Here is a 230686-nt window from a genome sequence, read left to right as displayed (position 1 = left end):
AAACCAGCCTCCTCGCAGAGCGCGCCGTGTGGCGGCGTCATTCTTGAAGTAGCCTTTCATGACGGTCGGGCCGCGAACGACGACCTCGCCGAGGGTCTCGCCGTCGTTCGGTACGGGCAGGCCGCGCTCGTCGAGCACGCTCACCTCGCCCGCCGTGACCGACTCGAAGCCTTGCCGCGCGAACGTCTCCGCGCGCTCTTGAACGCTGTGGTCGCGCACGTCGGGCGTGTCGTCGGAGAAGGTGACGAGCGGCGACGTCTCCGTGAGCCCGTACGCGTGCAGCGGGCGGTACCCGAGGTCCATGAGGTCGGCGAGAAAGCGCGCGTGCGGCGGGCTTCCGGCGAGAGTCACGGTGATGGGACGTGGCGCTCGCCGAGCGGTCACGGGATCGGCGAGGGTCCTCAGAACAGTCGGAGAGGCGCTGAGGTGCGTGACCGCGTGCCGTTCGACGTCACGTACGACGATCTCGGTGGCCGTCTCGGACGTCGTGACGTGCGTCGCTCCGGCGCCCGTCACGGCCCACACGCCGCCCCAGCCGTTCGCATGCGACATCGGCAAGGTGTGCAGGTACACCGAGGTCGGGCGGAGGTCGAGGTGGTACATCAGCCCGAGGGCGTGCAAGTAGACGTTTCGGTGGGTCAGCATCACACCCTTGGGGTCGGACGTCGTGCCCGACGTGTAATTCACGGTGATGACGTCGTCCTCGTCGAGGTCGACGGGCAGCGAAAGGCTCGCTGGCGACTGATCGGCGAGGCGCGCTTCGAACTCCTCGCCAATCACCCACTTGGAGACGCGAACGTCCGCCACTTTGGGCAGTAGGGCGGCGTCCACGATGAGCAGCTCGGCTTCGCAGTGCGCGAGGAAAAAAGCGTACTCCTCCTCGCTGAGGCGCGGATTGAGCGGCACGAGCGTCGCGCCCGACCAGGGCACGGCGTGGTAGGCGAGGAGCGCTTCGTGCGTGTTGAAGGCGAGCAGCGCGACGTGATCGCCGCGCCCGATGCGCCGCGCGGCGAGGGCGCGGACGAGGCGGAAGGTGCGCGCGCCGAACTCCGCGTAAGAGAAGCGCTCGCTTCCTTGCTCGACGGCGGGGCGGGCGGCGAACAGCTTGAAGGCGCGCCGCGCGAGGTCGAGCGGCGTGAGGGGACGGCGCATGAACGCGTCAGTTTCCAGTGACGCCCGGCGAGCGGCGCAGCTTGTCCAGGACCGACGCGTCCTCCAAGGTGGACGTGTCGCCGCTCGTTTCCTGCCCGGAAGCGATTTGCCGCAGAAGGCGGCGCATGATCTTGCCGCTTCTCGTCTTCGGCAGGGCCTCGGCGAAGCGAATCTCGTCGGGCCGCGCGATCGCGCCGATTTCACGTGCCACGTGACGGCGCAAGTCGTCGTCGGTGCAAGTCGCTCCGGCTTGCAGCGTCACGAAGGCGACGATCGCCTCGCCCTTGACTTCGTCGGGCCGTCCGACGACGGCCGCCTCTGCCACGGCGGGGTGGGCGACGAGGGCGCTTTCGACCTCCATCGTCCCGAGGCGGTGGCCGGACACGTTGAGAACGTCGTCGATGCGCCCGACGACCGTCACGTATCCGTCCGCGTCGCGTCGCGCGCCGTCTCCGGCGAAGTACATGCCCGGCAACTCGCCCCAGTACGTCTTCTTGTAGCGTTCGTCGTCGCCGTAGACGGTCCGCAGCATCGATGGCCAGGGGCGCTGCAAAATCAGAAAGCCTCCCTCGTCCGGTCCGAGCGGCTGGCCGTCGGCCGTGACGATGTCGGGCGCCACGCCGAACATGGGAAGGCCGGCGCTTCCAGGCTTCGCGTCGAAGGCGCCCGGCAAGGTCGTGAGCATGATCGTGCCCGTCTCGGTTTGCCACCATGTGTCCACGACCGGGCAGCGTTCCTTGCCAATCGTCTTGTAGTACCACATCCACGCCTCGGGATTGATCGGCTCGCCGACCGTGCCGAGCAGACGCAAGCTGGACAAGTCGTAGGCGTTCGGGAACTCGTCGCCCGCTCGCATGAACGAGCGGATGGCGGTCGGCGCGGTGTAGAGGATGGTGACGTTGTGCCGCTCGATCATCTGCCAGAAGCGGCCCATGTCCGGATGGTTCGGCGCACCTTCGTACAAGAAGATCGACGCGCCGTTGAGAAGCGGGCCGTAGGCGACGTAGCTGTGCCCCGTGACCCAGCCGATGTCAGCGGTGCACCAGAAGAGATCGCTGTCTTTCGGTTCGAAGACGGCGCCCATGGTGAGGTACGCGCCGACCATGTAGCCGCCCGTCGTGTGCAGCACACCTTTGGGCTTGCCCGTGGAGCCCGACGTGTACAGGATGAACAGTGGATGCTCGGAATCGACGGGCACGGCTTGGTGCTCGCTCGGTTGTCCTTCCACGAGGTCGTGCCACCACACGTCGCGCCCTTCTTGCATGGCGACGTCCGTGCCGAGACGTTTGAGGACGACGACCTTCTCGATGCTCGAGGCGTTCTGCAAGGCCGTGTCGGCGCTCGCCTTGAGCGACACGGCCGAGCCACGGCGCAAGCCACCGTCCGCCGTGACGAGCACCTTGGCTCCCGCGTCTTTGATGCGCTCGGACAGCGCGGACGACGAGAACCCGCCGAAGACGACCGAGTGAATCGCGCCGAGTCGCGCGCACGCCAGCATCGCCACGATGGCTTCCGTGACGAGCGGCATGTAGATCGTGACGCGGTCGCCTTTCGAGACCCCGATGGACGACAGGGCGTTGGCGAAGCGGCACACTTGGGCGTGCAGTTCGCGGTACGTGGTGCGCGTGACGACGCCGTCCTCGCCTTCCCAGACGATCGCGGTGAGGTCGCCCTTCGCGGCGAGGTGGCGGTCGAGGGCGTTGTAGGCGACGTTGGTCGTGGCGTCGACGAACCACCTCGCGTGCGGCGCCTGCCAATCGAGGACGCGCGTCCAGGGCGTGAACCACGTTAGCTCGTTGGCAACGTCGCTCCAAAAGGCGTCGGGCTCCTCCAGGGAGCGTCGGTACTCGCGCAGGTACGCTTCCTTCGTCCACTTCACGCTCGCCGCGAAGTCGGCGGGCGGAGCGATGCGGCGGTTTTCGTGCAAAACATTCTCGATCGTCATAGGGCCTCCTTCGGGCGGCGCTTCGGGTGCTTCTTTCGAGCTTACTCTCCTGTCTTCGAAAGAAGGCAGGCGTCGGGAGTGGGAAAGCGAACGGGGCGCGTCAGAACGCGTACTGTTCTCTGGCTGGATGAAGAGTGCGAACGGCCTGACGTGAAGCGAGATGCGAAACGAAGTTGTGAAAGTACGAACAGTATGTGGAGCCGTACTTGTCCCGTCCACGGCAATTGCCTAGACGAATCGCTCGAAGCAGCTCGCCGAAGGAAACCGAACTAGACAGGTCGGTGGGCGAGGACTGGGTACACTGCGGAGCGTGTCGTCCGCCGCCACCGCCCTCCGCGCCCTCACCTTCACGAACTTCCTGATGTGGGGCGGCTTCTTTCTGATCATTCCCCTCGTCAGCGTTCATTACGTCGCCAATCTCGGCTGGACGGCCGCCTCCATCGGCGTCGTGCTCGGCGCGCGGCAGCTCACGCAGCAAGGCCTCACCGTGCTCGGCGGCGCCCTCGCCGACAAGCTCGGTCCGAGAAGCCTCATCTTGTGGGGATGCGTTTTGCGGGCCCTCGGCTTCGCCGTGATGGGATGGGCGACGACCTTCCCCGCCCTGCTCGGCGCGGCCATCTTCGCCGGAATCGGCGGCAGCCTCTTCGACGCGCCCAAGAACGCCGCCGTGAGCGCCCTCACCACCCCCGAGACACGCGCGCGAACCTTCTCGATCATGAGCGTCTTCGGCAACCTTGGCATGGTCGTCGGGCCACTCGTCGGCGCCCTTCTCGCCTCGTACGATTTCCGACTCGTCGCCGCCGCCGCCGGAAGTGTCTATCTCGTCGCGTTCGTCCTCATCGCGGCGACCCTTCCGAGAGTTCCCGCCGCCTCGTCGCCCGAGGCGGGTCTCGGCGGCATCAAGCTCGCGGCGACCGACGCCCGCTTCGTGCGCTTCACGCTGCTCGCCAGCGGGTACTTCATCCTCAGCACCCAGCTCAACGTCGCCGTCACCCTCAAGGCGACGGCCCTGCGCGGCGAAGGCGGCGTCGCCGCCATCTACCTCGTGAACGCGGGGCTCGCCGCCTTGCTGCAGTACCCTCTGCTGCGCTTCTTGGAGCGACGCTACAGCGCGCGGCGCATCTTGGTCACGGGCGTTGCCAGCAGCGCTGTCGGCTTGGGGCTGATCGCGATTTCTCCGAGCTTCGTCACCTTGCTGCTGTGCGTCGCCCTCACCAGCTTCGGGGGCATGCTCGCCGTGCCGACCCAGCAGACGCTCACCGCGCGCCTCGCGAGGCGCGGCCTGTTCGGAGCGTACTTCGGTTTCGGAGCGCTTTCGCTGGGTGTGGGCGGCGCGATCGGCAACGTCCTCGGCGGCGCCTTGTACGACTTCGGCGAGCGCGCCCATTTTCCGGCCGCGCCCTGGCTCGTCCTGCTCGTCATCGGCACTCTCACCGCGATCGGTTTGTGGCGCATTCTGGACGACGACGTGCACGAAACGGCCCCACAAGCCGCCGAGAATGCGGCATGATGTAACACACGCCCAACGCGTGCGGTACTTGCCGTGACCAGAGCGTCCGTTCCAGGAGACCAACTGTTCGTCCTCACGCCCGACGGGAGCGACGGCTCGGTCGATACGGCGGCGCTCAAACTCGTCGTGCGTTCCGGCGAGGAGGCCGACACCTGGCGCGTCGGGCACCTCGTCACCCTCGACGAGCTCGGCGACACGCCGAAAACCTACCGCGTCCTGCTGCGCTCGGAGGCTTCCCCCTTCGATCCCGGCTCGCTCTCCACGCAAGTCCTCGACGCGTTGCCCTTCGACTTCGCCATCTTCGACACGGACTACCGCTATCTGTACGTCAATCCCGCCGCCATCCCGAGTCCCGACGTGCGCGCGTGGATCGTCGGGAAGAACGACGCGGAATACTGCCACAAGCGCGGCTTCGACGTCTCGATCGCCGAGAGGCGAACCCAGTGGTTGCGACGCGCCGTGACCGAGCACAGAGCCGTCTCTTGGGACGAAACACTGTTCACACGCGACGGCGTCGTTCGCCACCATCGCCGCAACGTCGTGCCCGTCGTCGATTCCGACGGCGCCGTCGCTTTCCTCGTCGGGTACGGCCAGGAAATCACCGAGCAACGGCACTTCGAGGTCCACCTTCGTATCCTCGAATCGGCCATGCGGCGCGTCGGGGACGTCATCATCGTCACGGAAGGCACTGTCACGGAGGACGTCGGCCCGCGCATCGTCTTCGTCAACGAGGCGTTCACGGCGCTGTTCGGATGGTCGCCTCAAGACGTCGTCGGGCGGCCCCTGCCGATTCACGCGGAAAGCGGACCCGACCGTACGGCGCGCGCCAGCTTCCGCGAAGCGATCCGCTCGCGCTACCCGGTGCGCGGCGAATTGCTGCTGCAACGCAAAAACGGTCCGGACTTCTGGGCGGAAGTCAGCCTCACGCCGATTCACGACGAGATCGGCAGTTGCACGCACTGGGTCGCCGTGTTGCGAGACATCACGGCCCAAAAGCGCCTCGAAGCCTTGGAGCGCGGCCGCACCTCGGCCCTCGATTTCGCGGGGCGCGGCGAGCGCGACGAAGCGCTCGCCGCCCTCGCGCGGGTCGTGCAAAGCTGGCTGCCCGACGTGACGGGCGCGGTGCTTCTCGCACGAGACGAACGATTGTGGTACGCCGCCGCACCGGGACTGTCGGCCGGGTACGTACGCGCGACCGACGGAGCGCCCATCTCGCCGAGCGGCGGACCGAGCGGCGCGAGCGCCTACAGCAAGGCCACGATCGTCGTGACCGACTTACGCTCGCATCCGCTCACCGCCCGCAGCGAGGACGAAGCGCGGCGCTACGGCTTGCGCGCCGTGTGGGTCACGCCGATCCTCGACGCGAACCAGGAGATTCGCGGAACCTTCGTGTGGTACCGCGCCCAACCGTGGCCCGCCCTCAAAGCGGACTTACGCATTTTGCGAGAACTCGCCGCCTTCACGTCCGTCGTGCTGGAACGTGCGGAAAGTCAGACGCGTCTGCGGCAACTCGCGTACGAGGACGCCTTGACGGGCCTTCCCAACCGAAGCGCCGCCATGAGACGACTCGAGGACTTGCTGAGCACGCGCGATCGACGCGGACCGCGCCTCGCCGTGGGCCTACTGGACCTCAACCGCTTCAAGGAAGTCAACGACACCTTCGGGCACCGCGCCGGAGACCACTTGCTCACCAACGTCGCGCGGCGCCTCAAACCGAGTCTGCCCGACGATGCCTTGCTCGCACGCATGGGCGGCGACGAATTCCTGATCGTGCTGCCGAACGTGCAGGACGAACGCGAGGCCGTACACACCGCGCGTCAACTCACGAGCGCTCTGCGCGAACCGTTCATGGTGGAGCATCAAAGCGTCGTCGTAGGAGGCAGCATCGGCCTGAGCCTGTACCCCGACCATGCGAACTCGGCCGACACCTTGCTGAGGCGCGCGGACGCGGCGATGTACCGTGCCAAGCGCCGCCACCTTGACGTCGCCGTGCATGAAGCGCACGCCTTGGAAAGCGCGGGACGGCTGGCGCTGGAAAGCGCCTTGCACGCCGCGCTCGGACGTGGCGAGTTCGACGTCGTCTATCAACCGTACTTCTCGCTGAGCGGCGCTCCCGTCGGCGCCGAGGCGTTGTTACGTTGGCATCACCCCGCCCTCGGGGACGTCGCGCCAAGCGTGTTCGTCCCCGTCCTCGAAGCGCTCGGACTCATCGACAAGGTGGGCGCGTGGGTGCTGGAACGCGCTTGCTACGACGCGACACAGTGGCCGAGCGGCATGCGCGTCGCCGTCAATGTCTCCGCTCGTCAATTCGAGCAGCACGACTTGCCCGACCGTGTCGCCGCCGCGCTCGAACGCCAAGGCTTGAGCGGCTCTCGACTCGTGATCGAACTCACCGAAAGTCTGCTGATGGCCTCGCCCGAGACCGCCTCGCACATGCTGGCGTCCCTCAAAGCGATCGGCGTACGTATCGTGATGGACGATTTCGGCACGGGCTACTCCAGCCTCAGCTACCTGCGGCGCTTCTCGCTGGACGGCCTCAAAATCGATCGATCGTTTCTGCAAGGAGCGAGCAGCGACGCCACTCCGAAGAGTCGCGCGCTCGTGCACGGCGTCGCGGCGCTCGGCCGCAGCCTCGGCTTGGAAGTCACGGCGGAAGGCGTCGAGACGTCCGAGCAGCTTTCACTCGCGCGAAGCGCCGGTTGCGACCTCGTGCAAGGTTACTTGTGGGGACGTCCGCAAACGCAAGCGGCGCTGCTTTCCCGCTTCGACGGGGACGAGCAGCGCTGAGGCGAAGCCGCCGTCGAGTCCGCTTCAAGCGCCGCTGCCGTGCGCGGGCAGAAAGTCCTTCTCCACGAGGAGCTTCGGAGCGCCTTCACGTTCCACGCCTTCCCGAGTTTCATCGCAAAGCGACGCGAACTCGTCGGCGCTCAGTACCGCCACGAAGTCTCCGCCTCGCGCTGCCAAATCGGCGTTTCCCCCGACCGTGAGCGACATGGACCACGCGCCGCCCACCAGCCTCACTTCCTCTCTCAACGTCTCTCCGCGCTGCAAGGCGGCGAGTTCGAGATCGTCGATTCTGAGGCGCACCGCGCGCTTCGTCCAGCGAACCTTCATGGCGGTCAGCATACGGCACCTCGCCAAGTACGCCAAATGGCCGACTTTCGCGCGAGCGTGGTGTCATGAACGCATGCGACTTTTGATTCTCGGCGGCACGCAATTTGTCGGCAAGCACATCGTCCTCACGGCGCTCGACCGTGGGCACGACGTCACGATTTTCACGCGGGGCAAAGGACGCGACGACTTGCCCGAAACCGTGGAGCGTCTGCGCGGCGACCGCGACGGCGACCTCTCGGCTCTTCAAGGACGAACGTGGGACGCTTGCATCGATGTCAGCGGATACGTGCCGCGCATCGTGCGGGCGAGCGCCGAGCAGTTGCGCGAGTCCGTCTCGTTTTACGCCTTCATCTCCACCGTGAGCGTCTACGCCGACTTCAGCGAAGCGCCCATTACCGAGGACAGTCCACTGATCGACCTTCCCGACAAGACCGTCGAGCAAATCACGGGCGAGACGTACGGCGGCCTCAAGGTCTTGTGCGAGCAAGCCGTGCGCGACGTGTACGGAGACCGCTGCTCCATGATCAGGCCCGACATCGTCGCGGGCGCCTTCGACCCCACGGACCGCTTCACGTACTGGGTCGAGCGGCTCGCGAACAACGCGGCGAGCGGTCTGCCCATTCTCGCGCCCGGCGACGGCTCGGACCTCATTCAATTCGTGGACGCCCGGGATCTCGCCGCGTTCACTTTGCACACCGTCGAAGAGCGCGTTTCGGGCGCCTTCAACGTCTGCGGCGACGCGCTCCGCTTCGACGAGTTCCTGAGCCGCGCCGCGAGCGCCCTCGGCGTGACGCCGACGTTGGAGTGGAAGGACGTGCCGTTCTTGCAGCAAAACGAAGTCACGTGGAACGACCTGCCGATGTTCGTGCCGAGCGCGTCCGAGCAGCGCGGCCTCATGGACGTTTCGAACGAACGCGCCAAAGCCGCCGGTTTCACGCCGAGAGACGTCGAGGACACCGTGGGAAGCGTGCACGGCTGGACGGTCACGCGCACGAGCCCCGAACGCCGCGCGGGCATGAGCGCCGAGCGGGAGCAGGAGCTTTTGAAGGCGTGACCGGGCGGGCGAAGCGGAGGGCGCGAAGGGCAGATCCGCGCCTTCCGCTTCGGTCACGACGTGACGGTCACCTCGCTCCAAGTCGCGCCGACCGTTACGTGCAAGGTGCCGTTCTCGAACGACCAGCGCTGCGCGCCTTCGACGCGCGCGACGTTGCCCAATCCGTACACGACCATCGTTTCGGTCGAGCGTTCGAGCGGCAGGTCACCCGTCACGGAGCGGCGGAGGCGCAAGGCCCCGCTTTGGAAGCCGCCGGTCAGTCGTGTTTCTCGCGATTCGCCGTACCCGTCGCCCGCGTCCTCGTACAGGTGGCCACGGATGGAGTCGGCGGCGTGAACGTGCCAGGTGAGCGACCGCCAATTCGCGCTCGTGGTGTGCAAAGCGGGCTCGGTGAGGGCAATCGCGCCGCCCGCGCGCAAGAACAGCGGGATGGTGCGCTCGTCGGCTTGAACGGTGACGTCCGCAGGGCCGTCGAAGGTGACGCCGCCGCGCTCGAAGTTCGGAATTTCGAGCCAACGGCCTTCGGGCAGGTAGACGAGCCTTTGACGATGGCCCGCCCGAGTGATCGGCGCGACGAGGACGTCCTCGCCGAACAGAAACTGTGTGTCGCAGCGAGTCGCGCGCACGTCGCTCGGGAAGTGCAGCGCGAGGGGCCGCATGGGCGGCAGTCCCGTCCTCGTCAAGTCGTGCATCAAGGTGTACAGCAAGGGCAGCAGTTGGTAGCGCACGCGAAGGGCCGAACGGACGACTTCCACCGTGGCCTCGCCGAACCGCCAAGGTTCCTGATCGCGGCCGTCCACGACGCAGTGGTTGCGCATCATGGGGTAGAACGCGCCGACTTGATACCAGCGCTGCAGCAACTCGGGTGACGAGTGCCCGAGAAAACCGCCGACGTCCGCCCCGACGTGCCCGACGCCCGACATGCCGAGGCCGCACAGCATCGTGACCGACAGTTCCAAGTGCGACCAAGCGGACGTGTTGTCGCCGCTCCACACGGCACTGTCGCGCTGAATGCCCGCGAAGGCGCTTCTCGACACGAGGAAGGGACGGTGGTTGGGCATCGCCGCTTGAAAGCCTCGCCGCGCCGCGTTGTTCATTCCGAGGGCGTACGCGTTGTGCACCTCCAGGTGTCGGCGCGTTCCATGCCGCGCGTCGTACGGCAGCGTCTTGCCTTCGATGGAGCCGCGTGAGCGCTCAATGTCGCCGAGGTGGCTGCCCGAACCGCGAATGCTGAACGCGGCGGGCTCGTTCATGTCGTTCCACACGCCCACGATGCCGACGTCCACGAGGCCCTGGAAGTACCCCGCCCACCATTCGCGCACGTCCTCGCGCGTGAAGTCGGGCCACACGGCGGGATTGGGCCAGACTTCTCCCACGAGAACGTCGCCGCGCGAGTCGCGCACGAAGGCGTCGAGCGCTTTGCCTTCCTCGTACACGTGGTAGCCAGGCTCGACCTTCACGCCAGGATCGATGATCGGGACGAGGCGCACGCCGCGCGTCAAGGCCTCGTCGGCGAGGTCGGCGGGATCGGGAAAGCGCGCCTTGTCCCAAGTGAACACCTTGTAGGCGTCCATGTAGTCGATGTCGACGTACACCGCGTCGAGCGGCAGTTCGCGCGAGCGGTAGCCTTCGATGACGCCTCGGACGTCCGCGGCGCTTTCGTATCCCCAACGTGACTGGGCCGCGCCGAGCGACCACAGAGGCGGCATGGCGTGGCGGCCCGTGAGGTCCGTGTAGCGCCTCAGCACGTCGGCCGGGGTCGGTCCGGCGATGACGTACAAATCGAGTTCCGGGCCCGCGCTCGTCCACGTGAGGCGGTCGACTTGCTCACGAGCGACGTCGACTTCGCTGCGCCACGACTCGTCGAGGAACAAGCCCGTCGCGCGCCCTTCGTGCAAGACCGTCGTGAAGGGAATGGAGACGTACAAGGGATCGCTGTCGGTGTGGTGCTGAAAGGCGTCGGTGTTCCAGAAGGTGAAGCGCAGGCCGCGCTTGTCCATCGGCCCGACCTTCTCGCCGAACCCCAGGTACGCCGCGCCCCCGGGAGCGCCGAGCGAGAAGGTCGACTTGTGCAGCAGGCTCTGCGGATCGCCGGTCGTCGAGAGGGCCTCGACGAGCACCTGCCTGCTTTCGTTCGTCACCGTCCACGAACCCGCGCGCAAGTCCAAAGAGAAGTTGAGCCCGCCGCCGCTCGCCGTGAGGCGGTCATCGTCGTCGTCCACGGTGAGACGTTGACGTTCGCCGCCCACGACGGCGAACGAGTCCTTGCGCGGCAACTTGGGAAAGGAGACGAGGTTCGCGCGGGCGTGGGGAGCGGAGCGAACGCGCGCGACGCCTTCGTGCGCGATCGAGACTTCCAGCACGTCCGACTCACCCCAGACGCGCAGGATGTCGTCGACGACTTCGAAACGCGTGTAGGTCACGTCAGTCCTGCTTTCCCGCCTGCTCTTGCAAGGCCAGCATCATCTGGTACTGCGGAGCCCCGCCGAGCATGTTCTGTCCGCCGTCCACGGGCAGGATCGCGCCCGTGACGTAACTCGCCGCGTCCGACACGAGAAAGAGGGCGGCGTTGGCGATGTCGACCGGCAATCCGAAGCGTCCCAGGGGCACGGTGCGCGTGAACTGCCTTCTCGTGCGCTCGTCGGGCGCGAGGCGCGCCATGCCTTCCGTTCCGTCGATCGGGCCGGGAATGATCGCGTTGACGCGCGCGCCCCGCAAGCCCCACTCCACGGCGAGCGTCTGCACGAGGGCGTCCACGCCCGCCTTCGCGGCGACGACGTGCGCTTGCATCGGAACGGGCACGCCGTACGCGGAAATCGCCACGATGTTCGCGCCGGGCAGTTTCAGGTGCGGCGCCGCCGCCTTGACGGTGTTGAAGGTGCCGAGCAAGTCGATGTCCACGACGCTCTTGAAGCCGTTGGGGGAGATGCCGTCGACCGGAGCGGGGAAGTTTCCGGCAGCCCCGGCGATCACGATGTCGAGGAGCCCGAACGCTTCCACCGCCCGCTCTGCAGCCGCTTGCAGGGCGGCGAAGTCGCGCACGTCCGCCGAGACCCCCATCGCCCGCCCACCCGACCTCTCGATGTCACGCGCGGCGCTTTGCGCCTTCTCGAGGTTGCGCCCCAGCAGCGTCACGGCGCAGCCGTGCGCCGCGAACAACTGGGCGATGCCGAAGTTGATGCCACTGCCACCCCCGGTGATGAGGGCGTGCTTGCCTGCCAACAAGTCTTCTTTGAATACGGTCATGTCGTTACCTCTGGGCATTCACTTTGGAAGTTTGACGTTCGCGGGATCGAGGTACGCAGCGTTCCAACCGCCCGTGTCACGGTAGTGGGCGCGCACGTCGGCGTCGAGGCGGGCGTTCATGGCGAACTTGACGCCCTGCAACGTCGCTGAGGGCCAGGCGGTCATGTCGCGCGCGAGTCGCGACGCTTCCTCCAGGGCCGCTTCGCGAGATTCGAACACTTCGCTGACGAGTCCGAGGCGCTCGGCTCGGGACGCGTCGATCGTCTCGCCCGTCAGTGCCAGGCGCCGCGCCCACCCCTCGCCGATCAGGTGCGGCAGGCGACCGAGACCGCCGAGGTCGGGGACGATGCCGAGCTTGACTTCCGGCAAGGTGAAGCGCGCGTCTGCCGAGCTCAGGCGTATGTCGCACGCGGCCGCGAGTTCCACGCCCGCGCCGATACACCAACCCGACACGGCGGCGATCGTGGGGGCTGGAAAGTGAGCGAGGGCCTCCACGGCGCCTTGCATGACGCCGACGAGGTCGAGAAAGTCGGTTCGGTTTCGCAGGACGCCCGCGAGGACGGGCGCGGTTCGCACGAGGTCGAGGCCGACGCTGAAGTCCGTGCCCTCCCCGGTGATGACGAGAACGCGGCTTCCTCGAAGCTCCTGAAGGGCGCGCGGCAACTCCTCCCAGAACTCGGGGGGAAGCGAGCCGCGCTTGGACGCGAGGCGAAGGTGCGCGATCTCGCCCGTCGTGACGGCGATCGTCGTGTACGTCATGAGCTTCACGATACCCCGATTGGCGGATGCGTCGCTTCACGCGCGCGGCGTAGCCTGCGTCATGCTCGCGTCCGAACTCGCCCTCGCCGCCGAACGGCTCGAAGCTTGGCACTTGGGGCTCTACACCGTCGCGTCGGGCACGACCGCGACCTTAGGGCCCGTCACGGTGTATCACGCCGGGGAGCCCTCCCCCATCAACTTCGGCTTGTGGCACGGGCGCGGCCCCGGCACGCCACAGGACAACGCGCGGTCGCTGGCCTCTTGCGAGGACTTCCTGAAGGCGCGAGGCGTGACGCCGTTCGTCACGGCGTTCTCGTTCGTGCATCCCGCCGTGCTGCGCAGCCTCGCCGAGCGTTCGTATCAACTCGTGGGCCTGTTACACCTGCACGCCCGCACGTTGGACGACACGCTCGGCGTTCCTGGCGCGCCTTGCCGCGTCGCGCCCGCCGACGAGTGGTTGGAAGTCGCTGTGGACGGTTTTGGCGCCGAGTCTCGGCCCATCATGGCGTTGACGGCGAAGCGACCCGAAACGACGTTGTGGATTTGCGACGTGGACGGGGTGGCGGCGTCGGCGGGCGCTTTGAGCGTGCGCGGGCAGCACGCGGTGCTTTTCTCGGCGGCGACGCGACCCGCGCTGCGTGGCCGAGGCGCTCAAACCTCTCTTTTGCGAGCGCGCCTTCAGCACGCGCGTTCACGAGGCGCGCGGTTCGCGTTCGTGATGACGTCGCCTGGCAGCGACTCCGAGCGCAACGTGCTGCGCTCGGGCTTTTCGCCGCTGACGACCCGCTTGGCGTTTCAGCGTCTCGCGAGCGCGTGACCCGCGCTCTGCAAGGCGCTCAGGGCGTCGTCGAGTCGTTCGGCCTTCACCAAAATGAAGTCGGTGTCGAAGGTGGACACGGCGAAAATCCCGACGCCCGCTTGCGCGAGCGGCGCGAGTATCGACGCGAGGACGCCCGTGAGGGCGAAGTCGAACGGCCCGTGGAGTTTCAAGGCGCGCCAACCTCCTTCGGAGCGAACGTCGGGCGGCACGAGGTCCGCCTCGCAAAGAACCGACAATTCGTCGGACGAGCGGCTGACAGTGAAGAACGCGCCCGAGATCGCCCACGTCGGCACGGCGTCGGTCGGATCGAGGCGGCTCACGGCGAACGTCTCTTCGAGCAGGGAGAAGGTCAAAGGCATGAAGTCACCTCGGCGCAAGGCAAGCGAGCGGAGACGTTGGTCGTCTCCGCTCGTCGAACGCGGGGCTCATACAGCGCCGCTCACTTGGGTTGCGACAATCGCTCGAGGACGAGCTTCGACACCGCCTTGAGGCTTTCAAAGACGCCGTCGCCCTTGTCGGCGACCGCTTCGTAGATCGGGAGTTGACGGCGCGGATCGAGCACCGCCTGAATCATGGCGAGAGGCAAGGCGTTCGGCAAGTCGCGCTTGTTCACCTGAAGGATGAGGGGCACTTCGGCGAGGTTGATGCCGTGTTCCACGAGGTTCTCGCGCAAGTTGCGCATCGACTCGGCGTTGGCGCGCAAACGGTTGGGAGCGGAGTCGGCGACGAACACGATGCCGTCCACGCCGCGCAAGATGAGCTTGCGGCTGGCGTTGTAGAATACTTGGCCCGGAACGGTGTAGAGGTGGAAGCGCGTCTTGAAGCCTTGGACGGAACCGAGGTCGAGCGGGAGGAAGTCGAAGAACAGCGTGCGTTCGTCTTCCGTCGCGAGCGACACCATGTCTCCGCGCAGGTGCTCGGGGATCTTGCCGAAGACGTGCTTGAGGTTGGTCGTCTTGCCTGACATGCCGGGGCCGTAGTAGACGACTTTGCAGTTGATTTCGCGTGCCGCGAAGTTGATCGTGCTCATGCTTCACTCCTTGAGAACAGGTCGCTTCGAGGGTGCGCGACCGAGGGGCTTTTAACCGAACAAGTCGTCGAGGAGGGCACCGGCGCTGTCCGAGAAGCCCTTGTCGAATTCGATTTTGGGAGCGTCGCCGACTTCGGACAGGATATCCGAGAGTTGCGAGATGGTTTTTTTCGTGTACAGCTTGACTTTCCCGAGCGGCACGCTCGAGTCGAAGATCAGCACGAGAAGCGCCTTGTCGAGGACACTCTCGACGTACAGCACGCCTTTCTCACCTTGGTGGATCTGTTCGCTGAACGTCCGCTCGCCCAGCATTCCGGCGAGGGCGCCCGTCGCGGCGGCGTTTCCCGCGACGAGGGTGGCGATGGAGTCGAGGGCGGGTGGGCGGGGCGCCCACAACGCTTCCTTGTGGGACAGCACGAAGCCTTTACGGTCGACCATCAGACAGTATCGGACGCCCGTCGCCGTCAAGAGATCGGTCAGGAGTTGCTCGACGCGGTCGAATGCCTCGCCGTAGAGGGCGAGTGAAGGCTCAATCATAGCGCCCTCAGTTTACACATAGACTCTTGCAGAACTGTCACAGAATTTATCACACTCGCTCCTCGCGACGATGAAGCTTCTTCAACCGCTCCTCAAAGTTCTCACACGCGTCATGAAGGTCCTTTCTAAACTTGCGCCGTGACGCGCCGCGCCCTTTCACTTACCCTGCTCGCCACGCTCCTCAGCGTCGCCGCCGCGCGACCCGTCGCGATCGGCGGTCAACTCACCAGCCCCCGCGTCGAGACGAAGACATTGCCGAGCGGCCAAGAAGGTTTGCCCGTGTGGTTCCTGACTCGGCTCGGCGTGGACGTGCTGCTCAACAGCCCGTCCGAAATCCGTCTGCGCTTCGCGAACCGCGAGTTGCGCTGGACGGGCGCTTGGAGCACACCTTCGCTGAGCGCGCCCGAGCAACTCGGCGGATCGTGGCACGTTTCGCTCGACGTTCTGCGCGCACTCGGCGTCACGCAAGTGGAGGACGCGCCCGACATCGTCGACTTTCCGGCGCCCGCCGCTCAAGGCCTCACGCCCGAAACGGCGCCTGCCAGCGCTTACTTCTCGCCGTTTCCGACGCCCGTCCAGCCACCGGTGTCGGTACCCGCGCCGGCGCCCAGTCCAAGCCCGGCGCCGAGCGCCCCGCCAGCCGCGCCCGAAGAAGGCGCTCGCCTCGCGAGCACGCGAACGAGCCGCACCTTGCGGCGAGCGCTCGAGACGCAGCGTGTCGTGCTGGAGCTCACGAAGGGCGCTCAGTACAGCGTCACGCGCGACGAGCGCGGCGTGACGCTCGTCCTCGCCGACACGGCTGGCGACGTCAGCGCGCAAACGCTGGAATCGGGCGACTCGCTGACCGTCACGCCCGGCTCGGGCAATCTACACGTGCGCTTGGAGACGGGCGCGAACGGCGCCTCGACCGTGTTCACGCTCGACGATCCGCCGCGAATCGTCGTCGACACCGTCACGAACCTCGATCCGAGCGTCACGCCGCCGCCCGACGTCGACAAGTTGCCCGCAGGAGTGATGTACCGCAACGTTGGCAAGTTGCACCTCGTGAGCTTCGACGACACCCGCTTCGAACCGCGCGTCGTCTCCGCTCCGCTCGGTCAGGCCAAGGGCGTAGCGGACCTCGTGCGCGACGCGGGCGCCATCGCGGGCGTCAACGGCGGCTACTTCGATCCCAAGAGCGCCTTGCCCGTCGATCTCGTCGCGCGAGGCGGCATGATGGTCGCTCCGAGCTTGGAGCGACGCGCGACCCTCGGCTTCACCGACTCGTCGGTCCTGTTCGGCTTTCCGAAGCCCCGTTACGTCCTGAGCGGCCCGTGGGGCAGCTTGACCGTCAACACCGTCGGCGCGGCGGCGAGGCCACAGTGGTTGACCCTCTTCGTCGCCGACGGACGCACGCCCGTCGGGGCGGGCGACCTCGTCACGCTCTTCCTCGATCTCGGCAAGAATGTCGTCTCAGGGGTCGCGAACGGCGTCACCATGCCTCGCGCGGGTGACGTCACGGTCACGTTCGATCCCAAGCGCTTTCCGAATCTACCGCGCTTCATCGGCGGGCCCGCCAAGCTCGACTTGATGTGGCAAGCGAACGGCTGGGAGACGGTGCGCGAAGCCCTCGCCGCCGGACCGCTCCTCGTCGACGACGGCAAAGTCGTCGTCGACCCCGTGCGCGAAGGCTTCGACACGGGGTCCAACGTCTGGCGCCCGACGCGTCAAGTGGCCTTCGCCGTGCTGAGCGGCAAGCCCACGATCGCGTACTTCGAGCAGGGCACGCCCGAAGAATTCGCCCGCGCTCTCGCGAGCGTCGGCGTGACGCGCGCCCTGCGCCTCGACTCGGGAAGCAGTGCCACCGTGTTCTTCGGCGGCGGTTACCTCAACACGGTGTGGAGCCGTCCCGTTCCGAACGCGATCGTGTTCGTGCCCAAGGTAAGCACGACCGCCGCGGGCAGGTAAGCGCGCGACGAACCGCCGACCGACAACGAAGAGCGCCGCACTGTGAAAGTGCGGCGCTCTAACGTCGAAATCGGTCAGCTTCGCAGCGCGTAGCCGATGCCGCGCACGGTCCGGATGACGCCGTAACCTTCGACGTCGCGGAATTTGCCGCGCAAGTTCGCCATGTGGACGTCCACGACGTTCGAGTTGGCGGGCAAGCGACCGTCCCACACTTCACGCTCGATCTCTTCACGCGAGTACACGCGGCCGGGCTGGCGGGCGAGCAGGGCGAGCAGGTTGAATTCGGTCGGCGAGAGGCGCACTTCCTGGCCGTGGTACTTCACCATGCGCTGCTGAACGTTGAGCTCGATGCCGTTGATTTCGATGGGAGCGCCGCCCGACTGGCGTAGCTGAACGCCGATGCGAGCGATGAGCTCGCGCGAATCGAACGGCTTGACGACGTAGTCGTCCGCGCCGCCTTCGAGCAGTTTGACCTTCTCGTCGGGCGTGTCGCGCGCGGTCACGACGATGATCGGCAGCGTGGAGGTGCGGCGCACACGGCCGAGCACTTCCGTGCCGTCGAAATCGGGCAAGCCGAGGTCGAGCAGGATAAGGTCCGGGTTTTGCTCACGGACCGTCACGAGGCCGGTCATGGCGTCGGCGGCATGAAGGACGTCGTATCCGGCGTCTTCCAAGTCCGAGCGCACGAAACGGGCGATGTCCATATCGTCTTCGATCACGAGAATCTTACGCTTCGACATTTGTCTTCATGAAGCCGTACGAAGCACCCGACCATCGTTCATTAGGCAACCTTTCGAAGAGACCATGAAGAAAAAGTGGATTGAAACACAAGGTGAAGACGGGCGAGCGGCCCTTGACCTTCATTTCGAGGCAAGCCGCCGTAAGAAGCTTGTGAGAATCTCGCGCGTACAGTGGCTGCATTCGCCCCAGGAGGGGCCATCATGACGCACGCTCCTCGAAATTCGACCATGCCGGCCTTCGACGCCTCGAACGACGCGAACCTCGACGCATTGATCGCGACAGCTCAAGGCATCGCCGAACGCGCCCTCGAATTCGCTCGTGAAGCCGAGGCGTACGCTCGGCAGCGCCAAGCTCTACCGACCTTCCTCACCGTTTACGACTCCTCGGGATTCGTCGCGCACGCTTCTCCCCCGTCCACACCCATTCGAGCGACCTCCGCCGCGAAACGCAAGCGTACCGCCTCCGAGGCCTCGTCCGACCGCCACGCCCTGCGAACCACCCTGCTCACGTCCCACAGCGCCCTGTACTTCGCGCAAGAGCAAGCGGACGCGGCGTGCACGGCTCGCCACGCCTTGCACGTCGCCCAGTTGTACAGCGACGAGGGCGTGCCGGACCTCGCGTACGAACACGCCCTCGTCGCGCTTGACCAACGAGGCGACCTCTCGCAGCGCGAGCACCTCGACGCCCTGCTGCTCACCGCGCACGCTTGCCGCGCGTTGCGCGAGTACAGCGAGGCCCTCACGCACCTGCACGCCGCCGAACGACTCGCCGAGGCGACCTACGACCATGCTCGGCGGGACGCGGCGGCGCTGCTTCGCGCCCGCGTTCGCGCCGACCTCGGCCGAGCCGAGGAAACCCACGAGGAAGTCCTCGCACTGCTCGACAAGGCGACCTTTCCCGCCACTCCGGGCAAAGCTTACCTGTTGCTCGGCGAAACGACCTTCGCCCACGATGTGAACGCGTGCGAACAGTACTTCGCGCGCGCCCTCCACCTCGCGCGTGACGCGGGCGACGAGAACACCGAACGCGCCGCCATCCTCGGCCTCGCCCGAGCGGCGCTGCACCTCGGCCGCCCTGCCGAGGCGCTGCCGCTCGCTACGCACGCGTTTCGCCTCGCCGAGTGCGCGGCGCCCGAGGAAGTTCGAGACGTCCACCTCGTCTTGTCACGCGTGCACGAGACGCTCGGCGACGCCGGCGCCGCCTTGACGCACTTCAAGGCGTACCACCACCTCGACGAACAGGTACGCGCCGCCAGCGAGGAACGTATCGCGATCGCTCGGGACGCGTACCGCGCGGCCGTGCGCAACCGCCCGGTCCTTCCGGCTCGTCCTGCACCGCGCGCCGAACCGCTCGGCGCCTCGGTCGTCCAACGCAGCGAGTTCGAACGCAAGTTCGCGCACGAGTTCGCGCGCGCCGAGCACCTCGACTATCCGCTCACGCTCGTCATCGTCGACCTCGCCGACCTTCCACCCACCGAAGCGCAACGAGCCGCCATGCTGCGCGACGTCACCGAAATTCTCGCCGATCACGCCCACGGTCTCGACACCGTTGCCCACCTCGACGACGCGCGTTTCGCCCTGCTTCTGCCCGGCGCGGACGGCGAACACGCCCGCCTGCTCGCCGAGCGCGTTCACGCCGAGATTCGCGCTCGACACGCCACGCCGCTTCGCGTCGGCTTGTGCGACGATTTGACGCTGGAAGATCCCGAGGCGATGCTCGAGGCGGCCACCGCCGAACTCGCCGCCGTGTAACACGAGGCGATGGGCCGTCCCGGCACGCCGGGACGGCCCATCGCCTCGTTCGGCGGTTAGTTCACGACCTTCGTCTTGTTGCTCATGTAGTCCATCAGCACGTACTGACCGATGTTCGTCGGCGTCGTGAAGTACGCTTTGCCCTTCGTCATCTCCGACACGCGGCGCACGAACGAGATGAGTTCGGGGTCGCGCGCCAGCATGAACGTGTTGATCTGGATGCCGCTGCGACGGCAGCTGGCGACTTCTCGCAACGTCTGGCCGAGCACGTAGGGATCGAGGCCGTACGCGTTCTTGTAGATGCGTCCGTCGGGCAGCGTGAGCGCCGACGGTTTGCCGTCCGTGATCATCACGATCTGCTTCATGTCCTTGTTCTCGCGCTTGAGGAGTTGCTGCGCGAGCCGAAGACCACCGGCGGTGTTGGTGTGGTACGGACCGATCTGCGCTTGAGCGAGTTTGGAGAGCGGCACTTCCTCCGCCGAGTCGTGGAAGAGGACGAACTTGAGGCTGTCGCCCGGGTACGACGTGCGAATGAGGTGCGCGAGCGCGAGGGCCACTTGCTTGGCGGGCGTGAAGCGGTCCTCGCCGTACAAAATCATCGAGTGCGAGCAGTCGAGCAAGACGACCGTCGCCGCGCTGGAGCTGTACTCCGCTTGGCGAATGACGAGGTCGCTCTCCTCCATGTTTTCGAAGCCCTTGCTGATCACGTTCGACAACGTCTGCGTCGTGTCGAGATTCAGGGTGTCGCCGAACTCGTAGTTCTTCAGCTCACCCGTCATGTCGATGCCCGACGCGTAATCGCGCGTGTCGTGGTTGCCCGCGCTCGACCGCCCGAGGCCTCCCATGAGCTCGCGCAACGAGTTGTACCCCAAGAAGTCGATGCTCTTGTCGGTGAGTTGGAACTTCGCTTCGCCCGGTTGGCCTTGCCCGCCTTGCGCCGCTTGCGGATCCTCCTCGAACTCCTTGCGGATGAAGCCGTCCATTTGCAGCTTGTCCATGAGGCGCTGAATCTGCTGCCCGAGGCGCGACTCTTGGATGTCGTCGGAGTTCATCGCCTCTTCGAGCATCTCCTCGGGAATCATTCCTCGGTCCATGAGGGCCTGCAAAATCGCGTCGAACAGATCGTCCATGGACGGACGCGTGTCCGGATCGGGATCCCACGGGTCGTTCATGCCTTGTCCCAGCAGCGCCTCCTGAATCATCTGCATGAGCTCGGCCGAGTCGAGTTGGTCGAGTTCTCCTTCAAATTTGCTGTAGCGGGTGATGCGCATGGAAACACCTTTCAAGGAAGGACGACGAGCGACGAGAAGCGAACACGGCAAGCGGCAGGCGTGAAGGTGCTCACTTCTCGTTTCTCACGCCTCGCTCCTCTCAATTCCACCTTCCGCCACGGCCACGCACGGTTTCCTTCTCGGCGGCGGCGTACGTTTCCTCGGCGCGAGAAAGCTTCTTGCGGCCGTACAAGCCTTCGAGAATGAATTCGGCGGCAGAGACGCGGTGCGCGTCCGAAGAGCCTTCGCCGAGTTCGGCGGCGAACTGCATCAAGCCCGGCACGCGGCGCGCTTCTTTCATCGCGGCGCCCGCGTCACCTTCCTGCGGAAAGCGGAAGACGTTGCCGTCCTCGAACCACTTCTCGATGTCCTCCGTGGAAGCGGACGCGAATCGGCGCGCGTAGACCGCTCCGGCCGCTTTGCGAATGATCTCCTTGGCGATGTTCTCGGCGCCCTTGAGCTCGCCCTCGTACTCCAATTCGAGCTTGCCGGTGATGGCGGGCAAGCCCGCGTAGAGGTCGGCGACGCGCACGACAGGTTCGTCACCGCTTCTCAGGGCCCGTTGCTCGGCGTTCGCGCTGGAAAGCTCCATGAGGGAAATCGGAAGGCGTTGCGACACGCCGGAAAGCTTGTCGACGCGGTTGTCTTCGCGCGCTTGAAAGGCGATCTCCTCGATGAGTTCCGCCACGAACGACGGAATCGTCACCACGTCGTCGCGGTACGCTTCTTGCGCGGTGATGTCCATGCCGAGCTCGACGGTCTTCGGGTAGTGCGTGCGAATCTCGCTGCCGATGCGGTCCTTGAGCGGCGTGACGATCTTGCCGCGCGCCGTGTAGTCCTCGGGGTTCGCCGAGAAGACGAGCATCACGTCGAGTTCGAGTCGAATCGGGTAGCCTTTGATTTGAACGTCGCCTTCTTGCAGGATGTTGAAGAGCGCCACTTGCACTTTCGGCGCGAGGTCGGCGAGCTCGTTCACGGCGAAGATGCCTCGGTTCGCACGCGGCAGCAAGCCGAAGTGCATGGAGCGCACGTCACCCAGCGCGGTGCCGAGCCGGGCCGCCTTGATCGGATCGACGTCCCCGATGAGGTCGGCGACCGTCACGTCCGGCGTCGCGAGCTTCTCGACGTAACGATCCTGCCGATCGATCCAGCGAATGGGCAAGTCGTGACCATGCGTTTCGAGCATCGCCTTGCCTTCGGCCGAGATGGGATTGAGCGGATCGTCGTTCATCTCGTTGCCCGCCATGGCGGGCACCGTCTCGTCGAGCAAGGTGGTGATGGCGCGCAGGATACGGCTCTTGGCTTGGCCGCGCAGACCCAACAAGATGAAGTTCTGACGCGCGAGAAGGGCGTTCACGAGTTGCGGAATGACCGTCTCCTCGAAGCCGACGATGCCCGGGAAAAGTTCTTCTCCGTTTTTGATTTTGCGAACGAGGTTGGCGCGCACTTCGTCCTGAACCGTGCGGTTCCGGCCGTCGAAGGGTTTGCGATCGGCGTACTGAGGCAACGAGAGCAGTTCGCCGAGGGTATTGGCTTGTGACATGCATCCTCCGAAAATGGGGTGTCTGAGGCGGCGAGAATAATCCGAAGCGTGGGGAATCGCTTTCAAAACGCTAGCACGCGACGGGAAGAGGGGAATGTGCCTTCAGGCGGAAGTGAAGCGGGAAGAGGAACGAGCAGTTGAGCTCGTTCCTCTTCCCGGAGGCTTTTGTGTCAGGAGCGATTCGTCACCACCTGCCCTGAATGTCGAACATGCTGTCGCTGGCAGCACCGTCGGCGGTGAAGCATAAAACGCTCGCCGTGAAGTTGTTGTTCGCGGCGCCCGCCGCTGAGGTCCAACTGCCGGCCTTGCAGTAATTCGCTCCGCTTCCGTACGCCGTGACCTGCACGTGACCGCCCGCCTCGTTGCGCCCGAGGCCGGCGAAGGCCACTTGATACACGCCGGTCGACAAGCGCGCCAGCCACGTTGGCTCGGTAAAGTGACGCATGGCGAACGAACTCGTCACGCTGGCGCCCGGAGTGCATTACTTTCCGGGCGCGGTCAATCAACTCGTGATCGAGGACGGTCGAGGCGCCGCCTTGCTGATCGACTCGGGCCTCGACGAATCCCACGCGAAAAAGCTCCTCAAGGCGATCACGGCGCGCGGCCTCACCCTCTCGGCGATCCTCTCGACGCACAGCCACGCCGATCACTACGGAGGCAACGCTTTCCTGGAGAGCAAATTCGAGGACCTCAAGGTGTTCGCGCCACCGCTGGAGGAAGCGATTCTGCGAACGCCGATCTTGGAGCCAATCTACCTCTTCGGAGCGAGACCTCCTCAAGAGCTTCGCGGCAAGTTCTTGATGGCCAAGGCGAGCAACGCGCGCCTCGCGCCCGAGCCGGGTCTCGTGAAGATCGCGGGCGTCACCTTAGAGCTCATCGAGGTGGCGGGACACGCGAGCCTCATGTTCGCCGTGCGCGTTGGAGACGTGCTGTTCGCGTCCGACGCGCTGTTCGGACCCGACAGTTTGACGAAGCATCCGTTGACGTTTTGCATGGACAGCGCCTTGCAAAAGGAAAGTGCGCGCAAGCTCGGCGGCCTCGAAGGCGTGCGCGTGGTGCTGCCCGGGCACGGCGAGCCCACCGAGGACTTGGCGGGCTTGGTCGCGGCGAACCTCGCGGCGTTCGAGCGCACCACGAGCGCCGTGAAGCGCGCGGCCACCACGGCCCGAACGATCGACGAGATTCTCGCTCGGGTGTGCGACGACCTCGGCGTGACGATGACGAATCCCGGCGCCGTCGTCTTGAACCGCAGCGTCGTCAGCGCACACCTCGTGGAACTCGTCGAGCGAGGCGAAGCTGCAAGTCGCGTCGAAGGTAATCGTTGGCTCTGGCACGCTCTCTAGACCTTCGTAAGACCTGCTCAAGGCCCGACTCATGCCGTCGTCATGAGACGAGACGCGCCCAACGCGTACGGTGAGGGCATGACGAAGCGCAATGCCGGAACTGCCGAACCCAAGCCCTCTCGCAAGCGTAAGGCCGCCGGAACCGAGGCTCCTGTCATGGACGAATCGGGCACGATGACCGCGAGCGCCGTCTCGAACGACGTGAACGACACCGCCGAGATGCGCTCCGGCGAAGGCACGCACACCGACGCTGCCCACGACCGAGGCGACGCCCACGCGAAGCTCATCGACCACTCGTACCTCGCCGAGGAAGAGTTCGGCACGATCGCCGAGACGCTTCAGCGCAATCTCGCCACGACGATCTCCTTGTACCTCAAGTTCAAGAAGTTCCACTGGGACATTCGCGGCCGCACCTTCCACACGCTGCACGAAACGTACGACGAGATGGCCGCCGAGATCTTCCCGACGATCGACGTGATCGCCGAGCGCCTCGTGATGCTCGGCGGCTCGCCCGTCGCCGCGCCCGCCGAAGTCGATCGTTACAGCCCCATCCGCGTCCCGACCGACACCATTCACGACGCGCGCGCGCAACTGCAGCAACTCGTCGACGATCACACGCTCGTCACGCGCTCCTTGCGCGACGACTCCAAGAAGGCCGACGACGCCGACGATCCCGTCACGGCCGATTTGTACAACGCGACGCTGCTGATCCACGACAAGCACCGCTGGATGCTCGCCGCCCTGCTCGACGACGACAAGATGGACTGAACGCTCTGCTGACGCGAGGAATCCTGATGCACATCGGCCTTTCTTCCGCCCCTCTCCCTGAACGGGAGAGGGGCCGGGGGTGAGGCGTGCCTCCTTTGCTCGGAAAACGTCGCAGCGGATTCGACTACTCGCTCGACTACCGCCACCTCGACTTGCGTGAGCGTCCCGATCTCTACCGAGTGGGCGTCGGAGAGCAGGGCGTGCTGCTGGTGCAGCCGTACAAACGCGAGCTCTTGCCGCACTGGAAGTTCGCGACGCCCGAAGTGGCGCGCGAAAGCGCCGAGAAGATCCACGCGATGTTCCTCGCGTACTTGGACGCGGGCGACTTCGTGGGTGCCGACATGGCCCGCAAATTCCTGCAGATGGGCTACACGCGCTCTCGCCGCTACGCGAACCACAAAGGCGGCAAGAAGTACGACGGGTCGGTACCCGACGACTTGAAAGGGCGCAGCGGCGCGCATGGACGCGCGGAGTTGCCAAAGTCGCCGGAAGACCCGGTGAAGGCGGCGTCCGCGCGCATCTTCAAGGCGAAGTGGGACGAGGCGCGCTCGAACGAGACGTACCGACGCCTCATGGCCGAGCACAAGGCGAAGTACGAGAAAGAATCCTGAAACACTCGTGAGGGTAAGCTCGTAGAAACGATATGACCCTCTCGGACGCCTTGCGCGAACTCAAGCTTCTCGTTCGCGCCCGGTACGGCGCGATCGTGCTGGACGCGCCGCACGAGGAGCGTACGTTCACGTTGCTTCAGGCGCTCGCCGACGGCGAGGCGATGCCGATGATGACGTGGAGCCTCGCGCGCGGTTTGGCGAGCGCCGCGCGCGGTCCCGTCGCGATGCGGCGCGCGGGCAGCGAGGGAAGCGGCGTGTACGGCACGACCACGCTGGAAGGCGCGCTGGACTTCATGCGCGGCAACGACCGTCCCGCCTTGTACGTCGTGGAGGGCGCAGGCCGCCTGCTCGAAGAGCCGCTCGTGCAAGCGAAGCTGCACGAGGTGGTGGCGGCCTTCTCGAAGTCCTCGGCGGCGGTGGTACTGCTCGGCGACGACGTGGCGTTGCCGAAGACGCTGCTGCCGTACACGGCGCGCGCCAACCTGCCGGGACCGGGCACGACCGAACTCGGCGAACTCGTGGACCGCACCTTCCGGGAGCTGTCGAGGACGATGCGCTTGGAGGACACGCTGAGCGAAGCGGACCGAGCGCGACTCGTGGCGAACTTGCGCGGCTTGAGCTTCACGGAAGCGGAGCGGGTCGTGGCGCGCGTGATCTTGGAAGACGGAAAGCTGTGCGCGGCCGACGTGGCGCGCGTGATGCTCGCCAAGCGCGAAGTCGTCGCGAAGGACGGCTTGCTGGAATTCATGACGCCCGACCTCGACCTCGCCGACGTGGCGGGCCTCACGACGCTCAAGGCGTGGCTGACGCGCCGCGCGCAGTTGTTCGAGCGGCCACGGGAAGCCCGGGCGTTCGGGTTGCCCTTTCCGAAAGGAGTGCTGCTGCTGGGCGTTCCCGGGGTCGGCAAGAGCCTCACGGCCAAAGCGATCGCCGCCGCGTGGGGCTTGCCGCTTTTGCGGCTCGACGCGGGACGGTTGTTCGACAAGTACGTCGGGGAGACGGAGCGCAACTTCCGCGAGGCGATTCGGACCGCGCAACGCACGGCGCCCGTCGTGCTGTGGATCGACGAAATCGAGAAGGCCTTCGCGAGCGGCGGCGAAAGCGACGGCGGCGCCTCGCGGCGAATGCTCGGAGCGTTTTTGTCGTGGCTGCAGGACCGCGACGGAGACGTGTTCGTCGCGGCGACGGCGAACGACGTGTCGGCCCTGCCGCCCGAACTCGTGCGCAAGGGGCGCTTCGACGAGGTGTTCTTCTTGGACTTGCCCGACTTTGAGGCTCGCCGCGCGATCTTGGCGCTTCAGGTGCGCAAGCGAGGGCACGACGCGAAGGCGATCCACCTCGATTTGCTGGCGGACGCGACCGAAGGCTTCAGCGGGGCGGAGTTGGAAGCGGCGGTCGTGTCGGCGCTGTACGCCGCCTTTGCAAGCGGCGAGCGCCTTTCGACGGCGACCCTTCTCGGCGAGTTCAAGGCGACCCGACCCTTGTCCGTGCTACGCGCCGAGAACGTCGCCGCCTTGCGAGCTTGGGCGGCGGAGCGGGCGGTGAGCGCGAACTGAGCGCCCTTCGTGCCGCGAAGATGAGCAGACGAATACTTGTCAGACGTTCGCTTCACACGGGATAGTGAGCGAACTTCATGATCTTCCGGAAGGACGCCGAGGCACGACAATCGAGCGGCGCGCGCAAGAAGCTTCTCTTGCTCGCCGACTTCGTGCATCCGTTCGTGTACCGCGAAGGCTTTCCGCAAGGAGTGCCCAGCGTCGACCTCGTCCTCGTGGCGGGTGACGTTCCCGGGTACTATCTCGAGTTCGTCGCCACGAAGATGGCGGTGCCCGTCTTGTACGTGCCCGGCAACCACGAGAACGAGCTCGTGAACGAGGGAGAAGGCAAGCGCGAGCCGCGCGGCGTGATCAACATGGACCGCAAGGTGATGAACGTCGCCGGGCTCCGAATCGCCGGATGGGGCGGCGTGCCGAGGTACCGCGAGGGCGGCAGCGGCCAGTACGGCGAGCTCGAGGCGCGGTACGGCCTGTGGAAGCTTGGCCGCCGAGTGGGACGACGCCTCGACGTGCTGCTCACGCACGCGCCGCCCATGGGGCCGCACGCGGGCAGCGACTTCGCGCATCGCGGCTGCCCGCACCTCACGACCTTCGTTCGGCGCCACCATCCGACGCTCTTCGTGCACGGGCACATCCACGAGTACGAAGGCAAGAAGGTCGAGTACGAGGAGGAAGGCACGCGCGTCGTCAACGCGTACGGCTACCGCGTCGTGGAGCTGTAGCCGTACGCTCGAACGAGCTCAAGCGGTCACGGCGAACGTCTTCGCGTCCAGGTACGCCTGAAGCTGCTCGACCTTGAGCTGCCAAGCCGCTTCTTCGAATTCGGGTTTGAATCCCATGGCGCGGTTAATGCCCAGCATGGCCGCGTTGACGTGCGCGTTGGACGTGCGCACGAAGCGCGCGCCAGGATTGGCTTCCAGCAGGCGCAGGATGTTCTCGGCCTTCAGGACTCGTCCCAAGCCGCGATCGCGGTACTGCGGCCACACGCCCGTTCCCCACTGGTGCACGATCTCGGACGTCTCGGGCAGCCACACCAGCATCGTGAAGCCCGCGAGCTTACCCGTCGCGCGCTCGATCGCGACGGCGGTGAGGCGCCGTCGGCCGCTTTCGGCGAAGCTGCGTTCCCACTCACCCAGTTGCTCGGGCGTCGTGTGCTCGTCCTCGACTTCCAGCGTGCCGCGCGGCGCGGTGTTCATGACGTCGAACAAGCCCGCGTACTCGGCGTGGCGTTCCTCGGGCAAGGGGCCTTCGATCACGTCGATGTCGAAGTCGGCGGCACGCTCGTCCTTGCGCGCCACCCAGCCGCGCAGCAAGTCCTCGTCCAAGGTGGAAAGGTCGAGTCGCGACACGAGTTGGCGCAAGTTCGCGTTCAAGCCGAGGCGCGTCAAAAACGCCTCGCCGCTCCCGATTCGGTCGGTCGTCCACATGCCGATATGCGTCTTGCCTTCCGACCTCGCCTTTTCGAGGGCGGGGCGCAGCAGCGCGGACGCGACGCCTTGCCCTCTGGCGTCGGCGAGGACGGTGACGTCGATGTCGCACAAGTGACGGTTCGTCTCCAGCGTGGAAAATCCCAGGAAGGCGCTCGCGACGACGGCGTCGCCGCGCCGCGCCAGCCAGTAGTGAGGGCGGTGATGCACGGGATGCGTCGACATGAGGCGTTCGCGCGTCGCGGGAGGCGTCGCGGGATCGTCGGGAAGCACTTCGGCACGCACCCGGTCGGCGAAAGCGTGGTAGGCACGCCAAGTGTCGCGCGACGCCGTTTTCGGATCGAACGTTTCGATGGTCAAAGAAGTTGTAGGCGTCATGCCCGCATTGTGAAGCGCACTCGGAGGAACCGCGTCTGCCATAAGGCGCACGAACCTCGTGAGATGGCTTACCCCGCGCCAAGTCTTGGAAGGCCGGAATTCACCTCCGACTCGGTGGAGGAGCCGCGCTTCGACCGAGCGGAGACGCCGAGATCGAAGATATCCTGCGCCAGGAGGAGCGTCACGTGGTGAAGCAATCGGGACTCGACGAGGGCGTGGGGGTCCCACTCGCGCGAGGGGCGCCCTCGTCTTGACGCGCGCTTCACAGTGCGGACGAACCACAATCGCGTCGTTCCGCGTCGGCTGTACTGCGCTTCGTGAAATCGACGGACGAACGGTGGGATTGCGTGATTGTCGGGGGCGGACCGGCGGGCCTCAGCGCCGCCGTGTACATGGGGCGCTTTCGGCGCCGTACCCTCGTCGTGGACAGCGGGTTGGGCCGCTGGACGTACGGACAGACGAACGAGAATTACCTCGGCTTTCCAAACGGCGTGAACGCGCGAAAGCTGCACGACCTCGGCGTACGGCAAGCGGCGCGCTTCGGCGTGGCTTTTCGGGACGGCGAGGTGACGCGCGTTCGTCAGGCTTCCGGCGGATTGGCGCTCGATATGCCGGACGGCGAGTTGCTCGCCTCGACGGTCATCTGGGCGGCGGGCGTGCGCGATCGCTGGCCGACCTTTCCGGGGGCGCGGCGCCTCGTCGGCAAGCAGCTGTTCTGGTGCATTGTGTGTGACGGGTGGCGCTGCCTGGAACGCCGCGTGCTGCTGCTCGGTAACGACGACAAGGCCGCTGGGACGGTGCTGCAGTTCCTGACGTATTCGCGCGACCTGACGATGCTCGTGGACCCGGCGAGCAACGCCCTCTCCCCCACCGTGGAGCGCAAGTTGCGGCGACGCGGCATCGAAGTCAAGCGTGGCGTGGTACGGCGCGTGAATCTCGCCGAGGACGGGGTGTGCGGAGTCTCCCTCCGCGACGGGTCCAGTCTCGACGTGGACCTCGTGTTCAGCTTGTACGGCAGCGACCCCAACACGGCGCCGCTGAGCGAACTCGGCGTCAACCTCGCTTCGAACGGACACGTACGCATCAACGAGAAGAACCAGACGAACTTGGAGTGCTTCTTCGCGGCGGGAGACGTGTCGAACAAGCACGGGCATCAAGTCGCGACGGCCGTGCACGAAGGCGCGCAGGCGGCCCAAGCGGCCAACCACGTTCTGTACCCCGAGGCTCTGCGGCTTCCGAAGTTGCCTCGCGAAGGCTAGGAGCATCGAGGTCGCGGGCGCTCGCCCGCGAGATCGTCGAGTGCAGGACAACGGCGAGCTCCTTGGTTCGAGTCCAAGCCCGCCGAGAAGCGCTTCGAGCGGAGCGCTCGCCTCTCCCGCCGTCCTCGAGCAGCATGGCGCTGGGAAGCATGCCCTCGCCGGGCAGGACGAAGTTCAAGGTGCCGACCTCGTTTCGACGGGGTGCGAGACGTCCGCGTGGACGCTTAGGAAAGCGGAGGCGGCGCCTTGGGTGAATGAGCTGTAGGCGATGTAGGCGAGCGCAGGCGTGACACGGGAACCGGCGCGCATGGACTTCAATGCCTGACCAGACTTCCTTCGTGCACGGCGAAGCCCGAGGGAAGCCCACGCGGACGTCAACGCTCGATGGCGCTCCACACCGCTTCCTGAACGGCGTCTTGCACGAGCGCCGTCATCAGCAGGGCGTCGGCCGCCGGAAGGTCGGCCGACGAGAGGAAGAAGGCGGCGTCTCCGTCGAAGGGCGTGTGGGAAGGTCGGATGACGCGGGCGAGGGCCGCTTGGGCGGCGTCCGCGAAGCGTTTCGCTTCGGGCTTCGTCACGGCGTGCGACGTGGCGAGAACGAGCAGGGTCGTGTTCGTCACCTCGGCGGCCTTGGTCCCGATGGGGCCGTGCACGCCCGTTCCCGGTCCGGCGAGCACTTCGCCGCTCGGCCCGACGACGTCGCCGATAGGATTGACGACGGCGACGCACCCCACGCTCGCTCCGCCGCGCGCCACGTACGAAGAGCCGAGCCCGCCGCGCGCGATCGTTTCGGGCGGCCCGTACTTCCCGGCGGTCGTGCCCGTTCCCGCACCGACCAAGCCAATCGGCACGGGGTCGGTCGTCGCGGTGCTCGCCGCCTCGTAGCCTTGCGCTTCGCCCGGCCTGACTTTCGAATCTCCGACGAGAAGGTCGTACACGACGGCGCTCGCGACGAGCGGCACCTTGGCGGCGGGTGTGGGATGCCCGACGCCTTGCTCTTCGAGAAAGCGTACGACACCCGTCGCGGCGCTCAGGCCGAAGGCGCTCCCGCCCGTGAGGAGCACGGCGTGGATGCGTTCGATCTTCTTGTCGGGCGCGAGCAGAACGCCTTCGCGCGTGCCGGGCGACGGTCCCAGAAAAGACGCGGACGCGACGGCGCCTACGGGTGGACACAGCACGACCGTGCAACCTGTCTTTGCTTCGAGATGCGTCCAGTGCCCGACTCGAAAGCCGGGCACTGCCGTGAGGGTGGAATTGAGAGGCGTCACGCTTCTAGCGTCGCACGGAGAACGTTACAGCGTGACGGAACGCTGGCGAATCGCCGTCATGAACTCGGCGCGCGTGCGCGCGTCGTCCTTGAACGCGCCGCGCATCGCCAAGGTGGTCGTGGACGAGTGTTGCTTCTCCACGCCGCGCATCGCCATGCAAAGGTGCACGCCTTCGAGCACCACGGCCGTTCCGAGCGGTTGCAGGAGTTCCTGAATCGCCTCGGCGATTTGAGTGGTGACGCGCTCTTGGACTTGCAACCTTCGCGCGAACATGTCGGTGATGCGCGCGAACTTGCTGAGGCCAAGAATCTTGCCGTTCGGAATGTAGCCGATGTGCGCGCGCCCGAAGAAGGGCAGCATGTGGTGTTCGCACATGGAGTAGAACTCGATGTCCTTCACGATGACCATCTCCGAGCCTTCGGCCGCGAAGACCGCGTCGTTCGCGACTTCCTGCAAGTCCATGCGGTAGCCCGAGGTGATGAACTGCCACGCTTTCTCGACGCGTTTGGGCGTCTTGAGCAAGCCTTCCCGGTCGGGGTCCTCGCCGATGATGGTGAGCCACTCGTCCGTGAGGTCGGCGAGACCGGAAGTCTTGATGTGCTCGTCGGGCAGGGTGTCACTGTCCCGCATTTGATCGATTTCGTCCACGTCCACCTGTCCTGTTGGTATTGATCGTTCGATGAGCACGGTGACCTCCGGGAGCGCATGGCGGAAGGCCGCTCGTGCGATGGGGGTCAGTGTAGGAGCGCCATCTTACCTAAACTGTCTGAGTTCCGCCAGAATCTTATGATTGTGTAAGGGGTTCCGATTTGTTTGCAGCCGAAGCCCGAGTCACGACCAGTCGACGGCGCCGTAGGTCTTTTCGCGCTCCGGGCCGCACGAGAAGATCACCACCGGGCAATTCGTCTCCTGCTCGATGAGGTCCAGGTACGCTTGCGCCTCTTTCGGCAACGTGTCGCGCGACGTCGCGCCCTCGGTCGTCGCCCAGCCTGGCATCTCTCGGTAGACGGGCTCGCCCGCTTCGTCGTAACGCACGCACACCTTCACCGTCTCCAGCCCCGCGAGGACGTCCATCTTGTTGATGACCAGACCGTCGAAGCCGTTGACGTCGACCGCGTAGCGCAGCAACTCCAAGTCCAGCCAGCCGACGCGGCGAGCGCGGCCCGTCGTCGTGCCGAACTCGTCCCAAGGCTGCGAGCCGTCGCCGCGCAGACGGTGCTCCATTTCTCCGAAGACTTCCGTCACGAACGGTCCGTGGCCGACGCGGGTGTTGAATGCCTTGGCGACGCCGTACGCCTTGCTCACGGCCTTGTGGTTCACGCCTGCCCCGACGAGGATGCCGCCGACCGTGGGATGGCTGCTCGTCACGAAGGGGTACGTGCCGTAGTTGAGGTCCAGCAACGTCGCCTGCGCGCCTTCGAAGAGGACGTTACGGCCTTCCTTGACGGCTTGACGCAGTTGGGTGCCCGTATCCGCCACGAACGGCAGGACTTGCTCGCGCATCTCGGTCAGGCTGTCGAAGGCGCCTTCGGCGCTCGTCCAGCCCGCGTCGCGCGTGGAGTTCGGCTTGGCTTCCAGCAACCGCTCCAACCGCTCCCTCAGCACGTCGTCGCTCAGCAAGTCCCCGAACCGCAATCCGACGCGACGCGAGCGGTCGGCGTACGCGGGGCCGATGCCGCGCCCGGTGGTGCCGACGAAGTTCTTGCGGCCGTCCACGAACTTGTGGTGCGGCAGCACGAGGTGCGCTCGGTCCGAGATGCGAAGTTCCGGCGTGAGGCCGGCGGCCAGCAGGCTCGCGCGTTCCTCCACGAACTTCCAAGGATCGATCACCATGCCGTCTCCGAGGATGCTCACGACGCCTTCGTGCAGCACCCCGCTTGGCAGCAAGTTGAGCTTGAACGTTTGGCCGCGCGCCGTGACGGTGTGCCCGGCGTTCGCGCCTCCTTGGTAACGCGCGACGAAGTGCGCTTTCGGCGCGAGAAAGTCGGTGATCTTGCCTTTGCCTTCGTCGCCCCACTGAGCGCCGATGATCGCGATTCCCGGCATATTCCTCCTCGCCGCGCGGCTCGGCCTCAAAAGAAAGGCACGGTGCGCGCGGCACCGTGCCCCAGTGTACTAAAGCTTTTCGGGTGAACGCTTCAGAGCATCAGACGAATCGGCGATTCGAGCAGCTCGGCGACTTCACGCAAGAAGGCCGCGCCGCGCTTGACGGACACCGCGCCCGACAGCGTCAGGACGTCCTCGCCGAACGAGAGGGTCACGCCCGAGGCGACCGTGATCTCGTCGAGGCCGAGTTCGCCGGCGTCGACGACCATCAAGTCGCTGGAGGTGCCGCTCTGGGCCCGTCCGAGGTCGGCGACGGCGTCACGGAAGTGGCCCGTGAGGTTGGGCGTCGCGAGCGCCGTGAGTTCGTCACCGACGGAGTAGACCCCGACGCTCGACAAGCCGAGCGTGCCGAGGGCGCGCGCGGCCGCACGCGCAACGAACACGGCGAGCGGCGCCGACGCTCCACCGAAGTGCTCGCCGAGTTGCTCGCCCGCTTGCACGAGCGAGTACGCTCCGAACGAGCGACGCAGCGTGACGAAGTTGCCGGAGATCGGCGCGGCGACGGCAGGTGTGTACGCCGGAGCGGGCTGCGAGGTCACCACGACAGGTTGGAACACGGGCGTGGCGACGGGCGGCGTGACGACCGGCGCGACCGGAACGGGCGTGGGCTCCACGACTTGCGGCTCGGCGACGGGGGGTGCGACGGGCATCGAGGCAGCCGGGGCGACCTCTACGACTTCGGGCTCCACGACGTCCTGCTCGACCACTTCGGGTTCCGCAAGCGCGGCTTGCGGCTGGGAGACGGGCGCGGGCGCACTCGCCGCGATCGGCTCGGGTTGCGGCTCGGGCTCGGGTTGCGCGGGCGCGCTGGCTTGCACCTCGGGCTTGCGGTACAAGCTGGAGAGCAAGCCTCCCGCGATGCCGGCACTCGCGGCAGGCGGAGCGGCGGGCGGTTCCACGACGGGCGGTGCGCTGGGCTCGTCGTCGAGCGGAGTGATCGGCTCTTCGTGCGAGGCGGCCACCTCGGTGTCGTCGTCGTCGAGTTCCAACTCGAAGTCCATGACGTCGCTCGCGAGGTCCGCGCTTTCGTTGCGGGCCGTCGCGACGTAATTGGCGATGTCGCTGTCCACGCCGGCGGCAGCAAGCGCCGCCATGTCGGGCAACTGGTTCATGTCGCCGTCCCAATCGGGCGGCGGCGGATCGACGGGCGTGGCAGGCGGTTCTTCGTCGCCTTCCATGACGCGCGTCAGGTAGTTGAGGATATCCTCCTCCACGACTTGACCGCCTTGGCCCGTTCCCTGGATTTTGCGCCAATCGATTCCGTTCGCTTCGGCCAGCACTTTGGCCAGCGGTGCAATCATCTCCATGCGTTCCCCTTTCATTCCTTCCTCAAGATGGCGCGCCGCGCTCGCCTCGCCCGAGGCCGCACCGCTGGCGACCTTGTGATTCGCGCGTTGCCTTCCTTGCCACCATCTTAGAACATTTTCTCATCTTTGTCGCACTGCACGCATTTTATGGGAGGACCCTCTTACACCTTTCTGACAAGCCGCTATCGCGTCGTTTTCACCTTGGACCTTTCCTGATTTGTACACCACGGCCGCCGAACTCGTGCACGAATACTTCACGCAACTCTCAAATTCGGCCGGGTGCCGTCCTTTGCTAGGATGAAGGGCGGCGCGGCGCGCGAAGCGACGCCGCACACGCAACCGATCATGTCTGGAGCAACATGCTGATGTTCGAGCAAATGCAGGCGCGCGGTCACGAAAGCATCACGCTCGCGCACCACGCGCCGAGCGGCCTACGAGCCATCCTCGCCGTGCACTCCACCGTCCTCGGGCCGGCCATCGCAGGATGCCGCCTCATGCCGTACGACGAGGAAGACGCGGTGTCCGACGCGCTTTACCTCAGCGAGTCGCTCACCCTCAAGGCCGCGTTGGCGGGCTTGAATTTGGGCGGCGGCGCGTGCGTCCTCATCGAACCGCCCGGCGAGGAGCGCGACACGCACGGACGTGAAGCGCTGTTCCGCGCCCTCGGCCGCCAAGTGCGTCTGCTCGGCGGGCGGCTCGTCCTGACCGAAGACGTCGGCGTGGCAGGCACCGACATCGCCTTCGCCGCGCAGGAAACCACGCACACCCTCGGCATGAACACGGACACGCCCGCCGTGACGGCCTACGGCGTCTACCGCGGCATGAAGGCGGCGGCGCGCGTGCACCTCGGCTCGGAAAGCTTGCGGGGCGTGCGCGTCGCCGTGCTCGGCATGGGCTCGGTGGGGCGCGCCTTGTGCACGCACCTGCTGCGAGAAGGCGCTCGCATCACGATCGCCGACCGACGCCCGGAGAAGGCGCGCGAATTCGCCGAGGACCACGGCAATCCCACTGTCGTGGACGCCGACGCGATCTTCGACGTGCCGAGCGACATCTTCTCGCCTTGCGGCTTCGGCCGCTCGATTCGGCGCGCGGACATTCCGCGGTTGCAAGCGCGCATCATCGCCGGCGGCGAGCACTTCCCGATTTCGCACGGCGGCGAGGACCTCGTGAAGGAGGCGGGCATCGTCTACGTGCCCGACTTCGTCGTGAACGCCGCCGGACTCATCGCCGCCGCGAGCGGCGTCGCTCCCGAGGAAGCGGCCGAGCGCGTGTACGCGAACGTCGCGAACGTGTGTGCCGAAGCGGTGCGGCACCACCGAGCCACGCACGAAGTCGCGCGGGACTTCGCCTTGCGCCGCATTCGCCTCATCGGGTCGCTGTCGCACATGGGCGGCGACTGACGTGAACAGGAGATCGATTTGAAACCTTTCGTCATCGGCATCGCGGGCGGCTCGGGCAGCGGCAAGACGACCGTCACGCGCCGCGTCATCGACACGGTCGGCGAGACGGGCGCCGCGGCGGTCCTCAACCAAGACAATTACTACCGCGACCAAAGCGACATTCCTTTCGAAGCGCGTCTCAAGACGAACTACGATCATCCTGCCGCCTTCGACTGGGACCTCATGCTGTCGCAACTCGACGCCCTCACGAGCGGCGTCCCGATCGAGATGCCCACCTACGACTTCGCGCAGCACACGCGCTCGGACGTCACGAAGACGATCCTGCCCGCGCCCGTCGTGGTGCTCGAAGGCTTCTTCGCCCTGTACGAGCCTCGCGTGCGCGACAAGATGCACCTCAAGGTCTTCGTGGACGCCGACGCGGACGTGCGCTTCATCCGCCGCTTGCAGCGCGACACCGCCGAGCGCGGACGCACCCCCGAAAGCGTCATTCAGCAGTACCTGGAGTTCGTGCGGCCCATGCACCTCACGTTCGTGGAACCGACGAAGCGTTACGCCGACGTCATCATTCCGCACGGCGGCCTCAACGAGCCCGCGCTCGACATGCTGACGCACCGCATTCGCGGCGCGCTGTGATTCCGGTTCTCGTGGCAGCTTCCCCGAAAGGGGAACGTGCGACGAAGAAAGAGGTCTTCATCTCCCATCTCTCGATTGAGCGATACTGGAGGGCGTGTTGTCTTCACCGCCCTCTTCCGCGAGGTTCGACCGGCTGCGGCTGATCCTCCTGATCGCGCTGCTCGTCAGCTTCGTTCCCGCGCTGCTTCTCGCTTGGAATCGCATTCAATACGAGCAGAGCAAGCGGACCGTCACGGTCGTGATGGACTACTCCGCCCTCAACAGCCAGGCGACCGAACTCGGCCGTGACTGGCACGATCTGCTGCGCGAGTACCGCTCGTACGGCGTGAACGGCGTCGCCGTGTTCGAAGACGTCGTCGGGGATTACCCGCGGCGCGGCGCGGCCATCATCCGCTCGGGCTCGGAGATCGTCGCGGACGATCCGAGCGCTTCCGTGCGTCCGAACTACACGTACCTCACGTCGGTGAAGCCGGGCGTCGTGGAAGCGCTGCGCGATCGCTACACGTACCGCACCGAGCAGGTCACGTGGCGCGGGCGCACGTGGATCGGATGGCCCGTGGACATTCGCGGCTTGCCCGCCGGACCCGACACGCCGCTCATCTCCGAGTTGCAGCGCGACGGCCTCGTGCTCGTCTACCGTCCGTACGACGTGTCGAGCGTGAAGCTCGGCCTCTTCGCGACCGATTGGCCGAACGTACCCTTCATCGTCTTCAACGGCTCGAACCTCGTCGCGAACAACGATCCCGAACGCCTCAAGACTTTGGAAGAGCGCCTCGGAAGTCGCGTGCCCGCCGTGATCGAGGCGTCGGTCGCCGATCAGCAAAAAGGCATCGAGGACGTCATTCGCGATCGTCCCGCGATTCGCCTGTTCGCAATTCGTCCGGAGTGGCAAAGGCTGCTCGACCCCGAGGAGACGGCGAGCAAGTACGTCCTCGCGGCGCGCGAGCGCAGCCACCGATTGCTGTACGTCCGGCCGTACGAACGCGAGGACGACACCAAGACGTTCCTGACGTCGCTCAAGGCGGGCTTGGGCCGCGCGAACATCCAAGTGGGGATGCCGCAGATGAGCGAGTACGCTCCGAGCGCGGCCCTGCGTTGGCTATCGATGATCGGGCCGATACTCGCGCTCGTGCTGATGGCGCTGAGCTACCCGCTGTCGCGCCTCGGCGTCGCCGCGGCCGCCTTGACGCTTGTAGGGGCGGCGGTCGTGAACCACGGCGCTCCGTTCGGGACGTTCGCGCTCGTCGCCGCCGTGACCTTCCCGGCGCTCGGCCTCGTGATGCGGCGCAACAAACCCACGGACTGGCTGCTCGCCACGCTTTTGAGCGTCATGGGCGCCTTGTTCGTCGCGGCGCTCGCCACGGACCGACTCGCGATGCTCGGCCTCGATCCGTTCCGCGGCGTCGGCCTCACGCTCGTCGTGCCGCTGTTGCTGTTCGGGTTGTCGCTGCTGCCGCGCCAAGACATTCGCAAGACCGCCACGGACCTTTACAACACGCCGATGCGGCTCGGCGACATCGCCATCATCATGTTCGGCTTGGCCGCCATTGCCCTCGTGGTGCTGCGCCGCGGCAACACCCCGGCGGTCGGCGTGTCCGACACGGAGGCGAAGGTGCGCCAAGCGCTTCAAGACTCCATGATCCGCCCGCGCACGAAGGAGATCTTCGGGCACCCGGCGGGCATCTTGGGCCTCACGAACTTCTTCCCGCCGTACATGTCGTACCTGCTGCTCGCCGGGGGTGTGGTCGGGCAATCGAGCATCCTCAACACCTTCAGCCACTCGCATACGCCGCTGTTGATCTCGCTGCTGCGAACCTTCAACGGAATTTGGGTGGGCGCCCTGATCGGATTCGTGCTGATTCCGATCGTGTCGAGGGGCCTGCAGTTCTTCAAAGGGCAAATCGCCGAGCGCCGAGCGCCGAAGACGGGCCAGCGAATCTGATAGGCTGACTCCGGTCGAGCGAGGAGGGTCGATTGGCCCTCCTCGCTCGCTTTCTTGCTTATGAAGATCCTCGTCAGTGGCTACTACGGTTTCGCGAATACGGGCGACGAAGCGCTCGCCCTCGCCATCTCCCGCGAGCTTCGCGCGCGCGGACACGAAGTCGACCTCTTGTCGGCCACGCCGAACGACACCGCCCGCACGTACGGCGTGCGGTCCTCGGCGCGTATGCATCCCCTGGAACTCCTGAAGGCCGTGACGTGGTGCGACGTGCTGCTGTCGGGCGGAGGGGGCCTTTTGCAAGACAAGACGAGCGGGCGAACGCTGGCGTACTACCTGGCGGTCATTCGTCTCGGGAAGCTTTTTCGAAAGCGCGTCGTGGTGTTCAACCAAAGCGTGGGACCGCTCAGCGAATCGGGCGGGCGGCAGGTGAAGGCGGCGTTGCGAGGCGTCCCGGCGATCGTGCGCGACGCGGGCAGCGTGCGAACCCTCGAAGCGCTCGGCATTTCGGCGTCGCTCGGCGGCGATCCGGCTTTGCTGCTCTCGGCGGGTGACGTGAAGCGCGACGAGAACCGCGTGATTCTCGCGCCGCGCGGAGGAGAGCGCGGCGCCACGACGCGCCTCGCCGTCCTCGCGCGCGAGTTGCGCGCCGAAGGGCGAGAGGTCGTCGCGCTGAGCTTCATGCCGTCGCAAGACGACGAGGAGTGCCGCCTCATCGGTGGGGAGATCGTGTCGACGGACGATCCGCGCGTCGCCCTCGACACCATCGCGGGCGCGGGGTACGTGATCGGAGTGCGCCTGCACGCGGTAATTTTGGCGGCGGCGGCGGGCGTGGGATTCGCGGGCGTCAGCTACGATCCGAAGGTAGCGGGCTTTTGCGCGGACGCGGGCGCCTTTCATGTCGGCACGGAGTTCGACGGCGCGGCGATGTTGCGAACCGTGCGCGAACGGACCTCGCCGAACTGGGAGAGCGTCGCCGCGATGAAGAACAGGGCGAAGTCCAGCTTCGACTTCGCCCTGAAGCGTTGACGTCCGTCAACCTTCGAAGCTGAGTTCCACTTGAGGCGGAACGCTCTCCTTCGAGCGCCGCCTCCACACGCCGAGCCTCGCTCCGACGAACCCGCCGAGCAAATCGAACCACCAGTCGGCGAGGCCCGCCTCGCGGCCCGGCACGAACGCTTGATGCACCTCGTCGAAGGCTCCGTAGAAGGCCGTCAAGACGAGTCCGACGCGCCACGAGCCCGTCGCTCGCGTCAACAAAAAGCTCAGCACGGTGTACACGGCGAAGTGAGCGACTTTGTCGAGCGGCGGCTTGAGGCCGATGGTGTCACCCGTTTGCGACGAGAAATAGAAGATACCGCCCATCCACAGCAGGGCCAGCGCCCACCAAACGCCTTTCAAGAGGCCGCTCCGGGATGCTCGACGAGTTCGATGAGCGTGCCGCCGCCCCACCTCGGATGTAGAAAGGCGACGCGGGTCCCCGCGCGGCCCGGGCGAGGCGTCTCGTTGAGAAGCACCGCGCCCTGCGCCTTGAGACGCGCGAGTTCACCTTCGAGGTTCGGCACGCGAAAGGCGACGTGGTGCAAGCCCGGGCCTCGCTTTTCGAGGTACGTGGCGATCGGGCTGTCGAGGCGCGTCGGCATGAGGAGTTCGACGAGGGACGCGCCGACGTGAAAGGCGCGCACGCGTACGCCTTGCGTCTCGACCTCCTCGTCCGGACCTTCGGGCGTGAGGCCGAGGACGACGTACGGCGCGGCGCCGACGTCGAGGTCCGACGTCGCGATCGCGACGTGATCAAGGTGCAAATTCCCGAAATTCACGGTTCGATTGTACGGCTTGCCGACGCGGTGGCCGCGTCCGACACGATCCACGCGAGGAAGCGGCCGTCCGTCACGTTGACGCCGAGGTAGTTGCGTGTCGGCGACTCGACGAGCCGCACGACGTCCACCCGGGCGAGGCCCGTGCGTTGCAGCAGGTACAGGTAGCTGTCGGGCGCGACGGTGGCGTCTTGAAGCGCGGGCGTGAACGGCACGCGAGCGGTGACGGCGCCGTCGTTCGTGACGCTGACCGTGCCGTTGGAAGTGTCCGCGTCGAACGCGACGAGCAAGTTTCCGTTCGAGAAGAGGCGTTCGGCGTCCAAGGTGAGAAGTGGCGTGCCGAGCGCGGGCGGACTCGCGGCAGCATTGATCGGCGTGACGCTTCCGCTCGTGGACACGAACACGGTGGCGCCTCGCACCACGAGATCCTCGATGGGCGAGGGCGTCGTGAGCAACGTCGTCGTGCCAGTCGCCGTGACGCGCAAGACTTCACCGCCGCCGCTGATGGTCGGGCGCGCGAGGAACACGGCGTCGGCGGATACGTCGAATCGAATCGTCGAGGGATCGTAGCTCGGGAGGGGCAACTGCTGGTTGAAGATCAAATCACCGTTCGGGCTGTACAGCAGCACGTTTTGCTGCGTGTTGTTCGTACACGACGACAGCAGGGCGAGGCGTGAGCCGTTCTCGTCGCCTCGCAGGCCCGAGAAGCAGGGCGTGAAGCCGCTCGGCGCGGCGATGGTGCTCGCGACGACCAAGTTCGCGTCTCGCAATTCCACGCGGTCCGGAAAGGCCACGGCGACGCGCGTGCCGCTTTGCGCGCTCGTGAGGCCGACGACGTCGCTCGTGGTCGTGACCGTGACGGGAGACGTGCTCGGGCTTTGCGAGTTCACCGAGCGCAGGGTGCGCGCTCCGTCGGCGATCACGAGGCGAATGGAGGGCAGTTCCTCCACGGTGCCCGTGCAGGCGGCAAGCAGCAAAGGCAGCGTCATCAAGGCGAGAATGCGTTTCACGGAGTGCCTCCTGAAAGCAGGCCGGGCAGGCGCGGACCTTCGGGCGTGAATTCGATGCTTTGGCCGCCGCCGGCGGGCAGCGAGAGCGAGAAGCGCGCGAGGCGTTGCACGGGATTGAGCTCGAATTGGAAGGCCCAGCAGCAGCGGTCCACCGTGAGCTTCACGATGGGTTGCAAGGGCGTGCGCGGCAAGTTCGCCCCGAACGTGAGGGTCTGCTGCAGCCCGAACGTGAGGTACGCGTCAGGGCGTTCGTTGCGCCCGAGGCCGAAGGTGAGGTTGAGAGGATTGAGCGTCAGCGTTTCCGTCACGGCTTCACCGACGCGCGTACGAACGTATCGCACGTCGCCCCCGATGCCGACGCGAGGGGTGATGTCGAGTTGCCCCGACAAGCCCGCGTTGGCGAGTTCCAGGTACTGCGACTCGAGTCCGGGCACGTTCACGGTCGCTTGCGCGACGAAGCGATTGCTGCCGTTCGTGACTTGCAATTGGCCCGCGAGCGTCGGATTCGTCCATCCGCCGCGCAGCAGGTCGTACGAACCGCCGAAGGTGGCGTTCCAGGAGTTGAGCGCCCCGCTCGGGCCGGCAACGCGGAAGGTGAGCGTGCCGCATCCTTCGAGCGATGACGAGGCGTTCGGCGGGCACTTGCCGTTCGCGTTGTCCTGACCCGGTTCGACCTTCGCGTCGGGCAGCAGGAAGTTTTGCTGCGACGAGAAGGTCACGTCGCGCCAAGTCACGCTTTGCGTGCCCGTGTACTGCGGATTGGACACGCCGAAGGTGAGGTCCACGTCCAGCGAGACGGGATTGAGGATGGCGTCGTACGTCGACGTCGCCTTCAGCTTCGTCTGGATGGTGTCGAGTTCGTGGTCATTGAGGTCATACGTCGCCCTGAAGCTCGCCGTGTCACCCGTGTCGGCCACGTAGGCGAGGGTCGTGTTGAGCGGCGAGAAGCCGCCTCGGATGTCGTACCCCGTGTCGAAGGACACCGAGAAGCCACGGTTCGTCACGCCCGTTCCGCCGATGGTGCTGTTGAGCGTCCACCTTTGAACGCTTTGCTCGAACGCGTCGTACTCCAAGGTGCCGTTCAGCGAGACGGGAAAGCCGGGCGTCGGCGTGAGATTCACGGTGAACCTCGTCGGCGTCTGGCTGTCGCGCTCCTTGAAGAAATCGTACGCTTGGCTCACGCCGAAGCTGAGGTTGGACGTCGGACGACCGTTGACCGACGCGGTGAGCACGCTCGAGAGGCGGCGCACGGGGTACGAGGGAAAGATGCTCGTCGAGAATGGCCCGACGCCCTCGTCGCGCGTGTACACGTAGTTGAGCGAGGCGCTGTAGTTCGTCCCGAACGACTGCGTGAGGCCGGCGCCGACGGTGTAGCTGACGACGCGCTGGCCCGTCGAGTAGAACTGACCCGAGTACGAGTTCGAGAGATTGAGTTGCGTCCCGTCCCAGGGTTTGGCGGAGAAGGACAAGGTGTGCGTTTCGGCCAAGCGGCCGGCCGACACGTTGAAGATGCCTTGGCGCGCGAGCTGAGAACCTTCGCGGACGGCGCCTCGGTAGTTGCCGACGGTCACACCGAAGTCCGCGCTGAAGTCGCCCGCTTTGTACCCGTCGTACTGGATGTCGAGTTCGGGACGGCGCAGCACGGTCGGCAAGGCCGCGCCCGTCGGCTCGGGGCCGAAACGGTCGAGGTAGCGGACGGAGAAGTCGAAGTCGCCGACTTCGGCTTTCGCCGTGACGTCCACGTTCGCGATGCCGTCGGCCGGAACCGTGGCGTTCGAGAGCGTCAAGCTGTCCGAGCGCGTCGCCTCGAAGGTGTACGACACCCCGCTCTTCGTGAAGTCCGCGTCGAGCAGGCCGCGTCCGCGCACGCGGAAGTCGATGTCGTACCCGTCCTCGCTGTCCGCCGTGGGCTTGGGATTGGCGAGCGCGTAGAGATCGAGGCGTTGCAAGCCAAGCGGCAAATCGTACGCGGTCATGTCCACGCCGAGCCCGAAGCGCGGCGTGCGGTTGCCGTAGTAGCGCAGCAACGTGAAGCCTTGCGCGGTCGTGCCGATCACAAAGGGCAAGTCGAGGCGAGCGGTGAAGCCGTCCACGTCCGACTGTCCGAAGCTGATGCGCGGTTGGCGGTCGGGATCGTTGAGGAACAGCACGAGCGCCGGGAGGTACGCGACGGGCGCGTCGGCGAGCAGCAGGGTCGCGCCGTAAGCCACGATGCGGTCACCGGGATACAAAAACACTTGCTGAGCGCGCACCCCGTAATCGTTGGGCGTCCGACCGCACTTCGCGCACGGCGTGAAGTACCCGTCGCGCACGGAGAGTTGGCCGGGCACGCGCTCGACGTCCTCGCCCCGAATCTCGAGGTTCGCCGTGGACACGATGACGTCCTCGCCCGCGAGGTCTTGCGTGGCAAGGTCCACGACAAGGTTCTCGCCGCTCAGCACCTGTTCGCTTTCGCGGCCCGAGGCGTCTTGGACGAAGGAGCGGTACGTGCCGCGCCCGACGAGCGTCAACGTGCGCTTGGTCCGGTTGAATTCCACGCGGGTCGCCGTGATGCTTTCACGGTCGATCTTGAGTTGCACGTTCTCGCCGCTGATAACGACGATTTCCTGGCCGTCGTCGCGCCGCACCTCGAGGCGGTCGGCGGACACGATCTCGACGGTGCGCGCGAGGGCGGGCAGCAAGGCGCTCCCGAGAAGCGCGAGCAGGGAAAAGGCCAGCGAGCGGCGCATGCCTCGCAGACTATCGGGAAAGCGTGAGGAATGCCACAAGGAGCGCGCTCAATCGGCGGGCTGGCCGACGAGGGCGGCCAGCGTGTCGGGAGATGGACGCGGCAACGTCGCCGCCTCGCCGAGCGACGGCGCGACTTGCCCCGCCGCTTCCTGCAAGGCGCTCATCGCGGCGCCCGGGAAGTAGAAGCCCAGAATTTGCAGGTGGTTCCAGTTGAGGTTCGCGAGGCCTTGGGCTCCGTACTGCGAGAGCCCGACGCCGTGCCCGTTGCCCGCGCCCGACACGATCAACGGATCGGTGCCGCCGAAGACGACGCGCGTGGAGAACGCTCCGAGCGCCCGCACGAACCCGCCCGCTTCCGCGCCCGTGAGCCGCGCCGTGCCGTTCGCGCCCGTGAAGGTGATCTCGGTGGGGCGGCCCGACACGCTCGCCTTCGTGATGGCGACGCTCGACAAGGCGCCCGCCCGCACGCCGTAGCGCCCGGCGATGTTCGCGACGTTCGAGAGCGGCAAGGAGAGCGTCCACGCGCTCTTTGGGCCTCGTGAGGCCGGATCGGGTTGCGCAACGAGGTACGGAAGGTCCATGCCCCACACTTCCGAAGCGCTCGCCGTGAAACCGCCCGAGTCGCTGGAGAAGTACGTGCGCGCGACCGTGTTGCCGAAGGAAACGACTTGCCCGCGCGTCGCATCGACGGCGGCGCTCGCCGACGGCGTCTCCTTGGCGAGACCGCCGTACACTTGGCACTGCTCGGTCGCGCACAAATCGTACGCGGCGCGCGGCGACAGGCGCGAGATGGCGTACGTGCGCGCGACGACCGCTTGGGCCTTGAGGGCTTCGAGCGGCCAGGAAGACGGCATCTCCGACGGAACGACGCCGCGCAGGTAGTCGTCGATGGGCAAGACGTTGACGGCCTCCACCTTGCCGTTCGCGGCGCGCAGTTGCACGCCGCCACGGTAATCGGCGTTGCCGATCATGACGACGGAGTTCGTGGCGGGCGGCAGGTACAAGCTGTCCGAGCCGCTGTCTTGACCCGAGAGCGTGAGGCGGTTGCCTTTCACGCCGACGATCCACTCGGCGAACGTGGGGGTACTCGGCGACGTCCCCTGGTAGGCTGAGGAGGTGTCGATGGGAACGCGAACGCGCACGGTCGGCGCCGAGGCGACGAGCACTCGAACGTTCACGGCGTCGGCGGCGCCGGTGAGCGCGAGGAGCAAGGCAAGGGCACGCATGTGCGGCCAGTGTAACACCGAAGTGAGCGCTTCGTGGGGGAAAAACCACGCACTGCTCACGGAGTCCCCATGACGAGCCCTGCTCCGAGCTCGGGACGCGTGTTCGCACACGTCGGTCAACCGTTCGAAGAGCGCGCGTACGACGTCGTCGTGCTCGGCGGCGGACGCATGGGACTCGCCGCCGCCTTCTACCTTCGGACCTTCCAACCCGACGCGCGCGTGTTGATCGTGGAGAGGGGCGGCATTCCGAGCGAAGGAGGCCTGACAGGCGTCGCCCGCGGCGTCTGGACCGCCCTCGACTTGCCCTCCGCCTGGAAAGCGAGGGCGCGTTGGACGCGCGGCGTATGGCGTGATCCGGCCAGCGAGACGGGCGTGCGCCGCCCCCACGATCCACCTTTCCACGAGGTCGGCGTGGCAGCCCTGTCCGAGCACGGCGAGGACGCCGCGCGGTTCCTGGCGCGCCTGCCGCAAGAGCACCGAATCCTCGCGACGACCTTGCTGGACTTCGAGCGAATCGGAGGCGCCGTCTTCGACGACACCGGCGGGTATGGAAGCGCCACGACCCTCGCCTTGTCGTACGGGTACGGCGCGGTGCGGCTCGGCGCGGACTTGCTGCTCAACACCGAGGCGCGTCTCACGAACGCAGGGGTGGAGGTGCGACGCCTCGACATCACCTCCACGATGCAGATCGTCGTCGCCGAGACGCACAACGTCACCGCCTCGCACGTCGTCGTGGCGGTCGGCAGCGAGGGGCCCGCCTTGCTGGAGCACGACCTCGGAGTCGTGACGACCCACGGGCGAGCGTACGTGCAGTTTCCGAGATTGGAACTTACCGCGCCGAGCGACTTCCCGGTGCTGCGTAGAAGCGGCTTCACATTGCGCCCCGGCGAGGGAGGACTGCGCGTCCTGCCGCCCGTTCGAGGCGCGGATCCCGCCGGCTACGAACCGGTGGGCGGTCGCCTCGTGGGTGTGCCCGTCGGCGTTCGCCGCGAAGTCATCGACGACCTGCTCGTCGCTTTGCCGGACGTGCCGGCCTTCGAAAGCGACAAGCTCGACCTCGGCAAGGCGGCGCTCGACGTTCCCGGCGCGTGGGAAGCTCGGCCGATCGGCGGTTGGCCCGTGTGGGAGCGCGTGTCGAAGAACGTGTCCCTGCTGCTCGGCGGTCCGGAAGCGGACCGCGTCGGGCTCAGCGTCGCCTTGGACTTCGCGGCGACCTTGTCGGGCGCGCGCGGGCGACCGTGGGAAGACCGTGCATAAACACCTTTCTCATCGAATAGCTCGGTATGATGGATTTATCAGCGTCCGAAAGGGCGCTTTTTTCGTTGCCGGCATCACTTCAGCGCGTCGACTTCGCTGCCGAGGGCTTCGAGGCGGGCGCGCAATTCCGCCGAGCGATTCGAGGCGTCTTGGAGTCTCTTCGTCTCGAGTTCCGTGAAGCGGGTGTACGGCTTCACCGCGTCACCCAGACGCGTATCGGCCCGCGCCTGCTCGTGTTCGTACTCGCGCCGCACGATTTCTTCGAGCGCCACACGCAACTGCCCGACTTTCACGCGCAACTGCCGCAAGGCCTGCAAACGCTTGGCGGGCAACACGAACAAGCCCAGCCCGGTGAGCGTGAGTCCCGCGAGGACACCCGTCAAATCCGCCAAGGTTCCCCCGACGATCGCGACGGTGAGGGCCCCGAGCGTCAACCCGCCCGCTCCGAAGCCGATCACGCCTTTCATCGCGTCCTCGGCGTCCTGCGAGAGTTGCTTGGCGAGTTGCTCGCTTGTCACGTCCTGCAAGTGCTGCTGCGCGCTTCCCGCGATGCCTTCGATCAGCGACGTCCGGTCGTACGAGAAGCGCGTCCTCGCCACGTCCCGCTGCGGCGCGCGGCGCACCAAGAACGCCTGCACGTCTTCCCAGAAGTGCAAGTTGGCCTCCACGAACCGGTCGATCATCGACTCGAATTGCCGCTCGATCGCCTCTGGTAGGTCGCGCACGGCTTCCTCGCGGAACTTGTCCTCCAGTTGCCGCGAGTTCAACAGCGACCTCACCTTGGAGAGACGCAGGTGCTCGTCGATGAACTTGTCCGCGCGATTCTCGAATTCGCTCAGCAAGCGGTTCAGGCGGTTGAGCTGCCCGTCCAGCTCGCCCAGCATCGTGTCGCGGTGCCGTTCGCGCTGCGCCTCGAGGTCTCGCAGAGTTTCCGCGTCTTGCCGCAGCGTCTCGCGCGCCGCGTTCGCTCGGCGCTCCTCGCCCGCGAGCAACTCACGCACGACGCTCAAGGGGCTTTGCAGCTTCAGGCGCGCCCGCTCGGCATCGCTGAGACGGGCCTCCAAATCGGCCCGCAGCCGCGCGAAGCCTTCGTCTCCGCCGCGCTGCTCGCGCCGAGCGCTCACGAGGTACACGGGCGGCGCGAGACCCAGCACGCCACGCGCGCCTTGCTGCACGAAGATGCGGACTTGCTCGCGCTGCACGTCCGCCTCCAACAAGTCCGCCTTGTTCACGATCAGGATCACCGAGCGTCCCCAGCGCTGCGCCAGCGTCAGGAACTGCCGCTCCGACTCGGTGAACGGACGGTCCGCGCTCGTCAGGAACAGCACGAGGTCCGCCCTTGGCAAAAACCCCTCGGTGAGCGTTTGGTGCTGCCGAATGATGGCGTTGGTGCCCGGCGTGTCCACGAGAGCGATGTTCTGCAAGTTCTCCAAGGGCACTTTCAAGCGCACCACGAACGGATCGGCCGTCGCCTGAGGTTCGCCGCGCTCTCCATGCGTCAGCACGTAGATGCGGTCGGTCGTGGGCGTCACGCCCTCGGGAAGCACGTCCTGACCGAGCAACGCGTTGAGGAAGCTCGATTTGCCCGCGTTGAACTCGCCCACCACCACGAGCAAAAAAACCTCGTCGAGGTTCGCGATGGCACTTCGGGCGTGCTCCATCGTCTCGGGCGGCGATCCTTGCGACTCCAAGAACGCGAGGACGTCGGCGAGCAGCACCCGCTCACGGGCAAGAAGGTCCGACACGGTGTTCGAGACGAGCATGTAAGGTCAGCATACGTCGCTTTCCCCGTTGATGAGAAACAGCGAGGGTTAAGGCGCGGGCGAGCGCTCGTGAATCGATGCTCGCCTTGCGCGCGAAAGGGCGTACCGCCGCTCAGCGAAGATCCGAGCCCGGCGAACTTCGCGGTTGGCGGCCCCTCTGAAGCCAGCTGACGTTGGAAATGACTGACGACGCCCTAAGCCGGGACTTTGACGATCGGACACATCTTCCGTCGAATCCTTCGAAGACCAACGAAACGGTCGTGGAAGGAAGCGACGGTGAAAGATCGGGCAGCAGGAAGGGCAGGGCTTCATGCTGCGTTCACCCTACCGTGGCGAGCGACCGTCCGTTCGCGAAGAATCCCCACCCCCTCATCCGCTTGAGAAAGACTTCATGCCCCGCACCTTTCGCGGTCGTTACGCTGAGTCATGACGCCTCGACAAGGCATCTCCTTCACGCTCGAAGGCGTGGACGAGTTGACGTTCATGAAGGTCCTACACGACGTCACGCGTGACACGACCTTCTCCAAACCCCTGCAAATTCAAGCCCGACCGCCCGTGCCGGGCGACGACGGACGCATTACCATCGCGTTCGAGCCGCAAGACCGTGAGCGCGCCTTCGCGGCGACGCAGCGTCTCAAGACCATCATCTTGCGTTACGGCGTGCAGATCGACAGCATCAGCACGTGAGAAACGCGAGCGTCGGGGCGGCCGACCGTGATTTTTCCTGTCGATTGCCCGACGGCCCATTTTGCTGACTCAACGCGACTTCACTCAAATCAGGGCGCTTCTTGATCCCGCGTTCTGTACAACTCGGGGAGGTCAACTCAGACCGAGGAGGAACGCATGAACTCGAACCGAATTACCGCCGTTTTCTCAGGTCACCAAGAAGCCGAAAGTGCCGTCGCCGAATTGCGCCGTATGGGCGTTCGTGACGACCGCATCTCCATCCTTGCCCGAGACGGCTCGACGGGCACCGTGGCGAGCGGCACGAGCGATCGACCGCACGACGAGGCCAACGGCGCGGGCAAGGGTCTGCTCGCGGGCGCGGGCGTCGGAGCGCTGTTCGGCCTCGCCGCCGCCGCCATTCCCGGCATCGGCCCGTTCATCACGGCGGGCACGCTGTTGTCCGGACTCGGCGCGGGCCTCGGCGGCGCCGTCGCGGGCGCGGTCGTGGGCGGCGCGGCTGGATCGCTCGCGGGAACGCTGGCGCAAGCGGGTTACACGGAAAAGGAAGCCGGCTACTACGGTGAGCGCGTCGAGAACGGCGCCGTCCTCGTGGCCGTCGATACGAGCGGAACGGGGAATGACCAAGCCATCCGCGACGCCTTGCTTCGCCACGGTGGCTCCACCCACGGCGGCGATTTCGACAATTCGAACGTGACGCTCTCCAACGACAGCTTGACTTCGGGCACGATGGCGACCGGCACGGGTCTGGGCGCGACCTCGGGCACGCTCGGCGGCATGTCGCGTGACTCCACGCTGTCGGGTTCCTCGTCGCTGTCGTCGGGCACGAGCATTTCGAGCGGCACGTACGCCGACGGCGACCTCGGCTCCATTCCCACCGACCGCCGAGGCAACTACGAGACGCGCTACTCCGGCTACACGCAAGACCAAGCGAACTCGCGCCTGACGGACCTCGACACGCAACTCGGCCGCGCCGACTTGGACGAGACGCAGCGCCTGCAACTCCTCGAAGAGCGTTTGTTCGTCGAGAAGTTCCGCGAGCGCATCGGCAGCGTCGAAATCGGCAAGCACGTCGAGACGCATCAGCAGCAGGTGTCGGTGCCCCTCACGCACACGGAAATCGTCGTCGAGCGTCACGCCGTCACGAATCCCACCCCGATCGAAGGCACCGTCCCCCTGGGTTCGGACAGCCAAACGATTCGCGTCGACCTCGAAGCCGAACGCGCCCAAGTGCGCAAGGAAGCCTACGTCACCGAGGAAGTCGAGATCGGCAAGCGCGAAGTCAGCCAAACGCAAACGTTCACCGAGACCGTCGGGCGTGAAGTGCTCGACGTGAACCGCACGGGCGACGTCGAGATGGGAACGACCGGCTTGACGGGCACGACCGGCACGCTGGGAACGACCGGCACGACGGGCGTGACGAACACGGGCGGCTTGTCGGGCACGACGACCGGGCGCGACGACCGTAACTTGCTGCAAAGGGCGGGCGACACGATCGACGAGGGCGTCGACCGCCTCGATGGCAAGATCGACCGCGACCACAACCGCTGATCTTCGCTTTCGAGAGGGACGGTCTCCGACCGTCCCTCTTTCGCATTTCCACGGGCTCTCCGCCGGCACAGTCGTGCACCGCGTCGGCGAGTCTGGGTCGAGCAGAAGCCACGTGGTCGGCGGACCACGCCTTTTGGCGAGGTGAAATCGGAGCGGGGTATAATCCCCCAATGACGGCTACGCGCACGCTTTCCACGGCGGAGATTCGCGAGAAGTACCTCGCGTTCTTCGAGTCCAAGGGGCACTTCCGTTTGCCCTCTCACAGCATCATCTCGCCGGACACGACGACCCTCTTTACGGTGGCCGGGATGCAGCCGTTCAAGCCCCAATTCCTGGGGGCGGCGGCGCGTTTTCCAGGGCACGAAGGCGAGCACAAGCGGATCACGACCACCCAGAAGTGCGTTCGCATCGACGACATCGAAAACGTCGGGCGCACGAATCGTCACAACTCGCTGTTCGAGATGCTCGGCAACTTCAGCTTCGGCGATTACTTCAAGCGCGAGGCGATCACGTGGGCTTGGGAGCTGCTGACGAGTTCGGAGTGGCTGGCCCTCGATTCGTCCAAGCTGTACGTGACGGTGTACAAGGACGACGACGAGGCCTTCGGCATCTGGACGAAGGAAGTCGGGCTGCCCGAAGATCACGTGCTGCGCTTCGACGCCGACGAGAACTTCTGGCCTGCCGACGCGCCCCTCAAAGGGCCGAACGGGCCGTGCGGGCCGTGCTCGGAAATCTACTACGACCGTGGGCCTGCCTTCGGAAGCGACACGTGGGCCGAGTACGCCGACACGCGCGAATCGAACCGCTTCCTGGAAATCTGGAACCTCGTGTTTCCGCAGTACGATCGCCGTGATTTGGCGCCGGACGGCACGCCCGTGCTGGCCGACTTGCCGTTCAAGAACATCGACACCGGGATGGGCCTTCACCGTGTCGCGGCGATTTTGCAAGACGTTCCGGATTTCTACGGCATCGACGTCTTCAAGCTCTTGATCGACAAGGTCGTGGAGCTCTCCGGAAGGGCGTACGAGGGCGCGACGTCCGTGTCACACCGCGTCATCGCCGACCACGTCCGCATGGTGAGCATGAGCGTCGCCGACGGCATCACCCTCAGCAACACGGGGCGCGGCTACACGGTGCGCAAGGTGCTGCGCCGCGCGTCGCGTCACGCGTACCTGCTCGGGCTTCGCGAGCCGGTTCTGTACCGACTCGTCGCGCTCGTCGCGGAGACGATGGGAAGCGCCTTCCCGGAGATCAAGACGCATCAAGCGGCGGTGGAGGCGGCGATCAAGGCCGAGGAGACGCGCTTCCTGGCGACGTTGGAGAGTGGAACGGCGCGGCTCGACACGCTGCTCGGCAAGATCGAGCGAGGCGGTGTCTTGAGCGGCGAGGACGCCTTCACCCTCTACGACACCTACGGCTTTCCGCTCGACCTGACGCGTGAAATCGCCGAGGAGTTCGGCGTGACGATCGACGAGGCGGGCTTCGACAAGTCCTTGGAGGCGGCGCAGGAGCGCGCGCGCGCGGGCAGCAAGTACGGCAAGAGCGAGCTGTTCGGCGCGGTGTCCGAGGTGCTGGACGAAGTGCTGGCCGCGAACGGCCCGACGAAGTTCGTGGGGTACGAAGAGCTGTCGGTCGAAGGTCGAGTGCTGGCGATCGTGCAGGGCGCCGAGGCGTTGTCGCGCCTCTCGGCGGGCAGTGAAGCGCAGGTCGTGCTGGACACGACGCCCTTCTACGCGGAGGGCGGAGGCGAAGTCGGCGACCGCGGTTGGATCGAATGGAGCGGGGGGCGGGGATTCGTGCGTGACACGAAAAAGACGCCGAGCGGGCTGCATCTGCATGACGTGCTCGTGGAGGAAGGCGAGCTGACGGTCGAGGCGAGCGTGCGCGCCGTCGTGGCGCCCGAGCGTCAGGCGACGGAGCGGCATCACACGGCGACGCACCTGCTGCACGCCGCGTTGCGCGCCGTGCTGGGGTCGGGCGTGCGTCAAGCGGGCAGCCTCGTGGCGCCCGAGCGCTTGCGCTTCGACTTCACGCATGGCGCCGCCCTCTCGCCTCAAGAGATTCGCGAGGTCGAGCGACTCGTCAACGCCTGGATCGTCGCGGACTTCCCGGTGCGCTACGCCTACATGAACATCGACGAGGCGCGGACGAGCGGCGCGACTGCCCTCTTCGGCGAGAAGTACGGCGACGTCGTGCGCGTCGTGTCGGTCGAGGGCGGCGTGGGCTTCGAGGACGGCCTCGTGACGAGCAAGGAGCTGTGCGGCGGAGCCCACGTCACGCGTACGGGCGAAATTGGCGCGTTCGTGATCGTGTCCGACGAGAACGTCGCGGCGGGCGTGCGGCGCGTCGAGGCGCTGTGCGGCGAGGCGGCGACGAAGTACGTGCGCGACACCCTCGAGAACGTTTCTCGTGTCGCGGCGACCTTGAATACGGGCGTGGCGGGCTTGGGCGAGCGCGTCTCGGGCTTGCAAGGGCAGATCAAGGACCTCGGCGGTCAGATCGCGGCCCTCAAGCGTCAACTCGCGCAGGCGCAGATGGGCGGCGGCGCGTCGAGCAGCGTGCGCGACCTCGGCGGTTTCAAGGTAGCGTCCTTGCGGCTCAGCGGCGTGGAAGGCAACGAGCTTCGCAGCGCGGCGGACGACCTGCTCGACAAGAGCGGCGCCGATCTCGCCGTGATCGCCGGGGACAAGGGCCTCGTCGTGAAGGCGAGCAAGACGGCCGTGTCGCGCGGCGCGCATGCGGGGCAGCTCATCGGCAAGCTCGCGGCGGCCGGTGGAGGCAAGGGCGGTGGACGTCCTGACATGGCGCAAGCGGGCGTGCAAGACGCCGACGCGGCCTTGGGCGCGCTCGAAAACGCCTTGAGTTGAGCGGACGAATCTAACGAAAGGAGGTGCTTGCCTATGGAGGGAGCACCTCCTTTCGTTGACTCATGCCGAAATTTCTATGACACTCTTTCGAGTTGACGAGACACTGAAATTTGAACGAGGAAGCGCGGCGCGGATATCATCGTGAGTCAGCTACCTGACGCGATGAGCTTCTTCACGGCGATTCCATGATGTTCGGGGCATAGTGCGAAGCAACTCAATTTCAAGGAGGACTCATCATGAAACCGATTATCTTCACGGCTTTGCTTCTGCTCGGCGCCGCCTCGGCAGAAGTCACGCCCACGCCCACGCCGCCCTCGGCGGTCACGCCTCAACAGCGCGCGAACCTCAGCGCGTTCGTCTCGCTCGTGCAGGGCGGCGCGACCGTCGAATTCCTCGACTCTTCGGACGCCGTCGTCGCGACCCTCAACGCGGATGGAACGCTCAGCGTCGCGCAAGACGCCAAGCTCGACACCGTGAAGAGCGTGCGTGTCACGACGCCCGGTCAAGAAGGCGCCGAGCCGACCACGGCTACTTACGTCCTCGCGAGCCGTCTCGACCAGCCTGGTCAACTGCGCGTGACGGTCACCGGCCCCAACGGCAAGATTCAAACGATCGGAGCGCCCGCCGCCATCAACCGCGCGGCTCCGTCGAGCGAGGATCGCGCGCAACCGGCGCCGCAACCTCAGCCGACCCCGTCCGAGCCTTCCGAGTCCGAGCAGGAAAAGGGCGGCAGCGGAAACAACGGCAAGGGTGGCGGCAAAGGCAACAGCAAGAGCAAGTAACGCGATTCGTGGAAAAGCGGCCCCTCAAGGGCCGCTTTTCCACGTCTTACAACTAGGTTAAGAAAACAGGGAAAACATTTAGCTTATTGTGACGTTGTTCTCTTGACACGGAGCTAGGCTCGAAGGGCGGAGCCGAGACCTCGGGTTTGGTCGGCAGGGACGTTCCGGAGCGCACGAGACGCTCGAGACAGGAGGGCAGCATGGTGAACTGCGCCTCCTGTTCGCTGAACACGACTCAGAGGGGTTTGCCGAGCGGGACGATAACGTACGCCGTGCCGTTGGACGCCCGCAACCACAAGCGCTCGAAGGTCGCGCGAGGATACGTGCGGCGCACCTCGGCGTCGGAGTTCGCGTACGGATCGTTCACGACAACGTCACCGTCCTGCTCGAAGCCCACCACGACGAGCACGTGCCCGCTCGTGGACGGCAGGAACGCGCTCGGAAGCTCGCCCGCCTTCCACGCGACGCTCAAGACGGAAGGCACGCCCGCCAAGACGAGCCGCTCGACGTCCGCGAGACTCGAGAAGCGCGTCGCGTACGCCGTGAAGCCCAACGAGCCCGCGTACGCCGCGTTGAACGCCCAATTGCCCGTTCCGCCGTTCGACCACGCCGGATCGAAGACGCCGCGCGCCGCCTCGGGAACGGTGACGTTTTTACCCCAGTACGCCAAGACCATGCTGACGGACGTCGGCGAGCACCAGACGTCGCCTCCTTGGAAGGCGAGTTGCGTTCGCGGCGGAACGTCCAAGACCTTGCCCCACGCCGCTCGGTTCGACGTGCCGCTCGGTTCGGTGCGCCCGTTCGTCGTCGTGAACGTCACGAGGCGAACGCTGGCTTGCCCGTTCGTGGTCACACGGTACTGAAACGCGTTGGCAGCGCCCGAGAGGCGCAGCGTGTCCGTCAGCACGTCTCCATCGGCGTCCTGCTGTCCGTTCACGGACGCTCGGCCGTCTCCTTCGCTCCAGCGACCGAACGAGAAGTACTTCGTCCAACGCGCTCCGACGCGAGCGCGCACCTCCACCGTGACGCTCGAACCGTTGGGCGCCGCCGCGTTCCACGACGGGACGAGTTCCGTGAACAGCGCGACCTCCACGACGTTCGATTCGAAGCGACCCGTTCCCAAGTCGAGGACGTGACGAGTCAGGACGGGAGCGGACAAGGCGTGAGTCAAGGCAAAACCTCCTGAGAGCAGGGCGAAGGACAGCAGGGCACGGCGCATGACGCGAGTCTACAAGCTCAAGCTTTGCTCAGCATGTACAGCAACGCTTCCGCCGCCGCTTGCCGCCACGTCACCCAATTGTGCCCGCTTTGATACTCACGGTACTGATGCGGAATGTCGAGGTCGGCGAGGGCGGCGGCCATACGGCGATTCGGAGCGAGAAGCCACTCCAGGGTGCCCGTGTCGAGGCTGACGCGCAGGTGCCGGGGCGGCGCGGCTTCCAAGCGTTCACGCAGCCACTCGCCCGCCGTCGTGGTATTCGTTCGTCCACGCTCGTCCGGACGAGCGATGAACGCTCCCGAGTGCGCCACGACCCGCGAGAAGAGGTCGGGGCGGGCGGCGCCGAGGTACAAACTGATGAGACCGCCGAGCGACGCGCCCCAAAGGCCGCGTCCGCTCGCTTCGCGCGACACGCTGTACTCGCCTTCGATTCTCGGCAAGACTTCGTCCGTGAGGAAGTCGAGGTAGGCGTCGTTGAGGTAATACTCCTCGCTGCGGTCGCCAGGCTCCAGGAAGACGAGCACGGCAGGTTGAACGAGGGTTCGCGCGAGCGCCTTGTCCATGAGCTCGCCGAGCTTGCCCGTTCGCAAGAACGCCACGCCGTCTTGCACGTAGTACACGGGATAGAGGCGCGCGGAATCGTAGAAGGGCGGCGTGTACACGTAAGCGCGGCGCGTGCCGGGAAAGACACGTCCTTCCCACGCGAGGCGGTGCGCGTGTCCTTGTTGGTGCGGCGCTTCACCTTCCCACAGAGCATGTCGTGCGTACGTCCCGACTTCGACGCCGCGCGGATACGGCCACCACGGATTCAAGGTCCTCACGGAATTGTCGGGATCGGCGAAGGGCTTGCCGTCCTCGCCGAGCCACGCGTACTCCGTGAACGAGTCGCGCGGCAACTCCAGGGAAATATCGCCGCCCGTCACGGGAAGGGCGGGGTTCTTCTGCCAATCGGTGAAGTCTCCGAGAAGCCCGACGGCTCCCGGAGGTGGAGTGAAGATCGCGGTGCGGCCAGAAACGCGAACAGCCATGAAGGGCATTGTAGGCGCCGCGAATCGTGCGTTTCGTTCGAGCGGCCGTTCACGGAACCTGATACACTACTCGACAGTTCGCACTCGCCGAGAGGCGGGTGTTTTTTCTGGGGAAGGGCCATGGATCAACTTCTGCACGAAATTCAGCGTCGTCGCACCTTCGCGATCATCAGTCACCCGGACGCAGGCAAGACGACCATCACCGAAAAACTGTTGTTGTACGGAGGCGCCATTCACGAGGCGGGCAGCGTCACCGCCCGTGAAGGCTCGTCCTCGACCCGCTCGGACTGGATGAGCATGGAGCAGCAGCGCGGCATCTCCATCAGTTCGAGCGCCCTGACGTTCGAGTACCAAGGCCATCACGTCAACCTGCTCGACACGCCCGGGCACCAAGACTTCTCGGAGGACACGTACCGAACGCTCACCGCCGCCGACTCGGCCCTCATGGTGCTCGACGCGGCGCGGGGCGTGCAGGCGCAGACCGAGAAGTTGTTCGCGGTGTGCCGCAACCGTGGCATTCCGATCTTGACGTTCGTGAACAAGATGGACCGCCCGGCGCAAGATCCGTTCGAGTTGCTGGAGCAAGTCGAGAAGACCCTCGCGATTCGCGCGGTTCCGCTGACGTGGCCGATCGGGGACGGGCCCGACTTCAAGGGCGTGTACGATCTGCAAGCGAAGCAGGTGCTGGTGTTCGAGCGCGTGGCGCGCGGCAAGACGCGGGCGCCCGTGAACGTCACGAGCGTCGGTGATCCCGCGCTCGCCGAGCTCATCGGACCGGAGTTGCACGCGAAACTGCAAGAGGACGTCGACCTCATCGAAGGCGCCTTGCCCGAGTTCGATCAAGACGAGTTTCTGCGCGGCGAGCTCACGCCCGTCTTCTTCGGGTCGGCCATCACGAACTTCGGCGTGGAGCACTTCCTGTCGAAGTTCGTGCACCTCGCGCCGTCACCGGGCCCGCTGGAGACGACGAGCGGCGCCTTGCCGCCAGACACCGAGTTCACGGGGTTCATCTTCAAGCTTCAGGCGAACATGAGCAAGCATCACCGCGACCGCACGGCCTTCATGCGCGTCGCGAGCGGCAAGTTCGAGCGCGGCATGGAAGTGACGCACACCCGCACGGGCCGAAAGATGCGCCTGAGCCGCGCGCACACGCTGTTCGCCCAAGACCGCGAAAGCGTCGAGGAGGCTTTTCCGGGCGACATCGTCGGCTTGGTGAATCCCGGCGTGTTCCGCATCGGCGACGTCGTGAGCTTCAGCCCGAAAGTGCAGCTCGCGTCCTTTCCGCGCTTCACGCCCGAAACGTTCGCGAACGTCACGATGCGCGACGTCACGAAGCGCAAGGCCTTTCACAAGGGCTTGGAGCAACTCGCCGAGGAAGGCGTCGTGCAAGTGTTCTACCCGACGGACGGCGCCCGCGACCCGTTGCTCGGCGCGGTCGGGCCGTTGCAGTTCGAGGTGTTCCAGCATCGCCTCAGGGAAGAGTACAACGTGGACGTCGAGCTCAACGTCACGAGTTATCAACTCGTTCGTTGGCTCGCCGGGGACACGTCGGAGGTCGCGCGCTTCGCGAGAAACGTCGAGGACGACGAAGGCCGTCCCGTGATGCTCTTCCGTTCCAAGTACGACTTGGAGTACACGCAGAGGAACCATCCTGGCATCGAGTTCCTGCCGCTTCCCAAAAACCTCACGGTCGTGTAAGTCAATCTCCGCCGCGCAGGCAAATTCCCGTGGTGTAGCGCTCGTTGGCATCGAGATGCACCGTCAGGGCGTTGCCCGCGGCGGCTTTCGGTCTCGTCTGCTGCCAGAAGTTCGAGCCGATCTGCGTCCACTCGCCGAATCCGTACTCGTTCTGGCTGGCGTTGCCGGGCACCTTGAGGATCGTCCAGACGGCATCGATGTTCTGCTGGACGAGATACGCGGGCCAATCCACTTGGTAAGCGTAGACGCGGCCTCCGTAGTACGAGGCGAGCGCGGTGCAGTAGCGAACGGTGTTGGAGTTTCCGGGGGCGAGCCGCCAAGGAAAGCTCTTGGCGAAGTCCTGTGCGGTGACCGCGCAAGCGGTCGAAGCGAGCAGGAAGGCGGCGTAGAGCGAAGTGAAGCGCTTCATGGATGTGCATTATGCCCGCGCGACCGCTTCAAGGGGTAGGCTGGCCGAGACATGATTCACCGTCTCGTGCTCGCGGTCACGCACGACGCCTCGAGCCAACGGGCGCACCGAACGGCGGCGGCCGTCGCCCACGCGTGGAAGCTCGACGTGAGGGAAGTTCCCGTGAGGCACGCGCACGAGTTGTTGAGCCACGTCCATCCGGGCGACGCGGTGTGCGTGAACGGCGAAGGTCACGTTCGGCACGCGCACGTCATGGGAGAGTCGCCGTTGGAAACGCTGCTGCGCCGCACGACCGTCCCGGTGTGGGTCTGCGCTGGAGAAAGCTCGGTGCCGAGCGCGCTCACGCTCGCGTTCCACGGGCAGCGCAAGGCCTACCACGCGGCGGAAGTCGCCGCGCACCTCGCGCTCGCGCACGACTTGCCGGTGGACGTCTTGGTGGTGCGCGAAGACGACGAGGACGAAGTCGACGAGGGAGACGTCCAGCTGGCCCGAGAGGAACTGCTCGCGCGACAGGTGCGGACTCGCGACGTGTTCTTGGAATCCGGCGATTCGGCGCGGGTGCTCGCGGCACACACGCGGCCCGAACGATTGCTCGTCATGGGCAGTTACGGCGACGGTTCGCTGCTGGGCTTCAAGCTCGGGCACACGGTGGACGCCGTTTTGAACGGCGCGCGCGGGCCTGTGCTGTTGTGCCCGTGATCGCCGCTCGCCCACGTCGTTCAAGCGCGCCTTTCGAGGGGCGTCACGCGGCGCGAAGCAATCGAGCGTAAGCTAAGCGGTTAGGAACTTATGACGACGAGAACTTCACCGCTGATGACGCGCGTCAAGCGCTGGATGCTCGGCCAAGAGACGCAGGAAGTCGAAGGGCCGTACGAGAAGGAGCAGGAGGCGCGACATCACACCCAGCCGTGGTGGAAGGTCATGTGCCTCACGGGCGTCGACTACTTCTCCACCCTCGGCTACCAACCTGGCATCGCCGCGCTCGCCGCCGGAGCGCTCAGTCCCTTCGCGACGCTCGTGCTGGTGCTCGTGACCCTCTTCGGCGCCTTGCCGATGTATCGCCGCGTAGCGGAAGCCAGTCCGCACGGCGACGGCTCCATCTCCATGCTGGAAAAGCTGCTCAAACGCTGGCAAAGCAAAGGCCTCGTGCTGATCCTGCTCGGATTCGTGGCAACGGGCTTCATCATCACCATCACGCTCTCGGCGGCGGACGCGACGGCACACGTCATCGAAAACCCTTTCCTCAGCGCGTACTTGGAGGGCTTCAACGTTCCGATCACCTTGTTGTTGATCGCGCTGCTCGGAGGGGTCTTCCTCAAAGGATTCAAGGAGGCCGTCGGCATCGCCGTGGGAATCGTGGCGTTGTATCTGCTGCTCAACGTCGTCGTGCTCTTCGTGGGCCTGCGCGAAGTCCTGACGCACCCGGCCGTGTTCTCGAATTGGCAGAGCCTCCTGACGGCGAAGTACGCGTCACCGCTCTCGATGATCGGCGCGGCCCTGCTCGTCTTTCCGCGCCTCGCGCTGGGTCTCTCGGGCTTCGAGACGGGCGTCGTCGTGATGCCGCTCGTGCAAGGCGACAAGGGAGACACGAGCGAGCGTCCCGTCGGCCGTATTCGCAACACGAAGCTGCTCCTCACGACGGCCGCCCTCATCATGAGCGTCCTCCTGATCGGGTCGTCGCTCGTGACGACCCTGTTGATTCCGGCGGCGGCCTTTCAACCGGGCGGCGAGGCGAACGGTCGCGCCCTCGCGTTCCTCGCGCACGATCTGCTCGGCGACGGCTTCGGCACGGTGTACGACATCTCCACGATCATGATCTTGTGGTTCGCGGGCGCCTCGGCGATGGCGGGCCTCTTGAACATCGTGCCGCGTTACTTGCCGCGCTACGGCATGGCGCCCGAGTGGGCGCGCGTCACGCGGCCCCTCGTGCTGATCTACACCGGCATCTGCTTTTTCGAGACGATCTTGTTTCGCGCGGACGTCACGGCCCAGGCGGCCGCGTACGCGACCGGGGTGCTCGTCTTGATGGGGAGCGCGTCCATCGCCGTGACCCTCTCGGCGTTGCGGTCTCGTCGCCGTGGTCCGACGTTGTGGTTCGGTCTCGTCTCCGCGATCTTCGCGTACACGCTCATCGTGACGTTCCTCGAGGATCTCAGCGGCCTTCGCATCGGTTTGCTGTTCATCGCGACCGTGATCTTCGTGTCGATCCTGTCGCGCGTGCGCCGCTCGACGGAGCTTCGCGCCGAGCGCGTGGACGTCGACGAGAAGGCGCGCGCGTTGCTCGCCGAGGCGGCCTCGCGCGGCACCATCCGCTTCATCGCCAATCAACTCGACGCGGGCGACGTCGCCGAGTACACCGAGAAGGAGCACGAGGTGCGCATCGAGACGCACTTGCCGTCGAGCGACCCGGTGATCTTCTTGGAAGTCCAAGTCGCCGACCCGAGCGAATTCGCCGACGTGCTGGAAGTGCGCGGCGTGGAAGTCGGACCGTACAAGATCTTGCGCGTGGAGTCGAGCGCCGTGCCAAACGCCATCGCCGCGTTCATGCTGTGGGTGCGCGACCATTACGGCACGGTGCCGCACATCTACTTTCAGTGGATCGAGCAAAGCCCCGTGTCGGCGGCCGTTCGCTTCCTCGTGTTCGGCGAAGGCGACATCGCGCCCCTCACGCACGAGATCCTGCGTCAAGCCGAAACGCGAGAGGAGCGCCGCCCCGTCGTGCACGTGGGCGGATAGCGCGCCGAGAGCTTGCCCAGACGACCTCGCTCCGAAAGGTGCCGAGGTCGTCCGCGTTTCGGAAGCCGGGCGGTAGCATGAAGGCCGCATGGAGGCTTCTTGAACCACGACATTCCCGTCGCCGACCTCGGACCTGCCGGGGAGATCATGGCGCACGCGGTGGACGCGTGCGTGCACTGCGGCTTCTGCCTGCCCGCCTGCCCGACGTACGCCCTGCTCGGCGAGGAGATGGACTCGCCGCGGGGCCGCATCTTCTTGATGAAGGAGGTCCTCGAAGGCGAGTTGCCCCTCGCCGACGCCGCCCCGTTCATCGATCGCTGCCTCGGTTGCCAAGGATGCGTGACTGCCTGCCCGAGCGGCGTGCCCTACGGCGAACTTCTCACGACGTTTCGCGCGACGACGGAACAAAAGCGTGAACGGCCCGCGCTGCAACGCGCGGTGAGGGCGGGTCTGCTCACGGCCTTGCCGTCGCCGAAGCTCTTTCGCGCGGGCGCTTACCTCGGGCAAGTCGCCAAGCCTTTCAAGAGCGTCTTGCCGCGGGCGCTGCAAGCTCCCCTCGACTTGCTGCCCGGCCGCGTCCCGGCGAAATTCGACATGCCAACCTTCGTGCCCGCGCAAGGCAAGCGGCGCGCGCGCGTGGCGTTCCTGGCAGGATGCGCCCAGCAGGTGCTCGCCCCGAACTTCAACGCGGCGACGCTGCGCGTCCTCGCGCGCAACGGCGTGGACGTCGTGATTCCCGAGGGGCAGGGATGCTGCGGCGCGGCGGCGCTGCACACGGGCGCGCGAGGACAAGCCCTTTCGATGGGCCGCACGAACCTCGCCGCCTTCCCGACGGACGTGGACGCCGTCGTCACGAACGCGGCGGGCTGCGGATCGGGCCTCAAAGAGTACCCGCTGCTTTTCAAAGGCGAGCGCGAAGAGGAACAGGCCATCTCGTTCGCTTCGCGCGTGAAAGACGTCAGCGTGTTCCTCGCCGAGCTCGGCTTGGAGCCGATGTTGCCGCTTGCCAAGCCCGTACGGGTCGCGTACCACGACGCGTGCCATCTCGCGCACGCCCAGAAGGTGAAGGCCCAGCCACGCTCGATTTTGAAGGCCGTGCCGGGCCTCGACCTCGTGGAGGTTCCCGAAGGCGACTTGTGCTGCGGCAGCGCGGGCACGTACAACATCGAGCAGCCCGAGTTGGCGGGACGCCTCGGGGAACGCAAGGCCCGCAACGTGCTCTCGACGAACGCGGCGATCTTGGCGAGCGGCAACATCGGCTGTCACACGCAGATCGAGACGCACTTGCGCCGACTCGGCTCACCGATGCGCGTGATGCACACCCTCGAAGTTCTCGACCTCGCGTACCGAGGAGAGTTGTCGTGATCGCCGAGCGCCTGCGAAGCGCCCTGGGCGCGCGCAAAGTGCTCACCGGAAAGGCCGAGCGGATGACGTATCGTCACGACGCCATTCAAATCGGGGCGTTGCCGATGGCGGTCGTGTTGCCCGAGGACACGGCGGACGTCGTCACGACCGTGAAGCTGTGCCGCGACGCGAACGTGCCGATCGTGGGGCGAGGCGCGGCGAGCGGCTTGTCGGGAGGCGCGGCGCCCGCGCGTGAAAGCGTCGTGGTGGCGTTCACCCGCATGACGAAGCTCGACCTCTTCCCGGAGCGCCGAGAAGCGTGGGCGCAGCCGGGCGTCGTCACGGCGACGGTCTCGGAGCGCGCCAAGCCGTTCGGTCTCGTGTACCCGCCCGATCCGGCGTCGTGGCGAACGAGCACCATCGGCGGGAACCTCGCCGAGAACGCGGGAGGCCCGATGTGCTTCAAGAAGGGCGTCACCGGAGATTACGTCAAGGAAATCGAGTTCGTGGACGCGAGCGGCGCGGTGCACCGCGCCGCTCGCGACGCCTTCGACCTCGCCGGATTGTTGATCGGCTCGGAGGGAACGCTCGGCCTCATCACGGGCGCTCGGCTGCGGCTGGACACGCCGCCCGCGTTCACGCGAACCTTGATGGCGCACTTCGCCGAAGTCGGCCAAGCCGCGCAGGCAGTGTCGCGCGCCATCGCGAGCGGGGCGGTGCCCGCCAAGTTGGAGTTCATGGACCGCGCGTGTCTCGGAGCGGTGGAAGGCTACCTCGGAATCGGCCTGCCGGTGCACGCGGGCGCGGCCTTGCTGATCGACACGGACGGCGACGACGAGGAGACGGTGACCGAGGAGCTCGAACTCGCCCGCGCGGCGTGCGAGGCGGAAGGCGGCACGGTGCGTGTCGCCGCGAACGCCGCCGAAGCCGAGGACTTGTGGCGAGCACGGCGCGCCATCTCCCCTTCCCTTGGCCGCATTCGGCCGCACCGCATGAACGAGGACATCGTCGTGCCGAGGTCCGCCCTCGCCGAGGTGGTGCGCGAAATCGAGGAGCTCGGACGCGAGGCGGGCCTCGTCGTCGCGCAATTCGGACACATCGGGGATGGCAATCTTCACCCGAACATCCTTTACGACCCGAAGAAGGAGTCGTCGGACGCGGTGCACGCCCTCGCGCACGAAATCGCCCTCGTCGCCGTGCGGCACGGCGGCGTCTTGTCGGGCGAGCACGGCATCGGCTCGATGAAGCGCGACTTCATGACGGACGCTGTGGACGCCGTGACGATGGACGTCTTGTGGCGTGTGAAGCGAACGCTGGATCCGAGAGGGCAGCTCAATCCCGACAAATTGCTGCCCGAGGTGAGCGCGTGACGACCACGGCGAGCGTTCGCGTGTCCTCGGACGATCAAGTGCTCACGGCGAGCGCGAGCACGAGCCTTCAAGACGTGTACGCCGCCCTTCCCGCCGGTCTCTTCCCGCCTTTTCCGAACGTCGAGTTGCCAGGCGGCGTCGGCGATCTGATCGCGCGGGGCGGCTTCGGGCAGACGTTCTTCTTCGCCGGGGACGTTCTCGGCGCGACGTTCCGCACGCGAAGCGGACGCATCGTGAAGGCGGGCGGACGCGTCGTGAAGAACGTGCAAGGCTACGACCTCACGCGCCTCTTGGTAGGCAGTTTCGGCGTGCTCGGCGAGGTGGTGGACGTGACGTTGCGCCTTCGTCCCGGTCGCGCGTTCGTGCAAGCGAAGCGGGCGGGCGCGCTCACTGATCTCGCCGCGTTGCCGATCACGCCTCGCTTCGCTTGGCAAGACGGCGGCGAGGTGTTCGCGGCGCACTTCGGCGCGGTGCGTGAAGTCGAGCGGTTCGTGGAAATCTTCGGCGGCGAGGAGGTCGGGACGCTCGACTTCACGCGGCGTTTTCCCGATGGCATGGGCGTCGGGCCGAGCAGTCTGAAGGACGGACGCTTCGCGTGGGCGAACGGTCACGGACGGCCGAGCGTGCCGATGCTGTTCGAACGGCTCGCCGAAGCACTGTGAAGATCATCGTCATCGAGCCGTACCGCGACGGCTGGCCGCAAGAATTTCAGGAGATCGGCGCGGAGATTCGAGGAGCGGTCGGCGACTTCGCCCTCGCCGTTCACCACATCGGTTCGACGAGCGTTCCCGGACTCGCCGCGAAGGACGTGATCGACGTGCAGCTCACGGTCGGCGACTTGAACGCGCCGATTCGCGAAGCGCTGGAGAACGCCGGGTACCGTTTTCGGGACGGCGTCTTCGAAGATCACTGCCCGCCCGGCATGACCATCGATCCTTGGGATCTCGAGAAGCGCTACTACAGCCGTGACGACCGCAAAATCCACTTGCACGTTCGCGAGCGAGGACGCTACAACCAACGCTACGCCTTGTTGTGCCGCGACTACCTGCGCTTCTCGGCGATGGCGAGGGACGCGTACGCCGAAGTCAAACGGCAACTCGCGCGCCTGTTTCCCGACGACGTCGCCGCCTACTACGCCGTCAAGGACCCCGTGTTCGACGTGCTCATGTCGGGCGCCTTCGTGTGGGCGGAGACGACGGGGTGGAAAGAGCCGGAGTCCGACGCTTGATCGGGTAGACTTCCGGCATGACCGACACCACGGCGGCGACGATGCGCGCCATTCAAGTTCAGCGGCTCGGCGGACCGGAAGTGCTGGAGCTCACGACGCTCCCGGTGCCCGAGCCGCAGGCGGGGCAGGTACGAATCAAAGTGCAGGCGGTGGGGCTGAACTTCGCGGACATCTTGGCGGTGCGCGGCGAGTACCTTACGCGAACGCGCGTGCCGATGGTGCCGGGAATGGAGTTCGCCGGAATCGTGGACAAGCTCGGCGAGGGCGTGACGCACTTGCAAGAAGGGCAACTCGTGGCGGCGCTCGGCGGAACGGGCGCGATGGCGGAGTACAGCGTCATTCCGGCGGCGGCCGTCTTGCCGATCGCGCAGAATTTGAACGCTCGGGAAGCGGCGGCGCTTCCGGTGTCGTTCTACACCGCGTACTTCTCGCTCGCGACGCTGGGACAAGCGAAGCCCGGCGAGTGGGTCGTGGTGCAAGCGGCGGCGGGCGCTTTGGGCACGGCGAGCGTCCAGCTCGCGAAGGCCATGGGCCTCCAGGTGATCGCCCTGGCGTCCACCGAGGAGAAATTGGAGGTCGCGCGAAGCCTCGGCGCGGACGAGGCGTTGCTCAACACCCGCACGGACCTCGTGGACGCCGTCAAGAGCATCACGGGCGGCAAGGGCGCGAATATGGTGCTCGAAATCGTCGGGGGGCGCGGTTTCCAGGACAGCTTGGCGATGCTCGCCTCGCGCGGGCGCGTCCTCGTGATCGGCTCGGCGAGCCGCGAGCCCAGCCAACTGCGCCCCGTGGAGCTCATGAAAAAGAACCTCTCGGTGATCGGGGTGTGGCTCATGCCCTTCTTGGCGGACGTGGAGGTGATGAGCGAGGCGACGGCCTTCCTGACGAAGCTCATCTCGGGCGGGCGAGCGAAGCCGATCGTGGGTCGGACGTTCTCGTTGGAGCAGGCGGGCGAAGCGTTCGACTTCGTGTGGAACCGCGCGAGCACGGGCAAGGTCGTCATCGAACCTTGATGAGGACGAGGGCGTGACTCGCGCGGCGTCCTTGTAGAAACGTCTCCCCTCGTCACCGCTCGGAACGTCGCTTCCTTTGCGGGTCGACCTTCTTCCCGACGTTGCTCGCGACGCCACGCTCCTGAAGCGCCAAGACAACGTCCGCTCGTCGTGATGATGTTCGGGAAGAGGTCGGCCGCTCGGTTCCGTCTGTGCCGGTACGCTGTGCGTCGTGTTCAGGGCTTCGACATTGACGCTGAAGCCCTGAGCACGTCAGGCACGGTCGGGGCAACGCCGGTGCTCGTTTTGACAGAATCGCGCGACGACACGACCCTTTGCCGGAACGAGGTTCGGCCTCGGAGAGCGGCGGACGTACCGCGCCTTCCGAAGCCATGGCGATGTGTTCAGCTCAAGGGGGCGTAGGCAGCGTCGTGCGGGTTGTTCACGTTTCTGCCCGAAGGCTCGATCGGCGAGCCGCTTACGCTTCAGCCTTCGAAGCCGTGCGGATGGCCGGAGTGCCACTTCCAGGCGCTCTCGACGATTCCGACGAGATCGGTGTGGCGCGGATGCCACCCGAGTTCGGCCTTGATGCGGCTGGAGTCGGCGACGAGGCGGGCGGGATCGCCGGGGCGGCGAGGGGCGACTTCGCGCTTCAAGGGTGTGCCGACGACGCGGTCGACGGCGTCGAGAACTTCCTTGACGCTGAAGCCGTGCCCGATACCGACGTTGTACGCCGTGGAAGGCGAGCCGTCGAGCAGGGACGCGACGGCGAGGACGTGGGCGTCGGCGAGGTCGGTGACGTGGATGTAGTCGCGAATGCACGTGCCGTCAGGCGTGGGGTAGTCCTCGCCGAAGATCATCATCTTTTCGCGCTGCCCGAGGGCCGTCAGAAGCGCGAGTTCGATGAGGTGCGTCTTGTTGGGATGGTCCTCGCCGATCGCTCCGCTTTCGTCGGCGCCGCACACGTTGAAGTAGCGCAAGTTGACGTGAGGCAGGCCGTAAGCGGCGTCGAAGGCCTTCAGCATGTGTTCGGTCCAGAGTTTCGTTTCGCCGTAGACGCTCGTGGGACGCTTGGCGGCGTCCTCGGGGATGGGTACGACGTCGGGTTCGCCGTACACGGCGGCGGTGCTGGAGAAGACGATCGGAATGGAGCCGAAGTCTTTGAGGGCCGTCAGGAGATTGAGGCTTCCCGCCGTGTTGTTGCGGTAGTAGCGGGCGGGGTCTTTCATGGATTCGCCGACTTCGATGAGCGCGGCGAAGTGCACGACGGCGTCGGGGCGGTGCGCTTCGATCGCGGCGCGAACGGCGGCTTCGTCGAGCAGGTCGGCTTCGATCAAGGGCACGCCCGTCGGAACCGCTTCACGGTGGCCCGCCTTCAGGTTGTCGAGCACCACGACCTCGTGCTCGGCGGCGAGAAGGGCACGAACGGTGTGCGAGCCGATGTATCCGGCGCCGCCTGTGACCAGCAGTTTGCTCATGAGAACCTCCTTCTTCAGGATAACACAAGAAACGAAAGAAGCGTAACTAAGGAAAGTACGTCGATCCGCGACGAGGCTCAGCCTACGCCGCGACACGCGTCACGTGCGAAAAGCGAGCCTTCAGGAAGCGCGTACGGTGGAGCCGCGCACGATCAAGGTCGTCGAGAGCGGCGCGGGAGAAGCGTCCTCCTCCCCAGCGAGGCGCGCGAGCAGCAACTTGCCGGCGAGCCGCCCCTTTTCGAAGGTCGGCTGGGCGACCGTGGTCAAGCCGAGCGCTTCGGCCAGCGGAACGTCATCGAATCCGACGACGGCGACGTCGTTCGGCACCTGCAAGCCGAGATCGGCGGCGGCCCTGAGGGCTCCGAAGGCGAGTTGGTCGCTCATGGCGAGCAGCGCCGTCGGCCTGGTCTCAGTTGACAGAAGTGCCATCGCCGCTTCGTAGCCTTCCTCGGGAAGGTTCTCGGCACACTCGAAGACTGTCGTCGACGTCTGCCAATCCAAGCCCGCCGCCTCGACGGCGCTTCGGTATCCGCGCAGACGCTCTCTCGTCACGAAGAAGGGCACGTCCGCTTGCCGATCGGCGTTCGCGAGTCCGCGGCGGCGCGTTCGATCGAACTCCAGCCCGAGCACGCCGAGGGCGCGGTGCCCGAGGGCGAGCACGTGTTCGCACGCGGAGCGCGCTCCGCCCACGTCGTCGATCGTGACGGTCGGCACGTCTCCTCGCGGAGCGACGTCCACGAGCACGGCGGGCAGACCGCGCCTCAGCGCGAGGCCCAAGGCGGGTGCGTCGTCGGCGAGCGAGTACAACACGAAGCCGTCGGCGGCGGCGTGCACGAGCGACGACGTTTCGCGGTCGGGATGCGGCGCGGCGGGCAGCAGCAGCAAGTTGATGCCCAGCGCCTCGGTGGCGTTGGACACGCCACGCAAAAAGAGCGCGGCGGCAGGATCGGCGAAGGCGTACGACAAGCGATCGGCGTACACGACGCCGATCACGTCGGTCGCCCCTCGCCGTAGGCCCCGCGCCGTTGGGTCGGGACCCCAATAGCCGAGGTCGCGGGCGGTGTCGAGAATACGCGCGCGCAGCTCGGCCGAGAGCTGGTCGGGGCGGTTGTATGCGTTGGACACGGTCGCCGGGGAGACGCCGAGCGCGGCGGCCACGTCTCGCAAGGTGGCGCGGCGGCGTCCTTTCAGGCTCGTCGAAGGCGTTTCGGCGGCCTCGGGCTTCGAGGAGGGCACGAAGCCATGGTATCACTGCGAAATCCGCGCTGAATCGTTTCAGAGTGCTTCGCGACGCTTTTCCTGATCGTTGGGATCTTTCTGCGTTCGAGGCACGAGCCGGGACATCCCCGACGTCCGGCACGTCTCAGGCTTCACGTCGGCGTGTCGATGCTCGCCGCGCCCGCGCCAACCTTCACGTCACGAAGTGGCCGATTCCTCGGTCGCCACGCGGTTCTTGCCCGCGCTCTTCGCGCGGTACAACGCTTCGTCCGCTCGAACGAGCAAGCTCTCGAAGGTGTCCTCCGACCGCCAGCGCGCCACCCCGAAGCTCGCCGTGATGGGGCGGTTCGCCGTCGGCAGGAGCGCGGCGATCGCCGCGCTTCGCCGCAGCCGCTCGGCGATCGCCGCCGCTCCGCGCAGCGTCGCGTCCGGCAGGACGATCAAAAATTCCTCGCCGCCCCAGCGTCCCACCGTGTCACGTTCGCGCAACTCGGCGCGCAGCACGTTCGCGAAGCGACGCAGGACTTCGTCGCCCTGCGCGTGCCCGTAGTTGTCGTTGACGCTCTTGAAGCCGTCGATGTCCGCCAGCGCCACGCAGAATCCCACCGTCGGCGTGCGAGCGAAAGCTCGCTCGACGACTTCGTACATGCCGCGCCGATTCGGCAGGTTCGTCAGCGGATCGCTGTGCGCGAGACGCGACATGTGGCCGCGCGCCTCGTCCGCCTCGTTCCACCACACCTTGAGCCAAGCGAGGGTGAGCATGAGGGCGATCACGGCCAGCGCGAGGCTCTGCTCGACGAGGTGCAGCAACCGCTCGGAGGGCGGCGCTCGCACCGTCAAGAGGTACGCCCACGTCGAACTCACGTCCAAGGCAAAGAGGACGCTCGACGTGACGAGGGCCGCTCGGGGCGGCAGCACGAGGCCCGACGCGGCGACGACGAGCAGCACGAAGAACATCTGCAAGCTTCCGACGCTCGACTGGCCGTGTAATGGCAGCACGAAGCGACTCGCGAGCGCCGCCACCGCGTAGCCGTACAGCACGTAAAAGACGAGCCGCTCGAACTTCGCGAGTCCCGCCGACTGACTCAGCACGGCGAGCGCCGCCCACAAGTTGAACACGACGAGCGCGGGCATGGTGTACAGCACGAACAAATTCGTGCTGCTGAACTCCAAAACGTACCACCATGTTCCAACAAGACCGATCACGCTGATGGCAAGCGCGAACGAATCGATACGCTTTCGAATGTCGACTTGCGTGGAACTCGGCGTCATGGCCCCGCCTTTTCAGGCTAGCGATGTACGGCCACGACCGGATGACGGAAATGAAGCAGAACTTGTACGTTTCTTCAGTCGAAGTGAACGCTCTGTCACATCCGCTTCACGCACGTCACGAACTTCGACCGAGTTATCAAGGAGCCACGAGATGCGAAAGCCTCGCGTCCAGCGCGAGGGCCTGCGCGTCGCTGAGGCTCGCCACGACGTCCACGGCCAGTCGCACGGGATTCTCGTTCGCGTTTCCCTCCCAGTACCACGACGGAATGAACGCCCGCAGATGCTCGTCCGTCACGCATTCCGCACCGCTTCGCACGCGATTCAAAACGGCTTGGAAGAGACGGCGCACGACGAGCGCGTGTCCTTCTCGTTGCGTGTGGATGCTGGAGTGGCTGATGACGAACTCCCACATCACCCGCTTGAAAAACGCGATTTCCAAGCGGTGGCGTTCGTCCACGCACAGTTCCGGACCTTCCGGCGCGTCCCAATCGACCGTCGCGCGCACGTAGCGCCCCACGTTGTCGCTGATGCGCTGGCGCAAGTTCAGCATGTCGCGCCGACTGCCGTCGAAACCCGGCGTGGGATCGAAGGTCCGCACCATCTCCAGCAATACCTCCTTGGCCCGGTTCTCGTCCTGCTCGTACGAGCCGCACACGATGAACGCCTTGTGCTTGTCGAAGAAGGCGGCGAACACGTCCTCGCGGGCGAGTTCGTGCAACGGCAGCATGCCCGCCTTGTAGAAGTCGAGCAAGTCGCTCATGGAGTACGCGATGTCGTCGGCGAAGTCCATGATCTGCGCTTCGAGCGACGGACGCGACCCCGCCGCGCCCTCCACGGCGAAGAAGAAGCTCTCGGCGTCCTCGCGGTACGCTCCGAACTTCAAGTGCTGCTTGAGGCGCCGCTCGAAATCGGGCGCGTTCGGCTCGGGCATCGCCACGCGTAAATTCGGATACTTCAAGCTCGCCCGCAGCGTCGCCCTCGTGAGGTTGAGGCCCGGATGGTCGGGACTTTGCACGGCGAGCCGCGTGACGATTCGAAACGACTGCGCGTTGCCTTCGAAGCCGTCCTCGTCGCCCGCCTCTCTGGCCAGCGCGTCGAGTTCGTGCTCGCCGAGATGTCCAAACGGAGGGTGGCCGAGGTCGTGAATGAGGGCGGCGGCCTCCACGACGTCCGCGTCGATGAGCGCGGCGCGGTCGAGGCGGTCGGCGCGGCACTCGTTCGCGTGCATGAGCTCGGCCATACGCCGCGCGACCTGCGCGACTTCCAGAGTGTGCGTCAAACGATTGTGAAAGGCGTGCCCTCCGTCGGTGAGCACTTGCGTGATTCCAGCGAGACGGCGGAACTCGTGCGTGTACAGCACGCGGTCACGGTCCTTTTGGCCCGGCGAGCGTTGATCGCTCGCGCTGCCGTACTGCCGTTCGTAATCGAAAGCTCGCATACTTGTGATCAGTGTGCCACGAAGAGGCGCGGTCGGCGAACGCCTTTGCACGTTCGCCGACCGCGCCAGCGCGGGCCTCAATGCTCCAAGCTCACCTTGGGCAAGCGGCGCGCCAGCCAGCGCGGCAGCCACCAGTTCCACTTTCCGGCGAGCTTCAAGAAGCCCGGCACGAGCACCATGCGCACCAGCGTCGCGTCGAGGGCGACGGCCAACGCGAGCGCGAGGCCGATGCTCTTGTTCGCCACGACCCGTCCCGACACGAACGCCGCGAACACGATGAACATGATCAGCGCGGCGGAGGTGATGATTCGGCCCGTCCGCCCGACGGCCTGCACCACCGCCTCGTCGTTCGGCAAACCGCGCAAGTGCTCTTCTTGCACGCGCGAAAGCAAGAAGATCTCGTAGTCCATCGAGAGGCCGAACAGCACCGCGAAGAGAATCAGCGGCAACGACGAGTCGAGCACGCCGACGTCGCTCGGAATGCCGAGCGGGCCCGCCAGGAAGCCTTCCTGAACGATCAAGGTCACGACGCCGTACGCCGCGCCGACTGTCAGGAGGTTCATCAAGATGCTCTTGACCGGAATCAACAGCGAGCGGAACGCGACGGCGAGCAGCACGAACGTCAAGCCGAGAACGGTCAGGATGGCGGGCAAGGTCGCGTCGGTCAGGGCGCGTGTGAATTCACGTCCACCGATCGGCGCGCCTCCCAGCAAGTAAGGCTGGTCGCCTTCGTTGAGCGCGGCGCGCAATTTCGCCGCGAAGGCGTCCACCTTGTCCGCGCGCAAGTCGCGGTCGGGCAGCACGGTGACTCGCAAGTACGCGCGGTCGCGCGAGATGGAGCGGTTCGTGAGGCTCACGAGGTCCGAGAGGCTCGCGTTGCCCGTCGTGGATCCCGACAGCAAATCGGGACGCAAGAAGGGCGAGATGACAGCCTTGACGCCCTCGACGCCTTCCAAGCGGCGTACGGTGTCACGAAAGGCCGTGCGCGCCTCGGCGTCGTACGGACGACCCTTGAGGTCCAGCACGACCTCGAACGAACTCAGCAGACCGCCTGCCCCGAGCCCTTCCACCGCCCGAAGCGTGTCGCGCGACTCCACGCCAGGCGATAGGCCCCACGCGCCCGCGTAGCCGAGTTGCATCCGGAACGCCGGAAGGGCCAGAGCGATCAAGACGAGGGCCGATCCTGTCACGGCGAGCCACGGACGGCGAATCACGCGGCGCGCGAAGGACGTCCAGGCGGCGGACGCGTTCGCGTTCTGACTCCACGTGAGCTTGAGGACGCGCGGCGAATTCACACGCTCGCCGAGCAGCACGAACAAGGCGGGCAGCGCCGTGACGCTCGCCAGGACCGTCATGATGACGACCGTGACTCCACCGACGCCCATGGACCGCACGAAATCGAGCGGCGGCGCGATGAGGGCGCCCATCGCGATCGCGACCGTCATTCCCGAGAACAAGACGCTGCGCCCCGCTGTGAGGATCGTTCGGCGCGCGGCTTCGCGCGCGTTTCCACGTCCGGCGAGTTCCTCGCGAAAGCGGTTGACCATCAACAAGGCGTAGTCGATGCCCGCACCGAGGCCCAGCATCGTAATGACGGGCAAGGCGAACGTGCTGACGTCCGACACTCGCGTCAGGAAGTACACCGCGCCGAGCGTCACCGAGATCGACAGCACTCCCACGAGGAGCGGGAGGCTCGTCGCGACGAGCGCGCCGAACACCACGAGCAGCACGACCGCCGTGAGCGGCAGGGCGGCGAGTTCGCTGCGACGCGTGTCCTCCTCGGCGAACTTCGTGAAGTCCCGCGCGATCACTTGACCGCCCGTCACGCGGTACTGCGTCGATTCGCCGCGCTGCGCGTGCGCGAGCGAACGCACGCGCTCCATCGTCGCGTCGTCCTCGGCGTTCACCGTGACGATCGTGAGGGTCTGCTTCTTGTCGACGCTCGTCGTGCGGAACGGCGAAGGCGAGTCGAAGCGCGTCACTCCCTGCACCTTCTCGACGGCGCGCAGCTTCTCCACGAACGCGTCGTAGTCGTTGAGAAAGCGCTGATCGTCGGCGAGGTACGCCGAGCGCGACACGAGCAGGACCGCCGAGGTGCCGCCCTCGCCGAATTCCTTTTCCAGCAAGTGCGCCACGCGGGCACTCTCGGAATTGGGCGGACTGCCCGGCGCGGCGTTCATGGCGGCGGGCGCGCGCGCGGCGAACGGGGCGCTGATCACGACGAGCAGAGCCCATACGAGCAGGACGATCAGGGGGTGTCGGGTGACGAACCGCGCGAGAGCTTGCATCGAACGTCAGTAAAGCACTTCGGGCCGGGGACGAATGGCATCGGGCCCGTCACCCCCTAGGGTGACGGGCCGAAGGGAAGCGCGCTTACTTCACGGACTTGTCGAGATAAGCGCCGCTATAGAAGTCCGACGGCTTGAAGCGCTTGGGCACTTGGCCGCTCGTCTGCAAGAATCCCACGGCGGTTCCCCAGTTTCGTGCGTCGATGGCGCCGACGAAGGCGCCGCCACGCATGAGGGCCACGGACGCTTTGAGCACGTCCAACGTCCCGCCGTTCGGCCCCGCGTACGCGGCGCTCGTCGCGATCTCGAAGGCGCGTTGCGGATTGGAGATCGTGAAGGTCACGCCTCGCTGCGCGGCCCGCACGACCTTCTTCGCGACGGCGTCCGCCAGCACCTTCTCGGTCGTGATGAGTCCCGCCCCGACCATCGGGTACGCCTTCGTGAGGTCGAGGGTGTTGGGGCGGATTCCCGACGCCCGCAGTTGCACGACCTCGTTGTTGACGAAACCTACGGCGGCGTCCACCCGCTTGGCGCGCACCGCTTCGAGTTGCGTGAACCCGATCGGCGCGAGGCGCACGTCGCGCTCGGACAGCTTGTTCGCCTTGAGAAACGCTTGGAGCGCGAAGTACGAGGAGCCGAACGCACCCGGAATGCCGATCGTCTTGCCGCGCAAGTCGTTCGCCGCGTCGATGCCTTCGCCCGGCAAGCTGAACAACGTCGCCGGAAGCTTTTGGTACACCGCCATGACGTACTTCACGGGCGCGCCTTGCACCCGCGCCAAGATCGCGTCCTCGGGGTCGCCGACCACGAAGTCCAGCTTGCCTTGCAGCAGCAGCGGCATGAGTTCGGACACGTAGCCGTGCTGGAACTTCACGTTCAACCCTTCGCGCTTGAAGTAGCCTTGCTGCTCGGCCGTGTAGAAGGGCGCGAACTGCACGTTCGGAATGTAGCCGAGGCCGATCGTGATCGTGCGCGACTGAGCGCCCGCGCTTCCCGCGAGCAGGGCGGCGAGAATCGCCGATCCGACCAAGTTCTTGTCCACCATGTTTGACGCCGACGCGTGGGCAACGCGCCGACTCCTCCTTCTCTCATCCGGACTGTGACCGTCGGCCTCGGAATGTCACCGAGTCGGGCCTCGCCTGCAAGTTTGGCTCGGCTTCGCGGGCTGACGACCTCGTTCTTGTCTTCCGAGGTCGATCACCGCCGGTAAGGAATTTCACCCTGCCCCGAAGGATGGCTTTCGCCGAACGAAGTCTAGCGCGAGGCGCTCGAACGAGAACGTGCGGTTATTCCTGCTCTCGGTGCCGCAACGCTCGGCGTTCCAGCATCGTCACGGCGCCGTACACGAAGACGCCTAGCAAGATCAGCAGCAAGATCGCGGCGAACACCAACGCCAAGTTGTAGAACGTGCGCGCCTGCGTGACGATGAAGCCCAGGCCCTTGTGGTTGCTGCCCGCCACGAACTCCCACACGATCGCGCCGATGAGCGACAAGCTCGCGGCGAGGCGCAGGCCGCCGAGAAGCGTGGGCAAGGCCCCGGGAAACTCCAGCCACTTCAAGCGCTGCCACGTGCTCGCGCCGAGCGAATCGAAGAGTTCGTGAAACGTCCGGTCGACGCTGCGCACCCCGACGAGCGCCGCGACGAGCACCGGGTAGAAGCATGTGAGGACCGTGACGACGACGCCCGGCAAGGTGCCGAACCCCAGCCACGTGACGAGCAGGGGCGCGAGGACGACGGTCGGCGTGCTTTGCGACGTCACGAGTAGCGGCGACAAGAAGCGTTCCAGCCACGGCAGCTTCGCGATCGGATAGCCCAAGGCGAGCCCGATGCCGAGCCCGCCGAGCAACCCCAGCAGCGCCGTGCCCGCCGTGACGAGAAGCGCCGACCACAAGTCGGGCCAATTCGTGACGAGCGCGTTCCACACCGCGCCCGGCGTGGGCAGCAAGAAGGGCTGGGCGAGTTTCGCGGCATACAAGTGCCACAGCAGCAATCCCAGCACAATCGCGGCGATCGGCAGCAAGACGCTCCACCCCTCGACGCGCCGCCCGCGCGTCTCGCGAATCTGCGTGGAGTCACCCGCGCCGAGCAAGGCGCGCAGTTCGGCTTCCAAGCCGTCGGTGTACGCGCTGAGGCGGCCCTCGCCGTTCGTGTCGAGCACGGTGAGGAGCTTGCCGCCCTTGAGGACGACGACGCGGTCGGCGAGGTACACGGCTTCTCGAATGGAGTGCGTCACGAGAATCGTCGTCCTTCCCGTCTTGTCGTGAAGGTGCTTGAGCTCGGCGTTGAAGCGTTCGCGCACGAGGGCGTCGAGGGCGGCGAACGGCTCGTCGAGCAGCAAGACGTCCGTGGGCTGCGCGAGCGCCCGCGCGAGGGCGACGCGCGCCCGCATCCCGCCCGAGAGTTGCGCGGGATAGTACCCGCCGAAGTTCTGCATCCCGACGAGTTTCAAGGCCTCCTCGGGCGGCAAGCCGCGTCCCGACACCTGGGTGGGAAGGCGGACGTTTTCGCGCACCGTGCGCCACGGCAAGAGGCGATAGTCTTGGAAGACGAAGGCGGGCGGACTCGACACCTTCACATCACCTCGGTCGGGCCGCAGCAAGTTCCCGATGGCGCGCAGCAGCGTGCTCTTTCCGCCGCCCGACGGGCCGATGAGGGCGAGAAACTCGCCGGGCCGCACGGTGAGGTCCACGCCCGTCAGAATGTCGCGTCCGCCGAGACGAATCGTGACGTCACGCAACTCGATCGCGCCGCCCGCCGCGGGAACGTCCGTCGTCGTCACGCCGCCTTCTCCCGAGCGGGCGACGCGGCGGGCACCTTGGGCTTGCCGACGGTCTGCACGAGGATCACGCCGAGCACGGCGATGATGCCGCCGATCAGCGAGTCGCGGCTGGGCACCTCGCCGAGCCAGACCCAGCCGATGAGGATCGCGAGGACCGGAGAGACGAACAGAAAGCTCGTCGTTCTCGCCGCTCCGACGCGCGCGAGGGCGAAGGTCCACGTGAGGTACGCGAGGGCCGCCGGAAACAGGCCGATGTAGATCACGGCGAGGTGCGAGCCGAGCGGAGCGGCGGCGAGTTGCGCGCCGAAGCCCGGCAAGAACACCAGCATCGGAAGCGTTCCGAGAATCAAGCTGTACACCGTGAAGCGCAGCGCTCCGACGCGCTTCACGACGCCTTTTTGAAAGACGAAGTACAAGCTGGTGGTAAAGGCGGCGAGCAAGATCAGCAAGGCGCCGCGGGTGAAGCCGAGAGGTTCTCCGCGCCCCAGGACGATCAGCAGCACGCCGAGCAAGCTGATGAAGGTGCCCAGCCATCCTTGCCACGTCAACCGCTCGCCCATGAAGGACGTGGCGAGCAAGGCGGTGATGACCGGCCCCGCCGCGATGATGAGGCTCGCCGTGCCCGCCGGAACCGTGAGCTCGCCGATGTTGAGTGCCAAGTGGTACGTCGTGATGCCGAGCAGCGACAAGCCGAAGATCCGCAGAAGGTCCGCGCGACTCGGAAGGCGCATGCGAGCGATGACGGCGTACACGGCGAGCGCGACCGACGCCACGAGAAAGCGGTACAAGGCGAGGTGCTCGGGCGTGAAGCTTTCCAGACCCGCGCGAATCCCGGCGAACGACGACGCCCAAAAGAGGATCGTGACGGCGATGGCGGCGAAGCTCAGAGCGTCCATGCGCTTCAAGTTACCGCTTCGCTTCCCGAAGCGCGAACGCGCCGTGCCTCGCCATGAATGCGGCTTGAGCAGAATTGAATTTATCCACGCAATTCGGCTCAAAATTCCTTAGCGAGATGACGGATGTTCTCATGACGTTCAGGAGCGATACTTTGTCACGGCGCGAGCATCGAATACTCCCGCCTTTCCCCGTCGGGGCCATCCTCGAGGGAGGCGCCCACCTCGATCATCAAAACGGGCGCGCGAGCGGGCACGAGCAGAGGATCGGTGCAACTCCGGTCACCCGCGCTAACAGGGGAGCCATGGGCTCCCCCTCCTGGTTTTTGGCTACAGTGCGGCGATGACGACGAACGCCGACAAAGTCCGAGCATTCCACGAGGCGATCGGCGCGGCCTTTCCCGATCGCCCGAGCTTTCCCTCGCCCGAACTCCTGAGCTTGCGCCGCACCCTCATTCGAGAGGAGTACGAGGAAGTCATGGAGGCGATGGACTCGCTTTCGGACGACTTGGCGCCGCTCGCTCAAGAACTCGCGGATCTGCTCTACGTCACGTACGGCGCGATGCTCGCCTTGGGATTGGACGCGAACGCGGTGTTCGCCGAAGTGCACCGAGCGAACATGGAGAAGACCAAAGGCCCGAAGCGCGCCGACGGCAAGCAGCTCAAACCCGAAGGCTGGCGGCCCGCCGACGTGCGCGGCGTGTTGAAGCGGCTTGGCGCGAACAATTCAACGTAGGAAGTCGCGCGCGATCTCGTTGAATTCGCTCGATGACTCGTCGTTCGGGATGGCGCGGCCCGCGAGGACGTCGACTTGCACGTCTGGACGCAGGCGTACGAAGGCCGCCGCGCCCGACGCGGGCGTGTTTACGTCGTCACTGCCCCACACGATGCGCGACGGAATCCCCGTCGTCTTCGGCCACGACTCGGTGACGTTCGCGTTGAGAAGTTGCGAGATGAACGAGAAGACCGGGAATTCCTTGTCCGCCGACGCGAGGTTGTCGACGTACACCTTGGTGATGTCGGGCGTGACCAGGCTACGGTCGAGGTACACCTGTTCCGACAAGAAGAAGTTCACGCCCGGTTCGCCCCGCAAAAACGTCGAGATCACCCCACCGAGCGGCGTGCGCGTGAGGGCCGAGTAGAACCCCGGATTCGGCGGGGCGATCAAGCGCTCCAAGCCCGTCGGGGAGACGAGCAGCAGCTTCGTGACGAGGTTCGGCGAGCTCGCCGCGATGTCGATGACGTACGCGCCCGCGAGGCTCGACGCGACGACCGCCGTGGGCGCCCCGACGACGTCGGCGAGGAAGTCGCGAACGGCGTTCGTGTACAGCTCGCCCGTGTACGCCTTGGCCTCGGCCGGACTGCGCCCGAAGCCGGGCAAGTCGAGGACGAACAAGCGATGCTCTTGAGCGAGCGCGGCGGTGTTGAGGCGCCACTGAAAGCCCGAGTTCCCTCCCCCGATGCCATGCACGAGGACGACGGGCGTGCCCGCGCCGCCCGTCTCGTAGTAGACCTGCTCTCCCCCGACGGTGACGTAAGCGCTCGCGGTCATGCCGGGCAGCCGCGGCGGAGAAACGGGCTGAGTCGCGAGGGGCGCCCTCGGCGCGCACGAGGCGAACAGCAAGGCGGGCAGCAACGCGAGAAATCGCTTCATGATCGGAGCATCTCCCCGAGCGAAGCCTCGAACCGTCAAAAGCCTTACCGCTCGGCCACGCGCCGCCGAGCGCGCGAAATCACACGTTGAACAACACGTTCATGATGTCGCCGTCCTGCATGACGTACTCTTTGCCTTCCGTCCGCACCCAGCCTTTGCTCTTGGCGTTCGCCCAGCTTGCCGCCTCGACCATCTTGTCCCACTGAATGACTTCCGCGCGGATGAAGCCACGTTCGAAGTCCGAGTGGATGGTGCCCGCCGCCTGAGGCGCCTTCGTGCCTTCGCGAATCGTCCACGCGCGCACTTCCTTCTCGCCCGAGGTGATGAAGGTGATGAGCCCCAGCGTCTTGTAGCCGACGTGAATGAGCTTGTTGAGGCCTGGCTCGTCGATGCCGAGATCGGCGAGAAACGCGCGCGCTTCCTCTTCGGGCATCTCCGCGAGTTCGCCTTCGATCTGCGCGGAGATCTTGACGACCTCCGCTTCCTCGGACGCGGCGAAGTCACGCACCGTCTTCACCATGTCGTTGTCTTCGAGCAGATCGTCCTCGGCGACGTTCGCGACGTAGATGACGGGCTTGATGGTGAGGAGGCCGAAGTCCTTCGGAATGGGCGCGTCGTACGTTGCGGCGCGGGCGGGCTTGCCTTCCTCCAGCACGGCGAGCACCTGCTGCGCGAGGGCGAGCAGCTCCGAGTCCTCCTTGTTTCCTTTGGCGCTACGCTTGAGGCGGTCCACGCGGCGCTCCATCGTGCCGAGGTCGGCGAGGACGAGTTCGGTGTTGATCGTGTCGATGTCCGACAGGGGATCGACGCTTCCGGCGACGTGAACGACGTTCGGGTCCTCGAAGCAACGCACGACGTGCGCGATGGCGTCCACCTCGCGGATGTTCGCGAGGAACTGGTTGCCGAGCCCTTCTCCTTTCGAAGCGCCCTTCACGAGCCCGGCGATGTCCACGAATTCGACGTACGTCGGAATGACGGGCGGAACGCGGTCACCTTTCGTGAAGATGTCGCGCAGCGCGATGAGGCGCTCGTCAGGCACGGTGACCCGCCCGGTGTTGGGCTCGATCGTCGCGAAGGGGTAGTTGGCGGCGAGCGCGCCGGCGCGCGTGATGGCGTTGAAGAGGGTGGACTTCCCGACGTTGGGCAAACCGACGATTCCGATTCCAAGGGCACACATGGTGACGACTCCTTCTGCCCACTCGGGGCAATCTTGGAAAGGATACAGGATGACGGGTTTCCCGATTTACCTTCGCGCGGACAGGGCGCACGACGGCGATGTGAAAGCGAGGCGCAGGAGGACGAGCGGGCGTGAAGGAAAGGGACGGGCGCGGCCGTTGAACTCCGGTCCGTACGGCTGATCGCCGCTCCTTCGCTTGAAACGTCGTCTGTGTATGCTGAAAGCCGATCTCAATTCAACGCGCTCCCCGCTCATCCCGACGCACGTCCCCACGAGTTCGAAGGAGACCGCATGACCGCACCCCAACCTGTCCCGACTTGGGATTCGTACGCCGATCGCTACGCTGCGCTCGACGCCGAACTCCTCACCGCCGACACCGCCCAGGCGTGGCTACGTCGTTGGAGTGATCTCGACGAGGATCTCCTCGAAGCCCAGGTACGCCTAGAATTCACGTCCGACCGCGACACCTCCTCGCAAGAAAAGCGCGACGCCCTCACCGCGTTTTTGCGTGACGTCCTCCCCAAGGCGCAAGTCGCGCAGCACCAATTGCAACGCCGCCTGCTCGACCTGCCCGAGGACGCCCTGCCGAGCGAGTTGCACCAGATGCGCCGCCGTCTACGCAACCAAGCCGACGTGTTCCACGCGCAGAACGTCGACCTGAACGCCGAAACGAACACCCTCGCCAACACCTTCAACCGCATCTCCGGCGCGCGCACCATCGACGTGGACGGTCAGGAGGTGACGTTCGCGCAAGCCGGGCGCCTGCTGCAAAGCTCGGACCGCGACGTTCGAGAGCGCACGTGGCGAGCTATGCAAACGCGCGCCCTGCAAGACCGTGACACCCTCAACACCTTGATGCTCGACTTGCTCGCCCGTCGCCACCGCCTCGCGTCGCAGGCGGGCATGCCGAACTACCTGGCGTTGCATTGGTTGGAGCTCAACCGCCTCGACTACACTCCCGACGACGCCCGGGCGTTTCACGCGGCCATCGAAGCGGAAGTCGTGCCGCTCGCCGCCGAATTGCGTGAAGTACGTCGAGCCGCGCTCGGCGTGGAATCGTTGCGACCGTGGGATTTGCAAGTGGACGTGCATGGCTTCCCGCCTCCCTTCGAGGATGCAAACGCCTTGGTGGACGCCGCCGAACGAGTGCTGCAAGCGGTGCACCCGAGGTACGGCGAACGCTTCCGGCACCTGCGGAATCGTCCGGCCGCCGACCCGTGGTTGGACGTGGAGGCGCGACCGGGCAAGGCGGGCGGCGCGTACTGCGCGCCCTTGCCCGTGTCACGCGGCTCGGTGATCTTGCAAAGCGCGACGGGCACGCACCTCGACCTGACCGTGCTGCTGCACGAAGCGGGGCACGCCATGCACGGAGCGGCGTTACTCGAGGAAGGCCACCTGCAGTTCAACACCTGGGTGGGATCGGAGTTCGGCGAGGTGCCGTCGCAAGCCATGGAGTTGCTGGCCTTGGCGCACCTCGAGTCGGCCGCCGGATACTCGAAGAAACGCGCGAACGCGGCCGTCGCGAAGCAATTCGAGGACATCGTGTACACCTTGCCTCGCCTCGCGCTGAATGACGCGTGGCAACACTGGCTGTACACCGAAGCGCCCGGGGACGTGACGGGCGAGGACTTGGAAGCGAAGTACCTGGAACTCGCCGAGCGCTTCGAACCCGACTTGGACTGGTCCGGATTCGAAGCGGAACGCGCGGGCGGGTGGCGACTTCCACCGCACGCGTTCATCTACCCGTTGTACGTGCTGGATTACGCGTACGCGTGGTTGGGCGCGTTGGACGTGTGGCAGCGCTCGTTGGACGACCCAGCGGGCGCCGTGGAAGCGTACGAGGCGGCGCTTCGCTTGGGCGGGTCGCGGTCCTTGCCGCAGATGTTCGAGGCGGTCGGGTCGCGCTTCTCGGGAGACCGTAAGCAAGTCGGCGCGTTGATGGCGCGGGTGCGCGAGGTCTTGCAAATGGGCGAACGGCGCGCATCCGCTTGAGGAGCGCCCGTTCGCGTGTCCATGGCGTTGGCTGCGGATCGGCGTGGAGTGATCGGACAGGCGTTGGAAGACGCCGTCAAAGATATCCAGCCGCACAGACCCCAGCCTGGCCAACTTGAAAAGGTCGCGTCCGCGAAGCATGACGCTTCGCGAACACGATCAACGGGAATCAGTTGGCGCTCTTGTACGCCTTGACGAACTCGTCGATGATGGTCTTGCCTTGCGTCAGCAGGAAGTCGGCGAGACCGACGTTGTCCGTCAGGACGCCGTAATACGAGTTCGACCAGATCGTGACGGGGAGACGGTACTTGTCCTTCGCGTCGAGGCTAGCGTACGCGCCGTCGTCCTCGACAGAGAGTTCGCCGTACCAGGCGCGCGGCGTGCCGGTCGTAGCGCCGAAGTCGAGGTTGACGATGAAGTCCACGCAGTCCTTCGTGCCGTTTTCGAGAAAGTCGATCTTTTCGGCCTTCATGCGGTTCACGAAGTAGTCGTAGAGACCTTGCGCGAGCGTTTGTGACGTCGCGCCGAGCGCGCCAATGCCGGCCGTGAAGGACGCGTCGTCGATGCACACCTTCACTCCGCGAAGGTTGTCGTTCTCGTTGACGTTTTGTGCCATGGCGAACGAGGCGAGGGCACAGCTCAGCACACTGATCAAGAACCGTTTCATAGTTGTCTCCCTGGTGAGCAGGCACCCACGAGGACAGCTTAACAGTTCTCACCCTGTCGAACTTGCGCGTCCTCCACGACGCGCGAAATGGAATTCACGTCGAGCGCTTCCCAGCCCTGCTTCTGTCCTCATGCCTTGCCACGCGTGCCGGTCGGGATGCCGTCCGTTCCCGCCGCGCGGAGTTGGTCGTTCACGACTGCTGCGTCCGATTTGACTCGAACTCACCCTCCACACGAGCGCTCACCTCCTCGACGAACCGCACGACCTCCTCGAAGCGATCCTGACTCGGCGACCTCGTGCCTTCCTCGTCGTGCCGGGCGAGCGCCCACACGATCAAGGTCGACCAGTTCGGGAGCCGCTCGCTCGCCCATAGGGCCGCGCGCCGCTTCGACACCTGCTCTCCGCTCGTCGCGGTGTACAGCGCTCGGCACAGCGTGAGCACCGCGTACGCCTGACCGTCCGAGCCGCCCGTGTCGTACACCCAGGACGTCCATTTTCGAGCATGCTCCCGAACGACCCCCCGGAACTCGGCTCGATCTGTGGAATCGCGTGCTCGGGAGGCGGGCCGTACAGGGCGACGCCATGTCGAGCGAGGTACCAGCCCAGCAGGTAGTGGCGGGTGGCTTCGACGATGTGAATGGGCTCGCCGGGACTGATCCTGATCCTGGAACGCGCCGACGAGCGGAACGACGCCAACGCCTCGCGGGATACGTACGCGACCTCGATCCGGTCGCGCCAAGCGGGCTCATCGGCGTCGATCCGGCCGTGCAGGGCGTGCAGGCGGGCGAGGTCGTGCTCGGTGGGGTCATGCGTCACGACGGCGAGCAGATCGAGGTCGCTGCGGGCAGGATTGAAGTCGCCGGTGACCGGCGAGCCGTAGAGGCACAGCCCGATCAAGTCACCCGAAAGGGCCTCGGGAAGGTCGTGAGCGAGGCGGTCGAGGACTCGCTTCACTTCGACGCCGAGAACCCCGTCCGGAATCATGACGCGAGGATACGGGATGAGGTCGAGTCGCTCGGGAACCGGCGAGTCGGCCACCTACTCAGCCTGATGCGGCTCGGCAGGAGGAAGAAGACCGCTTCTTACACGAGGCCGCGCACATCGGCTCCCTCCTTCAACTTCCGCAAATCCCACAAGTTCCACAAGCCCACGTTGTTCGCCAGCGCCAACGCCTGCGCCGCCTTCGTGTACCCCGGTCCGCTCGTCACCACCAACGCGTGAGACGCCTTGTACATCGCCTTGGCCGCGACCACCTCCTGCACCGCCTTATTCCCGACCGCGTTCTTGTGCTGCTTCACTTGCACCACGTACCGCACGCCCTGCGGACTCTGGGCGATGACGTCCGCGCCTTGGTCGCCGCTGCCCTTGGTCGCGCGAGCTTTCCAACCACGCGCCATGAACGCCGCCGCGACGTAAGCTTCGAATTCATACGGACTGAGCGCTTGCACTTCCCGGTCCAACAAACGCATGGCGCGCGCTTTCGGACCGTAGTGACTCCAAGCGGCGTACGCGATGAGGCCTTCTCCTATCACCATCAGCAGGCCCATCAAAAGGTGCCCTTGGGAAAAGAGAAAGAATGGGAAGCTGACAGCGGCGATCAGCAGTGCGAGGAAGGGAGAGTCCGCGTCTTGTTTTGCGCGTCGTTTTCGTGATGATGCCATCACCTCGGTTGTACCAAGAATCGCTGCTGCGCGCCGAGTAATTGTTGGCTTTTCGACGTCGTAAGGCGGCGCGTTCTACACGGGCGGCGAACTCGTCAAAGGACGCGCGTGCATTAAATGCCTTGCTCGTGTTATTACTCTTGGTGGAGGAGTTCATGTCATTTCGGAAACTCAGCGATCAAATCCAGCAACTGAACAACCCGCAGCGGAGCGATACGTTCGTCAAATCCTTTCGTGAAGCCGTCCGCACCGGCATGTTCGACGCCATCTATCTCCCGGAGCGCTTCACCCTTCCAAAGCAGTTCTCGAAGCGTGGCAGTGAAGAAACGTACGGGAAGGAAGTCAAAGACATGGTCTTCGAAGTCACGCCGGACTTCGAAGCGTGGTTCGACAACATCAACAACGAGCTCAGCACCCGTCAACGCGCGAAGAACATCAAGCCGAGCCTCGAAGCCATCGCCAATGGGCAACTCGACTTCAAAACGCTGGCCGAGCAAACTCGTCAGAAGATGAACGCGAGCTTCGAGAAAGGTCAGAACCTCGGTAACAGTCGCGCGAAAAAGACGCAGCGAGGAAAGACAAGGCAAACCGCCAAGACCGCAAGATGACCAGGGGCCCTCCGAGTGAGGGCCTCTTCTTTGACGAAACCCACCTCGGTTCGTTTCCTCAGTGCTTCGCGGCACGCCCCAGGGCCGACACCTTGATGTGGTCGCGGACCGCTCCTGTTGGTGACAGTAAAGGGACTTTAAGTGAAGCTAAGTGCCCCGGGTGCTCAAGTTAAAGAAGGTTCACCCACTTGGTAGTCCCGACTTCCCTTTCACTCCTACCTTTAAGCCAAGAAGAACGCGATGGTACAAGACCACGCGTGTCAACTGCGGTTGTTCGAAACTTGCCACGACAGCAGGCGCCGTTCGCGCTGCCCCCCTCATCAAGCCCGCAGGTGCCCACTTGCCGTGAGGATTTATGGCCGAACGCATTCTCGTCATCGAAGACGACCCGGATATCCAACATCTTCTCGACTTGACTCTTCGAGACGAAGGCTACGAGACAGTCACGGCGACGACGGCCTGGGAAGGCTTGAGCATCGCGCGCTCCACTCGTCTCGACTTGGCGATGGTCGATCTCAACTTGCCGGACATGAACGGCAGCGTGGTCACGAAAAAGTTACGCAACGACCACTGCCATTTGCCCATCGTGATCCTCACCGCCCTCGACGCCATCGAGCACAAGGTGCATCTGATGGACCTCGGCGCGAACGACTTCATCGTGAAGCCCTTCAACTCCGATGAGCTACTGGCCCGTCTCCACGTGCAATTTCGTCAAAAGTCCGAGGGCACCCTGCGGGTCGGCGTGCTCGAGGTGAACTTCAGGACCGGGCTTGCCACGTGGGCCGGAAGAAAGCTGGAGTTGAGCGGCAAAGAATTCGAGTTGCTCGGATACTTGGCGCGTCACCCCGGGAGGGTGTTTCGAATGGAGGAATTGTACGGGTCGTTGTGGATGGAAGAGGAGCCCTCGGAGAGCTTGCTGCGGGTGCACATGTTCAACTTGCGCCGAAAACTCGAGACTGCTGGCGTCGTCGGCGTGATTCGTACGGTTCGCGGACTCGGGTACGGACTGGTCTTACCCTCGTAACGCTCTCGGCCATATCCGCGATCCACATCTGCTGACAGGGGGGTCCAGGATTTCGGAGGTGCCGGGGTGGGGGAAGAAGTGCCTCGCTCATGCGGCGAGTCCGGGGAGGCGTGAAGTTGCTTGACATGCTCCTGCGGCAACGCGACGCCGTGGGTTACGCTGACGTCATGCCTCACAATCCGACTCGGGAGGGGACGTGATGTTCGGCACGTCAGCTCAACTCGAAAAGGACCGATTGGACACCTTGATCGACGGGGTGTTCGCGATCGTCCTCACACTGCTCGTCCTGGAAGTGAAGCTCCCAGAGGACGTGATGAGTGCCGCCGTACCGCAAGAGCTCATTCGCTTGATTCCACGACTCGCCGTGTACGCCGTGACGTTCATAACGACGGCCCTCTTATGGGCGACGCACTACTACTACGCGTCCCTTGTGGAAGGCACGGACTTCTGGCACATCACCCTGAACTTGCTGACACTCCTTTTCGTGTCCCTTCTGCCGTTCTCCGCGAGTGTCATGGGGGCTCATCCGGATTCACCTTGGGGAGTCGCCGTTGGATTTTTGAATTTCGCGTTGGTGGGACTTGCCCTGACCTTCAACTGGATGCATTGCATTCGCCGTCGCCGCTTGGTGAAGCGCGCGGCGAGCCCGCAGTTGCTGAGGTCGATGCTGTTGGTCGCCTGGGTGTACTGCGTCTTCGCGTTTGGCGATGCCGCGTTGGCGCTGTGGTCTCCGGTGTTGGCGATCGAGTTGCTGGGCGCGTGGTTGGTGGTGGGATTCGTGGTGCTCGCCTTGCTGCAGCCGCACGTGTTCGCGGCGGCACGCGCTCCGCAAGAGCATGAGTCGAATGACATGAACTTACGCCACGACGTGGCGTAAGGCCTGCTGGAGTAAGCAAGGACGCTCGCCGTGCCTTCCACACGGCGAGCGTCCTTGAAGCCCCCATCCATCGGGCGGTGACGCCGCCGTGCTTCACGTACCAGTTCAGGAAGCGGATGAAGCCCGTCGACTTCGCGACCTTGCGAGGTTGTACGGACAGGACGTGGGTGACATCCGAGCAGTTCGAGACGGTGAACTTGCACGTTCGTCATAAGGTGTGACGCGCTCGCTGGAGTCGCCAAACCTTGAGCGTGAGGCGAATGCCTGCAAGTTCGACGCGTACGTTTGTATAGTGATGCATGCCTCGAATGAAGTGGTGGATGATCGGTATCGCGGCGCTCGTAGGATGCGCACCCGCACCTTCAGGACCGCCACTTCTCGCGGTCTCCACGCAAGTGGCCAGCGCCCCGAGCGTCGCGTGTGCCACGGCGCGCATCGGCGAAGACGGAGAACTTCGGTGGCAGGGCGGGCCAGGGCAAGAAGACATCTTGCGTGACGCGTACACCCTTTCATGCGAAGGGTTGTTCGTGAGCTTGCGTGACAGCACGTTGTACGTCAAAGCGGGATCTCTCGCGCGGGCGATGGCCCTTTTCGACGAGGACGCGTTCCTGGGGTCTTACTTCGCGGACCTCAGCTTACGGCTCGACACGCCCGGCGAGTTGAGCGTGGACGATCCGGATTCCACGCCCGAGGCGCTCGCGGAGAAAGTGAATGACGTCGTCGTGACGGTCGTGCAACCGAACGGTGAACGGCAAGTGCTGCTCAGCCGGTCCACGGCGGCTCGAATCACGTACGACCCGTCCAAACCCGTCGACGTGTACTTCAGTGCCCAGCAATCTCCGCTGGCGTGGGAACGCCTGACCTTGAATGCCGCAGAAGGAAGTATCACGGCGTTCCGTGTGGCCGCTCCGCCGCGATGAGCGGCCGTCAGCGCGACCGACTCCTACATCCATACTCGAGGTGTCGTTCGTGTAGCGAGGTAGCTCGAGCGCAATGCTGTTTTTCGCACTTTGGGCGATAGCGTTCATGCCGCCTGCCAATAGAAACGCCTCTCTTTGGAGAGGCGTTTCTATTGATGAGACTCTTCGATCGAATTCGAGAGAGTGCTGCGTCCTTACTTTACGATGGGCAGACGGCTCAGGGCTTGCTTCGCCAAGCTCATCGCCACATCCTGACGAGCCTTGAAGCTGGCATCCACCTTCCCGACATTCACCGCCATCAGCATTCGCCCACGAATGACCCGAATACTGACGGTCTCGCCTTGCTGAGAGACGAACGCGGCGTCACCCAATCCTTTGAGCTTGGCGATATTCGTCAGTTTCCCCTCGCGGGCCCGGTCCATATCGGCCGCGAGGGCCAAGCGGGCCGTACCGGCCGAATCGAAGAATGCCGTTTCGATCAAGGCGCGGACCTGCTCCAAGTTCGGTGCGCCTGGAGCGGTAGGCGAAGGGACGCGGTAGGAGCAGCTCTTCCCACCGATTCCTTCCAGTGGTTTTTCCAGCGAGCGCCCGTCCGCGATCGGAGCGAAGGTCGACTTGACCACCGCAGGGGACATCAGCTGGCACAGGTGGAAACTGGGAGCCGTCGGGGCGGCGCTGGCGACCGGCAGGAGGCTCAGCAGCAAGGCGGCGGAAAAAAAGCGAGTGTGGCAGACGGGGGAAAGGATGTGCATGGGTAGACCGTACCGGCTTGGAGATGGCTACGGAATGTTGTAGGAATTCGAGGGCGCACAGCGTCCGTCCAGAGATCGATACGCACAAGCTGCGACAGGATGCGAGCGTCCTCGTGCGGTGTGGTCGCTCGCGGCGCGGCACACGAGAGGGTGGTCGGCGCGCGGTCACATTGTCCGTTCGCCTGTACGGGAGCGCGCGCCGCTTCGCCGTGCAAAGGGATATCTGCCATGCCGAATTGCAACGGTGCGTACGACAACGAACGCTAGATTGAGTGGATGAAGCACTGGTGTTTCCTTGTCATGCTTCTCTGTGCCGTCGTCCTGCTCGGCTGCGCTCCTTCGGCGACCGTCGCTTCCCAATCACCGTTGCAGGCGACGCCACTTCAAGGAGGGCAAACGTGGTCCGTCGAGGGCACGTTTCAAAGCCAGGTGGTCAAGATGAGCGTTTCGCTCGATGGCTTGGGCTCGTACGTCTTTCCTCAACCGAACGGCGAAGAGCCCTACAGCAACCTCGACAACGTGAGGTATCGAGAGCTTTTCAAGGATGAGGCAGGACGTTTCACGCCTCATCCTTATGTGGGGTTCGATCCCTCGCAGCGCGTGATTCGATTCATGTGGGCATGGCCGACGGTTCGCGCACCGGGAAGTGGGTTCAGGATGACGGAGCGGTTCGAGTGTCGCATCACGCAGTACGTCTCGACGGACAAGCGACTGGCGGGAACTCTTCGCTTGCACGTGCCGAAGATCCTTCCGTCGGGAGAGGTGGCGCGAGACACGTGGACGGCTTCCGGACGCTGGGTCGATGGAGGCGCCTGGCAGGACGTAGGGTCGTGCACGGCGACCGTGAGCGGCTGAACGCGGTGAACGCGGCTGCTTGTTCTCGCACCCTCATTCTCGGCAATCTCGAGGGGCGTGGAGGTGGCCGGAGGGTGCCGGGACGCTGCTCGGCCACCGAGTTTTTCACGATCCGCCTCTTCACACGTTGCTAATATCCGCCGGTATGTCGCGTCCTTTCCTCTTGCTTCGCCTCGTCTTTCCTTCCCTCGTCGCCCTGGCCGGAATGGTTCAGGGAACGACCCTCGCCGCACCCAACCACTTGGACGTGTTCCTACAACCAATGCAACTCTGGAAGATCACCGCGACGCCCGCCGAGGGCAAGCCGATGACGTACACGATCGAAATTGCAAAGACGCCCATGCGGCAGACGGACACCTACGTGGCGTACAACCACGCGAATGGGAGAGTCGAGTCCAAGGTGAAGGATGAAGAGGGCGACCTCGTTCCCTTCACCGAAATGTGGAGCGCTCGGTACGACGTGAAGACGGAGTACCCGGAGTGGTTGGAGTTCGACTACAAGACCATTTATATGTACTTCGACATCAAGATGTACGTTTGCGGCATCAACGATCCCAGCGCACAGAAGAACACCGAGAAGCTCAACGGGTACTTCACGGATGACGCGGATCTCCTGGAGGCGTACATCAAGACTGGGGCGACGAACGGCATGGGCACCTGCACGGCGGAACGCGTCAAGTAGCCCGTCGTGTCGAGAAGAGAGCCCAAAAGTGGGCTCTCTTCTTTTGCTGCCCTCAAGTGAACGCGCACCCCTTGAAGTTGGAAATTCTGCTTTCACGGTCGCGTATCGTCGGCGTGATTCAAAATGCAAGGTGGAGGATCAAGCCATGAACGATGCACCCGATCGGAAGTTATGGGGAGCTGCCGAGGCGTACGAAAGCTACATGGGGCGCTGGAGTCGATTGATCGCTTCGCACTTCCTCCTCTGGCTGGATGCCGAAGCGCACGGTCGTTGGGTGGATCTCGGGTGCGGCACCGGAGCCTTGAGCCGTCAAGTCATGCAGACGTGCCGTCCGAGTTCCTTGCTCGGCCTCGACTTGTCCGAAGCGTTCCTGCAAGCAGCGAAGCATTCCGTTCCCGAAGCCGAGTTCATGCTGGCCGACGCGACCGATACCGGATTGCCGAACGCCGAGTTCGACTACGCGGTCAGCGGGCTCGTCCTCAACTTCACCCGAGATCCTCGGGCCACCTTGCGCGAAATGGTCCGCCTCGTTCGCCCCGGAGGTCGTGTGGCGCTGTACGTGTGGGACTACGCGGGCCACATGCAGATCATGCGGTCCTTCTTCGATGTGGCGCGCGCCATCGATTCGGGCGCCGCCGCGTTCGACGACGGCATCAACGCTCCGATTTGCCGTCCCGGCCCTTTGCGAAGGGCGCTCGAGGAAGCGGGCGCGGTGGACGTGGAGGTGACGGCCGTGGACATTCCGGCGGCCTTTCCCGATTTCGATGCGTACTGGTCACCGTTTCTTGGTGGCACCGGGTCCGCGCCAAAGTACGTGGCGGGGTTGAGCGATGACGTGCGCAATCGCATTCGTGATGCCGTTCAGGCGGCGCTCCCGACCGGTCCGGACGGTGAGATCCTGCTGGCGGTTCGTGCGTGGGCCGTCAAAGGCACGGTTGCCGAGTGAGACGTCGAGGACGGGGCAGGAGGTGGCTTCGGGGTACGCCGAAGCCCTGTCCCAAGACTGAAGGTGATGCTCCACCGTCTTATACGAAGCCGTTGGAAGCGCGGGCCGCGCGGATGTTGTGCCGCCGAGCGAGCCGGTAGGTTGTCCACGTCGTGCCGCTGCTCGCGGGGAACGCGTCACGCGCCGCCCGTCGAGGAAAGGCCGAGCGGGAAGTTCCGCGCGGGAAGTTCGTAGAACGCGACGTCGCGCTCGTAGTACTGCCGGAGGCCTTCGTTCACGAATCCGAGTTTCTCCAGCACTCGCCTCGACGGGGTGTTCTCCGGGTACGTGACCGCGACCACGCGCTCGAGACGTCCCTCCCCGAACGCCCACTTCAGGGCCGCCCACGCCGCCTCGGTCGCGAATCCCCGGCCCCAGGCCGAACGGTCGAGCAGGTACGCGAGTTCGATGTCACTCGTCCCATCGAGAGGAAAGAATCCGCACCAGCCCATCAGCCGAGCGTCCGGCCTTTCCTCGACGGCCCACACGCCCAGCCCCCGCTCGACCCACAGGTCCTGGAAGAAGCGGAGGGTGCGAGCGGTCTGCTCCTCGTTCAACGGTCGTCCCGTTCGACCGATGAAGCGCATCACGTCCGGATCGCGGGTGATGCGAGCGAGGGCCGCGAGGTCCGACGCTTCGAACGGCCGCAACCGCAGCCGCGCTGTCGACAGTGAAGTCATGGCGGTCGTCATACCGAAGGGCGGTCGGAAAAGCAAGCGTGTGCAGTTTCCTTCAGAGGCGCGACCCGTCGCCCCTGCCTTGCCGGGGAACGTCAGGTGAAGGTGTGAACGACGAAGTGGAAGCGACGTCCTCGATCGTGACGCGGCTCGACTGCGCACCTTCCAGGCGTGAAGGACCGCCTTCTCCCCTGCCCGCCCCTCGACACGAGGGGGCGTGGATGTGTAACGTGAGGAGGTGCCCCGCCGGCCGCGCCTCGCCTTCGCGCACCCTCTCGACGTGCGCGACGCGCACACGTGGTCCGGCACGCCACGCTCCCTGCTGCGAGCCCTCGAAACGTACGACGTCGAAGTCATTCCCATCAGTCCCCTCGTCATGGACGTCGGGGATCACGAGCGCCGGCAGCACGCCAGGTACGCCCGGGTGGCGCAGCACTACCACCTCGACAGCACGCCCCGTGCCACCGAAGGGTACGCCCGGCAGGTCGAGCGAGCCTTGCGCGACGTCCGACCGGACGCCCTGCTGTGCGTCACTCCCCTGGTCCTCGCGAACTTGGACACTCGAATTCCGGCGTTCCTGTGGACGGACGCCACGTACGCGCTGCTTCACCAGACGTACCCGAACTTCACGAACGTGAGCGCCGAAAGCATCGCCCGCGGTTGGATGGCGGACGCGCAGGCACTGTCACGCTGCCATCAGGCGGTGTACACCAGCACGTGGGCCGCCGATTCCGCGCAGCAGGACTTCGGCGTGCCGAACGAACGGGTGAAGGTCGTGCCGTTCGGCGCCAACCTCGACCTTCCACCGGCGAGGTCCGTCGCCCTCGACCTTCTCGCGGCGCGCTCGACCCGCGAGTTGCGCCTGCTGTGGATGGGAATGCACTGGGACCGCAAGGGCGGCGACACGGCCGTGCGGACCCTCACGGTCCTCCGTGACCTTGGCGTGCCCGCCACCCTCACGATAGTCGGCGTTTCTCCCCCGGACGGCGCGAAGGACATACCTTTCGTGCGCTGGGAAGGCTTCCTCAGCAAGAACACCCCGTCGGGTCGCGCTCGACTCGACGCGCTCCTTGCGGACGCGCACGTGCTGCTGCTTCCTTCGCGCGCAGACTGCACGCCGATGGTGGTCGGCGAAGCGAACGCGTTCGCCGTGCCGGTCGTCGCCGCGAATGTCGGCGGTATGAGCAGCGTCGTCTGCGAAGGCGTGAACGGCACGCTCCTCCCTGCGGGCGTCCCGGGAGAGGCGTACGCGGAGCGCCTCGCGGTGTTGTGGACCGACCGCACGGTCCTCACGGCACTGGGTCGCACGGCGCGCGACGCGTACGACGAGGTGCTGAACTGGGGAGTGGCGACTCGGCAGTTCCTGCAACTACTCGACCGGGCGCTCGACACGACCTCCGTCAGAACTTCGATTCAGCGCGCCTGACGTCAGCCTGAGTGCGCGAAGGCCGAGAGCTTCGCTGGGGCACATCTCCCATTCGAGTCGGGGCGGTGGGGAAGCCCAACGCTTCAGGGCTCCGAGGTCCTGCAGGCCGCTGAGCTCGGTCGTGAGGGAGTTCTGGTGTTGTGACATCAGCTCGTTCGCAGGCGGGACGGTTGAAGGTGAATGTCCCCCTCGCCGTGCACCTCGTTTCCGGCGCGGGAAGGGCTGACGCGATCTCTCCTCGGCACTATGCCGGAAGCGTGCAAGGTGGTCAGGAGCATTCCGCTTGGCGGAATGCTCCTGACCACCCTTTCCTGACGCGCCGCGGGTGGGCCGTTCCTTTTGGCGTCACTTCTCAGCGGTGAACAGGGCACCGTCGAGCGAAAGGACGACCCTCAGCCCATGATCGTAGGCGCTTCGCTCGGATCGGCCTTTCGCAGGGGAAGCTCTGGAAGGAGGGCCGTGACGAGCAGGCCGAGCGCGACGATGAGCAAGCCCAGGCGGTAGATCAAGGTGATCGCGTCGGTCCAGCCGTCCTTGAAGTTGCCCTCGAAGCGGGTCACGTCAGCGAGGGCTCGCTCTTCGGCTGCCTCCAGGCCCCGCAGCGTGGGGGGTAGCGCGGCGAGGCGCGCGGCGCGCGGCGCGGTTCCGTTCGCGACGTTCGTCAGGAGGACGCGAGCTTCGTTCGGCGTGCTCGCCGAGGCGGCGAGCACGCGGGCGGCGTGCGCGTCACCGCTCCGCAAGGCGGCCGTGTAGAGGTCGCGCTGATCGGCGAAGGATTCGCGCAGATCGGCGCGTACGGCGCGGGCGTCGAAGGTGCCGCTCGCTTGGCGAGGAGAACGCTCGGCGGTCAGGGCGGGCGGAAGCTTCGAGGCGGCGGCCGTCAAGTTCGTTTGCAGGTTGCCCGCGAACACGGTTCCGAGAACGGCGAGACCGACGGTTCCACCCATCTGCTGAAAAAAGCTGACGGCGCTCGTGGCGACGCCCGTGCGCTCGGGCGGCAAGGCGTTTTGCACGGCGAGGGAGTAGAGGCTGACGACGGCGCCGAGCCCGAGGCCCACGACGATCATTTTGAGGGTCACTTCGAGTTGCGTGCTGCCGGACGTGAGGGTGAAGCCCATGATCGCGAAGCCCGCGAGCAGGATGACGAGGCTGACGAGCATGACGGGCTTGTAGCGTCCGAAGCGGGTGGTGAGAGCGCCGCCGACGATGGCGCTCGCGATGAGGCCGAAGGTGAGGGGCGTGGTGGTGAGTCCGGAGTTCGTGGCGGACAATCCGACGACGTTCACCATGAACAGCGGCAGGAACACGATGCTGGCGAGGAAGCCCGCGCCGAGGACGAAGATGGCGAGGTTCGCGACGGCGAAGGTTCGGTTTTTGAACAGCGCGAGGTCGAGCAGGGGTTCGGGCGCGCGACGCTCGGTGGCGATGAAGGCGGCGAGGCCGACGGCGAAGAGCGCGAACATCGTCAGGATCGGCCACGACGTCCAAGCGAAGGCGGTTTCGCCGGGTTGCGGATGGGTCTTGCCGAGGCTCAGGGCGAGCAGCAACGGCACGCTCGCGACGATCAGCCACAGGGCGCCCGCGTAATCGACGCGACCGCCGGCGTTGGCGTTTCGCAGCAAAGGCATGCGCGTGGCGATGAAGACGAGGGCGACGAGACCGACGGGGACGTTCACGAAGAAGACCCAGTGCCACGACCACGTGTCGGTGATCGCGCCGCCGACGAGCGGGCCGAGGACGGACGACAAGCCGAACACGCCGCCGAGCGCGCCGTTGACGCGCGCGCGTTCGGCAGGCGGGTAGAGGTCGGCGACGATGGCGAAGGCGGTGGTGAAGAGTGCGCCCGCCCCGAGGCCCTGCACGGCCCGCAGCAAGATGAGGTGCGTGGCGCTTCCGGCGAGGCCGCACAGAACGGACGCGACGAGAAAGAGCGTGAGCCCGAAGAGGATGACGGGCTTGCGGCCGTACAAGTCGCCGAGTTTGCCGTAGATGGGAACGACGACCGTACTCGTGACGAGGTAGGCGATGGTGAGCCACGTGTAGAGGCTCGGGGGAATGGCGAGGTCTCGCTGAATGGCGGGACCGGCGGTCGCGACGATCGTCTGGTCGAGCGCGCCGAGGAGGAGCGCCAGCATGATCCCGACGAGGGTGAGCAGGCGAACTTGGGGTGTCAGCGCGTCCGACGGTGACGAGTATGTCGCAGACATAACACCAGAGTGCTCTTTCGAAGAGAGCGGTGCAATACGCCGAACGGCGAGGCTCAGAAGAAGCGAGCCGAACGAAAACACGAGGAAGACGGGGGCGCTTCGACGATCTCGCGCCCTGGGTGCCATCGGCGCGACCGCCTTCAAGCCAGTGCTGTCAGAATTTCCGACTCGCAACTCCTAGGAATCGACGCCGAGCGGTCGCGCCTTTCGCTCCGTCCTCGGCGCCATCACGACGTGGGACGAGCGGCACCCGTCGGCCGACGAGGGGTCCCGAGCGTCTACCGGGCGGCGTCGAAAGGCAACTTCATGCCGAAGACGATCGAGCCGGGCTTCTCGGCGAGCCGCTCGAACCCGATGTGCTCGTAGAAGCCGACGGCCCGCGTGTTCCTCGCGCCCACCCCGAGGTGCACGCCGGGCGAGCCCGCCCTCGCCAGCGCGTCGAAGAGGGTGTGCATGAGCTTCCGTCCGTTTCCACCGCCTTGCGCCCTCGGCAGCAAGTCGATGTGCAGGTGCGAAGGGTACGCGTCGAGAAGCGCCTCGTCTCCGGCGGACCGCCCGTACAACAAGTTGATGATGCGGTCGTCGGGCGTCCAATCCTCTTTCGGCTTCGTCGGCCTCGGGTACTGCTCGCGCAGGTTCGGCCACCACTCACGCTCCAAGGTCGCCTCGAACGCGCGCGAGTCGAGCGCGCCGATGACGTAGCCCGCCACGCCGAGTTCGTCGTCGACGACGAAGGCGAACTCGGGCTGGAAGATGCCGTACGCCGCGGCGTACACGTGACCGAGCAACTTCGGATCCTCGTAGAGGCCCGAGGCGTCCTGCCCCGAATCTCCGGTGAGCAGGCAGATGTCGTAGAGCGCGTCTAGATCCCCCGGTCGGTAGGGGCGAATGCGAAACGGCATGACGCCACTGTACCCCGCCCGCTTTCGAGGTCGTTCGTGGTAGGGTCGGCGCGATGACCACGCGTTCTCCTCGGGTGTTGGGCCTCATGAGCGGCACGAGCGCCGACGGAATCGACGCGGTGCTGCTGGAGTTGCCTCGGTGGCCGAACCTCGGTGAAGGCGGCGCGCCGCCACCGCTGTCGCGAAGCGTTCCTCGCGCGCGCGTGCTCGGGCACGTGTTCACCCCGTACGCCGACGACGTGCGCTCGCTCGTCGTACGGGCGATGCGCGACGACTTGCGAACATCCGAGCTCGCGCAACTGCACTTCCTGCTCGGCGAGGAATTCGCGCGCGCCGCCTCTCCCCTGGCGGCCGACGCGGACCTCGTCGCGAGTCATGGACAGACGGTGTATCACATCCCCTCGTTGGACGAGGCTCGCGGCTGGCGCACTCGGGCCACGCTGCAACTCGGCGAGGCGGCCGTGATCGCCGCGCGGCTCGGAAAGCTCGTCGTGGCCGACTTTCGTCCGGCGGACCTCGCGCTCGGCGGGCAGGCAGCGCCGCTCGTGCCCTTCGCCGACCGCGTGCTGTACGCGCAGGCCGACGTGCGCCGCTCGCTGCACAACCTGGGCGGCATCTCGAACCTCACGTACTTGCCGAGCCTCGACGCGGCAGGCGTGCGGGCCTTCGACACGGGACCCGCCAATTGCCTTATCGACGAGGTGGCCGAGCGGACGGGGCGACGCTTCGACGACGGTGGGCGGCTCGCGGCGAGCGGCGTCGTTCACGAGGAACTCGTGCGGACGTGGCTGCGAGACCCGTACTTCGACGCGGCCCCCCCGAAGTCCACGGGACGCGAATACTGGCACTTGTCACGCTTCGACGCCCCTGGGCTTTCGCTGCCCGACCTCGCCGCGACCGTCACGGCCTTCACGGCGCGCAGCATCGCCGACGCCTACGAGCGGTTCGTGGTGCCGCTCGGACTCGACGAGGTCGTCGTGGCGGGCGGCGGGGCGCGCAACCCCGTCTTGATGGGCGCCTTGAAGACGCTCTTGTCGCCGCTTCCTGTCGCGACCTTCGAGGAGCGCGGCTGGAACTCGTCGGTGCGCGAGGCGGCGGCGTTCGCGGTGCTCGGGTACTTCGCCGCGCAAGGCTGGCCGAACGTCCTCGCGCACACGACGGGCGCTTCGCGGGCGGCCGTGGCGGGCAAGATCACGCGTCCGCCCGAGTGACTTCACAGCAGTTCGATTTCGAGGGCGCGAACGATCAAGGTGTCTTGCCGAAACGTCATCCGCAGCTTCTCTCGGTACGTCTGCCACCACCTTCGGTCCAAGTCGTCGGCCATGACCTCGTACACGACGACGTCATCGCGCACCGTCTCCTGTTCGTCTTCCTTCCACAAGCCGGACGCGGGCGAGCGCGAGTACGCCGTGAGCCCTCCGAAACGCTCGGTGAGTTCGTGCCGCACGTTTCGGTAAAGTGCCGCGTCGAAGGCGCGCCCAAGGTTGTCGGTGAGGGGCAGCAGAATTTGAACGAGATGCATGAGGTGATGATACGAGCGAGGCGCCGCATGAAGCGGCGCCTCGCCTCGCAGACGTCAGGCGAGTTGTTCCAGGATCGTCGGGTCTTGAATTTGCTTGTCGCGCGCGAAGAGCAGCACCTTCGACGTGACTTCCGCCGTCTTGGGATCGGGGTCGGCGAACGGCAGGAAGATGCGGCCTTGCTGCTGGTTGTGCACGGGCACGACGCACAGCGCACCGCCCGGCATGAGGTGCACGACGCCCGAACCGAGGTGCACGCTGTACGACGCGAGCTGACCGGCGATGAGGGCGTGCGAATGCTCCAAGCGGACGTTGTCGAGCTTCAAGAGGCGCAGCATCTCGCCCACGATCGCCGCGCGCATCTCGACGGTCGACCGGCTCGCCTCGGGGTCCACGCCGCCGACGTGCGCGACGCTCACGACGAGGTCGAGGTCGCGCATGACCTCGCTGAACAGTCGCGGCGGCACTTCCTCGAGCGGCAACACCTTGCCGCTGTCACGGTCGGCGAACACGACGGCGCCCATCGGAAGTCCCTCGACGTCGTTCGGCGTGCCGAGCGACACGAACAAGTCGAGGAACACGTTGAGCCCCTCGGCGTGGAACGTCTTGCGGATGCCTTCGTCGGGCACGCCGATCCAACCGCGCCCCTTGAGCAGCGCGAGCGATTGACGAGGCTGAACGCTGTGTCCCTCGTAGCGCAGCGAACGTGACGCGCCGCGCTCGGCGGCCGTGAGCGGATAGTACTCGCGGAAGACTTGCTTGAAGGGCTGCGCGAGCCCCGCGTCGAAGAGGCGCGTTTGCCAAGCGCGCCACTCGCCGCGCGTGAAGAGGTCGTGCGGATGCGCGAGACGCAAGGCTCGCTCGCCGATTTCCGCGTCGCCCGCGAGGGTCGTGAGGACGTCGCCGTTCCACAGTCCGAGGTCCTGCTCGTTCGCGAGCCACAGCGAGCGGCGCAGCATCGGCGCGATGACAGGGTGACGGGCGAGGTCGCGCACTTCCTTCGGCGCGAAGAGATCGCCGCGCACCATGGCGTCCTCCAACGCTTCACGCATGCGTCCGCGACTGTCGCGCAAGTCCTTGAGGGTCGCTTGCACGGCGATCACCTCAGGCGTCTTCTTCAAGGCGCTTGGAATGGCTTTGAGCGCGCGGCCGTTCTTCTCGACCTTCAGGTGTGCGAGCCCCTCGGAGTCGACCTCGACTTGCAAGGTGACGTCTTCGACGTTCGCGCTCAGCCTCCAGTCGCTGCCGCCACGCGCTTCCATCGCCCAGCCGAGTCGTCTCGGGTCGGCGTACCCGGCGGAACGCGCCAGGTTTTGCAAGCCGATCGCGGCCGCGAGGGTCTCGCTCGCCTGACGTTGCGCTCCGAACGCTTTCGCGCCGCGCTGAAAGTCGCGCAGAACGCGGTAGCGCGCCTCGACGCGCGCTTCGTCGTCGGCGGGAAGCAGGCCGAGGGCGCGCACGGAGTCTTGGTGACGCTTGTCGTGAATCGCCGAGAGCAAGTCGTCTTCGGCGACGCGGCCGAGAATCGCGCTTTGAAAGAGGCCCGCGCGTTTGTGGCCGCCACTGCTCGACGCGTACTTCGCCGAGTTCAGCAGCGTTTCGAAGTGCGCTTCGCCGAGACGCTCGTACGTCGTCTTGAACCACGCGACGTCCACCGCGCCTTCGAGCAAGTCGGCGGCGCTCAGCGGCGTTCGCTCGGCGATTTCCGCCTCCCACGCTTCGCGCACGTCTTCCGGGACGGTCCAAGCGCGGTCCTTCGTGTGCGCGTGCAACCAGTACACGCCGTCGGCGAGTCCGTCCCACCCGAGGTTCGCCGCGACGAGGTTCGCCCATTGCGGAGCGTACATCGCGAGATCCAAGAGGCGCGCCTCGGACAAGCCGTGCGCGGCGCGCAGCGCGCCGAACGTTTCGGGCGTGTCGTCGGGCGTGGGGAAGGAGACGCGCACGAGGTGACTGAACGACGCGCCTTTGCTTTGGCTGCCCCACGAGTGACCGCGCGCCAACGGCAAGTTGCCGAGCCCGGCGAGGGCCTTGAGCGCGTCGGGCGCGCCCGGCACGAAGCGCAAGGAGAGCGCGGCGGATGTCGCGGGCGTGTCGAGGTCACCTCGGGCGAGTTCGACGTCGAGGACGCGGCGACGCACGTTCTGCAAGGCCGTGTCGATCAAGGGGTGTTGGAAGACGCGCTCGTCGCGCTTGCGGCCCGAGTACCGCTCGAGGTCGGCGAAGCTTCGCGAGGAGCGCTCCTGGTCCCTGGGACCGATCAGCAAATCGTACAAGTCGTGTTCGGACGCGAGGCCGCGCTCGATGGCCGTGACGATCACGCGAATGCTCGGACGGCGGCGCGGCAAGTTGCGAAAGGCGCGGTCTTGGTACACCTCGAGATTCCACCAGCGCTCGAAGACGTCGTGCGGCCAAGCATCGAAGTCGGACGTATCGACGGGCAGGTCGGAGATGCCGTCGCGCACGTCTCGAAGCCAGCCCACGCTGTTGGTGATGGTCTTGGCGTCTCGGTCGAGGCGCGCGAGGGCCGTTTGCAAGGCGTCGAGCGACAATTCGAGGTCGAGCGCGCCCGCGAATTCCGAGTACAGGAAGTACACGATGCCGGTCAGGAGCGGTCCGTGCTGCCACTCGACGTCGGGCTTTTTCCCGAACAGCACGTGCGGGCGGTCGTCGAACGAGGGCTGCAGGGCCCAGCGCATGCGCGCGAGGTCGCCTTGGCGCGCGTCGGGACGCTCGCGCCACCAGCGGCGCCACTCGTCGGGCAAGGGCATGTGTTCGGAGCTCACCCAACGCAGGTGGCCGAGCAGCAAGGTCGTCGTGCCGTCCCACGTCATGCCCTCGATCGGCGTTTCGTGGCGATCGTGCACGAAGGCGTCGAGCGAGGCGAGCAAGTCACGTCCGCGCCGGAAGTCGGCGGCGTAGTCTCTCGGCACTTCCCGCAAGGTGGGAATCGGGGCGAGCTTGGCGGGATCGAAGGTGCCGAGGCCGTTTTCGAGGGTGGCGCTCGTCTCGGGCGTCACGAGGCGTTCGTACAACTGGGTTTCGCCGGCGTTTTTGGGCGTGAAGTCGCGAACGAGCGGCGAGACGTCGCGTCCTCGTTCCTGCAAGGCCAAAGCGAGTTGCAAGCCCGCGAGGCGTGGCTCGGTCTTCTTTGCGCTCAGCAGGCGGCCCGCGCTTGTGAGGGCGCGTTCGTCGTGCTTGAGCAGCAAGTTCAGCGCGCCGCGCCGCAAGTTCGCGCTTTTTCGAGTCAGCAGGGCTTCGAGGGCGAGGATCTCGTCGTCGGTCACGTCGAGCTTGTCGAGCACGCCGAGGGCCGCTTCGCCGACGCTGCCGACGCGGTCTTGCAGCATGGTGAGGACGGCGGCGCGCACGTCCGCGTCGAGTTCGTTCGCTTCGGCGCGCTTCTGCGCGAGTTGCAGCACTTGCGTCCTCGCCCACGTGCTCATGGCGCCGAGGTGCGGCACGAGGCGCGCGAGCGGTCGGTCGCCGAGGCGAGTCGGCAGAAGGTCGAGCGCGGCCGTCTTTGGGGGGACGGCACCCAGCCAATCGAACAGCAGCGTTTCCTTGCGCTCGGCGCTTCCCAGTTTGGCGGCGAAGCGTTCGAGCGCGTCGAAGTGCTCGGCGCGCGTGGCGTTCAGAACGAGCGCGCCGACGCGCGGATCGGGATCGTCGAGCAACCGCTCGACCGCGAAGCTCGTTTCGGGCAAGCCGACTTGCGCGAGGAAGGCCGCGCCGGTGAAGCGGCGCTCGACGTCCGGTGACTCCAGCAGGACACGCGCGTGCTCCACGGCCATTCTCACGTCCTTGTACGACAAGGCGAACAAGGCGAGGTACGCGTCTCGTACGGAGGCGTCGGTGAGGGCGCGCACGGCGGCTTCCTCGGAGTCGAGGAAGTCCGCGAAGACGCGAAGCACGCCCTTCAGAAGCTTGAGGTCCGTGACGTCGTACGCGAGGGCGAGCCACGTGCCGACGGCGCGCACGACGGACGAGAAGCGCAGCAGGTCCTCGTCGAGCACGAGGCGCAGCATCGACGCGAGGGCGGCGGGATCTCCCTCGTCGACGCTTTCGAGGATGACTTGTCGCAAGCCTTCTTGGCGTTGAGCGGCGAGCAGGAGGCTTCGCGCGAACGCGTGAGCGTCGGGCCGACGCGATGAAAGGAGGGCGCGCGTGACGTGGCGTCCCATGCGCGCGACGGGATGCTCGCTCGACGCCGTTTGCTTCAGGATCGAGAAGACGTCGTCGTCTCCCTCGTCGAGCGCGGCGGCGAGCAGGTAGCCGAGCTGGTCGCTGCCGCGGGCTTCCATGAGTCCGGCGTGCGCGGCGAACCACGAAATCGGATACGGGTAGGAGTTGGTGGCTCGCCACGTGGTGAACAACCATTGACCCGCGCGGGTGACGTGAAGAGCGTGACCGGGCGCTCGGAAGGCGCGACGAACGTAGCCTTGCTGGTAAGGGTGGCGCGTGAGGAAGGCACGGTACGCGGCGTCGGCGACTTCGGCGAAGTGCGGAAACAAGACGCGCAAAACGGCGAGGCGGTCTTCGGGCGCGAGCGCGTGCACCCCTTCGTACAAGGCGCGCACGCGCTCTTCGCGGCGCGGATCGAAGCGGAGCGTGGCGCGCGTGAACAGCTCGCGGGCTTCGTGCAGCAGTTCGCTTTGGGACGCGGGCAAGTCTTGCAGGGCGGCCTCGAAGGCGGGTTCCCAAGGCACGCTCTGTTCCTCGAGCAGCGACGGGGCCGTCATTCAACCACCTGCCAGGGGCGTGAGGCGCAGCAGCAGCAAGGTGCTGGCGTTCGTGACTTGGAGTTCCTCGTCGAGGTCTTCGAGTTGCCGCTCGTCGAGGAAGACGAAGTACAAGCCGTCTCGGAAGGCGCGAATGGCGACGTGAACGGCGTCGTCGACGGCGGCGTGCTGCGCTTGCTCTTGCCCGCCCGAGACGACCTTGCCCCGCGAAGCGCCGTCGACGAGTTGGCGTTCGCTCAGGACGTGCAGCAGCGTCTGGCGTTCTTGGCGGTCGTTGAAGCGTTCGACTTCTTGGCGCACGAGGTCTTCGAGCAGCGTTCGCAGCGTGGCGGGCGAACGCTGGACGTGAAGCGGAACCGAATCGAACACGGCCCTCGATCCGACGACTTTTCCTTCGACGATCATGAATACACCTCCAGAATAGTGTAAAGACTCACTCTTCGAAGGCAGCGTATTATGTTTTAAGCAGAATTTCAAGGCCCGGCTTCAATGCTGCAATTCCACCACGAAGTCGTAGCGATCTCCGCGGTACTGCGAACGCGCGAATTCCAGCACGCCGCCGCTCGCGTCCCACGTGACGCGTTCCGTCGCGAGAACGGCGCCGCGTGGCGCGAGGTGCAGCAAGGCCGCCGTTTCCTCGTCCGCCTCGGTCGCGCGCAAGTGCTGCATCGCTCGGGCCGGGGTGAAGCCGCGCTCGCGCAACAGTTCGTACAAAGAGCCGCGCTCCAAGCGCTCGCGAGGCGCGCCGTCGAGCAAGCGCGCGGGCAGCACGCTCGTTTCGATGGCGACCGGCTCGCCGTCGGCCATCCTCAGACGCCGCAGGCGCACGACGTCGAGCAGCGGGCTTTGTCCGAGATTCATCGCTTCTTGCGGGCTGGGTCGGCCCATCTCGAAGCTCAGCACGCGCCCGCCGGGCACGAGGCCGCGCGCGCGCATGTCTTCACTGAAGCCCGTCAGGACCGACAACGGCTGCACGATGCGCCTCGGCGCGACGAAGGTGCCCGAGCCTTGCCGCCGCACGACCAAGCCTTGCTCTTCGAGCACGCGAAGCGCTTGCCGTACCGTCACCCGCGACAAGGCGAGGTGCGCCGAGAGGTCGCGCTCGCTCGGCAGCGCCGTTCCTTCCGGCAACGTCCCGCTCTCGATGAGTTGCGACACCGCCCGCGCGACTTGCAGATAGGCGGGAGTGGCGCTCGATCCGTCGAGGCTCAGCGAGAAGGACGAAGGCAAAGCGGCCATGTAACCATTAGCATACCACTAATACCTCTCCCACAGACGCTTCGCGAGCGACAGGACACCGTGTGCGTCGAATGCGACGCACACGGGCTCCATTCTCGACAGAGACTACCCAACTTCGCGGCTCACGAGCGAGGTCTCTTGCAAGCCTTTCAAACTGGTCTTATAGTGGTTCTTAATCTTGCTTTCCCCGGAGGATCTTATGAAGCGAAGCGGAACCCTGATGCTCGCGAGCCTCGCCCTCTTGACCGGCGCGGCCCTCGCCGCGCCCAAGAAGATGCCCGCCTACACGGCGCTCGGCGTGGCGTCCGGCAAGCCCGGCGGCACCTACACCCTCGTGCTCGGCGACAACCCGCGCAGCCTCTTTTACTACGGCGCCATCGACTCCAACCTCCAAACGATCTCCAATCAGTTGTTCGACGGTCTGATCGAGTACAACCTGCAGAACTACAAGATCGAGCCCGCCCTCGCCGAATCGTGGACGGTCTCGTCGGACGGCCGCGTCTACACCTTCAAGCTGCGCCCCGAAGCCAAGTGGTCCGACGGACGCGACCTGACCGCCGCCGACGTCGTCTTCACGTTCAACCAAGTCATCATGAATCCCGAAGCCCGCGCGGGCGACGTCGCCAACTTCACCATCGGCGGCGAGAAGGTCAAGGTCGAGGCGCTCGACCCCAACACCGTGCGCTTCACCCTCGCGCGCGCCGCGCCCGCCTTCTTGCAGCAACTGCGCACCCCCATCATGCCGAAGCACAAGCTTCTGCGCTTCTCGCAAGAAGGCGGCGCGAAGGCGGCCGACATCAACAACGCCTGGCCGACGGACGTCGACGCCAGCGAAGTCGTCGGAACGGGCCCGTTCAAGCTGCAAAGCTACACGCCCGGCCAAAAGGTCACGCTCGTCAAGAACCCCAATTACTGGAAGGTCGACGCCAAAGGCGTGAAGTTGCCGTACCTCAACACCCTCGAGTACCTCGTCATTCGCGATCCGCAAGCGCAAGTCGCCGCGTTCCTCGCGAAGAACGTCGATCAGCTCAACATCTCCGGCGCCCAATTCCCGGATCTCAAGCAGCGTGAAGTCGCCGGGGCGCCCTTCAAGGTCGTGCGCTCGCCCGCCTTGTTCGGATCGCCGCCCTTCCTCGCGTTCAACTTCGACGCCAAGAACCCCGATCTCGCCAAGGTCTTCAGCAACGTCCGCTTCCGGCGCGCCATGCAGTCCGCCTTGAACCGCGAGCGCATCATCGACCAGATCTACAACGGCCTCGCCAGCCTTCCCGGCCACGGCGTCGCGCCGATCTCGTCGTTCTACACGAACACCAAGCGCTTCCTGGGCTCCTTCGATCTCAAGGCCGCCGGGGACGCTCTCGACGCGATGGGCCTCAAGGTCGGCGCGGGCGGCCAACGCTTCATCGCTCCCGGCAAGCCGCTGGAGTTCGACCTCACCTACGGCACCGACTCGGCCGTGTACCCCCCGATGGCCTCCATCATCCAAAACGACCTCAAGAGCCTCGGCATCAAGGTCAACCTCAAGGGCGTGCTCGTCTCCACGCTGCTCTCCACGGGCCAAAGCGGAAACTGGGAAGCGATCCTGCACGCTTTCGGCGACCAACCCGATCCCGAGCTTCGCAAGCCCATCTGGCAACCGGGCGGCGCCTTGTACTACTGGCACCGCTCCTTGCAGCCCGCCACGGACGGCGGCACCCCGAACGTCGCCAAGATGTTCCCTTGGGAGAAGGAAATTTACAACATCTTCAACCAAGGCGCGACGGTCACCGACCCCAACCGCCGCAAGGCCGTCTACACACGCTGGCAAATCATCTTCGCGCAGAACCTGCCGGTGATTCCCATCGCGAAGCCCGAGAACATCGGCGTGGTCTCCAACACCTTCACGAACTACATCTGGACCCTCGGCGTCATCCCCGGCTACAACCCCGTGCCGCTCATCTCGCAGCGCTGAGTTCTGACTTTTCACCCCCGGCCCCTCTCCCGCTCGGGGAGAGGGGTGAATTGCCGGAGGGCCTTCTATGCTGATCTTTACCGTTCGTCGCTTGCTCGGCATGATCCCGACGCTGCTGCTGATCTCGGTCGTGTGCTTCGTCGTGATCAAGCTACAGCCGGGCAGCTACACCGACCAGTTCCTCGAAGACCCGCGCTTCACGAAAGAAACCGTCGAGCGACTCACGCAGCAACTCGGCCTCAACGACCCCGCCTGGATGCAGTACGCGAAGTGGCTGTGGGGCGTCGTGTCGCGCGGCGACTTCGGCTACTCCTTCGACGAGAACCGACCCGTCGCTACCCTCATCCTCGAACCGCTCGGCGTGACCGTCCTGATCTCGGGCTTGTCGCTGGCGCTGTCATGGCTCATCGCCGTGCCGCTCGGCATCTACACCGCCTTCAACCGCCGCGGCATCGGCGCGCAGACCGCGAATTTCTTCGGATACTTCGGACTCGCCATTCCCGACTTCCTCGCGGCGCTCTTTCTCATCGCGCTCGTCCTGCGCTTCGGCGGCACGAACGTCGGCGGTCTGAATTCGCCCGACTACATCGGCGCGCCACTCTCGTGGGGCAAGATCCTCGACACCCTCGGGCACTTGTGGATTCCGCTGCTCGCCCTCGGCCTCGAAGGCGTCGCGAGCGTCATGCGCCAAATGCGCGCCTCCACCCTCGACGTGTTGTCCCAAGATTACGTTCGCACCGCCAAAGCCAAGGGCCTCGCGCCCCGCGTCGTCGTGTGGCGACACGCGGTTCGCAACGCCATCAACCCTCTCATCTCGCTGGCCGGGCTCAGCTTGCCCGCCCTCATCTCCGGAACGATCATCGTGTCCGTCGTGCTCAACTTGCCCACCATCGGTCCGATTCTGTACGAGTCGCTCATCAACAAGGATCAGTACGTGGCGCTCACGATGCTGATGCTGTCGGCGACCTTGCTGCTCATCGGCAACCTCCTCGCCGACATCGCCCTCGCCCTCACCGACCCCAGAGTGAGGTACTCATGAGCCACAGAACGTGTCGATTTCCACCCTCGAAAGAGCGGGCGGCCTTGCTCGGCGGAGGATGCGCATGAGCGTCCCGATCACTCCCACCCCCTCTCCTGCGCGGGGAGAGGAAAGCGTCAAAGTGCTCTCGCCCCTTCAAATGGCGTTTCGGCGCTACCGCAAGTCCCGCCTCGGCGTCGTCGGAGGATGGATTTTGGTCCTGCTGTACATCATGGCCCTGTTCGGCGGCTTCATCGCGCCTTACAGCGTCGCCACGCAGTTCGCGTCCAATCCGTACCAACCGCCGCAACGCGTCCACCTCTTCCACGACGGTCGACTCACGCGCCCCTTCGTGTACGAAGTGAAGCGCGAGCGCGACCCCGTCACGTTCGTGAGCCGCTACGCCGAGGACAAGACGAAGCCGCTCGCGATCCGCTTTTTCGTGCGCGGTGACGAACACAACTTCCTCGGCCTCAAGACGAATCTGCACCTCTTCGGGGTTCAGAGCGGCAGCATGTTCCTCTTCGGCTCCGACTCCATCGGGCGCGACTTGTTTTCGCGGACCATCGTCGGATCGCAAATCAGCCTCACCGTCGGGATCGTCGGCATCCTCATCTCGTTTCTCATCGGCGTCACGGTCGGCGGCATCAGCGGCTACTACGGCGGCTGGGTCGACAACCTCCTGATGCGCTTCGTGGAAGTCCTGCTGTCCTTCCCGAGGCTCCCGATCTTGATGGCGCTCGCCGCGCTCGTGCCCGCCAAGTGGCCTTCCACCTGGGTCTACCTCGGCATCGTGGCCGTTCTCGCCCTCATCGGATGGGCGAGCCTCGCGCGCGTCGTGCGCGGCCAAGTGCTCGCCGCGAGGCAAGTGGAGTTCGTCACGGCCGCGCAAGCCGTCGGAGCTTCGGATTTGCGCGTCATCCTGAGGCACATCGTTCCCAACCTCTCGTCGATCCTCGTCGTGACTGCCACGCTCGCCTTGCCCGGCTACATCCTCGGGGAAAGCGCGCTGTCCTTCCTCGGCCTCGGCATCAAGGCGCCGATGAGCTCGTGGGGCCTGCTGCTCCGCGACGCGTACGACCAAGGCATCCAAGCGTTCGGCTTGTACCCGTGGCTGCTGTGGCCCGGCGCCTTCATCGCCTTGTCGGTCCTCGCGTACAACTTCTTCGGCGACGCCTTGCGCGACGCGGCCGACACGGGGTCGCGGTGACGCGAGCCGTCGATCTGGGCGCGGCCTTCGACCTCCTGAAGGCCGTGCCGATGCCCGCCGTCGCCGCCGCGGTCGTCACGCCAAACGGCATTTTGCGCGAAGAGTACCTGGGCGTGGCGAGCCTCGACACGAACGAGCTCCTCACGGCCAACCATGCCTTCGACCTCGCGAGCCTCACGAAAGTCCTCGTGACCTTGCCGGAAGTGCTGCGCTTGCTCGAACGAGGACGGCTCAGCTTGCAAGACCCGTTGAGCCTGCACTTGCCCGAGGCGGGCTGGATGGTCGAACCGAGCGTCGGCACCGCCAAGATCGCCCACCTTCTCGCGCACACGTCCGGATTGCCCGCCTGGGCGCCCCTTTACACGCACCCCACCGACCGAGCGACCTTGCTCGCGCGCGTCCTGCAAACGCCGCTCGAGGCCGCGCCGGGCGAGCGACTGCTGTATTCCGACCTCGGCTTCATGCTGCTCGGACTGCTGACCGAGCGGCTCACGGGCCGCGCCCTCGACGAATTGGCCGAGGAACGCGGCTTCGTCACGTACCGCCCGAGCGGACCGACGGTCGCGACGGAGCGCTGCCCGTGGCGTGGCCGCGTCCTGAACGGCGAAGTCCACGACGAGAACGCCTACGCCCTCGGCGGCGTTTCGGGCCACGCGGGCGCGTTCGGCACCCTTCGTGACGTCGCCCGCGCCGCTCAAGCGTGGCTCACCGACCTCGTGAGCGAGCCCACGAGGAGCCTCGTGGCGAGGCCCTGGAGTCACGAGGCCAACGGTTGTCCGCGCGGTCTCGGGTGGATCCTCGGGCATCCGACGTGCAGCGGAGGCGACCTCGCGTCTCCTCAAGCGTTCGGCCACACGGGCTTCACCGGCACGAGCGTATGGATCGAGCCACAGCGCGGCTACGCCGTCGTCCTGCTCACGAACCGCGTGCATCCCACTCGGCACACGGGCGACGACATCATCCACTTGCGGCGCCGATTCGCCAACGCCGTTCACGCCGCCCTCGGGAGAGGGGTATGACCTTGCTCGACACCGAACGACTCAGCGAACAGTACCGCGACCTCGACTTGCGCTCCACGAACGGCGTCGTCGCGGCCCTCCTCGAAGACCAAGCCCGCGCTGTGACCGCCGTTCGCGACGCGAGCGACGACCTTTCGCGCGCCGTGGACCTCGCCGCCGAATTCCTCGCGCGCGGCGGCCGCCTCGTGTACGTCGGGGCGGGCACGAGCGGACGGCTCGCGTGCCTCGACGCCGCCGAGTTGCCTCCGACCTTCTCTTGGCCACCGTCGCGCGCCGTCGCCCTTCTGGCGGGCGGGCGCGAGGCGATGTGGGAAGCGCGTGAAGGCGCCGAGGACGACGAGGAAGCGGGCGTCCTCGACCTTCGGCAAGTCCAGCTGAGCGCGGATGACGTTCTCATCGCGATCGCCGCGTCGGGCACGACGCCTTACGCCCTCGCGGGCCTTCGGTACGCGAAGGCCGTCGGCGCCCTCACGATCGCCTTCGCGAACAATCCCGGCACCCCCCTCCTGACGGAAGCGGACGTCGGCGTGTGCCTGCACAGCGGCCCCGAAGTCATCTCGGGTTCCACGCGCCTCAAAGCGGGAACCGCTCAGAAAATCGCCCTCAACACCTTCTCCAGCGCGGTCATGGTGCGGCTCGGAAAGGTGCTCGGCAACCTCATGGTGGACGTGCGTCCCACGAACGCCAAATTGCGCGAGCGCGCCGTGCGTCTCGTCGTGACGGCCACGAACGCGTCCGAGACCGAGGCGCGCGCCGCCCTCGAAGCGTCCGGGTTCCGCGTCGCCGTGTCGGTCGTGAGCCTTCTGCGGAGCGTGGACACCGCCGAAGCGCAACGCCTCCTCGACGCGGCGGGCGGCCACGTGCGCCGCGCCCTGACGTGACGTTGCACGTCGGCCTCGACGTGGGCGGCACGAGCGCGCGCGCCGTCGTCGTGCGAAACGGCGAAGTCATCGCGCGCGGCCGCGCGGGCGGCGGCAACCTCCGGCAAGTCGGACCCGCGGGCGTCATGACGGCCATTCACGACGCCATCCGAAACGCCGATTCCCGCGTGGACTTCGCGCACTGCCGAGTCCACGCGGGAATCGCGGGCCTCGCCACACCAGTCGACGAGGCCGCCCTCTTCTCCGTGCCGCACGGCTTCGCGTCCTTCACCGCGCAATCCGACGCGCAACTCACCCTCGGGGCCTACTTCGGTGGGATGCCGGGCGTGCTTCTCATCGTCGGAACGGGCGTCATCGTCCTCGGGCGCGGCGAGCACGGCGAGACGGGACGGCGCCTCGGGTACGGCTTTCCCCTCGAAACCGCGAGCGGCGCCGCCTTGGGCCTCAAGGCGATGCAGCTCGGACTGGCACGTTGGAACGACTCCTCGCCCCTCGCGGCGCTTCTACGGACGCGCTTCGACTCGGTTCGGTCGGTCGTCGACGCCGCGAGGGGCCAGGGAGCCGCGTGGTACGCCTCGCACGCACCGCTCGTCTTCGAGGCCGCGGCCCTCGACGATCCCGACGCGACCGCCACCGTGAAGGCGTGGCGTTCGGAATGCCGTGAAGCCGTCGAGAGCTTGCGAGCGGAACTCGGCGTGACGAATTGGGGCGCGTGGGGCGGCTTGACGAGCTTCCTCGGCGACCTGCTCGAAACCGGGTATCAACCGCCTCGTGCGACGCCCGAAGAGTGGGCGGCCACCTTGGCCGGTCGACAAGCGAACACCTGACGTCCAGCGCGGCGCCTCGAGTCGGTTCCGGCGGCGTCCACGGGCAGGAGCGCCAGAACGTTCAAGACGGCGAAGAGCGACATCGGCCGCCGACTCGGCTCAGAATTTCAAGACGGAAACGGGGGCGCCGCGCCATCCCGTCCACGCGCCCGGGTCAGCAGGACGAAGCCGCTCGATGCTTCGAAGTTCACGTGCTGTCCGTACCACTTGCCAAAACGCGCGGCCACGCAGTTGACTGGAGCGTGACTTTTCCTTCTGTCGTCGTGGTGGGCGGCGCGATCGTGGACCAAAAGCTCACCTTGCACGCGCCCTCGGTGATGGGAACGAGCAATCCCGGACGAGCGTCCACGAGCCTCGGCGGCGTGGCGCGCAACGTCGCCGAGAACCTCGCGAGGCTCGGCGTGGACGTGGCATTCCTCGGAGCCGTCGGGCGAGACGCCCTCGGCGACGAGCTCATCGCGCGAACGAGTGCGCTCGGAGTGGACTTCACGCACGTCCTTCGCACGGACGCCCCGACGAGCACGTACACGGCGGTCCTCGATCCGAGCGGCGAACTCGTGATCGCCGTCGTCGCCATGGACCGAGCGGGCGAACTCTCCGGCGACTTCCTGCGTGCGCGACGACTCGTCTTGCAAGGCGCGCGCGTTCTCGTGGCGGACGGCAACTCGAGCGAGGACACCTTGCGGACCCTCGTGGACATCGCGGGCGAGCGCGGCATTCCCGTCGTCCTCGATCCTGTCAGCGTCCCGAAAGCCGTGAAGGTCCGAAGCGTCTTGCGAACCCGCCGTTCCATCCACCTCGTCACGCCGAACCGCGAGGAACTCGAAGTGCTCGTCGAACGAACGGTCCGCGAGTCGGACTTGCCTTCGGCCGCGAACGCGTTGCACGAACTCGGCGTGGAGCGCGTTTGGGTCCGACTCGGCGCGCGAGGCGGTTTCCTGTCCGTCGAGGGCGAAGCGTCCTGGCTGCCCGCCTTTCCCACACGGGTCGTGGACGTGACAGGCGCGGGGGACGCGAGTCTCGCGGGGTATCTTCATGCTCTGCTGCTCGGCGCGTCTCCCGAGGACGCCGCGCGGTCCGGGCACGCCGCCGCCTCGCTCACCTTGGAAAGCGAGCACACCGTCTCACCGCTCCTGAGCCCTCGAGCGCTTCGGGAGCGCCTGCAAGGAGCCACGTCATGAATTCGCGAATCGATTTCACGCTCGAAGTCAAAGCGGCCCTGGAGCAAGGGCGGCCCGTCGTCGCCTTGGAAAGCACCATCATCTCTCACGGCATGCCGTATCCGCAGAACGTGCGAACGGCGAGAGAAGTGGAGGACGTCGTTCGAGCCAACGGCGCGACGCCCGCCACGATCGCCATCTTGAACGGTCGCCTCAAGGTGGGCTTGTCACCCGACGAACTCGAACTCCTCGGAACGGACAAGGGCGTCACGAAGGTCAGTCTCCGCGATTTGCCGGTGATCGTAGCGAAGAAAGCGCACGGCGCCACGACGGTCGCCACGACGATGCGAATCGCCGCGCTCGCCGGAATCCACGTGTTCGCCACGGGCGGCACGGGCGGCGTCCACCGTGGCGCGGCGGAGACCTTCGACGTCAGCGCGGACCTCACCGAGCTCGCCACGACGAACGTCGCCGTCGTCTCTGCGGGCGTCAAGAGCATCCTCGACATCGGCCTCACCCTGGAAAAGCTCGAGACGCTCGGCGTGCCGGTGGTCGGCTTCGGCACCGACCGCTTTCCCGCGTTCTATTCGCGCGAAAGCGGGTTCGCCGCTCCTCTGCGCCTCGACACGCCTCAAGAAGTCGCCGAGATGCTGCGCGTGAAGTGGGATCTCGGTCTCGAAGGCGGCGTTCTGATCGCCAATCCCATCCCCGGAGAGGACGAGATCCCCGCTTCGGACATCACCCCCCACATCGAACGCGCGCTCGCCGACATGAGCGCCTCGGGCATCAGCGGCAAGGACGCCACCCCGTACCTCTTGGGGCGTATCGTCGAGATCACCGAGGGACGCTCTTTGCAAGCCAACATCGCGCTCGTGAAGAACAACGCGCGCGTGGCGGCCTTGATCGCCGCGAAGCTTTCGTAGCCTCCCGCACCCTAACCCCTCGCGCCTCCTCGGCGCGGGGCTTTTCTGTCGTCACTCGCGCGTTGGCCTTCCGGTGCCGGTCTCTTGGCGCTCGGGGTGAGCGAACCTTCGAGTTTGTGGCATCCCCTCACGTTCGGGTGAACGATCGTTGTAAGATGCGAGCTACAGAACATTCTTCGTCTTTGGTCAGGCTTGCCTGACCGCGGTCGCATACGTCGTGTCACGCCCCTGGGCGTGTCGTTCGCCAACTCTCTGTTCGGAGGTCACTGTCGTGAAAAAGCTCGTGCGCTTCGCTGCCCTGTCCGCTCTGCTCGCCGTCGCCCAAGCCACCGCTCAAAACGTCGTCAACATCGGGTACTCCGGGCCGCTTTCGGGCGCCGCCGCCTTCTACGGCAAGGACGTTCAGTCCGGCCTGGAAATGGCCGTGAACGAGATCAACAAGGCGGGCGGCATCACCGTGAAAGGCCAGAAGTACCGCCTCAACCTCGTGTCGCTCGACGATCGGTACCTTCCCAACGAAACCGCGACGAACGTTCGCCGACTGCTCCAGCAGAACAACACGCCCGTCATCTTCGTTCCGCACGCGGGCGGCATCCTGACCGTCCAAGCGTTCAACACGCGCAACCCCGAGTTCCTCCTCATGGCGTACTCGTCCGATCCGAGCGTCGTCTCCGCCAACAACGCCTTGACCGTGACGCTTCCGCCGACCTTCGATCAGTACCTCGCGCCGTTCGCCAAGACGATGATGAAGCAGTACGGCAAGCGTCTCGGCCTGCTCGCCACGACGAGCGCTTACGGCCGGGCGTGGGCCGACGCCATGAGCGCCGAGTGGCGAAAGCAGGGCGGCACGGTCGTCGGGAACTACGGCGTGGATTACAACACCACCACCGACTACAACCCGACCGTCACGCGCGCCCTCGCCGACAAGCCCGACGTCATGCTGATCGGCGGGCCGTCGCAGCCCACCGCTCTCGTCGTGAAGGCGGCGCGCGAGCAAGGCTACAAGGGCGGCTTCATGGTGATGGACCAAGCGAAGTTCGAGCAGATGACGGCCATCGCGTCGACCACTCAACTCAACGGTTCCATCGGCGTCCTGCCCGTCGGTGACTACCGCACGGCGGGCGCTCAACGCTTCATCAAAGAGTACGCCAAGGTCTTCGACAACAAAGTCGCGACCGCCGAGCCTGCCCTCAACTACCTCGGCTTGTACATGGTGGCGCGCGCCATGGAGATCGCCGGAACGACGACCGACGCGTCCGCGATTCGGGCCGCCATGCCTCAAGCGGCGCGCACGCTCAAAGCCAGCCAGCAGTTGTTCGGTCCCGCCAGCATCAACGAACGCGGCCAGCTCAACAGCCAACTGCAAATTGCGCTGTTCAGAAGCGGCCGCATCATGCCCCTGAACGCCAACCGCTGATCGAACTCGAACGAACAAGCGTTCGCGTCGACGTCACCGTCGACGCGAACGCTTCCAAGAAAGGCAGAAGGGAGCCTCATGGAGTTCTTCCTGCAACAACTTGTCAACGGCGTCGCCCTCGGAAGCGTGTACGCTCTCGTCGCCTTGGGCTTGACGCTCGTGTACGGCGTCTTGAAAATCCCGAACTTCGCGCACGGCGCTTTGTACATGCTGGGCGCCTACCTGACCTTCGTACTCCTCACACAGTTCGGCGTGCCTTACCTGCTCGCGCTGATCTTGTCCGGACTCGTGCTCGCCCTGCTCGGGGTGGTCATCGAGCGCCTGGTGTTCCATCCGCTGCGCGGCCAGCCACAAGTGCAAGCGATGATCGCCGCGATCGGCTTGCTGTTCTTCTTCCAAGCGGGCGCCCAGGCCATCTGGGGACCGGAATTTCGCGTGATGCAAAGCCCGTTCGGCGGCGTCGTCTCGATCGCCGGGGCGAGCGTCACCGTGCAGCGTCTGCTCGTGATCGCGGGCGCCGTCGTCGTGATGCTGGCGTTGTACTACTTCCTGAAGCGCACCGTCACCGGCGCGACGATCGAGGCCATGGCACAAAACCGTGAAGGCGCGCGTCTCGTCGGCATCAACACCGACCGCGTGTCGATGCTCACCTTCGCCATCAGCGCGGGTCTGGCCGCCGTCGCCGCGACCCTCATCGCGCCCATCAACCTCGTCTCGCCGACGATGGGCGACGTCGTGAACCTCAAAGCCTTCGCGATCATCATCCTCGGTGGCATGGGCAGCGTGCCCGGCGCGATCATCGGCGGGTATCTGCTCGCGCTCGCCGAGACCTTCACGGCCGCGTACGGAAGCGCCGTCGGCCTCAGCCCGGACTTCGCCGAGATCATCGGCTTCGCCTTGCTCGTGATCGTCCTCACCGTGAAGCCGAGCGGTCTGTTCGCCAAGGGAGCGTGACGAGATGTTCACGAAGACCCACTCGCGCGCCGCCCTGCTCGTCATGCTGATCGTCGCCGCCGTCATTCCCTTCATCACGAAGAACGCCTACTACCTCGACGTCCTGATCGTCGCGTTCATCTGGTCGATCGCCGCGACGGGCATGAACGTCCTGCTGGGCTTCACGGGGTTGCTGAACCTCGCGCACGCCGCGTTCTTCGGCATCGGCGCGTACGCCGTGGGCATCTTGACGTTCAAGCAAGGCTGGAACTTCTGGCTGGCCCTTCCGGTGGGCGTCGTCATCACCGCCGTGCTCGGCTACCTGTTCGGCCTCATCGCGTTTCGCACCCGACACGACGCCTTCGCGATCTTCACGCTGGCGGCGGGCATCATCGTCACGAGCATCATTCAGCGCTGGACGGACCTCACGGGCGGACGCGACGGCCTCAACGGCGTTCCTCCTCCCCCGCCGCTTCTCGGGCTGGAACTGGAGGGAAGTTCGCCCGGCTTCTACTACCTCGCGCTGCTCGCCTTGATCGTCGCGCTGTACGTCGTGTCGGTCGTCGTACGCTCGCCGACCGGCCGGAGTTTCGTCGCCATCCGCTCCAACGAGGACCTCGCACGCGCCAGCGGCATCAACGTGTACGCCCACAAGCAGCGCGCCTTGATGCTGTCCACGGCCCTCGCGGGCCTCGCGGGCGGCCTTTACGCCTCGTACCTCGGCTTTCTCGGGTACGCCATCACGAGTCCCAACCAGACCTTCCAGATTCTGCTGTTCGTCATCGTCGGAGGAATCGGAACGCTCACGGGGCCCGTCATCGGCACCTTCGTCGTCACGATCGCCTTGCAGTTCCTGCAGGGATTCCAGCAGTACCAATTGCTGATCTTCGGCCCCCTGCTCGTCTTGCTCGTCCTCTTCGCGCCGCACGGTCTGATGGGCTTGTGGATCCGAAGCACCTTGAAGTCACGCCGACCGCGAGCGAGCGCGACGCCCGCGCCCGCCGGAAAGGAGGGATGATGACGTCCTCCCCGAACACCGACTTGCTGCAAGTCGAGAATCTCGGCATCGCCTTCGGCGGCCTTCAAGCCGTGTCGGGCGTGAACTACCGCGTCACGCCGAACGCCATCAACGCCGTCATCGGCCCCAACGGCGCGGGCAAGAGCACCTTCTTCAACTTGCTGAGCGGCTTTTACAAGCCCACGTCGGGCCGCATCTTGTGGCGCGGACAGGACGTCACGCGCGTACCCGCGCACGAAATGGCGAAGCTCGGCATCGCCCGGACGTTCCAGACGACGAGCCTCTTCAAAGAGCTTCCCATCATCGAAAACGTCCTGCTCGGCACGCGCCTGCGAGGCAGAAGCGGCGTGTGGGACGCGATCTTACGCACGTCACGCCTGAAAAGGGAGGAGAACGAGGCGCGCGAGCGCGCCTCGTGGGCCTTGGACTTCGTGGGCCTAGGGCCGAACGACCCGAGGCCGGTGGCGATGCTGACCCAGGAAGCGCAAAAGCGCGTGTCGATCGCCATCGCGCTCGCAACCAACCCCAACCTCGTCCTGCTCGACGAACCCGCCGCGGGCATCAACCCCGAGGAGACGGCGGGCTTGACGCGCCTCATTCGCAAGATGACCGAGCACGGCCTCACCGTCCTGCTCATCGAGCACAAGATGAACATGATCATGAACCTCGCGAACCACATCATGGTGTTGCACCACGGACAGAAGATCGCCGAGGGCACTCCGCAAGAAGTTCAAGGCGACCCTGCCGTCATCTCGGCGTATCTCGGAGGAGGCAGCCGTGCTTGACCAGCTCAGTCTCGACATCAACGGCCTCACCGTCAACTACGGCGCGTTCGTCGCCTTGCGCGGCGTCACCCTCACCGTCGGCCGTGGCGAAATCGTCGTGCTGCTCGGCGCGAACGGCGCGGGCAAGTCCACGTTGTTTCGTACCATCAGCGGCCTTCAGAAGCCCACGAGCGGCTCGATCACCTACGGACGGACGAACCTCGTCGGCCTCTCGCCCGAAGGCATCATCCGCATGGGCATCGCGCAGTGCCCCGAGGGACGTCTGCTCTTCCCCGAATTGAGCGTCGAGAAGAACCTCGTCCTCGGCGGGTACATCCACCGACGCGACAAAGGCGGCGTGAAAGACGGCTTGGAGGAAGTCTACGCCCTCTTCCCCATCCTGCGTGACAAACGGCATCAAGCGGCGGGCAGCATGTCGGGCGGACAACAGCAGATGCTCGCCATCGGGCGTGCGCTCATGGCGAGGCCGAAAGTGCTGCTGCTCGACGAACCGTCGCTCGGACTCGCGCCGCTCGTGGTGGAGCAGGTGCTGGAGGTCGTGCAGCGCATCAACGCGGCGGGCACGTCGGTGCTGCTCGCCGAGCAGAACGCGTACGCGGCGCTCAGCATCGCGCACCGGGGGTACGTGCTGGAAAACGGCGTGTTGACGCTGGAGGGAACGCAGCAGGCGCTTCTCGGGAATGACGCGGTGAGGAGTGCGTATATCGGGGTGTGAAGAAGGGGGGTTGGAGGTTGCAGGGGCCAAAAGATGGTTCGTGGGCGGATAAAGGCCGGTCCCCCACCCCCAACTCCCTACCCCCGCCGGGGTAGGGGGGCTTGACGTTGCACTGGGCAGGTCGGAGGAGACGTTCCAGCAATGGCGCCAACGGGGCGGCGCCCTATCGAAGCGTGGCCATCCCGAGCGCCCCGCCTGCTTCCGAATCTGATGTGCTTCATGGTGACGAGTACCTGATACCAGTGCTTGATCGTTCGCGATGGCTGAGGATGGCGGCTGTATCTCGACGAATCCCGGCCCAGTGCTTTTACCCGGCGGGGTAGGAGGCCGCAGGCTTGCGAAGCACGGGCCGGGGCGGCCCTTCTCCACTCTTCAGCCGTGTTTCGGCCCCGGATACTCACCTCCCCTCTCCCCTCGCGGTATAACTACCCCAATCCAACGGAGGACTCATGCCGAATCTCGTGCACTACGAACAGCGCGGCGACATCGCCATCCTCACCATCGACAACCCGCCCGTGAACGTTTTCAGTCCCGGCGTGCCCGAAGGCATCAAGGAAGGCCTCGCGCGCGGCAACGCCGACGACAGCGTGAAAGCCTTCGTCCTGATCGGCGGCGAGCGCAGCTTCATCGCGGGCGCGGACGCCAAGACCTTCAACTTGCCGCCCGAGCAGTGGCCCGACATGCGCGGCACGATCGACGCACTCGAGGCGAGTCCGAAGCCGGTCGTGGCGGCGATGCACGGCAACGCGCTCGGCGGCGGACTGGAAGTCGCGATGGGCTGCCACTTCCGCGTGGCGGCGCCCGGTCTGAGCGTCGGCCAGCCGGAAGTGAAGCTCGGGGTGATTCCCGGGGCGGGCGGCACGCAGCGCCTGCCGCGCCTCATCGGCTTGGAGCAGGCCCTCACGATGATCGTGAAGGGTGATCCGATCAAGGCGGACAAGGCGTTGGAGTTCGGACTCGTGGACCAGATCGTGGAGGGCGACTTGCTCGAAGGAGCGATCGAGTTCGCGAGAACCGCTCAAGGCACACCGAAAATTCGTGATCGCGACGTACGCTTGGCGATTCCCACGCACGTCTTCTTCGACGTGGCGTCCGAGCGCGTGCAAAGGGAAGCGCGAGGTCTGCTCGCCCCGATGCTGTGCCTCGAAGCAGTGAAGTACGGCGTGGAGCACGGCTTCGACGCGGGCATGCGCCGTGAAGGCGAGCTTTTCATGGAGGCCGTGAACTCCGATCAGTCGAAGGGCCTTCGGCACGTGTTCTTCGCCGAGCGCGAAGTCGGGAAGATTCCGGGCGTCGACCGAAGCGTGAAGTCACGCGACATCGCGACGGCGGGCGTGCTCGGCGCGGGCACGATGGGCGGCGGGATCGCCATGAATTTCGCGAACGCCGGGATTCCCGTCGTCGTCTACGAAGCGAACGAAGCGAATCTTCAGCGCGGTCTCGCGACGATCCGCAAGAACTACGAGAACACCGCCAAGAAGGGCCGCCTCACCATGGAGCAAGTCGAGGAGCGCATGAAGCTCATTCGCGGCACCTTGGACTTCGCGGACCTCGCGAGCGCCGACTACGTCATCGAGGCGGTCTTCGAGGACATGAACGTCAAGAAGGACGTGTTCGGACGCCTCGACGCGACGTGCAAGCCCGGCGCGATCCTCGCGACGAACACCTCGACGCTGGACGTGAACGAGATCGCCAGGAGCACGAAGCGGCCCGGTTCGGTGCTTGGCATGCACTTCTTCAGTCCCGCGAACGTCATGAAGCTTTTGGAGATCGTGCGCGGCGAGGAGACGAGCGACGAGACCCTCGTGACGAGCGTCGGACTCGCCCGCGCCCTCAGAAAGGTCGGCGTCGTCGTCGGGGTGTGCGACGGCTTCGTCGGCAACCGCATGATCAACCAGTACGGGCGCGAAGCGCAGCAGATGGTGGACGAGGGCGCCACGCCGCACGAGGTGGACTCGGCCATGCACGCCTTCGGTCTTCCCATGGGCCCGTTCGAGATGAGCGATATGGCGGGCCTCGACATCGGGTACGCCATTCGCCAGCGTCTCGCGAAAGAAGCCGGACTCGAGAAGTCCGACACGTTCATGGACCGCATCGTGGAACTCGGCCGCAAAGGGCAGAAGACGGGCGCGGGCGTGTACTCCTACGCGAACGGCCGCACGCCCGTTCCCGATCCGGACGTCGAGAGCCTCATCCACAACTACCGCATGGAGAAAGGCTTGTTGAAGCGGGAGTTGAGCCGCGACGAGATCACGAAGCGCTTGATCTACCAACTCGTCAACGAAGGCGCGAAGATCCTGGAAGAAGGCGTCGCTTCACGCGCGGGAGACATCGACATCATCTACGTGTACGGCTACGGCTTCCCGGCGTACCGGGGCGGACCGATGTTCTACGCCGATCAAGTGGGCCTCGCGAGCGTCCTCGCCGACATTCGCGGTTTCCACGAGCGGCACGGCGACACGTGGAAGCCCGCGCCGCTTTTGGAAACATTGGCCGCGGAAGGCAAGACGTTCGCGCAGTACGTTCGCGCTTCGGGCGAGTCCGCCCGTCCTTGAAGGTCAGGATGACGGCCGAAGCGGACATCGTCGTGCGCGTCCTCGGGCAGGACGAGGCGCACGTCTTGAACGACGTGGCGCCCGACGTGTTCGACGGGCCGATCGACGCGCGCTGGACGGCGCAGTTCTTCTCGGACGCCCGCCATCACCTGGCCGTCGCCCTCGACGCGGGACAGGTGGTCGGCTTCGCTTCGGCCGTTCGTTACGTTCATCCGGACAAACCGCCGGAGGTGTTCGTCAACGAGGTGGGGGTCGCCGCGACGCATCGACGGCGAGGTTTGGGACGGCGGCTCGTCGAGCGTCTGTTCGATCACGCGCGCACCTCGGGATGTGAAACCGCCTGGGTGCTGACGGACGCTTCGAACGAGGCGGCCCGTCGTTTGTACGCCTCGGTGGGAGGCGAGGAAAGCGAAAGCCGTATCTTCGTGGTGTCGTTGAAGGCGAGTTCAGGGTCGTGAAGTGGACGAATCGGCACGAGCAGTTCGCAAGTGAGCCGCGCCCCTCAGCAAGGCGGCAAAGGAGATTTCCATGCGTGAAGCAGTGATCGTTTCGACGGCGAGGACGCCGATCGGGAAGGCTTATCGAGGTGCGTTCAACAACACGCACGGAGCGGATATGGGCGCGCACGTCGTTCGGCACGCCTTGGAACGGGCGGGCGTGCGCCCCGAGGACGTCGAGGACGTCTTGCTGGGCGTCGCGAACCCCGAGGGCGCGACGGGCGGGAACATCGCGCGGCAAGTGGCGATTCGCGCGGGCCTCCCGGTCACCGTCGCGGGCGCGACCGTGAACCGCTTTTGCTCGTCGGGCCTGCAGACCATCACGATGGCGGCGCACGCCGTCATGCAAGGCGACGCGGACATCATGGTGGCGGGCGGCTTGGAGAGCATCTCCCTCGTGCAAAACGAGCACATGAACAAGCACCGCGCGAGAAGCGAGTGGATCGAGGAGCACAAGCCCGAGTTGTACTGGAGCATGATCCAGACGGCGGAGAACGTCGCCAAGCGTTACGGCATCTCGCGTGAGCGCCAAGACGAGTTCGGGTACCACAGCCAGACGCGAACGGCGGCGGCGTGGCAGGAGGGACGCTTCGACGCGGAAGTCGTGCCGATGACGACGCGCAAGCTCGTGCAGGACAAGGCGACGGGCGAAATCCGCGAGGAGGACGTGACGCTGTCACGCGACGAGGGCGTTCGGGCGGACACGACGCTCGAGGGACTCGCGAGCGTCCGGACGGTGAACGAGGGCGGCTGCATCACGGCGGGCAACGCGTCGCAACTCAGCGACGGGGCGTCCGCGTGCGTCGTGATGAGCGCCGACACGGCGAGAGAACGCGGCCTCGCGCCGCTGGGCATCTTCCGCGGCTTCGCCGTCGCGGGCTGCGAACCCGACGAGATGGGCATCGGGCCCGTGTTCGCCGTTCCGAAGCTTCTGGAGCGCCACGGACTCGGCGTGGACGACATCGGCCTTTGGGAGCTCAACGAGGCGTTCGCCGTGCAGGTCCTGTACTGCATGGACAAACTGGGAATTCCGCACGAGAAGCTCAACGTGGACGGCGGCGCCATCGCCGTGGGGCATCCGTACGGCATGAGCGGCGCGCGCCTCACGGGGCACGCCCTTCTCGAAGCGAAGCGGCGCGGCGAGAAGTACGCGGTCGTGACGATGTGCGTCGGCGGCGGAATGGGCGCGGCCGGACTGTTCGAGATCGTGTGAGCGGGGAACGGTCATGACCAGTTACCTGAATCGCCGGGACGTTCAATTCATGCTGTACGAACTGCTCGACGCGCAGAAGCTTCCCGAGCGAGCGCCGTACGCGGACCACTCGCGCGAGACGTTCGACGACACGCTCACCCTCGCGCAGTCGCTCGCCGAGAAGTACTTCGCGCCGCACAACCGCGAGGCGGACTTGAACGAGCCGCACGTCGTGGACGGCAAGGTGGCGATCATTCCGCAAGTCAAGGAGGCCCTCGAAGCCTTTCGGAAGGCGGGTTTCTTCGGGGCGCATCACGCGTACGATCTCGGCGGGATGCAGTTGCCCGGCGTCGTCTTTCAAGCGGCGCAGGCGCACTTCCAGGCAGCGAACGTCTCGACGTCCGCGTATCCGTTCCTCACGATCGGCAACGCCAACCTCATCGCGGCGTTCGGCAGCGAAGCGCAAAAAACGAAGTACTTGCCGAAGCTCATCTCCGGCGAGTGGTTCGGAACGATGGCGCTCAGCGAACCTCAAGCGGGCTCGTCGCTGGCGGACATTCTCACGACCGCGACCCCGCTGGACGACGGGCGCTTTCTGATCTCGGGCACGAAGATGTGGATCTCGGGTGGCGAGCACGAGCTCAGCGAGAACATCGTGCATCTCGTGCTCGCGCGCATCAAGGACGCGCCGAAAGGCGTCAAGGGCATCTCGCTGTTCATCGTGCCGCGCTCGCGCGTGAACGACGACGGCAGCCTCGGCGAGCGCAACGACGTGAACCTCGGCGGGCTGTTGCACAAGATGGGCTACCGAGGCACGACGAGCACCGTGTTGAACTTCGGGGAGAACGGCGCGTGCCTCGGAGAGCTCGTCGGCGAGCCCAACAAGGGCCTCACGTACATGTTCCACATGATGAACGAGGCGCGCATCGGCGTCGGGATGGGCGCGACGATGCTGGGGTACGCGGGCTACCTGTACTCGCTGGAGTACGCCAAGACGCGGCCACAAGGCCGCAAGGCGAGCAACAAGGACCCGTTGTCCGAACAGCGCATGATCGTCGAGCACGCGGACGTGAAGCGGATGCTGCTGATGCAAAAGGCGTACGTGGAAGGCGCGTTCGCGCTGGGCCTCTACCTCGCCTCGCTCGTGGACGATCAGCGCACGCATCCCGACGAGGCGAAGCGCAGGGAGGCGGGCCTCCTGCTCGACATCCTCACGCCGATCATGAAGGCGTGGCCGTCGGACTTCTGCTTGGAGGCGAACAAGCAGGCGATCCAGATTCTCGGCGGCTACGGGTACACCCGCGAGTACCCCGTGGAGCAGTACTACCGCGACAACCGCCTCAATCCCATTCACGAAGGCACGAACGGCATTCAAGGTCTCGACCTCCTCGGGCGCAAGGTGACGATGGAGAACGGCGCGGCCTTCAAGTTGTTGGCGAGGGAACTTCAAGCGAGCATCGACGAGGCGTTCGCAGTGCCGGACGTGGAGTTGTTCGCGGGCGAACTCGCCGACGCTCTGCGAGTCGTGCGGCAAACGACGGGCGACATGCTCGGTCAGGCGGGCGAGGCGGGACCGGACGTGTTTCTCGCGAACGCCTCGCTGTACTTGGAGATGCTGGGGCACACGGTCATCGCGTGGATGTGGTTGCGCCAGGCGACCGTGGCGGCCAAGGCGCTCGGAAGCGCGAGCGAGGCCGATCAGGACTTTTACCGCGGCAAGCTTCAGGCGTGCCGTTACTTCTACCGCTTCGACTTGCCGAAGGTGAAGCCGCTCGGCGACCTCTTGCGGACGCTGGACCGCACGACGTACGAGATGCAACCTCAGTGGTTCTGAGAGGAGCGAGCGAAAGGGCGGGCGGCGAACCTGCCCTTTTCTCATGTCCGCCGAACGTCCGTTCGATGTAGGCTGAGGCCAATCACCGTCACGGAGGTTTCTCTTTGAGCGTCAAAGACTTACTGAACTTGCAAGGACGCGTCGCCATCGTCACGGGCGGCTCGCGCGGACTGGGCCTGCAAATCGCGGAGGCGCTCGGCGAGATGGGCGCGAAAATCGCCATCACGGCGCGCAAGGCGCACGAACTCGACGAGGCGAAAGCCCACTTGGAGGCGCAGGGCGTGGAGGTCCTCACGGTTGCGGCCGATCTCGGCCAGCCCGAGGCGGCGCCGCAGATCGTGAACGCCGTGATGGAGAAGTGGGGTCGCATCGACATCCTCGTGAACAACGCCGGAGCGACGTGGGGCGCGCCCGCCGAGCAGCATCCGCTCGACGCGTGGCACAAGGTCGTGAACCTCAACCTCACGGGGACGTTCCTGCTGACGCAAGCGGTCGGCGTGGCGAGCATGATTCCGCGCAAATCGGGCCGCATCATCAACGTCGCCTCGGTCGCGGGCCTGCAAGGCAACCACCCGAAGATGGCGGGCACCCTCGCGTACAACACGTCCAAGGGCGGCATGATCACCATGACGATGGCCTTGGCGAGCGAGTGGAGCAAGTACGGCATCACCGTCAACGCCATCTGCCCCGGCTACTTTCCCACCAAGATGACGAAGGGCACGCTCGATTACGCCGAGAAAGCCATCATCGAGAGCACGCCGCTGGGTCGTCTCGGCGGTCCCGAGGACCTCAAGGGTCTCGCGGTGCTGCTCGCCAGCGACGCGAGCGCGTACATGACCGGTCAAGCCATCGCCGTCGACGGCGGCATCAGCGCCATTTGAAAGGCTTCTCGTGACGCACACGCACAACCAGCAACTCGAAGAGTTCCGAGCGAAGGTCGGTCAGAACGTCGGCGTGAGCGAGTGGACGCTCGTCACGCAGGAAATGGTGAACACCTTCGCGGACGCGACGGGCGATCACCAGTTCATTCACGTGGATCCCGAGCGGGCCAAGCAGACGCAGTTCGGCGGTACGATCGCGCACGGCTTTTTGACACTCTCGCTGCTCGCCGGGCACCTGTCGAAGGGCTTGGAGCACGTCCTCAATCTCGGCGGGCGCATGGTCGTGAACGTCGGCCTCAACAAGGTGCGCTTCTTGTCGCCCGTCATGGTCGGAATGAAGGTGCGCTGCAAGGCGGGCCTCGTCTCCATCGAGGACGGCAAGGACGGCGAGTGGGTGCAGATCACCCTCAAGCAGACGGTGGAGCGCGAGGATGGCAAGCCCGCCATGATCGCCGAGACGATCTTCCGGACGTACTTCTGAGCATGCGAACGCTGACGTTCACGAACGCGTACCCGGAGGACGTGCGAACGGAGATCGTCGGGGGCGAGGAGGACCCCTTCCTCCTCGCCGACTTGAAGCTCGAGTGGCTCGCGAAGGACTGGCACGTGCTCGTTCACGACGACGGTCGCGTCGTCGCGCACGTCGGCTTGGTTCGAGCGCACGTGCATGCCGGAGACGAACGCGTCGAGGTCGGCGGGTACGGCGGGGTCCTCACGAAGGCGAGCGAGCGCGGCAAAGGACACGCCCGCGCCGCGCTCGACGTCGCCGACGAGCAACTTCGGGCGTGGGGCGTGGCGTTCGGCTTCCTCTTCTGCCGTCCGCAGCTCGTGCCGTACTACTCGGCGCTCGGCTGGCAGGAGCTGGCGGAGCCCGTGCAAGTGCAGCAATCGAGCGGGCCGATCGTCTTTCCGAAGAGCGCCATGGTCAAGCCCTTGGCGGATCGTGCCTGGCCGAGCGGTCCCGTGCGCTTGGAGGGCTTGCCGTGGTAAGGAAGGTACCGTGACGCCGTCCGTGAGCGAGAAGCGCGCCTTGCTGGAGGCGGCGATCGAGTCGAGCGCGTTCACGAAGTGGATCGGAACACGGCTCACGGCCTTCGAGGAAGGCGCGGTCGAAATCGAAGTCGACGTCCGCCCGGAGTTGACGCAACATCACGGCTTCGTGCACGGCGCGGTCGTGGGGTACATGGCGGACACGGTGAGCGCGTGGGCGGCGGCGTCCGTCGTGGGTGACGTCGTGACGAGCGAGTACAAGCTCAACCTCCTGTCGCCCGCCGTCGGCGAGGTGCTACGGGCGCGCGGAACCGTCGTGAAGGCGTCGAGAAGCCAAGTCGTGACGCGCGCGGACGTGTTCGCGGTACGGGGCGGCCATGAAAAGATCGTGGCGACCGCCCTCGCGACCATCGCGAAAGTCAATTCGTAAGGAGGCACGGTTCATGCACTTCGATTACAGTCCGAAAGTCCAAGAGCTTCGCGCTCGGCTGCTCGCCTTCATGGACGAGCACATCCTCCCGAACGAGGAGACGTACGAGCGGCAACGCGCCGAAGGCGACCGCTGGCAGCCTGTCAAGATCATCGAGGACCTCAAGCCCAAGGCGCGCGAGGCGGGGCTGTGGAACCTCTTCTTGCCGCCGAGCACGTCCAATCGGGGCGCGGGCCTCACGAACCTGGAGTACGCGCCGCTGTGCGAAATCATGGGCCGCGTGCCGTGGGCGTCCGAAGTGTTCAACTGCTCCGCGCCCGACACGGGCAACATGGAGACCATCGCGCGCTACGGCAGCGAGGAGCACCACGAGACGTGGCTGAAGCCGCTGTTGGAAGGCGAGATCCGCTCGTGCTTCGCCATGACCGAGCCCGACGTCGCTTCGAGTGACGCCACGAACATCCAAAGCCGCATCGAGCGAAGCGGCGACGAGTACGTTCTCAACGGCCGCAAGTGGTGGACGAGCGGCGCGGGCGATCCGCGGTGCAAAGTCGCGATCTTCATGGGCAAGACCGACCTTGCCGCGCCCAGGCACCTTCAGCAGAGCATGATCCTCGTGCCGATGGACGCGCCCGGCATCACCATCAAGCGGATGCTGCCCGTCTTCGGGTACGACGACGCGCCGCACGGACACGGCGAGGTGATCTTCGAGAACGTCCGCGTGCCCGTCAGCAGCGTCTTGCTCGGCGAAGGGCGCGGCTTCGAGATCGCGCAAGGACGCCTCGGGCCGGGCCGCATCCACCACTGCATGCGCCTCATCGGCGTGGCGGAACGGGCGCTCGAAGCGATGTGCAGGCGCGCCGAGGCCCGCACGGCGTTCGGCAAGAAGTTGAGCGAACACGGAGTGGTGCGCGCGCAGATCGCGCAAAGCCGCATGGAGATCGAGCAGGCGAGACTGCTGGTCCTCAAGGCGGCGTACATGATGGACACGGTCGGGAACAAGGCGGCGCGAAGCGAGATCGCCATGATCAAGGTCGTCGCGCCGAACGTCGCGTGCCAAGTCATCGACCGAGCGATTCAAGTGCACGGTGGAGCGGGCGTCTCGAACGACACCTTCCTCGCGTACGCGTACGCCATGAGCCGCACGCTGCGCCTCGCGGACGGGCCGGACGAAGTGCATGCCGAGACGGTCGCGAAGGAAGAACTCAGGGCGTACCAGCCGAAGCGCGAGCGCAAGGAGCTTTCGCCGAGCGAGATGACGGCGCCGGGCGCGGGGGTGAACGTATGAACCTTCGGGACAAGGTCGTGATCGTGACGGGCGGCGCGTCGGGCATCGGGCTCGCGCTGTGCGAGCGGTTCGTGCAAGAAGGCGCCCGGGTGGTGCTGTCGGACCTCAAGGCGGACGCGGCAAGCGAGCAGGCGCGGCGCATCGGCGCGACCGCCATCGCGGCGAACGTGGCAAGGGAAGAGGACGTAAGGCGCCTCGTGGAGGAAGCGACGCGGCAGTTCGGGCGAGTGGACGTGTTCGTGTCGAACGCGGGCATCGCGGTAGGGCACAGCGAGCAGAGTTCGGACAAGGAGTGGGACCTCATCTGGCACGTCAACACGATGAGCCACGTGTACGCCGCGCGGGCGGTGCTGCCGCAGATGTTGGAGCGCCAGGAAGGCTACCTTCTGAACGTCGCCTCGGCGGCGGGTTTGCTGACGGAACTGCACTCGGCGCCGTACGCGGTGACGAAGCACGCGGCGGTCGCGTTCGCCGAGTGGCTGGCGGTCACGTACGGCGACAAGGGCATTCGCGTGTCGTGCTTGTGTCCGGAGTTCGTGCAAACGCCGATGATTCAAAACGAAGGCGACGACTGGGAGTTCATCAAGGCGAACGCCATTCCCGTGTCGACCGTCGTGGACAAGGTGATGACCGCGCTCGCCGAGGAGCGCTTCTTGATTCTCACGCACGATTCGACCTTGCCCGCGTTTCAAGCGCGGGCGATGAACCACGAGAAGTGGCTGAGCCGCATGCGCGGCTACCGCGCTCGGATGTTCGGGGAGGAAGCGTGACGGATACCGCTCCCGTTCGCCCCGGCGAGGAATTGAACGTCGAGGCTTTGCGGGCGTTTCTGCACGGCAAGCTCGACGGGGAGCTCGCCGTGCAGCAGTTTCCGGGCGGGCACTCGAACCTCACGTACCTTCTCAAGGTGGGCGAGCGCGAGTTCGTGCTGCGGCGCGCGCCGATGGGACCGGTGGCGCCCAAGGCGCACGACATGGTGCGCGAGTTCCGGGTGTTGGAGAAGCTGCATCCCGTGTACCGTTTCGCGCCGAAGCCGGAACTGCTTTGCGAGGACGCCTCGGTTCTCGGCGTGCCGTTCTACCTCATGGAGCGGCGGCGCGGCGTGATCCTGCGGCGCGAGGTGCCGAGCGAGTACGCGGACACCACGGACTTCCCGAGGCGAGCGTCGCAAGCCCTCGTGGACGGCTTGGCACAGTTGCACGCCGTCGACATCTTCGGCACGCGCTTGGCGGACATCGGGCGGCCCGAGGGCTTCTTGACGCGGCAGGTGGAAGGGTGGGCGGAGCGCTGGAATCGCGCGAAGGTGGAGGACGTGCCCGACATGGAGCGGGCGCTGACGTACCTGCGCGGCGCGTTGCCCGAGCCGCGCGCGGCGACCCTCGTGCACAACGATTACAAGCTCGACAACGTGATGCTCTCCCCGAACGACCCGGGCCGCCTCGTGGCGGTTCTCGACTGGGAAATGACGACCGTGGGCGATCCCCTCGTGGATCTGGGCTTGTCGCTGTGCTACTGGCAGCAGCCCAACGAGCCTTTCGGCGCGTTCGGGCAAGGCGGGTGGTTCTCGCGCGACGAGTTCATCTCACGCTACGCCGAGCGAACGGGCTTCGACGTGTCGCGCGTGGCTTGGTACGAGGTGCTGGGGGCGTTCAAGCTCGCCGTGATCTTGCAGCAGATCTTTTACCGCTATCACGTCGGGCAGACGCGCGACCCGAGGTTCGCCAAGCTGGACCGGCAAGTGAAGGCAATCGCGGGCATGGCGGTCGCCAGGATGAACGCTTGAGCACGCTCACCTTGGTGCGGCACGGGCAGGCGACGCCGTTCGAGGACGACACGGACCGCCTCTCGCCGCTCGGAGAGCGACAAGCGCGCGTGCTGGGCGAATTCTGGCGAGCGCGCGGCGTGTCGTTCACCGAAGTCTGGTGCGGCACGCTCGTGCGGCAAACCAGGACGTACGAGATCGCGCGCGACGCGCTGGGAGAGGCATTGCCGAACGCGCGGTTCGACGAGCGCTTGTCGGAGTACGCGGCGGACGGCATCCTCGGACATCTCGCGCCGAGGTTGGCGAAGGAAAGCGAAGCGTTTGGCGCGCTCATGGAGGCGTCGCGCACCGCCATGCGCGGCCCGGAGCGCAATCGGTACTTTCAGCGGATGCTGGAAGCCTTGATGGCGCACTGGCAAACGGCGGACGACGTGCCGGAGGGCGTGGAGTCTTGGAGCACCTTCGCGGATCGGACGCGGCGGGTGTTCGGCGACATTCTTCGCGCTCCGGGCGCGGCGCGGCACGTCATCGTGTTCACGTCGGGCGGCGTGATCGGGCGGGCGGTGCAACTCGCGCTGCGCGCGCCCGACGACGCGATGCTGACGTTGAATTGGCGCGTGCGGAACGCCAGCCTCACGACCTTCACGTTCAGCGGCCCTCGTTTGTCGCTCGACGAGTTCAACGTGACGGCGCACCTGCCCGCCGACTTGGTGACGTATCGTTGACGCGATGACTCAGCCAGCATTTCACTTGAGCCGCGAGCACATTCACACGACTTGGGACCGCTCTCTCACGCCCGCCTTGACGATTCCCGAGGGCGCCACCGTCGTCTTCGAGACGCTCGACGCGTCGTACGGCGGCGTGGCGAGAAGCGTGGCGGGAAACGGCACGCCGACGAACGACGCGCTCGCCCGGTTGATCGCCGAGCACGCGTATCCGGAGCGCAGCACGGGTCCGAGAGGCCATCCGCTCACGGGGCCGGTGTTCGTGGAGGGCGCGAAGCCCGGAGACACCCTCGTCGTGGAGATCCTCGACGTGAAGACCGGCGCGTGGGGCTGGACGAGTTGCCGTCCGAACGGCATCGGGCTGCTGGACAAGGTACTGGCGGACATGGGCGAACTCGAGGCGCCGACGAGCCGCTACTGGGATCTTCGCGAAGGCGCGCACGCGCGGTTCTCGCCGAGCATCCGCGTGCCGCTCTCGCCGTTTTGCGGCGTGATGGGCGTCGCGCTCGCGCAAGAAGGCCAGCATCCCACGTCGCCGCCTCGGCACGTTGGCGGGAACATGGACGTGCGTCAACTCGTGAAAGGCGCGACGCTGTACCTTCCGGTGGAAGTCGAGGGCGCGCTCTTCTCGGTGGGGGACGTGCACGGCGCGCAAGGTGACGGCGAGGTGTGCGGCACGGGCATCGAGACGGACGGGCTCGTGACGTTGAAGTTCGGCGTGCTTCGAGGAGCGGGCATCGCGTCGCCGCAACTCGGCGTCCCGGCGATGTTCGACGCGCACCTCGGCGAGAAGGGCTGGTTCGCGACGACCGGGCACGCGCCCGACTTGATGGAAGCCGCGAGGATCGCCTTGCTGGAGATGCTGCGCCACTTGAAGCGCGTGCGCGGCCTGAGCCTCGTGGACGCGTACATCTTGGCGAGCGCGTGCGTGGACCTCAAAATCAGTCAGATCGTGGACGCGCCGAATTGGACGGTGAGCGCGTTCCTGCCGCTCGTGATCTTCGAGGATTGAACGAAGCGTGAATGAAGACGAGACCCGGCCGAAGCCGGGTCTCGTTTCGCTTGACGCCGATCAATTCAACGGCATGTTGAGGGGCGTTCCGAAAGTCACGGCGCGCGTGGACGTGTCGTTCGAGATGACGTTTCCGGCCACGGTCGGGATGATGTCGCCCGCGCCGTAGTTGTCTCCGCCGACGATCGCTCCGTACACGTTGACACTGCCTGCTTGCGGTTTCCCGCCGAGTTCACTCCAGGGAATCGCGATTTCCACGATTTGCTGGGCGTCGCTGCCACTCGTCGCGAGGGTGTTCGGAGTGGTGCGCTGCGTGACTTGGGTCGTGGACTCGGCGCGCCACAACTGCGCCCCGCTGTCCCGATTCCAGCGGGCGAGGAAGAAGTCGATGCCCGCGCCGCCCGTGAAGGTGATGTTGCGCGACCACGCGTTGAGGCCGAGGGCCGTCGTGAAGCCGCCGGACTTGAAGTCGAGGTACACGATGGCGCCGTTGCCGTCGATTCGGTATCGATACGCGAGGTACAAGAAGTTGTCGTCGAAGTCGGCGAGCAACTCTTGGAAGTTGTTGTCCGGTCCGAACACGCCCTCCGCTTCGCTCAGGGCGCGCGCCTTCGGATTCGTCCAGTCGGCGAGGTTTCCGTCGATGGTGTACTTCGTGCGGATGTCGCGCGCGAGGTCGAAGTCGACGTTTACGGCGGGCGCGGTGACGGTGCGCGCGGCGGGCGAGATGAAGCCGGGAGCGGTGACGTTCAACGTCTGCGATCCGCTGGGTGCGCGCAGGAAGTACGTGCCGTCGGAGAAGGAGCGGGCGTAGAAGAGATTGGGGTTGCTGCTCGCTTCGATCAACGCGTTCACGACGTTCGTGTCACCGCTCGTCACGCGGCCCGTGATCGTCGCGTTCGGGACGGGCTCCGTGATGAAGTCGTACACGCCGCTGTAGTTCTCGGCGCCGACCCCGACGATCAGCGAGCGGTCGGGTTGACCGGGGCCTTCATAGCCGGAGTTCTTGGCGCCCGAAGCGTCGTTGCCGAACTTGAACTTGATTTCACGGAACAGCGGCAAGTCGATCGTCTTCGTCCAGATGCCCGGTTGGCCCGCGACGGGATTCAAGGCGATACGCTGCTCGCCGCCCGCGTCGAAGCGACGCAGTTGCACTGAGCCGTTGCCTTGCGTGCGGGCGTCGACGGTGAACGTGACGCTCGCGGTCAAGGTGTCGCTCGGCGTGGCCGTGGTCGTCGCGCCGCTCGACTCGGAACCGTCCGAGCCGACGGTCACGACTTTGAATTCGTACGCGGCGCCGTTCGTGAGACCCCGCACGAGGAAGTTGGAGGTGCCTCGGTCGAGGGGGGCGAAGTTGAGCTGCGTATACGCTGAGGCACCGATGCGGCGTTGGTAGACGCGGTAACCGACGACGTTCGAGGCGCTCGCAGGCGTCCACGAGAGACGCACGGCGGCGTCGCCCGCTCGCGCGGTAAGACCCGTGGGATTGGGGAGGCTGCGATCGATGAGGCCCAATCCGCCCAAGCCGGTGAGGCCACTCACAGCGAGGAGGGTGCGGGCGGGCACCGTTCCAACGAGCTTCCCGTTTTGCACGCGCAAGTTCGAGGCACGACCCGTGATCTCCGTGAGGGGTCCGCCCGCGAACGTTCCCAACAGTGGGATGCCGCCGCCCGGTAGAGATGCGAGGTCGATCGACATGTTTGAGTTGTTCATGGCGAACACGACGGGGGGATCGGCGAGCGAGTCGTTAGCATTCGATGCGATACGGCGGTAGGCGAGGATTGGTGCGCCCCCATTGGGGCGCCACAGTTCCTGCTGCGTGCCGTCACGCAAGACGCGGTACTTTTGGCGGGCGGCGGCAAGGGCGGAGAGACGACGTGCGATCGGAGAGGCGTCGACGGCCGAGAAATTCATGGGCTCGCGGTTTGTCTGGCCGATGGGAAAGTTGTATGGGTCGCCGCCGCCGGGCATTGCGATTTCCGTACCGTAATAGACGCTGGGGATGCCGCGTGACGTGTAGATCAGCGAGAGCGCGAGATCGAGGCGTTCGCGCGCCTCTACTGTCGAGCCGCCGCGATCGGTCACCTCGTTCACGAAGCGTTTCACGTCGTGGTTGTCCACGAACGTCGTGAGGCGGCGCGCGTCGTTGTACACGATGTCGCGGGAAAAGACACCCGCGATCGCGTCGAGGTTGCCATTCGCGCTCGAGAGGTGGTCCTTGATATTGAAGTACAGCGGGAAATCGAAGACCGAGGGCGCGCCGAACTCGTTCATGTACCGAGCAAGGAACGCGGGGTCACCATTATAAATTTCGCCGACGGTCCAGATGCGCTGCGCGTCCCCAGGGCCGCCAGGAGCAAAGAATTGCGGCCAGTAGCTGTCGGCGACGTGCTTCATGGTGTCCATGCGAAGAGCGTCGATGCCCGTTTCACGAATCCAGTACGAAACGAAGCGGTTGAGGTAATCGCGCACTTGCGGCAAGTCTTGCTTGAAGTCGGGCAGCCCGGCGAGGGCGCAGTCTTGGTCCTTGTTCGGGGACGCGTTGCACTCGGCGTTCGTGTGGAACCACTCCGGGTGCTCCACGGCGAGCGTGGTCCCATAACCGGCGTGGTTGACGACGATGTCTTGGATCACTTTTAGGTTGTTGCGCTTGGCGGTCTGCACGAAGCGCTTGAGGTCTTGCATCGTGCCGAGATGCGGATCGATTTTGAAGAAGTCGTCCGCCCAGTACCCATGGTAACCTGCCGAAATTTTGCCTTGGTTCGGGCCATCGCCAACGGGAACGGAGGGCACTTGCAACGTGACGGGGGTGATCCAGATGGCCGTGAAGCCCAGCTTGCGGAAGTAGCCTTCTTCTATTTTTTGGGTGAGGCCCGCGAGATCGCCGCCTTGCCATGCAAGAGGATTGCTGGGGTCGGCGCGGTCCCCTGCGTCTCGGTTGCCTCCGTTGTCATTGAAAGGATTGCCGTTCGAGAATCGGTCGGTGACGGCAAAATAAATGATTTCATTCCGCCAACTGTCCAGCAAGGTCGTTCTGGAACTTGGAGCACGCAGCGCTTGAGGGGTTGGGGGATCGTCGGTGGAGGCAGGTGTGGGAACGAGGCCACAGGAAGCCAGCGACAGCGAGAGCAAAATCGCCGCCCCAGCGCGGCGAGGTGGAAGCGTTTTCATGACGCCTCTATGAAACCCCTCGGCGCACGATCCTTGCAAGACTAAAGTTTTAAAGGAAAGTTAAGGAATACGGCAAACAATAAGGAGGAGGGCAATGCCCTCCTCCTCTGGTCTTTGTACAGGATGCTGGAATTGCACCAGCCTTCGCTCGTTCCTGCTCGTGCGTCCGTCTTTTATAGAGGTGGACGCCTCCCTACCTCGCACGTCCGGACGCGCGGCTCGCCTATTGCAAGAAAAGAAGTCTACTAGACGGGCCGCGCGCCGATTGGTCCTGGTTCACATTTCGAGGCCGCGCTCCAAGTCGCTCCACACGTCCTCGACGTGTTCGATGCCGACGCTGAACCGCACGAGACGCGCGTTGACGCCCGAAGCGAGGCGCTGCGCTTCGGGCAACCGACCGTGCGTCGTCGTCCACGGGTGAATGACCATGCTGCGCGTATCGCCGAGGTTGGGCGCGATGCGAATCATCGACAGGCGCGACAGCAAACGCGCCGGGTCGTCCACCTCGAAGGTCAGGACCGCGCCGAAACCGTTCGAGAGGTACTTCGTGGCGAGCGCGTGGTGCGGCGAAGACGGCAAACCGGGATAGCCGACGCTTCGAACGGCGGGGTGCGCCTCCAAACGCCTCGCGAGGTCGAGGGCCGATTCGCACGACTGGCGCAAGCGAAGCGGCAGCGTCTCCACGCCGAGCGTGAGAAGGTGCGCCGCGTGCGGCGCGAGAATCATGCCCGCTTGCTGCACGCCCAGCCAACGCTGCCGCCACGCGAGGGCCGCCGCGCCGCGCTGCTCGAGGAGGCTCGGCGAGCCGCACGAGAAGATGTCGTTGCGCGTCAAGTCGTGCGCGTCACCCACGAGAACGGCGCCGCCGAGCGCCGCGCCGTGCCCGCCCGCCCATTTCGTGAGGCTGTGCGTCACGATGTCCGCCCCGAAAGCGAGCGGACGGCACAAAAATCCCACGCCGCCCCACGTGTTGTCCACGCCGAGCAAGGCGCCGTGCGCGTGCGCGATCCTGGCGAGCGCCTCGATGTCGGGAACGTCCGCCGCCGGATTGCCGATCGTCTCCGTCCACACGAGGCGCGTCTGCTCGCGCATCGCCTCCTCGACCGCCGCCGGGTCGTTCGGCACGAGGCTCGTCATGATGCCGAAGTTCGGCAAGACGTTGAGCAGCAGGCCGCTCGTGCCGCCGAACAAACTCGACGTCGCCACGATGTGATCGCCCGCGCGGCACACCGAGAGGATCGCCGTGAGGGTCGCCGCTTGCCCGCTCGCCGTGACGAGCGCGTGCGACGCGCCTTCCAGCACGGCGAGGCGCGCTTCGAGCGCCTCCACCGTGGGGTTTTGCAAGCGCGAGTAACTGTACTCCTCGTTCGTCGCGAACACGTCCGCGCCGTGCTGCAAGGAATCGAATTGAAAGGCCGCCGCCGCCACGATCGGCACGGCGAGCGGCACGCCTCCCGCGCGGGGAATGCCGACGTGCACGGCGTCGCTTTCGAAGTGGCGCTCGTGCGAAGAGGCTCGGGTGGACGTGGGACAGGCCGCGGTGTCGTCGAGCGTGGAGGTGAGCTCGTCCATAAATGACGCAGTGTAGTGGGTCGCACCTGATGAATCGCTCAGGGCTGTCTAGAACAACGTCCGCCTTTCGCCCCCTACGGTGAACAGCATGCGTGCATTCCTGCTGACGGCTTCCCTGGTCGCGGTGTCCACCGCGAGCGCTCAACGCGCGGTCGAATACGGCACCCTCGTCTCCTCCACCCTCGGCTACGGCTGGGAAGATCCGCGCGGCGCGGTGCCGCTCGAGCGTGACATCGCCCGCTTCGCGTCGCGCCTCAATTGCCGCGTCAACTCCTTCAACGGCTTGCTGAACTGCTTGGGGCGCCAAGGCTGGGACCTCGCCGTGACCTACCAAGACGCGTCCACCACGACGAGCGGACGTGTGACGGCGCAAGTGTTCGTGTTCAAGCGGGTGCGCTGAGCGTCTTCTCCCGGCCCTTCCCCGTCGTTGGGTGAAAGGGCCGGGAGAGGTGTCAAGCTCGCGCTTTTGCCCGCTCCGCTTCCTGCAAGGGCCGCCAGGCGATCTTGCCCGTGGGCCCCTTGGGAAGGCTGTCGACGAATTCGATGTCACGTGGAATCTTGTACGACGCCATGTGCTCGCGTGCCCACGTCTGGATGGCGTCGGGCGTGGCGTCGTGCCCCGCGCGGCGCACGACCAACGCCTTGACCTTCTCGCCCGTGCGCTCGTCGGGCGCGGCGATCACGACGGCTTCCTGCACGGCGGGGTGATGGTAGAGGATGCTTTCGACTTCGGCAGGCCAGACTTTCATGCCCGAGACGTTCACCATGCGCTTGAGGCGATCGACGAAGAAGAAGTAGCCTTCGGAATCTCTGTAGCCGAGGTCGCCCGATCGGAAGAAGGATTTTCCGTCGATCTCGATGAAGGCTTCTTGCGTGGCTTGCTCGTTGTTCCAGTAGCCTTTCATGACTTGCGGCCCGTGAATGACGATCTCGCCCGTCTCGCCGGGCGGCAGTTCGCGGCCCGAGTCGAGGTCGATCACGCGGGCGTCCGTCCCGAACACCGGAATGCCGAGACACTGAAGTTTGGGCGCGTCGGCGGGATTGGTGTGGCTTTGCGCCATCGTCTCGGTGAGGCCGTACCCCTCGATGAAGCGCAGGCCCGTGAGTTCCTCGAAGCGCGCCCCGACGGCGGCGGGCAAGGCGGCGCCGCCCCCTGTGACGTTCTTGAGCGACTTGAGGTCGTCGGCGGTAAGATGCGGACTCGCGAGCAGGTCGATCACCATCGTGGCGGTGTTCGTCCACAACGTGACTTGCTTCGAGCGAATGAGCTGCCGAGCGATCTCACGGTCCCAGCGCGTCATGACGACGTGCGTGGCGCCGCCGTAGATGCTCGTCATCATGGAGTTCACGAGGCCCGTGACGTGAAAGAACGGCAAGGTGCCAAGGATGACTTCCTCGGACGTGGCGTTCACCCACGCCGAACCGGCCACGATGTTCGCCTGAATGGTGCCGTGCGTGTGCATGACGCCCTTCGGACGGCCCGTCGTTCCCGAGGTGTAAGGCAGCATGGCGAGGTCGCTCGACGTGACGTCCACGGCCTCGCCTTCGTCGCCGCTCGTCGCTTGGCCCCACGTGACGTCGTCGCCTTCGGCGATTTCGGGCACGGCGAACACGTCGGGCGTCGGCACGGGCGAGTGCAGAACGTCCATGCCCAGGCTCGCGACGACGACGTGCGAGACGTTGGCGGCGCGCGCCTTCGGGTACAGCTCGGCGCCGACGAGTCCGACCTTGATGCCCGCGTCGTACAAGAAGAACTGCAGTTCCTGCGGCGTGAGCATCGGGCTGAGCGGCACGACGACGCCCCCGGCGTACCACACGGCGTGACAAGCGGTGATGAACTGCGGAGAATTCTGCAGCCACACGAGGACGCGGTCGCCTTTCTGGACGCCCGCGCGCTGCAGATACCCGCCGAGCCTCGCGGCTTCGGTTCGCAACTGCCGGTACGTGAGTTCTCGCCCGTAAAACCACACGGCAACCTTGTCGGGGAACCGCGCGGCGGTCACCTCGAGGTTATGCCAAAGGCCGGTCTTCGGCACGGTGAGCGCTCGGGGCAAGCCGCGCGGCCAGTACGTCTGCGACATGAAAGGACTCCTTTCGAACGAAAAGCGAATTGGGGTACGCGGCCAGTGTAGGCACGGGAACGGCGGGCGTCAACGCGAGGACGCCACACATGCCTCGCGAACGGCGCGAAAGGGGCGCGAAGCCGCTTGCCTGTCACGGCCGCAAGCGAGGGGGGAAGAGGCGCGGAGCTTGTGACGCCTGCCGCCGAGCCTCAGCGAGGGCGCGAGCATCCATGTCCCGCAGATGACATCGGCCCGGAGCGGGCCTCGGCGGATCGTCATGCCATGAGTTCCCTCATGCATCGACCTCGTAGAGTTGGCACGACGTGCTAAAGGCTTGACGGCCGTCTCGGCTCACCACCAAGACAGCTCGGCGAACATCGCGTTCGACGAAGCCCACCGCTTGTCGAACGCGGCGAGCACGGACGGCTCGCTTTGCAGCGAGGCGCGAACCTCCTTCAGCAAGGCGTCGGCGCGCACGAGGTCGAGGCCGAGGGCGCGCCGCACGCGCACCTCGTCGAGCGCCACGAGGTGACGACCTCGCAGCCAACTCAGCGCTTCCTCGCGCTCCTGCGACACGTCTAGGTTCGACGCGCGCTTGGCGCGCGCGCGCAAGGAGAGGTGAAGCGCGCGGCAACTCGGATCGGGCGGATCGGCGAGCGCGGCGAGCGCGGCGTCCGCGTCGCTACGGGCGAGCGCGAGGGCCGCCGTGTCGCAACGCCAACGCGTCGCGTCGTCGCTGGAAAGCGACTCTTTGACGAGCGCGACGTCTTCGAGTCGAGCGGCGCACGTGGCGACGTTGCCGAGCTGCAAGGCCGCCTCGGCGAGCAGCAAGTTCGCCCACGGCTCGACTTCCCTCAATCCGTGGCGGCGCACCAGGTCCAGCGCGAGGCACACGTCCTCGTGCGCCTCGGTCGTGGCGCCAAGTTCCGTCAATACGTCGGCGCGCGCCAGGAGGCGGCGCACTTCCTGCATCTTGTTGCCCGTCGCGCGCGCGTTGTCGAGGGCGCGCGCCAGCGCGTCGAGCGTGGCGCCGTAATCGCCGCGCGCCCGTGCGAGCGCCCCGAGGTTGTTGAGAAGCGCGCCCTCCACGTGCGGATCGGGGGCGTCTCGCAGCAGCGAGAACGCTTCGTCGAGCGCCGCGCCCGCCTCGTCGAGACGCCCGAGTTCGTACAGCGCCTTGAAGAGGTTCACGAGCAGCATGCGCGTCATGGCAGGTTGCGACAAGGCGCGGGCGTCCTCGGCGGCGCGGGTGAGCGTTCTGGCGGCGAGGTCCTGCTCGCCGCTCAAAAGGTGCCACACGCCGAGGTTGGCGCGCGCCCGAACCGTGAGGGCGACTTCCCCGGCACGCCGCGCGGCGCGCAATGCCGCGCGAAGATGCTCGCCCGCCTCGTCGAGCCGTCCGAGGTTGAGGGCGGCCGCGCCGAGGCCCAGCGATGCTTCGGCGGCGAGCGCGGCGGGCAGGCGAGCGTCCGTCACGAGCGACAACGTGTCGCGCGCGTTCGGCAAATCGCCGAGGCGCAGCAAGGCCACGCCGCGCCACAGCAGCACTTCCGCTTGGTCGTCACGGTGCTCGCGTTCCTCCCAAGCTTCGCGTGTGAGATCGCGCACCTCGGCGAGGCGTCCTTGGCGCGTCCAGAGCGCCGCCGTCTTCGCCACGCACAGCGTCTCGAAGGTCAAGTCGAGGCGCGCGAGGCCGCGCAAGCGCTCCACGGCCTCCTCCATCGCCGGGACGTCCCCGAGGGCGTACGCCGACGAGAACAGCAATTCGCAAGCGCGCGCGATGAAGGGCCGCTCGAGTTTCGCCTCGTCGTGAAGCCGCTTCAGCAGGGCGCGCATGGACCCGCGCACGTCCTCGTGACGATGCAGGCGGCTCGCTTCGCGCGCTTCGTGCAGCGCCGTCTTGGCGAGTTCCAGCGGCGAGGCGGCGCTTTGCGAGCGCAGCCGTTCGAACACCTCGCGCGTCTCGGCGAGCGGTTCCCCGCCGACTTGCGCCTCGAGCTCGGCGCGCAGTCGCTCGTAAGCGCCCGTGAGCTCGTCGTGCCGCCCCTCCCTCGCCAGCACCGTCATGAAGTCGCGCCACACGTCCTCGCGCAGCGGATCGAGCGTGAGGGCCGCTTCCAGCGCGCGCCGCGCCTCCTCGAACGTCTCCAGGTCGCTCGCGCGCCGAGCGACGCGGCGCAGCAACTCGACGCGAATCCTGTCGGCGTCGGCACGCCGCGCGCCGAGCCACTCGCCGAACGCCTCGTCGTCGGCGTCCACGCCCTCCAGGAACGAGCCGAGCGGCACGGCCTCGCCATGGCGCTCGTTCGCTTCGCGCACGGCGCGCACGTCACTCGTGACGAAGCTCGCCAAGCTCAAGGTCTTGCCGTCTGACACCACGAGTCCTGGCGCGAGCTTCGACAAACGGTAGAGTTCCTGGCGCAAGTTGTGCAGCGCGGCGTCGTCGCCACGGTTGCCCCACAGCATGGACGCGACGCTCGGACGCGTCAACGTGCCTTCCTCGTGCAGCAAGGCCAGGATCGACAACGACTTACGGGTGATCGGGGACGCCGGACGACCGTCGAGCAGCAGCGCGGGCGAACCGAGCAGGACGAGGTGGGCGGCGAGGTCCATGTTTCATCGTACCAAAGCGGCTTCGCGGGCGTGTGACGGTTGTGTGACGCCGCGCAATGCACAATGAGGCATTCAAGGGGGAAACGTATGAAGTATCACGTTCGGACGTTCGGTCTCCTCGCTGTTCTTCTCGCGTCCGTCGCCGCCGCGCAGTCGACCACCGTCACCATCAACGGACGCGCCGTGACGCTCGGCACCGTCACCGTCGGCGGCAAGACGTACGTGTCGCTCGATCAGCTTCGCGCCGCCCTCAACGCGCCGGGCGGCGCCAATCAGCAGACGGCGCTCGAAGGATGCCGAAACGAGTGGCTGTTCAACGGCATCTGGCGAATGCGAGTCACGGGCGTCACGCCGATCACCGACGCGGGACGTGGCGGCTGGCCCGGCATCGGCGTGACCGTGGAATGGCGTAACGGCACGGCGAGCGTCATCAACCTTTCCAAGACCGGCATCGAGAAAGGCACGAGCGTCGCCTTCGCGAACGGCGACACGTGGAACGTCTCCCAAGGATCTTCTTGGGTGGACGCCGTGTTCAAGGACTTGCCGCAAGGCGCGGCCAACATCATGCAGTACAAGTTCTGGCTTCCCGACTCGGGCAACAAGAGCGCGCCGCTGCCCACGCCCGACAAGCTCGTCGTGACCGTCGATCCCAACCAACTTCGAAACTGGCCGTCGCTCGGAAACATCCGCTACACGGCGGCCAACCCCAGCTTTCGCGTGAACTTGCGCTGCACGAAGTGAATAGGAGCGTGAAACGATGAACCGTATTCGACTGCTGCTTCCCTTCTTGAGCCTTCTCGTCGCCTGCGGCGGAGGCGGCACTTCCACGCCGCCTCCGACCGAACCTGTCGCCGTACCGAAAGTCGATCCGCAAACGCGCGTGACCGACGCCGAAACGCGCGCTGCCCTCACGAGTTTGACGTTCGACAACGCGACCCTGTGCCAACCGACCGATTCCGCGTTTCCCCGCACGGCGACGCAGAACAAGCTCGTCGACGTGCGCACGACGCCCTTCACGCGCTGCCAAGGACACTTCACGTTCTCGAAGTCCACGCCCCTGCTGTCGAGTCTGCAAGCGGGCAACATCCTCGTCGGGCAACCCGGGCCGGGCGCGCCCTACGGCTACTTGCAACGCGTAAAGAGCGTTTCGACGAGCGGCGCGACCGTGACCGTCCTGACCGAACAGGCCAGCCTCGACGAAGCCTTGATCGAAGGCGAATTCGACCGCAACGAGACGCTCACGCCGAGCGACCTCGCCAGCCTCTCGCTCGCGCCCGGCGTGTCGGCGAGCGGCTTACGCGCGCAAAGCGCGCCCTCGTCCACACTCGGCGCGCAAACGGTGCTGGGGCCGCTCGACAGCTACTCGCTCACGATCGACAAGGTGCTGTTCGACGTGGACGGCAACTCGTCCACCACGACCGACCAAGTTCGCCTCAAAGGCAGCTTCAACCTCGCCACCGACAGCGGCATCACGATGGGCTTGAAGTGGAAGAAGATCCTCGGCGTTCCCATCTACCCCAATGGCGTCACCTTCCGCATGGCGTACGGCTTCAACCAATCGGCGAACGTCCGCGTCGAAGCGGAATTGGAGACGTCGATCGACAAGGAAGTCGAGCTCGCCAAGTACACCTTCTCCCCCATCACCTTCTTCGTCGGCCCCGTGCCCGTCGTGCTCATTCCCACCGTGCAAGTCACGTCCGATCTCAAAGGCAACGTCAAGGCGAAGATGACCTTCGGCGCGTCCGAAAGCATCACGGCCCGCGCGGGCTTCGAGTACAACGACGGCTTTCACAACATCTCCGAGTTCAACAAGTCCTTCAGCAAGTACCTGGAGACGTCGCCCATCACCGGATCCGTCGAAGGCGGCCTCAACCTCAAAGGGGACATCCTGCTGTACGGCCTCGTCGGTCCGTACGCACGCATTCGCGGCGCCGTGAAGTTCGACGCGCAAATTCCACGCGATCCGGTGTGGACGCTGAGCGCCGGCATCCAAGGGTACGTCGGCATTCACGCGGACCTTCTCGTGAAGACGCTCGATTACGACACGAAGATCTTCGACTTGCCGCTCTTCGAGTTCGGACGCTCGGCGCCGCTGCCGCCCACCATCTCCATCACGAGTCCCACGAACGGCGCTCAATTGCAGCGCAACGGCCTCATCTTCGGCGGTTTGTGCGTCAGCGCCCTCGATCCGCAGCAAGGCGTCTTGCAAGCGCAAGTCAAAGCCAACGGCACGTCGATCGGCACGACGACGAGCGGTTGCCTCACGTTGCCCGCGTCCGTGCTCGCCAATCCCGGTGACGTCACCTTCACGGCGACCGTCACGAACAGCAAAGGCCTGAGCGCCTCCGCGACGAGCAGCGTCAAGATCGTGAACGTTCCGCCCACGCCGTACATCGTCAAGCCGTCCGACACCGACAAGGTGTACGACGGCCAAAAGGTCACCTTGCAAGGCTACGTGGTGTCGGGCAGCGACAAGCTCGACTGCCCGCTGCCGAGCGGCAAAGCCTCGCTGACGTTCACGAGCAGCCAAAGCGCGGACGTCATGCCGTCGGACGTGTGCGCCAATCCCATCGCGACCTTCAACGGCGCCGGAACGCGCGTCCTCACCCTCCGCGCGACGGACACGGTCGGCGAGGTGGGCACCACCACCCGCACGATCACCGTCCTCGCCAAGCCCACGAACTACCCGCCCGACGTGGCGCTCCTCGAGCCGCTCATCAAAGATCCCACGAATCCGCCGTCGTACTCCAGCACCAACGCGACCGTGAGCCTCAAGGCGCGCGTCATCGACCAAGACACCGCGAACGTCTCCTACACGTGGCGACTGCGCCCGAGGCTGTCGAGCACCCCGGTCCTGCTGTCGAACGGCACGGCGAGCGGCGCGAACGCGGCGACCGGCACGATCGTGACCGGGTCGTTCAACACGAGCGCCCTGCTGCCCGGCAAGTGCGGCGGACTGAGCGGAGAGCCGTTCTCGATCATCTTGGAAGTGAACGACGGCACCACGACCGTCACGCGGGAATTCAAGTTCGGCACGCAGTCCGGCATCTGCTGAATTCGGAAAGGGGAACGGCGCGGCGCCGTTCCCCTTTCCCTCGTTCGTCTTCAAGGAGTCCTCTATGCGTCTCTCGACCGCCCTTCCCTCCCTGCTCGTCTTGACGTCGGCCCTCCTCACCGCGTGCCAAGGCGCGGGAAGCGCCCCACCTCCCGCCGAGAGCGGTGACTTCTCGTTGCTGCTCACGAGCAGCAACGTCACCGTCGCTTCCGGCAGTTCCACCTCCGTGAACGTCACGGTCGCCCCGAGCGGAGGCTTCACCAAGAGCGTCGCCTTCTCGACGGCCGCCAAGCCCGCCGCGCTCGCAACGACCTTCGCGCCGCTCAACAGCAGCACCACCACGACCCTGACGCTCGACGCGTCGTCGCTCGACGCGGGCACCTACGACTTCTTCGTGAAAGGCACGGCGACCGTGAACGGAGCGTCGGTCGAGCACACGGCGCCCTTGAAGCTCGTCGTGACGCCCAAACCCGGCATCACCGTGACGGGCCGCGTCCTCAACGCCTTCGGCGTGCCCCTCTCCGGCGCGAGCGTCGGGCTGCAACCCAACCCCGCCAGCACGACGACCGACGCGAACGGCAACTTCACCTTCGCGAACGTCAAGGGCACTTACTCGCTCGTCGTGCAGCCGAGCGGCTCGGCGATTTCGCACGAATTCGTGGGCCTCACGCGCCCCGATCCGAAGTTGATGCTGTTCGGCGTCGAAGGCGGCGCGCCCCTCCAAGCGCAAGCGACCGTGAGCGGCACGCTGAGCGGCGCGACGTTCCCGATTCCGGCGGGTCAGATCGCGGGCGTCACCTTCGCCAACGCCGCGAACGGACGAGGCAGCGCCACCTTGATCGCCGGAAGCGGCGCGAACTACAACTTGACGGCGACTTGGACGGGGTCGAGCGCCACGACGGGCACGCTGTACGCGCTGTACGGCAAGCTCAACCCGGCCGTCAGCACCCTCTTCGACAGCTACAGCGGCTTCGCGACACGCGACGTCAACCTCGCCAACGGCGTCTCCTCTTCCGGTCAGAACATCACGTTCCAACCGCTCGGGGCGGCTCAGAACAGCAGCCTCAGCGCCTTGATCACCTTGCCGAGCGGCGCGAGCCTCACGAGCAAGCGCCTGTTTTTGAGCTTGTCGCCCAAGAGCTTCTTCCTGCTCGGCGTCGACACCAGCGCGAACACCACGAACACGTACCGCACGCCCGTCGTGCCCGGTAAAACCCTCGGGCTCGTCGTGGACGCCAAGCAAGGCGCGCGCACCGTGAGCGTTCAACGCGTGGGTCTGCAACCCAACGAGGTCGTGAACCTCGCCTTGCCGAGCGCCGCCGCCCTGTCGAGCCCGACGAACGGACGCACGGACGTCGGCACCAATCCCAACTTCTCGTGGACGTCCGTCCCGCCCTCCTCCGTGTCGATCTTTCTGCTGTCGGGCAAGCGCGTCGCGTACACGACCGCGTCGGGCTATCAACCCCTCGACTCCGCCTTTCTGGGCAAGAACACGTCGTACACGTGGACCGTCGCGACGGTGGGACCGTTCTCGTCGATGGACGACTTCACGAGCGGCGCGTGGCCGAACGGCTACCCGCAAGCCGGTGACGCCACTCCGTACGTCGTGACGACCTCGGAGACCTTCTCGTTCAAGACCGCCCCTTGAAGATCGAGCACGCGGCTCGGCCAACGGAACGAGGGCAATGAAGAGAGACGGGAGGGGCGCACGAGCAGTCCTCGTGCGCCCCTCCCGTCTCCTGACGACGCAGCGGTGAGGTACGACCTCTCCCCCATTTACTCTCCAATTCGTGGAGACGAGCAAGCGCGTCTTTTCCAGCCTCGAGCCGAAGACGCTCCTGCTGCTCGGCGTCCAATCGCGCCGAGCCTCATAAACACGGACCGCGGGCGCGACCCTCGGAGTCTTGGTGGGCGATGACGTCCTCGGGAACCCTTCCTTGCCGGTCCGACCGATTAACTTACGCGGTCCACTCGCGGGAAAGCAGCGCGAACCGATCTTCGTCGAGCCACACGTTCCCTTCCAAGAAACTCTCGACGAAGCGGCCTTCGAGGCGGAACTTCAAGCGTTCCAGCAACGCCCGGGCCTTCGTGTTTCGAGGATCGATCCCGGCGACGACGCGGTGCAAGTGCAACGGACCGAACGCGTACGACAGCAAGGCGCTTACGGCCTCGCGCGCGTACCCGCGTCCTTGCGCCGCCCGGGCAAGCGTGAAGCCGATCTCGGCTTGGCGCTCGCCGAAAGCGCACAAGCCCAAATCCCCGATCAGCACGCCCGACGCGCACTCGGCCACGGCGAATTGAAACCATCCTTCTTCGCCGGGCTCACGTTCCCGCATCGCCTCGATCAACGAGCGGGCCTGCATCTCGCCGAACGAAGCGCCCCATCCCTGGAAGCGGGCGACCTCCGGATCGCTGCGGTACGCGCACAAAGCGGGCGCATCCTCGTCGCGCAGACGGCGAAGCACGAGACGGTCCGTCGACAAGACGTCGAAGGGGGAAGGGGCCATACGGGCATTGTAGGGCCGCCGAGCGTGCGACCGCGCGCCCCTCCTCGCCCCGGTGACCTTGACTTCCGCTCAAGGCCAGCGTTTTTCCAGGCTGCTACCGTGAGCGTATGCGTATCTACCTCGGCACCGGCGGGTACTCGAACGAAGACTGGATCGGTCCCGGCTTGCTCTACCCCGACGGCACGAAGAAAGACCAGTTCCTGGAGGTGTACTCGCAGCACTTCAACGCCGTGGAGCTCAACTCCAGCTTCTACGGCATTCCCGGCCTGAAAGCGTTCGAGGGCATGGCGAAGAAGTCGGGGGGACGCACGCGCTTCGCCGTGAAGCTCCACCAGGTGTTCACGCACACCCGCAACCCCGAGCAGAGCGACTTCGACCGGATGCTGCAAAGCCCGCAACCGTTACGCGAAGTGGGCCTCAAGGGACCGTACCTCGCGCAATTTCCGTACTCCTTCCACCGCACGACCGACAACCGCAAGTACCTGCTGGACCTCGCCGAGCGCTTCGCGGGCCACGAGCTGGCCGTGGAACTTCGCCACGCCTCGTGGGACAAGCCCGAAGTGCGCGAAGGCATGGCCGAGTACGGCCTCATCTGGGTCAGCCCCGACTACCCTCCGGTCGGCGGAATGCCCGAGCCGCGCGTGCACGTCACGTCCGAAGTGGGGTACTTGCGGTTGCACGGACGCAACGAAGGCTCGTGGTGGGAAGGCAAGAGCGCCGCCGAACGCCACGACTACCTGTACAACCGCGCGGAGATGGACGAGTGGGCCGACAAGATCGCCGAGGTGGAAGGCGAGTTGGAAGAGCTTTACGTCTTCTTCCAAAACACGACGAAAGGCCACGCGCTCAAGAACATCCCGATGCTTCGCGAAGCCTTGGCGTCACGCGGACTCACGGTGAGCCTTCCGAATCCGGACGCGCCCCTGCCGGGTCGCTTGCTGTAAAGGCATCTGTAGAGCGCGTTCACCCCACCGACCATCTGGACGTTTACGGTGCGAAGAGGAGGTCACTACATGACGAAATTGCGCGACATTATGAGCGAGAACCTCGTCACCGTCTCTCCTCGCACTTCGGTCTCGGAAGTGGCGAAGCTCATGAAGCAGCACGACATCGGGAACGTTCTCGTGACGGAAGGCGAGCGTCTCGCCGGAATCGTCACGGACCGCGATCTCGTCGTGCGCGTGATGGCAGAAGGCGGCCCTTCGAACGCCGCCGTCGGCGACATCATGAGCAAGGACCTCGTGACGCTCGAAGCGGACACGAAGGTCAAGGACGCCGCGAAGCTCATGGCGGACAAGCAGGTGCGTCGCCTGCCCGTCGTGGAGAACGGCAAGCCCGTCGGCATCATCAGCCTCGGCGACCTCGCCGTGAAGACGGACACGGGCGCGGACGAAGCGGCGCTGGAAGGCGTCTCTCAGCCGGGCGGAAACAACTAAGCCCCGCTGTCCGCGCCACGCTTTCTTGCCGAATCCCCTCCCACCGTGGGAGGGGATTTCACATTCAACGCAGCAGCGAAGCGCCGCCGTCCACGAAGATCTCCACGCCCGACACGTGCCTGCCAAGGTCGGACGCGAGGAAGAGGCACACGTCCGCGACGTCGATCGGATCGCCTTCGCCTTCGTTCAAGGCGGGACTGCCCTTGGGCAACTCGACTTCGATGCCCAGTTGCTCGGTGTCGCGCTGCTCGGTGCGCTCCTGGATGTTCGTGTGGATGAGGCCGGGGCAGATGGCGTTGACGCGAATATGGCTACGGCCGAGTTCGAGCGCGATCATCTTCATGAACGCCACTTGTCCCGCCTTGGAAGTGGAGTAAGCGCTCGCGCCCGGGGACGAGAAGGTGCGCGTCCCGTTGACGGAGCTCGTGATGAGAATGGAGCCGCCACCGGCCGCCTTGAGATGCGGAACGGTGTAGTGCACCGTGAGGTACGTCCCGGTGAGGTTGATGGAGATGGTCTTGCTCCACTCTTCGGGCGTGAGCTCGTCGACGGGCGTCCAAACGCCGTTGATGCCCGCGTTGGCGAACACGATGTCGAGTCGTCCGAAGCGCTCCACGGCACGCTCGACCGCCGTTCGCACGGATTCGTCGGAGCTCACGTCGCAGTGGACGTAGAAGGCTTCGCCGCCGAGCGCCTCGACTTCCCGCGCGGCCTTCTCGCCGTCCTCGTCTTGCAAGTCGGCGAGCACGATTCGCGCGCCTTCCGTCGCGAATCGCTTCGCCGTGCCGAGGCCGATGCCACTCGCCGCGCCCGTGATGAACGCCACCTTGCCTTCCAACATGCCCATGAAGCACCCCCTGACGGCAACGTTACGCGACGAAGGCACGCTGGCGCCTTCAGGCGGGCTTGACCGTCGAATTCGTTCGCGCTCCGCTTTTCCCGAGGAAAGGCTGGCCGTCGCGTGAACTCGGCTCGATGCGTTCGGCGGCTCCTCGCGGGAATACGCTCATGACTCTACGCGAGGCAGTTCGTCGAGCCTTGCATTTCGCGCCCCGTCGAGCGATTCCCTGTCATGTCGAACCGAACACTTCACGAATCGAGAGCTGTTTTCGGGCGTCACGGCGGGCGGATGGGCGAAGCGCTCGAAACACTCGGAGAGGCCGTGTCATGCTCTTGGAAGATGAGTTACGACTACATGCTGTTCAAGCCGTTGAGCGACGCGCCCATGGAGACGTGGCCGGCGCAAGACCCGGAACCCATCGGAACGTTGGAGGATGTTCGAACCCTCTTGGAAGGACCCTGCCCGGAACGGGAATGGGCCTCTTTTCGAAGCTCGTGGTTCGGGAGTTGCCCCGAGGACCGTCACGCGAGCGTTCAAGTCACGCCGAGCGACGATGGACTCGTTCGTTGGATCAAAGTGAGCCGTGTCATGCCCGACGAGCTTCGAGCACTGTGCGGTCTGCTGCAGGTCGTGGCGCTCGACGGACAAAAAGGAATCCTGATTCGCCCGGAAACGCCGTCTTGACGGCTTTCCACATCGGGGGGTGACGTCGAAACGTCGGGATCGAAATCGGCCTTGGGCGGATTCAGCGAGGGCGTGAGGTCGCGGCGACTTCTCGCTGCTTCACGACTCGGGAAGGCGAACGTGCGGACTCGCCCAAAATGACAACGTACCTTTGAGGCGCGGCGTGAGTTCGCGCGGATCGACGCTCTTGATCACGCATCCATTCGCGTGCATCGCGAACGCTCGATCGCGCACTTGTGACGCATCATGGGGTGCCAGAACGATCACGGGAATCGCCGCCGTGTGCGTGTTGACCTTGAGCGCTCGCAGAACGTCCCAATCTTCGGGGGTGGGACGTTGGAAGTCGAGGAAGATCAAGTTGGGTCGCCGATTTTCGATGGCCGTCAGGGTCGCTTCGCCCGTGCGCTCGACTTGCAGGGTGACGGGTCGGGAGAAGTCGGGAAGGCACCCGAGGAGCGCTTCTTGGAAAAGGACGGCATCTTGTTCGTCGGCTTCCAAGTACAGCAGGTGAAGCGAACGGTCATCCATCCCCCAAGACTAAAGACTTTATTAACGCCGAAGTGAAGTCTAACGGTCAGCGCGCGGAGGCAGAGTCGCCGAATCGAGAAACGCTCAGTCGCGGCCACTCGCGACTTCGACGTTCACACGAATTTCGACAACGTCGCGAGAGTCGGGCATCACAGCAGTAGATGCAGTAAGGGAGGTGGTGAAGGCCTCAACGCCTCTCGCGTCGTCCTTGCCAAAGGAGCAGGTCGGGGGTTAAGAGCGGCGTGGAATGTACCCGCGCCTTTCTGTCCACCGAGCGACGCGGGGCACCGAGACCGTAGAACTCGTCGACACGCCAGGACGGGAAGGAACGGTCTTGCACCACGATCTAGAGCGGGAAAATCACGCTATCCTCGACGCGTGACGACCGCGAACGGGCTCTTCAATTTCATCGGCGGTCTGAAAGGCGCAGGAAAAGGCCCCCTCCCTTCGATGCTGCAGCAGTACGTCGAGCTTCGCGACGAAGTCGAAGAGCGCCTGCCCGGCGCCATCCTGCTCTTTCAGTGCGGCGACTTCTTCGAAACCTTCGGCGAGGATGCCGAGCGGTTGTCGCGCTTGCTGGGCATCACGTTGACGCACAAGACGAGCAAGGACTTCTCCACGCCGATGGCGGGCGTGCCGATTCGCGCAAAGGATCAGCACGTGGAGCGTCTGCTCGCGGCGGGCGTGAAGGTCGCGATCGCCGAGCAGATGGAGTTGCCGGGCTCGGGCCTCGTGGACCGCAAGGTGACGGACCTCTTCACGCCGGGCACGCTCACCGAGGAGCGCCTGCTGGGCGCCGACGAGAACTATCTCGCGTCCGTGGCGACCGGCGACGGGTACGCGCTGGCATTGCTGGACGTATCGACGGGCGAGTTCAAGTGCGCGGTGTTCGGCACGCGCGGCGCCTTGTACGACGAGCTCGCGCGGCACCGAGCGCGCGAGGTGCTGCTCGCGCCGGAGTTCGAGGAGAACGCGGCGCTGCTGTCGGACTTCCGTGCGAAGTTCCCGGTGATGATTTCGAAGGGCAGCTTCGACGAGGCGGCGTGCGAGGCGGAGTTGCGCTCGACGTTCGGCGCAATTCCGGAAAGCTTGGCGACGTCGGCGCTCGTTCGAGCGTGCGGATCGATTCTCGCGTACACGCGCTCGACGCAGCACGGGCGGCTCGATATGGTGACGCGCGTCGTGCGGTACGAGCCGGGCGCGTCCTTGCACTTGTCGGACGCGGCCCTGCGCGCCTTGGAAGTGTTCCAGGCCAATTCGGCGGGTGGGTCGACGTTGCTGTCCGCGCTCGCGCACACGCGCACGGCGGGCGGGAAGCGGCGGTTGCGAGCGTGGCTGCGCTCCCCGTTGCTGGACGAAGCGTCGATTCAGGGGCGCCTCGACGCGGTGGAAGCGCTCGTACGCGCTCCGGATCTGCGCGATGGAATTCGGGCGTTGCTGTACCGAGCGCACGATTTGGAGCGTCTCGCGGCGCGCGTGGCGTCTCAGCGGGTGCTGCCGAAGGAGGTGGCGGCGCTCGCCAGGACGTTGGAGTTGCTGCCAGAACTCGACGCCCTCTTGGAAGGGCAAGGCGGGCTGCTCGGGCAAGTGCGGGCGCGTTTGACGGCCTTGCCGGATGTCGTGGCGATCATTCGGGCGGCGCTCGTAGACAACCCGCCGATTCGCCTTGGCGAAGGCGGGCTCATCCGCGAGGGGTTCAGCGCCGAACTCGACGCGTTGCGCGACGAGGCGCTGACGGGCCGAGCGTGGATGGCGGACCTCGAGGCGCGCGAGCGAGAGCGAACGGGCTTGCCGATCAAGGTCGCGTACAACTCGGTGTTCGGCTACTACTTGGAAGTATCGCAGGCGCACGCGCACAAAGTTCCGTCGGATTACCGTCAAGTGGCGACCTTGAAGGACCGCGCCCGCTTCACGCGGCCGGACGTGCGCGAGCGCGAGCGTGACATCGCGCGTTGCGAGTCGGCGGCGGAGCGCTTGGAGTTCGAGGTGTTCGGCGAGCTTCGCGCGGCCCTCGCGAACCACGTGGAGTTGCTTTCGGCGGCGGCGGGAGCGTTGAGCGAACTCGACGTGTTGTCCACCCTCGCCGAGGTGGCGTTTTCGCGCGGCTGGAACCGACCGGCGACGTCGAGCGGTGAAGTGCGGCTCGTGCAGGCGCGGCATCCCGTGGTGGAGCTCGCGCTGCGAGAGGCGTTCGTGCCGAACGACGCCGTCATGAACGCGTCGCGTCGCATGCTGGTGTTGACGGGGCCGAACATGGCGGGCAAGTCGACGTATCTGCGCACGGTGGTGTTGTGCGCGCTGCTGCATCAGATCGGGTCCTTCGTGCCCGTGGACGAAGCGGAGTTGCCGTTGTTCGACGCGATTCACACGCGGATCGGCGCGAACGACGACCTCGCCGGGGGTCGCTCGACGTTCATGGTGGAGATGAGCGAGCTCGCGGCCATCTTGCACTCGGCCACGTCCAAAAGTCTCGTGATTCTCGACGAGGTGGGTCGGGGCACGAGCACCCTCGACGGCCTCGCGATCGCGCAGGCGGCTTTGGAGCACTTGCACGGCGTCGGGGCGTTCACGCTGTTTGCCACGCACTACTTCGAGCTCACCCGGCTCGAAGGAGAGTTGCCGGGCCTCGTGAACCTTCACGTCGCCGCGCAGGAGGAGGCGCGCGGGCTGACGTTCTACCATCAGGTGCTCGAGGGAGCGGCGAAAAGCAGTTACGGGGTGGAGGTCGCGAAGATCGCGGGCTTGCCGGGAAGCGTCACGACGCGGGCGGCGGCTTTGCTGGCGAGCTTGACGGCGAAGAGCGAGGGTGGAGACGGCGAGCTCGCGCGGGAACTCGCGTCGCTGGACTTGGCACGCCTCACGCCCATGGAGGCGCTGGGGTTGCTGCACGCGTGGCAAAAGAAGTTGTCGTCCTGACGTCCGCGATTCTGCCATACACGTAACACTTGGTGTGTCGTCCTGGCGCTAGAATTTCCGCATGTCCCGCCCGATTCGCGTTCTACCGCCGGAAGTGACGCGTCTCATCGCGGCGGGCGAAGTCATTTCGCGTCCGCTCGACGTCGTGCGCGAACTCGTCGACAACGCCCTGGACGCCAAGGCAACGCGAATCGAGGTGGAGCTCGAAGGCGGCGGCTTGAGCGTCGTGCGCGTCCGCGACAACGGCGTCGGCATTCCCGAAGCGGACGTTCCCCTCGCGCCGCGGCGGCACGCGACGAGCAAGCTCGCGGACGTGAACGCGATCGACACCCTCGGCTTTCGAGGAGAAGCGCTGTGGAGCATGGCGTGGGCGGGCGAACTCACGCTCGTGACGCGGCCCGCCGCCCAGCTCGGCGCGATCGAGCTCAAGGCGCGCGGAGACGACGTCGAGGTGACGCGCGTGAAGGCGGCGGCGGGCACGGCCGTCACGGTGCGCGACTTGTTCGCCGCGTTGCCCGCGCGGCTTCGCACGCAAGTGCCGCCCGCGACGGAAGTGCGCGAGGTGACCACCTTGCTCGGCCGGTACGCCTTGCATCATCCGGAGTTGCACTGGAAACTCGTCGCGGACGGCGAGGTGAAGCTTCAACACGCACCGTCGGACGCTCGAGGCGCCGTGGCGAGCGTGTTCGGAGCGCTCACGGCGAACCGAGTGCTGAGCGTCGACGCGGAGCTCGTGCGCGGCGTGCTGTCGCGGCCCGAGCTCACGCGGCCTCGCCGCGACCGGATGCTGCTCGCCGTGAACGGGCGGCCCGTGGCGTTTCCGCAAGTGCTGGAAAAGGCCGTGATCGCCGGGTACGGCGAGTTGCTGCCGAGCGGGCAGGCGCCGCTGTGCGTCCTCGACCTTCGCTTGCGGCCGAGCGACGTGAATCCCAACGTGCATCCGGCGAAGGCGGAGGTCGCGCTCGCGAACGTGCCCGATCTCGCCGCGCAATTGACCGAAGCGGTCCGAGCGGCGCTGATGGCGTCGCCGCTCGTGCGTTCCGCTCCGGCGTTGCACCTCGCCGAGCCTCCGAGGCCGTCGCAAGCGCACTTTCCGGCGTTGCACCTTCTCGGCGTGTTTCGCGAGACGTACCTGCTCGCCGAAGGCGAGGGAGACTTGTGGTTGGTGGACGCGCACGCGGCGGCCGAGCGGGTGTGGTACGAGCGGTTGGAGCGCGGTGTCCACGCGGCGGCGCCCGTGGAGCTCGCGCATCCGGAGCTCGTGCAGCTCACGCCCGAGCAGGCGGCGCGCCTCGCCGAGCGCGAGGAGACGCTTCGCGCGTTCGGCGTGACGATCGAGGCGTTCGGGGCGGGGCTCGCCCGCGTCCGCACCTTGCCGAGCGACATCCTGGGACTTCCCGTGGAGCGCCTCGTGGAGACGGTCCTCGCCGAGGCGCTCGGGGTGGACGAGCCGCGCCGAGCGGTCCTCGCGAAGTTGGCGTGCGCGCCCGCCTTGAAGGCGGGCATGGCGACGGTGGAGCGCGGGCGCGAACTGCTGCTCGACCTCGCTGGGTGCGTTCAGCCGTACGCTTGCCCGCACGGTCGCCCGACCGTGGTGCGCCTCTCGGAGCGTGACCTCGCGCACGCCTTCGGGCGTCGTTCTCCGCGCGACTTGCCGAAGGGGCGCGACGTGTACGAAGCGAAGGTGGAGACCGAGTAGCGAGGTCGGGCGAGGCGTGTGGCTCGCGCCCCGTTCCTTGCTCGCCGCGTTACCCTGCCGTCATGGCTCCCTTGCTGCTCGGCCACCGCGGTACGCCGCGCCTTCACCGTGAAAACACGCTCGTCGGCTTTCGAGAGGCGCTCAGCCGCGGCTTGGACGGCGTCGAACTGGACGTTCGGCGCTGCCTCGACGGAACGCTGGTCGTGCATCACGACGCGACGCTGCTCGACGGACGCCGCATCGCCAACCTGCGTTTTCGCGCGCTGAAACCTCAGCCCGTCCCGACCCTCGCCGAGGTGCTGGCGTGGGCGGCCGAATCGGGCGCGTTCGTGAACGTGGAGTTGAAGTACGAGAGCGTGCGGCCCGACGACCGTGTTCTCCGGACGGCGGAGTTGCTGCGCCGCTACGGGCTGCTGGAGCGCTCGATCGTGTCGAGCTTCAATCCGCTGTTCCTGTCGGCGTTGCGCGAAGCCGACGCGAACGTTCGGCGCGGCTTCCTGTACGATCGAGCGCCCCTCGTGATGCCGCTTGTGGCCGAACGGATCGGCGTGCACGCGCTTCATCCGCATCACTCGCTCGTGACGTCTGCGTTGATGTGCCAAGCTCGAGCGCGCGGCTGGGACGTGAACGTGTGGACGGTGAACGACGCGGTTCTCGTGCGCCGCTTGACAGACCTCGGCGTGAACGCGTTGATGGGTGACGATCCGGACGTGTTGGCGGTCGCGCGAAGTTGAGCCGAAGTTCAGGAGGACTTTATGAAGTTCTCGTCATGTGATTCCCACGGTCGGGGTTAGCATGACGGGCATGTCGACCACCCGCGTCCTCGGTGCCTTCGCCTTGCTACTGCTCGGCTCGGCGAGCGCCCAATCGCTCGAGTCGCAGTTGCTCGCACGACTCAACGACTTGCGCGTGGCGGGCGTGCGCTGCCCCACGGGCACGAAAGCGCCCGCGCCTCGCCTGAACTACTCGGTGACGCTCGCGAGCGCGGCGCAGCAGCAAGCGCTTTACATGGCCGCCACGGGCCGCATCACGCACTACGGCGAGAACGGCAGCACGCCGAAGGTCCGCGCGGCGTCGTTCGGCGAGCACGCGACGAGCGTCACGGAGATCATCTTCATGGGCTCGCCCGGGCCTTTCGAACGGGCCGTGACGTGGTGGCTGAACTCGGCGGTGCATTGCAACGTTTTCACCGACGCTCGGTACGCCTCGGCGGGCGTGAGCGTCTTGACGGGCGCGCGCGGAACTGCCTTCGTGGTCGTGTTCAGCTCGAATCGCTGAAGGCACGTCCGCGCGTTTCGTGCTATCATTTTTCGGTTGGCGCTACGCACAGGACGTGGCGACGGAGGAACTATGAAGAAAGACGTCCACCCCAAGGCGGTGCCCTGCAAGATCATCTACCAGGGTCAAGTCGTGATGGAAACCATGAGCACGAAGCCCGAAATCCACGTGGAAGTGTGGAGCGGCGTCCACCCCTTCTGGACGGGTGAAACGCGCTTCCTCGACACGGAAGGCCGCGTCGACAAGTTCAACAAGCGTTTCGGCGACTCGTACCGCCGCAAGAAGTAAAATTCGCGTTCTCGGTCCCGGCTGCCAAGCCGGGACTTTTTCGTGACGAAGTTTACCTTCGGCGCTAGAATCCGAAGGTCATGCTGCGCTCTCCCTACCACGGCGGTCACCTCGAGGTCATTGTCGGACCGATGTTCAGCGGCAAGAGCGAGGAACTCATTCGCCGAGTGACCCGCGCCGTGATCGCGCGGCAACGCGTCGTCGTGTTCAAACCCGCCATCGACGACCGCTATCACGCCACGCACGTCGCGAGCCACTCGGGACGCATCGTCGAGGCCCTCGCCGTGCGGTCCACCGAGGACGTGCGTGCGTATCTGCGCGGCGAGCGTCCCTTGCTGAGCGAGGCGGCCGCTTCTCCTGACGTCGTGGGATTCGACGAAGCGCAATTTTTCGACGCGGACCTCGTGCCGCTCGCGCTCGAACTCGCGTCGTCCGGCGCGCGCGTGGTGCTCGCAGGACTCGACCTCGACTTTCGCGGCGAGCCGTTCGGCCTCATGCCCGACCTGTTGGCGCGCGCCGAAAGCGTCGAGAAGCTCACGGCGGTGTGTGTCGTGTGCGGCGCGCCCGCCACGCGCACGCAGCGCCTCATCGGCGGGCAACCCGCGCGCTACGACGATCCCGTCGTCCTCGTCGGCGCCCACGAAAGTTACGAGGCGCGCTGCCGAGTTCACCACGAGGTTCGGCGAGACCAAGCCCTTCACCTTCATCCTTTGTGAAGCTTCGTCGATTACCGTGAAGAGCAGAGAACGACCTGCAAGGTGATTCGCGGCGTCTCGGAAAGGAAGCGCATGGAGATGCCGACGTTGCTGCAAGTCGAGAAAGACGGAACCACGGTCGTGCTGCACGTACGCGCCCGCGACGGCGCGCGCCTCCTCGTGCGCTGCGGTCCCAAGGAGAACTTCCAGCCGTCGAGGTGGCAGTGGACGCGCGAAGGCGAACGCGGCGTCGTGAGCTTCACCGAGCGCGACGGCCGCGAGTACCGCTTCGCCGTGAAAAGCGAGCGCCTGCTCGCCGAGTGCCAATCGCTCGTACGACGCCCCGTCGCTTGACGAGCGCGCACTTGGTATAACTCCGAGGTGCCGAACCTCGCCCTCGTTCACACCGGCGGCACCATCGCCAGCAAACCCGACGTCGACGCCGGAGGTCTCACGCCGCAAGTCGCGCCGACGCTGCCGGAAATGGCGGGCGCGCACGTCACGAGCTTCCAACCGTTTCAGCTGCCCAGCCCGCACATCCGCCTGTCGCACATGCTGGAACTCCGCACGCTGATCGCCCGCCTCGCCGGACGCTTCGACGCCGTCGTCCTCACGCACGGCACGGACACGTTGGAGGAAACGGCGTTCTTCTTGCACCTCACCTTGCCGCCAAGCATCCCCGTCGTCCTGACAGGCTCCATGCGCCACGCGCAAGCCCCTTCGTTCGACGGCCCGGGCAACTTGCGCGACGCGGCAGTTCTCGCCTTGCACCCCGACACGCGCGGACGCGGCCCCCTGGCCGTCTTCGGCGGAGACGTGTTCGACGCGCGCACCGTCACGAAGACGCACACGACCGCCCTCGACGCCTTCGGCGGCTACCCCGGCCCGATCGGGCGCGTGGACGACCTCGACGTTCGCTTCTTCGCGCGCCCCGAGGAACGCCCCGTGTTCGAACCGCCGCACGTCGACGCACGCGTCGAGATTCTCTACGCGTACGCGGGTTGGCGCGGCGAAGGCTTCGAGGAAGCCGCCACCCGCGCCGACGGCCTCGTAATCGCCGCGCTCGGCACCGGAAACTTGCCGCCGGAACTCCTGCCGCTCGTGGCGGCGACCGCAAAGCCCGTCGTGATCGCCACGCGAACCCACGCGGGTCCCGTCCTGCCCGTGTACGGCTACCCGGGCGGCGGCGCCACCCTCGTACGCGCCGGCGCCATTCCCGCGTCCTTCCTCAACGCCCACAAGGCGCGCATCCTGCTCATCGTGCTGCTGAGCTTAGGGCTTCGCCAAGACGAGATTCGCGAAGTCTTCGAGCGAGGCCGCTTCTGACTCACGCCACCTCCTCGAAAAATAAGGCATGCTGAGAACGTGAATCACGCGTTCGCGGACGGCAGCCAAGCGGACGGCGTGGGCGGGTGGGGCGTCGTCCTGCTCGTCCCGGGACGGCCCGACGCGCGCCACAGCGGTCAAGACGAAGTCAACGACAATGGCGCGTGCGAACTGCTCGCCGTGCTGCACGCGATCGAACTCGCGCCCGAAGGGCAGCCGCTCACCGTGCACACCGACGCGACGACCGTGGTGCAAGCCATTCGTCGCGGCACCATGCACCCCGAGCAAGAAGAGCTCGGCGCCCGCGTGCGCGCCCGCGCCGCCGAACGCGGCATTCGCCTGCGCGTCTCGCTCGGACCGCGAGACGCGCGCCGCATGCGCGAAGCGCACGACCTCGCCGCCGCCGCGCGACGCGGAGAAGCGCTGCCCAACCGAGAGAAACCCGAAGTGCGCGTGCGCGTGCGCAAAGTCGCCTGGGGCGCCGAGGCGAGCTTTACGATTCGCCGCGGCGGCGAGACGAGCCGCGTCCTGCGCGTCCTACCTCCCAAAGAAGGCGTGCCGCCCGCCGTGCTGGCCCTCTCGGCGCTCGTGCGCGAGGCGCGCGGCGGCGAACACCTCCTCGTGCGCATGGACTCGGCCCTCGCCCCCGCCTTGTGGGCCAACGCCACGAGCGCCGCCACGCGAGAAGCGCGCGAAATCGTCGAGGCCGCCAAAAGCGACGCTGCCGCGCGAGGCGTCACCCTCGAATTCGTCGCGTGACGCGCGTGGTATGACACCTACATGCAGCTTCGCTCTCTCGGCCGCCGCGACCTCCAAGTTTCCCGCCTCGGGCTGGGCTTGTCCGCCCTCGGTCGCCCCGGGTACTTCACGCTCGGCCACCGCGAAGACTTGCGCGGCGAGTACGACGTGGACGTCATGCGTCGGCGCGCCTTCGACGTGATGGACGCGGCGTACGAAGCCGGCGTGCGCTACTTCGACGCGGCGCGCTCGTACGGCCGCGCCGAGGACTTCCTCGGAGATTGGCTGCGCACACGAACCCCCGAAGACGTCACGACCGGCTCGAAGTGGGGCTACGTGTACGTCGCCGATTGGCGCACGGACGTATGGCCGCAAGAAGTCAAAGATCACTCCGCCGACAACTTCGAACGGCAATGGACCCAAACCCGCGAGCGACTCGGCGACCGACTCGGCGTCTACATGATCCACTCCGTGACGCCCGACAGCAACGTCCTGAACGACGCCACGCTGCTCGCACGCCTCGAGAACCTCGCCGCCCGAGGCGTCCTCGTCGGCCTGTCCGTCAGCGGCCCCAAACAAGGCGACCTGATTCGCCGCGCCCTCGAACTCGACGTGTTCCGCGTCGTGCAAGCCACGTGGAACCTCCTAGAGCCCAGCGCCGACGAAGCCTTGCGAGAAGCGCACGCCGCCGGACTCGGCGTCATCGTGAAAGAAGGCGTCGCCAACGGACGCCTCACCGAGCGCGGCGAGGAAGCCAAGCACCCCGCGATGCGCGCGGCATGCCAAGCGTACGGCGTGACACCGGACGTGATCGCCCTCGCCGCCGTCCTCGCGCAACCTTTCACGGACGTCGTGCTGAGCGGCGCGGCGACCGTCCCCCACCTGCGCAGCAACTTGCGCGCCGCCGACCTCACCCTCGACGAAGCGACCCTCGACGCTTTGAAAGCGCTGACGATCGAACCGACCGCCTTCTGGAAGGCGCGCTCGGCCATGCCGTGGACGTGAGGCGTACCGCCCGGTACCGTCTCAAGCTCCGCTCAACACGCCCTGCTCCGACGGCCCCGTAGGCTACGAACATGGACTCGCCGATTCTCGATCTCGCCGGAATCACGCTCGAGGTCAACCACCTGCCGCGCGGCGTGCGCTTCTACACCCACTTGTTCGGCCTCGACCTCACTCGGCACGACGACGACAAAGGCGTCGCGGAATTTCGCGTGAACGACTCTCAAAGCCTCACGCTGTGGAAGCCGATCACGCGCCGCAAAAACGACGAGCGGCTCGGCAAGCTGCGCGCGCGCGGCGCCTCACACCTGCACTTCGCGTGGCAAGTGCAAGAAGCCGACCTCGAACGCTGCAAGACCATCCTCGACGCGTACGACGTGCACTGGACGGAACTCGACCTCGGCACGCCCGAACGGCCCGACCGCACCTTGTACTTCTACGACCCGTTCGGGCACGGCTTGGAGTTGCGCGGCGTGAACCTCAGCGACGAACGACAACCCACCTTCCCGCCCAAACCCACCGAACGCTCCGCGCACGCCCTGCCCGTCATCGGCCTGCGCGAAGCCGCCATCGGCTTCTCCGACTACGACGCCATGAAAGAGCGCCTGCCGCGCGCCTACGGCTTTTGCTTCGTCAAAGAGCAAGACGACCGCGACTTCGCACAGTTCGTCCTCAGTCCACGACCCGAACTCGACGGCGACGGCACCCCGCAACGCTGGCTGTACTGCTGGGACCCACAAATCGGCCTCGCCGACATGCACGGCGGCGACCACGCCACCTTGAAGTTCTACGCGGACGTCGACGCGGTCGCCCGCCGCGTCGCCCAAGCCGGCTTGGAGCACGGCCACGACGACCTCGGCCTCGTCGTGCGCGACCCGGAAGGACACGTGTTCGAATTCGTGCACCCCTGAGCGTTTGTCTGCCCAAGCACCTTCCTTCGGCTCCGCTTCTTGACGTAGCATGACCGAACTTGGAGGGCGCATGCCGACGACGACCGCCGCTTACCGTGGACTTCTACACGCCTACAAGGCGTACCTGCCTTTGACGGACCGCACGCCGCTCCTCACCCTGCACGAGGGCAACACCCCCCTCATCCACGCCCCGAGGCTCTCCGACGCGCTCGGCGTGACACTGCACCTCAAATTCGAAGGCCTCAACCCCACCGGTTCCTTCAAAGACCGAGGCATGGTCATGGCCGTCGCGAAAGCCGTCGAGGACGGCGCCACCAGCCTCATCTGCGCCTCCACCGGCAACACCTCCGCCGCCGCCGCCGCGTACGCCACGCGCGCGGGCCTCCGCTGCGTCGTCCTCGTTCCCGACGGCAACATCGCCCTCGGCAAACTCGCGCAAGCCGTCGCCTACGGCGCCGAGATCATCGCCGTACGCGGCAACTTCGACGACGCCCTCACCCTCGTGCGCGACATCGCCGCCACCGAACCCATCGCCCTCGTCAACTCCGTCAACCCCTACCGCCTCGAAGGACAAAAAACCGCCGCCTTCGAAGTCGTCGACCAACTCGGCCGCGCACCCGACATCCTCGCGCTTCCCGTCGGCAACGCCGGAAACATCAGCGCGTACCACAAAGGCTTCCGCGAATACCACACGCACGGCAAAATCAGCCGCCTCCCCCGCCTGTGGGGCGTCCAAGCGGCGGGCGCCGCGCCCCTCGCGCTCGGCCTCAGCCACGTCGCCCAACCCGAAACCATCGCGACCGCCATCCGCATCGGCAACCCCGCCTCCGCCCACCTCGCGCGAGAAGCCGTACGCGACACCAACGGCCTCTTCGAAGCCGTCACCGACGACGAAATCCTGCACGCCTACCGCCTCCTCGCCCGCGAAGGCGTCTTCTGCGAACCCGCCAGCGCCACGCCCGTCGCCGGCCTGCTCAAACTCAAAGCGCAAGGCAACCTCGACGCCGGCCAGCACGTCGTCGCCGTCCTCACCGGCAACGGCCTCAAAGACCCCGGCACGGCCCTCAAAGCCAACGCCGTCGAACCACTCGTCGTCGACGCCACCCTGAGCGCCGTCCTGAGCGTCATCCGAGGCTGACGTGACCGCCACCTCGTCCCTCGTCCCACACCCCTCAACCCACACGATCGAAGTTCGCGCGCCCGCCTCCAGCGCCAACCTCGGCTCCGGCTTCGACGCCGTCGGCCTCGCCTTGTCGCTGCACACCACCGTCCGCGCGACCCTCACCGAACGCCCCGAAGTCATCACCAACCTTCCCGGCGTCCCCCTCGACGAAACCAACTACGTCTACCGATCCGCGCGCCTCCTCGCCGACACCGCCGGCAAACCCCTCCCGCCCCTACGCCTCGAAATCGAATCCGACATCCCCCTCGCCCGCGGCCTCGGCTCCAGCGCCGCCGCCCTCATCGCCGGCCTCGTCGCCGCCAACACCCTCCTCGGCGAACCCCTCACCACCCACGAACTCCTCGACGTCGCCGCCCGCGAAGAAGGCCACCCCGACAACGTCGGCGCCTGCCTCCTCGGCGGCGCCATCATCGCCACCCTCGACGACGGCCACGTCGAACACGTCCACGTCACCCCCCCCGCCCACCTCGGCGTGCTCCTCGTCATCCCGCACTTCGAACTCCTCACCTCCAAAGCGCGCGGCGTCCTCCCCCACACCTACACCCGCGCCGACACCGTCCACGCCCTCTCCCACGCCGCCCTCCTCGCCGCCGCCCTCACCACCGGCCGCCTCGACCTCCTCCACCGCGCCATGCAAGACCGCCTCCACCAACCCCACCGCGCCCCCCTCGTACCCGGCCTCACCACCATCCTCAACGAAGCCACCACCCACGGCGCCCTCGGCGCCGCCCTCAGCGGCGCCGGCCCCAGCGTCCTGTGCTTCTACGACCGCCACGACGACCCCACCCCCCTCACCGCCTTCCTCCACGACGTCCTACACCGCGAACACCTCCACGGCACCCTCCGCGACCTCACCATCGACCCCAACGGCACCACCCACACCACACCACCACACCCATGACCGCCGACCACATCTTCGTCTACGGCACCCTCAAACCCGGCCAACGCAACCACCACATCGCCACCCGCGCCGGACCCCACACCACCCGCGAAGCCACCCTCACCGGCTACCACCTCTACCACCTCCACCCCGAAAACTACCCCTGCATCACCCCCGGCCCACCCGACGCCACCATCCACGGCTACATCCTCACCTACCACGACTGGCACGCCGCCCACCCCCACCTCGACCAACTCGAAGGCACCCACCTCACCCCACCCCTCTACCACCGCCAACGCGCCACCGCCACCACCCCCCACGGACCCCAACACGTCTGGATCTACACCTACGCCCACCCCCACCGCCTCACCACCCCCACCGCCACCCACCTCCCCCACGGCCACTGGCCCCCAAGTTGACAAGCCCCCCCACCCCCGCTATACTCCCTTACGCGTCGAAGGCAGGCCCCAGACGCGCCCCTGGATACGGGGGGTTGGCCGAGCGGTTGAAGGCAGCAGTCTTGAAAACTGCAGTGGGGCAACCCACCGGGGGTTCGAATCCCTCACCCTCCGCCAAAGACGTACCCCACACCTGGAGAGGTGGGTGAGCGGCTTAAACCACAGTCCTGCTAAGACTGCGTACTCCAAAAGGGTACCGAGGGTTCAAATCCCTCCCTCTCCGCCACAATGCGCCCGTAGCTCAGCTGGATAGAGCGTCTGACTACGGATCAGAAGGCCAGGAGTTCGAATCTCTTCGGGCGCGCCAAAGAAACCCCCACCCAGTGGGGGTTTTTGCTTTTGTCCTTAGTCTAAGCTTTGGCCGCGTGCCTTGTTCGTGACTTACGTCTGAAGGGCCTTCAAAACGAAGTTTTAAACGATCTCGTTACTAGTTTGAGCGGAATGACCAGTGTGGCGAGCTGGGGCATTCAAGGCAGTTCTCCTACCTGGCATGTGACTCTGCCCTGTCCTGAAGGAGATTGACTCGCGACTGTCACATACGCTTGAACATTTGATGAGCATTTCCCAAAGTCGTTTGATACACTGAAAACAATTCTGACGCCCATGCCACTCCGCGACCTGTGCTTACCCAACTGGCTTGACACCTCCACCGGCGACCTCATCGCGGACTTCTTCGCGCCCGCCCTGAAGCACGCCGATCGTTACGACCGCGGCGTCGGGTACTTCAGCTCCGGCTGGCTGCGCCTCGCCGCGAGCGGCATGGCCGACTTTGCCGCTCGCGGTGGTCACGCCCGCTGGGTGACCAGTCCCATCCTCGACGAAAACGATTGGCACGCCATGCTCACCGGGCATGACGCAAGGCGCGACGCCACGTTGCGCGACGCCTTGGCGCGCACCATCGACGACCTCACCGCCCGTTTGGAACGCGACACCCTCAACGCCCTCGCGTGGATGATCGCCGATGGCGTCATTACCTTCAAACTCGCCGTACCGCGCCACAAACTTGACGCCGGCGACTTCCACGACAAATTCGGGGTGTTCACGGACGCTCGCGGCGACCGCATCAGTTTCAACGGTTCGTACAACGACAGTGTGCAAGGCAATCGCAACTACGAATCCATCAAAATTTTTCCTTCGTGGCACGACGCCTTCCGCCCGCTGTGCGACGCGGACGCCGACCGCTTCGACCGTTTATGGCGCAACGCCGACCCGAACGTTGCCGTGTACGACTTGCCTCGCGCGGCCCACGAACGCATCTTGCACCTCCGCACCGCCGACCGCCCGTACCGCCCGCCACCGCGCGCGCATCGGCCCCGCCAGCCGGATGTTCCAAGGGACGTCACCCTCCGCGATTATCAACATCAAGCGATTCAAGCTTGGCTTCCCGGCACGCGCGGCTTCTTCGAAATGGCCACTGGCACCGGCAAAACCATCACGGCCCTCGCCGCCTCCACCGCGCTGATCGCCCGCGAAGGTCGCCTCGCGGTCGTGATCGCCGTGCCTTATCAGCACCTCGTCGATCAATGGGCGGACGACGCGCGCCGCTTCGGCTACGCTCCGATTCTCGCGTTTGACAACCGACATCGCTGGATGGGCCCCTTGCACGATCGTCTGCGCGCGTTGGCCCGCGGCGACACGGACCACGCCTGCGTCATCGTCACGCACGCCACCCTCAGCACCGACGCCTTTCAACAGGCGCTACGGGAAGTGACGGGCCAACTGCTCGTCATCGCGGACGAAGCTCACCACCTTGGCACTCCCGCGCATCTCGCGGCGCTTCCCGCGCACGCCGGACACCGCCTCGCCCTTTCGGCCACGCCCAACCGCTGGTTCGATGATGCGGGCACCGCCGCCTTGCGCGCCTACTTCGGCGACACGATCTTCGCGTTGCCCCTCGCCGATGCGATCGGCACGAGCCTCACGCCTTACACGTACCACCCCGTCCTTGTGGAACTCACCGACGAGGAAACCGACGCGTACGCTGACCTCTCAGTGCAAATCACGCGGTTGCATGCCGCCGCCGCGACAGACTCGGACGCCGCCGACCGCCTTCGACGCCTCCTGTTGCGCCGCGCGGACCTTCTCAACCGCGCCGAGAACAAGCTGCCCGCGCTCAGCGACGTGCTGCGCGTTCACCCCGTAGCGTCCCACGCCCTCTTTTACTGTGCGCCTGGGCAGCTCGACGACGTCGTCCATCAACTTGGCTTTCAGCATCACCTGCGCGTGCACCGTTTCACCGCCACGGAACGCCCCGCCGAGCGCCGCCGCCTGCTCGAGCATTTCGACCGCGGTGACTTGCAAGCCCTCGCCGCCATTCGCTGCCTCGACGAAGGGGTCGACGTGCCCAATACCCGCACCGCCTTTTTGCTCGCCAGTTCCAGCAATCCCCGAGAATTCATTCAGCGGCGCGGCCGCGTGCTGCGCCGTGCGCCTGGCAAAACCCACGCGGTCATCCACGATTTCATCACCATCCCGCCCCTCTTGCCGGGCGTCGTGAGCTCCACCGAACGCTCGGTCGTGCGGCGGGAACTCGCGCGCTTCACGGAGTTCGCACAAACCGCCCAAAACACGCACGACGCCTACGCGGCGCTGTGGGACGTGCTGCAACGCCACACGCACCTTGATGCTCAGGAGCACGCATGAACGACAAGATTCAATTTCTCCTAGACGACCTCGACCCGGATTTGCGCGACCTTGCCCGCCATGTGATCGACATTGAACGCGAAAGCCTCGATAAACTTCGCCCGCGCAACAAGGATGAAGTGCGGCGCCTCATCGAAGCGCACGTGCGCGCGCAACTCATCGCGGAAGGCCGCTTGCCCGGCGAGGACCGCCTCTTGTGAAACTCGAACGCGTGACCCTTGACAACTTTCGGCAGTACCGTGGCCTTCAGGAATTCGAGGTGTCCATTCTCCCGGACCTGAACGTCACCCTCTTCCACGGGCAAAACGGAGCTGGCAAGACCGGCATGTTCAGCGCCTTGAATTGGTGTTTGTTCGGCGAAGGCCTCGAAGACATCGGCGATGTGTTCAACCGCGGAGCCCTCTTCGATTTGCCCGAAGGCGGACGCGGCTCGTATGCCGTCAGCATCAAATTCCGCCATAAAAGCCACACGTACCTCGCTCAGCGCCGCCAACCTGTTCGGCGCGCCGGGCTGCGCGCTGTGGACGACGGACCGCCTTCGTTCACCTTGATGCGCCTCAAAGCCACCGGGGAAGTAACGCCCGTACAGTTCGACCTCGGCTTTATGAACAGTGTGTTGCCCCGCAACGTTCGCCAGTACTTCTTCTTTGACGGCGAGAAGATGGATGACCTCACCCGCGCGGGAAACAGCGAGGTCAAGGACGCCATTCGGAACGTCATGCGCCTCCCCGCCCTTGAGCGTGCCGAAACGCGCTTCACGGAGATCGCGCGGGATTTGCGCGGCGAAATCAAACGCAGCGCTTCGCCCGAGTCGCAGCGCCTCGCGGACGAAGAGGACCGGTTGCGAACCGAGAAAACCCAGCTGGGCGCGGTCCGCGCCAAAGTCCGCGACGAATTGACGTTGGCGCGCACGCAAATCGAAACGCTCGAAGCGCAGTTGCGCTCGATGGAGGGTGCTCGGCAGCTGCAAGAGCAGCGCGACCGCCTCCTCGTCGACTGGAAAACCACCGAAGGTCAAGACGACAAGAAAACCGTGGAGTTGCGCAAAGCCCTCATGGGCGCCTACACCCCTTGGGTGCGCGCTGCTACCGTTGACGCGCTCGCGATTCTCGATGAGAAACGAGAGCGCGGCGAAATGCCGCCCGGCATTCGCGAGCAGTTTCTGCAAGACCTCATCGAACGGCTCGAATGCGTGTGCGGCCGTTCCTTTCACGAGCACGACGAGGTGCATGCCCGCCTCGCATCCATCATGGAGCGCAGTCACGCCACGCAACAACTCGAAGTGGAGTACACGCGCCTCTCCGGCGAGCTGCGCACCCTTCCGCAGCGCGTGGTCACGCAACGTCAACTGATTGACACGCTCGCGCGGGACCGCGAAGACTTGCGGCTGCGCAAAACCCAAATCGAAAGTGAGCTCGACAACATCAATCGGCAGCTGCACACTTCCAGCGCCGGCGATATCGCGGCGCTGGAAAAGCAACGCACCACCCTCACGGAGTCCCGCGACCGCCTCCTCGTCCAAGACCAGGTAAACTTGATGCGCCTCGAGGAGATCGACCGGGAACTCGACGCTTTGCAAGGCAAAAAAGCCGCCGCGGAAGCTCAGGAACGCCAAGCGCTTCTCCTTACGCGCACCGCCGCGCTCGCGCAGCGCCTCGCAGACGCGGTCACAAGCGTGAAGCACGCGTACTTCGAAACCATCCGCCACGACATCGAACGCGTCACGCAAGACGTCTTTCGTAAACTCGCGTGGAAGCAAGAACACTTCGAGAATGTCCGCATCGACCAAGACTTCCGCCTTGAAGTCATCGACCGCTACGGCGTTCCCACCCGCAAGGAACTTTCCGCCGGGGAACGCCAAATTCTCAGCCTCGCGTTCATTTGCGCCATGGTGCAAGTGTCCGGTGAAGAAGCTCCGCTCGTGATGGACACGCCGTTCGGCCGCTTGTCCGGCGACCACTTGCGCGCCGTTGCTAGCAACCTTCCCGCCCTCGCGCCACAACTCATTTTGTTCGTCACGGACCGCGAATGGGATGACGCGTCTCGCGCCGGCCTCGAACCCCACACGGGCAAACAGTACCGCCTGCACTTTCACCGCGAAAACAGCTTCACCCGCGTCGAGGAGCTCAGCCCAGCATGACATCCCACGGATCGGACCGCGTGCAAATTGAAACGGCGGTGCACGAAGTTTACAAACAACTCACGGACAACGCGCGCCGCAACGTCGAGGAAGTTCCCTTCCTCACTATGAAAGACGTCTTCATGTGGTCGGTCGCGCTGGGCTACGCGAGCAACACCCGCAAGAAACTCAAGAAGTCTCGCCAGCAAATTTTTCATTGGCCGCAGTTTGACGCGTACCAAGACGTGCCCGTTCTCAAAGCCGTCGCCCTCACCGCCGAGCGCGACGTGAACGTCCTCACGTCACCTGAGCGCATTCTGCGCATCGTCGAAGAGTACGCCAACGCCGGCATCCACGATCTCGTCGCGCGCCTCGACCCTGACGCCGGACTGCCGCTCAATAACCTCCTCCACCTCGCCCGCAGCGCCGAGTGAAACAGGGCGCACCCCGCACAGTGGTACAACCCCTCATGGCCGACCCTTCCCCGCCTGACAAGCACGCCGCGCTGCGCGCCCTGCTCGCCGACGTGCTCGACTCCCCGTCGTACCTACCGGTCCACACCGTCCGCATGGGCGACACGACCTCCTTCATCGGCGCGGCCCCACTAAAGTGGATCGCCGAGAACGTCTCCTTCGCGGCCGAGCTTCCCCTGTTTCGAGACCACCTGCAAGGCGGCGGGCGCGCGGTGCGTGTGAATCGCGACACCGTCGAAGCGCTGCAGCAACGCCGGCCCGACTACCGCCGTGAAGCGACCCTCGTGGAGTACCTGACGTCCCGCACCACCCACAAGTTCCCCCCCATCTTGGTGGTGATCAGCGAAGCGTGGGTCGACGACCCCGCCGCGCCCGAATGGGGCGAGGGCGGCCGCGCCTTGCGGCCCTCCGCGCAGTTCGAGGCCCTCGATGCCGACGGCACCCTGGGGCTGCTGCGCGTTGCGCGCCGGCACGCGCCCGTGCGGATGTACGCCCTCGACGGCCAGCACCGCCTCATGGCCCTCAAAGGCCTCATGCGCCTCCTTGACCACGGCCGCCTGCCCCGCAAGAACGCCGAAGGGCGTGAGCTGCCCCAAAAGCCCCTCACGACCGAAGGGATCGTCGCTCGGCACGGCGCGCAGGGCATCACGCACGGCTACCTGCAGACCCTGCCGAGCGAAACGCTCGGCGTGGAGTTCATAGTCGCGGTGAACCGAGGCGAGACGCGCGAGGAAGCGTTGCGGCGCGTGCGCGCCACTTTCGTGCACGTCAACCAGACGGCTGTGCCGCTCGCCGCAGGGGAGCTTACCCAGCTCAACGAGGACGACGGCTTCGCGCTCGTCGCGCGCCACACCGCCCTCACGCACCCACTGCTCGAAACGGAGGGGCGCGTGAACATGAAAAACGCGTCCCTGCCGCAACGATCAACGGCCGTGACAACTCTGGCGACCCTTGAAGACATGGTGCGCCGGTACCTCGGGGCGCACGAGGCCTTCCAAGGGTGGCCTTCCAAGAGCCCACGCGTCACGCCTTTGCGGCCGACGGACACTCAGCTTGAGCACGGGCGCGTTTTTTTCGACGAGCTGTGGGATCACATGCAAACCCTGCCCGTGTTCGAGAGCTTGGGCTCGGAAGGAAGTGTCGCGCAACTGCGCAATCCAGGGAATAAAAAGGATTCGGGCAACAAAGAAGAATCGCCCAAGATGCACCTTTTGCTACGACCGATAGGTCAGAGCGTTTTAGCGCAGGCGGTGGGCAAATTGCATTTTCAAATGAACCATTCGCTTGAGGAAATTTTCCAAAAGTTGATACGGCTCGATCGAGACGGGCGTTTCAACTTGAGTTGGCCCGGAAGCCCCTGGTATGGCTCGCTTTATGACCCACAGCGCCGCCGGCTCATCGCGGGAGGGCGAGACATATCCGCACGGCTGATGGGTTTGATTCTGGGAGAGAAGTTTAGCGATTCACAAATAGGCCTACTCAGGGAGGTCTATTTGATAACACGCACCACGGGAGAGGGGTTGGCCATAGACCTCGATGGAAACGAGGTGAGTACTGAAAAAATAGAGTTGCCGCAACTGTTTTAGGACGACTTTTTCACCTCGGTCGTTCCTACGTCTGCAGGTGGCCGCGGTGCGTCGCGGAAGGGTTTCGCTCTCGGTTCACCTGCGCCACGAACTTCGGTGACGCATCCGCCCTCGGTCGCGCGTCGGTGTGGCGGCTTCCGGACTCGGCGGCCAATCGATCCGGTGCCCCCTCACCCCGAAGCGTCCTCCGTCCACAGGAAGCGCCGCGACACAACAGCTCTCCCCATCTCGATCCCACTGAGCCGCACCTCGCCGTTCGACCCAACGAGATCCTCGCTCGAGGACACGAGCACGGGCGTCCGTGCTCGCTCAGTTCGGTCACTTCCTCGCCCTCCAACGTCCGCACGGCGAACGCACCGTTCGCGCCGAGGTTGATCGGGACGAGCGGCTCTCACGACGCGCCTCTCGAGGATCGCATCGTCGCCCATTTCCTCGATGGAGTAAACGTGGACAACGCCTGCGTTGCAATGGGTGGTGCACCCTATGTCGAGTCGGTGAAAGCGTTTGGCCCGACCTGAGCGCCTTCGCCAACGAGATCGAGCAGATTGAACTTGCCTGGGTTTTGTAGACATCAGGGTTAGGCTGCCCGACGTCGCTCCTCGAAGATTACCGGAGCCAAGAAGCCCAGTGTCGAATGCCGCCTCTACCGGTTGAAAAACACCTCGATGTACTCGAACACCTCCGACCGCGCCTGCGGCCTCGACTCGAACACGCGCCCATTAAGAAGTTCGCGCTTCAGAGTGCCGAAAAAGCTTTCTACGACAGCATTGTCCCAACAATTCCCCTTTCGGCTCATGCTCGTCACCGCGTTCATGGTCCGCAGTTCTTGCTGGTAGACCCGGCTGGCATATTGGGTGAATTCAAGTGGTCGTCGCAACACCTCGAAGAAATGGGCTGGGATGACGACCAAGAAGCGAACATCCGATCGAGCGCGACGAGAAGGCTGGGCTCCCACGGGCGGCCTCGCGTCGCTCGACGTGAGGACCAGAGGCGGTTTTGGGCCTTGATCGCCCAGGGCTTGCAGGGCGAGGACGCTGCCAGAAGTGCAAACGTCTCGCCCGCCGTCGGCGTACGCTGGTTTCGGGAGGCTGGAGGGATGCCACCAGCGACGCTGGCACCGAGAAGCGATGCACCGACCAAGCGGTATTTGTCGTTCGCTGAGCGCGAAGAAATCGCTCTGTGCCGAGTACAAGGTCGAGGCGTGCGTGACATCGCCCGGCATCTTATTGATCTCGGCACGGCTTGGCAACGAGCAGTAAGCTGAGGGCATGTTGTCGGCGTGGCGACCGAAGAAGCTCAGTCGAGCGCAGCACGAAGAACGTCGGCTGTACAGCCAGCAACTGCTCGAAGCAGGCGAGGCCAGCACCAAAGAAGATCGCCGAAGCGCTCGGGGTCGCGGAAAGTACGGTGCGCGGCTGGAAGAAAGACCTGCGTGATCACGGCTCAGACGCACTGAAAGCTACAAAGGCCGCTGGTCCTCCACGCGCCCTGTCCGCTGAGCAGCGCCAAGAACTCGTGACGAAGCTGCGAGAAGGTCCACAAGCACACGGGTGGAGCGATCCGTGACTTGATCGGTCGCTTGTTCGGCGTGTGGTATCACCGCGATCACGTCCGCAAAGTGCTGCATGATCTCGGCTGGTCGTGCCAGAAGCCGGACATACGGGCACTGGAACGCAACGAAGACACGATTCGCACTTGGGTGGAAATTGTTCTGCCTGAGTTGGGGAAAAAAGGTTGAGGCCGGTACAACGGTCGTCTTCCTCGACGAAAGTGGCTTCAGCCTCAAGACGACGGTGACGCGCACGTGGGCCGTCCGAGGTCAGACGCCCTTGATCCGATCGCGGGCGAACTGGGACAAGCTCTCGACCATCGAAGCCATCACGACCACAGGGCAGTTCCTCCAGCACACCGTTAAAGGCGCGATCAAGGCGGCCAAGGTCATCGCGTTCTTGCGCCACCTCCTCTCGCACGTCGAGGGCAACGTGGTGATCGTGCTCGACAACGCGGGCATCCACAAGGCGAAAGGAGTGAAAGACTTCGTGGCCGAACATGCACGCCTCTCGTTGGTGTTTATGCCGCCGTACGCACCTGAACTCAACCCAATCGAGCGGGTGTGGGCGTACGTCAAAAAGCATGTCCTGGGCAACTTCTGCCCGCGAAACATGGGCGAGCTCAAAGCTAAGCTCCGCTCCGGCTGTAAACGTGTGCGATATGTTGAGCTTCCCGCTCGGCTGCTCGACGCCCTCCTACCGTTGCCAAGCTAGACCGAGGTCAAGAGGTAAGGAGACCCAGCGTTCATCGTGGAGGTCGAGCACGAACTATGTTACCGACCATGAGACGGTGAGCGTTTTTGGGATGACTTCGAGTGTTAACGTAACCCCTTTGGTGACATGAGCATCATCGCCCCATCAATCGACGAAGGCGCTTCAAGATGGGCTGGCAGGAGGAATCGGCATGATTATGAGAAGATACAATATCGAAAAGGCCCACTTCCTTCCTTTTGGGAGACTAGACGAAGACTCTGATTCTAATTACAAATCTCCTCCTGGCAGTCTTGAGGTTAACAGGATAGTTTCTCTCGGCATGCAGTCCGTCCGAGAGGTTTATCCGAAGGCATTTGATTGGCTTTTTGATATAAGGCATGATCTTTACACCAAACCGTGGTCCGGCGATGGAAGCTGTCTGTGGGAGCCTCATGGCAACGGTGGAACCATCTTGATTCGCATGGGCTTGAATTTAAAGTCCCATGCGCCTGGAGATCTTCCTCATCATATTGCATCCGATATAAAACACCGATCCACTCGCCTCACCGCCGCCTTTCTACACGAGGTGGGGGAATGCATTCAGGGCATAAAAGGCTATCGTGATCGTATGGGCACAATGGGTATAGCCCAGTGCACCCAATACGCCGCGTACGGCTCGGAGGTTTTCTGCGAAGGCTTCGCTCTCACCGCCCTAGCACATTCTAAACTCTATGGAATAAATCGTGTTTCGCTTCCCAAAGAACCGTCTGGCTTGCACGATGACATTATCAGGGTAATGGGCCTTATAGGATTATAGAGCGACGCATCCCTACATCATCTCAAGAGGCTACTCTCAATTAGTCGGCAGAGTATTAGATTCGGGGGTGCTGAGACAAAGGGAGGCGCGCCGGATGAACCGGCGCGCCTCCAAAAATAAGCTTAGCTCACGTGTCGCAACAGGGCCGCGAGGTCCTTGCCGAACGCGCAGTAGGGGCACTCGAGGCCGCTGCCGCTCGGCGCGTCGGGGTGGATGCGGTTGAGCATCCCCGACGCCGTCTCCTCGTGCGCGTGCCACAGCTCGCACTCCAGGCGGAAGGCCTCCTCCGGTGAGCCGGCGTACCGGAAGATGAAGTACTCGAACTCGTCACGGTGGTTGTGCGTCGCCAGGCGGCGCTGGAGGTCCGTGTCCGACCGGCCCACGTACCCGGGCTTGAACCCCCGCTCGTCCCGACCCAGCACGTACACGCCCGACCGCCCCGGCTCCACGACCCGACGCACCACCTGCGGAAGCAGTACGTGCGGCACGAACGGCCCGCTCACTCGCGTCCCCCGAGGCCGCCGGTCACCTTCACGAGCTCCTTCGTGGCCGTCGCGAGGGCGATCGACCACTGCGCACGCAACGAGTTGATCAGCTCCTGCTGGTCCTCCTTCGGGAAAAAGGCCTCCGCCTGCGCAAAGCTCATCAGGATCAGCATCATCGCGTTGCGCGCGAACCGCTGCTCCGGCGTCGACGCCCCCATGTGTGCGTCGGACTCCTCCGTCAGCCCCTCGACGCTCCCGCACAGCGGGTAGAACACCTCCTTGTAAAAGGGGTGGGCGGTGTTGAGGCTGACGATGATCTTCCCCCCGGCGTGGACCGATTCGAAGAAGCTCCCTCCCGGCCAGTTCACCGGCACGATACTCACGGGCATGGCCTGGAGGCGCTCGAGGTGCTTCTTCCGCCGCTCCTCCATCACCTTGGGCTCGCCCTTGCCGACGTCGGCGTTGGAGGCGACCTCCTCCAGCGCCTCCTGCGCCTGCTCAGGGTCCACATCCCGTCCGAGCTTCCCGCTGGGCAGCACCCCACTCGCCTTCGCGAAGGCCCGCTCGGCATCCGCGAAGGGCTGCTCCTGCTCCTCAAACGGCGACGGGGCATTCTTGCGGAAGACCGCCTGAATTTCGCTGCGAAAGTTCTTGATCGTCAGCCAGATGCGCTCGCGGAGCTTGTCGCGCAACGACGGGACGGGTTCCGCGCCGCGCTTGATGTAGCGCACGTGGAAGTACTCGTCGAGCTCCGGCGGGAAGCTGATCTCGCACCCCCACCAACGGTCGATGCGCTCGTACGCCACCTGCCCAGAGCCTCCTCCAAGGAGGTAGGGCAAACGACCGTAGTACACCTCGCGGTCCGCGCGCAGGATCGAGATGCCCTCGTTGTCGTCGATGTGCCGCTCCTTGTTGGACTTCCAGCCACCCGCCCCCTGCTCGGGGCGCCACTCCTCGGGCAGGAGGCTCAAGCGCACGACGACGTCCGCTGTCTCGCCGGGCTTGCCGGGAATCTCGAGCGGGATCACGATCGGATCAACCTCCCGGGCGCGCAAGTCCAGCGAGGGCTGGTCGAAGATGGTCGGGCCGCTCACGAAGAGCGGGTCGTGCAAGAGCACGCGCTGCTTGTTCCAGAAGATCTGACGTCCCCCCTCAATGAACTTCCGGTAGACCCGGCCCAGCTCGTTCATCACGCCGGCTTCGACCTCGCTGGCGCGCCGCAGCTTGTCCGGCTTGATCGGGTCCGACTGCAGGCGGTCGCACTTTGTGAGGTGCACGATCGTGCCCGAGCTGTCCTGCAGCAAGGCCGCGAGCTCGGCGGGCGGCTCGGCGGGCACGGGGGCGGGGATGTCGCGCTGTTCTCCCGCACGGATCTCGTCGAGGTCGAGGTAGGTATGCAGGAAGGGCTGATTCTGGCTCTCGCGGGAGTAGACGTCGACGCGGCGCGCGAGGGAGATGCTGCCCAGCGGGAGGCCCACGCCAAACCGGCCGATCCCGAGCGACTGGCCGCGGCGGGACGCGCGCATGGTGGCGCCGATGGCGAGACTGTTGTGCAGCGTTTTGGGATTCATGCCGCACCCGTCGTCGACGACGTACACCTCGGAGACGATCTCGGTCTTGGTTTTCTTACCGTTCTTGTCGGTGGAGGTCTTCTCCTCGGTCTTGATGCCCGCCCAGACGTGCGGCGCGCCGGACTCGATGGCGTTGTCGACGAACTCGAACAGGCCGCCCTCGAAGCCGTACTCGCTCGTACGCAGGGACTCGAGCACGTTCGTGTCCTCGAAGAAGGAGCGGGACGAGGGGAAGTCGGGGGTCGCGTCGACGGGCGTTTCCGGGGCGTTCGGCTTGGCGCGGCGGGTGACGGGGGCGGACGGGGCGTTCTTGTCGGTCATACTCTTCCTCCTGAACTGCGCGTTGCGGATCCCCCCTGCGCTCTTCTCGAACGACAACGACCCCGCGGAGCGGGGTCGTAAGGCTGATCGATATGAGCGAGGTCAGGGTTCGGTCAATGCGCAGCGGAGCGTCGAGGACGCCGCACCGACTTTGACTGTCACGCTCCCAACCGTTCTCCTCCCACAGACGTTGCCATGAGAATCGTCAGGACCCGCTCTCATATATTATCCGCTTCCGAGCAAACTACGGTAACTCAGGCCACATATGCCGAAAATGAAGGTAGGATTACGCCAGTGACGTACCGACTGCCGAATTCCTCGCGCGGGTAGAGGAGGGGGAGAAGCGCAGACGCAGGAGCTTGAGGTGTACGCGCAGTGTGGAAGCCCTTCTTGAAGCCCCACCTCCACAATCCATTGGGGCGCTGCGGGGTGATGTGGGGATGCGTGGCCTGCTTGGTCAATCTGCTGGCCTCGAACGCCTGGCCCTCGGTGCCGTCTCACCGACCAAGCAACAAAGGAGGGCCGTGCCTTGTCCGCGGCCCCTGGTCACACAGAAACACTTCAACGCTGATCGCTCGGAACCCCGTCGAGATCAATGTACCCGACGAACCCATGGGAAGAGCCTCGGATCGGATCGAACTCCAAGCGTTGCGAATGCGATACGCTACCTATAACGCTGTTTAGCGCTACGGCATCTACCTCCGTGTCTGTAGTGAGCACGATCAGCTGCACAGACGCCTGCGGCCACCAGCGCTGCACGATGGCGCCACGATGAACCATATCCAGGCGAGCGAGGGGGGTGTCAAGCACAAGGGGACATCCTTGTTTCGCAACACGCGACAACGCCCAGAGTTGCGCAACGGCTTGCAGGTGCCGCTCCCCGGCCGAAGGCGCGTCGGCGTGGCCGAGCACACGTATGGCGAGGGTGTCGGCGTCGACCGCGACGTCGTGGATCGCGCCGGCTTTGTTTAGCAAGGCGCCCAAGCACTCGCGCAGCGCCGCCGCCAACGCCGTCGCGCGCTCCTTTTGCAGGGCGGCCGCAAAGTCCGTGAGGGCGTCGAGGGACGCCGCGGCGAGCGCAAGGCAGTCCGTGCGGGCGTCGCGTTGCTTGAGGCGCACCTGCAGCTGCTCCAACGCCCGGCGGGCCCGCCGGTCCGCGTCTCGCACGGCGGTCACCTCCGCTTCCGCCTCGGCCAACACCTTCTCGGACGCGGCCACCGCCGCGCGCGCCTCCGCCAACGTCCGCCGCACGCCCTCGAGGCCCTCGTTGTCGTCCGGACGCGCCAGCTCCGCCGTGACGTTCGCCCACGCCGTGCGGAGGTCGAGCAGTTCCCGGGCGGCGGCGCGCCACGCGCGCCCTTCCGCCAGCGCGTCGCGCAGGCGCCGCGCGTGCCGCGCGCGCTCCGCGTCGCTCCCGAAGAAGTCCCCGTGGCCGCGCAATCGGGGCGCGAAGTGATCGCGCAGACGACGCGCGACCGCTTCGCGCGCTTCGTTCGTTCCGTCGTCGGGCCACCACGCGTGGTCCTCGAGCTGCGCGAGAACGTCCTCGAGCACGCTCCGCGCCTCCTCGCCCAGCGGGGCGGGCGCCTCCAGGCGTCCCGCAGCGAGCCTAGCGAGGTCGGCCAGCAGCCCGATCGGCGCGAGGCCCCCGGCGCGCTCGCGCACGTCCGCTTCGGCGGCTTCAAGGGCGACTTGAAGCGCGTCGCGTTCGCGTTCCAGCGCCTGCACGTCGCGGCCTTCGCGCATGAGGCGCGCCTCGAGGTCCCTCACGGCCGCGCGGTCGATCGCGGCTTGACGGCGGGCCCGCGCGGCACGGTCGCCCGAGCGCCGCTCGCGCAACGCGAGTCGGTCGCGTTCCGCCTGCAGCCCGTCCCAGGCGCCGCCGAGTTCGTCGGGCGCGCGCGCGGCTTCGCGGCGCGCGTGCGTCCGCAGCGCGTCGCGCGCCCGGTCGAGGGCCGTGAGACCGAAGAGGGCACGCGCGGCGCGCGCAAAAGCCGCGCCGTCGTCGCTCGCAAAGGCCTGCAAACGTTCGCCGTCGAAGAGCATCGCGGCGTCGAGCCCGTCGGGTACGAGGTCGCGCGCGAAGCGCGGCCACGACCGAGCGTTCGCGCCTTCGAGCACTTGCCCGTCGCAGGTGACGCTCAGCTCCTCGCGCACCCCCCGCGAGTGCGCGGTCCAGTCGCGCCTCACGGCGTACACGCGCGTCATGGCGCCGCGCGTGTGCTCGAACTCGACGGTCACGCCGCCGCAAGAGGCCGCGGGACCGTCCGGGGGGCGGTGCAGGCAGCGGCGCAAGTGAACCGCGTATTCCTCGGCCGTCCACGAGCGGTCATGGGCACGGTCGCCCCACAGGCACAGCCGCAACGCTTCCAGGATGCTCGTTTTCCCGGTGCCGTTGCCTCCGCCGATGAGCACGATGGGTCGGTCGGGCGAGCGGGGCCGCAGGTCGAGGCGGTGCGTGCCCGCGAACGGCCCGAAGTTACGCAGTTCCAAGGCGTGGAGCAGCATCAGGCGTCCTCGGAAGTCCACCAATCGCGCGCGAGCAGCTGTTTGAGGGCACCTTCGCGCGCCTCGCTGCCTTCGTGTGGGGAAGCGAAGCGCTCCAAGTCGATCAGGGCGCGCAGGAGCTCGACGGGCACCCCGTGCCGCTCGCCCGCGGCGCGCAGCTTCGCGTCGTCGTCCGCGGAGAAGTGCGGCGTGTCTTCGAGAGAGAGGCAGAAGGCGCGGCCGGTCGCGGCGCGCACGAGGCCAGGCAAGGCGTCTTCCCAATCGTGGCGTTCCTCGCGCCACACCCGGCGAATTTCGTGCAGTTCCGCGTCGCTGATCAGCGTCATGGTGGGGTCCGGGCCGGTGCGCCGCACGGCTTCTTGTGCTTCGAGCACGCGGCGCAACACGTCGCGGCACACTTTCAGGCGGTATGGACCGGGCACATGGCCGCCGTCGCGCGCGATTTTCACGCGGCCGTTGCGGCGCCGCGTTTCGCGCAGCTCGCGTTTGCGCGCCGGGTCTTGGGTGGAGGACAAGAAGTCACGCAACGCCAGCAGCGGCTCCATCCAGTCCGCTCCGGCGTCCACGAGGGCTTCCATGCTGCGGTCGCGTTCCACGACCGTGCATACCCAGCACCCGAACCGACCTCCGCCGCACGAAGAGGTGCGGGTGTCTACCACCAACGGGCACTCTCCGCCGCGCGCCCCACGATACAACGCCACGAGATCACGGTGATCGCCGCCCCATGGGCAGGGGTCTTGCAGAAGGTACGACCACACGTCGTCGTCGCTCCATGCTTCAATGGGGGGGTAAATTAGTGCGCCGCGCAAGGTGGAGTGCCGCGAAAAAGGCCCACCCTTCTGTCGATGCAGCGCGAGGACCTGGGCGCGAGTCGCGCTTTCCGCGCGGCGCGACCCGAGAATTAAGATCACTTCGCCACTGGCCCGCACTTGCTCCACGATGAAGCGGTTGGTCGGGCGAATTTTGAGGCGTTCCGTGCACCACCGAAACTTCACGCTCGGCGCCGCGTAGCCTTTGCCGATGAGGTTCACCCAGAAGCTGTCCTCGAGGGTGGGCGTGACGCGACACGTGCGAATCGGAAGAGCAGCGGCGCGCGCGGCGCGCTCAACGCACGCGAGCGAATCGTCCAGGCGCGCCGTGACCATCGGCGCCTCCACGCCCGTGTCAGACGCGACGACGACGACGTCCTTCGTGCGCCGCTCGCGCGGCACGCCTTCCAACGCGCGCCACACGAGGTGCAGCGCCGCGGTAGAGTCCTTTCCGCCGCTGTACCCCAGAACCCACGGACGTTCATCGGCAAGGTACGCGGCGCGCACGTCCTCCAATTGCGCCACTAGAGGCCGGGCATCGAACGCAGAAAGGGTGGTCACGCGGTGCCTTCGGGCGCGCGAGGCAACTCGATCGCGTCCGGTGACGCCACGCGGTCCCCGCTGGCGTTCCAGTACAGGGCAGCGCCGTTTTCACCGGGCACCGTGCGGAGTTTCCGGTACTGCTCGAGAAGGCGGGCGCGCTCGGCAGGCGTGAGGGCGCTTTCTCCGCCAAGCAGGTGCGTGAGAATCAACACGCCCGCGTCTCGGCCGGACAGCACGATGCGCTGCCCGACGGGGTCGTACACAACGCCGTACCAAGGACTGGTGGGCGCGTCAACGCGGTCGAACAAGTGCGCTTCGTCAAGGCGGCGCAACCGCGACACGAGGTCCGCGAGCGGAACGCCTTGGCCGTTGCGGTGCAACTTCCCGACGGCGTCCGCAAGGATACTTTGCCCGACCGGACGCATGAGGAGGTGACCGTGCCCGACGCTTTTGCCTTTGGCGCGCGTCGGAAATTGCCGCCATTCGTCGATCGTCGCTTCGCCCTTTTGAATGGACGCGAAGCTCGGCAAGCTCGCCACGCCATCCCAAAATTCGCGAAAGCGGCGCGTGGCGTCCTCCAATTCGGTTTCGTCAGGCCGCGTGGCCAGTTCATCTTTGCGGCGCGGCACCCACGCGCGAAAAGGCGCGGCCGCCCCGAGGTATCCGCGCGCCATGTCCGTGAGCGTCGCGAGGGCCGTGAGCCATTTGCTGCGGTCGGGCAGCGCCGTCGTCTTGAGGCTCACGCGGTCTCCGCTTTCTTCTTTCTTGAACAACGGGTGCTGACGCGCGATCGTGCGCGCCACGATCGCGAAGCCGTCTTCCTCGTCGAGCGCGGCGAGCTCACCGTGCGTGAGTGGCCGAGCCGTTTTGTTGACGTGCACGAAGGTCGAGCGCACGCGGCGGCGCGCGTCCTCGCGCGTTTCGCCTTGCATGACCGCCGGGATGAATTCCACGCCCATCGTTTCGTCTTCGACGCTGGCGATATCCGCGTCGGTCAAGCCGAGGCTGACTTTGAGTTGCTCGAGGCTTTCCACGCCCGTGGGTTTGCGGTTCGCGGCGCGTAAATCCAAGTGACCGGTGCGCAGCAACTCCAACAAGCCTTGAATGCCCATCAGACGGTGCTGACCGTCCACGACGTACACCGTGACGCCGCGGCGAAGTTCGACGAGTCCCACGCGGCCCTGCCCGTCGAGCCGCGCGAACGGCACGGAGGCTTTCGTGGCGCGGCCTTCCGCGTTCCATTCGGGCGCGGCCGGGTCGTTCACCCATGCTTCGGACACCACGAGCAGCATCGCGGGAAACTTTCGGGCGCGGTTGCGCAGCAAGTAATGCACGAGGACCGCTTGGCGAGACCAGTCAGGCGCGCGTTGCTGCAATTCGTCGATGCTTTCGTTGTCCAGCACGAATTGCCCGCGGTCATCGAGGCGGTTGCGGATGAGGTCGAGTTGCGTGAAAATTTTGACGTTCCGGTCGATCCAGCGGAAACTGACGGTGCCGACGTAGGACGTCGTGACGCCCATGCGGCCCGCCGTGACGAGCACCCGCGTTTCATCGTGCAGTTGATCATCGAGCAGATCTTGCACGATGCGGCGCTGCAGCGCTTGCGCGTCGCGAATCTTCTCGAGGGCGCTCGTCACGTCGGTCGTCGTCACGAAGCCACCAACTGTCTCAAGCGAGCTGCCGCGTCTGCGACGCGAGCTGCGACGAAGTCCACCTCCGCTTCGGTCGTGCCTCGACCCAACCCGAAACGCACAGATTGATGCGCGCGGTTTTCGCCGAAACCCAATGCCAACAGCACGTGCGACGGCTCCACCGACGCAGTGGTGCATGCCGACCCGGTGGAAAGCGCCACGTCACGCTTCGTTTGCACGAGCAGCGACCGGCTTTCCACGCCGGGAATGAAGACACTGAGGTTGTGCGGAAGACGCTCGGTCGGGTGTCCGTTGAGTTCAACGCCCGGAACGGCCGCTTGCAACGCGTGCCACAAGCGGTCACGCAGGTGCCGCAGGCGGGCCGCGAGCGCTTCGCGTTCTTTGCGGGCGATGTCGGCCGCGGCGCCCAGCCCGACGATGCCCGGCACGTTGAGGGTGCCGCTGCGCATGCCACGCTCGTGTCCGCCGCCGTGCAGTTGCGGCGCGAGACGCACGCGCTTGCCGCGTTTGCGCACGTACAATGCCCCCACCCCTTTCGGGCCGTAAAACTTGTGGGCGGAAAGCGACAAGAGGTCAATGTGCTGCTTCACGACGTCGATGTCGATGTACCCGACGGCCTGCGTGGCGTCCGTATGAAACAGCACGCCGCGCTCGCGAGCAATCGCGCCGATCTCGGCGAGCGGCGCGACCGTGCCGATTTCGTTGTTTGCCGCCATGATGGAAATCAACACCGTCTCGTTCGTGATGGCTTCGCGTAATTCATCGAGATTCACGCGGCCGTACGCATCCACAGGCAGGTACGTCACGCGTTTCCCGAGACGCTCAAGGTGCTTGCACGCGTCGAGGACCGCTTTGTGTTCCGCGACCGTGGTGATGACGTGATTGCCTTTATCCGCGAGTTTCTCGGTCGCCCCGAGAATCGCAAGGTTGTCCGCTTCGGTCGCGCCGCTCGTGAACACGATTTCGTCGCTGCGCGCGCCGAGCAGGCGCGCCACGTGGTCCCGAGCGGCCTCCACGGCGGCGTTCGCCTGCGCGCCCGCTTCGTGATCAACGCTCGCGGCGTTCGCGAACACATCCGTGAAGTACGGCAGCATCGCGCGCACAACCCGCTCATCCACGGGCGTGGTCGCGTGGTAATCCATGTACACCGGACGGGACGCGTCAAGCACGAACACCTCCCGCTTTGTCTTGCATCGTCACGATGAGCGCCGCGAGGTCTGCCATGGTTTTGACGCGTTGCGACAGCATCTGCACGCCTCGCCCGAGGTGCGCCTTGAACTGCGCTTCCAAGTCCGCCACCGGGTCAAGGCCGTCGCGGTGCAGTCGCTCACGCAGCAGCGCGAAGAACAACGGATCCCATTCACCCGTGAGGGTGTAGCGGTTGAATTCGCGTTCTTGACCGTTGGCGTACAACTCCAGTTCGGGCACGCCAGGTTCCGCGAGTGACAAGCAAAACCCAAGGCGGCACAACAAGTTCGGGGTGAGACCCGTGCGAGCTTTGAGGGCGCGCAAGCGGTAATCCGCTTCGCGGTCCACGTACACCTTGTTTAAACTCATGTAGGTCTCCTCATCGGCCCGCCAAGGCCGGGGCGTGCAGCGACGTTTCACTTGGACGTGTTTCGCCGTGCTGCGCGTCGAAGGCGAGGCGGTATGCGCGCGCCACTTGTGGCCGCACCGCATCAAACAACGCGTCGTCCAGTTCCGCGTCCGTCGTGAGCAGCACCACTTGGTCGCTCACGGCGGGCACGAAGTCACGCATCATCCGCTCTCGGTGCAGTTGGTCAAGACGTCCCAGCGGCGTGTCGATCACGAGCGGAAGGTCATGCTTCGTGACGTCACGAAGCGCCCACAGCAACGACAAACCGAATAACTGCCGCTCGCCGGCGGAGAAGCTCTCGAGCAGCAACGGCGCGCCGTCCGCCGCACGCAGTTGCACTTGAAACGTGCGTGAATCAATGCGCGCGCGGTCGAGCAGTTGATCTTTGCGGCACAACGCGTTGAAGCGCGCCACGAGCGCTCCCTCGAGCGCTTCGAGGCGTTGACGCGCCAAGGCGTCCTCGAAGGTCCGCAGCACCAACTGGCCTTTCGCGGCGAGTTCCAAGCGACGTTCGGAGGCGCGGGTAGCTTCGAGATCCGCGAGGGCCTGCTCGCGTTTCTTTTCCGCCGCAGCGAGTTTCGCGTCGAGGGCCGCGCGGTCCGCTTCGCGTTCGTCGCGCTCTTGACGCACGGCGCGCGTTCGCTCGGCGAGCCGGGCGAGTTCTTCGTGCAGAGGCCGCAACACGTCCTCGTCGGGCACGCGGTCCAAGTCCGCTTGCACGGCCGCGCGTTCCGCTGAGGCGTCCGCGAGGACGCGCGCGATGCCCACCACTTCCCGCGGGAGTGTCTCGTTGACGTCAAGCAGCCACGCGCGCAACCGAGTGCGTTCCGGTTCGGACAGCGGGTGCAGCGCCACTTCACTTATGTCGTGTGGCAGCGCGAGGACGTTGAGGAAACGGTCGCGCAGTTGCGCGCGCGCCGCGTCCTCCAGCGTCACGTTCAACCAGAAATCTGGGGACTCCAGCGCGTCCGCGACGCGCGCCACGTGTTCGTTCCACGCGTCGCGCGTCGCGCCGCTCGACGCGGCGCGGCTTTCACGCTCGAGGCGTATGTCGAGCGCGCGGCACAATTCAGGCGCGAGCGCGAATGGCAGCAGGCCCGTCGCGAGGCCCGCAAGGCGCGCTTCTTGCGTTTCAATGATCGCGTCGAGTTCCGCGCGGCGCAATCCGAAGCGTTCACGGCGCTCAGCGTATCCGCCGCCTTCGGCCGCGATGCGACGCTCGAGCTCTTCCGTTTGCCCTTGCAACTCCGCAAGCTGCGTGTCGAGGGCGCCCAGGCGTGCGTGCACGTCTCGTTGCCGCGCGTGGTCCGCTTGCGTCGCGGCGTCCATGTCGAACAATTTGTCGAACAAGCCGCGCGATGCATGCTCGGTCGACTTGTTCGCGGCGCTGTACCGCTCGAGGTCAGAGCGAAGGCGCCGCACGACGTCCAAGCCCAGCAGGCGACGAACGGCTTCGGCGAGCAGCGTCGCGTTGTCCGGGTGAGACAGCGCGTCGAGCCGCTCGGCGTCGAAGAAGCACAAAAAGCCCACGCCGGGCGGCACGAGGTCGTTGAGAAACGCTTGGTAATCTTCGCGGTGCGCGTCGGGCGCGTGGCCGTCCACGAGCACCACCAAGTCCTCCTCGACGCCGGCACCTCGGCGACGCCACGTGCGGTGCACGTCAACCCGCGCGGGCCGGCCGGAACGCACGTACTCGAAGGCGAGGCGCACCCCGGCCTCCTGCGTTTGGGCGCGGTCACGCACGCCGTCGAACAAGCCTTCCGTCCCGGCATACCGATGAAAGCGAGCCAAGACGTGCGCGCGGTACGCGTCGTCACTCACGCGGTCCCCGAAGCTCAAGCGGCCGTGCAACGCGAGGCCGAACGCGCTGAACAGAGTTGTTTTCCCGGCGCCGTTGTGTCCGGTGACGAGCACGAGGTTGCGGGGCGGGGCGCCGGTCGTGAAGTCGAAGCGGTGCGCGTCACGGTACAAGCCGAGATTGCGCACTTCCAGTTCGAGGAGCTTCACGCGCGCGCCTTCTGTGTGTCACGGCGCGCCGCTTCTTCTTCAATCGCGGCAGCCGCCACCGGGTACAACGCGCCTTCGGCGCGCGCACGAGACACGGCGAGCAGTTCTTCTTCGGCGCGCCATTCGCGCTCGAGCACTTCCCCGAGTTCCTTCACAACGCCGGCGCGGCGCGTGACGCCACTTGAGCGACGCTCAACTTCGAGGAGGCGCGCCATTAAATCAAACGGCACGCCGTGCTCGTCGCACAAACTTTCGAGCAGCGCGCGGTGATCCGCATCGAAGTGTCCGTCGTCGTTCGTGGGCCACGCGAGGTCACGACCGGTGACGTCACGCACAATGGTCGGGACGGAATCCTCCCAGTCTTGGCGTTCTGTGCGCCACAAGCGGCGAATTTCGTGTAGTTCCTCGTCGCTGACGAGCGTGATCGGTTCGGGCGGGCCCTCGCGACGAATGTTCTCCTGAATTTCAAGGAGGCGCCGAAGCATTTCGCGGCTCGTGTCAAGGCGGTACGTGCGCGCGCCGAGCGTACCGTCCTTGAGGTAAATCACGCGGCCGTTGCGGCCGCGAAAATCACGGTAAATGTGCTTGCGCGCCGGATCGGTGGTTTCACGCAGGAAGGTGCGGAAGTCCGCGAGGTGCTGCAACCAATCGTTGTCGCCGTCGCCGTTTTCGATGAGGGCGTCCATGCTGCGGTCTCGTTCGACCACAGTGCACACCCAGCAACCAAAGCGGCTTTGGCCGCACGACGGGGTGCTGTCATCCACGACGAGCGGGCACTCGCCGGCGGACGTGGCGTTGCGGTACATTGCGGACAACTGGCGGTTGTCCGCGCCCCAAGGTGAGGCGTTTTGCAGCAGGTAACTCCACACGTCGTCCGTGCTGAAATCTACGATGGGCGAGTACAAGTACGCGCCGTGCAGCGAGGAGTGTCGGCGCAGCACGTGGTCATTGACCATGTACGAATTCAGCAGTTGCATGCGCGTGGCGCTTTCGGTTTTACGCACGCCCAAAATCATGATGACTTCGGTGTGCTCCGCGACTTTCTCTTCGACGAAGCGGTCGGCCGGATTAATTTTGAGGCGTTCCGTGCACCAACGGAACTTCGAGGATGGCGCCGGGTACCCGCGACCAATCAAATTCACCCAAAAGGTGTCGTTCAAGACGGGTTTGACCTTGGCGGGCACGAAAGGCATGCGCGCGTCACGCGCGGCTCGTTCGATGAGGGCGATGTTGCGGTCAATGTGGTCGACCAGAAGAGGCGCTTCAACGAGGGTGTCCGACGAGATGACGTACACGGGTTTTTGGCGTTGGTCTTCCGGTAGGACTTCAAGGGCGCGCCACACGAGTTGCAGCACGGCGGTGGAGTCCTTGCCGCCGCTGTACCCCAGCACCCAAGGTTGAGGGTAACGTTGATACACGTCTCGAATTTCTTGAAGGACGTCGTGAATGGATCGGTGTTCGCTGAACGAGCTTTCGCTCGGTAGACCTTTGCGCATAACTCTCCTGAAGGACTTAAGGGGTGGCACGCGCACCCGCTCAGTTCGTAGCTAGTATAGCAAAAAGGTAAAACGGTAGCTTTACATTCGCGCGTTTGACCTTAACGCAACCGACCAGACGACGAGTTAGTCATCAAAACTGGTTAAAGTGATTCTGAAAAGCGTCCTAGACGAGCAAAACCAAGATGAGGGCATCGGGTCAAACGCCTTTCGATCTCCGCAAACGATGGCGAATAAAGCCCAAGCGACGCAGCAGCGGGAACATGTGGTCTCGGTGGTATACCACGCCGAACTCCTTGGCGATCAACGCTTGCACTCGCTTCCCCGACCAAGCGTCGCTCGGGAATCCGAAGGCTCATGCGCAGCCACTTGCTAAGTTACGCTTTGCGCCGGAGCGTGTTGGCGGCACCTCATGGTCATCGTGCTGGCATGTCGTGAGTATCGTAAACAACGTCACACACGCTTCTCAGTCGCACTTTAGGCGGCGGGCTCGTCTGCGTCCACGTCCTCGACTCGCTTCGCGGCGCTGCGAATCTTCAACGGCACTGGCGTAAGGAGCTCCGTGAGGTCGAGGGTGTGCCGCTCATGCTCCTCGGCGAACACGTGTCGGTAGATGTCGGCAGTCGTGCTGGGCCGTGAGTGCCCGAGCTTCTCGCTCACGACTTCCATCGGCACGCCCCGCGCGAGCATCAGCGACGCGTACGTGTGGCGAAGGTCGTGAAAGCGCACATCCCCGAGCTTGGCTCGCTGCGCGAGCTTCCCGGCGAGTTTCGTCAGGGAATCCGGGTAGAGCCGCTCGCCGCGGGCGTTGGTAAACACGTACCCGTTCGGCGACACACCGTGCTCACGTCGGTGCTCGCGCAGCAGCGCAACCGTGTCCGACGCGAGGTGCAGGTCCCGTACGCCCGCCTCGGTTTTCGGCGCGCCCAGCACGGCCTTGCCATGGACGACCGTGACGTTCTCTCGTACGCGGAGAATGCCTCGTTCGAGGTCGACGTTCACCCAGCGCAGGGCGCACACCTCGCCTCGTCGCAGACCCGTGGAAAGCACGAACGCGAACAGCCTCCCCAAGCGGTGCTCGCTCGCCACGCGCAGGAAGGCTGTGACTTCGGCGGTGTCGAGCGCCCGCGCGGTCTGAGAGCGTTTGAAGCTCGGCAAGCGCGCGACCTCGGCGGCGTTGCGCGCGACGAGCTCATCGAACACCGCTTCTTGCAGGGCTTGCCGCAGGATGACGCGCGCTTGGTGCAGCAGCGACTTCGAGAAGCCGCGGTCGGCGAGGTGAACGTACGCGGCGCGCACGTCGCTCGGTTTGAGGTCTTGCAGCTTCTTGTGGCCGAGCAGCGGAATGAGGTGGCGGTCGATGACGTACTGGTAGTTCGCGTGCGTTTTAGGCGCGAGGTTCGCGCGCTTCAAAGCGCACCAGCGCGAAAGCCACTCTCCGACCTTGACTTGGCTGGGGACGGGCAGCAAGCCGCGGCTGTGGTCTGCCAAGGCTTGCACGCGGGCGCGCTCGGCGTCCTGCTTGGTTTTCTCCGTGCCGCTCTTGAGGATCTGCCGGCCGTGCTCGTCGAACCCGAGCGTGATCTGCCAGCGGTGGCTGCCGCTCGGTAGTTTCTTGACGCACCCGTCGCCGTTCGTTCGTCGTTTCATGATTTCTCCCTCCTGGAGAGCGTTTCTCGCTTTCCTGGTGTGGGATGTTCGCTCTGACCGCGCGAAATAGCGAGTCTGGAAAGCTACGTACGCAGAGGCGGTCGAGGGCCGTGGGGCAAATGTGCTTATGCGAATGACTTGCATGCGCGTCTTTATGTACTCTTAAATCAAGTCGCCCGCGAGGCGCCCTCCCCGTTATGACCGCCGCCTTCCACCACACTTCCAACGCTCGACGCTCTTCCGCGTCGCCGCTTCACATGCGCGCGCAATTCCTGAACGTGCAGCACGCGCTGATCGAGGGTGGACACGCGTGGGGCTTCGAGCAGCACACACGCGGCCGACGACCCATCGGGCACGTCCTCGCGTTCGTGAAGGCGCTCATTCGCCTGCGCGCCGCACGCGCCTTGATCGGACTACTCGACGAAGCGTGGTTGGAGTTGGTGCTGAGCGCTTTGCTGCAAACGGTGCAGGAAGCCATGCGTGAAGTCCGCTTCAGGGTGACCGTCACGGTCACGCGAAGAACGCGGCCACGCGCGACGCGTCCGGCGGTGCACGCGGGTGTGGAACCCCGCCTCGTCGCATCGCGTTGAGGCGTCGAGCGGCTCGTGGTGCTCTTCAACGCGATGTGAACGTCCATCTCCGCCCGGTCGATTGACCACGCTCCGCGTTTCGCGTCGAGCCCGCGGACCTCACCACGCCGAAGCCTCCGTTCCAACGAAAGGCTTCAACGATGTACCACACCGTGAAAGACTTGGCCGAACGGCTCAAGTGCAGCGAGAAGGTCGTGTACGGCATGATTCGGCGCGGCGAGTTGTTCGCGTTCAAGATCGGCCAAAAAGAGTACCGGATCTCCGACGAGGCGATCAACGCTTGGGCGGCCGAGCAACGCCGTCGGCACGACGAACGCCGAGGTGAGCGCGATGACTAAGCGTCCCTCGAAATCCGAGCGGCGAACGAAAGCCCCGAATGGCGCGGGTAGCATCCGCCCGCGCAAGAACAAGAACACGAACGAAACCACCTACCTCGTGCGCGTCACCTTCGGGCTCGTGGGAGGCAAGCAACGTCAAATCAGCCGCGTGGTCGCCACGGCGCGCGAAGCGGAGGTGACGCGCGCGCAACTGCTCGCGGACGTCAACCGAGGCACCTTGTCCTTACCGAGCGTCCTGACCGTGCGCGAATTGCTCGTCGAGCACATCGACGCGCGGCGAGCGCACTGGAAACCGAAGACGACGGCCAACAACGAGGACCTCGCACGGCGACTTGACCCGTTGGTCGGCGCGAAACGCGTGCAGGCCCTCAAGCCGCTGGACGTGCAGCGCGTGTACCACGAGCTCGCCGGGCAGTACGGCGCGTCGATGCTCAAGCAAGTTCGCTCGTTGCTCAAAGGCGCGCTCGACTTCGCGGTGCTTCACGAGATCGTCGCGCGCAACGTCACGGCGGGCGTGCCGCTGCCCAAAGGGCAGCCGTCGCCACGCGCGCACGAGAATCGTGCGTTGAACAGCTGGCAGCTCGGCGCGTTTTTGCAAGCCGCTCAGGCCTTCGAAGCGTGGGCGGGCCCGGTGTTTCAAGTCGTGAGCCTCACCGGGTTGCGGCGCGGCGAAGCGGCGGCGCTGCGTTGGGTGAACGTGGACCTCGACGCGGGCGTGTTGTTCGTGCGTGAGAACCTCACGGTGGTGCGCGGCCGCCCGGTGCTCGGCACGCCGAAAAGCGCGGCGAGCGTGCGACGCGTTCCGCTCGCACCGGAAACCGTGGCGTTGCTGCGCGCGTGGCGCGCTCGGCAGTTGGAGCTCGCGCGCATGCTGGGCGGCAAGTGGCGCGGTTCGGATCACGTGTTCACGAACAGCGTCGGTGCGCGCTTCCACCCGGACGCCTTGTCGCGCCGCGCGCGTCTCATCGGGGAGGCGGCGGGCTTGCCGGGCGTGCACTTTCACATGTTGCGTCACACGTGCGCGAGTTTGCATCTCGCGCGTGGCGTGCCCGCCGACGTCGTGAAAGCGTGGCTCGGGCACGAGGACATTCGCGTCACACTCAACACGTACCGCATGGTGTTCGAGAGCGAGCACCGCGCGCACGTCGTGGGTCTGCGCGACTTGCTGCGCGAAAAGCCCGCCAATCTCATCTTCGACGCCTTCGGGCGGGTGGGCGCGTGAGCAGGCGCTCGGCAACACGGCAGATCGTCCGTCGTGAGCTTGAAGCGGCGCAAGGTCAACGCGGGCAGCTCCGCTTGCCCCTTCCCGAATTCTTCGTGCTGGACGGCGTTCAGGAAGGTTTTTGGCGGTTTCAGGAAGCGGCGCGGGCGGCAAGGGACGCCACGAGATGCCATCGTCCGAAGCTGCGTTTCGACTCGCGTGCAGCACGGCCGAAACGGGCGTCATCGGACGACAACGACCGTCATTTTTCAGGAATGCCTCGCTGCTTTTACGACTTACACCTTCCCACTTCTTCCTGAACTTCGAAGCGCCGCCTTAAAGCGCGGCGCTTCAGGAACATCTCGGCAGGAATCCTGCCAAGCCCACTTGCTTCACGCCTGAAGTCGAGCGAGTGATGACACACCCCGAGGAGGGCCTCATGAAAATCGATAATCAAGTTTCGTTGTTCGGAGACTTCGAAGAAACCAGCGACACCGGGTCGTCCACCATCACGTCGAACACCTCGACGATTCGGAAGACCGACGCGACGTCGCGTCGTCGGTCGCGTTCGGAAGCGTCGGAGCGCGCGGTGAAAGGGCGAGCGAAAACCGCGCGGGTGCACGCGCGTCTGACCGCTGCGGGCGAACGCGTTCCCGCCTCGACCGCCACGGCCAAACCAGACGCGACGGCAGCAGAAGCGAGAGCGAAGGCGCTCGCCGACATCGAGCAACTGACCGCGGTCAAGGACGCCGCGGACCTCACCGCTCAACACGGCTGGACGTACTACCTCACCCGCCCGAAAGACAGCGATGCGGCGGTCACGAACGCCTCGCGTTCTCCCAGCGACCTCTCGGGGCGTCGCCGCGCCTTGCGAGACGCCGCCTTCGGGCACGCACACACCGACGACTTGTCGCGGGTGCCGCTCAGCTTCCTCGCGCGGGACCTCGACGAGCTCCTGGCGGACTTGGAGCGCGGCCTACGCCGACGCCTCGGCCTCGACGCGACGCAGCCGCTGAGCACGAACGACAAGAAGCGCTTGTCGAACGAAAGCTCGGACCTCAAGAACGTCCGCGTGGCCCTCGGGGACGTGTTGACGCTGCCGGGCGTCGCACCGAAAGCCGCGCGGCACCTGCGGAAGATCAAGACGGGACGGTGGCAACAAGGCTTCAAACGGGCGCAGTGGTCCGCTCGACTCAAAGCGGAGGTGGAGCGGATGCGCGCCGCGTACACCGACGGGAATTACGCGGGGCCTGGGCATCGATACTTTCGCAGCCACAGCTTGCGCCCCCGCTCGTTCGACAACGATCAAACGCGCCTCAACCGCGTCGTGGATTTCATGGTGAACGAAGAGGGCATCGCGGAACCGACGCTGCACGACTTCATCGACCTCGAGCGGCTGCTGCGCTTCCGCGCGTGGTACTTCACGCGCGTGTCCGAAGGCGGGTACGCGCAGTTTCGCCAGACGTGCTCCGCGCTCGCGAAAATCGCGAAGTACCTCACGTCGATCGGCGAGCTCGACACGCCGTACGACGCGACGTCGAAGCACCCGGACGCGCCGTGGTCGCAACTCACGTTGGAAGGCAAGCACACGCTGCGCGACGCGGAAAGCAAGCAGTTGCTCGCCAAAGCCGAAGAGGTCGATTTGCGCACGCCGTTCGAACTCAAAGAGCTCGCCGAGTGGTGCCGCCGCACCTTGCCGCGCACGACCGACGATCGCCGTCCGTCGAATCGGCAGTGGTTTCGCCGTCGGTTCGCCGCCGTGTTCTTCGGGCTCGGCATCCACATGCCGTTGCGGTCGCGCAACTGGCGTGAAATGCAGTGGGGCCGGAACTTGTACCAACAGGACGGCGCGTGGCACGTGCGGTTCGTCGGCGATGAATTGAAGAACGGCTCGTACAGCCGCGGCATTCGCAAGTACGAGCTGCGCTTGCCCGAGAAGGCGGGCGGGTGGATCGAGTGGTGGCGCGAGCAGCTACGAATCTTCGTCGGGGACGACTTCGAGACGGTGACGCCCCTCGTGTTCCCGATGCTGTCCACCCTGACCGACGAGCAAGGCGAGTACCGATGGGTGGAGATGAGCGAGAAGTACATCTTGAGTTGCGTGGACGACGCTTCCTTGGAAGGGACGGGAAAGCGGTTTAAACCGCACGCGATTCGGCATTGCGTCGCGACGTTCATCGTGATGAGCGGCTTGATGAGGGACGTGCAGCAAGCGGCGACGCTGCTCGGCGACACGATCGAGACGGTCATGCGCAAGTACTTCAAGCCGGACGAGCAGAAGTTGCTCGACGAAGGGTATTACGCGCGCTTGGCCGCCCGCGATTCGTCGCGTTGAGGCCTGCGCTTCCCTCGGTCGTGAACGATGATTGAGGGAAGCCAGTCGTCCGAACGTTCATCACCGATGGAGAACGATCAAGGTGCCACGCCTTGATTCTGGAGAAGAAGGCAAGCGAGTGCAGGTCGCTCGAGACGCAAGGGGGAAGGCGAGTGTCGCCTTCCCCCTTCTGTGCTTCGGCAGGCATGCCCGCCGGTGGTGCTCGATCACTTGCGGCGTTTGACTTCGCGCATGCTCTCCTGGTGCGTCTCCCGGGATTGTTCGAGTTCGCCACGCAGCATTTCTTGCAGCCAGCGCTGACGAGCGTAGCCCGCCTCGGTTCCTTGACCTTCGGTGTACAGATGTGTCGAAGGTGCTCCACGGCCAAGCGAATGACTTGCCCTTCGCTGAGCTCTCGTGGGCCTTCGTCTCGCAAGTCCCCGGTGAGCAGGCGACGAGACAGTTCCAAGCGAAGCTCCTCGAGGTGAGCGACGAGCATATCGGACGCTTTGAAGACTTTTCGGTTGGTCATCGCGTGACGTTTGGCAGTCGGTTTGGGCATGAGGGTCCTTTCCGAGGCGGTCGGACTTGCCGAACGGCGTGATGATGGCTCGACGGCGAGCGCCCATGGTGTGGGGCGCTGTCGGCCTTCAGCCTCCGGTCGAGCCACTTCACTGGTCCTCACGGTCGCCAAAAGCGTTCGGCGAGCGAGGACACCAAATAGTGTCCTCGCTCGCCCACGTTTGTTTTGAAAGGAACCGCCAGGGAGGGGATGTCCCTCCACCGTCAGCTTACGACATCCTGCGAGCGACCGAAGGGTTGTGCGTAGGGACGAAGCGTGAGATTTCCGATCGGCAATGGTCAGGCGTCGTTTGCCCCTAGGTGACGCTTTGAACTACTGTCGACCGATCTTTGATGCTCAAGACCAGCGCTCAGCGCACTTTGGAGCTTGCGCGGTCGCGACCTTCCGACGCGTTTGGCGATGGCATCGTTCGGGGCTCGCGTGTTGCGACCGCCCATCGCCGGTCAGCGCGGTGTGGTACCGCGGGCATTTGTGGGAAAGCTGTGAGGCGCTGTGCTCTATGGTGAGTTCATCATGGCGAAGTGGTCTGGCAAAGTGTTCTTCCCGACGGCCAGTCAAGCGAACCGGGCGCTCGCCTATGGCATTTACCCGCGGGCGTCGTGGCACACCGACATGTCGAGGCCACCTGACGGCAAACCTCGCGAGAATCCTCAGTTGCGTCGCTTGGATGGCGTGTTCCTCGCGCTCGATTACGGCTTGTACCGCTTGAGCGACGAGCGCCTCCGCGCGTTGGAAGCCGAACTTCGCGACACCTCCGAGCGCAACGTGAAACGCCTCGTGCCGTTGCGTCCGAGCGAGGTGATCGACGCGTTGCAGCGGGTACGTGACGAACGACGCCGCCGGCGAGCGCCTTCGAACGGCGAACGTCACCTCAGCCGCCTCCCCTCGGCGTTGAAGCCGGGGGGAACGTGGACGCCGCGGGACGCGGCGGCGTTGACGACGCGCTGGGCAGCCTTCGCGCGGGAATTCGAGGAGGAACGTTGAACGTTCGGGAAGTGCGGGGACGCTCGTGATTCGTTTGCGTGACGTCACCGTGTCCGTGCCGCGCCCCCTGCCCGTGCTGATGTTGGTGGACGTGAGCGGTTCGATGGCGGAAGACGGCAAGCTGAGCGCGTTGAACATCGCCATGCGCGACATGCTGCGCGCCTTCGCCGAGGACGACGAGGCCACCGCCGAGATTCACGTCGCCATCATCGCGTTCGGTGGACGAACGGCGCGCGTGCACGTGCCGTTGCAACCGGCGCGCACCGTGACGTTCGAGGCGCTCACCGCGACCGGGCACACGCCGCTCGGCGCGGCCTTGGAGCTCGTGACGCGCATCGTCGACGACGCGGAGTTGATTCCGAGTCGCGCGTACCGACCGACGATCGTGCTGGTGTCCGATGGCGTGCCGACGGACGCGTGGGAGGAGCCGCTCGCGCGTCTGCTCGCGTCGCCTCGCGCGTCGAAAGCGACGCGCTTGGCGTTGGCGGTGGGGGATGACGCGGAACTCGACGTGCTCGAACGATTCGCGGGCGCTGAGTACGTGCGGCGCGCGCACGAAGCGCGGCAGTTGCGTCGATTCTTCAGCTTCGTGACGATGAGCGTGACGGTGCGTTCGCGTTCGTCCACGCCGAATCAACTCGAGCCGCTGCCGGACTTGGGGGTGGACGATGGCTTCGACGACCTCTTGGAGTGACGAAACGATCGCCGTGTTCGGCGCGAGCGTGACCGGCCCGGGGCATCGTCGTGCCGGCGAGCTCAACCAAGACGCGTGGCGCAGCGGTCGCGCGCACGGCGCGCGGTGGGTGGCGGTGTGCGACGGGATGGGTTCGCGCGTGCACGCTCGGCACGGTGCGCGCGCCGCGACACGCGCGGCGCGCGACGCCGTCAAGCAGTGGGCGCGCGTTCCGGACGCGTCGAGCGCGCTGCTCGTGCGCCTCGTGGAAGTGCTGTGGCGACTGAACGTCGCGCCTCACCCACCTGACGCGTGCGCGACGACGTGCTTGATCGGCGTGGTGCAACCGCACGGGCGTGTCACGGTCGCCGCGCTCGGCGACGGCCTCGTGGCGTACCGGGATGCCGACGGTGACGACGGGCGAGACGGGCGAGACGGGCGAGACGGGCGAGACGGGCGAGGCGCGCGCTTCTCGAACGAGACGCTCGCGTTGGGATGCGCGCATCACATGAACGACTGGTTCACGCGTTCGTGGACGCCCAGCGGGTCGTTCACGCTCGTGCTCGCCACGGACGGCATCAGCGACGACGTGCCGCCGGAACGCGTCGGGGTGTTCCTGGATTGGGCGGGCGGTTTGGCGAGCGTCGCACCACGCGCGCGTGGTGCGAGCGTCCGGCGCGCGTTGCACACGTGGCCCACGCCCGGTCACATCGACGACAAAACCCTCGCGATTTTGCAAGGAGCCTTCGCGTGAAACGCACTGTGAAAGTCAAGGATGAAGCGGGCCGGGAGTACGTGCTCGCGCGTGAACTCGGCGCGGGCGGTCAAGGCCGCGTGTTCGCCGCTCAAGATGGACGGCACGCCGTCAAAGTGCTCACGCTTCCATCGGCGCAGGAAGCGGAACGCTGGGCGTTTCGCCTCAACGACGTGCGTCGCTTGCCGCTCGAAGCGCTCAACGTGACGCGTCCGGTCGCGTTGCTCGCGCGGCCGCACGTCGGGTACGTGATGCCGCTCGTGCACGGCGCGACGCCCCTCGCCGACTTGGCGCACGCGCCGCGTGACGTGCCGTCGCCGCTGCAGTGGTACATCGACACGGGCGGGTTGAAGCGGCGCTTGTCGGTGTTGGCGCGCACCGCGCGCGTCTTGTCGCAGTTGCACGCCAAAGGCATCGTGTACGGCGATCCGTCCCCGTCGAACGTCTTGTTCGTGGAGGACGTCGGCGTGCAGCTGATCGACGTGGACAACTTGTCGTACGAAGGGCGCGCCGGCGAACGACGCATTCTCACCCCGCGGTTCGCCGCGCCGGAGTTGTACTTGGAGCGTGGCGGGGTGAACACCCTCACGGACGCCTTCGCGTTCGCGGCGATGGCGTTTCAGACGTTGACTCTCACGCACCCGCTTTTGGGGGACGCCGTGAACGCCGGAAGTCCCGACGAGGAGGAAGCGGCATTGCGGGGCGAGTGGCCGTGGGTGGACGACCCGGAGGACGCGCGCAACCGCGCGTCGACCGGCTTGGCGCGCGAAGCGGTGCTCACGCCGCGCTTGCGGCGCTTGTGCCAAGAAGCGTTCGGGGTGGGGTTGCGGAACGCGACGCGACGTCCGGGCGTCGCGTCTTGGGAAGATGCGCTGCGAGAAGCGCTGGGCGCGTTGACGCAGTGCCCGCAGTGCGCGGGGCATCACGCCTTCTCGCTGGACGTCTGCCCGTGGTGCGACACGCCCCGCCCGGCGGTGGCGTTGGCGCACACGCACGTGGTCGACCCGGCGAGTCAACGGCTGGCCGATCGCTTCTCGTTGCCGGTTCCGTCGCGCGTGCTGAGCACCACGGTGCTGCACCGTGACGCGTGGGTGCCGATCACGACGCGTCACTTGACGGGCGCGCCCGTCGACGAGCCGCACTTGGAAGTGCAGTTCGACGGGGCGCGTTTGAGCGTGCGCAGCGCCAACGGTGAGACGTACGTGCTGCGGCACCGTGAGCGAGGCGAGGAAGCGCAGGTGGCCGCGCGAGGCAAGCGCGTGCCACTCAAAGGCGGGCGAAGCGCGTGGGAGTTGCATCTCGGCGCGCTCGAAGGCATGCACCGCGCGTTGTCATTCGAGGTGCTGGAGGCGACGCATGCAAGCCAATGACGTGCAGTTCGGGGCGGTGACGCTCGTGCAACTTCGCTTGCTAAACGCGGACGTGCCGTTCGCGGTGCCGCGCGGAACGGAAGTTCGTTTGCAGTTCAACGACACCCTCGACGAAGTCATCTTGCGCGCGAAGGACGCGCAGTGGCTGGTACGAGGCGAGACCGACGTGGAGCACGCGCGGGTGCGCGCGTTGTTGTCACAAGGCATGCCGAACGTGCTGTGGGTGGCGCGCGTGCAAGGCGCGTCGATCGCCGTGCAAGCGCATCAATTTCCCGTCGGGTACTTCATGCACGACGCGGAAGTGATCGGCATCGACGAAGCGATCGTGGATGACCTTCGCGCGCACGAGCAAGAGCGGACGTCCGTGGAGTACGTCGTGCAGATGCTCGCGCAGGCCGTCACGTTGCCACCGGTGGAAGCGGGGCGACCACCGCGGTTTTTGCTGGCCGGCACGCCGAACAAGCGGCCGGATCAACAGCAAGCGTTTCGGTTGCTGGGACACCGTTGGAATTTGGATGTCGTGCGGACCGACGACGCGTTGCACGTCGCGCACGTCACGCGCAGCGCGCGCCGAAACGACGAGTTGAAGCGCCCGGTCGTGCTCGTCGAAGCGCCGTGGACGTTTCGAGACGAAACGCTGGCGGGACGCGAACGCGGGCAGTTGCAAGCGGCGCTCGCGGCGCGCTTGCAAGATACCCGCAGTTACTTGCGGGTGTGGGAAGAGTACCAGCGCTTGGAGCATGAACGCGGCGTGGAGCGTGCTCGGCGCATGGGCGCGTTGCCGTTCGACGAACGGCCGCTCTTCACCAACGGGTGTTGGCGTTTCACGCTCGTGGCGTCCCCCGAGGCCTTCGCGTTCATGCGACAGCAAGCGGACTTGACGCTCGAAGCGTCCGCGACGCTGCCGCCCGAGTTGAGCGTCGCCGCGTCCGAGTCGTCGAGCGCTCGGACGCGAACGTTCATCGGGGAGTACGTGCAGTGTGACGAGCGTCGTTCGACGGTCGACGTGCGTCCGTTGCGTACCGCCGACTTGGATCACGCGCCGCCGGAACGTGGCGTGTTATTCGTGAGTCTCACCGGGGATCGTTTGCAGTTCGAGCGACGCGACCGCGCGCGTCGCGCCGTGATCGCCGCCGAGACGCCCATGCCGCAACTCGGCCCGCTCCTTGAGGGGTTGGACGTGCCGCGGCGCGCGTTGCCACGCATGGAAGCCTTGCCGCCGAGATCGCCGGCCCGCGAGGTGTTCGGCGGTGAACCCACGCAGCGGCAAACGGACGCGGTGGACGTCGCGATCAACACGCCGGACATCGCGTTGATTCAAGGACCGCCGGGCACCGGGAAAACTCGGGTGATCGCCGCCATTCAAGCGCGCCTCGCCGAGTTGACGGCCGATCCGGGCCGCGTGGCCGCGCAAACGTTGCTGACGAGCACGCAGCACATCGCCGTGGAGAACGCCGCGTCGGCCACGGTGGTGTTCGGGTTGCCCGCCGTGAAAATCGGGCGGAACCGACGGCAAGTGATCGACGCGGTGACGAGCGGCGCGGAACGCTGGCGGCAAGACATGGTCGCGCAAGTTCGCGCGCGCCTCGCGGACTTCCCCGAGCGTCCTTTGGAAGTGCGGTACAAACGCGCGCGTGACTTGGTGTTGCGGTTCACGGGCGCGCCCAACGCGCGCGATTCGGTGGCGGACGTCATTGACGAGGTGTTGACGCTCGGGGAGCACGCCTTGCGGGCGGAAACGAAAGATCGCTTGCGGGACTTGAAAGCAGTGCGTCCTTCCGGCGAGCCGCACGAGGACGTCACGTTGGCACTGCGTGCCGTGCGAGCGTTGCGAACCGAACGCGAAGCGTTCTTGGACGATGGCCCGGCCAGCGCGCGCAAGGCGCTGCGCCGGTTGAACGACGCGCCGTTGACGGCGGACGAGCGGACGTTGCTCGAAGACGCCGGGGTGTGGTCGAGCGAGGAAGCCCCGCCGTTCTTGGAGGCGCTCGCGCACCTCAAGCAAGCGTTGTTGACGCGCTTGCAGCCGGACACCTTGCCGGGCGCGCCGGTGCAAGTGCCGCCCGAAGTGACGCACGCGTTGACGAGCGCGCTGCGCGACTTGCAGCGCGCGTTGCGTGACGACCGCGCGGGGAGCGGTCAAACGCGCAGCGACGTCGCCGGGGTGCTGTACGACTTTCTCGACGCGTTGGAGAACGACCCGAGGGGCGTGCACGACGCTGTGCGTGATTACAGCGCGGTGCTCGCCGCGACGTGTCAGCAATCCGATTCGTTCGCGGTGCGGGAATTCAAGACGAAGACCGGGCACGCCGTGCGGGCGTTCGACAACGTCGTCGTGGACGAAGCGGCGCGCGTGAACCCGTTGGATTTGCTGATTCCGATGGCGCAAGCCGAGCGGCGCATCATCCTCGTGGGCGACCACCGGCAGTTACCGCACTTGCTCGAACCGGACATCGAACGGCAGTTGCAAGCGTCGGTGGGCGACGAGTATCAAGACGCGCTGCACCAAAGTTTGTTCGAGCGTTTGTTTCAAGACTTGCAGGCGCGCGAACGGCGTGACGGCATCAAACGCGTCGTCACGCTCGACAAGCAGTACCGCATGCATCCGCTGCTCGGGCAGTTCGTGAGTGACAACTTCTACCCGGCGGGCGAAGCGTTCGCGAGCGGTCGGTCCGCGTCGGACTTCGCGCATGACTTGCCCGGGTACGACGGTCGGCCAGCCGCGTGGGTGGACGTGCCGTTCGAGCGGGGCGCGGAACGCGGCGGGCGCAGCAAATCCCGCGTGGCCGAAGCGCGTTGGATCGCCGCGGAAGCGAAGCGGGTGCTGGACGCACGACCGGACTTCAGCGTCGGCGTCATCACCTTCTACGCCGATCAAGTGCGTGAGTTGCTACGCGCGTTGCAAGACGTCGATCTCGTCGAGCAAGGCGAAGACGGACAGCTTCGCATTCACGGCGCGTACCGTGAAACGTACGATCGGCAAGGACGCACCAAGGAACGGCTGCGGGTCGGCACGGTCGACGCGTTTCAAGGCATGGAGTTCGACGTCGTCTTCTTGTCCGTGACGCGCAGCAACACCTTGCCGAGTTCGACCGCGTTGGAAGAGCGACGCAAGTACGGGCACCTCACATTGCCGAACCGCTTGTGCGTCGCCATGAGTCGTCAGCAACGCTTGTTGATCGTCGTCGGGGACACCGGCATGCTGCCGCCGCCGGACGCACCTTCGGCCGTTCGGGCGCTTTCGAACTTCCACCGCTTGTGCAAAGGACGTCATGGTCGCCTCGTTTCCGCGTGAAGCCCCCATTCTCCGTTACCGCTTGTACGACCATAGAATTCCCGTGGCGCGTCGCCGCGATTTGCTGTGGCCGGTGTGGGCGTACCGCGTGGTGGCCCCGCGGCCTCGCTCGCGACGCTGGAATTTCTTGCAGCGGGCTGTGACGGGCTTGCTGCTGCGCGGATACCACGACGACGTGGCGATCGCGGATTTGCTGCATTTGCATCCGGATTTGGTGCGCGTCGTGCGTCGTCAGCTCGTCGACAACGGCACGACCTTCGAAGACGGCCTCGTCAAACCAGACGCGGCGCGTCGCTTGCGCGACGAAACGTTCGATCTCGCCCAGAACCTCGACGATTTCATCACCGGGTACGTCTTTCAAGATCCGTTCAGCGGACTGCTGCTGCCACGCCTCGCGAGCACCATCGAAACGCCGGACGTGACGTTCGACGATCGAGGCTTCCCGGTGTTGCTTTTTAACAACCGTTCGCATCGACCGTTCGTGGAGTTGCCGACCGGTGCGCCGCCGGCCACGCCGACGCCACGCGACGTGCTCGACGCGGTCACGCGTTTCGAACGCGCGCGACACGGTAGCAGCGAAGCGTTCGAGGACGACGACCGCCCGGCGAACGTGGCGCGCCGCGTCGACCGCGTCAACTTCATCGAGGACCGTCCGCACTTGATGTTCGTCAGCACGTACCTGTACTTCGAGGAAGGCGACCAGGATTGGAACGTGTGCGATCCGTTCGGCTTGCGAACCAGTCCGCTCACCACGGTCGTGAAGCGGCGCTCGCGCGACTCGAAAAACCTCGCGGCGTTCGTGGAGCGGCTGCACGAACGCGTCACGCCCGAAGGAGAAGCGTCGTACGCGAGCGTGCTCGATCGAGTGCAAGCCGACGCGGAACGCGAAGTGGAACGGCACTTCGGGCAGCGCGCGCAAGAGCACCCGTTGTACCAATGGTTGCTGGAGTGCGAACTCGCGCATCAAGAGCTTCGCTCGGCGAGCGACAAGCACGCGGAGCGCAAAGCCAACGAGGCTCTCAAAGCGACCCGCAAGCTCATCGAGGGGGTGTTGGCGGTGGTGCGGGACGCGCATGCCACGGCGGGTGTCGAGCAGCACTTGATCGAGCATGACCGCACGTACAACGCGCGTCGTCTCGACGCGATGGCTCAGAGCCTCGGGTTCGTCACGCCGCTGCCCGAGCGGCTTTCGAGCGTGAAGGTCAGCGACGTGTACGCCATGGCCAACCGCGCTTGGACGGGCAAGTTGCGTCCGTTACTCGTCGCCACCTTGATCGCCGCGTACCGCGACGCGCGGCACCCGTTGCGCGCCGTGGCGACGCGCGACCCGACCTTCTTGCACGACTTGGAGTCGGCCATTCACTGGGGGGGTGGCGCGGCGCACGTGCCGAACGCGGACGACGCGCCGCTTCCGCCCGCGGTGACGGTCGCGCCGAACGCGCGGGACGTCGCTTACCGGGCACTTTCGGCCTTGTGTTTCACGGACCCTTCCGCTTTACGCTCGTTCGGCGCGACGGCTTCCCCCGCGGTGGGCGTCGTGGATGAACCTCTCGACGACGGCATCGACGATCTCGACGCTTGAAGGAACTGCCCATGGGAAAAAAGAACAAGCACCGCGCTCACCACTCGAATCGACCGCACGTGTCCTCTCCCGCGTCGCCGCCCGCCTCGCCGCCCACGCCCGTCGGCACGCCCACGTTCGGCGTGTCGTCGGCGTTTCAGCAGTCGCTGCAGCAAATCTCGGCGCTACACGTCCAAGCGCACGACAGCAGCAGCGTCGCCGAACGCGCCGAGGCGTTGCCGCCCACGACGCCACCACCGACGGACGTGCAGCAAGCGTTGCGGAAAGCGCAAGAAGCCGCCGAGTTGTACCACGCGAAAGCCCGTACCGCCGACCGGAAAGCCGAAGAGGCCGACAAGCGCAGCGCCGCCGCCGCGAAAAGCGGCGAGGAGCTCAAGCAGGAACGCGCCTCTCTCGACGCGTTGCGCGCGCACGTGCGGCAAGGCGAGCGCACGCTCGACGAGCGTGAACGCGCGATCGACGAACGCGACGTCGGGCTGCTCGAACGTGACGAGCGTTTGATGCAGCGGGAAGCCGAAGCGGAAACGGGTTTCTTGAAGCGTCGCGAAGCGATCCTCGCGCCGCTGCGCGAAGAAGTCGCGCGACTCACCAAAGAAGCGCGCGACGCGCAAACCGAGCTGCTCAAGCAGCATCAAGCGCATCAGCAAGAGTTGCGCTCGGTGCGCGAAGGACACGCCGCGAAGCTGCACGAGCAAGAACGCGAGCACGAAGAGCGCTTGACGGCGGCGCGCGCCACCGTCCGGAAGGAACTGGAGGAACTCGAAGAGAAGAAGCGCCGCTTGGAGCGGCTGCAGCAACGCCTGCACGAAGAACAGCAAGATCTCGCCGAGGAACGCGAGTACGTCAACGAACGCGCGCGGCAACGCGTCGCCGGGGATTTGGAGCGCTTGGAAGGTGAAATTCACTCGCTGCACGACCGCTTGAACGCGGCGCGGCGCGAACGTGAACGACTCGAACGGCAATTGGACGAACGCAACACCGCCTTGGAGCAGTTCGGTGATCGCTCGCCCGAGGAGTTGCTGCAAGAACTGCGGGCGTTGAAACGCGAACGCGACAAGCTGCGCGATCAAGTGTCGCAACGTCCCAGCGCGGACGCGACCGCGCGGCTGCGCGCCTTGGAAGCCGAGCGCGACGCGTGGGACGCGACGCGCGTGCAGCAACTGCAGGAAATCAACGAGCTCAAGCAACGCTTGCACCGCGCGGGCATCGCCGTGACTGAACTCGAAAGTCTCCGTGACCGCAAGGATGCCCTCGACACGCAAGTGACGTTGCTGCAAACGGCGTTGCGCGAACTCAAAGCCGACGTCGACAAGCACATCACCAGCACGGACGGCAAAAGCGTCTTCCCCGCGTGCACCAGCATGGACGAGAACCTCGCCTTGCACGCCGAACCAGACTTGGATGTGGACGCGCCGGACCTGGCGGCGTTCGTGCGAGAAGTGCAAACGCGCATCGCCGCCGACCGGGACATGCCGCGCCAGTACGGCTTGCGGACCTTGCGCAGCTTCCTCGGCGGGCTCGCCATGAGCAAGTTGCACTTGCTGCAAGGCATCAGCGGGACCGGCAAGACCAGCTTGCCGCTCGCGTTCGCCCGCGCGATCGGCGGCGAGCGCGCCGTGACGGAAGTGCAGTCCGGTTGGCGTGACAAAGCCGACTTGATCGGGCACTTCAACGCGTTCGAGCGTCGTTTTTACGAATCGGAGTTTCTGCAAGCGTTGTACCGCGCGCATCTGCCTCGGTACCGCGACGTGCCGTTCATCATCGTGCTCGACGAGATGAACTTGTCGCATCCCGAGCAGTACTTCGCGAGCATCCTCTCGGCGTTGGAGAATCCGGAACGCAAGCAGTTGCCGTTGATGGAAGCGAGCGTCGAACCGGCCCCGGCGCACTTACGGGACGCGCGCATTCTTGACTTGCCGGACAACGTGTGGTTCGTCGGGACCGCCAACCACGACGAAACCACGAAGGATTTCGCCGACAAGACGTACGACCGCGCGCACGTCATGGAGTTGCCTCGTCACTTCGAGGACGTGCCGGCCCGCACCCTCCCGCCTCGTTTGCCGTTGGCGTACAGCGCGCTCAGCGCGTCGTTCGAAGCGGCGGTCGAACGGCACGGTGCGGCGGCGGACGTGGCGTACAACTACTTGCAAAGCACCTTGGGTACCTTGCTGCACGAACGCTTCGACCTCAATTGGGGCAACCGCTTGCAAACGCAGATGGCGCGGTACGTGCCAGTGGTGATCGCCGCGGGCGGCAGTTTGGGTGAAGCGACCGATCACGTGCTCGCGACGAAAGTGCTGCGCAAGATTCACAACAAGTTCGACGTGCGCCCCGAGGACTTGATCGACTTGCAGCGCACGCTGGACGCCACGTGGTCCAAGCTCGACGCTCGCACGTCGCCGGAGCAGTCGCGCGCCACCGTCGCGCGCGCCTTGCAACGCTTGGGCGTGCTGCCCACCGTGCCCGCATGACCTTCCTCGCTTACGACCGCCTCACGGGCCGCGTGACGCCCTTGCCGGACCGGGTGCTGCGCGGGCAGTGGCTCACGACGCCCGAGAGCGGCCTCCTCAACGGGTTGCGAGTCGACGCCGGCACGTTCGTCACGCCGGACGCGCGCGGTCAAGCGAGCGTGCACGCCGGCGAGGACCAACGGTTCATCGGTTTTCCCAGCGCGCACGCCGAAGGGCCCGCGCTCGAACTGGGCTCGCTCGCCGACGACTTGGCGGCCCTGGAGAACTTGTCGGGTACGTGGGCCGATTGGAAGGCGACGTCGCCCATCGACCGGGACGTCGCGGAGGCGCTCGACCGCTTTCCGTTGGAAGAAGCGATGCTGCGTCACTTGATGCACTTGGAGGTGGTGTGCCGACTGCCGCGCACGCACTTGGAAGTACGGCAAGAACGCGTGGACGTCAGTCGTGCGCGGCAAATTCCTTCGCAGGCCGTGACGTACTTGGCGTCTCACACGGAAGATTGGGAAGCGCGAACGCTCAGGGCCGTTCGGCCGCGGCGGGTCATCGCCAACGTGCGCGACGACTTGTACGACATCTACGAGAATCGGGTGGCGGCGCGTTTGGTGGATCACTTGCTGCGTTACGTGCGTCGACGCATTCAGAAGGTCCGTCGGTTGCTGGAAACGTTCGCGGTCGCCGAAACGAACGAGCACGAGCCGCCGTCGGGCATGCACTGGCGGCAGCGTCGCATCTACGCGTTGTGGGGAGACGCGCTCGACGCGACCGAAGGGCAAGTGCGGGCCGCGGAACGCTTGCAAGAGCTCGAACGCCTCGCGCGGCAATTGCAGCAACTTCAGCACAGCGACTTGTACGGTCGCATCCCGGCGCGTGTCGCGGTGCCGGCTACGCTGCGCATCACGAACATCCTCGGCAACGATCCTCATTACCGGCGGGTGGCGCAGTTGTGGCAAGCGTGGTATCGCTACGCGCACACGCGCGCGCCCGCGCCTCAAGAGCAATTGAACGTGGAGCAACGTGCGTGCCACGAATTCGACCGCTTCGCGCTGCTGCTCACCGTGCGCGCCTTGGAGCAGTTCGGGTACGCGCCCGACGCGCCCGCCGTGCTGCGCCGAGGCGAGCGGTTCACGCTGCGCGGCCCGGATGGAACCGTGACCTTCGCTTGGAACGTGGACGGAACGCTCACGCTGTCGCAAAACGGGCAGGACGTGCTGCGCGTCGTGCCCGTCAGCAGCCCACTCGCCGAGCTGACCGACGCCGAGCGTGGCTGGGCGTTCGAAGACTTGTGCACGGCGACGCGAGGGGTCGAGACGCACACGGCGGTCGTGTACATCAGTGGCGTCAGCGAGTACGGCGACGCGCGAAGCTGCTCGGTCGCCGGTGATGTGGGCGCGCTGCACGCTCGCCTGTCGGTGCTGCCCGCGTCGCCCCTCGACCTTGAGAGCGTCGAGCGTTTGGCGCGCGCCGTGCGGGTGGCGCTCACCGCGCCGCGCTTTCTCGCGTACCCACCGCGCGTGACCGTCCCGGAATTCATGCGCACGTACACCCTGCCCGCACCGTTCGAGAACGATGACACCGCGTGCAGCTGGGCGCTGACCGCGCCGCTGCCCGCTCACGAGCTTTCCAAGGTCGCCGAGGAGGCACGCGACCAGTTGGTGCGGGAACGAGCGGCGGCCCTCGCCGCTCGGCAGCGGTTGCAGGCCGAGCGGCACAGCATACGGAAAACGGATCGGCGCTTGGAGGACGTGGACTCGAAGCTCGACGAGTTCGAGCAGTTCACGCGGTCGGTACGAGCGGCGAACGCGTCGCTCGAACAGCTCCGGGTCTGCCCGGTGTGCACGCAGCGAGACGCGGCGTTCGAAGCGTGGGGGGCAGGACGCTTTCAATGCCGCTGCGACAATTGCGGTACATCGTGGAGCGTTCGGCACTGCCCGTCGGCACGTCATCGTCAGGCGCTGCTGCTGCCCAGCGTGCGTGACACGACCGGCGTCCGCGAGGAGGTAGGGTGGGCCGATCGACTGTTCGGGCGGGATGTACTCGCTCTTCCCGATGCGTCCGACTTGACGATGGTGTCGCACCATCAGTGCGCGTGCCCTTCGTCAGCGTGACGCGCGAAGGGCACGCATGATCGAGCTCCGCGTGACGTCGAACGCCTCAAGCTTGTTCGCTTGGGGCGTTCGACGTCGGTAGGATGTCCGCGGGCGCGTGGCAAAACGAACTCTGCTTGGCGGTAGAGGCTTGAGATTTGACCTTCCGAGAACTTCAATATGATCTGCCGTCGAACTTCTACTTATTTTGCGAATATGCAACGCCCAAAGTAAGTCTTTCCATTTGCCATGACGGCGAGGCTGAACCAACCTCCGCCTACCTTGTTGCCGTCGGACAAGGAAACGAAGCCGTAAATCTTGTCGAAATTCCCCGTGTAGATTTCACCGTTCGTCTTGCTTCTGAAGTCAAGCGCGAGGCGCTCGAAGTTTTTGATGGGCGTCTCTTTTTTGGTCGCTCCGACAGCGACCATCCAGTTACGGTACTCACTCGCATAAACGGGTGACTCCTCGTCAAGAATTTGTCGGCACGGCTTGAGTCCTCCGATCCCGATTGTCATGCCGTCCTTGTCGTTTTTACCGAGTTCCTTGGACAGCCAGATGTTGTATTGATTGAACGGGGATTGAGTTACACGAACGAAGTTCTTGTCGTTGACCATCGTCTGAGCGTATGTTTCAGCACCTCCTGCAAGCACCAGGGCGAGTAGAACTGACAATCGTCTCATTTTGACCTCCGGCTCGACTCTAGCCGAAAGTTTTTTCTCGACCACGGCAAATGAGCGGGGCGGCCTTGCTGCGCGATCATCTCGGTCGTCTTGCCAGGGCACATGCTCCTGGTAAAACCATGATCTGATGCATTGCACCTTGCCGGTTATCGATGTGAGGCGCTCGACGTTAGTGCCTGGCATAGACATGCAGTCTCAGCCTCTTGTCTTTGACGGCCGGCGGCGCTGTTTGTTTCATTGGCGTGCCGATCGGCGCGGTCGGTGAGCTTCGACGGGCAAATGCGCCCAAATGTTTTCACATTTCGATTACTTTGTTTTCATGACGACAATGCCCGTGCAGTCAGCGCCTGAACCGTCCTCACCCGCTCGGCCCAACTACTGGGTCGGCTTCGTCCTGAATTGGTTTCTGCCAGGCTGCGGCTTCACGTACATCAATCGAGTCGGATGGCATTTCGGCTGGATGGGCATCTTTTTCGGCATCTCCATGGTCGCCGGCCTTCTCAGCGCCCTGCTGCCCGTCTTGGGCATCCTCGGTGGGCTGCTGAGCATCGCGGCCTTCGTCGCGATGCACGTCCACTACCGCAACACCTACGCCTATGAGTTCGCGCCCGGCACCATCCTCTCCCCGGTCAGTAACGGCTTGAAGTGGGGCCTCATCGTCGCGCACGGGATCCTCGGCTTCCTGATTCCGCTGTCCATTGTCGCCGCCGTCCTCATTCCCAATTTACTCGGAGCGCGCGCCACCGCGCAAAAATACGCCAATCAAGCGTACGCACAAAACGTCTATAAAGCAGTGGCGGCCGCGGCCGCCACGGACGAGGAAACGTCCAGCGATTGCTTGCGCGGTATGGGCTCCTACCAAGTTGAACCGACGAGCGAGGCCATGTCGTGCGTCGCAGACTTCAGCGACCCCTCCAATCCCACGATTCAAGTGGCCTTCCGCAACGGACAAGAAATCCAGTTGCCGTGACGACCAAGCGTCTGTAGACCTTCGGCGAACGCCAGGGGATCCCCTGGCGTTCGCCGAAGGTCTACCACTTGACGACTCCACCTTGACGCTGACAGCTTCCGCTGAGTGCGAAAAGACTGTTTGCTCCTCGTGAATGCCGTTGCTGAACGCACGCCCGTCGATGCATGGACGCCGATTCTCCACGCGGCACCAGTGAGAGTCGCGAAGGCACACGTCTTCTCAAGCCGAGGATCGAAGAAGTGCGTTCCTTCGGAGAAGCCCGAGAGCGGCACTTTTGGACCCGAAGCTCCTCAGGTCTATGAGCTTCACCGGTCCTTGCAAGGAGCCAGTCATGTCGATGAAGAAGTTGATTCAACAAGCAGAACGAGCCGATCGAGAACGAGCAAGAGAGCGGCAGCGAGCGCAAACTGCTTCTGAGCAACGCGCGCGGGACGTCGTTGATCCCAGCAAGGTCGAAGATCCCTCCCGGCCTTCCAAGTGGAGAACTTACAAGCAGTGCCTCGCGGCGTGTGCCATCGGTTGGCTGCTCGTCCTCGTAAATTCCTTGATGGTCGCCAATCTCAAGGCTACGGCCTCCTTGCTCAGCATCGGCGGCTTCATGCTGATCCTTTCCCCGGTGTTGATTCTGCTTTCCTGGTCCTTCTGGAGAGGCAGGTATGAACTCAGAACGTCCCACCTCGTGTTCGGGATGGCTTGGGGAGCCGTGTTCAACAGTTTTTACATGCTTGTCTTCCTGCACGCGACCTCCAAGAAATCCGATCCTGTGGCTGCGGCCGCTCTCTTCGCAGGTGGCATCTTGGTGAGTATTATCATGCGGCTCTTCAAGAAATAGACGCGATGTTTGCTGATGGTCGGTCGCAGTGAACATCGATTATTGACGACGGTGGAAGTTAGGCGGGCGCATGCTGGAAGAACGCCGGCACGAGGTTTTTGCGGCGCACGGCGGCGCACGACCGCGAAGCCCTGCGTCCACCGCCGCTTGAGATCCCGCAGGTCCTTCGCCACGAAGTTGCCCAGCACGTGTCGCTTGACGTACGCCCACAGCAACTCCACGGGGTTCAGCTCTGGGGCGTACGGCGGCAAGTACACCACCCGAAGACGAGGCTGCGCCGCCACGAATGCTTGCACCACCTTCGCTCGGTGAATGCCCGCACGGTCCAAGATCACGGTGATCGGCCCTGGCACGAAGAACAGCAGATGCTCCAAGAACGCCACCACGTGCACCGCTCGAATCGCGTGTGGGTACGTGTTCTGAAATACCCGTCCGTTCGACGTGATCGCTCCGATGATGGACAGGCTGTGCCATCTGAGGTGCGTCTTGATGATCGGCGTCTTGCCCCTCGGGGCCCACGTGCGTCCCACGGTGGTCTTGAGGCTGCTCCCCGTCTCATCAATGAAGACGAGCGTGCCACCCTCAGCGGCGACTTTTTTTGATCTCGAGCAGCGTTTCTTTTGCGAAGGTCTCGATCTGCTCGTCGTTGCGTTCGATCGCCCGCTTGGTCGGCTTCTGCGGCGATAAGCCCAACGTGCGCATCTTCGGTCGAAGGCCGTCGACATGGTACTTGACGCCGAACAGGCGTTCCACGACGACGCATACGCGCTTCATCGTCCACTGCTCGGTCGGGAAGCCGTGATGCGCGCAGCCCAAGGCGAGCGCGTCGAGCAGTTGTTGTTCTTGCTCGGGGGTGAGGCGAGGGGGTCGGCCGCTGGACACGGTGCGCTTGAGAGCGTCGGGACCGCCGTGGTTGAACTTCATGGACCACTTCTCGACGGTGTGACGGTGCACGCCGAGTTCGGCAGCGATTTCAGGTAGGGGGCGTCGGGCTTCGAGCATGGGAACGGCAGCCAGACGGCGTTCTTCCAGTTGCGGGCGGGTCAAGCGTCGAGGGCGCCACATCGCCTCTCTAACTTACACCGAAGTCAATAGCAGCGAATTCGTGAAACTCACCAGCGATTCCTTGTGAACTGACGCCGGCAGACATCGTCGGGAAGTGAGACACGGAGATACCTCCGCTCAGTCGGCCGACACATCAGCGTCATGGATCACATACACGATGGTATGTCGCACTGGAAAGGTGCCAGCCAAAAACAAACTTCGGGGACGACCAGGCTCTGGTTGTCTGCATCCCGTGATCAGCAAGGGGAAAGTCACCGCGTGGCGCGGCCTCGCTTCGTACATCGACTCGGACACGGGTCGGAAGCACCGTAAGTCCGTCACGCGGAAGACCAAGATCGAAGCGCGCCGTGCGCTACGCGCCCTCATCGCGTCCCTCCCGAAAGCGCAGCGTGTTTCCCGTCGAAAAGCCCGCCAAGATAGCTTGCCAGCGGCGAGCGATTCGGCGAGCACCTTGGCGTTTCTGCATCGCTGGTTGGCGTTCAAGGCCCGGGAGGTACGGCCGACATCGCTACGATCGTACACGGGAACGTTGCTGCACCTTGTTCCACACCTCGGGCACGTGCCTTTGACGGACCTCACGGCGTTGCACGTGGAGGACGCCGTGAGCGCCCTTCTCGCGAGCGGGAAGTCGATGAAGACGGTCGCGTCGGCACTGCACACGTTGCGCATGGCGTTGCGGCAAGGCGTGCGGTGGGGCGCGCTCGAGCGCAACGTCGCCGAGCAAGTGCGGCGCTTACGAACGCCTGCTGCGCGGCTCAAGGTCTGGACGCCATGGGAAGCACGCGCTTTCTTGGACGCCGCGCAAGGCCATCGGTTGTATCCGTTGTTCGCGCTGGCCCTCAGTACGGGCATGCGCAAAGGCGAGTTGCTCGGCGTGCGGTGGAGCGACGTGAACTTCGAGCGGGCCGAACTCGTCGTGCGAGGGCAACTCGTGCGTGGTGTGAGCGGCGCGTGGGAGCTCGGCGAGCCGAAGACGCCTGCAAGTCGCCGAACCCTGCCGCTCGCCGCGGACATGCTCGAAATTTTGCGCGCGCACGAACGCGAGGAGCGCGCATGGCACGGTACGCACACGGCGGACGCTTTCGTCTTTCGCCGTTCGAGCGGCGCGTTCATGGACGCGTCGAACGTGTCACGCGTCTTCCGCATGTTGACGCGGCGAGCGGGCGTGCCGCGCTTGCGTTTCCATGATCTTCGGCATACGGCGGCCAGCTTGATGATTCGCCGTGGGGTGAGTGCGAAACTCGTCTCGGATCGGCTCGGGCACGCGGACGTCGCGTTCACGCTGCGGGTGTACACGCATTTGTACGACGATCAGCGTCGTGACGCCGCGTTGAGCTTCGATCAATTGTTGGCGGCGGATCGAGATCGCGCGGCGTTCGACGCGAACCCGAACTTGCTGCGCCAGTTGGAGGAGTTGTTGCATGCCCTGCGAAGTGGCTCGTCGAGTTGAGCGCGTTGCGGCGCGACGGCGTCGCGTTGTCAGACAGGGTGAGGCAGGCGGTCGCGAGCAGGTGACACGGCTTGTTTCACAAGGATTCTTGTGGCGTGGCATCAGCCCGACAGTGGTGCTCGCCGATTTCGCGTACGCACCCCAGGTGCAAGCCGTTGGCGTGCTCGGGGTCGTGAACTGCGGCGTGCATCTCACCAAGTACGCGATGGTCGTAGGCATTTGTTGCGCTCGCGCTTGCTGGTACGCTCGCGTCGCTCTTTGTTCGCGCGGCATGATGGTCGCTTTGTCGAGGGCTGCGTTCATGCGGCCCGGACGAAGCTTGGTTCGTCGTATCAATGGACTGCCTGCAGCAGGTTGTCGCGCTGTTTTTGATAGTCAGGGCAGCGTTTTTGAGAGTCGCACCTTGATGGGCAAATGTTGAGGTGAGCGTGAGGATTTCCACATAAGCTGAAAAGGCGCAAACAATTTCCCTGGCGCAGAGGGAGTCTTTATGACGACACCGGAAAATACAAATCTCGTGCCAACTGCTGAAGCAAGTCTCGATCCTATGGGGATGCCAGCGCCGTTGCGTCCCGCCGTTCAAGATGCAGCAGCGGAGCTTCGAGCGCGGATCATGGCAGAAGAGAAAGCGAAAATCGAAGAGGAATTACTGCGCGCTCAAGTGCGGGCGCAGTTGCAAACAGAAATGGGAACACCAATGGCCCCTGCGCCGGTTGTCCCTGTGGCTCCAGCCATGACTCCTCAAGTCGTTCACTATGGTGAAGCGCCAGGCATGCCGGGAGCTGCGGCAGTCCAACAACCGACCATCGTCGTCAACGTCACGAACGCCAATACCAATACGAACACCAATACGATTGGGATGGCCGTCAAAGCGGGACGCACCCATCCGCCAACCTGGGTTCGGATCTTGTACTTCGTGTTCTTCGGCTGCTGGGTCGGCCCACTGTGGGTTTGCGGGGCCTTGATCATGCTTTGCACGGTCATTGGCATCCCGGTTGGCGTGCTAATGCTTCGATACACGGTCGAGTCCTTCTTCCTCTAATTCAGGCTGAAGGGTAGAAGCGCCGTTCCCTGGAACGGCGCTTCTACCCTTTTGGTTTGTGTGTCTCGATCGTTGAGAGCCTGAGAAGCGGGGGTACGGAGCGAGCGGGGAGTGCCTGCTCCTGCTTGGGGCAGGTCGCAGAGCCTTTGCGAAGGTCGAGCGTGCCTTGCGCGTGCCTTACGAGGGCGGTCTTCAAACGACATCATCGGGCAGCAACAGCGCCGGCCGAGGTTCGTGAAGTTGCGGTGGGAACGCCGTTGAGGGCAGCATCGGGCGGCAATGGAGCTCATCGTCTGCCTTGGAGCTTCCACCTACGGATCAGAAGGCCAGGAGTTCGAATCTCTTCGGGCGCGCCAAAGAAATCCGCACTGTGCGGATTTCTCTTTTGTAGTTGGTGCAGGATTTGGCTACGTTCCTTGTTCGTGCTTTACAGGCGTGACGCTTCCATAGAAACTGCATGCTCTAACACTCGACCCGCAGCGGGTGTTCGCACCTGCCATGTTCGCCCTCGTCTTCGCGCTGGACACGGCGGACCTCACCTTCAACTTCGTCCTGAGCCTCGCGAGCGCCGCAGTCGACCCGGAAGCCGCGCGGTACATGCGCGCTCGTCCGCTCAGCGGCAGCCTCCCCGGGTTCACGGGCGTGCGTCGCCTTCCATCACGCACGCCGCGTGCATTTTCGCGCACCTAGGTGTGGCGGTCACGCCCTTCGAGTCGCCGCGTGACATCGTGGCCCACGGCGTTCTCGACCCTCACCCTGACGTGGTCGGCACGCCTACCGAGGTCGCTGACTTCCTGCAAGACTGGTTCGAGAGAGGGGCCGCCGACGCGTTCATCCTCTCGCTCGACGCCACGCACGACCATCTCACCGCTTTTGTTGACCAGATGGTCCCCATCCTGCAGGAAAACCTGGTGGTTCCGCCACAGTACAGCATCGACCCCAACGTTCCCGTAAAGCCTCACTCACGTTCAAGGAGCACCGCCCATGGCCCTCTCTATTCCCCTGTCGCTGCTCGACCTCACCCGAGTCAAGAAGGATGAACCGGCCGCTGAAGGCATCGCCCGCAGTGTACGGCTGGCCCGTACCGCCGACCGGCTCGGGTATCACCGCCTGTGGTTCGCCGAGCACCACAACGCGCCCACCATCGCGTCGTCGGCCACCGCCTTGATGATTCAACACGTGACCGCCCAGACCAAGAATCTACGGGTGGGAGCGGGTGGGATCATGCTGCCGAATCACTCGCCGCTGGTGATCGCGGAGCAATTCGGCATGTTGGAAACGCTCTATCCAGGCCGCATTGACCTCGGCTTGGGCCGCGCCCCCGGAACGGACGGCGCGACCATGCGTGCCCTGCGGCGTGACGGACGCGAAGCAGACCGGTTTCCTCAAGACGTCCTTGAGCTGCACGGCTACCTCAGCGGGAACTCGCGTATCTCCGGCGTGAATGCGTACCCCGGTGCGGGAACCCACGTGCCGCTGTACATCCTCGGGTCGTCGCTGTTCGGCGCACAACTGGCCGCCCAGTTCGGCCTGCCGTACGCGTTCGCCTCTCACTTTGCGCCCACAGCACTCAATGATGCCGCTCGGTTGTACCGGGAGACCTTCGACGCCAAGGGCCCGCTCGCAGGCCCGGAGGCGAAACCGCACTTCATCGCCGCTGTGAACGTGATCGCGGCGGACGACGCCAGTGCCGCCCAAGATCAGCGGAGGCAGGCCGAAGATGGCTGGCTCCAGGCGTTTCTAGGCCGTGGACAAGCACTGAGTTCAGAGGACCTGAGGGCGGTGCGGAGGCATCCGCAGGCGCAGCAGATTCTGGGGATGCTTGATCGCACCGTTGTCGGCACGCAGTCAGACGTGGTGGGTGGCCTCGAAGCATTGGTCAGGGAAGTGCAGGCCGATGAGCTCATCTTGGTCAACCTGGCCGTGGCTGAAGAGCACCAGCACCGCACGTTGGAACTGCTGGCCCCCGCAGCCGCTTCCTGATCAGAGGTGGAGACCAACTGTCTTCCTCCATTCGACGAGAGGCGGCCAAGAATCTTCTGTAAAAAGGGGCTTGAGGTTATGACAAAGCAGGATACAGGCGGCCAGGACATGGAAGCCGATGGGGTCGCCGGCAAGTGTCTCAGACGTCTGAAGCGCAACAAGCACGTCAAGGCAGCGTTTCGGCAGCAGGATGAACTCCGTGGTCGCTTGCGGCCGTTTCACCACGATTCATTGGGTGGCGGTTGCCTCGCTTCTAGAGGGCTCAGCAGCAAAAAGGGCAGCAGAAACAACTGTGTGTCGTCATCCACATCACTGGGAGCGTCTCGCCGGGTCACCCGAGCATTCTGCTCGCTGCAAAGGCAGTCCCCAAGCTGCAAACCTGTTCTTGGCAGCCTCGAGCGGGATGAACTGCTCAACGCTTCTTCCTTGCTCGTCCCGCTTTCTCACTACCTGAATTCGCCCCTCGCGCTTCAGGTTGACCGTCCGGCAAGCTGAAGCATGACTCCCTCCGCTCTCCTCACACCGGATCGCTCGGACCTCGACCGACAACTTGACCGCCTTCGCGTTCAACATGGCGTTCCCGGCCTCGCCTGGGGCGTGACCAACCTCGACGGTCCGCAGTTGCTCGGCGCGAGCGGACGACGTCACGTCGACCGTGACGATCCTCTCGGCGTGCACGACCGCTTGCATCTCGGCTCATGCACGAAACCCATCACCGCAACCCTGCTCGCCACCCTCGTTCCCGACGTCCTCACTTGGGAGACCCGCGTCACCGACGTGTTCGAAGGCGTTCACGACGCGTACCGTGACGTGACCCTCACGCACCTGCTGACCCACACCTCCGGACTGCCCCCCTTCACGCAAGACGAGGAGTTCCAGCTCGCTCCGACACGCGAAACGCCTCGCGAGGCACGCGACGCGTTCGCCGCGTGGGTCCTCACGCTCGAGCCCGTCGCGCCGCTCGGTTCGTACGCGTACTCCAACGCCGGGTTCGGCGTCGCCGCGGCCCTCGCAGAACGCGTCACGCGGCAAGCGTGGGAGACGCTCATGCTCGACCGAGTCTTTCGTCCGCTCGATCTTCGCAGCGCCGGCTTCGGTTGGCCCGTCGAAGTTGGCCCCAACGAACCGTGGGGGCACCGGTGGAAAGGCGACCGCTGGGCGCCGCACGATCCAAGGGATGGGTATCGACTTCACGCGGGCATCGCGCCCGCGGGTGACGTGCACCTCAGCCTCGCCGACGGTCTCACCTTCGCGCGCGACCACCTGCGAGGGCAATGCGGCCACCCTGGCTTGCTGCCTGCCGAGGCGTACACGGTCATGCATGAACCTCTCAATGCCGACCGGAATGCTGGCCTCGGTTGGGGTGTGCAGCGCTACGGACCGAACAGCGTGAAACGCGCCAGTTCGCACAACGGCAGCGCCGAGACGTTCTTCGCGGTGATCTTGCTGCTGCCCGACGACGACCACGCCTTCTTCCTCGCCACGAACGCCGCTGACACGGCCGGGCACGAGGCTGTGAATCAAGCGCTCGGGATCCTCGTTCCCGCGTTCACAGGCGCGCATGTCGGGTGACACCACGAGCGTGACCGACGCGCGTGCCGCCGCGTTCCTCGCTGATCCTGCCAACCGCCGGTACTTCTACCCGTTCCTGGGTCGTGAACGCAGTGTGACGGACGTCACGCTGGAACTGTCGGAACGGCCGAATGCCGTGCTGTACCGCGTGCGACGCATGTGCACCCTGGGCTTGCTGCGCGTCGCGCGCTGCCAACCTCGCAAAGGACGCGCCGTGAAGTTGTACACGAGCGTGTCCGAGCGGGTATTCGTGCCGTACGCCCGCACACCGTTCGTCGATCTCGCCGCAGCGTTACGGCGTGCGCGCGGCCGACATGAAGAGGTGCTGCTCGGCGGGTTGCTGCAGGTAATGCGGGACGTGCGAGACGACGCCGAGTGGGGCTTGTTGCTGTACCGTGAAGGAGATGGCGTGTACGCGTACGATGCGCTCGAAGGTCACGCGCCGTGGCATTCGAGGGGCGCGCACGATCCTGCCGTGCTCGACTACGCCTTTACAGTGAACACCTTGTCGTTCGACCGAGCGAAAGCGCTGCAGCAAGAACTGTTTGGTGTGCTCGCGAAGTACTTTACTGGTGAGCAAGCGCCTGAGGGAACGGCGTACGCCGTGCGAGTTGCCTTGGCTCCGCTGCCGGAAGGAGACGTGTGAACGCTCTGCCGATGAAGGCGTTCGACGCGCGCCGCTGAAGCGTCGTCCCGCTGACCTCACTGCCATCGGACCAAGTGATACCGGAAGGCCTTGAATTGCAGGGTTTTCCGTCGCGATGGCATGCCACTCCAACGGCCGTTCCAAGCCCGAGCCCACTCGCTGCGTTCATTGATGCGCACGGCGGACGTCACGCTTTTGCTTTCGATGATGACCGCGCCGCTGCGGTGCAGCATGAGGTGATAATTCACGCGGCGTCCTTACCGCATTCAAACGCTAGTTGTGAAAGACGTGCACGTTCGCGTCGTTACCGAAGGCGCGTCGAAGGTAGACCGCCATTTGCCGCTCGGCTTCGTCGCCCTTTCGTTGCACCTTTTTCGTAGTCGGCGGCGCTTGATGGTCTTTCAAAATCAGAACTCCCTTCAGCTTACAAGCGCCTTTGCTAGGAAGCGCGGGCCATCACAGTGATGCCCATCAGACGAGAACGCTTGACAAGCTTGCTTTTGCTGCCTTCTAAGACCGCCTAACAAAACCTGGCGTGCTGCTTGAAGGTGATCAGGCAACACGCCAACTGCGTGAACGCCAAGAAGATGTCCGCCCGCACCTCGTACCGCACGCGCAACCGGCGAAACCGGCTGAGCCACGACAACGTCCGCTCCACCACCCAGCAATGTTGTCCCAGCCGCTCGCTCGACTCCACCCCACGTCTGGCGATCCGCACCTTGATGCCCCGCTTGAAGCACGCCCTCCGGCACCTTGGGATGTCGTATGCCTTGTCCGCATACAACTTCTCGGGCCGCTTCCTCGGATGGCCCTGACGCCCATTGCGCACCAGCGGCACGGCGTCCAGCAGGGCTTCGAACAGCATGCTGTCATGTCGATTGGCGGGTGAAATCAAGACTGCCAACGGCGTTCCACGACCATCGACGATGACATGACGTTTGCTGCCGGGCCGTCCGCGGTCGGTTGGGTTCGGACCGGTCTGCGAGCCCCCCTTGCTGCCGGGACGCTGGTGCTGTCCAAACTCGCTCGGCTCCAGTCGAGTTGTTCCGCGTGTGCCATGCGGTCGAGCAACACGTGGTGCAGACGGGTGAAGACGCCCGCTTCGTGCCAGTCACGCCGTCTGCGCCAGCAGGTCATGCCGCTGCCGTACCCAAGTTCGAGCGGGAGATGCTCCCAGGGCGTGCCGGTCTTGAGTACAACGAGGATGCCTTCGAGGACGTCCCGGTCAGGGACGCGGGGCCGTCCCCCGTTGGGTTTGGGTGGTTCGGGTGGCAGCAGGGGGTGAATCAACGCCCAGAGTTCGTCACTGACAAGAGGCTTGGGCATACCCAAGCCTCGCAGCTACAGCTGAGGTTTTGTTAGGCGGTCTAAGAGGACCAAAACGCCCACGCCATGTGCGCGCCCGATCGAGAGAAAGCGCCGCCGGCATTCGGCAATCGGGGTGGCGAGCAAGCACCAGACCAGGCGTTGCCGAGGTTGCGGAGTCAGGCAGCATTGCACAAGCGTTGACTTCAAGACGCGGCCAGTGGAGCCGTTCGTCACCCATCCTCCCCTCGCCCCGAGCTTGTGATTCCGTCGTGATTACCCCAACCACCTCGAAGCGCGAAGGCACGAGGCGCAACTCGGCGGCAGCACCTCTTGGCTTTTGACGACCCCGTTCAGACATGCCGTTGGCACGACTCAAGTACCGCTGCTTGCGTCCCAGACGTTCTTTCTGCGTTCTCAGCTCGAGGGCGCGCCGTCGCGGTTTCAGCACACGCCGCACGTACAAAGCCACCTTGATCACGTCGACCGACGACCTCTATAGGGGGGCCAGACGGTTGCAGGGCGATCATCATCGGGTCACGACGGTCCGCTTAGGCTGCCTCCACTTCCCCAAGGAAGCGGCGCCGAACACGTGGACGCCAAAAGGAGCTTGTCATGCCTATGAAGAAGATGACCAAGACGGCGCTGCTCTCGTTTCTCACCCTCTCGGTGGCCCTCGCCGCGGCCGGCAAGCCCGGCACGGTTCAAGGGCAAGTCGTGGATTCGCACGGCAAGCCCCTCGAAGGCGTCACCGTCTGGATCAAGCCGGTCGTCACCACGGGCGTCGCCGAAGTGCTCACCGACGAGAAGGGTCGGTATGAAGTCAGCGGGCTGCCGCCCGTGGGCTACCAAGCCTATGCTTGGCTGGGCGTTCGGTATCAAGGCCAGAAGTTCTGCTACCGCCTCGCGCTGCCCAAAACCTCGGAGTACAACCCCTTCGTGCCCAAGGACGGCGTCGTACGCAACTTTCAGTGGAAGCTGTCCGGGCGCCTCCCCGATTGGAGCGACGACGAGAGCGAGCTGGGGTACTTCGGCGGCTCCCTGTCCCCGCTGCAGGGCGGCTTCCAGGATCGCTGGGCGACCAACAACGACCAGATCGAGTTGCAGTTGACGCCGATCGGTCCGCTCATCGACGGAAGCGCGGGGCAAGCGTTGACGAAGACCATTCCGGGCCGCAAGGTGGCCGTGGACATCCCCATCGGAACTTACAAGGTCAAAGCGACGTTCATCGACAAGAACGGCCAGCGAGAGGCGCTGGTCGTGGCGGACGACCAAAACGGCAGCTACGGCACGGACGCGACGATCAAGTTCAAGGGCGCGAGCGGCAGCTGCACCGGTGGTTACGGTGGCTCGGCCGGAAGGGCGTACATCTACTGGCGTTTCAAATAAGTGCGTTCGCTGTCTCAGGCCCCTCCAAGGGGTTCGGTGCCGAAGACCATTCCAATAGGGATTCGAGTCGGCCACGTCATGCACCATCCCATTTCGGGAGCGTTGTTCCAGTTCTTGAAGACGAAGGAGAACCTTGTCATGAAAGCCTTTCCCATCCTGACCGCCCTCGCTCTCCCCGCCCTCTCCGTCGCGTTCGCCGCCCGGATCCCCGCCAACCTCGAACCCTTCGCAGCGCAACAAGTGTGCATCGGCCGCGCCGAAGTGCTGCTGAAAGGTGAGCTCAACGCGGCCATGACCAAAGTCGCTCAGGACCGCCTCGACGCGTTGGGCGCCTCCCTGAAATTGGGGAAGGATTACACTTCGTGCCCCGCCTGGCTGACGTTCCACGCGGAGGCAGGCAACGACGGAAATGGGCGCTTCGTGTACCAAGGCGTCCTCAGCTTGGTGGCACCGAAGCTGCAAACCAAGGCGTTGGAGAGTCTGCGGCACGAGAGCTTCGATTACGACGGCGGCTTCGAATTCATCACGCTGTGGGACCGGGCGGACGTTGGTGTCATCACCGGGCAGGACAGCTTGTCGTTCGCCATTGGAGCTGAAGTCGTCTCTCACATGGGTGACTTCAGCGTGGATTGGAAGAAGACCCATTGAGACGCTGCTTCACGACCGCGCGCCCACCCTCGGTCAGTCCATAGCGCGTCGTACACTTCACCCATGAGTTCCAGCCGACGGCTCCGGCGCTTGCTGCCCGAAGAAGGCCCGCGTGACCTCGCCGCGCACTTGGCACAAGACGTCAAGCCGTCCGAACTCACCTCGCTGCTGCTGGACGTCGCTCGGCGCCGCGTGACGCGTCGCACGCCCGCCGACGTCCTCGCCGAGTACGAACGCGACCGCTTCTCCCGCCCTGCACGCCTCTCGCCCGTGCAACTCGCGCGCTTCGAGCTCCTCGCCTTCGAGCACCTGTCGGCGGCGTTCGAGCCGATCACGCTCGCTCCGGTCACGCCCCTCGGCACCGCTTCGGTCGTCGCGGGCGTCTCGCAAGATTGGGCGGTCGCGACCACGCGAGGCTTCGAAGTCGTGTCGGACGCCACGAACGTCCTCGCGCTGGAAGCGGCGTCGCGACGCCGCGCGCTCGGGCCTCGATCTCCCCAGGGCGTGCACCTGGCCGCGCACCACCGGTTGCTGCGCCCGCAGTTCTTTCACGGGCCGCGTCAAACGGCACACTTCGCGTTGCTTGCACTCGTGAGCGCCGCTCGGGCGGGCCGCGGCAGCTCGGTCGAGCTTGAGCTGGTGGCGTTGCACGTGCGCGCCCACCTCGCGGTGATTCGCGCGGTCACGTCGGTCGACGTGCCGCTGCGCGTGGTGCTGAGCGACTTCTCGGCGCGCGACCGAGCAGACGCCGTGCGCGCCGAGGTGATCGCGCCGTTGTCGGAGGCGTTCGAAGGAGTGACGTTCGAGGTGAACGCCGAGCGGCAACGCGGGCGAGGGTACTACGCGGGCTTGGCGTTCGAGGTGTACGGTCGTGCCGACGACGAGGACGTCTTCCTCGTGGATGGCGGTGAAGTGCAGTGGGTGGCGCGGCTGCTGTCGAACGAGAAGGAACGAACGGTGATCAGCGGTTTGGGGAGTGAGCGCTTGTGCAGCGTGTTCGGCCGCGACGAACGATGAGCCGTGAAACAAATTCTAAGAGTCAGCGTTTTTCTGTGCACGCCGAGTAATTATTGATACCGGCGAACGTGAGGGAGAAGTATCGGGCGCCCTCGACTTGGGACGTCGCGAGGCGCAGCCTCTCTCACCTCACGTCGCCTTCCGCGCCTCTGCCGGGTCTGCGACCTTGCCACGAAGTCCCTTCGACGCCACCGGATACACCCACAACTTCGCGGTCATGTTCCGCCAGTTCTCCTCAACTTGCGCCCGAAATTCTTCATCCTCTGCCATGCGCGCCTGTGTTCGCGCCACGCGTGCCGCCGTTTGCGTTCGGTGCGCTCGCACGGCCGCGCGGAAGACTTCACCGACCGACGCGGTCGGCACCACTTCGTCCGGCTCTCCCAACGCCTCTAACGCCGCGTCGCTGAACACCGTCCCAAGCAAGACCGGCCGCTCCTCCACGGGAAGGCGCTCGACAGCCAGGACGACCGCGCGTGACATCGCGTCGTGATCCGGGTGGTACCCGTGCTCCGGGTAGTAGGTGTACACCCGTGCTGGTCGAAGCTCCCGCATCGCTTCAAGCACCGGGCGGGCAAGATCGTCCGGGTTCTCGAATTCCAGCATTCGATCTCGGAAGCCCAACAACCGCACGTCGTGAATGCCGAGGATGCGGCACGCTTCGAGCAGTTCCTGCTCACGAATGCCCGGAAGGGTTTCTCGATTCGCACTGATCGGGCGGCCCATGTTCCGCCCGGCTTCCCCGCGTGTCGCGCACAGCAACGTCACCGAGAGGCCATCACGCGCATGCAACGCGAGCAGGTCGCCCAGCGCCAGCGTTTCATCGTCCGGATGTGGAAACACCACCAAAATCGGGCCGCGCGTCATTCGTGCGCCTCGCTTCGGAAGGGCGTGCGGCCGAGTTGCAGCGCGACCAGCAACGCGCCGTCAGCGTCGTGCCCGGCGAGCAACAAGCGACCTTCCTCGTCGACGTGCCAGTCGGTGAGGCCTTCGGCGTAGACCCAACCGAGCTGTAATTTGAGGCCGACGCGGTACGGTCCGGTTCCGGTGAGGGTACCGCGTTCGTACTGAAGGGCTGTGTTGCGGACGATCGCGGCGACCGTCGGCACGTTCTTATCGGTCAGTGCAGCGTAGGCACCGGTACTGGTTTCCAGGTGCAGGTACAAATCTTGGTGGGCGTGACGGCTGAGGTAGGCTTGCACGGCTTCGCGGTCGATGGGTTTCACCGGAACTCCTGACGGGTGGGATGGCGTGTATTGTACGTGTCGGCCGCCGGGTGAACGTGATGACGGTTGAAGTTGTGGGCAAGGAGGGCGGAAAACGTCGCGTGCTTGCCCGCCTTGAAGCAAGGTCGTGCCCGAATCGCCCGCCGAACTTTTTCGGTGATCAATAAGAGGGTGTTTGAATGCGTTCAAGACGCACTTTTCTCGCTTGCAAGTCGAGTGAGCATCAAGCGGACCATCGCGGCGTACATCAGCGCCTCGCCTGTTTCCGGCAAGCGTTCGTAATCCTTCGCCAATCGGCGATTTCTCGAAGTCCAGGCGAAAGTACGCTCGACCACCCAGCGTCTTGGAATGACCTTGAAGTCCCGAAAGCCCTGGAAGGTCTTGATCTGCTCGGGCGTCAATTCCTGCCCCTCTGGCAACCAATATGCGCGAATGTTGGCATCCGGGCGCTGCACGACTTCCACGGTCCAGTGCAACGTCTGTTTGACCCACTCGACCCACTTCCCTTTGTACCCACCATCGACGAACAGGTGGGACAGGCGATCGAACAGGGGCCTGGCAAGCGGAAGTAAGAGCTCACCACCCAGTCGGTCCGTCACGTTGGCCGCCAAGATCTTGACCTTCAAGAGGAGCCCTTGCGTGTCGACCAGCATGTGGCGCTTGCGGCCCTTGATCTTCTTTCCACCGTCGTAGCCGCGCACGCCGCCCTGCTCGGTGGTTTTCACGGTTTGGCTGTCAAGAATGCACGCTGAAGGCTGCGCAAGCCGACCTGACGCTTCCCGAACGCGCTCGCGAAGTTGCGCGTTCAATGCTCCCCACAAGCCTGAAATGCGCCAGATACGGAAGTAATGGAAGACGGTTTGCCAGGGCGGGAAGGGTCAGGTAAATACCGCCAGGCGCAACCGGTGCGCAAGGAATAGAAGATGCCGTCAAGGATGAGGCGCAAGGACCACGTGCGGGGTCGTCCGGGGTGCTCGGGGAGGGGCAACAGGGGTGCGAGGATGACCCATTCGGCGTCCGTGAGGTCGCTCGGGGAGTGCGTCATAAAAGATGGTACGGTGCTTTTACATCGTTCAGCACAGCCTTTTCAAACACCCTCTTAAACGCATCAACGCCCGTTGCTGCTGGACAGGAGTCGCGCGATGTTCGTGTACCCCCGATGCTGCGCGTGCCGTAGGGGCGTGACCCCTTCGCGGTCAGTCAACGCCGGGTTCGCTCCCGCCGCGAGCAGCAAACGCACGATTTCCGTGTGCCGAGCGCCGCCGTCCCCGAGGATCACCGCCTCGAGCAGCGCCGTCCACCCCAAGTTGTTGACGTGATTCACGTTGATCTTCGTCTTGAGGATTTCACGCACGTACGCGACGTGTCCGCGATGCGCCGCCGGAATGAGGGCGGTGCCACCGAAGCGGTTGGTTCGCGTCAAGTCCGGCTTGGCGCGAAGCACTTCTCGCAGCATGGCCACACTGCCCGTTTCCCCCGACACCAGCAAGGCGTTATTCCGCTGATCGTCTTGCCAGTCGGGATTCGCGCCCGCGTCGATCAACACGCGCGCGACACGCACGTGATTTCCGAGGGCCGCGCTCGTCAACGCGGTACGGCCGTCCGCGCGGCGCGCATTCGGAGACGCACCGTTCTTGAGCAGTGCCCGCACGACGGCCTCGTCCCCACGCTCCGCGGCTTGCAACAGTCGCACGTTCAATGTTGCTGCGCCCTGCGCCGTCGCGATGACACTGCCTGTGCCGACAAGTCCTAGGAGCAGCCCTGCAAGCACACGCTGCTTCATCCACGCAGCACCGTCGCGATGACGTCTGCTGGGCTCTTCTCGTCGATTGTTCATGCGTTTATCGTGCCTGGAAGTGCGGTCGCGCGCCATTCGGGAAAGTTGTGACGTCCCTCCGTAGTTTCACGGACCCGCCCGATAGGCGAGGTGCGATCAAGTCTCGGGTGAGCGCGCCCGTGCCGTGCTGGTAATGGCGTGAACATCACGTCAGCCGCCCTCGGCGGGATGTGGCGTCACTTCGCGCTGGCGAGAACCGCAGTGCCTCGCCTGTGAACGGACCGGTCAGGAACGCCCAGCCGGAGGTCTGACACGAAGGGGCCATGGTCGCACCCCGTCACGGCTTGCGTCTCGAACGCGGGGTTCAGGCGCACCGCCTTCGAGGAATGCCTGTCCTCGGGTTTTGGTCACCGCTCTTGTCCAATTGAGGGATGCTCATCGCCTTGCCGAGCGAGGTGACGCTTCATCGGGTCGTGGAGTCTGCCGATTTGAGAGACGAGTAGTTACACTGGCCCTCGGAGGCCACCATGCTGCCGCTCGTGTTTGCTGTCAATCTTGCTCTGTCTTCTCAAGGTGGACCGCCAGTTCTGTTCGCGCCGCTTCAGCCGTACGTTCCCGGCACAGCGCGTGTCGTTCCAATTCCAACGTGTTGGACTTCTGACGTCGTCCTCGTGCAGCCAGGACACATGGTGTACCCAATCTTCCGACCTGACGCTCCCCGTACCAACGCGCCATGGGACGTGCCGTGCGACGAGCAGGGATCACGAGACGTCGACACCAACCGTTCCGTCCCTGGGGCCTTCGAGATTCCGACCTGCTGGAATGCCGCCGTGGCTCCCTTGCAACCGGGGCAATTCGTGTCTCCAATCTTCCGATCCTACGCGCCTCGTGCCAGCGTACCAGGGGCCGCGCCGTGCAATCAGCAAGACTTCGACGTCGACCGCATGATTCCAGGCACCAGGGAGGCGCGGACTGACCGGTTGGGGTAGACCTCAGGGGACGCTTGAACCACTCATGGCTCCACCGCCCGTGACGTTCGGCAAGGTAAAGCCGAACGTCGCCCCCTCGCCTGGCCGACTCCTCGCGAACACTTCGCCGCCATGTCGACGCACGATCCGTCGGACGTTCGCCAATCCCACCCCGGTGCCCTCGAACTCATCCGCGCGGTGCAACCGCTGGAACACTCCGAACAGTTTGCTGGCGTACTTCGAGTCGAACCCCACCCCGTTGTCCTCCACGAACACCGCGGTGTGCGCCTCACGTTCCGCCGCCCACACGCGAATTACCGTCACGTCCCGCGTGCGCGTGTACTTCAACGCGTTCGACACCAGATTCTCCAACACCTGCCGCAGTAAGTCCTGATCTCCGGTCACCAGCGGGAGGGGCGCGATGTCCCACCGCACGTTTCGACCGAGGCACTCCGCTTCACTCGCCCGCTCGATTTGGCGCATCAGGACGCCCAGGTCGACCGGACCGAGTCGGAGTGGCAGGCGCGACGTCCGTGACATGTTCAGCATCGCGTCGATCAGGCGGTTCATCGACTGTCCCGCTTCATCCACCAGCGTGAAGTACCGTTCGGTCTTCGCGTCCAGTGACGACGCGAGCGTTTTACGCAGCAAATTGTTGAAGCTGAGGATGTGCCGAACCGGGGTGCGCAGGTCATGCGATACGGAGTACGCGAATGCATCGAGTTCCTCGTTCGCCGCGGCGAGCGCCGCTCGTTCGCGTTCCAGCGCCGTCGTTTTCTCCACGCGATCGAGCGCCAACGCCAAACTGTGCCCGACCGTTTCGAGCACCGTGCGTTCCGTCGTCGTCCACCGCTCGGACGTGAAGCGAGCGAGTCCAAGCAGACTTTGAACGCCACCGGCCGTCTTGAGCGGCAGGATCGCCGTGGCCTGCACGTGCGTCATGTGTTCTGCCAGCCCGTCGATGTGAGGGTCGTACGGATCCTGGTAGTACACCTCGCCCGTTTCGAAGGGAACGCGGAGGTTCCCGGTTGACTCGTACGGCAAGCCCGCTTCGTGAGCTCGCCGAAGGCCATCACTGCCGTACTCCCCGAGGAGGCTGCGCACCCTCCACTTGTTGCCGTCCCGCTCGTAGTACACGGCGGCCTGGATGGGCAGCAACTCGTACAGCAAACGTTGCGCACGGCGAATCACCTCTGACACGTCACCGCCCACGGCCAGGTCACGCGTCCACTCCTCGAACGTCGAGAGCACTCGGTTGCGTGCCTCGACTTCCGCTCGCTGCTGTTCCACCTGCCGAGTTTGCTCCGCACGTTCGATCGCGATGCCCAAGTTCCGCACCACCGTTTCCAGCACCACCCGGTCCGCGCTGGACCACGCGCGCTGCTCGAACAGCACCGCGATGAACACTCCGACGGGCTCACCGTCACGGAAGACCGGCAGGGACGCCGCGGCATTCACGTGCCCCACCATCTCCACGGGCGTGTCACTGCCCCGCGCATATTGATCCTGGAACAACGCGTGGTGCGTCGTCCATGGGACGTCCACGCTGGGCGTCTCGCCGATGAGGGGACCCGCGTCAATGAACGCTTGTAGGTACGCGTTCCGAACGTCGCCGGCCTGCACGCGGTTGCGCCAATGCTTCCCGTCCCGCTCGTAGTACAGCGCGTACCCTGGGGGCAGCAACGACAGCACCACGTCCTGCGCTCGTCGAATCAATTCGTAGACGTCCGCTCGCACGCCCAGGTCGCGCGTCAACGCGGCGAATCCTTCGAGCGCCCGGGTGCGCGCGTCGAGGTCCAGGTTCTGCACCTTGAGTTGCCTCGAGGTTGCCGCGCGCTCCACCGCGAGGCTCAACGCTCGGCCGACCGCTCGGATCATCGCTTTCTCCCGCTCGCTCCAAACGTGCGTGTCCTTCGCTGCGACGGCGAGCAGGCGAGGCGTGCCGTCCGAGTTGAACAGGGGCACGGAGGCGGCCGCGCGGTACGCGGTTGCGGCAGGAAGGGAGTGAGCGTCGGCGTTCCAGTCGTTGAGGAACACCGCCGTGCCGCTTTGAGGCACGTTGATTCCGTCTGGTGCGTGCACTGGGATTCCTCGCGTGACCTGTTCGATCACGGTGGGCGTGAGGTCCTCCGACCACGCCTCGGCTTTCCACAGGCTGGCGTGCAGTTCGTAGTACACGACGCTCACGTGATTCAGGTGATTGCGAAGCACCCGGATGGCTTCATGAACGAGGGTCGGAACGTCCGTTTCATGACCGACGTGCTCGGTGTACACCGCGAACGCTTCGAGGGCCGCCCGTTCCTCGTGAAGCTGTCGGGCTTGCTCGGTGCGTTCCAGGACCATGTTGAGACTGCGGCCGAGGGCGCGCATGAGGGCGCGGTCGCGCGGTTGCCACTGACGTCCGACGCGCAGTCCGACGGTGAACAGGCCGCGGACGTCACCGTCGACGGTGAGGGGGTAGATGCAGACAGGGCCGAACACGTCGGTGTTCTCGATGCCGTCGCGCCGTGAATTCCACCCGTCGATGTACACCGGCTGCTTGGTGGTGAGCGCTTCTGCGAAGGAGGGCACGTCGAGCGGAAGGCCGGAGCGGATCATGTGAATTTGCTCGGGGGTCATCTCGGGAGTCCACGTGAGGGCTTTCCAGAGGCCGTCGTGCACTTCGTAGTAGGCGCTGCTGTGCGCGAGGAAGTGGACGGTCATCACCTCGTACGCCTTGCTGGTCAACACGCGCACATCGGTCTCGGTAGCGGCGAGGTCGGTAAAGGCAGTGAAGACGTCCAAGGCGGCGATGAAATCGGTGGGATGCCCGTGGGAGGTTGGGCCGTCGGGCATGATGCTGAGCATACTGGATCGGGGAGCATCACTTGTGGTGAGTGCAGCGGTGGGTGACACGTGAAGTTCGAAGGCAGCTCAGGTCGGACAAGCGGCGGTCCTGCCCCTGATGGAGGTCTTCCTGGGTAGGGAAGAATTGATGTCAATCCAGGTATACCCCAAGTGGACAGCCGGAGAAGGGCGAAAAGGTGTGGAAATAGCATCCCCGTTCCCCATTTCTTGACACTTGTCGCCCCAATCCTCAAGCTTCAAAGCTGACACATGCCTTCCGGACAACGCATCGGCTACATCCGCGTCAGCATCGACGGCCAACACACTGACTGCCAACTCGACCGCACCTTTGTTGAAAAAAGTCAGCGCAAAGAACACCGAGTGGCCGAAGTTGCAAGAGCTGCTGGTGATGACATCGAACAGGCTGAACAAGGCGTCGGCACGACGAGTGAAACAGAGGCACACAGGGCAGCGCGGCATACTTTCAGGTGCGCCAACGAGGCAGCGGCGTAAAGAAACGCCGCTTTCAGCCACCTCAAACTGTTCCATCACGAGCTAAGCTTTGACCATGGCCGAGCCCGCCCGCCCGCTCGTGACGATCGACGATCTCCAACGAGATTTGCTTGCCTTGGGCGTGCAAGCGGGCCAAGTGCTGATGCTGCACGCTTCTGTGAAACGCGTCGGTTGGGTGGTCGGCGGTCCGGACGCCTTACTCCGGGCGCTCTTGGATCTCGTGACGCCCACGGGAACGTTGATGATGCTCGCCGGCTGGGAAGATAATCCATACGAGCTCAATGACTGGACGGAAGAAAAGCGACAGGCGTACCTCCAGGCGTGTCCAGCCTTCGATCCGCAAACGTCGCGCGCCGATCACCGTGAGATGAGCATCTTGGCGGAATACCTGCGCACGACGTCAGGCGCCCGACGCAGCACGCACCCGTCGTCGTCGTTTGTCGCGCTGGGCGCGCAGGCCGAGCACCTGTTGTCGTGCCAGCCGGACCAGTACCCGTTCGGTCACGACTCGCCACTGGGCCGCTTCTGCGCGCTGGGGGGACAAGTGCTGCTGCTGGGCGAACTCTTCGAAAACATGACGGTCCTGCACCACGCCGAGCAGCTTGCACGGTTGCCGAATAAACGCGTGGTGCGTTACCGCATGCCGATCCTGCAAGACGGACGGCGGGTGTGGAAAACGTTCGAAGAGTACGACACCACGAATGGAATCGCGGACTGGCCTGTGGAGTACTTCGAGGTGATCGGCCGCTCGTACGTCAATGAGGGCCGTGGGCGCGTCGGTCGAGTGGGCGCCGCTCCTGCCTTCTTGCTCGACGGCCGAAGTCTCGTCGAGTTCGGCCAGCAGTGGATGGAACTTCACCTTGCACGTTCTACCGATGCGTCCGCCCTTCAATAAAGGGCACAAGTTGAACTCGAAAGCAGAGTCGGCTGAACGGTAGTGTCAAGAAGGGTTTGTCGACCAGGTCAAGTTCCGCGCGAGCTCCCCTGGATCAACAGCCGCTTGTTCTCAGCGTCGAGCGTCAGCCGAACATCGACGAGCGAACCGCTCCCGATGAGGAACTCGTCCTCCAGGAACGAAGCGAACGTCACGGTCGGCTCGACCGCTGCGACGTGCGCCCCAATCACGACGTAACCCGCCAACGCGGCCGTGCGCGTCTTGATGTTCCCCTCGGCTTGATTCCACAGCCGTTTTCCTTCTTGTACGCGACCTTGAATCGGAATCGTCGACTCCAGTTTCGCAGGGACGATCAGTTCAGCTCGGGCACCTGTATCGAGGTTCGCCCACACTTCTCTCGACGCAATGTTCACTTGAACGTACGGCATCCGCTCACGCAACTCGTACGAGACGATCTCGCGTCCGTCGACGGGGGGAAGCGCGCCAGGGTGCCATTGAAACCGTTGGGCGGGATAGTCAAGCGTGACCAACCCGTCACGGAAGACGTTGAACCCGATGACGCCGTCGACATCCAAGACGGGCTCACGGACAATGTGGACATCGTTGAACGTCGTCGCGCCAATTTCTAAGGTGTCGGCACGGACGACACTTCGCGTGCGTAACGCTTGAACGGTGGCAAGTCCAATTTGCTCTGCGACATCCTCACGAATCGACACGACATTCGCGCCCAAGTCGAGGAGGAAACGGAAGGGACCGCGGCCATTCAAGTGAACTTCAACCAATGGCAAGGTAGGGTCGCCGACCATGGGCACGTCAATTGCACGCGGTTCGGTGATGACTTCGGACCCCCGTCGCACACGCTGCAACACCTTCGGGTGGAGGGTCTTGGAGCGCCACACGGGTACGTTCAGGTTTGCGAGCATCCCGAGGAGGAAGGCACGGCCACGGCGAGCGAGCGTGGAAATCAAGTGGAAGACACGGCGGTAAGAATTCATGGCAACACCCTTCTTTCCTCCCCTGCTCGCATGACTTCACCGTGGCACTTGGTGATGCGAATTTGGGGAGGCGAGGAAAGCAAGGTGCCTCCTGCCGACGCGTTTGTGTCACGACACTACAAGGTTGCAGGAACGTCGTCAAGCGTTCGCGCGACCGTCGCTTCTGGATGGCCGAGGCGGTTGTCGTGCGCGCAGGAAACGCAGTTGCGCGCGTGGTTGCCGATGCAAGCGAGCGCCTTTGGGTTTCGGAGTAAGGCAAGCGACCTTCGCTTCCACGAACACCCGAAGAATGGTGTTCAGCTGGGCTTTCAAGCGCATCTGGGAACGTGGGTGATGCAGCGAACGCTGGCGTAGCACCGCGATCGAATTCGTGGCGGACAGTCTTGGTTGGAAGGCATCTGTAAAACGCGCTCCTGAACTCGTAGGGTAGGATGTCTCATGACACAATCTGCTGCGTCGATTGCGCCTGGCCGTTTGATCGTCGTGAACGGCACGTCCAGCACGGGCAAGTCGTCGTTGTGCAACGCCTTGCAAGACCTGCTCGAGGAACCGTACCTGCAACTCGGGTACGACCGCGCGTGGATGACCCTGCCGACGCGGTACTTTCCCTTCCAAGCGAACGAACGTGAAGGCGCTTGGTACGATCTCGACCCGAACGATTCCACGATCGCCGTCGGGTTCGGCCTCGGGTGGGTCGGACGGCAAGCAGTCAGCGGCCTGCACCACATGGTGGCGGCGCTCGTGGCAAGCGGAAGCAACGTCATCGTGGACGTTTTGTTCTTCGAGCCCGCGATGTTCGAGGAAGCGATGCGGTTGTGGAGCCCCTACCGACCCTTGCTCGTGAACCTCAAACCGCCGCTGGAAGTCAGCTTACGCTGGGAAGCTGAACGGGCGGAAACGCAGGCGGGACGGCCCAAGGGACTCGCCCGCCTCGACCGGGAGGCTATCTACGCGCACCCGGGGTTCGACTTGGAATTGGATTCCTCGCTGGGCACGCCGAAGGACATCGCTCGACGCGTGATCGCGAAACTGCACGAGACGTCTGTTCCGAACGGCGGAGTGAACGCGTGAACCTCTTGGCAGTCTTCAGCCACCCGGACGACGAATGCGGTTGCGCCGCCACCCTCGCCAAGCACGCCCAGCGAGGTGACAACGTCCTCATCGTCTGGACGACGTACGGCGAGATGTCCAGCAAGTTCAA

At 65.4% G+C, this 230686-nt stretch carries 194 protein-coding genes, 3 tRNA genes, 6 pseudogenes and 1 riboswitch (1 of these 204 cut by a window edge); of the genes and pseudogenes, 123 read left to right on the top strand and 80 right to left on the bottom strand.

From position 1 onward, the window contains the following. Together DES52_RS09775 and acs are read right to left on the bottom strand one after the other, a co-directional pair. Positions 1-1152, bottom strand: the 5' portion of a protein-coding gene (locus DES52_RS09775) for an AMP-binding protein (protein ID WP_110886613.1). The gene continues 378 nt to the left of window position 1, outside the view; the window shows 1152 of its 1530 coding nt (coding positions 1-1152); its start codon is at positions 1150-1152; its stop codon lies beyond the left edge, outside the window. A 7-nt stretch (positions 1153-1159) separates the two neighbouring features. Then, positions 1160-3097, bottom strand: coding sequence for an acetate--CoA ligase (gene acs, locus DES52_RS09770; protein WP_110886612.1), 1938 nt, complete (start codon positions 3095-3097; stop codon positions 1160-1162). A gap of 310 nt (positions 3098-3407) precedes the next feature. On the opposite strand from acs, the gene DES52_RS09765 reads away from it, so the two are divergent. Together DES52_RS09765 and DES52_RS09760 are read left to right on the top strand one after the other, a co-directional pair. Continuing rightward, positions 3408-4607: an MFS transporter gene (locus DES52_RS09765; protein WP_245900883.1), complete on the top strand. Its 1200-nt coding sequence runs from the start codon at positions 3408-3410 to the stop codon at positions 4605-4607. A gap of 33 nt (positions 4608-4640) precedes the next feature. After that, complete coding sequence (locus DES52_RS09760) at positions 4641-7394, top strand: sensor domain-containing protein (protein ID WP_110886610.1); 2754 nt, start codon at positions 4641-4643, stop codon at positions 7392-7394. A 24-nt stretch (positions 7395-7418) separates the two neighbouring features. On the opposite strand, the gene DES52_RS09755 is transcribed toward DES52_RS09760, so the two are convergent. Then, positions 7419-7721, bottom strand: a complete 303-nt coding sequence (locus tag DES52_RS09755) for a DUF7009 family protein (protein ID WP_146237242.1) — start codon at positions 7719-7721, stop codon at positions 7419-7421. A 73-nt stretch (positions 7722-7794) separates the two neighbouring features. On the opposite strand from DES52_RS09755, the gene DES52_RS09750 reads away from it, so the two are divergent. After that, on the top strand, positions 7795-8775 hold the full coding sequence (locus DES52_RS09750; protein ID WP_110886658.1) for an NAD-dependent epimerase/dehydratase family protein: 981 nt from the start codon (positions 7795-7797) through the stop codon (positions 8773-8775). A gap of 53 nt (positions 8776-8828) precedes the next feature. Here DES52_RS09750 and DES52_RS09745 read toward each other — a convergent pair whose 3' ends face one another. The 3 genes from DES52_RS09745 to DES52_RS09735 are packed head-to-tail and all read right to left on the bottom strand — an operon-like array spanning position 8829 to position 12780. Further along, positions 8829-11198, bottom strand: coding sequence for a glycoside hydrolase family 31 protein (locus tag DES52_RS09745; protein WP_110886608.1), 2370 nt, complete (start codon positions 11196-11198; stop codon positions 8829-8831). A gap of 1 nt (position 11199) precedes the next feature. Continuing rightward, complete coding sequence (locus tag DES52_RS09740) at positions 11200-12021, bottom strand: SDR family oxidoreductase (RefSeq protein ID WP_170130981.1); 822 nt, start codon at positions 12019-12021, stop codon at positions 11200-11202. 18 nt (positions 12022-12039) lie between these two features. Further along, entirely contained in the window at positions 12040-12780 is a 741-nt protein-coding gene (locus tag DES52_RS09735) for an enoyl-CoA hydratase-related protein (RefSeq protein WP_110886606.1), read from the bottom strand. A gap of 61 nt (positions 12781-12841) precedes the next feature. Between DES52_RS09735 and DES52_RS09730 the strand changes: the two genes are divergently transcribed. Next, positions 12842-13597 (top strand): GNAT family N-acetyltransferase, encoded by a 756-nt coding sequence (locus tag DES52_RS09730; RefSeq protein WP_170130980.1) that lies wholly within the window; start codon positions 12842-12844, stop codon positions 13595-13597. On the opposite strand, the gene DES52_RS09725 is transcribed toward DES52_RS09730, so the two are convergent. From DES52_RS09725 to mglB, 3 genes are all read right to left on the bottom strand, one after another. Next, positions 13576-13959 (bottom strand): ACT domain-containing protein, encoded by a 384-nt coding sequence (locus DES52_RS09725; protein ID WP_110886657.1) that lies wholly within the window; start codon positions 13957-13959, stop codon positions 13576-13578. The genes DES52_RS09730 and DES52_RS09725 overlap by 22 nt on opposite strands. A gap of 80 nt (positions 13960-14039) precedes the next feature. Then, positions 14040-14630: a GTPase MglA gene (mglA, locus tag DES52_RS09720; protein WP_110886604.1), complete on the bottom strand. Its 591-nt coding sequence runs from the start codon at positions 14628-14630 to the stop codon at positions 14040-14042. Between the two features lie 51 nt (positions 14631-14681). Further along, positions 14682-15167: a GTPase-activating protein MglB gene (gene mglB, locus DES52_RS09715; protein WP_110886603.1), complete on the bottom strand. Its 486-nt coding sequence runs from the start codon at positions 15165-15167 to the stop codon at positions 14682-14684. A 138-nt stretch (positions 15168-15305) separates the two neighbouring features. Between mglB and DES52_RS09710 the strand changes: the two genes are divergently transcribed. Beyond that, the gene (locus tag DES52_RS09710) at positions 15306-17114 is read left to right on the top strand and encodes a phosphodiester glycosidase family protein (RefSeq protein WP_110886602.1); all 1809 of its coding nucleotides are present in this window, start codon (positions 15306-15308) and stop codon (positions 17112-17114) included. A 74-nt stretch (positions 17115-17188) separates the two neighbouring features. Here the strand turns inward: DES52_RS09710 and DES52_RS09705 are convergent, their stop codons facing one another. Next, positions 17189-17854, bottom strand: coding sequence for a response regulator transcription factor (locus DES52_RS09705; protein WP_110886601.1), 666 nt, complete (start codon positions 17852-17854; stop codon positions 17189-17191). 201 nt (positions 17855-18055) lie between these two features. On the opposite strand from DES52_RS09705, the gene DES52_RS09700 reads away from it, so the two are divergent. Further along, positions 18056-19606: a GGDEF domain-containing protein gene (locus tag DES52_RS09700; RefSeq protein ID WP_110886600.1), complete on the top strand. Its 1551-nt coding sequence runs from the start codon at positions 18056-18058 to the stop codon at positions 19604-19606. A gap of 56 nt (positions 19607-19662) precedes the next feature. Here DES52_RS09700 and DES52_RS09695 read toward each other — a convergent pair whose 3' ends face one another. The 3 genes from DES52_RS09695 to DES52_RS09685 all read right to left on the bottom strand — a co-directional run bounded on the left by DES52_RS09695 (position 19663) and on the right by DES52_RS09685 (position 22865). Continuing rightward, on the bottom strand, positions 19663-20877 hold the full coding sequence (locus tag DES52_RS09695) for a vWA domain-containing protein (protein ID WP_110886599.1): 1215 nt from the start codon (positions 20875-20877) through the stop codon (positions 19663-19665). A gap of 100 nt (positions 20878-20977) precedes the next feature. Next, a complete protein-coding gene (locus tag DES52_RS09690) occupies positions 20978-22420 on the bottom strand; it encodes a sigma 54-interacting transcriptional regulator (protein ID WP_110886598.1) in 1443 nt (480 codons plus the stop codon). A gap of 184 nt (positions 22421-22604) precedes the next feature. Then, complete coding sequence (locus DES52_RS09685; protein ID WP_146237240.1) at positions 22605-22865, bottom strand: hypothetical protein; 261 nt, start codon at positions 22863-22865, stop codon at positions 22605-22607. On the opposite strand from DES52_RS09685, the gene DES52_RS09680 reads away from it, so the two are divergent. The 5 genes from DES52_RS09680 (at position 22864) to DES52_RS09660 (ending at position 27420) form a co-directional block, all read left to right on the top strand. Next, the gene (locus DES52_RS09680) at positions 22864-23763 is read left to right on the top strand and encodes an MBL fold metallo-hydrolase (protein WP_110886596.1); all 900 of its coding nucleotides are present in this window, start codon (positions 22864-22866) and stop codon (positions 23761-23763) included. The two genes, DES52_RS09685 and DES52_RS09680, sit on opposite strands and share 2 nt — an antisense overlap. Positions 23764-23841: 78 nt before the next feature. Then, positions 23842-24531 carry a Dps family protein gene (locus DES52_RS09675; RefSeq protein ID WP_245900881.1) on the top strand — a complete coding sequence of 230 codons (690 nt, stop codon included), beginning with the start codon at positions 23842-23844 and terminating at the stop codon, positions 24529-24531. Between the two features lie 86 nt (positions 24532-24617). After that, entirely contained in the window at positions 24618-25142 is a 525-nt protein-coding gene (locus DES52_RS09670) for a DUF4385 domain-containing protein (RefSeq protein ID WP_245900879.1), read from the top strand. A 32-nt stretch (positions 25143-25174) separates the two neighbouring features. Then, positions 25175-26698 carry an AAA family ATPase gene (locus DES52_RS09665; RefSeq protein ID WP_110886595.1) on the top strand — a complete coding sequence of 508 codons (1524 nt, stop codon included), beginning with the start codon at positions 25175-25177 and terminating at the stop codon, positions 26696-26698. Positions 26699-26775: 77 nt separating this feature from the next. Then, a complete protein-coding gene (locus tag DES52_RS09660) occupies positions 26776-27420 on the top strand; it encodes a metallophosphoesterase family protein (RefSeq protein WP_110886594.1) in 645 nt (214 codons plus the stop codon). 18 nt (positions 27421-27438) lie between these two features. On the opposite strand, the gene DES52_RS09655 is transcribed toward DES52_RS09660, so the two are convergent. Continuing rightward, positions 27439-28503: a GNAT family N-acetyltransferase gene (locus tag DES52_RS09655; protein ID WP_170130979.1), complete on the bottom strand. Its 1065-nt coding sequence runs from the start codon at positions 28501-28503 to the stop codon at positions 27439-27441. A 317-nt stretch (positions 28504-28820) separates the two neighbouring features. Here DES52_RS09655 and DES52_RS09645 point away from each other — a divergent pair, with 317 nt between their 5' ends. Then, entirely contained in the window at positions 28821-29762 is a 942-nt protein-coding gene (locus DES52_RS09645; RefSeq protein WP_110886591.1) for an NAD(P)/FAD-dependent oxidoreductase, read from the top strand. A 374-nt stretch (positions 29763-30136) separates the two neighbouring features. Here the strand turns inward: DES52_RS09645 and DES52_RS09635 are convergent, their stop codons facing one another. From DES52_RS09635 to DES52_RS22540, 4 genes are all read right to left on the bottom strand, one after another. Next, on the bottom strand, positions 30137-31030 hold the full coding sequence (locus tag DES52_RS09635) for a P1 family peptidase (protein ID WP_110886589.1): 894 nt from the start codon (positions 31028-31030) through the stop codon (positions 30137-30139). 24 nt (positions 31031-31054) lie between these two features. Beyond that, positions 31055-31660 carry a GTP cyclohydrolase I FolE gene (gene folE, locus DES52_RS09630; protein ID WP_110886654.1) on the bottom strand — a complete coding sequence of 202 codons (606 nt, stop codon included), beginning with the start codon at positions 31658-31660 and terminating at the stop codon, positions 31055-31057. 201 nt (positions 31661-31861) lie between these two features. Continuing rightward, a complete protein-coding gene (locus tag DES52_RS09625) occupies positions 31862-33076 on the bottom strand; it encodes an adenylosuccinate synthase (RefSeq protein ID WP_110886588.1) in 1215 nt (404 codons plus the stop codon). Positions 33077-33168: 92 nt separating this feature from the next. Then, positions 33169-34458, bottom strand: coding sequence for an E3 binding domain-containing protein (locus DES52_RS22540; protein WP_146237239.1), 1290 nt, complete (start codon positions 34456-34458; stop codon positions 33169-33171). 344 nt (positions 34459-34802) lie between these two features. Here DES52_RS22540 and DES52_RS09615 point away from each other — a divergent pair, with 344 nt between their 5' ends. From DES52_RS09615 to csaB, 4 genes are all read left to right on the top strand, one after another. Continuing rightward, positions 34803-35843 carry a Glu/Leu/Phe/Val dehydrogenase family protein gene (locus DES52_RS09615; RefSeq protein ID WP_110886587.1) on the top strand — a complete coding sequence of 347 codons (1041 nt, stop codon included), beginning with the start codon at positions 34803-34805 and terminating at the stop codon, positions 35841-35843. An 18-nt stretch (positions 35844-35861) separates the two neighbouring features. Further along, entirely contained in the window at positions 35862-36476 is a 615-nt protein-coding gene (udk, locus tag DES52_RS09610) for a uridine kinase (protein WP_170130978.1), read from the top strand. Between the two features lie 94 nt (positions 36477-36570). After that, the gene (locus DES52_RS09605) at positions 36571-38418 is read left to right on the top strand and encodes a DUF5693 family protein (protein WP_245900876.1); all 1848 of its coding nucleotides are present in this window, start codon (positions 36571-36573) and stop codon (positions 38416-38418) included. Between the two features lie 60 nt (positions 38419-38478). Then, positions 38479-39444, top strand: coding sequence for a polysaccharide pyruvyl transferase CsaB (csaB, locus tag DES52_RS09600; RefSeq protein ID WP_110886584.1), 966 nt, complete (start codon positions 38479-38481; stop codon positions 39442-39444). Positions 39445-39450: 6 nt separating this feature from the next. On the opposite strand, the gene DES52_RS09595 is transcribed toward csaB, so the two are convergent. The 5 genes from DES52_RS09595 to DES52_RS09575 are packed head-to-tail and all read right to left on the bottom strand — an operon-like array spanning position 39451 to position 45198. Next, entirely contained in the window at positions 39451-39816 is a 366-nt protein-coding gene (locus tag DES52_RS09595; RefSeq protein ID WP_245900874.1) for a VanZ family protein, read from the bottom strand. Continuing rightward, positions 39813-40235 (bottom strand): VOC family protein, encoded by a 423-nt coding sequence (locus DES52_RS09590; protein ID WP_245900873.1) that lies wholly within the window; start codon positions 40233-40235, stop codon positions 39813-39815. The genes DES52_RS09595 and DES52_RS09590 overlap by 4 nt, the downstream gene beginning before the upstream one ends. Continuing rightward, a complete protein-coding gene (locus tag DES52_RS09585) occupies positions 40232-41242 on the bottom strand; it encodes a hypothetical protein (protein ID WP_110886583.1) in 1011 nt (336 codons plus the stop codon). The genes DES52_RS09590 and DES52_RS09585 overlap by 4 nt, the downstream gene beginning before the upstream one ends. Then, entirely contained in the window at positions 41239-43971 is a 2733-nt protein-coding gene (locus DES52_RS09580) for an LPS-assembly protein LptD (RefSeq protein WP_110886582.1), read from the bottom strand. The genes DES52_RS09585 and DES52_RS09580 overlap by 4 nt, the downstream gene beginning before the upstream one ends. A 48-nt stretch (positions 43972-44019) precedes the next feature. Further along, positions 44020-45198, bottom strand: a complete 1179-nt coding sequence (locus DES52_RS09575) for a SpoIID/LytB domain-containing protein (protein WP_110886581.1) — start codon at positions 45196-45198, stop codon at positions 44020-44022. Positions 45199-45267: 69 nt separating this feature from the next. Here DES52_RS09575 and DES52_RS09570 point away from each other — a divergent pair, with 69 nt between their 5' ends. Next, positions 45268-46455: an NAD(P)/FAD-dependent oxidoreductase gene (locus DES52_RS09570; RefSeq protein ID WP_110886580.1), complete on the top strand. Its 1188-nt coding sequence runs from the start codon at positions 45268-45270 to the stop codon at positions 46453-46455. Positions 46456-46529: 74 nt separating this feature from the next. Here DES52_RS09570 and DES52_RS09565 read toward each other — a convergent pair whose 3' ends face one another. Continuing rightward, a complete protein-coding gene (locus DES52_RS09565) occupies positions 46530-48218 on the bottom strand; it encodes a dynamin family protein (protein ID WP_110886579.1) in 1689 nt (562 codons plus the stop codon). A gap of 426 nt (positions 48219-48644) precedes the next feature. Here DES52_RS09565 and DES52_RS09560 point away from each other — a divergent pair, with 426 nt between their 5' ends. The 4 genes from DES52_RS09560 (at position 48645) to DES52_RS09545 (ending at position 54102) form a co-directional block, all read left to right on the top strand. Beyond that, positions 48645-48905, top strand: a complete 261-nt coding sequence (locus tag DES52_RS09560) for a hypothetical protein (RefSeq protein ID WP_110886578.1) — start codon at positions 48645-48647, stop codon at positions 48903-48905. A gap of 156 nt (positions 48906-49061) precedes the next feature. Continuing rightward, positions 49062-50453, top strand: coding sequence for a YsnF/AvaK domain-containing protein (locus tag DES52_RS23650; protein ID WP_342767076.1), 1392 nt, complete (start codon positions 49062-49064; stop codon positions 50451-50453). A 170-nt stretch (positions 50454-50623) separates the two neighbouring features. Then, positions 50624-53320: an alanine--tRNA ligase gene (gene alaS, locus DES52_RS09550; protein ID WP_110886577.1), complete on the top strand. Its 2697-nt coding sequence runs from the start codon at positions 50624-50626 to the stop codon at positions 53318-53320. A gap of 236 nt (positions 53321-53556) precedes the next feature. Continuing rightward, positions 53557-54102 (top strand): hypothetical protein, encoded by a 546-nt coding sequence (locus DES52_RS09545; RefSeq protein ID WP_110886576.1) that lies wholly within the window; start codon positions 53557-53559, stop codon positions 54100-54102. A gap of 235 nt (positions 54103-54337) precedes the next feature. Here the strand turns inward: DES52_RS09545 and DES52_RS09540 are convergent, their stop codons facing one another. Both DES52_RS09540 and DES52_RS09535 read right to left on the bottom strand, forming a co-directional pair. Beyond that, complete coding sequence (locus DES52_RS09540) at positions 54338-55321, bottom strand: peptidase C39 family protein (protein ID WP_110886575.1); 984 nt, start codon at positions 55319-55321, stop codon at positions 54338-54340. Between the two features lie 17 nt (positions 55322-55338). Then, complete coding sequence (locus DES52_RS09535) at positions 55339-56349, bottom strand: alpha/beta hydrolase (protein WP_110886650.1); 1011 nt, start codon at positions 56347-56349, stop codon at positions 55339-55341. 120 nt (positions 56350-56469) lie between these two features. On the opposite strand from DES52_RS09535, the gene DES52_RS09530 reads away from it, so the two are divergent. Continuing rightward, positions 56470-58047: a peptide chain release factor 3 gene (locus DES52_RS09530; protein WP_110886574.1), complete on the top strand. Its 1578-nt coding sequence runs from the start codon at positions 56470-56472 to the stop codon at positions 58045-58047. 1 nt (position 58048) lies between these two features. Here the strand turns inward: DES52_RS09530 and DES52_RS09525 are convergent, their stop codons facing one another. Beyond that, entirely contained in the window at positions 58049-58456 is a 408-nt protein-coding gene (locus DES52_RS09525) for a hypothetical protein (protein WP_110886573.1), read from the bottom strand. A gap of 51 nt (positions 58457-58507) precedes the next feature. On the opposite strand from DES52_RS09525, the gene DES52_RS09520 reads away from it, so the two are divergent. The 7 genes from DES52_RS09520 (at position 58508) to DES52_RS09490 (ending at position 66147) form a co-directional block, all read left to right on the top strand. Beyond that, positions 58508-59155, top strand: a complete 648-nt coding sequence (locus DES52_RS09520; protein ID WP_110886572.1) for a universal stress protein — start codon at positions 58508-58510, stop codon at positions 59153-59155. Between the two features lie 90 nt (positions 59156-59245). Then, positions 59246-61192: an APC family permease gene (locus DES52_RS09515; protein WP_110886571.1), complete on the top strand. Its 1947-nt coding sequence runs from the start codon at positions 59246-59248 to the stop codon at positions 61190-61192. Positions 61193-61291: 99 nt separating this feature from the next. After that, positions 61292-62557: a glycolate oxidase subunit GlcF gene (glcF, locus tag DES52_RS09510; RefSeq protein WP_110886570.1), complete on the top strand. Its 1266-nt coding sequence runs from the start codon at positions 61292-61294 to the stop codon at positions 62555-62557. Further along, positions 62554-63906 (top strand): FAD-binding oxidoreductase, encoded by a 1353-nt coding sequence (locus tag DES52_RS09505; protein ID WP_245900871.1) that lies wholly within the window; start codon positions 62554-62556, stop codon positions 63904-63906. Before glcF ends, DES52_RS09505 begins: the two co-directional genes overlap by 4 nt. Then, on the top strand, positions 63903-64568 hold the full coding sequence (locus DES52_RS09500) for an FAD-binding oxidoreductase (RefSeq protein WP_110886569.1): 666 nt from the start codon (positions 63903-63905) through the stop codon (positions 64566-64568). The genes DES52_RS09505 and DES52_RS09500 overlap by 4 nt, the downstream gene beginning before the upstream one ends. Continuing rightward, positions 64565-65134, top strand: a complete 570-nt coding sequence (locus DES52_RS09495) for a GrpB family protein (protein WP_211317893.1) — start codon at positions 64565-64567, stop codon at positions 65132-65134. The genes DES52_RS09500 and DES52_RS09495 overlap by 4 nt, the downstream gene beginning before the upstream one ends. Before the next feature lie 17 nt (positions 65135-65151). Next, positions 65152-66147, top strand: a complete 996-nt coding sequence (locus DES52_RS09490; RefSeq protein ID WP_211317892.1) for an NADPH:quinone oxidoreductase family protein — start codon at positions 65152-65154, stop codon at positions 66145-66147. A gap of 464 nt (positions 66148-66611) precedes the next feature. Here the strand turns inward: DES52_RS09490 and galE are convergent, their stop codons facing one another. The 8 genes from galE to DES52_RS09450 all read right to left on the bottom strand — a co-directional run bounded on the left by galE (position 66612) and on the right by DES52_RS09450 (position 77496). Continuing rightward, positions 66612-67604: a UDP-glucose 4-epimerase GalE gene (gene galE / locus DES52_RS09485; protein ID WP_110886568.1), complete on the bottom strand. Its 993-nt coding sequence runs from the start codon at positions 67602-67604 to the stop codon at positions 66612-66614. 120 nt (positions 67605-67724) lie between these two features. Beyond that, positions 67725-68840 carry a LacI family DNA-binding transcriptional regulator gene (locus DES52_RS09480; protein WP_245900869.1) on the bottom strand — a complete coding sequence of 372 codons (1116 nt, stop codon included), beginning with the start codon at positions 68838-68840 and terminating at the stop codon, positions 67725-67727. A gap of 180 nt (positions 68841-69020) precedes the next feature. Continuing rightward, the gene (locus DES52_RS09475) at positions 69021-70094 is read right to left on the bottom strand and encodes a GGDEF domain-containing protein (RefSeq protein WP_110886567.1); all 1074 of its coding nucleotides are present in this window, start codon (positions 70092-70094) and stop codon (positions 69021-69023) included. Positions 70095-70230: 136 nt separating this feature from the next. Continuing rightward, positions 70231-71532, bottom strand: a complete 1302-nt coding sequence (locus DES52_RS09470; protein ID WP_110886566.1) for a deoxyguanosinetriphosphate triphosphohydrolase family protein — start codon at positions 71530-71532, stop codon at positions 70231-70233. A gap of 77 nt (positions 71533-71609) precedes the next feature. Next, a complete protein-coding gene (locus tag DES52_RS09465) occupies positions 71610-73820 on the bottom strand; it encodes an MMPL family transporter (RefSeq protein WP_110886565.1) in 2211 nt (736 codons plus the stop codon). Positions 73821-73905: 85 nt separating this feature from the next. Further along, positions 73906-74865 (bottom strand): ABC transporter substrate-binding protein, encoded by a 960-nt coding sequence (locus DES52_RS09460; protein WP_110886564.1) that lies wholly within the window; start codon positions 74863-74865, stop codon positions 73906-73908. 31 nt (positions 74866-74896) lie between these two features. Then, a riboswitch (FMN riboswitch) is annotated at positions 74897-75058 on the bottom strand. A 48-nt stretch (positions 75059-75106) separates the two neighbouring features. After that, positions 75107-76600, bottom strand: a complete 1494-nt coding sequence (locus DES52_RS09455) for an ABC transporter permease subunit (RefSeq protein WP_110886563.1) — start codon at positions 76598-76600, stop codon at positions 75107-75109. Continuing rightward, on the bottom strand, positions 76597-77496 hold the full coding sequence (locus tag DES52_RS09450) for a DMT family transporter (RefSeq protein ID WP_110886562.1): 900 nt from the start codon (positions 77494-77496) through the stop codon (positions 76597-76599). Before DES52_RS09450 ends, DES52_RS09455 begins: the two co-directional genes overlap by 4 nt. 340 nt (positions 77497-77836) lie before the next feature. Between DES52_RS09450 and DES52_RS09445 the strand changes: the two genes are divergently transcribed. Continuing rightward, positions 77837-78229, top strand: coding sequence for a pyrophosphohydrolase domain-containing protein (locus tag DES52_RS09445; protein WP_110886561.1), 393 nt, complete (start codon positions 77837-77839; stop codon positions 78227-78229). On the opposite strand, the gene DES52_RS09440 is transcribed toward DES52_RS09445, so the two are convergent. Next, positions 78221-79147: an alpha/beta fold hydrolase gene (locus tag DES52_RS09440; protein WP_110886560.1), complete on the bottom strand. Its 927-nt coding sequence runs from the start codon at positions 79145-79147 to the stop codon at positions 78221-78223. The genes DES52_RS09445 and DES52_RS09440 overlap by 9 nt on opposite strands. Positions 79148-79226: 79 nt before the next feature. Further along, positions 79227-80324 carry a redox-regulated ATPase YchF gene (gene ychF / locus DES52_RS09435; RefSeq protein ID WP_110886559.1) on the bottom strand — a complete coding sequence of 366 codons (1098 nt, stop codon included), beginning with the start codon at positions 80322-80324 and terminating at the stop codon, positions 79227-79229. Positions 80325-80615: 291 nt separating this feature from the next. Here ychF and DES52_RS09430 point away from each other — a divergent pair, with 291 nt between their 5' ends. After that, positions 80616-82316: a M3 family metallopeptidase gene (locus tag DES52_RS09430; protein WP_110886558.1), complete on the top strand. Its 1701-nt coding sequence runs from the start codon at positions 80616-80618 to the stop codon at positions 82314-82316. A 169-nt stretch (positions 82317-82485) separates the two neighbouring features. Here DES52_RS09430 and DES52_RS09425 read toward each other — a convergent pair whose 3' ends face one another. From DES52_RS09425 to DES52_RS09415, 4 genes and pseudogenes are all read right to left on the bottom strand, one after another. Then, positions 82486-82983: a hypothetical protein gene (locus DES52_RS09425; protein ID WP_110886557.1), complete on the bottom strand. Its 498-nt coding sequence runs from the start codon at positions 82981-82983 to the stop codon at positions 82486-82488. A gap of 190 nt (positions 82984-83173) precedes the next feature. Beyond that, positions 83174-83464, bottom strand: a complete 291-nt coding sequence (locus DES52_RS23430) for an aminoglycoside adenylyltransferase domain-containing protein (RefSeq protein WP_245900867.1) — start codon at positions 83462-83464, stop codon at positions 83174-83176. Between the two features lie 326 nt (positions 83465-83790). Next, a pseudogene (locus DES52_RS23710) lies at positions 83791-83967 on the bottom strand (hypothetical protein); the annotation flags it as partial. Between the two features lie 98 nt (positions 83968-84065). Further along, the gene (locus DES52_RS09415) at positions 84066-84644 is read right to left on the bottom strand and encodes a restriction endonuclease (protein ID WP_110886555.1); all 579 of its coding nucleotides are present in this window, start codon (positions 84642-84644) and stop codon (positions 84066-84068) included. 155 nt (positions 84645-84799) lie between these two features. Here DES52_RS09415 and DES52_RS09410 point away from each other — a divergent pair, with 155 nt between their 5' ends. The 4 genes from DES52_RS09410 to DES52_RS09395 all read left to right on the top strand — a co-directional run bounded on the left by DES52_RS09410 (position 84800) and on the right by DES52_RS09395 (position 88073). Continuing rightward, positions 84800-85252, top strand: coding sequence for a hypothetical protein (locus tag DES52_RS09410; protein WP_110886554.1), 453 nt, complete (start codon positions 84800-84802; stop codon positions 85250-85252). A 355-nt stretch (positions 85253-85607) separates the two neighbouring features. Continuing rightward, positions 85608-86276: a response regulator transcription factor gene (locus DES52_RS09405; RefSeq protein ID WP_110886553.1), complete on the top strand. Its 669-nt coding sequence runs from the start codon at positions 85608-85610 to the stop codon at positions 86274-86276. 199 nt (positions 86277-86475) lie between these two features. Then, complete coding sequence (locus tag DES52_RS09400; RefSeq protein WP_110886552.1) at positions 86476-87153, top strand: TMEM175 family protein; 678 nt, start codon at positions 86476-86478, stop codon at positions 87151-87153. A 299-nt stretch (positions 87154-87452) separates the two neighbouring features. After that, positions 87453-88073 carry a hypothetical protein gene (locus DES52_RS09395; protein WP_146237238.1) on the top strand — a complete coding sequence of 207 codons (621 nt, stop codon included), beginning with the start codon at positions 87453-87455 and terminating at the stop codon, positions 88071-88073. Positions 88074-88267: 194 nt separating this feature from the next. Here DES52_RS09395 and DES52_RS09390 read toward each other — a convergent pair whose 3' ends face one another. Further along, on the bottom strand, positions 88268-88825 hold the full coding sequence (locus DES52_RS09390) for a hypothetical protein (protein WP_110886550.1): 558 nt from the start codon (positions 88823-88825) through the stop codon (positions 88268-88270). 1000 nt (positions 88826-89825) lie between these two features. Here DES52_RS09390 and DES52_RS09380 point away from each other — a divergent pair. Both DES52_RS09380 and DES52_RS09375 read left to right on the top strand, forming a co-directional pair. Continuing rightward, entirely contained in the window at positions 89826-90362 is a 537-nt protein-coding gene (locus tag DES52_RS09380) for a hypothetical protein (RefSeq protein ID WP_110886548.1), read from the top strand. Between the two features lie 145 nt (positions 90363-90507). Next, the gene (locus DES52_RS09375) at positions 90508-91308 is read left to right on the top strand and encodes a class I SAM-dependent methyltransferase (protein ID WP_110886645.1); all 801 of its coding nucleotides are present in this window, start codon (positions 90508-90510) and stop codon (positions 91306-91308) included. A gap of 176 nt (positions 91309-91484) precedes the next feature. Here DES52_RS09375 and DES52_RS22890 read toward each other — a convergent pair whose 3' ends face one another. Next, positions 91485-92027 carry a GNAT family N-acetyltransferase gene (locus tag DES52_RS22890; RefSeq protein ID WP_170130977.1) on the bottom strand — a complete coding sequence of 181 codons (543 nt, stop codon included), beginning with the start codon at positions 92025-92027 and terminating at the stop codon, positions 91485-91487. 235 nt (positions 92028-92262) lie between these two features. Here DES52_RS22890 and DES52_RS09365 point away from each other — a divergent pair, with 235 nt between their 5' ends. Beyond that, positions 92263-93450 (top strand): glycosyltransferase family 4 protein, encoded by a 1188-nt coding sequence (locus tag DES52_RS09365; RefSeq protein ID WP_110886547.1) that lies wholly within the window; start codon positions 92263-92265, stop codon positions 93448-93450. 392 nt (positions 93451-93842) lie between these two features. On the opposite strand, the gene DES52_RS09360 is transcribed toward DES52_RS09365, so the two are convergent. Next, positions 93843-95657, bottom strand: coding sequence for an MDR family MFS transporter (locus DES52_RS09360; RefSeq protein ID WP_110886546.1), 1815 nt, complete (start codon positions 95655-95657; stop codon positions 93843-93845). A 278-nt stretch (positions 95658-95935) separates the two neighbouring features. Continuing rightward, positions 95936-96559, bottom strand: coding sequence for a GNAT family N-acetyltransferase (locus DES52_RS09355; RefSeq protein WP_110886545.1), 624 nt, complete (start codon positions 96557-96559; stop codon positions 95936-95938). A gap of 53 nt (positions 96560-96612) precedes the next feature. On the opposite strand from DES52_RS09355, the gene DES52_RS09350 reads away from it, so the two are divergent. Next, positions 96613-97770: an anhydro-N-acetylmuramic acid kinase gene (locus DES52_RS09350; protein WP_245900865.1), complete on the top strand. Its 1158-nt coding sequence runs from the start codon at positions 96613-96615 to the stop codon at positions 97768-97770. A 2-nt stretch (positions 97771-97772) separates the two neighbouring features. Here DES52_RS09350 and DES52_RS09345 read toward each other — a convergent pair whose 3' ends face one another. From DES52_RS09345 to DES52_RS09330, 4 genes are all read right to left on the bottom strand, one after another. Then, on the bottom strand, positions 97773-98081 hold the full coding sequence (locus DES52_RS09345) for a hypothetical protein (protein WP_110886544.1): 309 nt from the start codon (positions 98079-98081) through the stop codon (positions 97773-97775). Between the two features lie 54 nt (positions 98082-98135). Then, positions 98136-102821 (bottom strand): DUF4132 domain-containing protein, encoded by a 4686-nt coding sequence (locus tag DES52_RS09340; RefSeq protein WP_110886543.1) that lies wholly within the window; start codon positions 102819-102821, stop codon positions 98136-98138. After that, complete coding sequence (locus DES52_RS23425; RefSeq protein ID WP_110886542.1) at positions 102822-103226, bottom strand: hypothetical protein; 405 nt, start codon at positions 103224-103226, stop codon at positions 102822-102824. It lies immediately after the preceding gene. An 81-nt stretch (positions 103227-103307) separates the two neighbouring features. Continuing rightward, positions 103308-104060, bottom strand: coding sequence for a GntR family transcriptional regulator (locus DES52_RS09330; RefSeq protein WP_110886541.1), 753 nt, complete (start codon positions 104058-104060; stop codon positions 103308-103310). Positions 104061-104259: 199 nt separating this feature from the next. Here DES52_RS09330 and DES52_RS09325 point away from each other — a divergent pair, with 199 nt between their 5' ends. The 26 genes from DES52_RS09325 to DES52_RS09200 all read left to right on the top strand — a co-directional run bounded on the left by DES52_RS09325 (position 104260) and on the right by DES52_RS09200 (position 131083). After that, complete coding sequence (locus tag DES52_RS09325; protein ID WP_110886540.1) at positions 104260-106011, top strand: ABC transporter substrate-binding protein; 1752 nt, start codon at positions 104260-104262, stop codon at positions 106009-106011. 67 nt (positions 106012-106078) lie between these two features. Beyond that, positions 106079-107050 (top strand): ABC transporter permease, encoded by a 972-nt coding sequence (locus DES52_RS09320; protein WP_110886539.1) that lies wholly within the window; start codon positions 106079-106081, stop codon positions 107048-107050. A 64-nt stretch (positions 107051-107114) separates the two neighbouring features. Further along, positions 107115-108239 (top strand): ABC transporter permease, encoded by a 1125-nt coding sequence (locus DES52_RS09315; RefSeq protein ID WP_110886642.1) that lies wholly within the window; start codon positions 107115-107117, stop codon positions 108237-108239. After that, positions 108236-109258 carry a serine hydrolase domain-containing protein gene (locus DES52_RS09310; RefSeq protein WP_211317891.1) on the top strand — a complete coding sequence of 341 codons (1023 nt, stop codon included), beginning with the start codon at positions 108236-108238 and terminating at the stop codon, positions 109256-109258. Before DES52_RS09315 ends, DES52_RS09310 begins: the two co-directional genes overlap by 4 nt. Beyond that, on the top strand, positions 109255-110139 hold the full coding sequence (gene murQ / locus DES52_RS09305; protein WP_110886538.1) for an N-acetylmuramic acid 6-phosphate etherase: 885 nt from the start codon (positions 109255-109257) through the stop codon (positions 110137-110139). The genes DES52_RS09310 and murQ overlap by 4 nt, the downstream gene beginning before the upstream one ends. Continuing rightward, entirely contained in the window at positions 110136-110966 is an 831-nt protein-coding gene (locus DES52_RS09300) for an N-acetylglucosamine kinase (protein WP_110886537.1), read from the top strand. The genes murQ and DES52_RS09300 overlap by 4 nt, the downstream gene beginning before the upstream one ends. Positions 110967-111208: 242 nt before the next feature. After that, positions 111209-112147 (top strand): carbohydrate kinase family protein, encoded by a 939-nt coding sequence (locus DES52_RS09295; protein WP_110886536.1) that lies wholly within the window; start codon positions 111209-111211, stop codon positions 112145-112147. After that, positions 112144-113049 carry a pseudouridine-5'-phosphate glycosidase gene (locus DES52_RS09290; protein WP_110886535.1) on the top strand — a complete coding sequence of 302 codons (906 nt, stop codon included), beginning with the start codon at positions 112144-112146 and terminating at the stop codon, positions 113047-113049. Before DES52_RS09295 ends, DES52_RS09290 begins: the two co-directional genes overlap by 4 nt. Before the next feature lie 271 nt (positions 113050-113320). Further along, positions 113321-114466, top strand: a complete 1146-nt coding sequence (locus DES52_RS09285; RefSeq protein ID WP_245900863.1) for an ABC transporter substrate-binding protein — start codon at positions 113321-113323, stop codon at positions 114464-114466. A 78-nt stretch (positions 114467-114544) separates the two neighbouring features. Continuing rightward, positions 114545-115420, top strand: coding sequence for a branched-chain amino acid ABC transporter permease (locus DES52_RS09280; RefSeq protein ID WP_110886534.1), 876 nt, complete (start codon positions 114545-114547; stop codon positions 115418-115420). Between the two features lie 4 nt (positions 115421-115424). Next, positions 115425-116417, top strand: a complete 993-nt coding sequence (locus tag DES52_RS09275; RefSeq protein WP_110886533.1) for a branched-chain amino acid ABC transporter permease — start codon at positions 115425-115427, stop codon at positions 116415-116417. Further along, positions 116417-117202, top strand: a complete 786-nt coding sequence (locus tag DES52_RS09270; protein WP_170130976.1) for an ABC transporter ATP-binding protein — start codon at positions 116417-116419, stop codon at positions 117200-117202. The genes DES52_RS09275 and DES52_RS09270 overlap by 1 nt, the downstream gene beginning before the upstream one ends. Continuing rightward, positions 117195-117917, top strand: coding sequence for an ABC transporter ATP-binding protein (locus tag DES52_RS09265; RefSeq protein WP_110886532.1), 723 nt, complete (start codon positions 117195-117197; stop codon positions 117915-117917). Before DES52_RS09270 ends, DES52_RS09265 begins: the two co-directional genes overlap by 8 nt. A 449-nt stretch (positions 117918-118366) precedes the next feature. Beyond that, positions 118367-120472, top strand: a complete 2106-nt coding sequence (locus DES52_RS09260) for a 3-hydroxyacyl-CoA dehydrogenase NAD-binding domain-containing protein (protein ID WP_110886531.1) — start codon at positions 118367-118369, stop codon at positions 120470-120472. An 8-nt stretch (positions 120473-120480) separates the two neighbouring features. After that, positions 120481-120930, top strand: a complete 450-nt coding sequence (locus DES52_RS09255) for a GNAT family N-acetyltransferase (protein WP_110886530.1) — start codon at positions 120481-120483, stop codon at positions 120928-120930. 70 nt (positions 120931-121000) lie between these two features. Then, positions 121001-122182 (top strand): acetyl-CoA C-acyltransferase, encoded by a 1182-nt coding sequence (locus DES52_RS09250; protein ID WP_110886529.1) that lies wholly within the window; start codon positions 121001-121003, stop codon positions 122180-122182. 13 nt (positions 122183-122195) lie between these two features. After that, positions 122196-123995 (top strand): acyl-CoA dehydrogenase, encoded by a 1800-nt coding sequence (locus DES52_RS09245; protein WP_110886528.1) that lies wholly within the window; start codon positions 122196-122198, stop codon positions 123993-123995. 104 nt (positions 123996-124099) lie between these two features. Continuing rightward, positions 124100-124876: an SDR family oxidoreductase gene (locus tag DES52_RS09240; protein WP_110886527.1), complete on the top strand. Its 777-nt coding sequence runs from the start codon at positions 124100-124102 to the stop codon at positions 124874-124876. Positions 124877-124886: 10 nt separating this feature from the next. Further along, positions 124887-125357 carry a MaoC family dehydratase gene (locus DES52_RS09235; protein ID WP_110886526.1) on the top strand — a complete coding sequence of 157 codons (471 nt, stop codon included), beginning with the start codon at positions 124887-124889 and terminating at the stop codon, positions 125355-125357. A 2-nt stretch (positions 125358-125359) separates the two neighbouring features. Further along, a complete protein-coding gene (locus DES52_RS09230) occupies positions 125360-125866 on the top strand; it encodes a GNAT family N-acetyltransferase (protein ID WP_110886525.1) in 507 nt (168 codons plus the stop codon). 10 nt (positions 125867-125876) lie between these two features. Then, positions 125877-126296, top strand: coding sequence for a PaaI family thioesterase (locus tag DES52_RS09225; RefSeq protein ID WP_245900861.1), 420 nt, complete (start codon positions 125877-125879; stop codon positions 126294-126296). A gap of 13 nt (positions 126297-126309) precedes the next feature. Next, positions 126310-127584 carry an acyl-CoA dehydrogenase family protein gene (locus DES52_RS09220; RefSeq protein WP_110886524.1) on the top strand — a complete coding sequence of 425 codons (1275 nt, stop codon included), beginning with the start codon at positions 126310-126312 and terminating at the stop codon, positions 127582-127584. Then, the gene (locus DES52_RS09215) at positions 127581-128354 is read left to right on the top strand and encodes an SDR family oxidoreductase (RefSeq protein ID WP_110886523.1); all 774 of its coding nucleotides are present in this window, start codon (positions 127581-127583) and stop codon (positions 128352-128354) included. Before DES52_RS09220 ends, DES52_RS09215 begins: the two co-directional genes overlap by 4 nt. Further along, positions 128351-129367, top strand: coding sequence for a phosphotransferase family protein (locus DES52_RS09210; RefSeq protein ID WP_110886522.1), 1017 nt, complete (start codon positions 128351-128353; stop codon positions 129365-129367). The genes DES52_RS09215 and DES52_RS09210 overlap by 4 nt, the downstream gene beginning before the upstream one ends. Next, a complete protein-coding gene (locus DES52_RS09205) occupies positions 129364-130071 on the top strand; it encodes a histidine phosphatase family protein (protein WP_110886521.1) in 708 nt (235 codons plus the stop codon). The genes DES52_RS09210 and DES52_RS09205 overlap by 4 nt, the downstream gene beginning before the upstream one ends. A 4-nt stretch (positions 130072-130075) precedes the next feature. Then, positions 130076-131083, top strand: a complete 1008-nt coding sequence (locus DES52_RS09200; RefSeq protein ID WP_110886520.1) for an acetamidase/formamidase family protein — start codon at positions 130076-130078, stop codon at positions 131081-131083. Positions 131084-131143: 60 nt separating this feature from the next. Here the strand turns inward: DES52_RS09200 and DES52_RS09195 are convergent, their stop codons facing one another. Together DES52_RS09195 and DES52_RS09190 are read right to left on the bottom strand one after the other, a co-directional pair. After that, complete coding sequence (locus tag DES52_RS09195; RefSeq protein WP_110886519.1) at positions 131144-134254, bottom strand: alpha-amylase family glycosyl hydrolase; 3111 nt, start codon at positions 134252-134254, stop codon at positions 131144-131146. A 276-nt stretch (positions 134255-134530) separates the two neighbouring features. Next, a complete protein-coding gene (locus tag DES52_RS09190; protein WP_110886518.1) occupies positions 134531-135826 on the bottom strand; it encodes an aminotransferase class I/II-fold pyridoxal phosphate-dependent enzyme in 1296 nt (431 codons plus the stop codon). Between the two features lie 88 nt (positions 135827-135914). On the opposite strand from DES52_RS09190, the gene DES52_RS09185 reads away from it, so the two are divergent. Then, on the top strand, positions 135915-136226 hold the full coding sequence (locus DES52_RS09185; protein ID WP_110886517.1) for a hypothetical protein: 312 nt from the start codon (positions 135915-135917) through the stop codon (positions 136224-136226). 52 nt (positions 136227-136278) lie between these two features. On the opposite strand, the gene DES52_RS09180 is transcribed toward DES52_RS09185, so the two are convergent. Together DES52_RS09180 and DES52_RS09175 are read right to left on the bottom strand one after the other, a co-directional pair. After that, complete coding sequence (locus tag DES52_RS09180; protein WP_110886516.1) at positions 136279-137907, bottom strand: long-chain-fatty-acid--CoA ligase; 1629 nt, start codon at positions 137905-137907, stop codon at positions 136279-136281. Positions 137908-138240: 333 nt separating this feature from the next. Then, a complete protein-coding gene (locus tag DES52_RS09175; protein WP_110886515.1) occupies positions 138241-140502 on the bottom strand; it encodes an AfsR/SARP family transcriptional regulator in 2262 nt (753 codons plus the stop codon). Between the two features lie 87 nt (positions 140503-140589). Here DES52_RS09175 and DES52_RS09170 point away from each other — a divergent pair, with 87 nt between their 5' ends. From DES52_RS09170 to DES52_RS09160, 3 genes are all read left to right on the top strand, one after another. Then, positions 140590-141243 carry a hypothetical protein gene (locus DES52_RS09170; RefSeq protein ID WP_110886514.1) on the top strand — a complete coding sequence of 218 codons (654 nt, stop codon included), beginning with the start codon at positions 140590-140592 and terminating at the stop codon, positions 141241-141243. 16 nt (positions 141244-141259) lie between these two features. Further along, positions 141260-143557 carry an Ig-like domain-containing protein gene (locus tag DES52_RS09165; RefSeq protein ID WP_110886513.1) on the top strand — a complete coding sequence of 766 codons (2298 nt, stop codon included), beginning with the start codon at positions 141260-141262 and terminating at the stop codon, positions 143555-143557. Positions 143558-143621: 64 nt separating this feature from the next. Continuing rightward, positions 143622-145205 (top strand): carboxypeptidase-like regulatory domain-containing protein, encoded by a 1584-nt coding sequence (locus tag DES52_RS09160; RefSeq protein ID WP_110886512.1) that lies wholly within the window; start codon positions 143622-143624, stop codon positions 145203-145205. Between the two features lie 310 nt (positions 145206-145515). Here the strand turns inward: DES52_RS09160 and DES52_RS09155 are convergent, their stop codons facing one another. Then, positions 145516-146064: a GNAT family N-acetyltransferase gene (locus DES52_RS09155; RefSeq protein WP_110886511.1), complete on the bottom strand. Its 549-nt coding sequence runs from the start codon at positions 146062-146064 to the stop codon at positions 145516-145518. A 107-nt stretch (positions 146065-146171) separates the two neighbouring features. Here DES52_RS09155 and DES52_RS09150 point away from each other — a divergent pair, with 107 nt between their 5' ends. Both DES52_RS09150 and DES52_RS09145 read left to right on the top strand, forming a co-directional pair. Beyond that, positions 146172-147008: a DUF72 domain-containing protein gene (locus tag DES52_RS09150; RefSeq protein WP_110886510.1), complete on the top strand. Its 837-nt coding sequence runs from the start codon at positions 146172-146174 to the stop codon at positions 147006-147008. A 69-nt stretch (positions 147009-147077) separates the two neighbouring features. Further along, on the top strand, positions 147078-147500 hold the full coding sequence (locus DES52_RS09145) for a CBS domain-containing protein (protein WP_110886509.1): 423 nt from the start codon (positions 147078-147080) through the stop codon (positions 147498-147500). A 64-nt stretch (positions 147501-147564) separates the two neighbouring features. Here the strand turns inward: DES52_RS09145 and DES52_RS09140 are convergent, their stop codons facing one another. Next, complete coding sequence (locus DES52_RS09140; RefSeq protein ID WP_110886508.1) at positions 147565-148347, bottom strand: SDR family oxidoreductase; 783 nt, start codon at positions 148345-148347, stop codon at positions 147565-147567. 333 nt (positions 148348-148680) lie between these two features. On the opposite strand from DES52_RS09140, the gene DES52_RS09135 reads away from it, so the two are divergent. Further along, complete coding sequence (locus tag DES52_RS09135) at positions 148681-149025, top strand: hypothetical protein (RefSeq protein WP_146237237.1); 345 nt, start codon at positions 148681-148683, stop codon at positions 149023-149025. Between the two features lie 99 nt (positions 149026-149124). On the opposite strand, the gene DES52_RS09130 is transcribed toward DES52_RS09135, so the two are convergent. After that, positions 149125-149553, bottom strand: coding sequence for a response regulator (locus DES52_RS09130; RefSeq protein WP_110886506.1), 429 nt, complete (start codon positions 149551-149553; stop codon positions 149125-149127). A gap of 450 nt (positions 149554-150003) precedes the next feature. Here DES52_RS09130 and mutS point away from each other — a divergent pair, with 450 nt between their 5' ends. The 22 genes from mutS (at position 150004) to DES52_RS09020 (ending at position 169748) form a co-directional block, all read left to right on the top strand. Continuing rightward, positions 150004-152469 carry a DNA mismatch repair protein MutS gene (mutS, locus tag DES52_RS09125; protein ID WP_110886637.1) on the top strand — a complete coding sequence of 822 codons (2466 nt, stop codon included), beginning with the start codon at positions 150004-150006 and terminating at the stop codon, positions 152467-152469. A gap of 61 nt (positions 152470-152530) precedes the next feature. After that, complete coding sequence (gene mutL / locus DES52_RS09120) at positions 152531-154168, top strand: DNA mismatch repair endonuclease MutL (RefSeq protein ID WP_110886505.1); 1638 nt, start codon at positions 152531-152533, stop codon at positions 154166-154168. A gap of 62 nt (positions 154169-154230) precedes the next feature. Next, positions 154231-154902, top strand: coding sequence for a glycerophosphodiester phosphodiesterase (locus tag DES52_RS09115; protein WP_110886504.1), 672 nt, complete (start codon positions 154231-154233; stop codon positions 154900-154902). 70 nt (positions 154903-154972) lie between these two features. After that, the gene (locus DES52_RS09110; protein ID WP_110886636.1) at positions 154973-155446 is read left to right on the top strand and encodes a CAP domain-containing protein; all 474 of its coding nucleotides are present in this window, start codon (positions 154973-154975) and stop codon (positions 155444-155446) included. A gap of 72 nt (positions 155447-155518) precedes the next feature. Then, positions 155519-155734: a 50S ribosomal protein L31 gene (rpmE, locus tag DES52_RS09105; protein WP_110886503.1), complete on the top strand. Its 216-nt coding sequence runs from the start codon at positions 155519-155521 to the stop codon at positions 155732-155734. 80 nt (positions 155735-155814) lie between these two features. Then, positions 155815-156450: a thymidine kinase gene (locus DES52_RS09100; RefSeq protein WP_110886502.1), complete on the top strand. Its 636-nt coding sequence runs from the start codon at positions 155815-155817 to the stop codon at positions 156448-156450. Positions 156451-156522: 72 nt separating this feature from the next. Continuing rightward, on the top strand, positions 156523-156783 hold the full coding sequence (locus DES52_RS09095; RefSeq protein WP_110886501.1) for a hypothetical protein: 261 nt from the start codon (positions 156523-156525) through the stop codon (positions 156781-156783). Positions 156784-156810: 27 nt separating this feature from the next. Then, positions 156811-157755 (top strand): asparaginase, encoded by a 945-nt coding sequence (locus tag DES52_RS09090; RefSeq protein ID WP_110886500.1) that lies wholly within the window; start codon positions 156811-156813, stop codon positions 157753-157755. Between the two features lie 39 nt (positions 157756-157794). Continuing rightward, positions 157795-158514: an RNase H family protein gene (locus DES52_RS09085; RefSeq protein WP_170130975.1), complete on the top strand. Its 720-nt coding sequence runs from the start codon at positions 157795-157797 to the stop codon at positions 158512-158514. A 21-nt stretch (positions 158515-158535) separates the two neighbouring features. After that, positions 158536-159498, top strand: coding sequence for an aldo/keto reductase (locus tag DES52_RS09080; protein WP_110886498.1), 963 nt, complete (start codon positions 158536-158538; stop codon positions 159496-159498). A gap of 71 nt (positions 159499-159569) precedes the next feature. Further along, on the top strand, positions 159570-160406 hold the full coding sequence (locus DES52_RS09075; RefSeq protein WP_110886497.1) for a VOC family protein: 837 nt from the start codon (positions 159570-159572) through the stop codon (positions 160404-160406). Positions 160407-160476: 70 nt separating this feature from the next. Next, positions 160477-161544 carry a threonine synthase gene (thrC, locus tag DES52_RS09070; RefSeq protein ID WP_110886496.1) on the top strand — a complete coding sequence of 356 codons (1068 nt, stop codon included), beginning with the start codon at positions 160477-160479 and terminating at the stop codon, positions 161542-161544. 1 nt (position 161545) lies between these two features. Then, positions 161546-162490, top strand: coding sequence for a homoserine kinase (gene thrB, locus DES52_RS09065; protein ID WP_245900859.1), 945 nt, complete (start codon positions 161546-161548; stop codon positions 162488-162490). Then, positions 162487-162888 carry a gamma-glutamylcyclotransferase family protein gene (locus tag DES52_RS09060; protein ID WP_110886495.1) on the top strand — a complete coding sequence of 134 codons (402 nt, stop codon included), beginning with the start codon at positions 162487-162489 and terminating at the stop codon, positions 162886-162888. The genes thrB and DES52_RS09060 overlap by 4 nt, the downstream gene beginning before the upstream one ends. 68 nt (positions 162889-162956) lie before the next feature. Further along, positions 162957-163044, top strand: a tRNA-Ser gene (locus tag DES52_RS09055). 18 nt (positions 163045-163062) lie between these two features. After that, positions 163063-163153, top strand: a tRNA-Ser gene (locus DES52_RS09050). Positions 163154-163157: 4 nt separating this feature from the next. Continuing rightward, a tRNA-Arg gene (locus DES52_RS09045) sits at positions 163158-163234 on the top strand. 296 nt (positions 163235-163530) lie between these two features. Then, entirely contained in the window at positions 163531-165570 is a 2040-nt protein-coding gene (locus tag DES52_RS09040) for a DEAD/DEAH box helicase family protein (RefSeq protein WP_110886494.1), read from the top strand. Beyond that, positions 165567-165770, top strand: a complete 204-nt coding sequence (locus DES52_RS09035) for a hypothetical protein (RefSeq protein WP_110886493.1) — start codon at positions 165567-165569, stop codon at positions 165768-165770. The genes DES52_RS09040 and DES52_RS09035 overlap by 4 nt, the downstream gene beginning before the upstream one ends. Before the next feature lie 11 nt (positions 165771-165781). Then, positions 165782-167710, top strand: a complete 1929-nt coding sequence (locus DES52_RS09030) for an AAA family ATPase (protein ID WP_170130974.1) — start codon at positions 165782-165784, stop codon at positions 167708-167710. Further along, positions 167707-168123, top strand: coding sequence for a hypothetical protein (locus DES52_RS09025; protein WP_110886491.1), 417 nt, complete (start codon positions 167707-167709; stop codon positions 168121-168123). The genes DES52_RS09030 and DES52_RS09025 overlap by 4 nt, the downstream gene beginning before the upstream one ends. A gap of 35 nt (positions 168124-168158) precedes the next feature. Beyond that, on the top strand, positions 168159-169748 hold the full coding sequence (locus tag DES52_RS09020) for a DNA sulfur modification protein DndB (protein WP_110886490.1): 1590 nt from the start codon (positions 168159-168161) through the stop codon (positions 169746-169748). Positions 169749-170325: 577 nt separating this feature from the next. Here the strand turns inward: DES52_RS09020 and DES52_RS22885 are convergent. Next, positions 170326-170604, bottom strand: a pseudogene (locus tag DES52_RS22885) (integrase core domain-containing protein); the annotation flags it as partial. A gap of 43 nt (positions 170605-170647) precedes the next feature. On the opposite strand from DES52_RS22885, the pseudogene DES52_RS23420 reads away from it, so the two are divergent. From DES52_RS23420 to DES52_RS22530, 3 genes and pseudogenes are all read left to right on the top strand, one after another. After that, positions 170648-170973: pseudogene (locus tag DES52_RS23420) on the top strand (helix-turn-helix domain-containing protein); the annotation flags it as partial. Positions 170974-171016: 43 nt separating this feature from the next. Beyond that, a pseudogene (locus DES52_RS23255) lies at positions 171017-172012 on the top strand (IS630 family transposase). A gap of 190 nt (positions 172013-172202) precedes the next feature. Next, a complete protein-coding gene (locus DES52_RS22530; protein WP_146237235.1) occupies positions 172203-172808 on the top strand; it encodes a hypothetical protein in 606 nt (201 codons plus the stop codon). Positions 172809-172930: 122 nt separating this feature from the next. On the opposite strand, the gene DES52_RS09005 is transcribed toward DES52_RS22530, so the two are convergent. The 11 genes and pseudogenes from DES52_RS09005 to DES52_RS08955 all read right to left on the bottom strand — a co-directional run bounded on the left by DES52_RS09005 (position 172931) and on the right by DES52_RS08955 (position 187447). After that, a complete protein-coding gene (locus DES52_RS09005) occupies positions 172931-173296 on the bottom strand; it encodes a hypothetical protein (RefSeq protein ID WP_170130972.1) in 366 nt (121 codons plus the stop codon). A gap of 11 nt (positions 173297-173307) precedes the next feature. Beyond that, entirely contained in the window at positions 173308-175185 is a 1878-nt protein-coding gene (locus tag DES52_RS09000) for an ATP-binding protein (RefSeq protein WP_110886486.1), read from the bottom strand. A gap of 561 nt (positions 175186-175746) precedes the next feature. Further along, on the bottom strand, positions 175747-177693 hold the full coding sequence (gene dndD, locus DES52_RS08995; protein WP_146237234.1) for a DNA sulfur modification protein DndD: 1947 nt from the start codon (positions 177691-177693) through the stop codon (positions 175747-175749). Then, on the bottom strand, positions 177693-179063 hold the full coding sequence (gene dndC / locus DES52_RS08990) for a DNA phosphorothioation system sulfurtransferase DndC (RefSeq protein ID WP_170130971.1): 1371 nt from the start codon (positions 179061-179063) through the stop codon (positions 177693-177695). Before dndC (DES52_RS08990) ends, dndD (DES52_RS08995) begins: the two co-directional genes overlap by 1 nt. Further along, complete coding sequence (locus tag DES52_RS08985; RefSeq protein WP_110886483.1) at positions 179060-180697, bottom strand: DGQHR domain-containing protein; 1638 nt, start codon at positions 180695-180697, stop codon at positions 179060-179062. The genes dndC (DES52_RS08990) and DES52_RS08985 overlap by 4 nt, the downstream gene beginning before the upstream one ends. Next, positions 180694-181866 (bottom strand): cysteine desulfurase family protein, encoded by a 1173-nt coding sequence (locus DES52_RS08980; RefSeq protein WP_211317890.1) that lies wholly within the window; start codon positions 181864-181866, stop codon positions 180694-180696. Before DES52_RS08980 ends, DES52_RS08985 begins: the two co-directional genes overlap by 4 nt. After that, complete coding sequence (dndE, locus tag DES52_RS08975; protein ID WP_170130970.1) at positions 181859-182254, bottom strand: DNA sulfur modification protein DndE; 396 nt, start codon at positions 182252-182254, stop codon at positions 181859-181861. Before dndE ends, DES52_RS08980 begins: the two co-directional genes overlap by 8 nt. 10 nt (positions 182255-182264) lie before the next feature. Continuing rightward, complete coding sequence (gene dndD, locus DES52_RS08970) at positions 182265-184301, bottom strand: DNA sulfur modification protein DndD (protein WP_110886481.1); 2037 nt, start codon at positions 184299-184301, stop codon at positions 182265-182267. Then, positions 184298-185797 carry a DNA phosphorothioation system sulfurtransferase DndC gene (gene dndC / locus DES52_RS08965; protein WP_110886480.1) on the bottom strand — a complete coding sequence of 500 codons (1500 nt, stop codon included), beginning with the start codon at positions 185795-185797 and terminating at the stop codon, positions 184298-184300. Before dndC (DES52_RS08965) ends, dndD (DES52_RS08970) begins: the two co-directional genes overlap by 4 nt. 199 nt (positions 185798-185996) lie before the next feature. Beyond that, positions 185997-186119 (bottom strand): annotated as a pseudogene (locus DES52_RS23705) (winged helix-turn-helix domain-containing protein); the annotation flags it as partial. Between the two features lie 155 nt (positions 186120-186274). Continuing rightward, positions 186275-187447: a tyrosine-type recombinase/integrase gene (locus tag DES52_RS08955; RefSeq protein WP_170130969.1), complete on the bottom strand. Its 1173-nt coding sequence runs from the start codon at positions 187445-187447 to the stop codon at positions 186275-186277. A gap of 197 nt (positions 187448-187644) precedes the next feature. Here DES52_RS08955 and DES52_RS08950 point away from each other — a divergent pair, with 197 nt between their 5' ends. The 12 genes from DES52_RS08950 to DES52_RS08890 all read left to right on the top strand — a co-directional run bounded on the left by DES52_RS08950 (position 187645) and on the right by DES52_RS08890 (position 205707). Next, a complete protein-coding gene (locus tag DES52_RS08950) occupies positions 187645-188037 on the top strand; it encodes a hypothetical protein (protein WP_110886477.1) in 393 nt (130 codons plus the stop codon). Between the two features lie 140 nt (positions 188038-188177). After that, the gene (locus DES52_RS08945) at positions 188178-188375 is read left to right on the top strand and encodes a helix-turn-helix domain-containing protein (protein WP_110886476.1); all 198 of its coding nucleotides are present in this window, start codon (positions 188178-188180) and stop codon (positions 188373-188375) included. After that, complete coding sequence (locus tag DES52_RS08940; RefSeq protein ID WP_146237232.1) at positions 188368-189597, top strand: tyrosine-type recombinase/integrase; 1230 nt, start codon at positions 188368-188370, stop codon at positions 189595-189597. Before DES52_RS08945 ends, DES52_RS08940 begins: the two co-directional genes overlap by 8 nt. A 418-nt stretch (positions 189598-190015) precedes the next feature. Continuing rightward, complete coding sequence (locus DES52_RS08935; protein ID WP_110886474.1) at positions 190016-191911, top strand: hypothetical protein; 1896 nt, start codon at positions 190016-190018, stop codon at positions 191909-191911. 1075 nt (positions 191912-192986) lie between these two features. Continuing rightward, positions 192987-193457 (top strand): hypothetical protein, encoded by a 471-nt coding sequence (locus tag DES52_RS08925; protein WP_110886472.1) that lies wholly within the window; start codon positions 192987-192989, stop codon positions 193455-193457. Between the two features lie 25 nt (positions 193458-193482). Continuing rightward, positions 193483-194151: a vWA domain-containing protein gene (locus DES52_RS08920; protein WP_110886471.1), complete on the top strand. Its 669-nt coding sequence runs from the start codon at positions 193483-193485 to the stop codon at positions 194149-194151. Beyond that, on the top strand, positions 194126-194884 hold the full coding sequence (locus DES52_RS08915) for a protein phosphatase 2C domain-containing protein (protein ID WP_110886470.1): 759 nt from the start codon (positions 194126-194128) through the stop codon (positions 194882-194884). Before DES52_RS08920 ends, DES52_RS08915 begins: the two co-directional genes overlap by 26 nt. Further along, positions 194881-196254 carry a hypothetical protein gene (locus DES52_RS08910; RefSeq protein ID WP_170130968.1) on the top strand — a complete coding sequence of 458 codons (1374 nt, stop codon included), beginning with the start codon at positions 194881-194883 and terminating at the stop codon, positions 196252-196254. Before DES52_RS08915 ends, DES52_RS08910 begins: the two co-directional genes overlap by 4 nt. After that, on the top strand, positions 196241-199549 hold the full coding sequence (locus DES52_RS08905) for a DEAD/DEAH box helicase (protein ID WP_110886468.1): 3309 nt from the start codon (positions 196241-196243) through the stop codon (positions 199547-199549). The genes DES52_RS08910 and DES52_RS08905 overlap by 14 nt, the downstream gene beginning before the upstream one ends. Then, positions 199527-201131 (top strand): hypothetical protein, encoded by a 1605-nt coding sequence (locus tag DES52_RS08900; protein WP_110886467.1) that lies wholly within the window; start codon positions 199527-199529, stop codon positions 201129-201131. The genes DES52_RS08905 and DES52_RS08900 overlap by 23 nt, the downstream gene beginning before the upstream one ends. 11 nt (positions 201132-201142) lie before the next feature. Continuing rightward, complete coding sequence (locus DES52_RS08895; protein WP_110886466.1) at positions 201143-203602, top strand: AAA family ATPase; 2460 nt, start codon at positions 201143-201145, stop codon at positions 203600-203602. Continuing rightward, positions 203599-205707, top strand: coding sequence for a hypothetical protein (locus DES52_RS08890; RefSeq protein ID WP_110886465.1), 2109 nt, complete (start codon positions 203599-203601; stop codon positions 205705-205707). The genes DES52_RS08895 and DES52_RS08890 overlap by 4 nt, the downstream gene beginning before the upstream one ends. Before the next feature lie 182 nt (positions 205708-205889). Here DES52_RS08890 and DES52_RS08885 read toward each other — a convergent pair whose 3' ends face one another. Then, positions 205890-206471 carry a hypothetical protein gene (locus DES52_RS08885; RefSeq protein WP_146237231.1) on the bottom strand — a complete coding sequence of 194 codons (582 nt, stop codon included), beginning with the start codon at positions 206469-206471 and terminating at the stop codon, positions 205890-205892. 217 nt (positions 206472-206688) lie between these two features. Here DES52_RS08885 and DES52_RS08880 point away from each other — a divergent pair, with 217 nt between their 5' ends. Continuing rightward, entirely contained in the window at positions 206689-207339 is a 651-nt protein-coding gene (locus tag DES52_RS08880) for a hypothetical protein (protein ID WP_146237230.1), read from the top strand. Between the two features lie 331 nt (positions 207340-207670). Continuing rightward, complete coding sequence (locus DES52_RS08875; RefSeq protein WP_110886462.1) at positions 207671-208171, top strand: hypothetical protein; 501 nt, start codon at positions 207671-207673, stop codon at positions 208169-208171. Here the strand turns inward: DES52_RS08875 and DES52_RS23700 are convergent. Further along, entirely contained in the window at positions 208057-208896 is an 840-nt protein-coding gene (locus tag DES52_RS23700) for an IS630 family transposase (protein ID WP_211317889.1), read from the bottom strand. The genes DES52_RS08875 and DES52_RS23700 overlap by 115 nt on opposite strands. Then, positions 208796-209236 (bottom strand): annotated as a pseudogene (locus tag DES52_RS23415) (winged helix-turn-helix domain-containing protein); the annotation flags it as partial. The pseudogene DES52_RS23415 and the gene DES52_RS23700, both read right to left, overlap by 101 nt. A gap of 232 nt (positions 209237-209468) precedes the next feature. Here DES52_RS23415 and DES52_RS08865 point away from each other — a divergent pair. The 6 genes from DES52_RS08865 to DES52_RS08830 all read left to right on the top strand — a co-directional run bounded on the left by DES52_RS08865 (position 209469) and on the right by DES52_RS08830 (position 215929). Beyond that, on the top strand, positions 209469-210686 hold the full coding sequence (locus DES52_RS08865) for a tyrosine-type recombinase/integrase (RefSeq protein WP_170130966.1): 1218 nt from the start codon (positions 209469-209471) through the stop codon (positions 210684-210686). Between the two features lie 490 nt (positions 210687-211176). Continuing rightward, positions 211177-211728 (top strand): YccF domain-containing protein, encoded by a 552-nt coding sequence (locus tag DES52_RS08860; protein WP_110886459.1) that lies wholly within the window; start codon positions 211177-211179, stop codon positions 211726-211728. A gap of 498 nt (positions 211729-212226) precedes the next feature. Next, positions 212227-212418, top strand: coding sequence for a hypothetical protein (locus DES52_RS08855; RefSeq protein WP_110886458.1), 192 nt, complete (start codon positions 212227-212229; stop codon positions 212416-212418). A 294-nt stretch (positions 212419-212712) separates the two neighbouring features. Beyond that, complete coding sequence (locus tag DES52_RS08845; protein WP_110886456.1) at positions 212713-213711, top strand: LLM class flavin-dependent oxidoreductase; 999 nt, start codon at positions 212713-212715, stop codon at positions 213709-213711. Positions 213712-214209: 498 nt separating this feature from the next. Then, complete coding sequence (locus DES52_RS08835; RefSeq protein ID WP_110886454.1) at positions 214210-215283, top strand: serine hydrolase domain-containing protein; 1074 nt, start codon at positions 214210-214212, stop codon at positions 215281-215283. Positions 215284-215293: 10 nt separating this feature from the next. After that, entirely contained in the window at positions 215294-215929 is a 636-nt protein-coding gene (locus DES52_RS08830) for a hypothetical protein (RefSeq protein WP_146237229.1), read from the top strand. A 56-nt stretch (positions 215930-215985) separates the two neighbouring features. Here the strand turns inward: DES52_RS08830 and DES52_RS23245 are convergent, their stop codons facing one another. Then, complete coding sequence (locus DES52_RS23245) at positions 215986-216177, bottom strand: hypothetical protein (protein WP_110886452.1); 192 nt, start codon at positions 216175-216177, stop codon at positions 215986-215988. A gap of 272 nt (positions 216178-216449) precedes the next feature. Beyond that, a protein-coding gene (locus tag DES52_RS08820) for an IS5 family transposase (RefSeq protein WP_110886451.1) occupies positions 216450-217255 on the bottom strand; the annotation gives its coding sequence in 2 pieces (ribosomal slippage) (positions 216450-216925 and positions 216925-217255; 807 coding nt in all). Between the two features lie 594 nt (positions 217256-217849). On the opposite strand from DES52_RS08820, the gene DES52_RS08815 reads away from it, so the two are divergent. The 3 genes from DES52_RS08815 (at position 217850) to DES52_RS08805 (ending at position 220288) form a co-directional block, all read left to right on the top strand. Next, positions 217850-218623 carry a carboxypeptidase-like regulatory domain-containing protein gene (locus DES52_RS08815; RefSeq protein WP_110886450.1) on the top strand — a complete coding sequence of 258 codons (774 nt, stop codon included), beginning with the start codon at positions 217850-217852 and terminating at the stop codon, positions 218621-218623. 138 nt (positions 218624-218761) lie between these two features. Next, entirely contained in the window at positions 218762-219271 is a 510-nt protein-coding gene (locus tag DES52_RS08810; protein WP_146237228.1) for a hypothetical protein, read from the top strand. Between the two features lie 63 nt (positions 219272-219334). Beyond that, positions 219335-220288, top strand: a complete 954-nt coding sequence (locus DES52_RS08805; protein WP_146237227.1) for a hypothetical protein — start codon at positions 219335-219337, stop codon at positions 220286-220288. A 129-nt stretch (positions 220289-220417) separates the two neighbouring features. Here DES52_RS08805 and bshB2 read toward each other — a convergent pair whose 3' ends face one another. From bshB2 to DES52_RS08775, 6 genes are all read right to left on the bottom strand, one after another. Next, positions 220418-221152, bottom strand: a complete 735-nt coding sequence (bshB2, locus tag DES52_RS08800; protein ID WP_110886447.1) for a bacillithiol biosynthesis deacetylase BshB2 — start codon at positions 221150-221152, stop codon at positions 220418-220420. Beyond that, on the bottom strand, positions 221149-221511 hold the full coding sequence (locus DES52_RS08795) for a YojF family protein (protein WP_110886446.1): 363 nt from the start codon (positions 221509-221511) through the stop codon (positions 221149-221151). Before DES52_RS08795 ends, bshB2 begins: the two co-directional genes overlap by 4 nt. A 185-nt stretch (positions 221512-221696) precedes the next feature. Beyond that, positions 221697-222556 (bottom strand): IS5 family transposase gene (locus DES52_RS08790; protein WP_245900857.1). Its coding sequence is split into 2 segments (ribosomal slippage): positions 221697-222391 and positions 222391-222556, totalling 861 coding nucleotides; the frame shifts between segments, so codons are not numbered across the junction. Between the two features lie 63 nt (positions 222557-222619). Beyond that, complete coding sequence (locus DES52_RS08785) at positions 222620-223204, bottom strand: ankyrin repeat domain-containing protein (protein WP_245900855.1); 585 nt, start codon at positions 223202-223204, stop codon at positions 222620-222622. A gap of 1076 nt (positions 223205-224280) precedes the next feature. Further along, positions 224281-227091 carry an ATP-binding protein gene (locus tag DES52_RS08780; RefSeq protein ID WP_170130965.1) on the bottom strand — a complete coding sequence of 937 codons (2811 nt, stop codon included), beginning with the start codon at positions 227089-227091 and terminating at the stop codon, positions 224281-224283. A gap of 78 nt (positions 227092-227169) precedes the next feature. After that, a complete protein-coding gene (locus tag DES52_RS08775; protein WP_146237226.1) occupies positions 227170-227634 on the bottom strand; it encodes a hypothetical protein in 465 nt (154 codons plus the stop codon). A 16-nt stretch (positions 227635-227650) separates the two neighbouring features. On the opposite strand from DES52_RS08775, the gene aac(3) reads away from it, so the two are divergent. Then, positions 227651-228490 carry an aminoglycoside 3-N-acetyltransferase gene (gene aac(3) / locus DES52_RS08770; protein WP_110886442.1) on the top strand — a complete coding sequence of 280 codons (840 nt, stop codon included), beginning with the start codon at positions 227651-227653 and terminating at the stop codon, positions 228488-228490. 68 nt (positions 228491-228558) lie between these two features. Here the strand turns inward: aac(3) and DES52_RS08765 are convergent, their stop codons facing one another. Next, positions 228559-229485, bottom strand: coding sequence for a retropepsin-like aspartic protease (locus tag DES52_RS08765; protein ID WP_110886441.1), 927 nt, complete (start codon positions 229483-229485; stop codon positions 228559-228561). Between the two features lie 438 nt (positions 229486-229923). Between DES52_RS08765 and DES52_RS08760 the strand changes: the two genes are divergently transcribed. Continuing rightward, a complete protein-coding gene (locus DES52_RS08760; protein ID WP_245900853.1) occupies positions 229924-230556 on the top strand; it encodes a phosphotransferase-like protein in 633 nt (210 codons plus the stop codon). Further along, positions 230553-230686: PIG-L deacetylase family protein (locus DES52_RS08755; protein WP_211317894.1), on the top strand; the 134-nt coding region annotated here is incomplete at its 3' end. The genes DES52_RS08760 and DES52_RS08755, both read left to right, overlap by 4 nt.

The sequence above is a fragment of the Deinococcus yavapaiensis KR-236 genome (genome assembly GCF_003217515.1).
Taxonomy (GTDB): Bacteria; Deinococcota; Deinococci; order Deinococcales; family Deinococcaceae; genus Deinococcus_A; species Deinococcus_A yavapaiensis.
The sequence above is the reverse complement of the archived record's forward strand: the minus strand, read 5'-3'. Positions and strand labels throughout refer to the sequence as shown.

Excerpts from the sequence above, each read along its gene's own strand:
- acs (WP_110886612.1), bottom strand. The coding sequence starts at position 3,097 with ATGACGATCGAGAATGTTTTGCACGAAAACCGCCGCATCGCTCCGCCC.
- DES52_RS09755 (WP_146237242.1), bottom strand. The coding sequence starts at position 7,721 with ATGAAGGTTCGCTGGACGAAGCGCGCGGTGCGCCTCAGAATCGACGAT.
- DES52_RS09750 (WP_110886658.1), top strand. The coding sequence starts at position 7,795 with ATGCGACTTTTGATTCTCGGCGGCACGCAATTTGTCGGCAAGCACATC.
- DES52_RS09740 (WP_170130981.1), bottom strand. The coding sequence starts at position 12,021 with ATGACCGTATTCAAAGAAGACTTGTTGGCAGGCAAGCACGCCCTCATC.
- DES52_RS09735 (WP_110886606.1), bottom strand. The coding sequence starts at position 12,780 with ATGACGTACACGACGATCGCCGTCACGACGGGCGAGATCGCGCACCTT.
- DES52_RS09730 (WP_170130980.1), top strand. The coding sequence starts at position 12,842 with ATGCTCGCGTCCGAACTCGCCCTCGCCGCCGAACGGCTCGAAGCTTGG.
- DES52_RS09725 (WP_110886657.1), bottom strand. The coding sequence starts at position 13,959 with ATGCCTTTGACCTTCTCCCTGCTCGAAGAGACGTTCGCCGTGAGCCGC.
- mglA (WP_110886604.1), bottom strand. The coding sequence starts at position 14,630 with ATGAGCACGATCAACTTCGCGGCACGCGAAATCAACTGCAAAGTCGTC.
- mglB (WP_110886603.1), bottom strand. The coding sequence starts at position 15,167 with ATGATTGAGCCTTCACTCGCCCTCTACGGCGAGGCATTCGACCGCGTC.
- DES52_RS09705 (WP_110886601.1), bottom strand. The coding sequence starts at position 17,854 with ATGTCGAAGCGTAAGATTCTCGTGATCGAAGACGATATGGACATCGCC.
- DES52_RS09700 (WP_110886600.1), top strand. The coding sequence starts at position 18,056 with ATGACGCACGCTCCTCGAAATTCGACCATGCCGGCCTTCGACGCCTCG.
- DES52_RS09695 (WP_110886599.1), bottom strand. The coding sequence starts at position 20,877 with ATGCGCATCACCCGCTACAGCAAATTTGAAGGAGAACTCGACCAACTC.
- DES52_RS09690 (WP_110886598.1), bottom strand. The coding sequence starts at position 22,420 with ATGTCACAAGCCAATACCCTCGGCGAACTGCTCTCGTTGCCTCAGTAC.
- DES52_RS09680 (WP_110886596.1), top strand. The coding sequence starts at position 22,864 with ATGGCGAACGAACTCGTCACGCTGGCGCCCGGAGTGCATTACTTTCCG.
- DES52_RS09685 (WP_146237240.1), bottom strand. The coding sequence starts at position 22,865 with ATGCGTCACTTTACCGAGCCAACGTGGCTGGCGCGCTTGTCGACCGGC.
- DES52_RS09675 (WP_245900881.1), top strand. The coding sequence starts at position 23,842 with ATGACGAAGCGCAATGCCGGAACTGCCGAACCCAAGCCCTCTCGCAAG.
- DES52_RS09665 (WP_110886595.1), top strand. The coding sequence starts at position 25,175 with ATGACCCTCTCGGACGCCTTGCGCGAACTCAAGCTTCTCGTTCGCGCC.
- DES52_RS09660 (WP_110886594.1), top strand. The coding sequence starts at position 26,776 with ATGATCTTCCGGAAGGACGCCGAGGCACGACAATCGAGCGGCGCGCGC.
- DES52_RS09655 (WP_170130979.1), bottom strand. The coding sequence starts at position 28,503 with ATGACGCCTACAACTTCTTTGACCATCGAAACGTTCGATCCGAAAACG.
- folE (WP_110886654.1), bottom strand. The coding sequence starts at position 31,660 with ATGCGGGACAGTGACACCCTGCCCGACGAGCACATCAAGACTTCCGGT.
- DES52_RS09625 (WP_110886588.1), bottom strand. The coding sequence starts at position 33,076 with ATGCCGGGAATCGCGATCATCGGCGCTCAGTGGGGCGACGAAGGCAAA.
- DES52_RS22540 (WP_146237239.1), bottom strand. The coding sequence starts at position 34,458 with ATGAAAGGGGAACGCATGGAGATGATTGCACCGCTGGCCAAAGTGCTG.
- DES52_RS09615 (WP_110886587.1), top strand. The coding sequence starts at position 34,803 with ATGCTGATGTTCGAGCAAATGCAGGCGCGCGGTCACGAAAGCATCACG.
- csaB (WP_110886584.1), top strand. The coding sequence starts at position 38,479 with ATGAAGATCCTCGTCAGTGGCTACTACGGTTTCGCGAATACGGGCGAC.
- DES52_RS09580 (WP_110886582.1), bottom strand. The coding sequence starts at position 43,971 with ATGCGCCGCTCGCTGGCCTTTTCCCTGCTCGCGCTTCTCGGGAGCGCC.
- DES52_RS09575 (WP_110886581.1), bottom strand. The coding sequence starts at position 45,198 with ATGCGTGCCCTTGCCTTGCTCCTCGCGCTCACCGGCGCCGCCGACGCC.
- DES52_RS09570 (WP_110886580.1), top strand. The coding sequence starts at position 45,268 with ATGACGAGCCCTGCTCCGAGCTCGGGACGCGTGTTCGCACACGTCGGT.
- DES52_RS09565 (WP_110886579.1), bottom strand. The coding sequence starts at position 48,218 with ATGCTCGTCTCGAACACCGTGTCGGACCTTCTTGCCCGTGAGCGGGTG.
- DES52_RS09560 (WP_110886578.1), top strand. The coding sequence starts at position 48,645 with ATGACGCCTCGACAAGGCATCTCCTTCACGCTCGAAGGCGTGGACGAG.
- DES52_RS23650 (WP_342767076.1), top strand. The coding sequence starts at position 49,062 with ATGAACTCGAACCGAATTACCGCCGTTTTCTCAGGTCACCAAGAAGCC.
- alaS (WP_110886577.1), top strand. The coding sequence starts at position 50,624 with ATGACGGCTACGCGCACGCTTTCCACGGCGGAGATTCGCGAGAAGTAC.
- DES52_RS09545 (WP_110886576.1), top strand. The coding sequence starts at position 53,557 with ATGAAACCGATTATCTTCACGGCTTTGCTTCTGCTCGGCGCCGCCTCG.
- DES52_RS09540 (WP_110886575.1), bottom strand. The coding sequence starts at position 55,321 with ATGCGCCGTGCCCTGCTGTCCTTCGCCCTGCTCTCAGGAGGTTTTGCC.
- DES52_RS09535 (WP_110886650.1), bottom strand. The coding sequence starts at position 56,349 with ATGGCTGTTCGCGTTTCTGGCCGCACCGCGATCTTCACTCCACCTCCG.
- DES52_RS09530 (WP_110886574.1), top strand. The coding sequence starts at position 56,470 with ATGGATCAACTTCTGCACGAAATTCAGCGTCGTCGCACCTTCGCGATC.
- DES52_RS09525 (WP_110886573.1), bottom strand. The coding sequence starts at position 58,456 with ATGAAGCGCTTCACTTCGCTCTACGCCGCCTTCCTGCTCGCTTCGACC.
- DES52_RS09520 (WP_110886572.1), top strand. The coding sequence starts at position 58,508 with ATGATTCACCGTCTCGTGCTCGCGGTCACGCACGACGCCTCGAGCCAA.
- DES52_RS09515 (WP_110886571.1), top strand. The coding sequence starts at position 59,246 with ATGACGACGAGAACTTCACCGCTGATGACGCGCGTCAAGCGCTGGATG.
- DES52_RS09490 (WP_211317892.1), top strand. The coding sequence starts at position 65,152 with ATGACCGACACCACGGCGGCGACGATGCGCGCCATTCAAGTTCAGCGG.
- galE (WP_110886568.1), bottom strand. The coding sequence starts at position 67,604 with ATGAGCAAACTGCTGGTCACAGGCGGCGCCGGATACATCGGCTCGCAC.
- DES52_RS09475 (WP_110886567.1), bottom strand. The coding sequence starts at position 70,094 with ATGACGCCGAGTTCCACGCAAGTCGACATTCGAAAGCGTATCGATTCG.
- DES52_RS09470 (WP_110886566.1), bottom strand. The coding sequence starts at position 71,532 with ATGCGAGCTTTCGATTACGAACGGCAGTACGGCAGCGCGAGCGATCAA.
- DES52_RS09465 (WP_110886565.1), bottom strand. The coding sequence starts at position 73,820 with ATGCAAGCTCTCGCGCGGTTCGTCACCCGACACCCCCTGATCGTCCTG.
- DES52_RS09460 (WP_110886564.1), bottom strand. The coding sequence starts at position 74,865 with ATGGTGGACAAGAACTTGGTCGGATCGGCGATTCTCGCCGCCCTGCTC.
- DES52_RS09450 (WP_110886562.1), bottom strand. The coding sequence starts at position 77,496 with ATGGACGCTCTGAGCTTCGCCGCCATCGCCGTCACGATCCTCTTTTGG.
- DES52_RS09445 (WP_110886561.1), top strand. The coding sequence starts at position 77,837 with ATGACGACGAACGCCGACAAAGTCCGAGCATTCCACGAGGCGATCGGC.
- DES52_RS09440 (WP_110886560.1), bottom strand. The coding sequence starts at position 79,147 with ATGAAGCGATTTCTCGCGTTGCTGCCCGCCTTGCTGTTCGCCTCGTGC.
- ychF (WP_110886559.1), bottom strand. The coding sequence starts at position 80,324 with ATGTGTGCCCTTGGAATCGGAATCGTCGGTTTGCCCAACGTCGGGAAG.
- DES52_RS09430 (WP_110886558.1), top strand. The coding sequence starts at position 80,616 with ATGACCGCACCCCAACCTGTCCCGACTTGGGATTCGTACGCCGATCGC.
- DES52_RS09425 (WP_110886557.1), bottom strand. The coding sequence starts at position 82,983 with ATGAAACGGTTCTTGATCAGTGTGCTGAGCTGTGCCCTCGCCTCGTTC.
- DES52_RS09415 (WP_110886555.1), bottom strand. The coding sequence starts at position 84,644 with ATGGCATCATCACGAAAACGACGCGCAAAACAAGACGCGGACTCTCCC.
- DES52_RS09410 (WP_110886554.1), top strand. The coding sequence starts at position 84,800 with ATGTCATTTCGGAAACTCAGCGATCAAATCCAGCAACTGAACAACCCG.
- DES52_RS09405 (WP_110886553.1), top strand. The coding sequence starts at position 85,608 with ATGGCCGAACGCATTCTCGTCATCGAAGACGACCCGGATATCCAACAT.
- DES52_RS09400 (WP_110886552.1), top strand. The coding sequence starts at position 86,476 with ATGTTCGGCACGTCAGCTCAACTCGAAAAGGACCGATTGGACACCTTG.
- DES52_RS09395 (WP_146237238.1), top strand. The coding sequence starts at position 87,453 with ATGCCTCGAATGAAGTGGTGGATGATCGGTATCGCGGCGCTCGTAGGA.
- DES52_RS09390 (WP_110886550.1), bottom strand. The coding sequence starts at position 88,825 with ATGCACATCCTTTCCCCCGTCTGCCACACTCGCTTTTTTTCCGCCGCC.
- DES52_RS09380 (WP_110886548.1), top strand. The coding sequence starts at position 89,826 with ATGTCGCGTCCTTTCCTCTTGCTTCGCCTCGTCTTTCCTTCCCTCGTC.
- DES52_RS09375 (WP_110886645.1), top strand. The coding sequence starts at position 90,508 with ATGAACGATGCACCCGATCGGAAGTTATGGGGAGCTGCCGAGGCGTAC.
- DES52_RS22890 (WP_170130977.1), bottom strand. The coding sequence starts at position 92,027 with ATGACTTCACTGTCGACAGCGCGGCTGCGGTTGCGGCCGTTCGAAGCG.
- DES52_RS09360 (WP_110886546.1), bottom strand. The coding sequence starts at position 95,657 with ATGTCTGCGACATACTCGTCACCGTCGGACGCGCTGACACCCCAAGTT.
- DES52_RS09355 (WP_110886545.1), bottom strand. The coding sequence starts at position 96,559 with ATGCCGTTTCGCATTCGCCCCTACCGACCGGGGGATCTAGACGCGCTC.
- DES52_RS09350 (WP_245900865.1), top strand. The coding sequence starts at position 96,613 with ATGACCACGCGTTCTCCTCGGGTGTTGGGCCTCATGAGCGGCACGAGC.
- DES52_RS09345 (WP_110886544.1), bottom strand. The coding sequence starts at position 98,081 with ATGCATCTCGTTCAAATTCTGCTGCCCCTCACCGACAACCTTGGGCGC.
- DES52_RS09340 (WP_110886543.1), bottom strand. The coding sequence starts at position 102,821 with ATGACGGCCCCGTCGCTGCTCGAGGAACAGAGCGTGCCTTGGGAACCC.
- DES52_RS23425 (WP_110886542.1), bottom strand. The coding sequence starts at position 103,226 with ATGATCGTCGAAGGAAAAGTCGTCGGATCGAGGGCCGTGTTCGATTCG.
- DES52_RS09330 (WP_110886541.1), bottom strand. The coding sequence starts at position 104,060 with ATGGCCGCTTTGCCTTCGTCCTTCTCGCTGAGCCTCGACGGATCGAGC.
- DES52_RS09325 (WP_110886540.1), top strand. The coding sequence starts at position 104,260 with ATGAAGCGAAGCGGAACCCTGATGCTCGCGAGCCTCGCCCTCTTGACC.
- DES52_RS09320 (WP_110886539.1), top strand. The coding sequence starts at position 106,079 with ATGCTGATCTTTACCGTTCGTCGCTTGCTCGGCATGATCCCGACGCTG.
- DES52_RS09315 (WP_110886642.1), top strand. The coding sequence starts at position 107,115 with ATGAGCGTCCCGATCACTCCCACCCCCTCTCCTGCGCGGGGAGAGGAA.
- murQ (WP_110886538.1), top strand. The coding sequence starts at position 109,255 with ATGACCTTGCTCGACACCGAACGACTCAGCGAACAGTACCGCGACCTC.
- DES52_RS09290 (WP_110886535.1), top strand. The coding sequence starts at position 112,144 with ATGAATTCGCGAATCGATTTCACGCTCGAAGTCAAAGCGGCCCTGGAG.
- DES52_RS09280 (WP_110886534.1), top strand. The coding sequence starts at position 114,545 with ATGGAGTTCTTCCTGCAACAACTTGTCAACGGCGTCGCCCTCGGAAGC.
- DES52_RS09275 (WP_110886533.1), top strand. The coding sequence starts at position 115,425 with ATGTTCACGAAGACCCACTCGCGCGCCGCCCTGCTCGTCATGCTGATC.
- DES52_RS09270 (WP_170130976.1), top strand. The coding sequence starts at position 116,417 with ATGACGTCCTCCCCGAACACCGACTTGCTGCAAGTCGAGAATCTCGGC.
- DES52_RS09260 (WP_110886531.1), top strand. The coding sequence starts at position 118,367 with ATGCCGAATCTCGTGCACTACGAACAGCGCGGCGACATCGCCATCCTC.
- DES52_RS09255 (WP_110886530.1), top strand. The coding sequence starts at position 120,481 with ATGACGGCCGAAGCGGACATCGTCGTGCGCGTCCTCGGGCAGGACGAG.
- DES52_RS09250 (WP_110886529.1), top strand. The coding sequence starts at position 121,001 with ATGCGTGAAGCAGTGATCGTTTCGACGGCGAGGACGCCGATCGGGAAG.
- DES52_RS09245 (WP_110886528.1), top strand. The coding sequence starts at position 122,196 with ATGACCAGTTACCTGAATCGCCGGGACGTTCAATTCATGCTGTACGAA.
- DES52_RS09230 (WP_110886525.1), top strand. The coding sequence starts at position 125,360 with ATGCGAACGCTGACGTTCACGAACGCGTACCCGGAGGACGTGCGAACG.
- DES52_RS09220 (WP_110886524.1), top strand. The coding sequence starts at position 126,310 with ATGCACTTCGATTACAGTCCGAAAGTCCAAGAGCTTCGCGCTCGGCTG.
- DES52_RS09215 (WP_110886523.1), top strand. The coding sequence starts at position 127,581 with ATGAACCTTCGGGACAAGGTCGTGATCGTGACGGGCGGCGCGTCGGGC.
- DES52_RS09200 (WP_110886520.1), top strand. The coding sequence starts at position 130,076 with ATGACTCAGCCAGCATTTCACTTGAGCCGCGAGCACATTCACACGACT.
- DES52_RS09195 (WP_110886519.1), bottom strand. The coding sequence starts at position 134,254 with ATGAAAACGCTTCCACCTCGCCGCGCTGGGGCGGCGATTTTGCTCTCG.
- DES52_RS09190 (WP_110886518.1), bottom strand. The coding sequence starts at position 135,826 with ATGGACGAGCTCACCTCCACGCTCGACGACACCGCGGCCTGTCCCACG.
- DES52_RS09185 (WP_110886517.1), top strand. The coding sequence starts at position 135,915 with ATGCGTGCATTCCTGCTGACGGCTTCCCTGGTCGCGGTGTCCACCGCG.
- DES52_RS09180 (WP_110886516.1), bottom strand. The coding sequence starts at position 137,907 with ATGTCGCAGACGTACTGGCCGCGCGGCTTGCCCCGAGCGCTCACCGTG.
- DES52_RS09175 (WP_110886515.1), bottom strand. The coding sequence starts at position 140,502 with ATGGACCTCGCCGCCCACCTCGTCCTGCTCGGTTCGCCCGCGCTGCTG.
- DES52_RS09170 (WP_110886514.1), top strand. The coding sequence starts at position 140,590 with ATGAAGTATCACGTTCGGACGTTCGGTCTCCTCGCTGTTCTTCTCGCG.
- DES52_RS09165 (WP_110886513.1), top strand. The coding sequence starts at position 141,260 with ATGAACCGTATTCGACTGCTGCTTCCCTTCTTGAGCCTTCTCGTCGCC.
- DES52_RS09160 (WP_110886512.1), top strand. The coding sequence starts at position 143,622 with ATGCGTCTCTCGACCGCCCTTCCCTCCCTGCTCGTCTTGACGTCGGCC.
- DES52_RS09155 (WP_110886511.1), bottom strand. The coding sequence starts at position 146,064 with ATGGCCCCTTCCCCCTTCGACGTCTTGTCGACGGACCGTCTCGTGCTT.
- DES52_RS09150 (WP_110886510.1), top strand. The coding sequence starts at position 146,172 with ATGCGTATCTACCTCGGCACCGGCGGGTACTCGAACGAAGACTGGATC.
- DES52_RS09145 (WP_110886509.1), top strand. The coding sequence starts at position 147,078 with ATGACGAAATTGCGCGACATTATGAGCGAGAACCTCGTCACCGTCTCT.
- DES52_RS09140 (WP_110886508.1), bottom strand. The coding sequence starts at position 148,347 with ATGGGCATGTTGGAAGGCAAGGTGGCGTTCATCACGGGCGCGGCGAGT.
- DES52_RS09135 (WP_146237237.1), top strand. The coding sequence starts at position 148,681 with ATGAGTTACGACTACATGCTGTTCAAGCCGTTGAGCGACGCGCCCATG.
- DES52_RS09130 (WP_110886506.1), bottom strand. The coding sequence starts at position 149,553 with ATGGATGACCGTTCGCTTCACCTGCTGTACTTGGAAGCCGACGAACAA.
- mutS (WP_110886637.1), top strand. The coding sequence starts at position 150,004 with ATGCTGCAGCAGTACGTCGAGCTTCGCGACGAAGTCGAAGAGCGCCTG.
- mutL (WP_110886505.1), top strand. The coding sequence starts at position 152,531 with ATGTCCCGCCCGATTCGCGTTCTACCGCCGGAAGTGACGCGTCTCATC.
- DES52_RS09115 (WP_110886504.1), top strand. The coding sequence starts at position 154,231 with ATGGCTCCCTTGCTGCTCGGCCACCGCGGTACGCCGCGCCTTCACCGT.
- DES52_RS09110 (WP_110886636.1), top strand. The coding sequence starts at position 154,973 with ATGTCGACCACCCGCGTCCTCGGTGCCTTCGCCTTGCTACTGCTCGGC.
- rpmE (WP_110886503.1), top strand. The coding sequence starts at position 155,519 with ATGAAGAAAGACGTCCACCCCAAGGCGGTGCCCTGCAAGATCATCTAC.
- DES52_RS09100 (WP_110886502.1), top strand. The coding sequence starts at position 155,815 with ATGCTGCGCTCTCCCTACCACGGCGGTCACCTCGAGGTCATTGTCGGA.
- DES52_RS09095 (WP_110886501.1), top strand. The coding sequence starts at position 156,523 with ATGGAGATGCCGACGTTGCTGCAAGTCGAGAAAGACGGAACCACGGTC.
- DES52_RS09080 (WP_110886498.1), top strand. The coding sequence starts at position 158,536 with ATGCAGCTTCGCTCTCTCGGCCGCCGCGACCTCCAAGTTTCCCGCCTC.
- DES52_RS09075 (WP_110886497.1), top strand. The coding sequence starts at position 159,570 with ATGGACTCGCCGATTCTCGATCTCGCCGGAATCACGCTCGAGGTCAAC.
- thrC (WP_110886496.1), top strand. The coding sequence starts at position 160,477 with ATGCCGACGACGACCGCCGCTTACCGTGGACTTCTACACGCCTACAAG.
- DES52_RS09060 (WP_110886495.1), top strand. The coding sequence starts at position 162,487 with ATGACCGCCGACCACATCTTCGTCTACGGCACCCTCAAACCCGGCCAA.
- DES52_RS09040 (WP_110886494.1), top strand. The coding sequence starts at position 163,531 with ATGCCACTCCGCGACCTGTGCTTACCCAACTGGCTTGACACCTCCACC.
- DES52_RS09035 (WP_110886493.1), top strand. The coding sequence starts at position 165,567 with ATGAACGACAAGATTCAATTTCTCCTAGACGACCTCGACCCGGATTTG.
- DES52_RS09025 (WP_110886491.1), top strand. The coding sequence starts at position 167,707 with ATGACATCCCACGGATCGGACCGCGTGCAAATTGAAACGGCGGTGCAC.
- DES52_RS09020 (WP_110886490.1), top strand. The coding sequence starts at position 168,159 with ATGGCCGACCCTTCCCCGCCTGACAAGCACGCCGCGCTGCGCGCCCTG.
- DES52_RS22530 (WP_146237235.1), top strand. The coding sequence starts at position 172,203 with ATGATTATGAGAAGATACAATATCGAAAAGGCCCACTTCCTTCCTTTT.
- DES52_RS09000 (WP_110886486.1), bottom strand. The coding sequence starts at position 175,185 with ATGACCGACAAGAACGCCCCGTCCGCCCCCGTCACCCGCCGCGCCAAG.
- dndD (WP_146237234.1), bottom strand. The coding sequence starts at position 177,693 with ATGCTGCTCCACGCCTTGGAACTGCGTAACTTCGGGCCGTTCGCGGGC.
- dndE (WP_170130970.1), bottom strand. The coding sequence starts at position 182,254 with ATGAGTTTAAACAAGGTGTACGTGGACCGCGAAGCGGATTACCGCTTG.
- dndC (WP_110886480.1), bottom strand. The coding sequence starts at position 185,797 with ATGCGCAAAGGTCTACCGAGCGAAAGCTCGTTCAGCGAACACCGATCC.
- DES52_RS08955 (WP_170130969.1), bottom strand. The coding sequence starts at position 187,447 with ATGAAACGACGAACGAACGGCGACGGGTGCGTCAAGAAACTACCGAGC.
- DES52_RS08950 (WP_110886477.1), top strand. The coding sequence starts at position 187,645 with ATGACCGCCGCCTTCCACCACACTTCCAACGCTCGACGCTCTTCCGCG.
- DES52_RS08945 (WP_110886476.1), top strand. The coding sequence starts at position 188,178 with ATGTACCACACCGTGAAAGACTTGGCCGAACGGCTCAAGTGCAGCGAG.
- DES52_RS08940 (WP_146237232.1), top strand. The coding sequence starts at position 188,368 with ATGACTAAGCGTCCCTCGAAATCCGAGCGGCGAACGAAAGCCCCGAAT.
- DES52_RS08935 (WP_110886474.1), top strand. The coding sequence starts at position 190,016 with ATGAAAATCGATAATCAAGTTTCGTTGTTCGGAGACTTCGAAGAAACC.
- DES52_RS08925 (WP_110886472.1), top strand. The coding sequence starts at position 192,987 with ATGGCGAAGTGGTCTGGCAAAGTGTTCTTCCCGACGGCCAGTCAAGCG.
- DES52_RS08915 (WP_110886470.1), top strand. The coding sequence starts at position 194,126 with ATGGCTTCGACGACCTCTTGGAGTGACGAAACGATCGCCGTGTTCGGC.
- DES52_RS08905 (WP_110886468.1), top strand. The coding sequence starts at position 196,241 with ATGCAAGCCAATGACGTGCAGTTCGGGGCGGTGACGCTCGTGCAACTT.
- DES52_RS08900 (WP_110886467.1), top strand. The coding sequence starts at position 199,527 with ATGGTCGCCTCGTTTCCGCGTGAAGCCCCCATTCTCCGTTACCGCTTG.
- DES52_RS08895 (WP_110886466.1), top strand. The coding sequence starts at position 201,143 with ATGGGAAAAAAGAACAAGCACCGCGCTCACCACTCGAATCGACCGCAC.
- DES52_RS08890 (WP_110886465.1), top strand. The coding sequence starts at position 203,599 with ATGACCTTCCTCGCTTACGACCGCCTCACGGGCCGCGTGACGCCCTTG.
- DES52_RS08880 (WP_146237230.1), top strand. The coding sequence starts at position 206,689 with ATGACGACAATGCCCGTGCAGTCAGCGCCTGAACCGTCCTCACCCGCT.
- DES52_RS08875 (WP_110886462.1), top strand. The coding sequence starts at position 207,671 with ATGTCGATGAAGAAGTTGATTCAACAAGCAGAACGAGCCGATCGAGAA.
- DES52_RS23700 (WP_211317889.1), bottom strand. The coding sequence starts at position 208,896 with ATGTCGACGGCCTTCGACCGAAGATGCGCACGTTGGGCTTATCGCCGC.
- DES52_RS08860 (WP_110886459.1), top strand. The coding sequence starts at position 211,177 with ATGACGACACCGGAAAATACAAATCTCGTGCCAACTGCTGAAGCAAGT.
- DES52_RS08855 (WP_110886458.1), top strand. The coding sequence starts at position 212,227 with ATGTTCGCCCTCGTCTTCGCGCTGGACACGGCGGACCTCACCTTCAAC.
- DES52_RS08845 (WP_110886456.1), top strand. The coding sequence starts at position 212,713 with ATGGCCCTCTCTATTCCCCTGTCGCTGCTCGACCTCACCCGAGTCAAG.
- DES52_RS08835 (WP_110886454.1), top strand. The coding sequence starts at position 214,210 with ATGACTCCCTCCGCTCTCCTCACACCGGATCGCTCGGACCTCGACCGA.
- DES52_RS08815 (WP_110886450.1), top strand. The coding sequence starts at position 217,850 with ATGCCTATGAAGAAGATGACCAAGACGGCGCTGCTCTCGTTTCTCACC.
- DES52_RS08810 (WP_146237228.1), top strand. The coding sequence starts at position 218,762 with ATGAAAGCCTTTCCCATCCTGACCGCCCTCGCTCTCCCCGCCCTCTCC.
- DES52_RS08805 (WP_146237227.1), top strand. The coding sequence starts at position 219,335 with ATGAGTTCCAGCCGACGGCTCCGGCGCTTGCTGCCCGAAGAAGGCCCG.
- bshB2 (WP_110886447.1), bottom strand. The coding sequence starts at position 221,152 with ATGACGCGCGGCCCGATTTTGGTGGTGTTTCCACATCCGGACGATGAA.
- DES52_RS08780 (WP_170130965.1), bottom strand. The coding sequence starts at position 227,091 with ATGCCCGACGGCCCAACCTCCCACGGGCATCCCACCGATTTCATCGCC.
- DES52_RS08765 (WP_110886441.1), bottom strand. The coding sequence starts at position 229,485 with ATGAATTCTTACCGCCGTGTCTTCCACTTGATTTCCACGCTCGCTCGC.
- DES52_RS08760 (WP_245900853.1), top strand. The coding sequence starts at position 229,924 with ATGACACAATCTGCTGCGTCGATTGCGCCTGGCCGTTTGATCGTCGTG.